Here is a 230,686-nt window from a genome sequence, read left to right as displayed (position 1 = left end):
ATCAAGGTGGGGATCCTGCACTCGCTGTCGGGCACCATGGCGATCTCCGAAACGTCCCTCAAGGACATGGCGCTGATGACCATCGACGAAATCAACGCCAAGGGCGGGGTCAACGGCAAGCTGCTGGAGCCGGTGGTGGTGGACCCGGCCTCGAACTGGCCGCTGTTCGCCGAGAAGGGCCGCCAGTTGCTGACCCAGGACAAGGTGGCTGTGGTATTCGGCTGCTGGACCTCGGTGTCGCGCAAGTCGGTGCTGCCGGTGTTCGAGGAGCTCAACGGCCTGCTGTTCTACCCGGTGCAGTACGAAGGCGAAGAGATGTCGCCCAACGTCTTCTACACCGGCGCCGCGCCGAACCAGCAGGCGATCCCGGCGGTGGAATACCTGATGAGCGAGGACGGCGGCAGCGCCAAGCGCTTCTTCCTCCTGGGCACCGACTACGTCTACCCGCGCACCACCAACAAGATCCTGCGCTCGTTCCTGCACTCCAAGGGCGTGGCGGACAAGGACATCGAAGAGGTCTACACCCCTTTCGGTCATGCCGACTATCAAACCATCGTCGCCAACATCAAGAAGTTCTCCGCCGGCGGCAAGACCGCAGTGATCTCCACGGTCAACGGCGATTCCAACGTGCCCTTCTACAAGGAACTGGCCAACCAGGGCCTGAAGGCCACCGACGTGCCGGTGGTGGCGTTCTCCGTGGGCGAGGAAGAATTGCGCGGCATCGACACCAAGCCACTGGTGGGCAACCTGGCGGCCTGGAACTACTTCGAGTCCGTGGATAACCCGGTGAACCAGAAGTTCGTCGCCGCCTGGAAAGCCTACGCCAAGGCCAAGAACCTGCCGGGGGCGGACAAGGCCGTGACCAACGACCCGATGGAAGCCACCTACGTCGGTATCCACATGTGGGCCCAGGCAGTGGAGAAAGCCAAGTCCACCGATGTCGACAAGGTTCGTGAGGCGCTGGCCGGGCAGACCTTCGCCGCACCGTCGGGCTACACCCTGACCATGGACAAGACCAACCACCACCTGCACAAGCCGGTGATGATCGGCGAGATCCAGCCCGACGGTCAGTTCAACGTGGTCTGGCAGACCGAAGGCCCGATCCGTGCCCAGCCCTGGAGCCCGTTCATCCCGGGCAACGACAAGAAGCCGGACTACGCGGTCAAGAGCAACTGATCCGAACCTGACGCCTTCCCCGTAGGAGCCAGCTTGCTCGCGACGAGGTCCGCAGGACCTCCAACGAAAACCGCCCGGCTGGCCGCTGCGCGGATCGCGAGCAAGCTCGCTCCTACAGGTTATCCGGGCGCTTTCAAGGACACCGATATGCCCACTGCCCTCTACCGTTTGATCCTCGCCGGCCTGCTGTTACTGCCATGGACGGCCCAGGCCGGGGATGCCGAAGACTTCGTCGCCGGCAACTCCGGCGAGCAGGCCCGGCTTCTGGAAAGCTGGGCCGCGCAGCCCGACCCGGCGCGCCTGGAACTGCTCAACGCCCTGCAGCAGGGCCAGTTGAACATCGCCGGCGAAAGCAGAACCCTGCGCCTGAACAACCGCCTGCGGGGCCTGATCGACAGCGCCCTGGCCAGCCACCAGTTGCTCGCCAGCGACGCCAACAGCCGTCTGGCCGCCGCCCGCCAACTGCAGAAAAGCGCCAAGCCGGCGCAACTGAAATTCCTCGATGCCCGACTGGCCGCCGAGCAAGCCCCGGACGTGCACGATGCCCTGAGCCTGGCCCTGGCCAACCTGCAACTGGTGGACAGCGACCCGGCGGTGCGCCTGGCCGCCGTGCGCCTGCTGGGGGAAACCGGCGACCCGCTGGCCCGTACCCGCCTCGAAGGCCTGCTCGAACCCGGGGTCGAAGCCGATGCCGCGGTACGCACCGCGGCCGAAACCAGCCTGGCCCAGGTCAAGCGCAAGCTGCTGGTGGGCGAAGTGCTGGGCCAGGCCTTCAGCGGCCTGTCCCTGGGTTCGATCCTGTTGCTGGCGGCCCTGGGGCTGGCCATCACCTTCGGCCTGCTGGGGGTGATCAACATGGCCCACGGCGAGATGCTGATGCTCGGCGCCTACGCCACCTATGTGGTGCAGTTGCTGTTCCAGCGCTACGCCCCGCAGGCCATCGAGTACTACCCACTGCTGGCGCTGCCGGTGGCGTTCTTCGTCACCGCCGGGATCGGCATGGCCCTGGAGCGCACGGTGATCCGCCACCTCTACGGCCGGCCCCTGGAAACCCTGCTGGCCACCTGGGGCATCAGCCTGATGCTGATCCAGCTGGTGCGCCTGCTGTTCGGCGCGCAGAACGTCGAAGTGGCGAACCCGGCCTGGCTCTCCGGCGGCATCCAGGTGCTGCCCAATCTGGTACTGCCCTACAACCGCATCGTGATCATCGCCTTCGCGCTGTTTGTCGTGGTGCTCACCTGGCTGCTGCTGAACAAGACCCGCCTGGGCCTGAACGTGCGCGCGGTGACCCAGAACCGCAACATGGCCGCCTGCTGCGGCGTGCCCACCGGGCGCGTGGACATGCTCGCCTTCGGCCTCGGCTCGGGCATTGCGGGCCTGGGCGGCGTGGCCCTGAGCCAGATCGGCAACGTCGGCCCGGACCTGGGCCAGAGCTACATCATCGACTCGTTCCTGGTGGTGGTACTCGGCGGGGTCGGGCAACTGGCCGGCAGCGTGCTGGCGGCCTTCGGCCTGGGGGTGGCGAACAAGATCCTCGAACCGCAGATCGGCGCCGTGCTCGGCAAGATCCTGATCCTTGCGCTGATCATTCTGTTTATCCAGAAACGCCCGCAGGGACTCTTCGCACTGAAAGGACGGGTGATCGACTGATGAATCAACCACTGCTCATTACCGCCACCCAGAAAGCCGGGCCCAGGGTCACGATCACCGTCGGGGCGTTGCTGCTCCTGGTGCTGCTGGCCCTGCCGCTGCTGTCGCTGCTACCGGCGGACAACCCGCTGCAGGTCTCGGCCTACACCCTGACCCTGGTGGGCAAGATCCTCTGCTACGCCATCGTCGCCCTGGCCCTGGACCTGGTCTGGGGCTACGCCGGGCTGCTGTCCCTGGGCCACGGCCTGTTCTTCGCCCTGGGCGGCTACGCCATGGGCATGTACCTGATGCGCCAGGCCGCCGGGGATGGCCTGCCGGCCTTCATGACCTTCCTTTCCTGGAGCGAACTGCCCTGGTACTGGGCCGGCACCGAGCATTTCCTCTGGGCCCTGTGCCTGGTGGTGCTGGCCCCGGGGCTGCTGGCCCTGGTGTTCGGCTTCTTCGCCTTCCGCTCGCGGATCAAGGGCGTGTACTTCTCGATCATGACCCAGGCCCTGACCTTCGCCGGGATGCTGCTGTTCTTTCGCAACGAGACCGGCTTTGGCGGCAACAACGGCTTTACCAACTTCCGCAGCATCCTGGGCTTCGGCATCACCGAACCGGGCACCCGGGCGGTGCTGTTCCTGGCCACGGTGGCGCTGCTGGTGGGCAGCCTGTACCTGGGCTGGCGCCTGGCCCGAAGCAAGTTCGGCCGGGTGCTGACGGCCCTGCGCGACGCCGAGAACCGCCTGATGTTCTGCGGCTACGACCCGCGCGGCTTCAAGCTTTTCGTCTGGGTCCTGAGCGCCGTGCTGTGCGGCCTGGCCGGGGCCCTGTACGTGCCCCAGGTGGGCATCATCAACCCCAGCGAAATGTCCCCCACCAACTCCATCGAGGCCGCCGTGTGGGTCGCCCTGGGCGGGCGCGGCACGCTGATCGGCCCGCTGCTGGGGGCCGGTGTGGTCAACGGCATGAAGAGCTGGTTCACCGTGGCCTTTCCCGAATACTGGCTGTTCTTCCTCGGTGCGCTGTTCATCGTCGTGACCCTGTACCTGCCCAAGGGCGTGATCGGCCTGCTGAACAAACGAGGTGAACAATGAGAGTCACAGCAACGGCGGACTTCATGCTCGAACCCATTCTCGACACCAACAAGGACGCCGGCACCAGCCGCGACGCCATCGGCCTTGGCCACGCCGCCGGCAAGGGCCTCAACACCCGCCACGGCACCATCCTGACCCTGGAGGACATCAGCGTCAGCTTCGATGGTTTCAAGGCCCTCAACGACCTCAACCTGTACATCGGTGTCGGCGAGTTGCGCTGCATCATCGGCCCCAACGGCGCCGGCAAGACCACCCTGATGGACGTGATCACCGGCAAGACCCGCCCCTCCCGGGGCAAGGCCTGGTTCGGCGAAACCCTGGACCTGACCCAGATGAGCGAAGTGCAGATCGCCCAGGCCGGGATCGGCCGCAAGTTCCAGAAACCCACGGTGTTCGAGGCCCTGAGCGTGTTCGAGAACCTGGAGCTGGCGCAGAAGACCGACAAGTCGGTGTGGGCCAGCCTCGGGGCACGCTTGAGCACAGAACAGCAGGACCGCATCGCCCAGGTGCTGGAGACCATTCGCCTGAGCCCTTCGGCTCAACGCCAGGCGGGCCTGCTGTCCCACGGCCAGAAGCAGTTTCTGGAGATCGGCATGCTGCTGATGCAGGACCCGCAACTGCTGTTGCTGGACGAACCGGTGGCGGGCATGACCGACGCCGAGACCGAATTTACCGCCGAGCTGTTCAAGACCCTGGCGGGCAAGCACTCGCTGATGGTGGTGGAACACGACATGGGCTTTGTCGGCTCGATTGCCGACCACGTCACCGTGCTGCACCAGGGCAGCGTGCTGGCTGAAGGCTCCCTGGAACAGGTGCAGGAAAACGAACGGGTGATCGAGGTTTACCTCGGCCGTTAGCGCAACCGCCGTTCGCCGGCAAGCCGGCTCCTACCCCTCCCGCAGGAGCTGGCTGGCCAGCGAAGACCACCCCGCAATCCCCACAAAATTCGAGTACCCGACCATGCTCCAAGTCGACAAGCTTCACCAATACTACGGCGGTAGCCACATCCTGCGCGGCCTGAGCTTCGAGGCCCGGATCGGTGAAGTCACCTGCCTGCTGGGGCGCAACGGCGTGGGCAAGACCACCCTGCTCAAGTGCCTGATGGGCCTGCTGCCGGCCAAGGAGGGCGCGGTCAACTGGGAGGGCCGGGGCATCACCGGCTACAAGCCCCATCAGCGCGTCCACGCCGGGATCGCCTACGTGCCCCAGGGCCGGGAAATCTTCGGCCGCCTGACCGTGGAGGAAAACCTGCTGATGGGCCTGTCCCGCTTCCCCGGCTCCCAGGCCAAGGAAGTGCCGGCCTTCATCTACGAACTGTTCCCGGTGCTGTTGCAGATGAAGCAGCGCCGTGGCGGCGATCTCTCCGGCGGCCAGCAGCAACAACTGGCCATCGGCCGGGCCCTGGCCAGCCGCCCGCGCCTGCTGATCCTCGATGAGCCCACCGAAGGCATCCAGCCCTCGGTGATCAAGGAGATCGGCGCGGTGATCAGCAAGCTCGCGGCCCGGGGCGACATGGCGATCCTGCTGGTGGAGCAGTTCTACGACTTTGCCGCCGAACTGGCCGACCAGTACCTGGTGATGTCCCGGGGGGAAATCATCCAGCAGGGCCGCGGCGAAAATATGCAGGCCGAGGGTGTACGCGGCCTGGTTACGATCTAATCTGTAGCCTCCTAACGATAACGACCCAGCATGAACCTACCTGCCGCCACCGCCCTGTTCACTCCCAGCTGGCACGCCGAACTGGAGCTGGCCTATGCCCGTTGCGGTGCCACCACGCGCCCGGTGCTGCGCCGCCACCTGGGCCCGCTGCGGGTGCAGAAGCACCTGTATGCCGAAGGCCCCGAGGTTTGCCAGCACATCATCGTCCACCCGCCCGGCGGCATTGCCGGCGGTGATCGGCTGGCCATCAGCGCCCGGGTCGACAGCGGTGCCTGGGCCCAGTTGACCAGCCCCGGGGCGGCCAAGTGGTATCGCGCCACCGGCCCGGCCAGCCAGGCCCTGAACCTGCAGATAGCGCCGGGCGCGACCCTGGAGTGGCTGCCCCAGGAAACCATCGTCTTCAGCGCTGCCCAGGCCGAGCTCACGACCCGCATCGAATTGCAGGGCGATGCCCGGCTGTTCTACTGGGACATCATTGCCCTGGGTCGCCCGGCCAGTGGCGAGCGGTTCGAGCAGGGCCATTTCCAGGCCCACCTGGACCTGTACCGCGACGGCCGGCCGCTGTGGCATGAACGCCAGCGCATCGGCGGTGGCGACGGCCTGCTGGATTCCCCCATCGGCCTGGATGGCCAGCCGGTGTTCGCCACCTTGCTGGTGACCGGTGAAATCGACAGCGAACTGCTGGAACGCTGCCGCGCCCTGGCGCACCCGGTACGCGGCGACCTGAGCCAACTGCCGGGCCTGCTGGTGGCCCGCTGCCTGGCCAGCGAAGCTCTGCAGGCCCGGGGCTGGCTGATCGAGCTGTGGCGCCTGCTGCGCCCGGCGCTGCTGGGCCGCGAAGCTAGGCCACCCAGAATCTGGAACACCTGACCCGCATGCCCTTTTCCACTGCACCTTTTTCTACTGCCTGACAACGGATTGACCACGATGGATCTGACCCCACGCGAAAAAGACAAGCTGCTGATCTTCACCGCCGGCCTGGTGGCCGAGCGGCGACTGGCCCGCGGCCTCAAGCTCAACTACCCGGAAACCATGGCCTATATCTCCGCGGCGCTGCTCGAAGGCGCCCGGGACGGGCAGACCGTGGCCGAACTGATGCACTACGGCACCACCCTGCTCAGCCGCGAGCAGGTGATGGAAGGCATCCCGGAGATGATCCCGGACATCCAGGTGGAAGCCACCTTTCCCGACGGCACCAAGCTGGTCACCGTTCACCAACCCATCGCCTGAGGCCGTGCCATGACCTATCGCATCCGCGATGCCCTGCATGCCGACCTGCCGGCGATCCGCGACATCTACAACGACGCCGTGCTCAACACCACGGCGATCTGGAACGAGCAACCGGTAGACCTGGGCAACCGCCAGGCCTGGTTCAGCGCACGCCAGGCCCAGGGCTATCCGATCCTGGTGATCATCAACGCCGAGGAGCAGGTGCTCGGCTACGCTTCCTTCGGCGACTGGCGGCCTTTCGACGGCTTCCGTCACACCGTGGAACATTCGGTCTATGTGCGCAGCGACCAGCGCGGCAACGGCCTGGGCCCGCAGTTGATGGCGGTGCTGCTGGAGCGCGCCCGGGGCTGTGGCAAGCACGTGATGGTGGCCGCCATCGAGAGCGGCAATAGCGCCTCGGTCCGTCTGCATGAGCGCCTGGGGTTCATCAGCACCGGGCAGATGCCTCAGGTGGGCACCAAGTTCGGGCGCTGGCTGGACCTGACCTTCATGCAGCTGATTCTCAACCCCGGGGCGCAACCGCCCGCCCCGCACAAGGAGTGAAATCTCGATGAACGCCGCCCAACTGCGCCTTGTCCATGGAGAAAGCTTTGCCCATTACCGTCAGGGACTGATCGAGTTGCTGCTGGACTCGGTGCAGCATGGTGCGTCCATCGGCTTCATGGCCGATCTCGACGACAGCCAGGCCCGCAGCTACCTCAGCAGCGTGCAGGCCGGGGTCGAGGACGGCAGCCTGCTGTTGTGGGTGGTGGTACGCGACGAGAAAGTCCTGGCCAGCGTGCAACTGGCCCTGTGCATGAAGGCCAACGGGCGCAACCGCGCCGAGGTGCAGAAGCTCCAGGTCCTGCACAGCGCCCGCCGCCGCGGCCTGGGCCAGCAGTTGATGAATGCCCTGGAACAGGCCGCCCGCCAGCACAAGCGCGGGCTGTTGTACCTGGACACGGAGGCCGGCTCCGCGGCGGAAGAGTTCTACCGCGCCCTGGGCTATACCCGGGTCGGCGAACTGCCCAACTACTGCCAGAGCCCGGACGGCACCTATACCGCCACCGCCATCTACTTCAAGACCCTGGGACAACCCCTATGATTCCTGGCCAATACCAGATCCAGCCCGGCGAGATCGAACTCAACGCCGGGCGCCGTACCCTGCGCCTGAACGTATCCAACAGCGGCGACCGGCCAATCCAGGTCGGCTCCCACTACCACTTCTTCGAAACCAACGACGCCTTGACCTTCGACCGTGCCGCCAGCCGCGGCATGCGCCTGAACATCGCCGCCGGCACCGCGGTGCGCTTCGAACCGGGCCAGACCCGGGAAGTGGAACTGGTGGAACTGGCCGGCAAGCGCCGGGTATTCGGCTTCGCCGGGCGGATCATGGGCGACCTCTGATCCCTCGACCCTACGCACGTAGGAGCCAGCTTGCCGGCGAATGCGGTCTTTCGGGCCCCTTCGCCGGCAAGCCGGCTCCTGCAAGACCTGTTTTTGTAAGGAGCTGCGATGAAGATTTCCCGTGAAGCCTACGCCGACATGTTCGGCCCCACCGTGGGCGACAAGGTGCGGCTGGCCGACACCGAGCTGTGGATCGAAGTGGAGAAGGATTTCACCACCTACGGTGAAGAAGTGAAGTTCGGCGGCGGCAAGGTGATCCGTGACGGTATGGGCCAGAGCCAGTTGCTGGCCGCCGAGGTGGTGGACACCCTGATCACCAACGCCCTGATCATCGACCACTGGGGCATCGTCAAGGCCGACGTCGGCCTCAAGGACGGGCGCATCGCCGCCATCGGCAAGGCCGGCAATCCGGACATCCAGCCCGACGTGAACATCGCCATCGGCGCCAGCACCGAGGTCATCGCCGGTGAGGGCATGATCCTCACCGCCGGCGGCATCGACACCCATATCCACTTCATCTGCCCGCAGCAGATCGAAGAGGCGCTGATGAGCGGCGTCACCACCATGATCGGTGGCGGCACGGGACCTGCCACCGGGACCAACGCCACCACCTGCACCTCCGGGCCCTGGCACATGGCGCGCATGCTCCAGGCGGCGGACGCCTTCGCCATGAACATCGGCTTTACCGGCAAGGGCAACGCCAGCCTGCCCGAGCCGCTGATCGAACAGGTCAAGGCCGGGGCCATCGGCCTCAAGCTGCACGAGGACTGGGGCAGCACCCCGGCCAGCATCGACAACTGCCTGAGCGTGGCCGATGAGTACGACGTGCAGGTGGCGATCCACACCGACACCCTCAATGAATCGGGCTTCGTCGAAACCACCCTGGGCGCCTTCAAGGGCCGCACCATCCATACCTACCACACCGAAGGCGCCGGCGGCGGCCATGCCCCGGACATCATCAAGGCCTGCGGCCTGGCCAACGTGCTGCCCAGCTCCACCAACCCGACCCGGCCCTTCACCCGCAACACCATCGACGAACACCTGGACATGCTGATGGTCTGCCATCACCTGGACCCGAGCATCGCCGAGGACGTGGCCTTCGCCGAAAGCCGCATCCGCCGGGAGACCATTGCCGCCGAGGACATCCTCCACGACCTCGGGGCCTTCTCCATGATCAGCTCCGACAGCCAGGCCATGGGCCGGGTCGGCGAAGTGGTGACCCGCACCTGGCAGACCGCCGACAAGATGCACCGCCAGCGCGGTCCGCTGCCGGGAGACGGCCCGGGCAACAGCAACTTCCGGGTCAAGCGCTACATCGCCAAGTACACCATCAACCCGGCGATCACCCACGGCATCAGCCATGAGGTGGGTTCCGTCGAAGTGGGCAAGTGGGCCGACCTGGTGCTCTGGCGCCCGGCGTTCTTCGGGGTCAAGCCGACCCTGATCCTCAAGGGCGGGGCCATTGCCGCCAGCCTGATGGGCGACGCCAACGCCTCGATCCCGACCCCGCAGCCGGTGCACTACCGGCCGATGTTCGCCAGCTTCGGCGGCAGCCGTCACGCCACCAGCCTGACCTTCATCAGCCAGGCGGCACTGGAGGCCGGGGTGCCGGAGCAGTTGGGGCTGAAAAAACGCATCGCCGTGGTCAAGGGCTGTCGCAACGTGCAGAAAACCGACCTGATCCACAACGACTACCTGCCGGATATCGAAGTCGACCCGCAGACCTATCAGGTCAAGGCTGATGGCGTCCTGCTGTGGTGCGAACCGGCGGACGTGCTGCCCATGGCCCAGCGCTACTTCCTGTTCTAGGGCCGGTCCACCACTGGGCAGAGTGGCTGCTGAAATGTTCGATTAGGCGCTAAGATGCGTCTCGGTTTTCCACTCACTGCCCAGTAAGGTGCCCGGCTATGCGCCTGTCCGATTTTATCGTGCAGCACGTTGATCGAATCGTTGATGAATGGGAACAATTTGCCAGGAGCCTCGCCCAGGACTCCCTAACCCGCACGGACCTGCGTGACCACGCGCGCTCCATCCTGCTGGCCGCCGCCCGGGATATGTGCACCGCCCAGAGCCCCGGGGAACAACGGGCCAAGGCCAAGGGCGAAGGCCCGGAAAAAACCCCCAGCCTGGATGCCGCGGCCGCCAGCCATGGCGAGCTGCGCCATCACGTGGGGTTCGACCTGGTGCAGATGACCTCGGAATTCCGCCACCTGCGAGCCTGCGTGATCCGCCTGTGGGTGGCCAGCCTGCAGACACCGGACCTGGCCTACCTGCAGGACATGATCCGTTTCAACGAAGCCATTGATGAAGCCCTGGCCGAGTCCACCGCGGCCTATGCCGAACAGGTCAGCCGCTCGCGGGATATCTTCCTGGCAATTCTTGGCCACGACCTGCGGGCGCCGTTGCAGGCAGTGAGCATGTCCACTGAAATGCTGGCACGCAAAGTCGCCCTGGACGGCGACGCCCAGGCCTTCGTTTCACGTATCAAGAGCGGCACCCGGCACATGGGCGCCATGGTCAGCGACCTGCTGGAGTTCGTGCGCAGCCGCCTGGGCAGCAGCCTGCCTATCGAACCTGCGCCCATGGACCTGGCCAGCGCGGCCAAGGCGGCCATGGACGAAGCCTGCGCCGGGCAGCCCGATTGCACCCCGCTGATGAGCTTCGAGGGCGACAGCCATGGCATCTGGGACCGCGGGCGCATCGAGCAGATGCTGCAGAACCTGATCGGCAACGCCCTGCAGCACGGCAACAACCGCCGCACCGTGACCGTGACCATCACCGGTGGCGCGGAACAGGTGCTGTTGACCGTGCACAACTACGGCACGCCGATCCCCCCGGAGGCCCTGGGCACCCTGTTCGACCCGTTGGTGCGCAGCGTCGACGAAGAACTGGGCAACCCCAGCACCAGCCTTGGCCTGGGGTTGTTCATCGTCAAGGAAGTGGTGGTTGCCCACCAGGGCAGCATCGAAGTCAGCTCCAACGCCAGCGATGGCACCACCTTCACCGTGGTCCTGCCGCGCGTCTCCCGCGCCACCCCGTAGGAGCTGGCTTGCCAGCGAAGGCGCCAGCACAAGCGACGCAAGGCTCAAGGGCCTCTTCGCCGGCAAGCCGGCTCCTACAGGGGGCGGTCAGTCCACCAGCAGGCGGCCCAGGCGCTGTTTGAGCATCTGGTTCTCGGCGCGTAGTTGCCGCACTTCGTCCAGCAGGTCCAGGGCCAGGGCCACGCCTTCCCATTCCAGGTCCAGGTCGCGGCGCAACTTCGCCGCGCGCTTGGCCAGGGACAGCTCATAGTCGTTGAAGCGCCAGTCCTTGGGCGCCCGGCCCTGAGGTTCGAGGATGCCGTGCTCGACGATTTCGATCACGTAGGCCGCCGACAGGTCGGCCACTTCACAGAACTCTTCCATGTCCAGCTGAACGATCAGGGTGCTCATGATCAGCGCCTCCTAGTGTCGAATCAGAAATTTTCCCGGGGGTCGAACGCCGCCTTCTTCGCCAGCTCCTGCCACAAGGCCTTGACGTCGTCGCCCGCCTGCTTGGGCATGACCGCCTTGAGTTGCACGAACAGGTAGCCGCGCTGGCCGGCCTTGTTCAGCAGGCCATGGCCCTTGGCGCGCATGCGCTGGCCATTCTGGCTGCCGGCCGGAACCTTGAGGTTGATCTTGCCGGTCAGGGTCGGTACCGCGACCTCGGTCCCCAGCGCCAGCTCCCAGGGGGCCAGTGGCAGGGTGATGATCAGGTTCTCGCCTTCGACATCGAACTTGGGATGCGGCGCGAAGCGAATGGTCAGGTACAGGTCGCCATTCGCGCCGCCGCCCACGCCCGGCGCGCCCTGGCCCTTGAGGCGGATGCGCTCGCCGTCGGTGACACCTGCCGGAATCTTCACGTTCAGGCTCTTGCTGGTGTTGCTGACGTGTTGGCCATTGGCGTTGTACTGCGGCACCTGGAAGCTGATCTTCTTCGACTCGGTGGACAGGGTTTCTTCAAGAAAGATCGGCAGTTCCATTTCCACATCCTGTCCACGACGACCGCTGCTGCGGCGCTGCTCCGGGCCGCCGAATCCTGGCCCCCGGTTACCAAAGATCGAACTGAAGAAGTCCGAGAAATCGCCACCGTCCTCGCCGCCGCCAAAACCGCCACGGCTCTGCCAGCCCGGCGGACCCTGGAAGGGCTGGCCATGCTGGCCGTACTTGCGCAGGTCATCGTACTCGGCGCGCTTGTCGGCGCTTTTCAGCGCTTCATAGGCTTCCGAGGCGTCCTTGAACTTGGCCTCGGCATCCTTTTCCTTACTGACGTCGGGGTGGTACTTGCGCGCCAGCTTGCGATAGGCGGCCTTGATCGCCTTGTCGTCCGCTGTCGGCTCCACGCCGAGAATCTTGTAATAGTCTTTGAAGTCCATCGAGGGAATCACCATCCGTTATCAAAGTCGCGCGGCGTGCAGCACAGCATGCTCGGTCTGGCAGCATGAGAATTGATCAATCTCAATTCTCTGACTGAACGGCGCATCAGAAGTTTATCGGCAGCCTCGGGCGGATCTTGTGATCCCGGGTGGCTGCTCGGCCCATGCCTGCAAGTTTGGGGGTCAAGGATAGTCTTTCAAGGCACGACAGGGGGTGATTTAGCAGATAGTCGGCCTTTGCAAGGCGCGAGGACTGGCGTACGCTGCGCGGCCGTTTTTTTCACCGGATCCAAAGACATGAACAACGCCACCCCGGCCCGTGCCTGCGGCATTGACTTCGGTACCTCCAACTCCACCGTCGGCTGGCTGCGCCCCGGCGAGGAGACGCTGATCGCCCTGGAGGACGACAAGATCACCCTGCCTTCGGTGGTGTTCTTCAATATCGAGGAGCGCCGTCCGGTGTACGGCCGCCTGGCGTTGCACGAATACCTGGAAGGCTACGAAGGCCGGCTGATGCGCTCGCTCAAGAGCCTGCTGGGTTCCAAGCTGATCAAGCACGACACCAGCGTGCTGGGCACTGCCATGCCGTTCAAGGACCTCTTGGGGCTGTTCATCGGCCAACTGAAAAGCCGCGCCGAGGCCGCCGCCGGTCGGGAATTCGAAGAAGTGGTGCTGGGGCGCCCGGTGTTCTTCGTCGATGACGACGCCGCCGCCGACCAGGAAGCCGAAGACACCCTGGTGGAAGTGGCCCGCAAGATCGGCTTCAAGGAAGTGTCCTTCCAGTACGAACCCATCGCCGCGGCCTTCGACTACGAATCCACCATCGAGCGCGAGGAACTGGTGCTGATCGTCGACATCGGCGGTGGTACCTCGGACTTCTCCCTGGTGCGCCTGTCTCCCGAGCGCCGTGGCGTCGATAACCGCCACGACGACATCCTCGCCACCGGCGGCGTGCACGTGGGCGGTACCGACTTCGACAAGCAACTGAGCCTCCAGGGCGTGATGCCGCTGTTCGGCTACGGCAGCCGGATGAAGAGCGGCGCCTACATGCCCACCAGCCACCACATGAACCTGGCGACCTGGCACACCATCAACTCGGTGTACTCGCAGAAATCCCAGTTGGCCCTGGGCAGCATGCGCTATGACATCGAGGACACCGGCGGCATCGACCGTCTGTTCAAGCTGATCGAACAGCGCGCCGGGCACTGGCTGGCCATGGAAGTGGAAGAGACCAAGATCCAGCTGACCCACGCAGAGAACCGCCTGGTGGCCCTGGACCGGATCGAGCGCGACCTCAACGTGGACCTGACCCGGGCCCTGTTCGAATCCTCCATCGACGGTTTGCTGGAGCGCATCCGCACCAGCGTCACCCAGTTGCTGAGCGACGCCAATGTCGGTGTGGGCCAGGTCGATACGGTGTTCTTCACCGGTGGTTCCAGCGGCATTCCGGCGCTGCGCCAGAGCGTGGCGGCGATGCTGCCCAATACCCGGCATGTGGAAGGCAATATCTTCGGTAGCATCGGCAGCGGCCTGGCCATCGAGGCCAAGAAGCGTTACGGCTGAAACAGCTTCGCCGGCCCGCCGGCTCCTACAAGGTTCTGTAGGAGCCGGCGGGCCGGCGAACAAGGTTCACACCAATCCCGCCAGCTTCAACTCGCTCTTCAGGTACGCGTAATAGATCGGCCCCGCCACCACCCCGGGCAGGCCGAAGGCGGCCTCGAACACCAGCATCGCCAGCAGCAGCTCCCAGGACTTGGCACTGATCTGCCCGCCAACGATCCGCGCGTTGAGGAAGTATTCCAGCTTGTGGATAAAGATCAGGTAGCCCAGCGCCGCCACCGCCACCCAGATCGACAGCGACAGGCCGACGATGGTGATCAGTGTGTTGGAAATCAGGTTGCCGATCACCGGCAGCAGGCCCAGCAGGAAGGTCAGCACGATCAGGGTCTTGGTCAGCGGCAGCTTGACCCCGAACAGCGGCAGGATCAGCGCCAGGAAGATCCCGGTGAAGAAGGTGTTGAGCAGGGAGATCTTGATCTGGGCGAAGACGATGTTGCGAAACGCCTGGACCAGCAGGTGCAGACGGTCGAACAGCGCCGCCGCCAGAGGCTTGCGCTTGGTCAGGTCGGGGACCCGCTGCAGGGCAATGATCGCCCCCAGGACCATGCCGATCAGCAGGGTCACGAACATGTGCGCCGCGTCCTTGCCTACCAGTTGCAACTCGCTCAGGTGCTTGCTGGCCCAGGCGCCGATGGCGGCCTGGAACTCGGCGGCGCTGGCCGGCAGGTAGGAATCGAGGAACGGCGGCAACTGGCCCCGGGCCTTGTCCACCACCACCATGAACTTGCCCAGCGAGGCACCCGGGTTCTCCGCCTCATGCAACAGGAAGCTGATGGCCCCGGCGAACAGCAGGGTCAGCAGGCTGACCACCAGGGTGCCCAGCAGGGCCACCGCCAGCCAGCGCGCACGCCGGCCTTCGATCAGCCGCTGCAGTTGCGGGGTGAGCATGTTGACCAGCTCGAACACCAGCAACCCGGCCAGCAGGCTGGGCAGCAGACGCAGGGGCAAGGCCAGCAACAGGCCACCGAAGATGATGATCCAACTGATGAACAACAGATGACGCTGTGAAAACGCTGGCATATAGCCTCAAGACAGACAGCGGGGAAAAGACCGGCAGTCTGCCAGCCTTCACCCCTGAGGAATAGTGGCAGGCGCCGTGAGGACGCGGGCTTACAGGGTACTGGAGTGTTGTGACAGGCGAAGGTTCAGTCGGCTTTGGCCCCGGGCGCCGGGGCCGAAAGGTCGGGCAGCGGCACGTCGTAGCCGCAGTAGTGCAGGCGGGTCAGGGTCAGGCGCTTGTCGGGGTAGTCGCTGCCCCAGGCGCTTCCCCGGTCATAACGAGCCTTGCCGCGGGCACAAGCAGCCTGGAGCCGGTTTTGTGCCTGAGCCAGAGCCGAAGGTGCCAGACGCTTGATCTGCAAGCTGGCAAAGAACGGCAGGATAAAGATTCGATCAAGATCGTAACCCTTGGCGCCCAAAGCCAGACGTTGCCCGGCATGTACATAGAACGGTTGAGTAAGGCCGCTTTCCCCTTCCCAGCACCAATACCTGACCTCATCCTCCCAGAGCCCCACTGCAGCCCCCTGCCAGTGCTCATAGAAGCGCAGGCACTGGTAGCCACCCCGGGTGACCCAATCCACTTCACGGGGTTTGGCACCACTGCCGGGCAAAGCCAATGCAGCCAGCTTGCCCTGGAGAAAGGCGTCGTGGGGATACATCAGCCCATAACCCTCACCGTCGAGAAAACTGCTGACCTTCATGTACAGCGAAGACGCCGATACCTGGACATCGCCATAGGCGAAGGTCCCCTCGGTAGCGACAGACAGGCTGTCGCTGATTCTGTCGTAGTAGAAACCGCCCATGAGCGTACCGCATTCTGTGTGCCGGAACGGTTCAGGCAGGTCGAAGGAGAAACGCTGGGGCAAGGTCACCCGCTTGGCCCCTTCGCTACACAACATGCGCTGCTCGGTGCGTCGCTCCTGCGGCTTGGCGGGGAGGTTCAGGCATCCCCCGAGCAGCAATGCCAGCCCCACCACCACACTTGGACTCCCCCTCATCTGCGGATAGTGTCCTTGCCATTGGCATCGATGAACGTAGGTTCAATGTACCGGGGATTCTTCTTGAACTGGTCCTGCAGCGCATTGGGCGCATCACCGCACATGCCCTTGGCAACACACAGGTAGTTCGAGTGCGGGCTATCCACTCCCGTCAACGAGGTGCTGGTCGCCAGCGAACCGAAGAAACGAGCCACCGGGTCGGACGAGTGCGTGAAGTTCTGCCCCAGCAGATCCGACACGGTATCGGTGACCGGCAACATGCCGAAAAAGGTCTTCGACCCCGGACGGTTGACCTGGAAGAAGGCGCCGTTGCCGATATCGAATCCGGCAGCATCGGCGGCTTCAAAGAAGCTCTTGGAACCCACTGGGGCGCCCGACAACTGGATGCTCCCGACCTGGCCATTGAGGTTGAAATCCAGGCCGGAAATCGCCCGGTAGGTCAACAGACCGCCCTGGCTGTGGCCGGCAACGTCCAGCTTGTACTCATCCTTGATCCCGGCCTGGAAGAAATCGTGCAGCTGCTGGGCGTTACCAGAGCGTACCGTCCCGCCCAGCGCCACATCCCACAGCGACTCGACCAAGTCGCCGAGAATCCCGTGCTCGGGGTTGTAGGCCTGCATGAAGGAATCGGAGCCGGTCTGCATCGCACCGTTGACCAATGCCGCCATCAGCGAGTTCTGGATGCCGTTGGTGAACACTGCACCATCACCATCGGGACGCTCGATCTCCATCAGCTTCTGCACGTTCTCGATCATCGGTTTGCCGGACAACGGGTCCACCTTGATGGTCTTGCCGTCGGACTCGTACTGGTACTTGGTCTCAACCCGATAGAAGCGCATGTCACCCGTGATCAAGGCCGGCACCTGGGTGATCAGGCCACCATGGTTCTCGACGCCGGGCATGATGCCACCGGTGTACTTGCCAGCCTTGTCGAGCACGGTTTCCAGGAGCCCGGGAATCCAGGCCAGCGGCAGCAACGACGGGTTGTCGGCCACCACCTGGTCCGCCGCCTTACTCAGGTCGCCAAACTGGGTGAAGATACCCGAGGCATTCTTGCCATAGTTCTTCATCCCCTCCTTCCACTGGTTCAGGGTCTGAATCGGGTGGTTCACCGACTCCAGGGACGACTGCGAGACATACAGGTCGGTACGCTTTTCCTTGTCCTTGGTGATTTCATAGGCCTGGGACACATCGCGGTTCAGGCCCGCAGTGGAGTCGACGCCAGTCTTGGCGTCGTTGCGCACGGTGATGGTGCCCGCGCCCACTGTGGCGCGCACTTCCTGCTCACGCTCCTTGCGGTAGTCATAGCCGCTGACGCTCCAGCCGGACGCCCCGGTCTTGCCCTTGCCTTCCTGGCTCTTGTCCGTGGTGAAGGCCACGTCCTTGCCGCCGGTGGCCTTGGCGCCATCGCCGCCGCCCCAGCCAAAGGTGCCGCCCGCATTGACGTAGTAGCTGTGCTCCTTGTCCTGGCCGGAGATATCGCGGAAGCCCAGGGTGCCGGTGTCCAGCTTGAGGTTGCCGTTGTCGGCGGCGACCAGCGCGCCGTCGAGCTGGGTGTGGTTCTCGGTGCGGATGTCCACTCCGTTCTTGCCGGTGATGCTGGTCTGCTCCTGGACCCAGTTGGTCTTGCCGGTGGTCTTGCCCATGCCCAGGGAACCGCTGACGCTGCCACCGCCGCCCAGGCCGATGCTCACGGTGACACTGGCATCCATTTCCTTGCCGCTGACCTTGCCGGTGTCCGGCACCGAGGACACGGTCAGGTCACCGCCAACCCGGCCGATGACCTCACCACCGCGCAGGGTGGCGCCGGCGATGGTGGTGTCCTTGCCACTGCTGAAGCGCAGCTGGTCGCCGGCTACCAGATTGGCGTTCTGCTGCCGCTGGTTGTCCCGGTCCAACTGGCCCTTGCCCATGTCGACGCTGGCGTAGACCGAGATGAAGTCCTTGCCGCCCACGGCCAGGCCCACTTCACCACCGCCGCTGTGGCGGTTGGACTCGCTGCTGGAATCGTTCTGCGCGGCGCGGATGGTCAGGTCGTTACCGGCGCCCAGGTCGATATCGCGCCCGGCCTGGACCTGGGTTCCGATCAGGGTCAGGTTGTTGCGCGCTTCAAGGCTGACATCACGCCCGGCGAGGAATACCGACGGGGTGTTGGTGCCCTGGTTCATCTGCTCGCTGGCCACACCGTTGCTGCCGCCGATACCGGCACGGGCGCTACCGCCGCCGCTCTGGCCATTGATGCCGCCCTGGCTGCGGGCGGTCTTGCTCTCTTCGGAGACCGAACCGCGGGCCACATCCACATTGATGTCACGGCCCACCAGGGTGATGTCGCGCCCGGCGTCGAACTGACCACCGCGAATGTTGATGTCATTGCCGGCCACGGCGCTGATATCCCGACCGGCCCCCAGGCTGGCAGGGCTGTTGCTGTGCACTTCCTGGCGCGAGCTGCTGGACTGGCTGGCCGTACCGAAATGGGTCGCGGTGGTCGGGCCCGAGGTGAACTGGTTGATCGCATCCACGGTGCTGAGCACGCTGGAGGCCTTGCTGGTGTTGTCCTCGCCTTTGCCGGTGCCCTTGAGGGCGTCCATGGTGTTGCCGTAGTTGTGGCTGACATTGACCGTCAGGCCATTGAGGTCACGGCTCTTGCTGCGCTCCTCGATCGAGGTTTCCTTGCCCGCGTCGATGCTGATATCGCGCCCGGCCTGCAGGTTGATATCACGCCCGGCATCCACTCGCGAGCCTTCCAGGGTCAAGTCACGTCCGGCCTTGATGGTTGCATCCTGCCCGGCCAGCAACTGGCTCGGCGCCACGGTCTGCTCGGCATTGCGCGATTTCTGCTTGAGGCCTTCGCTGCCCAGGAACGCGGTGACGCCATTGCGATCGCTCTCCAGGGACAGCCCCACATGCTTCTCGGATTTCCAGTTGCTCTGGTCCGAGCTGTTGCTGCCGGCCAGGACGTTGATGTCGCGTCCCGCCCCCACATTCAGGTTGCGCTCGGCCGCGGCCGTGCTGCCGATCATGTTGACGTCACGAGATGCCTGCAGGGTGGTGTCACGCCCGCCACTGACCACGCTGCCGACACTCTGGGATTGAATGTTTTCCTGGCCGGATTTCTTCGAGGAGGCAATCGAAGTGAAACTGCCGGAACTGGAGAACCCCACCTTGCTCTTGTACTTGTCGCTCTGGCTGCTGGAGGTGTTGGCCGCGTCCATCAGGTTGATGTCGCCGTTCTTGTCGATCAGCCCGGCGCGCACTTCGGCATCGCGCTTGGCTTCGATGGAACTGGCCGAAAGGTTGACGTTGGTCCCGGATATCACCACCGCGTCATTGCCGGCACTCAGCTCGCTGCCCACCTGGGTGGTGCTGCTGGAGGTGCGGCTGTTGCCGCTCTTGCTCAGGCCGAAGCTGCCTTTCTTCTTCTGGCTGTAGGCGCTGTCCTGCTGCTCCTGGGCCGAGACCAGGCTGACGTCCCGGGTAGCGCCCACCAACAGGTCGTTGCCGGCCTTGAGCTGGCTGCCGACCACGGTGACGTCGCGTCCGCCGTTGAGGCTGATACGGCCGTCCTTGTCCTGGCTGACGTTGACCATCAGGTCGTGTCCGGCGCTGATCTCGGAGGCCACGTTGGTGGTGGAGGAATCGGCGCTGCGGGTGGTCTTGCTCTTGCCCCAGGAACCCTTCTTCTTCTGGTAGAAGGTCGAGGACTGCTCGTCCTGGGCCGAAGCGATGACGATGTCGCGCTTGGCATTGAGGGACAGGTCGTTGCCGGCGCTGACCTGGCTCGCTACCACCGCCAGGTCGCGCCCGGCATTGAGTTCCAGGTTGCCGCCGGTGGTCACGCTGGAGCCCAGGGTCTGCACCGTGTCGTTGGTCACCAGGCCGCGACGGATCGCGCTCTGGGTGAAGGTGTGGTCCTGCACCGCCAGCAGGTCGATGTCGCGACCGGCGCTGAGCTTGGCATCGCCGGCACTGGCGAGCTGGCCGAGGTTGGTCAGGTCGCGACCGGCGCTGAGGTCCAGCTGCTGGCGCGCGGTGATCTGGCTGCCCTGGTCGAGGATGGTGCGATTGCCCGAGCCGTAGCCGACGGCCACTGCGGTGCGGTCGTTGATGATGTCGCCCTTGATCGAGGTGACGCTGACCTGGTTGCCGCGGATTTCCCCGGCCAGGGCGTTGCGCACGCTGTCCTGGGCCATCAGGCTGACCCGCTCGTTGGCCTCGATCAGGCCGCCCTGGTAGAGGCTGCCGCCAGCATTCACGCTCAGGTCGTTGCTGGCCCGCAGGGTACCGACGTTGGTCAGGTCGCCGCCGGCGATCAGGGTCATGTCGCGCCCCTGTATCAGGCTGCCACCGCGCAGGTTGCGGGTTTCCGCCTGGGCCAGGTAGAGCACCGGCACCAGCACTTTCTCACCCTGCACTTCGCGGGTTTCCATCCACACGATGTCATGGGTCAGCGAGGCCACCTGGGCCGGGGTCAGGGACACGCCGATGCTCAGGTTCAACTGGTCCTTGGAAGCGATGGCGTTGTCCATCAGGTAGCGGTACTGGTCGTAGTCGCTGGTCAGCCCGGCCGCCAGGAAGCGCTGGCCGGTCTGGGCCAGCACTGCGTCGCGAATCAGCCGGGTCTCGTACAGGCCGTCGCCCAGGCGGCGCCAGGTCTGGTCGGTGTTGTAGTTGAGGTTGCCGAGCATGTAGTCCGAGCTCATGAAGCGCGACAGGTCGGTGAAGGTCGGGTTGGTCTCGATCAGGTAGCGGCCCTGGGGGTTCTGGCTCTTGACGAACAGGCCGTACTCGCCCTGAGGCACGCGGAAGCTCGACAGCGAGGTCGGGTCCACGGCGGCGAACGGCACGCCGGAGAAATCCACCGGGACGAAGCTGACCTGGGTGGTGCCGTCGGCGCCGACCTTCTCGATGCGTTGCACATCCTTGGCCACCTGGTTGGCCGCCGCGGAGCTCTGGGCATTGACCGTGATCACCTGGCCGCCCACCTGGGCCAGGTTGTTCTGCAGCGTCTGCCCGGTGAGCTGGGCGCGGCTCTGTTCGCTCTGCACGCCGTTTTCAAGGGTGCCGCTGACCTGCAGGTGCAGGCGCTGGCCGGCCTGCAGGGTGGAGGCGTAGGCGCTCTGGGAACCCGGGGTGATCACCGTGTGGCTGGCGGGTTCGTAGATCGGGTACTGGGTCACCACGGTCGGCAGCGGGTCCTGCTGGCCCGGCGCGCGATTGGCGTTGGCGGCGTTCCAGGCGATGGTGGCGCGCTCGGCGGCGCGGAACGCGCCCTTGGAAACCCCGTGCAGGAAATAGCTGATGCTCTCGACCCGTTTGTTCAGGGTCAGGCCCCGGTTGTACAGGTTGTTGGCGGTGATGGAGACATCGCGGTTGGCGGCGATCAGGCTCTGGTCGTTTTCCACCGTATCGGCATTGATGGTCAGGTCACGGTTGGACACCAGGCGGGCGCCAGCGGAGTGCTCGCCCATGGTGCCTTCGTAGGTGGTGTTAACGATGTAAGTGGCGGTGTGGTAATCGCCGGAACAATCGGTGCAGTTGATCACGATATTGCGCTGGGTGATGGTTTCGCCGACCTGGTACTGGTCCATGGCGTTTTGCAGCAACGCCACGTTGAGGTTCATGTCGCCCTCGCTTTCGATGGTTCCGGAGCGGTTGCTCAGCAGGGCCGCGCGGCCCCCGTCGAGGGCGGCGAAGCTGAGGTTGCCGGCGCTGTAGATGTCGCCGTAGCTGTTGGCCAGGCCGTTGCCCCGCAGGAGCATGTCGCCGCCGCTGTAGATCAGGGTGTCGGCTGAGGTGGTGATGCCGTTGCTGGAGCGCAGCTGCATCTGCCCCAGGGCGCCCAGGGTGCCGCGGTTGTTGATCTGCCCCGCCGACACGTAGAGGTTCTGGCTGGCGATCAGCCGGCCCAGGTTGTCCAGGGTGCCGCGCAGGTTCAGCTCGGTGTCGCCGCCGCTGGCGATACGACCGCCGTTCTGGTTGAGGTCGCTGGCGCCCACCGTGAGCTTGCCCCGGGACGACAGCAGGCCGCTGTTGTTCAGGTTGCCCCCCAGGTCCAGGGTCAGGTAGCCGTCACTGGCCAGTTCCCCGGCGTTGTTCAGGGTTGCGGCGCCCACCCGCAGGCCGCTGGCGCTGGCGATACGGTCGCCGGCACTGAGGTTGAGATCGCCACCGGTGCTCAGGTCCAGGGCGCCGTTGAGCTGCATCAGCCCGCTGCGGTCCACCCAGCCGATGTCCCAGTCGCCCCGGCCCAGGCCGGTGATGCGCCCCTGGAGGCCCGAGAGCCCGCCCAGGTCGAGTTTGAACAGGCCGTTGCCAGCGTGCTCGATGCTGCCGCCGACGTTGTTCAGGTTGCCCGCATTCAGGCTGAAGGCGTTGGAGCCCAGGGCCAGGCTACCGCCCTGGTTGTACAGGCTGCCGCCCAGGCTGACCCGGCTTTGCTCCCCGCCTACGGCGCGGATTCGCCCGCCGGCGCTGTTGTCCAGGTTGCCGCCCACCAGCAGCAGCGAGCCGGCCGACTCCACCAGGCCGCCCTGGTTGTAGAGGTTGGCCGCGGTGGTCAGGTCCAACTGATGGGCGCTGATTTCGCCGCCCCAGCGGTTGTCCAGGGTCTGTCCGGAAGCGCTGAGCAGGCCGTTGGCGTAGAGCTTGCCTGCCTGGTTGGTGAGGCGGTCCACCACCAGCTTCAGGTTGCCGGCCTGGCTGCTGATCAAGCCGGCCTTGCCGTTCAGGGCACTGTTATCCACAGCCCCGGCCGTCACCGCGAGGGTCGCGCCCTGCAGGGTGCCGCCACGGTTGTCCAGGCTGCCCTGGCCCAGGGTGACTTCACCATGGCCGCCCTGGGCCAGGATCATCCCTTCGGCGTTGTTCAGGCCCCCGGCCACCAGGTTCAGGCCATCGCTGCCAGCAAGCAGTTGCCCCTGGCGGTTGTCCAGCGCGCCGCCATCGACCTCCAGGCGCTTGCCCTTGAGGGTGCCGCCCTGGTTGTCGAGACGGGCCAGCTGGGTGACCTTGAGTGCCTGGTCACCGGCGTCGATGACCCCGGCGCTGTTGTTCAATACGCCGTTGTTGAGGGCCACATGCAGCCCCCCGGCCTTGGCCACCACTGCGCCCCTGGCGCTGTTGTCCAGGCCCGCAGCGTTGATCCCGACGCTCTCGCCGAGGATCACCCCGCCACTGTTGTCCAGTTGGCCGCCGTTGACTTGCAGATGCCCGTCGCTTTGCAGGCGCCCCTGGCTGTTGAGCAACTGCCCCGGGGTGGCGCCGTCGGCAGTCAAGGTCAGCAGCAAGCCGTCGCTGCCCGCCGCCAGCAGGCCTGCGCCCTGGTTGTCCAGGCGCTGGGTGCTCAGGCTCAGGCGGTCGCCCACCAGTTGCCCGCCTCGGTTGTCCAAAAGGCCGTTGTTGGTCAGCAGCAATTGATTGCCCACCACCACGCCGCCCTGGTTGTTCAGGCTGCCGGAGCCGATCTGCACATCGCCGTTCTTGGCCTGCAAATGGCCCAGGGCGTTGTTCAGATGCTGCTTGACCGTCAGGGTCAGCTGGCCGGCTTCGGCGCTGAGTACCCCGCCCTGGTTCTGGCTGAGGCTGTCGAGGTTGGCAGTCAGTACGTTGCCGATCACCTGGCCCTGGTTGTTGGCCAGGTCCCGGGCTTCCAGCAGCAGGTTGTCCTTGCCTTGCAGCAGGCCGCCCTGGTTGTCGATGTCCGCGGTGTGCAGCTCAAGCCCGGTGGCATCCACCGTGCCGCCCTGGTTATCGAGCTTGCCACTGCTGGTGAGGGTCAGCTGCGGAGCAACCAGGGTGCCAGCGCGGTTATCCACGCTGGCGGACTTGAGGCTGAGCAGCGATGTGGCCTGGAGCTTGCCACCCGCATTGATCAGGTCCTGGGCGAGGCTCACCTGCAACTCGCCCTTCTCGGCGCTGACCAGGCCCTTCTGGCTGTTGTCCAGGCGAGTGCCAGTGATCTTGATCTGGTCGGCCAGCAGCTTGCCGCCCTGGTTGAGCAACTCTGCGCCCTGGGTTTCCAGCAGGGTCTGGGCCTGGAGCTGGCCACCGTTGTTGTTCAACTGCTCGCTGACCTTGAAGGTGGCGCTGCCCTGGCTGGCCCCGATCAGGCCCTGCTGGTTGTCCAGCCGCCCGGCGCTGATCTCTACCCGGTCGGCAATCATCGAGCCTTTCTGGTTGCTCACTTCGCGGGCCTTGAGGGTCAGGTCGGCGCCCGCCACTTCCAGGCGCCCGCCGTTGTTGTTCAGGCTATCCAGAGTGAGCGTCGCGGCCTGCTGCTCGCCAAAGCGGATCAGGCCGCCCAGGTTGGCGATGGCCGGGGTGGTCAGCACCAGCTCGTGCTGTGCCAGCACCCGGGCCTGTGCGCCCTGGTTGACCAGGCGCGCGGTCTTGACTTCGACCTTGGGCCCCTGAATCACCCCGTTCTGGTTGTTCAGGGCCTGGCGCGCGGTCAGCTCCAGGTTGCGGCTGGCCAGTACGTTGCCGCGGTTCTCCAGGGTGCCGGCGGTCAGCTTGACCTCGCCGTGATCGTTGCGGCTGTTGTCGGTGTTGACTCCGGCTTCGATGATGCCGTGGTTGACCACTTGCGCGGCGTCCACCACCTGGACCCGGTCCCGGGCCGCCAGGCTGGTCTGCACCTGGATCTGCTCGGCGGCCTGCAGGGTCGCCTCGGTGCCGGCGTAGGCCTTGCCCTTGAGCTCGATGCTCTGGGCCTTGATGGCGATGGCCTGGTTGGCGCCCATGCCGGCGACCGTGACCTTGCCGTTGGCGTCGATCTGGATATCACCGGTGCTGGCCGCCATTTCCCCGGACATGTTCACCCCCACGCCCTTTTCCGTGCCCACCAGGCGGATCGCCCCGGCGTACATGCCGCCCAGGGCCGAGCTGTCGATGGCCAGTTCCGGCTTGGCGCTGGCGTCGGCATCCCGGGCCGTGACGCTCAGGTCATCGGCCTTGACGTCGTTGCGCCCGGTGATGACGTTGAGCTTCTTGGCGTACAGGTCGGCATTGAGCTTGGTACTGCGGGTGATCAGGTCGAACTGGTCGATGTTGCTGGCGTTGAGGCCGGCGCCTTCGATGCTGATGTCGCCGCCATCGACCTGGAAGCGATCGAGTTTCTGCCCTTCGATCACCGGCTTGCCGGTGGTCAGGGTGGCCCGTGGGGTGTTGATGAAGCCGCAGCCGTTGCAGGTGATGCCATGGGGGTTGGCGACGATCACCCGGGCCGACTGCCCGGCCACTTCGGTATAGCCCGCCAGCTTGCTGCGATTGCTGCCGGTGACTTCGTTGAGAATGACCTGGGCCGCCTGCCCCTTGAGGTTGGGGTTGCCCATGATGTAGCCGCCCAGCTGAGTGTTCTGGGTCGAGCCGGTACCGTTATTGAGGATCAGGCCGTTGCTGCCGACGTTGTATTCGCTGAACTTGTTGTGGGACAAGCCGGCGCCGTTGGCGGCGTTGATGTTGACGATGGGTACGCCATTGCCGGCCGCGCCGATGGTGGCGTTGCCCCCCGCGGCCGGGTCCAGGGCCAGGCCTGCGGCCACGCTGACGATCGGGTTGAGAAACAGGATCCCCGACAACGACAGGGCAATGCATTGGGCAAAAGGCTTGCGTACGTCCATGTGCGAATCATCCATTCAATAACGTTGCGGGCGAGTCAGAAGAACAGGTCTACCCGGAAGTACACCGGGTGCTCTCGCCTCTCGATAATTGCCGGTCGCTCCAGGGAGCGTGCGAAGCTGACGGATGCAGCCAGGTACTGGCCGCGAGCATTGAGTTCCAGGGCATTGCCGCTCATGCGGCCGCGGGCATCTTGGTTGTAGCGATCGCCCTTGATCACCCCCACGTCATACGCAAAGGCCATGCCGTATTCCTGGACAAAAGGCTGCAACGCCGGCCAGGTCACCGCACGGCGCCAGCGCAGTTGGTTGCGCCAGTAGCCGCCGCTGTTGCCGGACAGGGTCTGGTCCTGGAAGCCACGCACCGAGTTGAGGCCGCCGAGGCTGATGCGCTGGGGGCTGAAGAGCACGTCCTCGCTGCGCTGCCCGGTGGCCAGGCTGTCGAAGCTGAAGTTTTCGTTCCACAGGCGAAAGGGCTGCAGGTAGCTCAGGGTCAGGCTGTATTTGTTGTAACGGGCCACCGGCTCGCTGCCATGGGGATTGCCGCTGCCCTGGGCATCCAGGGCGCCGATGCCCTGCTGCCAGCCAATGTCGGCGTTGACCAGGGCATTGCCGATGCGCCGCCCATGGTTGAAGCCCAGCTGGCTTTCGGTGATGCGGTTGCTGGAAACGTCGATCAGGTTGTCATCGAGGTAGTTGCGCGTGCGCAACTGGCTCAAGCCCAGGCTCATGCCGGTCTTGCTCAGGTTGTCGCGGTGCAGCACCCGTTCGGCGCGCAACTGCTGGTTCTTGCTTTCGCCGTCCATGGTGAAGTCGAAGCCGGTGCTGTCATTGCGGGTGCGGTAGTAGCTCTGGCTGTAGGAATAACTGAGGGTCCACCAGCCCCAGGGCAGGCTGTAGAACAGGCTCTGGTTGTCGGAGTGGCGCCAGCGGTCGCTGACCGTGTCCTGGTTGGCCCGCAGGCTGAGCTGGTCTGCCAGGCCCAGGGGGCTGTCCCAGTCCAGGCCGAGGCCGGCCTGCTGCTCGCCGGTGCTCTTGTCGCCGCTGTTGTTGCGGGTGGCCGATACCCGCCAGGGCTTCAGACGCTGGCCCTTGAGCCCGACACGGCTGTCGCCCAGTTTCTCTCCCGGGGCCAGTTCCAGTTCCACCTGGCGCGAAGGCAGGCGAGTCAGCTGGTCCACCAGTTGCTCCAGCTCCCGCAGGTTGAGCACCTCGCCGGTGGTGCCGGGAAAGGCCATGGCCAGTTCCCGCGAGCTGGCCAGGGCGGAACTGTCCAGGCTCTCCAGGCGGCCTTCGACCACCACGATGGTCAGTTGCCCCGAGGCCAGTTCCTGGGCCGGCAGGTAGGCCCGGGTGGTCACATAGCCCTGCTGCAGGTAGTGATGGGTGATGGCCTTGAGCAGGGTGTTGATCTGCGTCACCGACAGGCACTGGTCGCGATAGGGCGCCACCAGGCGCTCTCGGTCGGCGGCGGAAAGATGATCGGCACCCTTGAGAATCACGGTCTTGATGGTGAAGCAGCGCTGCTCGCCCGGTTGCGGGGCAGGCTCGGGGGGCAAGGTCTTGCCGGGGAGTTGCTGGAGTTCGTCGAGGCGCTTCTGCTGCTCTTGCAGCAACTGCTGCTGGCGATCCCGAATCAGGTCGCGATCACCCGGCGTCTGCAGCGGCGCGGCGCTGAGCGCGAGCGAAGCAGACAAAGCACAAAACGCTACTACAGGCCTGAACAAGCCAAAACGCGACATGCTTTCCATTCCCTAGAATCACGGATTTTGGCTGGCCAAACGTCCGCGTGGTGCGTCCCGGCACCTGTTTTCGAAGGGAACAAAGTGTAAATGTAAAAAAATTTACATAACAAAAAAGCGACGAGCGGTAGCTGCCAGACCTATCTCATTGAAAGCTAATGGTTTACGTGCTGCGAAACTCTGAAAAACCGATGCAGGCCAAGGTCCTGTAGCGCGCGCGATACCTCGGCCCCATCGATTCAGGCTCATTTCTTCTTCAGGCAATCACTCATGAACGCCTTGCGCGCATCGCCCTTGAGCGCCTGGGTGGTGGCCGTGGCGTTGCAGGTCTTCATTCTTTCCTGAGGCGTGGACGGGGTAGCCGCAGCTGCCGGGGCCGCCTTGAGGCAAGTGCTCATGAAGGCTTTGCGCTCATCGCCCTTCAGGGTCTTGGCGGTGGCCTCGGCATTGCAGGTGGTCATCTTGTTCTGCTGGGCGGTGGCGGCAAAACCCTGGGAGCACAGCAGCAGGCCCACCATCAACAACGGAATACGCAACATCTTCATGGAGTTTTCTCCTTGTCACCGCGCCGACGGGCACGGCCTCCAGCGCAGTGTAGACAAAGCCTGTTACACCTTCACCTGTTCTGCAGGCCGGCCCGGCGATACTGCTCCGGCGTGCTGCCAGCCTGGCGCTGGAACATCGCGATAAACGCCGAGGCGCTGCTGTAGCCCATGTCGAAGGCGATTTCCTGGATGCTGCGCGAGCTCTCCAGGGCCTCGATGGAGGCCAGGAAACGCTGGCGCTGGCGCCATTCGCCAAAACTCATGCCCAATTCGCGCACGAACTGCCGGGCCAGGGTCCGCTCGCTGACATGGGCCAGCCCCGCCCAGTGGGCCAAAGGCTGGTTGTTGCCCGGTTCGGCCTGCAGGGCCTGGAGCACCCGCAGCAGGTCGGGGCTGCTGGCGTAGGGCAGGTAACAGGTATGCACCGGCGCCTGGCGCAACTGGTCCAGCAGCACCTGGGCCAGGCGCTGGTCGGCCTCGCCCTCGGGGATCTGCACGTCACGGGCGGCGAAGTCCTTGAGGATCGCCTTGAGGATCTCGCTGATGGCCAGGGTACTGCCCCCGGCCGGCAACTCGGCACACAGCTCCGGGGCCAGCAGTACGGCGCGGTAGTTGATCGGCTGCGCGGTGTAGAAACTGTGGGGCGTCTGTGGCGGCACCCACACCGCATATTGCGGCGGCGACATGAAACGCTGGCCGGCAATCTCCATGTGCATCACGCCGTGGGCCGAATACTCCAGGCAGCCCCAGGGGTGACGATGCTCCAGGGCATGGCTGTGGGCGGCGAAGTCGGCATAGCGGAAGTACACCGGCGCGGGCAGCCCGTGGAAATCCAGGAGATCGATGTGTTTTTTGCTCATGCTGTCCGGATGTCGGGGCGGGTTGTCCGGTTCGCAGTATAGGCATTGATCCGGACAAGAGGATAATCAGCCTTCATCAACTTTCTGGTTGTCTCCATGCAATACGCTTATCCACTGCTGGCCATCTTTATCTGGGCCGGCAATACCGTGATCAACAAACTCGCCGTGGGCGCGATCTTTCCCGCGGAGATCGGCTTCTATCGCTGGTTGCTGGCGGGCCTGCTGTTTACCCCCTTCATGCTCAAGCCGGTGATCAAGCACTGGCCGGAGGTCCGCCCCAACCTCTGGCGCATCGCCATTCTCGGCGTGCTGGGCATGGCGGTGTACCAGAGCCTGGCCTACTTCGCCGCCAGCCTGACCTCGGCCACCAACATGGGCATCATCCTTTCGCTGATGCCGCTGATGTCCCTGGCCATGGCCATCGCGGCCCTGGGCCAGCGCCTGACTGCCGGAGCCCTGGTGGGCGCCGTGCTGTCCTTCGCCGGGGTGCTGGTGGTGGTGTCCTCCGGCAGCCTGGCCGCGCTGCTGCAACACGGGGTCAACCTGGGGGACGCGATGATGCTGGTGGCCACCCTGGCCTACGCCATCTACAGCACCCTGCTGAAGAAATGGCAGCTGCGCCTGCCGCCGCTGGTGCTGTTGTATCTGCAGGTGCTGGTGGCGGTCGTGGTGCTGCTACCGTTGTTCCTGGCTTCGCCGAAGGTAGGCCCGACTCTGCAGAACACTCCGCTGGTGCTCTATGCCTGCCTGCTGGCTTCGATGCTCGCGCCCTTGGCCTGGATGCAGGCGGTGGTGCGCCTGGGGCCAAGCCGGACCACGCTGTTTTTCAATCTGCTGCCGTTGATCACGGCGCTGATTGCGGCAGTGGTGCTGCATGAGCAGTTGGCCTGGTTCCATTTGGTAGGTGGCTTGCTGACCTTGGGCGGGGTGATTCTCTCGGAACGCTGGACCACCGTGCTGGGACCGCTCGCCGGCAAGCCGGCTTCTGCCGGGCAACGCTGAGATCAGAGGCCGGCGGCCTTGAGGCGCCGGGCATGTTCGACGAACAGGCGGATCGGCTCCGCGCCCTTGCCCACCAGCCCCAGGGACTGATTGACGATATCGAAATGGTCCAGCGGGTAATCATCGCCAATGACCTGCCCCAGGTGCGAGCTGTAGCGCCCCACCATGCCGTCGCACTGGCCGGCTTCACGGACGAAGGTGCGGGCGAACAGCCGGCAACTGCGGTTGGTGCCGTCGAACAGGTTACGCCCGCGGTTGGTCTTGCCCGGCTGCAAAATGCCGGACCAGGAGTAGTAGTGCACACCGTCGACCTGCGCCGGCCCTTGCCCGCCCCATTCCTGCGGCAACCCCTGGGGGTACTGGCGGTTGAACAGGGCCACGCCCTCGGTGGTCAGGGACTGGTGCGAAGCATGGATATCCACCGGCTGCTTCGGTCCGCGATAGCCGGTTTCCAGCAACCGCATCAGGCTTGAAATCCCCCTCAGCAGCAGGCTCAGCACTCGCCCCCGCAGGCTATGGGCGGGTGAATGCCGCTGCAGATAATCCGCCAGCTCGGAGCCATGGTTGGGCCCCGCCACCGACGTTACCGAGGCCACCCAGTCCGGGCGCCTGGCGGCGGCGTAGCGCGCGGTGAGCGCGCCCTGGCTGTGGCCGATCAGGTTGACTCGGGCGGCGCCGGTCTCGGCCATGATCCGCTGGATCTGCGCCAGCAACTGCTCACCGCGCACCTCGCTGGAATTGAGCGGCGAGACCTGCACCGCGATCACCTGCGCCCCGCCCCGGCGCAAGGCCGGAATGATCCCGTACCAGTAGGGGTACAGCAGCAGGCGGACAAAGCCGAGCATGCCGGGCACCAGGACCAGGGGGTAACGGGTGGCAAGCTCTTGGGACATGCGGCGACATCCTTGTGCGAAGGCAGCGGGGGCTGGCTGAAAGCTAGACCATAACCGAGGCCGTCGTCAGCCCCCATGACGCTTTGGCGACAAACCGGTGACAGCCCGTTTCTCCCGGCAGCTACTTCAGCCCGGCCACCCCCGCCACGATCAGCCCCACCGACACCAGCTTGACCGCCGTCAGGCTTTCTCCCAGCAGCAGGCAGCCCAGCAGCACCGTGCCCAGGGAACCGATGGCGGTCCAGATCGGGTAGGCCACGCTCACCGGCAACTCGCGCATGGCCAGGGTCAGGAAATAGATCCCGCCCACCGCCGCGACCACCGTCAGCAGCGACGGCCAGGGCCGGGTAAAGCCCTCGGCGTACTTCATGCCCATGGCGAACGTGACCTCGAAGGCCGCCGCCAGCAGCAGGAACATCCAGGCCATGGCGCCGCCCCCTCAGAAACTCTGCGCCAGGACCAGCAGGCGCTGCTGGGCTTCGCCACAGGACTGCGCGAATCGCTCGGGCGCCGACTCCTCGCCTTCCGCCGCAACCACGGTGACGTCTTCGATACCGATAAAACCCAGGGCCGTGCGCAACCAGCGGTCCGCGTGGTTCATCGCTTCATGCTCGCCCCCCGGGCCAAAGCCGCCCCCGCCGCGGCTGGTAACGATCAACACCTTCTTGCCCTGCACCAGGGGCTGGTACTGGGCCACGCCGTTGTCCTGCTGGGTGTTGAAGGTCAGCCCCAGGCGCACGATGTGATCGACCCAGGCCTTGATCCCGCTGGGCACGCTGAAGTTGTGCATTGGCGCCGAGATCACCAGGCGCTGATGGTCAAGCAACTCCGCCACCAGTTCGTCGCTCAGGGCCAGGTCGGCCTGCATCGACAGAGGCCGCGCCTCGGGCTGTGGATAAAACGCGGCGGCGATAAAGGCTTCGCTGACGTGGGGCAAGGCACCCCGGCCAACCTCGCGCCGGGTCAACCGCCCCTGGGGATTGACCGCTTGCCAGGCCTGGAGGAAGGCGTCGGCCAGGCGCCGGCTGTGGGAACGCTCGCCCCGTGGGCTACCGTGGATCGCAAGAACTGTACTCATCTCATCTGCCTCAGAGGGGTTGCTGATGGAGGCCTTGAAACCAAGGCCGGTCCGCGCTAAAGCTAAGAGCACAGCCGCACTGCAACAAATGAACAGAATTTCTTCCAGATGAATTTATCTCAGCCATGGAGCACTCGATGTTCGCCCACCTGCCCCTCACCGCCCTGCGCACTTTCGAGTCCGCCGCGCGCCTGCTGAGTTTCAAGGCCGCCGCCGAGGACCTGTCGGTGACGCCCACCGCGGTGTCGCACCAGATCCGCAGCCTGGAGCACTGGCTGGGGGTGGCGCTGTTCGAACGACTGCCGCGCCAGGTGCGCCTGACCGAGCCCGGCCAGCGCTTGTTTCACAGCTTGCACGGTGCTCTTTTGGAAGTGACCCAGAGTGTCGATACGCTGCGGCCCACACCCAGCAATGCCCAACTGACCGTTTCCACCACCGCGGCCTTTGCCGCCCTGTGGCTGGTGCCGCGGCTGGGGCGCTTCTATGCCCGGCACCCCGGCATCAGCCTGCGCCTGGATACCCAGTGCGAGGTGGTAGACCTGCAACAGGACGCCAGCATCGACGTGGCGATCCGCTACAGCCAGGAGGGCTACCTGGACCTGCACGGCCTGTGCCTGTTCGACGAACGTTTCGCAGTCTACGGCTCGCCCCAGCAGGTGGCCCTGGCCCGCCAGCAGGCGCCGACCCTGATCAGCGTGCACTGGCGCAACTCCCGGCTGTATGCCGACGGTTGGCAGGCCTGGTGCGCCCAGGCCGGGGAAAGCTGGTTCGATGACGCGCCGCTGATCCGCTCCTACGACGAGGAACAGTACGCCCTGCAAGCGGCCATTGCCGGCCAGGGCCTGGTCCTGGCCAGCGACATCCTGGTGTCCCAGAGCGTGGCCAGCGGCCTGCTGCAGCCCTACCGACCCGAAGTCCAGGTGGACGGCGCCGGCTACAGCGCCCTGTGCGTGCCCGGCCGCGAGCGCCATCCGCCGGTGCGCGCCTTCCTTCAATGGCTGCAGCAGGAATCATTGCTGGCCGGGCACCCGCCACTGGCACGCAGTTGACCGCCGGGCACATCCGATAAAACTTTTTGCCGCCGCCGCGACTCACAACCAAGGTAGCGATCAGGCCAACAGAGCCTGGCGTAAATCGGATTAGCCTCCAGGAGATCGAGATGAACGACATGCATTTGTCTGATGTGAACACCCTGCGCGAACGGGCCCGCCAACACGTGGAAAACGGAGCCGTGACCGAGGGCTACAACGCCGATCGCGAGGAGATACTGCGCCTGCTCAACGAGTCGCTGGCCACCGAGCTGGTCTGTGTGTTGCGCTACAAGCGCCACTACTTCATGGCCAACGGGATCAAGGCTAGCGTCGCCGCCAGCGAGTTCCTCGAGCACGCCACCCAGGAAGCCGAGCACGCCGACAAACTGGCCGAGCGCATCGTCCAGCTCGGTGGCGAACCGGAGTTCAACCCCGACCTGCTGTCCAAGCACTCCCATGCCCAGTACGTGGCCGGCAACACCTTGAAGGAAATGGTCTACGAAGACCTGGTGGCGGAGCGCATCGCGGTCGACAGCTACCGCGAGATCATCCAGTACGTCGGTGACAAGGACCCCACCACCCGCCGCCTGTTCGAAGAGATCCTGGCCCAGGAAGAAGAACACGCCGACGACATGGCAGACATCCTCAACGACCTGTAACGCCCTCTCCCCCAAGCCCGCCCTGCCTGCAGCGGCGGGCTTTTTTCTGGCCGCGCGCCCAGGCCCTTAATGAGTCGGTTTCACCGTCACCGGTGCCTTGCCCGAGCGCATCTGCTGCAACAGCGGCGCGCACTGGTTGGGCTCATCGCCGCTGGGCGCCACCAGCGCCAGCAGCCCCGCCGCCGGCCCGGCGATCACCCCCAGGGCCACCATGCCGGCACCGCGCAGTACCAGGGGCACGGCCTTGACCCCGGCACTAGGCTGGATGAACTTGCCCTGTACATAAAGCGGCGAGCGCAGGGAGAACAGGCGCAGGCCCTTGGATTCCGGAGTGATGGTCAGGTCCAGTTGCTCGCTGGCCATATTGGCGGTGCCATCGATGTAGATGATGGCGTTCTCGGTGTCGAAGACGAACAGCCGGGAAGTCGCCAGGCCGCTCTTGATGCCGAAGTCGGCCGCCGCGCAATTGATCTTCACTTCCTTGTCGCCAAACATCTTGCCGACCACATAGTTGCCGACGTTGAGCCCGGCGATTTCCATCAGGCTGCGGCTGATGGCGCCATCGTTGATCAGCATCTTCAGGTCACCGTTGGCGCTGCCCAGCAGGGCCGCCACCGAGTTGCCGCGACCGGCGATGTCGGCATCGCCATTGAGCTCGCCAAAGCTGGTCTTCATCGGTTCGAAGGTGGGGAACAGTTGCTTGAGCTTGAAATTGCGCGCCGTCAGCCTGGCCCGGCCCTCCAGCGGCGTGGTGTGGCCGTTGAGGCGGATCTGGGCGTCGAGCTTGCCGCCGGCCACGCCGAAGCGCAGGGGCTCCAGGCTGAGCTGGCCGTCGTCGAGCACCAGGTGGGTGTACAGATCGGTGAACGGCAGCTCGGCGCTGTGGACGATGCGCTTGCCGGTGAATTCCACATCGGCGTCCATGTCCCGCCAGCGCTCGGTGCGGAACTCTTCCACCGGCAGCACCTTGTCCGCCGGCTGCTTGCTCTCGCCGCCCCGGGCCTTCTGCTTGGCGTTGGAGTCGGCGCCGATCAGCGGCGCCAGGTCGCTCATCAGCAACTGGTTGGACACCAGCGCGCCACTGAGCCTGGGCCGTGGCTGGCTGGCCACGTAGGTCAGGTTGCCGTGGATGTCGCTGTCGCCGATCTTGCCGTTGAAGTCCTGGTAACTGAAGGTCGCGCCCGCCGGATCGTGCAGCTTGGCGGTCAGGTGGCCGTCGGTGGAATAGGGCGGCGAATCCGGCAGGGTCACCCCGGTCAGCGGGTAGAGGTTGCCCAGGCTGGTGCCCGCCAGCTTCAGGCGCAGGTCCAGGGCGCCGAGGTTCAGCGGGTCGGTCAGGCTGCCGCGCAGCTCCACCTTGGTGTCGCCGATCTGCGCCTGGGCCTGCAGCGGAAACGGCTTGCGGGAATCCTGCAAGGCCAGCAGGCCGCCGATCTTGCCGGTGCCGGCGAGCTTCTGCCCGTGATACTGGCCCTTGACCTTGAGGGCGAAGGCATAGGCCTGGGCCTCGGCGCCTTTCTCGGCCACCTTCTTCGCTTCACTTTCACCGACGATATCGCTGAACGGGATCGGCTTGCCGAGCAATTCCACCTGCAGGTCCAGCTGGGTCTTCAGGCTCTGGTCATCGAGGGTCGCGTGGCCCTTGTCGAAACCGATGGCACCGATGTCCACCGTCCAGTTGGACGGTTCGGCGTTCGGGTCCTTGGGGTCGAACTTGAAAGTCCAGTTGGCGCGCCCGTCGGCCAGGCGCTGCAACGCGGCGTCGGGCTCGGTGAGGTCGATGCGCGGAATGCTCACCCGTTGCGCCAGCAGGGCCAGAGGCGAAATGCGCAGCTCAACCCGCTTGAGGCTGACCATCTGCGGCGCCTTGGACCAGTCCGGGTTGCCCAGGGTCAGGTCCTCGGCCACCACGTGAGGCCAGGGCACCCAGGCCCGCCAGCCACCTTCGTCAGGTTCGCGTTGCCAGACCACCGACAAATCGCCATTGATCGCGAAGGGCCGGTGCAACTCCTCGGAGACCTTGGCATTGAGCGTGGGTTTGATCCGGTTCCAATCGAAGAACGCGATCACCAGTACCAGCACCGCCAGTAGCAGGATCAGGCCAGTGATGGACCAGGCGAGAATTTTACGAGTGCGCGTCATTGCACGAGGCTCCTGAAGACAACTGAGCGCCCAACCACGACGCATCGATGAACTGCCGATGGAAAAATCACCGGCCATGAAAACTACGACTGACAAAGCCCGCGCAGGTTTAATCCGGCTACCCGATCCGCTGAAAAAACCTGCTTTCCTGATCACTCGGACAGCTTTGTGTTACCTCGAGCCGCCCCTCCCTGAAGCGGCAGTGAGTCGAAAATACCCACCCTGGTGCAAAAGCAATCGGCGTTAACGCCCGAGCTAGAGCCTTCGCGGCAAACAATCAATTCCGTTGATTATTACCATTGTGTTTATGAACTTTTATATCGATTTAGCGGCGGTAACATTAGCTCCGTACCCAATTTATCGCCCTACCAAGGAGCAACCCATCATGAAACGCCAACTTTTACTGAGCCTCGCCTTATCTGTTCTGGCTGCCAACGCCTTCGCCCTGCCAGCCGCTGAACAAGCCACCCCACAGGTCAAGGCCAGCCACAGCGTGTTCACCCAGACCCTGGCCGAAGGCGGTTCGGATCGCCTGATCGAACGCAACAAAGTCGCTGCCGACGGTTATGACCGTACTCCACAAGGCCAGAGCGTTGCCGAAGACGGCTATGATCGCACCCCTCAAGGCCAGAACGTTGCCGAAGATGGCTACGACCGTACACCTCAAGGCCAGAACGTCGCCGAAGATGGCTACGACCGCACCCCACAAGGTCAAAACGTAGCTGAAGGCGGCCGTGATCGCCTGGAAGAGAAAGGCCTGGTGGAAGATGGCTACAGCCGTACACCTCAAGGTCAGACCGTTGCCGAAGGCGGTGCTGATCGCCTGGCCGAACGTCATCAAGCTGCGAGCTGAGGCCATGCTGGCCCTGGAAAAAAGCCCGATCCCTGGATCGGGCTTTGACTTTTATAGCAACTGCATTTTTCCCCCTGCCTCTCCCGCCTGTCTCTGACAGCAGTTCGACTCCGGCAAAGTTGATTTGCTAGAGTGCGCCGCTCCCATTGAGCAAAGAACGCCCCGCCGATGCTGCCCCGCGCCGAACAGAAGCAACAGACCCGCAACGCCCTGATGGATGCCGCCCGGCACCTGATGGAGTGTGGCCGTGGGTTTGGCAGCCTGAGCCTGCGGGAAGTGGCGAAAGCCGCGGGTATCGTGCCCACCGGTTTCTACCGGCACTTCAGCGATATGGACCAACTGGGCCTGGAACTGGTCAGCGAAGTCGGCCAGACCTTTCGCGAAACCATCCGCCTGGTGCGCCACAATGAATTCGTCATGGGCGGCATCATCGATGCCTCGGTACGCATCTTCCTCGATGTGGTGGAAGCCAAGCGCTCGCAGTTCCTGTTTCTGGCCCGAGAGCAGTACGGCGGCTCGCTGCCGGTTCGCCAGGCCATCGCCACCTTGCGCGAGAACATCAGTTCGGACCTCGCCGCCGACCTCACCCTGATGCCCAAGCTCCAGCACCTGGACGCCGCCGATCTCAGCGTCATGGCCGACCTGATCGTCAAAAGCGTGTTCGCCACCCTGCCCGACATCATCGATCCCCCGGCCCAGGCCCTGCCCGAACACCTCACGCCCCAGGCCAAGATCACCCAGCAACTGCGCTTCATCTTCATCGGCCTCAAGCACTGGCAAGGCCTGGGCAGCACCGAGTAACTCGCCCGCACCGCTCCCCCTTCACACTATGCGCCCCGCTCTGGGCTGCGCGTTTGCGCCTGCCCGCCCGCCGGGCACCGGATTGCAGCAAAAACATTTCCCGCGCACCAACTCAGTGCTATAAATCAGCTCAGCGCATCAATTTGTAACAAGATGAAACAAGGTTTTGCCCCTTTTTCAGGCGCAGTTCCGGCATCGAGAAAGGGTTTTTCCTCTCCACCGAGTGATTGGCAAGGCCCTTGCTCTGGCTTGTGCATCGCTCATAGCTGGAAGCTTTTCGATGCTGGTGATCCACCGCAGAACCGCCCCCCAAGCCACCTGGTCCGCCGAACTGCACCTGACTTACGAGGCCCGCAGCAAAAGCCGCCTGCGCTGTTTCAGTGCCGCCGGTGAAGACGTCGGCCTGTTTCTGGAGCGGGGCCAGCCACCGCTGCACGATGGGGAGTTCCTGGAGGCCGAGGACGGGCGCATCGTCAAGGTCTGCGCCCGCCCGGAAGCCCTGCTGCACGTCACCTGCCGCAACGCCTTCGAACTGACCCGCGCCGCCTATCACCTGGGCAACCGCCACGTGGCCCTGCAGGTGGGTGACGGCTGGCTGCGCCTGCTGGACGACTATGTGCTCAAGGCCATGCTCGAACAGCTGGGGGCCAGCACCGCGCCCCTTGAGGCACCGTTCCAGCCCGAGCATGGCGCCTATGGCGGCGGCCACCATCATTCGCGCCACGGCGATGAAGACTTCAACTATCCGCCGCGCCTGCACCAGTTCGGCGTCCGCCCATGAACCCGGCCTGGGCCCTGCTGCGCCTGGCCAGCCCGCAGTTGCCGATTGGCGGCTACAGCTATTCCCAGGGCCTGGAAATGGCCGTGGAGCAGCAGCGGGTAAATGATCAGGCCAGCGCCCGCCGCTGGATCAGCGATCAACTGCTGCTGAACCTGGCACGCTTCGAAGCACCGCTGCTGCTCGCCCACTGCCAGGCCGCAGCCGACCAGGACTGGGCCCGCTTGCAGCAGTTGAGCGAGGAACATCGGGCCAGCCGCGAAACCCGCGAGCTTTACCAGGAAAGCCGGCAGATGGGTTATTCCCTCAAGCAACTGCTGGAGGGTTTGCCGGAACTGGACAGCGATGCCAGGGAACTGCTGACGCACCAGGACGAACCACACCTGGCCCTGGGCTGGGCCCTGGCGGCACGGGCCTGGGGCATCAGCCCGGCGGACGCCCTGGCCGCCTGGCTGTGGAGCTGGCTGGAGAACCAGCTGGCGGTGCTGATGAAGACCCTGCCCCTGGGCCAGCAGGCCGCCCAGCGCCTGACCAGCGAGCTGCTGCCACTGTTGCAGCAAGCCCAGCACAACGCCGCGAACCTTGACCCCAACCATCATGGCAGCGCCGCTTTCGGCCTGTCCCTGGCGAGCATGGCCCACGAGCGCCAGTACAGCCGCCTGTTCCGTTCCTAGGAGAAACTCATGAACGCACAACCTCTGCGCGTCGGCATCGGCGGCCCGGTGGGCTCCGGTAAAACCGCCCTGACCCTGGCCCTGTGCCTGGCCCTGCGCGAGCGCTACAACCTGGCGGTGGTGACCAACGATATCTACACCCGCGAAGACGCCGACTTCCTGGTACGCAATGAGGCCCTGGCGCCGGAACGGATCATCGGCGTGGAAACCGGCGGCTGCCCGCACACCGCGATCCGCGAAGACGCCTCGATCAATCTGGAAGCGGTGGACCAGTTGAACCGGCGCTTTCCCGGGCTCGACCTGATCCTGGTGGAGTCCGGCGGCGACAACCTCTCGGCCACCTTCAGCCCCGAACTCTCCGATCTGACCATCTATGTGATCGACGTTTCCGCCGGTGACAAGCTGCCGCGCAAGGGCGGTCCGGGCATCTGCAAATCCGACCTGCTGGTGATCAACAAGATCGACCTGGCGCCGCTGGTGGGGGCCTCCCTGGAGATGATGAACAGCGATACCCAGCGCATGCGCGGCGGCAAGCCGTTCGTCTTCAGCAACCAGAAAACCGGCCAGGGCCTGGCGGACATCATCGCCTTCATCGAACGCCAGGGCCTGCTCACCGCTGCCTGATCCCCGAACCCAATCCGCTCAACAAGGAAAGCCACTCCATGACCCTAAAACGCATCCTCGGGGCCCTGGCCCTGCTGCTGACCCCGGCCCTGGCCTTCGCCCACCCGGGCCATGGCGACAACGGCCTGATGGCCGGTATCAGCCACCCCATCAGCGGCCTCGACCACCTGCTGGCCATGCTCGCTGTCGGCCTGTGGGCCGCCCAGCAGCAAGGCGCCGCACGCTGGGCGCTGCCTTGCACCTTCGTCGGCACCATGCTGATCGGTGGCGTGCTGGGCTTCGAGGGCCTGGAGTTGCCGGCCCTGGAAAGCGGCATCGCCGCTTCGGTATTGGCCCTGGGCCTGGCCGTGGCCCTGGCCGTGCGCCCGCCCCTGAGCCTGGCGATTGCCGCCACCGCGCTGTTTGCCCTGTTCCATGGCGTGGCCCACGGCCTGGAACTGCCGGACATGTCCAATCCTTGGGCCTATGCCGCCGGTTTTGTGGCGGCCACTGCGGCCCTGCATGCCGCCGGCTATGCCGTGGTACGGGTACTGCCTCAGGCGGCAGCGCCGCTGGTGCGCCTGGCCGGTGCGGCCTCGGCCGCTACGGGCGTCTGGTTGCTGGCAGGCTGATCCCTGCTTCATCTGCAGGAGCCGGCTTGCCAGCGAAGGCGGTCTTGCGGGCCTCGTTCGCTGGCAAGCCAGCTCTTGCAAGACTGAGGTGATCTTTGGGCCGCCTTCGCAGGCAAGCCAGCTCCTGCCGGCAGGTCGTGCTCGGCGGGCAAGCCGCCTTGTGGGGCTTCTCTGGTAACATGTCGCGCATTCAAAACTGCCGTGACGACGCCAGCCAATGCCTGATGTATCCCGTTCCGCCGCCTCGCCTGAATCGAGCGCTCTGTTCAACGCCATGCAGCAGCATTTCCACAAGGTGATAGTGCCGCTATGGCAGGGCCCGGGTTGGAACCCGCAGTTGGCGTTGCCCTATGAGGCGCTGGACGCCGAGCATCGGCCGCTGCCACCGCAGCGCTATCGGGCCATGGCTTGCGCCCGGCAGTTGTATCTGTTTTCCCAATTGATCGGCGATGCCGCCGCGCCCTTTGCCCAGGAGCGCGCCGCCGCGCTGTTCCGCTCGCTGCAGCGGCACTTTCACGACGCAGAGCACGGCGGCTGGTTCTACAGCATCGACCCCGAAGGCGCGCCGCTGGATAGGCGCAAGGACCTCTACACCCACGCCTTCATCCTCTTCGCCTGCGCTCACTACTGGGCCAAGGTCCGCGAGCCGTTGGTGGAGTCGGTGCTCAACGCCGCCCTGGAAGTGGTAGCCCAGCGCTTCGCCCGCGGCGACGGGCTCTACGAAGCCAGCCTCGCCGAGGACTGGTGCATATTGGGTTCGGGGCCCCTGCAGAATCCACTGATGCACCTGGCCGAAGCCTTTCTCGCGATCCTGGCCGTACGCGAGGACGCTGCGGTGCAAGCCGCGTTGCTGGACCTGTGCCAGGCCATGCAGCAGCAGTTCATCGACCCCCAGCACGGGGTGATGATGGAGAAGCCCCTGGGAGCTGTGGATAACTGGTTCGAGCCGGGGCACCAGTTCGAGTGGTACTTCCTGCTGGCCTCATCACAGTTACTGCGCGGCAGCGCCCTGCACGCTTGCGTGGAACGAGCCTTCGCCTTTACCGAGCAACTGGGTGTCGAGCCCAAGAGCGGCGCCGTGTGCGCCATGCTCGAACTGCCGCCCCGAGCCGGCGTCAAGGACGCCACCCAGCGCATCTGGGCCCAGGCCGAGTACCTGCGCGCCCTGACCTTGCGTGCGGACAGCCAGACGCCCTTGCTGCGTCAGCTAAAGGCGCTGCAAGCGCATTTTCTGCATGCCGGGGGCTGGAATGAATGCCTGGATGCCAGCGGCGCGGTCAGCCGGCGGGATATGCCGTCGACCACGCCTTATCACCTGGCGACCTGTTATCGCGGGCTGGCGGAATATTTTGCCTGAAGCCCTTGGCCGGCAAGCCGGCTCCTACGCGGTGTTGTAGGAGCCGGCTTGCCGGCGAAACAGGCGCCGCCCATCAAGCGATCCACTTGCGATCCCCGGTAAAGCTGATGGTCAGCCAGCGCGCTGCGTCGGCCTCTCCCAACTGGCTGGAAATCTCCTCGCGCAAGCGGTCCAGAGTCGCTACATCCTGCAGCGGATAGTGCGCCGGCAAGACGATATGGATCTCGATGAACCGCGCCCGACCGTGCTTCTGCACGTAGCTGATGTAGTCGTCGAAACCATGGGCGGCCTTGGCCTGCTCCATCACATTGCGGACCTTTTCGTCCAACTGGTCCGGGGCGATCCCCAGCACATCACGCAGGGCCGGGCGCAGGATCTTCAGCGCCGGCGGCAACATGCTCAGGGCCAGCAGGATCAGGATCGCCGGGTCGACATACACCGCCCACTGGCCGTGTCCGTACTGCTTGAGCAGCAAGGCGATGATGAAGCTCACCAGCAGCCCCACCGATAGCATCGCGTCCACCAGCCAGCTGATGTTGTCGAACTGGATCAGCGACGACTTGAGCTTGCGGTTACGCCGGCGCACGTAGAAGAAGTAGGCGAACTCCGCCACGGCGAAAAACGCCGCATAGAAAATCACCAGCCCCAGCTCGACCTCGCGGCCACCGTTGATGATGCCGAACACCCCATTGAGGAAGGCGTAGATGGCAATGAGCATCAGGAAGCTGCCTTCGATCAGCAGCACCATGGGTTCCAGGTGCCAGAAGCCGAACTGGAAACGGTGGTTGCTTTCCTTGGCGATCAGCTTGGCGGTGATCAGCATCAGGACCTTGATGAAGGTGGCGATCAGCGAAAAAAATCCATCGAACAAGATGGATTGGGCGCCAGAAACAAAACCCGTGACGATACCGGCGATCGCCACGGCGAACATCAGTACGGTCGATTGTTTGAGCAGAGCCTGCTCACCTCGGTTACTCACGATTCCTCCTATCGAACTTCAAAAACGCCGCCTCGTGTGAGGCAGCGGCGAAATTTCTGGCGGGAATTCTAACCTGTCAGGGCTGACCACAAGCTGAAACGAATCAGCTTATGTGTATCCGAGTACAACTGTAGCCGCTGCCGAGCGATGGCGAGGCTGCGACCGCCTCCGCAGGAGGCGCAAGATCTTGCGGGCGCCGGAGGGCCCTGCGGCCCTGTCGCAGCCTGCGACAGCGGCTACAGGAGGCTCATGACTTGGCGTTGCGTTCGATGGCGAAACCGGCCCAGGTCTGGCTCACAGGCATCAGCTCCAGGCTGTTGATGTTGACGTGTGCCGGGGTATTGAGCACCCAGAAAATGGTGTCGGCGATGTCCTCGGGCTGGATCGGCTCGGCCCCGGCGTAGGTGGCGTCGTAGCGTGCCTGGTCACCGGCGAAGCGCACCAGGGAGAACTCGCTTTCGCACAGCCCCGGCTCGATGTTGGTGACGCGCACGCCGGTGCCCTGCAGGTCACAGCGCAGGTTCAGGGAGAACTGCTTGACGAAGGCCTTGCTCGCGCCATAGACGTGGCTGCCCGGGTACGGGTAGTTGCCGGCGATGGAGCCCAGGTTGACGATGCCTGCGCCGCGACCGTGGGCGATCAACCGTGGCAGCAGCAGGCGGGTGCTGTACATCAGGCCCTTGATGTTGGTGTCGACCATGGTGTCCCAGTCATCCAGGTCGCACTTGGGCGCCGGGTCCACGCCCAGGGCCAGGCCGGCGTTGTTGATCAGCCCGCGCAGCTTGCTGAACGAGGGCGGTAACTGGGCGATGGCCTCTTCCATGGCCTTGCGGTCCCGCACATCGAGCACCAGGCCATGCACTTCGGTCTGCTTGCAGAGCTCTGCGCACAGGGCGCTGAGGCGCTCCTCACGGCGGCCGGTCAGTACCAGGGACCAGCCGGCTGCGGCAAAGCGCCGGGCGCAGGCTTCGCCAAAACCGGAAGTCGCGCCCGTAATGAACAGTGTGGAAGTCATGGTGTTCTCCTTGCTGGGTGGCGAGCCGCCGTTTCGATAAAAAACGCTTCGCAGCATGCCCGGGCCGGCTCCTACCGGCAACCGCGCCGTTGGCCGTAAAGAGCCGCAAGCGGTGAGCGCGCCCGATGTTCGCTGTACAAAAAACACTCACCAGGCGCCAAGCCACGGGTTACATGGCCTGCAGCCATGTGCACGCACCTTATCCACAGGCCGGTCCACAGTCTTTGGGGGCAAGTGCAAAGGGCTGAAAGCCGCTATCCACAGGGCCTGCGCGGGTTCAGCAGAAGTTTTTTGCTTGACCCGGACCGCGGGTCCATGCAGCCGGCCCGGGCAAAGATGACCGCACGGTCAAGGTTGACAAGGCCAGAGGCCAGTAACTACGCCGCTCAGAGCCGTCTTTCCAGAGTTTAATCACAGACTTATCCACAGGCTTATCCCAACCCTTTTCCAGGTACAGCTGCGACAATAAAAAGGTTGACAAGCGCACCTTCAGCTCCCACAAAAAGCACCGATCAAAAAACAACCAATCGCCTGCAAGCCACGTGGTTAAAGGCTTGCAGCCAGCTACACCCACGTTACCCACAGCCCGCTCCACAGCAAACGGGGACAAGTCAAAACAGTGGAAAAACAACTGTTTGCAGCGTCTTTATGCCGCGTTAAAGCAGCTTGCCAGGAATGTTTTCCACAATTACCGGACACAGGCTTGGTGCAGGCGCAAAGCGCCAGTCGGCGCTCGGTGAAATCAGAAAGGCGGTCAGGCGGTCCCCTTCGCTGGCAAGCCAGCGCCTACAGGGGAGGACGGGATGGGGTGGGCATAACAATGCCCCGGCGGCGCGGGCCGGCGGGGCATGCTTTATCCACAGAGCGGACGGTCAGTGGCCGCCCAGGTAAGCGTTGCGCACCTCCTCGTTGACCAGCAGTTCCTTGCCGGTGCCGCTCAGGCGGATCTCGCCGTTGACCATCACGTAGGCGCGGTCCGAGAGCTTCAGCGCGTGGTTGGCGTTCTGCTCCACCAGGAAGATGGTCATGCCGGTGGCCGCCAACTCCCTCAAGGTGGCGAAGATCTGCTTCACCACGATGGGCGCCAGGCCCAGGCTCGGCTCATCCAGCAGCAGCAACTTGGGCCGGCTCATCAATGCCCGGGCAATGGCCAGCATCTGCTGCTCGCCGCCAGACATGGTCATGGCCCGCTGGGTACGCCGCTCCTTGAGGCGGGGAAACAGCTCGAACATGCGCTGCATGTCCTCATTGGCGTACTTGTCGCCAATGGGGATGGTGCCCATCAGCAGGTTTTCCTCCACGGTCATGTCGGGGAACACCCGACGCCCTTCCGGGGACTGGGCGATACCGTTGGAGGCGATGTAGTGGGACGACTTGTGGGTGATGTCCACACCGCGATAGAGAATCTGCCCGGACTCCGCCCGGGGCTGGCCGAAGATCGACATCAGCAGGGTCGACTTGCCGGCGCCGTTGGAGCCGATCAGGCTCACGGTTTCCCCTTCGTTAATGTGCAGCGAGACTTTCTTCAGGGCCTGGATCGGGCCGTAGTACACGTCCAGGTCCTTGAGTTCGAGGATAGGTTGAGTCATGCCAGTTCCTCTTCGTCGGCACCCAGGTAGGCGGCAATCACTTTCGGATCATTGCGGATCGCCTCCGGGCCGCCCTCGGCGATCACGTTGCCGTGGTCGAGCACCACGATGTGGTCGGAAATACTCATCACCATGCCCATGTCGTGTTCGATCAGCACCACGGTCAGGTCGTGCTCGTCGCGCAGCAGCCGGATCATTGCGCTCAGCGCCTCGGTTTCCTGGGGGTTGAGGCCGGCGGCCGGCTCGTCGAGGCAGATGATCTGCGGCCGGGTGCACATGGCCCGTGCGATCTCCAGGCGCCGTTGCTGGCCGTAGGACAGCTCGCCGGCCAGGCGGTTGGCGCAGTCCACCAGGTCCACCACCTCCAGCCAGTAGAAGGCATGGTCCAGGGCGGCGCTTTCCGCCTTGCGGTAGCCCTTGGTGTTGAGGATGCCCGCCAGCAGGTTGCGGTTGACCCACATGTGCTGGGCCACCAGCAGGTTTTCCACCACGGACATTTCCTTGAACAGGCGAATGTTCTGGAAGGTCCGCGCCAGTCCGGCACGGTTCACCAGGTGGGTGCCGCCGAACATCTTGTAGTACAGGCGGCTGGCGAAGCTTTTCGGCGAGACGAAGTCGGTGGCGCGAAAGGGCTCGCCCAGGAGCTTGATGACGTTGGTCTGCCGGCCCCGGGTATTGAGCTCGATGCGCCCGCCGGAGGCCTTGTAGAAGCCGGTCAGGCAGTTGAACACCGTGGTCTTGCCGGCGCCGTTGGGGCCGATCAGGGCGAAGATCGAGTTGCGCTTGACCTTCAGGCTGACGTCGCTGAGGGCCTTGATGCCACCGAAGTGCATCATCAGGTTTTCGACCGAAAGAATGTATTCGCTCATGGCGCGTTCCCCTCAGTCAGAGCACCTTTGCGTGGAGTGACGCCAGTACGGCTGATGCGGATCAGCCCTCGCGGTCGCCAGATCATCATCAACACCATGAGAATGCCGAACAGCAGCACCCGGTACTCGGAGAAGCTGCGCAGCAACTCCGGCGCCACAGTCAGCACGAAGGCCGCGATCACCACGCCCACCGTCGAGCCCATGCCCCCCAGCACCACGATGGCCAGGATCAGCGCCGATTCGAAGAAGGTGAACGACGACGGGTTGACGAAGCCCTGGTAGCTGGCGAAGAACACCCCGGCCAGGCCGGCGGTGGAAGCACCGATGGTGAAGGCCGAGAGTTTGACCAGCACATGGTTCAGGCCCATGGCGCGGCAGGCGATCTCGTCTTCACGCAGGGCTTCCCAGGCCCGCCCCACGGGCATGCGGGTCAGCCGGTGCTTGATGTAGAGCACCAGCAGCACCACCAGGAACAGCACGATGTAGATGAACAGGAATTTCAGGTTGGGGTTGTATTCCAGGCCGAAGAACTCATGAAACGGCACCCCGCCGTCCTTGGCCTTGCGGCCGAACTCCAGGCCCAGGAAAGTCGGCGACGGTACCGGCATGCCGTTGGGGCCACCGGTGAAGGACAGCCAGTTATTGAGCACCAGGCGGATGATCTCGCCGAAGCCCAGGGTCACGATGGCCAGGTAGTCGCCGTGCATCCTCAGCACCGGGAAGCCCAATATGCACCCCGCCAGGGCCGCGGCAATCGCCGCCAGGGGCAGCACGGTCCAGAAGCCCAGGCCCAGGTACTGGTAACCCAGGGCCAGGCCGTAGGCGCCGATGGCGTAGAACGCCACGTAACCCAGGTCCAGCAGGCCCGCCAGCCCCACCACGATGTTCAGCCCCAGGCCCAGCAGTACGTAGATCAACCCGAGAATGACCACGGTCAGCAGGTACTTGTTGGCGAAGAACGGAAACACGATGGCGATCACGATCAGGGCCGGGATGATCCAGCGCAGCCGCGACTTGTAGTCCGGCGCCAGCACATGCACGCCGGAGCCGGTGCTTTCAAAGCCCTGGAGAATCTTCAGGCCCTTGGGGGTTTGCAGGAACAGGCTCAGGGCCAGCCGGCCGGCCATGACAATGGCTACCAGCCAGGCCACGCGAGTCGGCTGCAGGTTGAAACTGTAGCCATCGAGCACCACACCCACGATGGGGCCAAACACGATCAGCGAGATCAGCCCGGCCAGCACGGCGTCGATGACGCTCTTTTTGATATCAATCGGTTTATTGGCAGCAGACATACTTACACCTTCGCCACGAGTGGGCGACCCAGCAGGCCTTGGGGACGGAAGATCAGGATCAGCACCAGCAGCGAGAAACTGAACACGTCTTTGTAGTCGGAGTTGATCAAGCCGGAGAACAGCGACTCGGAGATGCCGAGGATGATCCCGCCGAGCATCGCCCCAGGCAACGAGCCGATGCCGCCGAGTACCGCCGCGGTGAACGCCTTGATGCCGATGACGAAGCCGGCATAGAAGTCGAACGTGCCGTAGTTCATGGTGATCAGCACCCCGGCCAGGGCCGCCATGGCCGCGCCGATGACGAACACGTAGGAGATCACCCGGTCGGTGTTGATGCCGAGGATCGAGGCCATCTTGCGGTCTTGCTGGGTGGCCCGGCACATACGCCCGAGCTTGGTGTACTTGATGATGTAGGTGAGCAGTGCCATGCCGGCGAACGCCGCCACCAGGATGAAGATCTTGGTGTAGGTAAGCTGCACGAAGCCTGTGCCGATATCGACTTTCCAGGCCCCGGCCAGCAGGGTCGGAACCCCTTGCTGCTTGGCGCCCTGGCTGATCTGCGCGTAGTTCTGCAGGATCAGCGAAATGCCGATGGCGCTGATCAGCGGCGCCAGGCGGGTGGAGTTGCGCAGGGGTTTGTAGGCCACGCGCTCGATGACCCAGCCATAGATCCCCGTCACCACGACGGTGAAGATCAGCGTGCCGAGAATGAGTAGCGGGAAGGATTCAATGCCGAAATAGGCCAGCAGAGCCAGACTGATTGCCGCGAGGTAGGCGGAAATCATGTAAACCTCGCCGTGGGCGAAGTTGATCATGCCGATGATGCCATAGACCATTGTGTAGCCGATGGCGATCAGACCGTAGACGGACCCGAGGGTCAGCCCATTGATCAGTTGCTGCAGGAAAATACCATCCATAACGCAATCTCACGGACTTGAGAGACTGCACAGGCCGTCGACGCCGGACAGGGATCACCCGTCTGCGCAACACGTCCGTTGTGCAGCTCTACGAGAAAAGGCAAGTACTGCACGAGCAGGGACCGGTACCAGGGGGGGTACCGGCCCGTTCGGACTCATGTCACTTCTGTTTTTCCAGCTGGTGGTACTTGCCGTCCTTGTCCCACTGATAGACCACGTAGTCGGAAACCTTGAGGTCACCCTTGGCGTCCCAGGACTTCTCGCCCATCACGGTTTTCACCGGATTGGCCTTGAGCCATTTGGCCGCATCTTCGCCCTTGTTGGACTTGGCGCCGCCGAAGCCGGCCGCCAGGGCCTGGATCGAGGCATAAGCGTACAGGGTATAGCCCTCTGGCTCGGTGCCGGCCTTGCGGAAGGCATCCACCACGGCCTTGCTGTCTGGCAGCAGGCGCGGGTCGGCGCCGAAGGTCATGTACACGCCGTCAACGTATTGCGGGCCACCGGCGGTGGTCACCAATTCGTCGGTAACGATGCCGTCGTCGGACATGAACTTGACGTCCTTCAGGCCCTGCTCGCGCAGTTGGCGTACCAGCGGACCGGCTTCCGGATGCAGGCCGCCGAAGTACACCACGTCGGCGCCGGCGGCGCGGATCTTGGTCACCACGGCGCTGAAGTCTTTCTCGCCACGGGTCAGGCCCTCGTACAGCACCGGGGTCACGCCGCGCTTGGTCAACTGTGCCTTGGTGGCATCCGCCAGGCCCTGGCCGTAGGTGTCCTTGTCGTGCAGCACCACGACTTTCTTGCCCTTGAGCACATCGATGATGTAGTCACCGGCGACGATGCCCTGCTGGTCGTCACGCCCGCACATGCGGAACATCGCGGAGAGGCCACGCTCGGTGACCTGGGGGTTGGTGGAGCCCGGGGTGATGGCAATCACACCGGCGTCGCTGTACACCTCGGAAGCCGGAATGGTCGACGAGGAGCAGAAGTGCCCGACCACGCCAGCCACCTTGTCCTGGTCCACCAGGCGGTTGGCCACTGCCACCGCCTGCTTGGGTTCACAGGCGTCATCGCCCTTGACCAGGACGATCTTCTCGCCATTGACCCCGCCCTTGGCGTTGATCTCGTCAGCCGCTGCCTGTGCACCCTTCATGTACTGCTCGCCAAATGCCGCGTTGGCGCCTGTCATGGGACCCGCTACACCGATCTTCAGGTCGGCTTGAGCAAACGCAGAAACACCCAGCGCAGTTGCCACTGCGAGGGCCAGAAAGCCTTTCTTGTAAAACGTCTGGGACATGAGGTGGTGCTCCAAGGTTTTTTTAGTTGGCACTGCGACTTCACTAAGGTTGCTCAGAGCAAGCGCCGTGCCAGTGGTTTTTTATTCTGAAAAAAGTCGCTGTCTTATTGTTATTTCGACTGTTTCGAGCCCTTTTTTATTGGGCGTGCAACCGTCTAAACCGCGGAAGGTGAAACCCTGCTTTTTAATGGGCGCAACCCATGCGTGCCATCATTGCAACCGCGACACAATTCAACGTGCAACCCTGCTGTAACAGCTCGCGTCACCGAACTGCACACTGCTGGTGCGAGACTGCTACGAGCCGCACCATTACAGGCTAGTCGCTGCATCGAAAAGCGTCGTCGGCCGCCCACTATTTCCTTGTTCAGATCACAATTCGCAGGCACTGGCCCGCGTGGTAGAGGGAGAAGCCGGCTTCGTACAGGCAACTGCGCAAGCCCACGCCGGCCAGGGGCTGCATGGCTGCGAAGGGGATCGGCAGGGCCTGGGGGTCGCCGTTGCACAGGTAGTCGGCGAAGGCCTTGCCCACCACGGTTCCGGTGGTCACGCCCCGGCCGTTGTAACCGGTGACAGCCACCAGGCCCGGGGCCGGCTCGAACAGGCGCATCAGGTGGTCGGGGGTGAAGGCGATGCAGCCGGTCCAGGTGCATTCCCACTCCACCGGCTTGAGGTACGGGAAGTAATGCTGCTGTACGCGGTCGGCCCAGGCCTTGAGGAACCACAAGGGCTTCTGGCTGCCATTGCCCAGGCTGCCCAGCAACAGGCGGCCCTCGGCATCCCGGCGGATGCTGCTGAGCACCTGTCGGGTATCCCAGGAGCCCTGGCCCCCGGGCAGGATCTGCCGGGCCGCTTCTTCGGTCAGGGGCGCGGAAGCCACCTGGTAGTAGTAGCCGGGGAAGAAGTTGCGCCGCAGCTCGGTCCAGTCGCCTTCGGTGTAGGCGTTGGAGGCGATCACCACCTGCTCGGCCAGCACCGAGCCCTGCTCGGTCTGCACCGACCAGCGCTGGCCCTGGCGCTCCAGGCGGGTGACCGGGGAATGGTCGAACAGACGCCCGCCCAATTCCGTCGCCGCCCTGGCCAGGCCGCTGACGTAAGCCATGGGGTTGAGGGTTCCCGCCCGCCGGTCGAGCAGGGCCGCGGCAATCTTGCGAGTGCCGGTGGCCGCCTCGCACGCCGCGCCGGTCAGCAACTCCACCGGGGCCCCGCGACGTTTCCACTGTTCTTCACGGCTGCGCAGATCGGCCTCGCCCCGGGCGTTGTGGGCCATGTGCAAAGTGCCTTCGCGGCGCAGCTGGCAATCGATGTGGTACTTGTCCACCAGGCTGAACACCAATGACGGCGCCGCGCCGAGCATGCGGTTGAGCTGGCTGCCCACCTGCTCGCCGAAACCGGCCTCGATCTCGTCCGGCGGGATCCACATGCCGGCGTTCACCAGCCCGACGTTGCGCCCTGAACCGCCGTGCCCCGCGCGATGGGCTTCGACCACACAGACCCGCTTGCCCTGCTCCAGCAAATGCACGGCGGCCGACAGCCCGGTGAAGCCGGCGCCGATGATGCACACATCCGCCGTCAGCTCGCCCTTGAGCGGCGCTCTGTCAGGCCGTTGCGGGGTGAGTGTTTCCCACAGACATTGTTCTTGTAGCGCCATTGCCAGACTCCGAAATCAACGAACCACAGACGCTGAAACGCACTTGCCGCTGTTCGCCAGCAAGCTGGCTCCTACAAACCTCCCCGTAGGAGCGAGCGTGCTCGCGAAAAGACTTAATCGAAGGTGATGCCCTGGGCCAGCGGCAGCTCCCGGGAGTAGTTGACGGTGTTGGTCTGGCGCCGCATGTAGCCGCGCCAGGCATCGGAGCCGGATTCGCGACCGCCGCCGGTTTCCTTCTCGCCGCCGAAGGCGCCGCCGATCTCTGCGCCGCTGGGGCCGATGTTGACGTTGGCGATGCCGCAGTCGCTGCCCACCGCCGACATGAACTGCTCGGCTTCACGCACGTCGGTGGTGAAGATGCAGGACGACAGGCCCTGAGGCACGGCGTTGTTCAGGCGCAGCGCTTCTTCGAAGTCGTTGTAGCCGATCACATAGAGGATCGGCGCGAAGGTTTCGCTGCACACCACCTCGCTCTGCGAGGGCATTTCGACGATGGCCGGCGACACGTAGTAGGCGTTGGGGAACTGGTCCTGCAACTGGCGCTGGCCGCCGAAGACCCGGCCGCCCTCGCTCAGGGCCTGCTCCAGGGCATCCTGCATGGCCTCGAAACTGTGCTTGTCGATCAGCGGGCCGATCAGGTTGCCTTCCAGCGGATGGCCGATGCGCACCTTGGAATAGGCCGTCTTGAGGCGGCTGATGATTTCCTCTTTCACCGACTCGTGGGCAATCAGGCGACGCAGGGTGGTGCAACGCTGGCCGGCGGTACCCACGGCGCTGAACAGGATGGCGCGCACCGCCATGTCCAGGTCGGCGCTGGGGCCGAGAATCATGGCATTGTTGCCCCCCAGTTCGAGAATGCTGCGGGCAAAACGCGCGGCCACCTTGGGCGCCACTTCGCGGCCCATACGGGTACTGCCGGTGGCGCTGATCAGGGCCACCCGCGGATCGTCCACCAGGGCGGCACCGGCATCACGGCCGCCGATGATCACCTGGCTCAGGTATTCGGGAGCATCCTGGAAGTTCTTCAACACGCGCTCCAGCAGCGCCTGGCAGGCCAGGGCGGTGAGCGGGGTCTTTTCCGAGGGTTTCCAGATCACCGGGTTGCCGCAGACCAGCGCCAGGGTGGTGTTCCAGGCCCAGACCGCTACCGGGAAGTTGAAGGCGCTGATCACCCCGACAACCCCCAGGGGATGCCAGGTTTCACGCATGTGATGGCCCGGGCGCTCGGAGGCGATGGTCAGGCCGTAGAGCTGGCGCGACAGGCCGACGGCGAAGTCGCAGATGTCGATCATTTCCTGCACTTCCCCCAGGCCTTCCTGGGTGATCTTGCCGGCTTCCCAGGACACCAGCTCCCCCAGGTCGGCCTTGTACTCGCGCAGCACCTCGCCGAATTGCCGCACCAGCTCGCCGCGACGGGGTGCCGGCACCTTGCGCCACAGGGCGAATGCATGCTCTGCGCGACTGACCTGCTGCTCCACCTCGGCGGCGCCCTGCCAGTTCACCGCGGCGATCCGGCTGCCGTCGATGGGCGAGTGCACAGGCTGGGTGCCCGACTGGTACAGGGCCGGGTTGACACCCAGACGATCAAGCAATGCGGCAACCATGGGGTTACTCCTTACAGATGAAAGCGAAAGAACCAGGCCGCTGCGACGGCCATCAAGGCTAGTAGTTGTAGCTGGCCCGAGACTTGCCAACAAACGACCTTTAAGCGAGATATCATTCCGTTTATTCATGCTGAGCCGCTCGCTGGCACCCATAAGAACAAGGACCACCCATGCTCAACAAACGCTACTTGCCGTCGATCACCGCCCTGCAGTGCTTCGAGGCCGTGACCCGGCACCTGAGCTTCACCCGTGCGGCCGAAGAGCTCAACCTGACCCAGAGCGCGGTGAGCAAGCAAGTGGCGCAACTGGAAGAGCTGCTGCAACACCTGCTGTTTCGTCGGGTACGGCGGCGCCTGCAACTGACTCCGGCCGGCGACCTGTACCTGGTGGAGGTGCGCAAGATCCTCACCCAGGTGGAGATGTCTACCCATTACCTGCGTTCCTACGGCGGCGAGACCGAAGTCCTACGAGTCTCCACGCCCTACACTTTTGGCGCCCGCTGGCTGGTGCCGCGCCTCAAGGGCTGGCGACTGCGCCACCCGCACATCCACCTGGACCTGTGCAATGAGCAAGAGCCTGACGAACTGCTCCAGGGCCATGCCGACCTGGCCTTCTACTTTGGCCAGGGTTCACGCCCCGGCACCGAGAGCCTGAAGCTGTTCAGCGAAGAGCTGGTGGCGGTCTGCGCCCCTGACAGCCTGCCCGCCGAGCCCTTGACCGACCCCAGGCAACTCACTGAACTGGTGCTGTTGCAAAACGCTTCACGGCCCCAGGGCTGGCACGAATGGTTCGACCAACAGGGCTACCAGACCGAGCACAGCTACCACGGCCCACGCTTCGAAACCTTCTATATGTGCATCCGTGCGGCCCAGGTCGGCTGCGGGGTCGCCCTGCTGCCACGTTTTCTGGTGGAAGAAGAACTGGCTGAAGGCAAGCTGGTGATCGCCTGGGAATACGCCATGCCCAGCCAGGACGCCTATTACCTGGCCTACCCCGAACACTCGGCGGAAGTGCCCAAGGTCCGGGACTTCGTGCGCTGGATGCTCGAACACAACGACTCGCCCCTCCCGTAGGAGCCGGTTTGCCGGCGATGGGGCCCTTGAGCCCTGCTCAAGACTGAAGATCCGTTCGCTGGCAAGCCAGCTCCTACGGCCGGAGAATGGCCCGCCACAAAAAACACTGGCAAAGCGCTGCGCGTCTATGCGCCACTAGCGCCTTCATTGAAAGAGCTGAATGCCGCACTTGTCCGTCGCGGCCAGCATGGAGATTCCCGTTATGAGCGAGAGTGTGTTTGCCGATCGCATCGTGCAGAACCTGCTCGACACCGACTTCTACAAACTGACCATGATGCAGGCGGTGCTGCACAACTACCCCAACGTCGAGGTGGAATGGGAGTTTCGTTGCCGTAACAGCGAGGACCTGCGGCCCTATCTGGCAGAGATCCGCTACCAGTTCGAGCGCCTGGCGGATCTGAGCCTGAGCGCCGACCAGTTGGGCTTTCTCGAACGGATCAGCTTCCTCAAGCCGGATTTCCTGCGCTTTCTCGGGCTGTTTCGCTTCAACCTGCGCTACGTGCATACCGGCATCGAGGACGGCGAGCTGTTTATCCGCCTGCGCGGCCCCTGGCTGCACGTGATCCTGTTCGAAGTGCCGATGCTGGCCATCATCAGCGAGGTGCGCAACCGCTACCGCTATCGCGAGATCCAGCTGGTCCAGGCCCGCGAGCAGCTGTACCGCAAGTTCGACTGGCTGACCGCCAACGCCAGCAGCGAAGAACTTTCCGAGCTGCAAGTGGCGGATTTCGGCACCCGCCGACGCTTTTCCTACCGAGTCCAGGAAGAAGTAGTGAACGTGCTCAAGCACGATTTCCCCGGACGTTTTGTCGGCACCAGCAACGTGCACCTGTCCCGGGAACTGAACATGAAACCCCTGGGCACCATGGCCCACGAATGGATCATGGCCCACCAGCAACTGGGGCCGCGGCTGATCGACAGCCAGATCGCCGCCCTCGACTGCTGGGTCCGCGAATACCGTGGCTTGCTGGGCATCGCCCTGACGGATTGCATCACCACCGATGCCTTCCTCGGCGATTTCGACCTGTTCTTCGCCAAGCTGTTCGACGGCCTGCGCCACGACTCCGGCGACCCGATCCTCTGGGCGGAAAAGGCCATCGCCCACTACCACAAGCTGGGCATCGATCCGATGAGCAAGACCCTGGTGTTCTCCGACAGCCTGAGCCTGCCGCGCGCCCTGGAAATATTCCGTGCGCTGCGGGGGCGGATCAATGTCAGCTTCGGCATCGGCACCAACCTGACCTGTGACATTCCCGGTGTCGAGCCGATGAGCATCGTGCTTAAAATGGCTGCCTGCAATGGCCAGCCCGTCGCCAAGATCTCCGATGAAGCGGGCAAGACCCATTGCAAGGATCCGAACTTCGTCGCTTACTTGCGCCACGTTTTCCAAGTACCTGCCCAACCTGGCAAGGAGTGAATCATGCAAGCCGTACAGCGTGAGATTGCGCAGCAGCTCAAGGTCCAAGCACCTTTTCCCGACCACGCCGCCCTTGAGGCAGAAATCGCCCGGCGCATCCGCTTCATCCAGGACTGCCTGGTCAATTCCGGGCTCAAATCCCTGGTGCTGGGCATCAGCGGCGGTGTCGACTCACTGACCGCCGGCCTGCTGGCCCAACGGGCGATGCGTGAATTACGCGAACGCAGCGGAGACGATGGCTACCGCTTCATTGCCGTGCGCCTGCCCTATGAGACCCAGTTCGACGAGCACGATGCCCAGGCCTCGGTGGACTTCATCAACCCTGACGAACGCCACACCGTGAACATCGGCCCGGCGGTCAGGGCCCTGGCCAACGAAGTGGCGGCCTTCGAGGGGCAGCACGCGGTATCACGGGATTTCGTCCTCGGCAACACCAAGGCGCGGATGCGCATGGTGGCCCAGTACACCATCGCCGGCGCCGCCCATGGCCTGGTGATAGGTACCGACCACGCCGCCGAAGCGGTGATGGGTTTCTTTACCAAGTTCGGTGACGGCGCCTGCGACCTGGCGCCCCTGAGCGGCCTGGTGAAAAACCAAGTGCGCTCCATTGCCCGCCACTTCGGTGCCCCGGAATCCCTGGTGGAAAAGGTCCCTACCGCCGACCTCGAAGACCTGTCGCCGGGCAAGCCGGACGAAGCATCCCACGGCGTCACCTACGCCGAGATCGACGCCTTCCTGCATGGCCAGCCGGTACGTGAGGAAGCCTTCAAGATCATCTGCGACACCTACCGCAAGACCCATCACAAACGCGTCATGCCCTTCGCCCCATGACCCGCCTCGCTCTGTAGGTGCCGGCTTGCCGGCGAATGGGCCGTTTGTGCTGCACAAGGCTCGAGGGCCTCTTCGCGGGCAAGCCCGCTCCTACGGATGCACACAAAAAAAGCGCCCCTGGGGGCGCTTTCTTGTTGCAGCCGGGCCTGATGCTTACTTCAGGACCACAGCGCCTTTCATCATCGAGTTGTGGCCTGGGAACGAGCAGAAGAACTGGTAGCTTTCGCCAGCGGTCAGCTTCGATACGTCGAAGGTCACCGAATCTTTCTCGCCGGCACCGATGATCTTGGTGTGGGCGATGACGCGGGTGTCGCCTTCCTTCAGGTAGCTCTTGTCGATGCCGGCGGCCATGCCGTCGGTGGCGATGCCAGCCATGTCTGCGGTCTTGCTCAGTACCCAGTTGTGGCCCATGACGTTCTTCGGCAGGCTGCCGGAGTGGGTCAGGTTCACGGTGAAGGTCTTGCAGCTCTTGTCGATGGTGATTTCCTTAGTGTTGAAGGACATCTGGTCGGTAGAGTCGACATCGACCTTGCATTCGGCGGCCATCAGTTGGCTGCTGGCCAGTGTCAACAGGGATACCGCAACGAGTTTGGCAAACATGGTGAATCTCCAAGGCAGGGTTAACAAAATCCATCTGAATCCATGGGACGGAAGACTGCCTGAATTTCTCGCAAGTTCCTATGATTTGCATCAAAAAATTGTATACAACTCTCTGCTATCGACCTGATCAAGACAATCAACCGGCCAGCGGCATGGCACGCTTCTAGAATCACGCCATCGTCCCTGATCGGAGTCACCCTCATGCCGTTGAACAGCCTGTTTCGCAGCTTGCTCGCCGCCTACGCCTGTGGCGCCAGCGGTACCCATGAAACCCCGCAACGGGAGGTTTAATACTTGGAGCGAGGCCGGCGAGCCTTTACTCTGAGGCCATCAATGACCTCGGAGTAAGGCATGTCGTTAACTTCTGTCTGTGTATTCTGTGGCGCCAGCACCGGCGCCAACCCTCTCTATCGTGAAGCCGCCCAGGCCCTGGGCCGGGCCATCGCCGAGCGCAAGCTGACCCTGGTGTATGGCGGCGGCGCGGTAGGGCTGATGGGCATCGTCGCCGACGCCGCCCTGGCGGCCGGGGGCGAAGTCATCGGGATCATTCCGCAAAGCCTGAAGGACAAGGAAATCGGCCATCGCGGCCTGACCCGTCTGGAAGTGGTGGACGGCATGCACGCCCGCAAGGCGCGCATGGCCGAGCTCAGCGACGCCTTCATCGCCCTGCCCGGCGGCCTGGGAACCCTGGAAGAACTGTTCGAAGTCTGGACCTGGGGCCAGTTGGGCTACCACCACAAGCCGCTCGGACTGCTGGAAGTGAATGGCTTCTACGAAAAACTCAGCGGTTTTCTCGATCATATCGTCGGCGAAGGCTTCGTCCGTGCCCCGCACCGTGACATGCTGCAAATGAGCGAGTCGCCGGCCGGCCTGCTGGATGCGCTGGACGCCTGGCAACCGACGGTCCCGGACAAATGGGCCGAAGGCAAACCCAGTTAACCACCCGGCCCCGATAACAGGCAGAATACGCGCCGCTCAACCTCACCTTCGACCCCAGAGGATCGCCCATGGCCAAACCCAACTACTCCTTCGCCAAACGTCAACGTGACTTGGCCAAGGAACAGAAGAAAGAGGAAAAGCTGCAACGCAAGAAAGCCGCCGCTGAAGAAACCAGCGCACTGAACCCGGATGCAGAAGGTGAAGTGAGCGTCGACGACGCCGAACCCGAGGCCCCCCAGGCCTGACCTGCCCCGTAGGAGCTGGCTGGCCAGCGAAAGCGCTCTCCAGCCCTACGCAATATCCGCAGGCCCCATCGCTGGCAAGCCGGCTCCTGCAAGGTCGGAGATGGCAGTGTCATGCCAGGGGCATGACGGTGACCCGAACATCCGGGTCATGGCTGCCCCCTCCCAGAATCACCCCACGCAACGGCGACACATCGGAAAAATCCCGGCCCCAGGCCAGGGTGATGTGCTCCAGCGCCGGCTGCACGTTGTTGGTCGGGTCGAAATCCACCCAGCCCAGCACCGGGCAAAACACTGAAACCCAGGCATGGGAAGCATCGGCGCCGATCAGCCGCGGCTGCCCCGGCGGTGGCTGGGTCAGCAGGTAGCCACTGACATAGCGCGCCGCCAGCCCTCGCGAGCGCAGGCAGGCCAGCATCAGGTGGGCGAAGTCCTGGCACACCCCGCGCCGACGTTCCAGCACCTCCACCAGCGGCGTCGCCACCTGGGTGGCTTCGGCGTCGAAAGTGAACTCACTGAAGATCTTCTCCATCAACGCCTGGGCGCCCTGCAACAGCGGCCGCCCCGGTACGAAGCAACTGGCGCAGAACTCGACAAAACTCTGCTTCAGATGCACATAAGGCGATTCGAAACGGTAGCGACAGGCTTCCAGCAACGCCTCGGACAAGGGCTGGCCACTGTAGGTCAGGGCGCCGCGGGCGGCATCCCAGGGCAGTGACGCGGCAAAATCCAGCGCCGGCCGCTCCAGCACCTCGACACTGAGCTGGGCATTGACCAGCAATTCGTCATGGGGCCGCTCGAAGGCCAGGCGGGTCAGCGGGTTGCCGAATACATCCTGCTCGTCACGACGGCTGGTAGGGTCGGGGCTGATCAGCAATTGCCGCTCGCTGCACAGTTGCCAGGCACAGGCCCGGGGCCACAGGTGCGCCAGTTGCTGGGCCAGGGACACCGGGCTGTCGTAGCGGTAGTGGGTGTCGTGGAACACCTGGTAGCGCGCGCTCATCAGACCGACACCGTTTGCTGGCTGACATCATCCACATGGGCGAAATGCCGCAGCGCCAGGCGGTCCGAAACCTGCCCGCTGACCTCGGCGATCTCCTGCAGCAGGTCCGCCAGGCCCTCCACTGCGGCGCGCACACTGACCTCGCCGAACAGCGAGTTCTCCAGGCAGCCCAGGTCGAAATGCGCCAGGCGCTCCACCAGCCGCGGCAGCGCCAGCTCGCGGGGCACGCCGAAATCATCGTTGAGGCGCTTGAGGGTGCGGGTCACCAGCTTGAGCTGGAACAACACGGCGTGGGGGTTCTGTTCATCCAGCAGCAACAGGTCGAGGACCGGAATCAACTGCGCCACCGCCAGGTAGCGCGACCGGTAGGTGATGCTGCTGTTACCCAGCTCCAGCAGCCAGTCCAGGCCGGCCTGGTCGAAGGCCGCGGTGCCCCGCAGGAAGGCCGCGAGGCTGCTGCTGAGGAACTGCAGGCGCTCGATGCGCCGGCCAATCATCAGGAAGCGCCAGCCTTCGTCGCGAGTCATGTCGTCCAGGGCGAACCCAGAGAGCGCCGCCAGGGACATCACCAGGCGGTTGAGAAAATCCAGCAGTTCGGCGAAATCCGGCTCCGGAGTGTCCAGCTCCTGGGCCTCGCGCTGCAGCTCCACCAGGGCCTGCCAGTTTTCCCGGGACAGCTTGCCGCGTACCTGGGAAGCCGCCCACTGCAAGCGTTGCAGGTTGGAGCGCAGGCTGAAGGACCAGTCCTCACCCAACAGGGCCGCCAGCAGGCGCTCGGGCAGCTCGCCCTCATCCGGCAGCAGCATCAGGCTTTCTCCCAGGTCCACCGCGGCCAGCAAGGCTTGAGGGTCATCGCCGTCGACATAGCGCGCCAGCATGATCCGCAGCAGCCGCGCACTGTCGTCACAGCGCTCGCAATAACGGCCGAACCAGAACAGGTTTTCCACCACCCGCGACGGCAGGTAGGGATCGCGGCGCACCAGGTCATACACGCCGATGGTGCGCTGGGCCTTCCACTGCTCGCCGCTGGGCGCCCGCTCCCCCAGCACCCAGGTGTCCTTGCTGGCGCCACCGCGCTGCATCGACACCACTTCGGCACCGGCCTGGGCAGCGACCCGGGTCAGGCCTCCGGGCAGCACCCGGTAGCCGTCCTCGCTGGCCACCGCGTACACCCGCATGCCGATGGCACGGGGCTGCAGCTGCCCGTTCTCGGCCTGCCAGACCGGCGCCTGGGACAGTTGCGGCAATTCCTGGGCGACATAGGCATAGGGCCGCGCCCGCATGCGCTCAGCCAATTGCCGGCGTTGCTCGGGGTCCAGGTCGCGGCCCAGCACCGGGGTGAAGCTCTGGGAAGCGAAGGCCGGCTTGACCAGCAGATCCGGGAGTTTTTCCAGGGCCTGCTGCAGCACCGGGGCCTCGCCGCACCACCAGGTAGCGATGGACGGTAGAAGCAGTTCCTCGCCCAGCAGAAACTGGCTGATCTTCGGCAGGAAGCCCAGCAGGCCGGGGGATTCCAGCACCCCGCTGCCCAGGGCGTTGGCCACCAGCACCCGGCCCTGGCGCACCGCGTCCAGCAGCCCGGGAACCCCCAGGGCCGAGTCGGTGCGCAACTCCAGCGGATCGCAGAAATCGTCGTCCAGGCGACGCATGATGGCGTGCACCCGGCGCAGGCCGCTGAGAGTCTTGAGGTACACCGTGGCATCACGCACGGTCAGGTCGCCGCCCTCCACCAGCGGGTAGCCAAGCTGTCGCGCCAGGTACAGGTGCTCGAAATAGCTCTCGTTGAACCGCCCTGGCGTCAGCAGCACCACCAGCGGCGCTTCGCTGTCCCGGGGTGCCTGGCGGGCCAGGGTTTCCTGCAGGGTGCGGAAGAACCCGGCCAGGTGCTGCACTTGCAGGTCGCGGTACAGGTCGGGGAACGCCCGGGACACGCTCATGCGGTTCTCCAGGGCATAGCCGGCCCCGGAGGGCGCCTGGGTACGGTCGGCGGTGACCCACCAGCGCCCGTCCGGGCTGCGTGCCAGGTCCACGGCGTACAGGTGCAGGAAGGCCTGTTCCGGCGGGCGGATGCCCTGGCACGGCCAGAGGAAATTGTTGTGGCCGAACACCAGTTCCGCCGGCAACAGCCCTTCGCGGATCAACCGCTGCGGGCCATACAGGTCCGCCAGCACGGCATTGAGCAGGCGAGCGCGCTGGGCGATTCCGGTGGACAGCAACTGCCATTCATCCGCCGCGATCACATGGGGCAACAGGTCCAGTTCCCAGGGCCGGTCGGCGCCCTTGGGGTCGGCATAGACGTTGTAGGTGACGCCGTTCTCGTGGATCTGCCGGGTCAGCAGCGCCTGGCGCTGGGCCAGTTGACCGGGGCTGCTGCGCTGCAACTGTTCCAGCAGCCGCTGCCAGTGCGCCCGGACCTGGCCCTGGTCATCCAGCAACTCGTGGTAGGTACCCGCCGTCAGCGGGTAACGGTCTAGCAAGTCAGGCATGGAACACTCGGCAGACGGCAGGGAAAGTCAGATTAACGCACCGCCATGACGCCCGGATATGGCTATCTCACAGGCGTCGCAGGTGGATTAGAAGCGTCGCAAATCCAGGGTCAGCGGCAACTCGGCATTGATCACCACTGGCGGCACCTCCAGGCTTCCCGGGCTATGGCCAAGGCGGAAGAAGCGCGCCATGCGCCGGCTTTCCGCCTCGTTGGCATTCACCGGCAGGCTGTCGTAATTACGCCCGCCGGGGTGGGCCACATGGTATTGGCAGCCGCCCAGGGAGCGCTGCATCCAGGTATCGAGCAGGTCGAACACCAGCGGTGCATGCACCGGGATAGTGGGTTGCAGGCAATTGGCCGGCTGCCAGGCGCGGTAACGTACCCCGGCGACAAACTCGCCGACCCGCCCAGTGGGATGCAGGGGCAGCGCCACGCCATTGCAGGTCAGCACGTGGCGCTCGGGTACCAGGCCGCCGACCTTGACCTGCAGGCGCTCCAGGGAAGAGTCGACATAACGCACCGTGCCGCCCGCCGCGCCCTCCTCCCCCAGCACATGCCAGGGCTCCAGGGCCTGGCGCAGTTCCAGCTCGATGCCACTGACGGCGTAATCGCCGACCTTGGGAAAGCGGAACTCCAGGTGCGCGGCAAACCATTCGGCCCGCAGCGGGTAGCCGGCGGCATTCAGCTCTACCAACACATCAGCGAAATCCTGTTCGATAAAGTGCGGCAACAGAAAACGATCGTGCAGTTCGGTGCCCCAGCGCGCCAATCGGGCCGGTGCGTAAGGCTCGCGCCAGAAGCGCGCCACCAGCGCCCGCAGCAGCAACTGCTGGGCCAGGCTCATGCGCGCATGGGGCGGCATTTCAAAGGCCCGCAGCTCCAGCAGGCCAAGGCGCCCAGTGGCGCCATCCGGCGAATACAGCTTATCGATGCAGAACTCGGCGCGATGGGTGTTGCCGGTGACATCGATCAACAGGTTGCGCAGCAGGCGGTCCACCAACCAGGGCGCGCACTCCTGGCCGGGAGCCGGCATCTGCGCGAAGGCAATCTCCAGCTCGTACAGCGCGTCATTGCGTGCCTCGTCGACCCTCGGTGCCTGGGACGTGGGGCCGATGAACAACCCGGAAAACAGGTAGGACAGCGACGGGTGGTTGTGCCAGTAACTGATCAGGCTGCGCAGCAGGTCGGGACGCCGCAGGAACGGCGAGTCGGCCGGGGTGGCTCCGCCAAGGACAAAATGGTTGCCGCCGCCGGTGCCGGTGTGGCGCCCATCGATCATGAACTTCTCGCTGGTCAGGCGCGTCTGCCGGGCCTGCTCATAGAGAAACTCGGTGCGCTCCACCAACTCGTCCCAACTGACCGAGGGCTGCACGTTGACTTCAATCACCCCCGGGTCCGGGGTCACCCGGAAGTTGCACAAGCGAGGGTCCGCCGGCGGCTCGTAACCCTCCAGCAAGACCGGGCAGCGCAGCTCCTCGGCCGTGGCCTCGATCACGCTGACCAGTTGCAGGTAATCCTCCAGACGCTCCAGGGGCGGCATGAACAGGTACAACCGCCCCTCGCGCGCCTCGGCGCAGAGCGCGGTACGGGTCAGCCAGTCGGCGGACTCGTCCACCTGGGGCACCCGCTCGTCCGCCACTGCCGGCTCATCAATCGCTGCCAGCTGAGCCGCGCCCGCCAGTTCGGGAAAATCCTGGTTCGGATCGGTGGCGTGAATGAACGGATACTCCGCCGCCGTCACCCAAGGCTGGGACGCCAGGGGCAAGCGATAGCCCAGGGGCGAATCACCCGGTACCAGCCGGCAATGGCTATCGCGCAGGTACCAGCGCCCGCTCTGCCACTGGTCGCCCTTGGCGGTACGGGCCAAGGGCAGGACCTGGCCGATGACCTTGTCCAGCCCCTGGCTGAAAACCTTGCGCAGGCGCTGCCGCTCCAGGGCATCCTCCAGCCGCGAATCCTCGGCGCTGACATTCAGCGGCAGGCCGCCTTCGCGCCACAGGTAGTAGAAATTGTCCTCGTAGGCGGGAAACACAAAACGCGCAGGCAGCTTCAGACGCTCGGCGACACTGGCCAGAAAACGTCCGGCCAACAGCGCATCGGCGGCGTAATCTTCATGCTCGTCGGCAATCAGCGCGTTGTTGCGCCACACCGGTACACCGTCGCGACGCCAGTGGCAATTCAGCGACCAGCGCGGCAGTTGCTCTCCCGGGTACCACTTGCCCTGGCCGAAGTGCACCAGGCCCTGGGGCGCATAGTGCTGGCGCAGGCGCTGGAACAGCTCGCCGGCCAGGCGGCGCTTGTTCGCCCCCAGGGCTGCCGTGTTCCACTCCGGGCCATCGGGATCGTCGATGGCGACGAAAGTCGGTTCGCCGCCCATGGTCAGGCGCACATCCGCCTCCAGCAGGTCGACATCGATCTGCCGGCCCAGGGCCTGGATCGCCAGCCATTGCTCGTCGGTGTAGGGCTTGGTCACCCGGGGCGCTTCCCAGATGCGCTCCACACTCATCTCATGGCTGAATTCGCATTCGCAGGGCTCCACCAGCCCGGTGATGGGCGCTGCTGAAGAGGGGTCGGGGCTGCAGGCCAGGGGAATATGCCCTTCCCCGGCGAACAGCCCGGACGTGGCATCCAGGCCGATCCAGCCGGCGCCCGGCAGGTACACCTCGCACCAGGCATGCAGGTCGGTGAAGTCCACCTCGGTGCCGGAGGGGCCATCCAGGGATTTGACATCCGCCGTCAGCTGGATCAGGTAGCCGGAGACAAAGCGCGCCGCCAACCCCAGGTTGCGCAGCAATTGCACCAGCAGCCAGGCCGAGTCCCGGCAGGAGCCGGAGGCGTTGAGCAGGGTCTGCTCCGGAGTCTGCACCCCGGGCTCCATGCGGATCAGGTAGGCGATGTCGGCACTCAACCGCTGGTTCAGGCCCACCAGGAAATCCACCGCCGGCAGCGGTGAGCGCGAAATGGCGTCCAGGTAAGCCTGGAACCTCGGCGTCAGGGGCAGGGTTTCCAGGTAGGGCGCCAGCTCGCGCTGTTCATCGGCGGCATAAGCGAAGGGAATCTGCTCGGCGTAGGGCTCGAGGAAGAAATCGAACGGGTTGAACACCGCCATTTCCGCCAGCAGGTCGACTTCGATCCGCAGCTCGCTGGTTTTTTCCGGGAACACCAGACGCGCCAGGTAATTGCCCTGCGGGTCCTGCTGCCAATTGATGAAATGCTGCTCGGGCTGGACCTTCAGCGCATAGGAAAAAATTCGCGTGCGGCTGTGGGCCGCCGGGCGCAGGCGGACGATCTGCGGGCCCAGTTCGACGGCGCGGTCGTAGCGATAGTGCGTGACATGGTGCAATGCGACATGAATCGACACGGCGTGCCTCCTGCGAGCCTGAACGGTGGGAGAACCTGCGCAAGACTTATGCCAGCGCGCAAGTCCATGGGGTTGTTCAGCGACCCTGGGCAGTACAGCACCAAAACCGCGCAATCGATGCATCCCGGTGCAGGCAATTGCACATAAATGCGCCAGAAGGCAGGCGACGAATCAGCCGCGCTTGCGCTGCTGCTTGAAGCGCTGGCGCTGCTGGCGGATCTGCAGCAGCCGCTCGCGCATTTCCCGGTGCCGCTTGCTGTTGAGCAGCAACAGCCCGAGCAGCGGCAGCAACACGCCGAACAGGTACACCCCCTGGTGCGGGTGATACTGAAACATCGGCACCACCCCAAGCAGGCAGGCGACAAAGTAGCCGGCCACCAACCATACCGCGCGGGAAATGCCACGCACTATCAGCAGGTTGCCCAGCACCAGCAGCGGGATCAGTACCAACAGGCCAAACAGCAGGTATTCGTCGCGCTGGGGCGGTGCCATGGCGCGCCAATAAGTGGTGCCGGCCAGGGACAGCAGGAGCGAGGCACTGAAGCAGCCCAGCAGCACGGTGAGCATGAAGGTCGGGAAATAACGTACTAGGAAGTCTCTCATGCGGCCGCCATCTATCACTCGTCGAACTCCTCGTAGAGCCCCACCGCAAGGGTTTTCACCTGGCCAAGATTGCCGGAGCTGATACTCCCGCTGGTACTCAGGGCAGCGCCCAGAGCATCCTGCATCTGGGTCAGGGTGGCGTGGCGGATCTGCGTCGACGAATAGCGCCTGGGCAACGCACCGGCACGCTGTTGCAGCTTCAGCAGCTTGGAGGTCAGGCTCGGGTCCCGCAGGGTCAACAGTTCCTTGGTCAGCTTGGCCCGTTCCTGGCGGTTGAGCCCCTTGAGCAACTGCATCCAGCTTTTGCCGGTGTTCGCCGCCTTGCTGGCCTTGAGCAGCCTGAGCGTGGTCAGCGCCGAACCGCCGACACCCACCAGGGAAATGCCATCGAGAATCGGCGTGACTATGTTGTACCACTCGGCATCGTCCATGCGGTCGTTGGCCGCCGGGTCCTGGATCTCGTTGATCACCCGCGCGCCGCCAATCACGCACTGAGCGGTGCCGGCCATCGCCGCCGAGGCCCCAAGCGCTACCACCCAGACACTGGCACCGGCGGTGAAGGGCACGGCAATGCTGCCGCTGAACACCACCAGCCAGCCGATCACTGCGGCCGTGCAGGCCAGGGTGGTGTTGAAGGATTCAGTGGCCAGCCGCGATTCGCGCGGGTTGTTCTTCACCTGGTCGACGAACTGCTGGGGCGCGATGTAGCGCTTGGCTTCGCGCAAGATCACCCGCTTGGGCACGATGCTGCAGATTGGCCTGAATTCGCGCAGGGTCACGACATTGAAGTCGGCATCGATGTACACCACCCCGGCACCGGCAATCGAGGGATCGGTGTCGATGGCGGCAAACAGACGCGGCAGGTTTATCTGGCTTTCGATCCGTTGGCGGGCAAGAACCTGGGTCAGGCTGAGGTCCCTGATCACTCCATCTAGTGGGCTGGTCACGCGATTCATCCTTGGTCTGACGATGTGAATCTGCCTGATAGCCATGAGCCAGCCAGGCATCGCGGCAATGCAAGCCCGGCAACCTTAACAAAGCCCTGACCGTTTGTTGCTCGCCCGCCGGTAAAAAATCGATCTCCATAAAAGCAAAACGCCAGCTCGGTGGCTGGCGTTTTGTGGGGTTTAGCGCGGCACTACCGGCTTGCGGGTCGGCTTCTTGCCTTTGCCCTTGGCCGCATCGGCGCGCTCCTTGGCCGCCTGCTTGTTGCGGGCAAACGCTGCGGCCTTGGCCTGTTCGCGCTTGTCCCAGGCATTGCCGCCGTCGCTGCCGCGAGGAGGCAGCCCGGTGTGCTGGGTAAGGATCTTGGTTTCCTTGGCCACCTTGTGGCTGCCGGCCGGTGTCGAATTCTTGCGACGGGCACTCTGGTAGCTGTCGGTAGCCGGCTGGTGGGTCGGAATCAGCTGGTTCTTGCCCGGACCGATCAGGTCGCCACGGCCCATGCGCAGCAGAGCCTCGCGCAGCATCGGCCAGCCCTTCGGATCGTGGTAGCGCAGGAACGCCTTGTGCAGGCGGCGCTGCTCCTCGCTCTTGACGATGGTCACGCCGTCGCTCTTGTAGGTGACCTTGCGCAGCGGGTTCTTGCCCGAGTGGTACATGGCCGTGGCGGTGGCCATCGGCGACGGGTAGAACGCCTGTACCTGGTCCGCGCGAAAACCGTTGCCCTTGAGCCACAGGGCCAGGTTCATCATGTCTTCATCGGTGGTGCCCGGGTGGGCGGCGATGAAGTACGGAATCAGGTACTGCTCCTTGCCCGCTTCCTTGGAGTATTTCTCGAACATCCGCTTGAAGCGGTCGTAGGTACCAATGCCCGGCTTCATCATCTGATTGAGCGGACCTTCCTCGGTGTGTTCCGGGGCGATCTTCAAGTAGCCGCCCACGTGGTGGGTCACCAGCTCCTTGACGTACTCCGGCGATTCCACCGCCAGGTCGTAGCGCAGGCCGGAGGCGATGAGGATCTTCTTCACCCCGGGCAAGGCACGGGCGCTGCGATACAGCTGGATCAGCGACGAATGGTCGGTGTTCAGGTTCGGACAGATGCCCGGGAACACGCAGGACGGCTTGCGGCACGCGGATTCGATTTCCGGGCTCTTGCAGGCGATGCGGTACATGTTCGCGGTCGGGCCGCCGAGGTCGGAAATGACCCCGGTAAAACCTGGAACCTTGTCGCGAATTTCTTCGATCTCGCGAATGATCGACTCTTCGGAACGGTTCTGGATGATCCGCCCTTCGTGCTCGGTGATGGAGCAGAAAGTACAACCGCCGAAGCAGCCGCGCATGATGTTCACCGAGAAACGGATCATGTCGTAGGCCGGGATCTTTTCCTTGCCATAGGCCGGGTGCGGAATGCGCTGATAAGGCATGCCGAACACGTAGTCCATTTCCTCGGTGGTCATGGGAATGGGCGGCGGGTTGAACCACACGTCCACTTCGCCATGCTTCTGCACCAGGGCGCGGGCGTTGCCCGGGTTGGTTTCCAGGTGCAGCACACGGTTGGCGTGGGCATACAGGACCGGGTCGTTGCGCACCTTCTCCATGGACGGCAGGCGGATCACGGTCTTGTCCCGGGTCATGCGCGGGCTGGCAAGGATCTGCACCACCTTGGCTTCCTGGGGATCGTCCACCGGGCCCTTTTCCTGCTCGATGGCGCAGGCCTGGGTGTCCTGGGTATTGACGTAGGGGTTGATGATCTTGTCGATCTTGCCCGGGCGGTCGATACGGGTGGAGTCCACTTCGTACCAGTCCTTGGGCGTGTCGCGGCGGATGAAGGCGGTGCCGCGCACGTCGGTGATGTCTTCGATCTTGTGGCCGTAGGACAGGCGCTGGGCCACTTCGACAATGGCTCGCTCGGCGTTGCCGTACAGCAGGATATCGGCGCTGGCGTCGATCAGGATCGAGTTGCGCACCCGGTCCTGCCAGTAGTCGTAGTGGGCGATGCGGCGCAGGGACGCCTCAATGCCGCCGAGAACGATGGGCACGTGCTTGTAGGCTTCCTTGCAGCGCTGGCTGTAGACCAGGCTCGCACGATCCGGGCGTTTGCCCGCCAGGCCACCGGGGGTGTAGGCGTCGTCGGAGCGGATTTTCTTGTCGGCGGTGTAGCGGTTGATCATCGAGTCCATGTTGCCGGCAGCGACACCGAAGAACAGGTTCGGCTCGCCGAGCTTCATGAAGTCGTCTTTGGACTGCCAGTTGGGTTGGGCGATGATCCCGACGCGAAAGCCCTGGGACTCCAGCAGCCGGCCGATGATCGCCATGCCGAACGACGGGTGATCGACGTAGGCATCACCGGTGACGATGATGATGTCGCAGGAATCCCAGCCGAGCTGATCCATCTCCTCCCTGCTCATGGGCAGGAATGGTGCTGGCCCGAAACATTCGGCCCAGTACTTGGGATAGTCAAATAACGGCTTGGCTGCTTGCATGTCGATGACCGGTGTTGGCTTGGATAGGGACGCGTTGATTCACAGGGAAATTCGCGGGCGCGGAATATAGCACAAAAAATAACCAATTCCGACCGTTATGGTCGGAATTCGGTGCAGCCGATTCGCCGGCGAGCCGGCTCCTACAGGCTCCTACAGGCGCCGGCAGGCGGATGGCCGGCGAACGGGCGGGTTATTCGTCGTCGTCGAAGTTGTAGCTGCCCGGGGCGAGGTTCTCGAAGCGGGTGTACTTGCCGATGAACGCCAGGCGGATAAAGCCGATGGGGCCGTTCCGCTGCTTGCCGATGATGATCTCGGCAATGCCCTTGTGCTCGGTTTCCGGGTGATACACCTCGTCCCGGTAGACGAACATGATCACGTCGGCGTCCTGCTCGATCGCTCCGGATTCCCGCAAGTCGGAGTTCACCGGGCGCTTGTTGGGACGTTGTTCCAGGGAGCGGTTGAGCTGGGACAGGGCCACTACCGGGCAGTTGAACTCCTTGGCCAGGGCCTTCAGGGACCGGGAAATCTCGGAAATCTCGTTGGTCCGGTTGTCGCCGCTGGAGCCTGGAATCTGCATGAGCTGCAGGTAGTCGATCATGATCATGGCGATATCGCCGTGCTCACGCACCAGGCGCCGGGTCCGCGCACGCATCTCCGAGGGGCTGATGCCCGCGGTGTCGTCGATGAACAGCTTGCGGTCGTTGAGCAGGTTGACCGCCGAGGTCAGGCGTGGCCAGTCGTCGTCTTCCAGCTGGCCGGAACGGACCTTGGTCTGGTCGATGCGGCCCAGGGAGGAGAGCATACGCATGATCAGCGATTCACCTGGCATCTCCAGGGAGTACACCAGCACCGCCTTGTCGCTGCGCAGTACCGCGTTCTCCACCAGGTTCATGGCGAAGGTGGTCTTACCCATGGACGGACGGCCGGCGACGATGATCAAGTCGGCCGGCTGCAGGCCGCTGGTCTTCTCGTCGAGATCGGTATAGCCGGTGGACAGGCCGGTGATGGCGTTGTCCGTGTTGAACAGGGTATCGATGCGGTCGATGGCCTTGGTCAGCAGTTCGTTGACCCCCACCGGGCCGCCGGTCTTGGGCCGCGCTTCGGCGATCTGGAAGATCTGCCGCTCGGCCTCGTCGAGAATCTCTTCGGCGGTGCGCCCTTCCGGGTTGAAGGCACTGTCGGCGATCTCGGTGCTGATGCCGATCAGCTGACGCAGGGTGGCCCGCTGGCGAACGATCTGCGCATAGGCCTTGATGTTGGCCACCGACGGAGTGTTCTTCGCCAGTTCACCCAGGTAGCCCAGGCCGCCGACCTGCGAAGTCTGGCCTTCCTTGTCCAGTTGCTCGGACAGGGTGACCACGTCGATGGGCATGTTCTGGTCGGCCAGCTTGGCGATGGCGCGGAAGATCAAACGGTGGTCATGCCGGTAGAAATCGCCGTCGGACACTTGATCCAACACGCGCTCCCAGGCGTTGTTGTCCAGCATCAGACCACCGAGCACGGCCTGTTCGGCCTCGATGGAGTGCGGCGGCACCTTCAGGGCAGCGGTTTGCAGATCGTATTGCTCGGGAGCGGAGATATCGTTCATGGCCACTTGGAATTCGGGGGATGAAAATCAGGATCAGCAGAAAGACAAAGGGCACGACCTGTAAACAGGATCGTGCCCGATGTTAACCGTCAGCCACACAAGGTGCCAGACGATTTGGTACTGCTTAAGCAGCCACCACGACAACGCGTACGGTTGCTTCAACTTCAGCGTGCAGGTGCACGGCTACGTCGAATTCACCTACGTTGCGGATGGTGCCGTTCGGCAGACGAACTTCGCTTTTTGCCACTTCAACGCCCGAGGCGGTCAGTGCATCAGCGATGTCGTGGGTGCCGATCGAACCGAACAGCTTGCCTTCGTCACCGGCGGTGGCAGTGATGGTCACTTCCAGCTCAGCCAGTTGCGCAGCGCGAGTTTCGGCAGAAGCCTTCTTCTCTGCAGCCAGTTTTTCCAGCTCGGCACGACGCGCTTCGAACGCAGCCAGGTTGGCAGCGGTAGCAGCGGTGGCTTTGCCGAAAGGCAGCAGGTAGTTACGGCCGTAACCAGCCTTAACGTTTACCTTATCGCCCAGGTTGCCCAGGTTGGCGATTTTTTCCAGCAGGATCAGTTCCATTTGGTAATAACCTCTTAACTTTTAACCTTCACCGTTCGCAGAGCCGTTATCAGCGTCTTTCGGCGCCAAACGACCGCGAAAATCAACCAGACTGTCGACAATGGCCAGGACCACGAGCAACGGATAGATCAGCTGCATGAACGGCAACAGCGTGACGTACAACCCCACCAGCCAGAACCTGGCCAGTCGCCCTTGTGCCACCAGCCCGTGAATCAGGGCCAGCCCGGCAAAAGCCAGCGGGACACTGCACATCGGCGTCAGCATGGCCAGTTGAGGTCCGAAGTTCGGCCCCACCAGCATGCACGCCAGCAGCAACATCGCTGGCCCAAGAGGGATTCTGATGGCGCGAAACTCGCGACCAAAACCACCCGGGTTATACAACACAGCCTGCCAGTAACGCCCAAGAATCAGGCTCAGCACGCTGATGGCTTGCAACAGGGCCGCTATCAGGCCGGTCAGGATCGGTGCAATCAGCGTGGCAAGACGAGCTCGCTCTTCAACCGATAGCTGCTGGTAGACCTCACCCAAGGCCATCGGCAGGATTTTTATCAATTCCTGTGACAGCGCTTCGATCTGAGGGCGGAAAGCCGCACCCAGGACTCCAGCAAACACCAACCCCATCGCTATGCTGACCAGCAGCACGCGGCTCCAGGACTCGCTTGCGCGCAAAACCAACGCAAGACTCGAAGAACCCAGCAGCACCAGAAGTGCCCGCGGGTCATCGAACGTCAGCCACCAGAGCAAAGCTGGCAGCACTCCCAGAGCGAGGACGCCAAGGGCATCCTTCAATCCGCGCCGCAGAAGCACCAGGCTCCCGGCGGCAGCACCCAACCAATACAACAACGGCAATGCCGAACAGCCAGCCACTACCAGAGTGGCCTGCATACGACCGCGCATGATGAACTCAGCTAAGGCGCGCATGCATTCAATCCCTTACTACTTGTCGACTGCCCGATCTCAGCGGCCGTGGCTGTCGGTGTAGGCCAGCAGGGCCAGGAAGCGGGCGCGCTTGATAGCGGTGGCCAGCTGACGCTGATAACGAGCTTTGGTACCGGTGATGCGGCTTGGAACGATTTTGCCGGTCTCGGATACGTAGGCTTTCAGAGTGTTGAGATCTTTGTAATCGATCTCTTTCACGTCTTCAGCGGTGAAGCGGCAGAATTTACGACGACGGAAGAAACGTGCCATGTAATTGGCTCCTCAAAAGGTCCGTGGATTACTCGTCAGCGTTATCGCTGGCGTCGCTGTTGTCGCTGTCATCGCCATCGGCGCTGTCAGCATGCTCAGGACGGTCACGACGCTCACGGCGCTCACTGCGGTTTTCTTCAGCCTTGAGCATCTCGGATTGGCCAGTGATGGCTTCTTCGCGACGGATGACCAGGTTACGGATCACAGCATCGTTGTAACGGAAGTTGTCTTCCAGCTCAGCCAGGGCTTTACCGGTGCACTCAACGTTCAGCATCACGTAGTGAGCCTTGTGAACATTGTTGATTGCGTAGGCCAGTTGACGACGGCCCCAGTCTTCCAGACGGTGGATTTTGCCGCCGTCTTCTTCGATCAGCTTGGTGTAACGCTCAACCATGCCGCCGACTTGCTCGCTTTGATCCGGGTGGACCAAAAAGATGATTTCGTAATGACGCATGAATGCTCCTTACGGGTTGTAGCCTGCCGCCTATAAGCGGTCAGACAAGGAGTGAATGACACTGGTGTGTCTTGCCTGGTAGTAGGCACATATGCGCCTGCCGTCACGGCAAGGGGCGCAATTGTAGAGAAGGGGGAACAGCGGCGCAAGGCAATTGGTGATTATTTGAACAACCACCTGCGGGAGCCGGCGTGCCGACGATGGACGGCAGCACGCGCCTCGCCGGCAAGCCGGCTCCTGCAACTGCGGGTCAGGCTTTCTTGGCGGCCTTGGCCTTAGCACCGCGCTGGCGCATGGCTTCGAACAGGCACACGCCAGTGGCCACGGAGACGTTGAGGCTGCTGACGCTGCCGGCCATCGGCAGGCGTACCAGGTAGTCGCAGTGCTCGCGGGTCAGGCGACGCATGCCCTTGCCTTCGGCCCCCATGATGATGATGGTCGGGCCGGTCAGGTCCTGGTCGTACAGTTCCTGTTCGGCCTCGCCGGCGGTGCCGACGATCCACAGCCCACGCTGCTGGAGCTTCTCCAGGGTGCGGGCCAGGTTGGTCACGGCTACCAGCGGAATCACTTCGGCGGCGCCGCAGGCCACTTTACGCACGGTCGGAGTCAGGGTCGCCGACTTGTCCTTGGGCACCAGCACTGCCAGGGCACCGGCCGCATCGGCAGTACGCAGGCAGGCCCCGAGGTTATGCGGGTCGGTCACACCGTCCAGCACCAGCAGCAACGGCGCGCCTTCGGTACGGTCCAGCAGCTCGTCGAGCATGGCCTCGCCCCACACCTGGCTCGGGCTGACTTCCGCCACTACGCCCTGGTGCACGCCTTCAACCCATGCGTCCATCTCACGACGCTCGGCCTGGCCAACCGAAACACGGTTCTGCGCAGCCAGGTCCACCAGAACCTGAACCCGTGGATCACTGCGCCCTTCAGCCAACCAGATCTGCTTGACCCGCTTGGGATGGTGACGCAGCAACGCTTCTACGGCATGCACGCCGTAGATCTTTTCCAACTGACTCATGACTTGGCCTTAGGTTTGCGCGCCCCGCCGCTTTTAGCGCCGGAAGCGGAGCCCGCCTTGGGCGGACCTTTACGATGTTTGCTCGGCTTGGCGGGCTTTTCGCCAGCGCGCGAGGGCGCCGGCTTACCGGACTTTCCCGCAGACGTCGCTTTACCACCGCCCTTGGCTTCGGCCAGCAGCGCCCGCTTCATTTCGCGGCTTTTGCGCACTTCGGCGTTTTTCGCGGCAGCGTCGCTTGGACGATAAGCCTCGACCGCCTTTTCCTTGGCGGAGCTGCGACGCCCCGCCTTGGCTGGAGCCGGCTCTTCCACGACCTTGCTGGCAGGTGCGTCCGCGGCGCCACGCTTCTTGCGGCCGATCGGTGCGTTGATGGTCTTCTCGGCCATTTCGAAATCGATCTTGCGCTCGTCCAGGTCGACGCGCATGACACGCACTTCCACAGTATCGCCCAGGCGGAAGCTGCGACCGGTGCGCTCGCCCGCCAGGCGGTGATGCACAGGGTCGAAGTGGTAGTAGTCCCCCGGCAAGGCGGTGACGTGCACCAGGCCCTCGACGTAGATGTCGGTCAACTCGACGAACAGGCCGAAACCGGTCACCGCGGTGATCACACCCGGGAAGGACTCGCCCACACGATCCTTCATGAACTCGCACTTGAGCCAGTTCACTACGTCCCGCGTAGCCTCATCGGCACGGCGCTCGCTCATCGAGCACTGCTCGCCGAGCTGCTCCAGGGTCGCTTCGTCGTACGGATAGATACGCGCCTTCGGAATGGTCATCGCCCCGGCGCGGCGCACGTGCGGCGTGTCCTGCTTGGAGTGGATGACGCTGCGGATGGCCCGATGGGTCAACAGGTCCGGGTAGCGACGGATCGGCGAAGTGAAGTGGGTATAGGCTTCGTAATTCAGGCCGAAGTGGCCCTGGTTATCAGCGCTGTACACCGCCTGGCTCAGGGAGCGCAGCATCACGGTCTGGATCAGGTGGTAATCCGGACGGTCCTTGATGGTTTCCAGCAATGCCTGGTAGTCCTTCGGCGTCGGGCCATCCTTGCCCTTATGCAGGGACAGGCCCAGCTCGCCGAGGAAGGCGCGCAGTTTTTCCAGACGCTCCGGCGGCGGACCATCGTGCACCCGGTACAGGGCCGGAATCTCGTGCTTCTTGAGGAACTCGGCGGTGGCCACGTTGGCCGCCAGCATGCATTCCTCGATCAGCTTGTGCGCATCATTGCGGGTAGTCGGACGAATTTCGGCGATCTTGCGCTCGGAACCGAAGATGATCCGGGTTTCCTGGGTCTCGAAGTCGATGGCGCCCCGGGTATGGCGAGCCCCCAGCAAGACCTTGTACAGCGCATACAGCTGCTTCAGGTGCGGCAGGACATCGCCGTATTCACCGCGCAACTGCTTGGCTTCGCTGGTTTTCGGCTGCTCGAGCATGGTGCTGACCTTGTTGTAGGTCAGACGCGCCTTGGAGTGGATCACCGCTTCGTAGAACTGGTAATCGGTCATCTCGCCGGACTTGGAGATGGTCATCTCGCAAACCATGGCCAGGCGATCGACTTTCGGGTTCAGCGAGCACAGGCCGTTGGACAGTTGCTCGGGCAGCATCGGGATCACCCGCTCGGGGAAGTACACCGAGTTGCCGCGCACCTGGGCTTCGGCATCCAGAGCCGAACCGATCTTCACGTAACTGGAGACGTCGGCAATCGCCACATACAGCTTCCAGCCACCACCGAACAGGCGCAGCTTGCCGGGCTTGGCTTCGCAGAAAACAGCGTCGTCGAAGTCGCGGGCGTCTTCGCCGTCGATGGTGACGAAAGGCAGATCACGCAGATCGATGCGCTTCTCTTTGTCCTTCTCTTCCACTTCGGGCTTGAGCTTGCCGGCTTCCTTGAGCACCGCCTCTGGCCAGACATGAGGAATATCGTAGGTGCGCAGGGCAACGTCGATTTCCATGCCCGGTGCCATGTAGTTGCCCACCACCTCCACCACATCGCCTTGCGGCTGGAAGCGCGGCGTCGGCCAGTGAGTGATCTTCACTTCGACGAACTGACCGATCTTGGCATTGGCATTGCGCCCCGGCGTTACCAGCACTTCCTGCTGGATCTTCGGGTTGTCTGCCACCACGAAACCGATGCCACCTTCTTCGAAGTAGCGACCGACGATGCTTTCGTGGGCACGGGACACCACTTCGACGATCACGCCTTCGCGACGGCCGCGACGATCCAGGCCGGAAACCCGGGCCAGGGCGCGGTCGCCATCGAATACCAGACGCATTTGCGCCGGGCTCATGAACAGGTCGTCGCTGCCGTCATCCGGCACCAGGAAGCCGAAGCCGTCGCGGTGACCGCTGATACGGCCGAGAATCAGGTCGAGCTTGTCCACCGGCGCATAGGTGCCGCGGCGGGTATAGATCAGTTGAGCGTCGCGCTCCATGGCGCGCAGGCGGCGGCGCAGGGCTTCCAGCTGGTCTTCCGTGGTCAGACCGAACTCTTCGACCAACTGCTCGCGACTAGCAGGCGAACCCCGGTCAGCAAGGTGCTGAAGGATGAGTTCGCGGCTAGGAATAGGGTTTTCGTATTTTTCCGCTTCACGAGCGGCCTCGGGATCGAGGGACTGCCAATCGGCCATTAGATAAATTTCACCTTGTCTATATGCGGGTTAGTTTGGCATACGCGTATTGAAACGGGAAATTTCAGGCTCAGACAACCTGGGAATAATCCTCGCCATCGCCTCAGAAACATCGTCACGCATACCGCCGGAGACTTTTTTCAAACTTTTTTGAAATCTGGGGTTTACAGCTTAAAAGAGCCTCCGTATAGTGCGCGCCATCGACGACGGAGACGTCAGCGATACTGCCCAGATGGTGAAATTGGTAGACACGCCAGCTTCAGGTGCTGGTGGCCGCAAGGCCGTGGAAGTTCGAGTCTTCTTCTGGGCACCAATTCAAGAGCTTGAGATTAGATCAGTTTCAAGGCTCGAACAAAAACCCGCGAAAGCGGGTTTTTGCATTCTAAGTGTTTGATTTAATAAAACCAAAACAGGGGTTTACAGATCAAAACGCTGTCCGTATAGTGCGCTCCATCGACACGGCGACGACGTCGATACTGCCCAGATGGTGAAATTGGTAGACACGCCAGCTTCAGGTGCTGGTGACCGCAAGGTCGTGGAAGTTCGAGTCTTCTTCTGGGCACCAATTCAAAACTTGAGAGCATCGCTTTCAAGTCTCACAAAAACCCGCGAAAGCGGGTTTTTGCGTTTCCACCCCCTGATATTTCCCCGCGCCATCGCCTTCCTCCGCACCCGCAAAGCGCACATGAGAAACGATATCGTTTATGATTGTTACAAGTTTTTGCGGCACTACAGTGAGGAAACCTGCGAATGATGTTCAGAAATACCCTCCTTCCAACATCCCTTCTGCGTGGCTTGACCATCACTTTGCTGGGGCTGACCCTGACATCCCCCTTCACCCAGGCAGCCGATCCGGTTTCCCTGACCCTGTACAACGGTCAGCACAAGGAAGTCGGCGACGCGGTAGCCAAGGCTTTCGAAGCCAAGACCGGCATCCATGTGAATGTCCGCAAGGGCAGCAGCAATCAACTGGCCAGCCAGGTTGTCGAAGAAGGCGACCGCTCCCCCGCTGATGTGATCTACACCGAAGAATCCCCTCCCCTGAACAAACTCGGCGAGCAGGGCCTGCTGGCCCAGACCGACACCACGACCCTGGCCGTACTGCCCAAGGAATATGTTGCGGGCAACGGCACCTGGATCGGTGTCACCGCGCGCGTACGAGTCGTCGCCTTCAACCCGAAACTGATCGACGAAAAAGACCTGCCCAAGTCGGTGATGGAATTCTCCCAGCCGCAGTGGCAAGGCAAGGTTGGCTTCGTGCCCACCAGTGGCGCCTTCCAGGAACAGGCCGTGGCCATCATCAAGATGCACGGCAGGGATGCTGCCGAAGAATGGCTGACCGGCCTGCGGGCTTTCGGCAAGGTCTACAGCAACAACATGGTGGCTCTCAAAGCCGTGGAAAACGGCGAAGTGGCCACGGTCCTGGTGAACAACTACTACTGGTTTGCCCTGCAACGGGAAAAAGGCCAGCTCGACTCGAAACTGCACTACTTCACGGGCGGCGACGTCGGCGGCCTGATCACCGTGTCCAGCGCAGCCGTACTCAAGTCCAGCAAGCATCCGAAAGAGGCCCAGCAGCTTCTGGCCTACATGGCCAGCGACGAAGGCCAGCGGGTGATTACCCAGACCACGGCCGAGTACCCGCTGCATAAAGGCATGCAGTCCGATCGCGGACTCAAGCCCTTCAATGAACTGGAAGCCCCGAAGGTGACCCCAGCCGATCTCGGCAATGCCGAGGAAGCCCTGGACCTGGAACGTGACGTCGGCCTGAACTGATGAATCCATCGCCATCCGCTTCCGCCTTGCGCACCACCTTCGTGCCGAGGCGCAAGCGGCCTTCGATCTGGCTACTGCTGCCAGTCCTGCTACTGGTCTGCCTGAGCCTGTTGCCACTGTTATATGTCGGCCTCAAGGCCTGGCAGGCCGGCTGGGCTGAAGCCCTGCACCTGCTGTGGCGCCCCTATGTGTTGCGCCTGCTGAGCAATACCCTGCTGCTGATGCTCGGTGTGACCCTTGCCTGCGCCGTGCTCGGCCTGTCCCTGGCCTGGCTGCTGGAACGCAGCGATTTGCCGGGAAGGCGGATCTGGGGCGTGGTGCTGTGCTTGCCCTTCGCCGTACCGGCCTTTGTCAGCAGCTTCACTTGGGTATCCCTGAGCGCCGGGTTCGAAGGACTGGGCGGCGCGATCCTGGTGATGACCCTGTCCAAATACCCGCTGGTGTTCCTGCCGGTGGCGGCCACCCTGCGCAATCTCGACCCCTCCCTGGAGGAGTCGGCGCGGACCCTGGGGCAAAATCGCTGGGGCGTGTTCTTCAAGATAACCCTGCCCTTGCTCTGGCCTTCATTGCTGGCCGGCTCGCTGCTGATTGCCCTGCATATGCTGGTGGAGTTCGGCGCCCTGTCGATCATCGGCCTGCAGACCTTCACCACCGCCATCTACCAGCAATTCGAGCTGGAGTTCAGCAATGCCAACGCCGCCATGCTGTCGGCCGTGTTGTTGGCGCTGTGCCTGCTGCTGCTGGGGCTGGAACTGCGCGTCCGTGGCAAGGGCCGCCATGTACGCACCGGCCAGGGCGCAGCCAGGCACGCCGAACAGGTACGCCTGGGGCGCTGGAGCATCGGCGGACAACTTTACTGCCTGATGCTGGCGCTGATCGGCAGCGGTGTACCCCTGGGCATGCTTGCCTATTGGCTGGCCGTCGGTTCATCGGCAGCCTTCCCCGTCGCGGCAATCAGCGAAGCATTGCTGTCTTCACTGGCCCTGTCCCTGGGCGGCGCCGGCCTGTGCCTGGTGCTGGCAGTGCCGGTGGGCCTGCTGGTGGTGCGCTACAAGGGGCGCCTGGCCATCTGGGCAGAGCGCCTGCCCTATCTGCTGCATGCCCTGCCAGGGCTGGTGATCGCCCTGACCCTGGTGTATTTCGCGCTGCACTATGTGCCGGTGCTGTACCAGACCTCGGCGCTGCTGCTGATTGCCTATGCCCTGCTGTTCCTGCCCCTGGCCCAGGCGCCGATCCGCACCGCGCTGAACAAGGCCGCGCCACAGCTGGAAGAAGCAGCAAGAACCCTCGGCGCATCGTCGTTCAGCGCCTTTTGCCGAGTGACCCTGCCGATCATCTTCCCGGCGCTGGGCGCGGCTTTCGCCCTGGTCTTTCTGGATGCGATGAAGGAACTGACAGCGACCCTGCTGCTCAGCCCAACCGGGCTCAACACCCTGGCCACAGAAGTGTGGGCGCATACGGCGAATGTGGAGTTTGCAGCAGCGGCACCTTATGCGGCGCTGTTGATACTGGTGTCAGGGCTACCGGTCTATCTGCTGACAACGCGGATGTATTTGAGTCGCTGAGAGGTGGCAAGCCGGCTCCTGCAGTAAGGTGGCAGGAGCCAGCTTGCCGGCCAGGCATCAGGCGCGGAACTGACCGAGGCTGGCCTTGAGCTGCGCCGCCAGGCTGTCCAGTACCTTGCCGCTGGCGGTGGTTTCTACCACGGCCTGAGCCGCACGCTCGGCCTGGGCATGGATGGTTTCCACCCGCCCACGCACCGCCTGCGCGCCCTGCGCCTGATGGGCCGCAGCCTGGGTGGCCAGGCCAATCGCGGCGTGCACCTGCTCTACCGAAGACTGCACCGATTGTTGCAGGCGAGCACTGTCGCGCAGCACCAGCAAGCCCTCGCTGGCCTGACGCCCGGCCTGACCGATAGCCGCTACGGCCTCCCGCGCGCCCTGCTGCAGGGCACCGATATGGGCCTGGATATCGCCAGTGGAGCTTTGCGTCTTGCTGGCCAGGGCCCGCACCTCATCCGCCACCACGGCAAATCCGCGCCCGGTCTCGCCGGCGCGCGCGGCCTCGATCGCAGCGTTCAATGCCAGCAGGTTGGTTTGCTCGGCAATGCCATGGATCACCGTCAGCACCACCTCGATCTGCTCGCTCTGCTGGGCCAGGCGCTCGATCACCTTGGCCCCGGTATCCACTTGCCCCGCCAGCGCCTCGATCAGGCTGCCGACCTGCTCGGAGGTGCGGGTAGTCTCGTCCGTCGCCTGACGAATCTCCACCACCTGCTGCAGTGCGGCCTGCATCGCCTGGCTTTCCGCCTGGGCTTCATCGGCCATCTGCGACAACGCCCGCAGGCTCTCTGCCACCTCATCACGCTGCGCTTCGGCTGCGGCATCAGCCCCGGCATTACGCTGGCTCATGGCGCCGATCTCGACGCCTGTGCGCTGGGCCACATCCCCCGCTTCCCGCACGATGGGCTGCAACTTATCCACAAAGCGATTCACCGCCGAGGCCATGTCGCCAATCTCATCATTGCTGTTGAGCGGCACACGCTTGGTCAGGTCACCTTCGCCCGCTGCCAGGTCATTGAGCGCAGCGATCAGCAAATGCAGCTTGCTCACCACGCGACGCCCCAGCACCACTGCCAGCAACAGCAGCAGGGCCAGGCCAACCAGCGCCAGGCCGACGCCGATCTGCCAGCGCAAGGTGGCCGCCGCCTCCTGCACCGTGCTCGCGGTATTGGCCTGCATCTGTGCCGCCGTCCCCTGGGCCGACTGCAAGCGCGAGCGCATGGCCGCCGAGCTGTCGGCAGAAGCTCCCTTGAGGCTGTCGCCAACCAACTGATCGCTGCTGGCAATCAAGGCACTGAAACGCTGATCCAGGGCGGCGATATCGGCCTCCACCGACGCGGTGGAGACTCCCATCAGCACCTTGCCGATTTCCACGCCATTGGGATTGATCGAGGCTTCAAGGTAGTACACCGAAGGATCGTTCTTCGCTGCATCCAGGACTTTGTCCAGCGCCCGGTCGCCCTTGCCCTTTTCCAGCAGCGCCTTGTTGATCGGGTTTTCACGATTCAGGTAGCGGGTCAGGTGCTCTCCCGCCGCATCGTCATAAACCACGAACAACACATTGGGGTTGCGCTGAGCCCGTCGGGCGAACTCGGACAAGGTCGGCACATCACTGTCCCACATGGCGCGAGGCGCCACGGAGGCCAGCAACTGAGCCATGTCATTGGCAGAGTCCTTCAGGTCCTTCTCCAGCGCTGCACGCAGCTGTACCTGTTCTTCCTTGAGACGCGAAGACAGGCCGGCCGTGAGGCGTTGGCGGGTACTGCTGGAAAGACTCTCCAGACTGGAGGTGACTTCTTTGCCCGCCTGCTCGAGCTCGCCAGCCAATTTCTGGCTGTCGCCGCCCAGGCGCGAAGCCAGATCCGCCTCGAGGGCAGTCACTGTGCTCCGAGTCAGGGCAACCGCTACCAGCACTTGCACCAAAAGGGCGATACCGAGAGTAACGAACACAGGCCGTAGTAAACGGCTTTGTAACAGTGAGAGAACGGCCGACACAGGAAATCCCTCTACTTTTGACGCCATTATTCTGATGGCACTCTAGAAGTGGATTTCACAGCAAGGGTCGTGCCGCGTGGCAAGCAGAAACGACAAAGGGCCCGATTAAGGGCCCTTTGTTTTTTACATCAACGACTTATCAAGCGAACGGATGACGCAGAACGATGGTCTCGTTGCGGTCCGGGCCTGTCGAAATAATGTCGATCGGCGCGCCGACCAACTCTTCGATGCGCTTGATGTAGGCCTGGGCCGCGGCAGGCAGCTCTTCCAGGGTCTTGGCACCCAGGGTCGACTCGCTCCAGCCCGGCATCTGCTCGTACACCGGCTCCAGGCCGATGTAGCTGTCGGCGTCGGTTGGCGCGTCGATGACTGCACCATCCTGGTTCTTGTAGCCGACACAGATATTGATGGTTTCCAGGCCGTCCAGAACGTCCAGCTTGGTCAGGCACAGGCCCGAGATGCTGTTGACGTCGATGGCGCGACGCAGGATCACGGCATCGAACCAGCCGCAGCGACGAGCGCGGCCGGTGGTGGCGCCGAACTCATGACCACGCTTGGCCAGGAAAGCGCCGATGTCGTCGAACAGCTCGGTCGGGAACGGGCCCGAGCCCACGCGAGTGGTATAGGCCTTGGTGATGCCCAGGATGTAGTCCAGGTACATCGGACCCACGCCCGAACCGGTGGCGATACCACCAGCAGTGGTGTTGGAGCTGGTGACGTACGGGTAGGTGCCGTGGTCGATGTCCAGCAACGAGCCCTGGGCGCCTTCGAACATGATGTCCTTGCCGGCGCGGCGCAACTGGTGCAGCTCGGCAGTCACGTCGAGCATCATCGGCTTGAGCAGTTCGGCGTATTCCATGCACTCGTCCAGGGTCTTCTGGAAGTCGATGGCCGGCTCTTTGTAGTAATTCACCAGAACGAAGTTGTGGTAGTCCAGCAGCTCGCCCAGCTTGGCGGCGAAACGCTCGCGGTGGAACAGATCGCCGATGCGCAGGCCACGACGTGCAACCTTGTCTTCGTAAGCCGGGCCGATGCCGCGGCCGGTGGTACCGATCTTCTGCTCGCCACGGGCTTTCTCGCGGGCCTGGTCCAGGGCCACGTGATAGGACAGGATCAGTGGGCAGGACGGGCTGATACGCAGGCGCTCGCGCACCGGCACACCCTTCTCTTCCAGCTTGACGATTTCACGCATCAAGGCATCCGGAGCTACCACCACACCGTTACCGATCAGGCACTGCACGCCTTCGCGCAGCACACCGGACGGAATCAGGTGCAGGACGGTCTTCTCACCGTCGATCACCAGGGTGTGACCAGCGTTGTGGCCACCCTGGTAGCGCACTACGGCGGCGGCATGTTCGGTCAGCAGATCAACGATCTTGCCTTTGCCCTCATCACCCCATTGGGTGCCCAGGACTACGACATTCTTACCCATAACACTTGTCCTCATTCGCGCAAACTTGGTGCCGGCAGCCGCCGGCAGGAAAACTCAAGAAGCCAGCGGCAATACTTGCCAAAGCCCATTCTGCTGAATCAATTGCCGGTCGCAGTCCGCTTCACGGGCGGCGGCCAAAGGCTGCCCAGGCAAGGCCTGAACCACACGCTGACCCTCACTGCGCAAGCGGCAGACGGTCTGCCAGAGTGCCGCGTCAGTGTTGTCTGGCATCCAGATACCGCCAGACGGTAGCTCGACTTCAGCACGCCCCAGGGTCACCAGGGTTTTCAAATCGGTGGAGAAACCAGTCGCGGGACGGGCACGCCCGAAATCCGCGCCGATGTCATCGTAGCGCCCGCCCTGGGCGATGGATTGGCCCACGCCTGGAACAAATACCGCGAACACCACACCGGTGTGGTAGTGATAGCCGCGCAACTCGCCAAGGTCGAAATACAGCGGCAAGTCCGGGAACCGCACGGACAGGCGCTCGGCAATGGTCAGCAATTCATCCAGCGCCAGCAGCACAGACGTCGGCGCACCGGCCAGGCGACGGCGGGCATCGCCCAGCACTTCGCGGCTGCCGCACAGGTCCACAAGGGAGCGCAGCATGTCCGCCAGGTCGGCCGGCAGGCCTTCCGTCAGGCTGATGACCTCGTCGATCGCCTTGCGTTGCAGGGCATCGAACAGTTGCTGTTCAACAGCACCGGACAAGCCGGCGGCCTGTGCCAGGCCACGGTAGATGCCAACATGTCCCAGATCCATGTGCACATCGGGCACGTCGGCCAGTTGCAGCATGGCCAGCATCAGGCTGATGACTTCAACGTCGCTGCTCGGGCTGGCATCACCATACAACTCGGCCCCCAGCTGGATCGGGCTGCGCGAGGACGACAAGGCCCGCGGCTGCGCATGCAGCACACTGCCGGCGTAGCACAGGCGGCTCGGCCCTTCGCGGCGCAGGGTGTGGGCATCAATACGCGCCACCTGCGGCGTGATGTCGGCCCGAAACCCCATCTGCCGGCCCGACTGCGGGTCGATGACCTTGAAGGTACGCAGATCCAGATCCTGGCCTGCACCTGTCAACAGGGATTCCAGGTATTCGATATGGGGAGTGACGACGAACTCGTAACCCCAACTCTGAAACAGATCCAACACCTGACGACGCGCCACTTCGATGCGCGCCGCTTCCGGCGGCAATACTTCTTCGATGCCATCTGGCAGCAGCCAGCGGTCTACCGTTGCCATTACGCCATTCCCCTATGGTCCGGGCGGCAAGCCTGGGGCCAGCCTTAGAGTGAAGCAGAAAACAGTCGCATCCGACGCGAGCTCAGCCGGACAGGCAGCCAGAAATCAGCTGTACAGACCATTTTCCTCGAAAAATCTTGCCGGACTCTTGAACGAGCCACGGCCAATCAAAGATGCAGACGCAAAAAAGCCGGGAATTTCCCGGCTGCCGCATCATACACCCGTTTTCCCAAAGGATCACCCCGCGAGGCGTTTTAGCCGCCCGGCGGGGTGCTCCAGGGTCAGGGCCTGATCAAGGCTTGGACTTTTCCAAGTAGTGGAAGAAGTCGCTGCTTGGGTCCAGAACCATGACGTCAGATTTGTTCGCGAAGCTTTCACGGTAGGCACGCAGGCTACGGTAGAACGCGTAGAACTCCTGGTCCTGGCCGTAGGCCTTGGCATAGATCGCCGCTGCCTGGGCATCACCGTCACCGCGAGCCTCTTCAGACTCCCGATAGGCTTCAGCCAACAGCACGCGACGCTGACGATCGGCATCGGCACGGATGCCTTCCGCCAGTTCGTTACCCTTGGCCCGGTGCTCGCGAGCCTCACGCTCACGCTCGGTGCTCATGCGCTCGAACACGCTGCGGTTCACTTCCTTGGGCAGGTCGATGGCCTTGACCCGGACATCGACCACTTCGATACCCAGCTCCTTTTCCGCCATCTTGTTCAGCGACGCCGTGATATCCGCCATCAGCGCGTCACGCTCACCGGAAACCACTTCGTGCAGGGTGCGCTTACCGAACTGGTCACGCAGGCCCGACTCCAGGCGACGGGAAAGACGCTCGTCGGCAATCTGCTTGAGGCCGGAAGTCGCGGTGTAGAAACGCTCGGCATCCTTCACCCGCCACTTGGCGTAGGCATCCACCATCACGGCTTTCTTTTCCAGGGTCAGGAAGCGCTGCGTCGGTGCATCCAGGGTCATCAGGCGTGCGTCGAACTTACGCACCTGGTTCACGTAGGGCACTTTCACATGCAGGCCAGGCTGGACATCCGCCTGAACCACACGACCGAACTGCAGCAACACCGCACGCTCGGTCTGAGCGACGATGTAGAAGCTGTTCCAGGCAACCACCGCCACGACAACGCCCACGATCAGGGCGATCAGCGATTTATTGCTCATCAGCGAGTCTCCCTAGAACGCGTCTGCTGCTGTTGCTGCATATGGTCAGCCGCGGCGCGCGCATTCGCTTCATTGCTGGCCGCCGACGCTGCGCCCGTTACCGGAGCACTGCCGCTACGACCACTGTCGATCATCTTGTCCAGCGGCAGATAGAGCAGATTGTTCTGCCCGCCCTTGCTGCCAGTCACCAACACCTTGCTGGTGTTGCTGAAGACTTCCTGCATGGTGTCCAGGTACAGGCGCTGACGGGTGACCTCAGGAGCCTTGCGGTACTCGGCAACCAGTTTGGTGAAGCGATCTGCCTCACCCTTGGCCCGGGATACCACTTCGTCACGGTAACCGTTGGCATCCTCGAGGATGCGCTGGGCCTGACCACGGGCTTCCGGCACGACGCCGTTGGCATAGGTTTCAGCCTGGTTGCGCGAACGCTGTTCATCTTCACGGGCACGGATCACGTCATCGAAGGCTTCCTGTACTTCACGCGGTGCCGCTGCGCTCTGTACGTTCACCTGGGTCACGGTGATACCGGTGCGATAGTTGTCCAGGAAGCGTTGCAGACGCTCCTTGATCTCACTGGCCATCAATTCACGACCTTCGGTCAGCACCTGGTCCATGGCGGTGGAACCCACCACGTGGCGCAGGGCGCTGTCGGTCGCATGCTGCAGGCTGATTTCCGGCTGATCGACGTTCAGCACGAAATCCTGCAGGTTGCTGATCTTGTACTGCACGGTCAGCGGCACTTCGACGATGTTCTCGTCCTCGGTGAGCATCTGGCCCTGCTTGGTGTAGGCACGCTCGCGCGTGACGTTTTCCATGTACTTGCGATCGATCGGCGGGAAGTAGATGTTCAGACCCGGGCCGACGGTTTCGTAGTATTTGCCGAAGCGCAGCACTACGGCCTGCTCCTGCTCGTCTACTACATACACCGCGCTGTACAGCCACACGGCAGCCAGCACGACAAGACCGATACCCAGCAGGCCGAAACCACCGCCCTTGCCGGAACTACCGCCGTCATCACCACGTTTCTTACCACCACCGAACAACCCATTCAGGCTTTCCTGCAGCTTACGGAAGGCCTCGTCGAGATCTGGTGGCCCCTTGCGATCGCCATTATTGCGGCGCTTACCACCCCAAGGGTCCTGATTATTCGAGTTGCCACCCGGCTCATTCCAAGCCATAGCGCTCTCCATCTGATAAAGCAAAGACGCACCCACGGCGCGCCGACCAATGCTACAGAATGCCTGCTACAGCGGCACAACCGCTTGCCCAGGCTTTTATTGCAAAGTGTGTTGCTCGATGAATTCCGACGGCTGCATGCCTTCGCGACTGACCAGCCGGTTCAACTCGGCCCGTGGCAGGCGAACGGCAAGCAGGCTGACACCTTCGTCGTCGTGATCTTCTTTCTGCACAGCGTTCAACTGGAAAAACTGTGCTCGCAGTCGAGCAAAACGCTGAGGCAAGCGCAAGGTGCCTACAAACAAATCTTCACCCAGCAACTCGGCGATGGCCTGCTTGAGCAGATCCAGCCCCTGGCCATCACGGGCCGACAGCCAGACCCGCTGCGGCTTGCCGTCAGGGTCGCGCTGGATCTGCGGCTCCACACCCTCGAGCAAATCGAGTTTGTTATAGACCTCCAGGATCGGCAAGTCTTGAGCCCCGATCTCCCCCAGCACCACCATCACCTGCTCGATCTGCGCCATGCGCTCGGGCTCATGGGCATCGATCACATGCAGCAGCAAATCGGAGTTGCTCGATTCTTCGAGGGTAGCCCGAAACGCCTCCACCAACTTGTGCGGCAAGTGGCGAATGAACCCCACGGTATCGGCCAGCACAATCGGCCCCAGGTCATCCAGCTCAAGCCGGCGCAGGGTGGGGTCGAGGGTGGCGAACAATTGGTCGGCAGCGAAAACATCGGACGCAGTGACCGCATTGAACAGCGTGGACTTGCCGGCGTTGGTGTAGCCCACCAGGGACACTGAAGGGATATCCGCACGCTTGCGGCCACGACGGGCCTGCTCACGCTGGCTGCGAACCTTCTCCAGGCGCGCCTTGATCTGCCGCAGACGCACTCGCAACAGGCGCCGGTCGGTTTCCAGCTGGGTTTCACCGGGCCCGCGCAGACCGATACCGCCTTTCTGCCGTTCAAGGTGAGTCCAGCCACGAACCAGACGGGTGCTCATGTGCTCAAGCTGGGCCAGTTCAACCTGGAGCTTGCCTTCATGGGTGCGCGCGCGCTGAGCGAAGATATCGAGAATCAGACCCGTGCGGTCGATCACGCGACACTCGAATACACGTTCGAGGTTACGTTCCTGACTGGGTGTGAGGATGTGATTGAAAATCACCAGGTCTACCTGTTCGGCTTTGACCAGGTCGCGTAACTCCTCGACCTTGCCGCTGCCAACCAGGTATTTGGCGGTTGGCCGATGACGCGGCACGCTAACAAACGCGACGGTCTCGGCGCCGGCCGATAATGCCAGCTCCTGAAACTCCTGCGGATCTTCGCGCGCCTCAGGGTCCTGACCATCCAAGTGAACGAGAATGGCCCGTTCACCACCACCGTGGCGCTCAAAGAACAAAGGAGACTCCTATCAGGCGTTACCTGGCTCAGCGTCACCCTGTTCGGATTCGGAAGCGCTAGGCAGGCGAATCGGGCGAACTGGAACCACTGTCGAGATAGCGTGCTTGTAAACCATTTGGCTGACGGTGTTCTTCAGCAGGATGACGAACTGGTCGAAAGACTCGATCGTACCTTGCAGCTTGATCCCGTTGACCAGATAGATGGAAACCCCAACCTTCTCTTTACGCAATGTATTCAAGTAAGGGTCTTGTAGCGAATGCCCTTTTGACATGTGCCGCACTCCTTTAAGGATCAATAATAAAAATCAGAAAACAGATGGCCAAAGCCGTCACACCCCCAAGGATAGACGGCAATTGCAAGGACTCAGCTCAATATGGAGATCGTCCCCAAGTATTTCAAGGCGCGTGGCAGATTGTCGCAATCCAGGCTGTCCAACCATTGCAGGTCAGCCCAACTACGTAACCAGGTGAACTGGCGTTTCGCCAATTGGCGCGTGGCAATGATGCCCCGCTCCTGCATTTCGGCTGACGTCAGCTTGCCATCCAGATGATCCCAGACTTGGCGGTAGCCCACTGCACGTATAGACGGCAACCCGGCATGCAGGTCACTTCTGGAACGCAGAGCTACGACCTCGTCAATGAATCCCTGTTCCAACATTTGTGTGAATCTTTGTGCAATACGCTGGTGCAGTACCTGGCGATTCGCCGGAGCGATGGCCAGATTGGCGACAGTATAGGGCAATTGACTGCGTCCCGATGCGCCTGCTTCAGTACTTTGCGCCAATTGACGCTGGCGATGGGCGGTCATTGTCAGGCCACTGACCCGATAGACCTCAAGCGCCCGGGTCAGACGCTGGGGGTCGTTGGGGTGGATCCGCGCCGCCGACTCGGGGTCCACCGCCGCCAGCTGGTCGTGCAGGGCCTGCCAGCCAAGACGTGCAGCCTCCTCCTCCAGCTCGGCACGTACCTGCGGATCCGCCGCGGGCATGTCCGCCAGGCCTTCAAGCAGCGCCTTGTAATACAGCATGGTGCCGCCCACCAACAGCGGGATCTTGCCCCGGGCGGTGATATCGGCCATGGCCGCCAGCGCATCGGTACGGAAATCCGCCGCCGAGTAGCTCTCGGCAGGGTCGAGAATATCGATCAGGCGATGGGGAAACTGCGCCAGCAGTTCCCTGGAAGGCTTCGCGGTGCCAATGTCCATGCCGCGGTAGACCAGCGCCGAGTCGACACTGATCAGCTCGCAAGGCAGCACCTTGGTCAGTTCGATGGCCAGATCGGTCTTGCCCGCAGCGGTCGGGCCCATCAGGAAAATCGCTGGAGGAAGCTGGGTCATCAACGGCCGCGCAGAAAGAGTTTGTCCAGATCGTCCAGGCCCATTTGGGTCCAGGTCGGTCGACCGTGGTTGCATTGGCCACTGCGCTCGGTGTTTTCCATGTCCCGCAGCAAGGCGTTCATTTCCGGCAGGGCCAGGCGTCGATTGGCGCGGATCGCGCCGTGGCAGGCCATGGTGCCGAGCAGCTCATTGAGGTGGGCCTGGATCCGGTCACTGGTGCCGTACTCCATCAGGTCCGCCAGTACGTCGTGCACCAGGCGATTGGCTTCCGCCTGCTTCAACAATGCCGGGATCTGGCGGATCGCCAGGGATTCCGGGCCCAGGCGCTGCAGCTCGAAGCCCAGGCGCTGAAACCAGCTCATGTGTTCTTCAGCGCAATCGGCCTCACGCTGGCTGACGGCAATCGACTCCGGCACCAGCAGCGGCTGGCCGCTCAGGCCTTCGCTGGCCATGGCCACCTTCAAGCGCTCGTACATGATCCGCTCGTGAGCCGCGTGCATGTCCACCAGCACCAGACCCAGGGCGTTTTCCGCCAGGATGTAGATCCCCTTGAGCTGGGCCAGGGCATAGCCCAGGGGCGGAATGTCCTCCTGGCCGTCCGGCAAGGCCGCCGCCGGCGCCCCCGGCAACGGGGCAAAGAACTCGCGGTAAACGCCCTGGCTCTCGGCGGCCGGCAACACTGGCTGTGGCCGTGGCGTGTACTGATATTGATAGCCACTGCCGGCTCCCGCGCCCGGCGCATTGAAGTTCGGCTGGGATTGGGGCTGCTCCAGAGCCAGGTTCGCGGCCAGGCGCATCTCACCCTGAGGCCCGAACTCACCGGCCTCGATACCTGTCGGGCGCACGATGCCGGCGACCGCCGCCGGCGCCGCCAACTGATCCTCGGGCCGCACATCACCCAGGGCCCGGTGCAAGGTGCCATAAAGGAAGTCGTGCACCATGCGCCCGTCACGGAAACGCACTTCGTGCTTGGTCGGGTGCACGTTGACGTCGACCACCGACGGGTCGACTTCGAAAAACAGAACAAAGGTCGGGTGTCGACCGTTGAACAGAACATCGCGATAAGCCTGGCGTACCGCGTGAGCCACCAGCTTGTCCCGTACTGCGCGACCGTTGACGTAGAAGTACTGCAGGTCCGCCTGGCTGCGGGAGAAGGTCGGCAAGCCCACCCAGCCCCACAGATGCAAGCCGTTGCGCTCGACCTCGATGGGCAACGCCTGCTCCAGGAAGCCCGAACCGCACACCGCTGCCACACGACGGGCACGAGCGGCGTCGTCCTTGGCCTCGTGCAGGCTGAGGATGCTCTTGCCGTTGTGCCGCAAGTGGAAGGCCACGTCGAAACGCGCCAGGGCCAGGCGCTTGATCACTTCCTGCAGGTGATCAAACTCGGTCTTTTCCGCCTTGAGGAACTTGCGTCGTGCCGGCGTATTGAAGAACAGATCGCGAACTTCCACCGAAGTGCCTACCGGGTGCGCCGCCGGCTGCACCCTTGGTGCCATGTCCCGGCCTTCGGTTTCCACCTGCCAGGCCTGCTCGGCATCCCGGGTACGGGACGTGAGGGTCAGGCGCGCCACGGAGCTGATGGAAGCCAGGGCCTCGCCGCGAAACCCCAGGCTCATCACCCGCTCCAGGTCTTCAAGGTCGCGGATCTTGCTGGTGGCGTGCCGGGCCAGGGCCAGCGGCAAGTCGTCCGAGGAAATACCGCTACCGTCGTCACGTACCCGCAGCAGCTTGACCCCGGCCTGCTCCACATCCACATCGATGCGCTTGGCGCCGGAGTCCAGGCTGTTTTCCAACAGCTCCTTGATCACCGAAGCCGGGCGCTCGACCACCTCGCCCGCGGCAATCTGGTTGGCCAGGCGCGGGCTGAGCAGCTCGATGCGCGCGCTACTGATTACCGATTCACTCATTCCTTGGCCGCCAGTTCTGTACCGGGGATGGTCAACACCTGCCCCACTTTCAATTCATCGCTTTTCAGGTTGTTGGCACTGCGTAGCGTGGCCGCGGAGACCTGATAGCGCACGGCGATCATGGCCAGGGTTTCCCCCGGATTGACCCGGTGATCACGCGGCCCCTGGGCGATCTTCCCGGAATCGCGCAGCCAGGCAATATAGGTGCCCGGTGGCGGGTTCTGCTGGAAGAACTGCCGCACGCCGCTGCTGATGGAGCGCGCCAGGGCCTGCTGATGGCTGGCGGTGGCCAGCTTCGAGGCCTCGTTGGAGTTGGAGATAAAGCCGGTTTCCACCAGGATCGACGGAATATCCGGGGATTTGAGCACCATGAACCCGGCCTGCTCCACCCGCTGCTTATGCAACGGAGTCACCCGGCCAATGTTGTTCAGGACTTTCTGCCCGACATTCAGACTGGAGGTCAGGGACGCTGTCATCGACAGGTCCAGCAGCACCCCGGCCAGCATCCGGTCCTTGTCATCCAGGCTGACGTTGCCAGCCCCCCCGATCAGGTCGGAACGGTTCTCGCTGTCCGCCAGCCAGCGCGCGGTTTCCGACGTGGCACCACGTTCAGACAAGGCAAACACCGATGCGCCAAAGGCCGCGGCCGAAGGCGCAGCGTCGGCGTGGATCGAGACGAACAGGTCGGCGCCCTTCTTGCGGGCGATCTCGGTACGACCGCGCAATGGAATGAAGTAGTCGCCAGTACGGGTCAATTCGGCGCGGAAACCCTTGAGGCCATTGACCTGACGCTGCAATTCGCGAGCAATGGCCAGCACCACGTCTTTTTCATGCTGCCCGCGGGAGCCGGAGGCACCCGGGTCTTCGCCGCCGTGGCCGGCATCGATCACCACAATGATGTCGCGCTTGCCCGCCGGGGCTGGCGGCAGCTTGATCGCCGGCTCCGCCGGAGTGACGGGCACTGCTGGGACAGTGGCCACAGTAGGTGGCAGCGCAGCAGGTGGCGCGGCGTCAGCCGGGTTGTCGAACAGATCGACCACCAGGCGATTGCCGTACTGAGCGTTGGGCGCCAGGGTGAAACTCTTCGGCGTGACGGCCTTTTTCAGGTCGATGACCACCCGCAGGTCACTGGGCGTGCGCTGTGCCGAGCGCATGGCGGTAATCGGTGTATTGGCCGTGGCGACGTTCAGCGGACCGCCAAGGGTCGCGCCATTGATATCGATCACCAGACGATCCGGGGCCGTCAGGGTAAAGACGCTGTGCTGAACCGGGCCGGACAGGTCGAATACCAGTCGCGTGTTATCCGGTGCCCGCCACAGGCGGACGCTGCGAACCTGTGTAGCGGCCACAGCATCGACGGCCAATGCCGTAAGCAACAGTCCTACGACAGCAACCAACGCGCGAATGCGCATACCTAACCCCATCAATTATTTGAATTCCAACGCCAAAGCGGCACACCAGGACTCGCCACGCGAGCCTTGAGACAACAGATGCACAGAACGCCCATTGTTATGCGGGGTAATGGTAATGGTCAGGTCAGGCTTTGGCAAAAAGCCTGCACCACGCTGGGGCCACTCCAGCAGGCACAGAGCATCGCCCTCGAAGTAGTCGCGAATCCCCAGGAACTCCAGCTCCTCAGGATCCACCAGGCGGTACAGGTCGAAGTGGAAAGCCCGCACCGAGCCGATCTCGTACGGTTCGACCAGGGTAAAGGTCGGGCTCTTCACTGCCCCCGCGTGCCCCAGGCCACGGATGATCCCTCGCGACAAGGTGGTTTTGCCCGCTCCCAGGTCGCCCTCGAGGAAGATCACCCCCACGCCTTGGGTCACCTGGGCAATACGTGCACCAAATTCCACCATGGCCTGTTCGTCGGCCAGAAAAAGGGTTAACTCAGACACGGTGATTGTTCCTCCAACAACTGACGAATGGCTGGAATCAGATCACTGGCCGCCAGCCCTCGGCCCAATTTGCCTTGCTGCTCGCCCGCGCTGGCATGCAGCCAGACCGCCAGGCAGGCGGCATCGAATGCCGACAAGCCTTGCGCCAGCAAGGCGCCGATCAGGCCGGCCAGCACATCACCCAAGCCTGCCGTGGCCATCGCCGGATGCCCGGCGTCACAGCGGGCCAGCCGCCCATCGGCAGTGGCGATCAGGCTACCGGCCCCCTTGAGCACCGCAACCGCTGCGTATTTTTTGCTCAACGCCAGGGCCGCTGCAGGGCGATCCGCCTGCACCTCGGCGCTGGAGATACCCAGCAGCCGCGCCGCCTCTCCCGGATGGGGAGTGATGACACTCGCGGCAGGCAGTTGCAGCCCGCCCTCGGCCAGCAGGTTCAAGGCATCGGCATCCCACACCTGGGGCAACGGCGCATTGGCCGCCGCCGACAGCAGACTGCGCCCCCAGGCGCCCTGCCCCAACCCCGGCCCGACCACCAGCACCGTGGCCCGAGCCAGCAACCCCATCAACTGGTTGGCCGAATGAGTGCCCTGGGTCATGACCTCAGGCAAGCGCGCCGCAGCGGCAGCCACATGCTCACTGCGGGTCGCCAGGGACACCAGCCCCGCGCCACTGCGCAAGGCACTTTCCGCACTCAGCAGGGCGGCGCCGGCAAAACCTCGATCGCCTCCAATCAGCAACAGGTGGCCGAACTGGCCCTTGTGGGCATCGCGAAGTCGTCCATTCAGATGCGGCAAATGGCCAGAAGTCAGCACCTGAACGTCAGGTAGAGGGTGTTTTGTCTGCGGCATGCGTCTTCGAGCTCCGATGTCTGGCAGAATTATACGCACCTCAGCCCCGGTTTCTCTCGCCTCATGCCCGCTATTACCCAGGATCTTCCCGCTCTCGCCCAATCGATCAAGGACTGGGGCCGCGAACTGGGCTTTCAACAAGTCGGCATCAGCGGCCTGGACCTGGCCGAGCATGAGCAGCACCTGGAACGCTGGCTCGCCGCCGGCTACCACGGCGAGATGGAATACATGGGCGCCCACGGCAGCAAACGCTCCCATCCCGACCAGTTGGTGCCTGGCACCCTGCGGGTGGTTTCGCTGCGCATGGACTACCTGCCCGGCGACACCCAGATGGCCCAGCGCCTGGCCCAGCCTTCCAAGGCCTATGTTTCGCGCTATGCCCTGGGGCGCGATTATCACAAGCTGATCCGCAAGCGCGTACAGCAACTGGCCGAGCGCATCCAGCAAGCCATCGGCCCCTTTGGCTACCGCGCCTTCGTCGATAGCGCTCCGGTGCTGGAAAAAGCCATCGCCGAACAGGCCGGGCTCGGCTGGATCGGCAAGAACACCCTGGTGCTGAATCGCAAAGCCGGCAGCTACTTCTTCCTCAGTGAACTGTTCGTCGACCTGCCCCTGCCGGTGGACGCGCCCCACGCCACGGAGCACTGCGGCCGCTGCACCGCCTGCCTGGACATCTGCCCGACCAACGCCTTCGTCGGCCCCTATGTGCTGGATGCCCGACGCTGCATTTCCTACCTGACCATCGAGCTCAAAAGCGCCATCCCCGAAGACCTGCGCCCGCTGATCGGCAACCGGGTATTCGGCTGCGATGACTGCCAGATCGTCTGCCCCTGGAATCGCTTCGCCCGCTCAACGGCCGAGGGCGACTTCAAGCCCCGGCACAACCTGGACAATGCCGAACTGGCAGAGCTGTTCATGTGGGACGAGGACAAATTCCTCAGCAATACCGAAGGTTCACCCTTGCGCCGCGCCGGCTACGAGCGCTGGCTACGCAACCTGGCGGTGGGCCTGGGCAACGCACCCTCTAGCATTCCGGTGCTGGAAGCCCTCAAGGCCCGCCAGGACTACCCCTCGGAACTGGTTCGCGAACATGTGCAATGGGCCCTGGACCAGCACGCCAACCGTCAGTGTTCGTCGTTGTAGACGAACTTGGGCATTTCCCAGTGAAAACGGATCGCCAGCAGGCGCAATAGAAAGCCGCCGAACAGGGTGACCAGGATCGACTGCTCGCTGGGCAGTTGCAGGTAGATGCACAGCATGTAGCACCAGGCCGCGGCGAAGGACACGCTGGCGTACAGCTCGCGGCGAAAGATCAGCGGGATATCGTTGCAGAAGATGTCCCTGAGGATGCCGCCAAAGACCCCGGTGATCACCCCGCTGACTGAAGCCACCAGCATGCCGTGGCCCATTTCCAGGGCAGTCATGCAGCCGATCAGGGTAAAGGCCACCAGGCCCACGGCGTCGAGCACCAGAAACAGCGAGCGCAGGTGACGCATCAAGGGCGCGATGAAGATCGTCACCAACGCCGCCACCGACGTCAGCACCAGGTATTCCGGGTGCTTGACCCAGGTCAGCGGGTAGTGGCCCAGCAGCACATCACGCACCGAACCGCCGCCGAGTGCGGTGACGCAGGCAATCAGCACCACACCGAACCAGTCCATGCCGCGCCGGCCGGCAGACAGGGCGCCGGTCATGGCTTCGGCGGTAATGGCAATCAGATAAAGCATCAACAGCATGATGGCGGTCCTTGCAGGAAGGCGCGCAGTCTACTCAGTTGAAGCGGGCACCAAAAGGGGGCGGGTACGGGCGCCGAGTCGCAGCGGGCGCCCGTTCGCCGGCAAGCCGGCGCCTGCGGGTCAGAACTTGATGAAGTGCTTGCGGTAGTGCTGGAGCTCGGCGATGGACTCGCGAATATCGTCCAGGGCCAGGTGGGTGCTGCCTTTCTTGAAGCTGTCGCGCACGTCCGGCGCCCAGCGGGCGGCCAGTTCCTTGAGGGTCGAGACGTCCAGGTTGCGGTAGTGGAAGTAGCTTTCCAGAGCCTTCATGTGGCGGTACAGGAAGCGCCGGTCCTGGCAGATGCTGTTGCCGCAGATCGGCGATTTGCCCTTGGGTACCCACTGCTCCAGGAAGGCAATGGTCTGGGCTTCTGCTTCGGCCATGCTGATGCGGCTTTCGCGAACCCGCTGGGTCAGACCGGAACCGCCGTGCTGGCGGGTGTTCCATTCATCCATGCCGGCGAGGATCTCGTCGCTCTGGTGGATGGCAATGACCGGTCCTTCAGCCAAGGTGTTGAGGTTGCTGTCAGTGACAATGGTGGCCATCTCGATGATGACGTCGGTGTCAGGGTTCAGACCGGTCATTTCCAGGTCGATCCAAATCAGGTTCTGCGGGTTTTGCATGGGTGGGCTCCTCGGCGTAGTTGCGCAGTTTAGCCTAGAGGGCCTGCCCGGCGTGCTAAACTCGCCGCCGTTTTACCTATCCGCCGTAATTATCGACACGGAACACCAATGGCCAAACGCCAGCTCAATCGCCGCCAAAACTGGCGCATCGAAAAGATCCAGGGTGAGCGCGCCGCCCGCGCCGCCAAACGCGAGTCCTCTGCCGTCGAGGCGCTGGAAGGTGGCGACCTGGGCCCGGAACAGACCGGCCTGGTCATCGCCCACTTCGGCGTCCAGGTCGAAGTCGAGGCTCGCGAAGGCGAAACGGCCGGCCAGGTGTTCCGCTGCTACCTGCGGGCCAACCTGCCGGCCCTGGTGACCGGCGACCAGGTGGTCTGGCGCGCCGGCAACCAGGGCATCGGGGTGATCGTCGCGCAACTGCCGCGCAGCACCGAGCTGTGCCGCCCGGACAGCCGCGGCCAACTCAAGCCGGTGGCCGCCAACGTCGACATGATCGTGATCGTGTTTGCGCCCATGCCAGAGCCCCACGCCAACCTGATCGACCGCTACCTGGTAGCCGCCGAGCATGCTGGAATCCGGCCGTTGCTGCTGCTGAACAAGGCCGACCTGATCGATGAGCAGAACGCCCCTGCGCTCAACGCCCTGCTCGCGGTCTACCGCCAGCTGGGCTACCCGCTGCTGGAGGTCTCGGCTCATCACGGCGACGGCATGGAGCAGTTGCAAGCCCTGCTGGACGGGCGCATCAGTGTATTCGTCGGCCAGTCGGGGGTGGGCAAGTCGTCCCTGGTCAACAGCCTGCTGCCGGAAGTCGAAACCCGCGTCGGCCCGCTGTCGGAGTTCTCCGGCCAGGGCACTCACACCACCACGACCGCGCGCCTGTTCCACTTCCCCGGTGGCGGTGAGCTGATCGACTCCCCCGGTATCCGTGAGTTCGGCCTCGGCCATGTCAGCCGCGCCGATGTCGAGGCCGGGTTCATCGAGTTCAATGACTTGCTGGGCACCTGCCGCTTCCGCGATTGCAAGCACGATCGCGAGCCGGGCTGTGCCTTGCTCAAGGCCCTGGAAGACGGGCGCATCCAGCAGCAACGGATGAACAGCTACCGCTCGATCCTCGTCAGCCTGCCAGACAACAGTTACTGATTGACCTGACCCAGATACGACAAGGCCGCGATCTTCGCGGCCTTGTCGTTTGTCACTTCGCCGTGCCCGGCGTAGCGGGCGGCGTCACCGGAGCAGTGGGAGCTGGAGCCGGAGCCGGAGCCGGAGCCGGAGCCGGAGCGGAAGACTGGCCCGCCGCACCCTGCTCGTCCATCTTCAGCACACCGTCCTCGAAGATATTCATACGTTGACGCACCTCGTGCGCCGGCAGCGGTTCGCTACCGGGCGGCAAGGCATTCGGGTCGGCTGCCGCCCCCGGTACTTCACCGGGCGCACCGCTACCCTGGGTCGGTACCGGAGCATTGGGATCGGTCTGCTCACCCTCGATGGCACGCTGGGCCTTCTTGGTCAGCACGACGATATCGATGCGCCGGTTGACCGGGTTGAACGGGTCCTTGCGATCGAATAGAGCCGACGAAGCAAAGCCCACCACACGCGCGACTTGCGGATCAGGATAACCACCCGCCACCAGCGCCCGACGCGCAGCGTTGGCCCGGTTGGCCGACAGTTCCCAGTTGCCGAAGTCGCCAGTGCCCGAATAGGGCTTGGCGTCGGTGTGACCGCTGATGCTGATCTTGTTCGGCACGGTCTTGATGGTGTCGGCCATGGCCAGCAGGATGTCTTCGAAATACGGCTTCAGACGTGCACTGCCAGAGTCGAACATCGGCCGGTTCTCGGCGTCCATGATCTGGATCCGCAAGCCGTCCGGGGTGATCTCGAAGAGGATCTGGTCCTTGAACTTCTGCAGTTGCGGGTTTTCTTCAACCTTGTTTTGCAACTCTTGCAACAGCAACTCGAGACGCTCGCGCTCGACCTGCTCGGCCATGCCCTCCACCTGGTCGGCATCCACCGTGACCTTGTCCGGTTGTGGCTGGGACTTGATCTCGGGGTTGAGGGTGTTGTCCGGCGCCAGCTCAGGGGAGCCGCCCAGGTCGATGATGTAGGGCGTACCGCTTTCCGAGAAGCCGATCGGATCCTTGAAGTAACCGGCGATGGCGATCTTCTGTTCCGGGGTGGCCGTGGACAGCAGCCACAACACCAGGAAGAACGCCATCATCGCCGTGGCGAAGTCGGCGAAGGCGATTTTCCAGGCGCCCCCGTGATGTCCGCCAGCGAAGCGCTTGACGCGCTTGATGATAATCGGCTGATTATTTTCCATGACTTAGCGACCGCGAACCGCTTGTTCCAGCTCGGCGAAGCTAGGACGGTGCGCCGGGTACAGAACCTTGCGCCCGAACTCCACGGCCAGGGACGGCGGCATGCCGGAAGCCGAGGCCACCAGCGACGCCTTGATGGCTTCGTAGACGTTCAGTTCTTCCTTGGCGTCGTGGGCCAGGGAGTGGGCCAGCGGGCCGAAGAAGCCATAGGCCGCGAGAATACCGAAGAAGGTACCCACCAGTGCCGCACCTACGTGCAGGCCGATGGACTTCTGGTCGCCATCGCCCAGGGAAGCCATGGTCACCACGATCCCCAATACCGCCGCGACGATACCGAAACCGGGCATGCCGTCGGCAATCCCGTTGACCGCATGGGATGGATGCTCAAGGTCTTCCTTGAGGCTGAACAGCTCCATGTCGAACAGGCCTTCCAGCTCGTGGGGAGCCATGTTGCCGGAGGACATGATGCGCAGATAGTCACAGACGAAGGCGGTCATGCGTTCATCTTTGAGCACCGCCGGGTACTTGGCGAAAATCGGGCTGGCCGCGGCGTCCTCGATATCGCCTTCGATGGCCATCATGCCTTCGCGACGACTCTTGTTGAGGATCTCGTAGATCAGGCCCAGCACTTCCAGGTAGAAGGTGTGGGTGAAGCGCGAGCTGAACATGCCCAGGGATTTCTTGACGACGTGCATCGTCATGTAGCCCGGGTTGGCCTGGAGGAATGCGCCAAAGGCTGCGCCGCCGATGATCAGCACTTCGAAAGGCTGGATCAGTGCCGCGATTTTGCCGTGGGAAAGCACGTATCCGCCGAGCACGCTCGCGAATACGACGATGATGCCGATAATTTTAGCCATAGGTAGGGGAGTACTTATTGAGTCGGGTTCAAGGTCATATTCGGAAGTTCTTAAAACTCTTCTTCTACTTATCGGCAAAACTGCGCCAGACTATAGCCAGTTAAGGCGAAAAGCCAGTTTGGCCCGCTCTGGGCGTGTTCACAGCAGACGATGATTGCGCCCGACCATGTCTAATGAAACCAGCGTCCCACATTCTCCGCCCGCCTCTCTCGACGCCTGGGTAAAGCTCCTCAATGGCGTGCGCCTGCCGGTGCCCCAGGCCAGCCATGACCGGGTCTGCCGCGCCATCGCCAACAACCGCAGCTCGCTGCGGGAGATTGTCGATCTGATGCAAAACAGCCCGGCACTGGCCTTGAGCGTGATCCGCGAAGCCAACCGGCATTCCCACGGCAGCATGAGCGAACCGGCGGAAAACCTGGAGATCGCGGTCAACCGCCTGGGCCTCAAGCGTACCGAGGAGTTGCTCGAGCAACTGCCGACGCTGCCTGAAGAGCAGATCCCCCAGGCATTGCGCCAGTTCCAGCTGATCAGCCAGCACGCCAGCCAGCAAGCCAATGGCTTCTTTGCCGGACGCCTGGCGCGACTCTGGCAGGACATCCACTGGGGCAGCCTGCTGTTTCTCTCGCCGCTGTGGGCCATGGCCCTGGTCTATCCCAAGCTGCTGGAAGAGTGGGAACTGCGGGTCATCTACAAGCACGAATCCGCACACGACGTTGAACTGCAACTGTTCGGAGTGCGACTGATGGAAATGTGCCAGGCCCTGGTCCTGGCCTGGCACCTGCCGATCTGGGTCCAGCAGGGCTATCGCCTGCTGACCCAGGAGCAGCACCTGCTGGCCAAGGTCATGCTGATTGCCCGCGACAGCGACAACCCGCTGCACCAGCAACAACGCCTGGACGCTGAACCGGATCTGCGGCGCTGGCTGAACCAGCCGGCCAACACTGTGTTGCTGGCCAACGGCCTGGCGCTGGCGGCGCAACAGTCCTGGAACAGCCCCCATGGCCGGCGCTGGCAGAACCTTACCGCTCTTTATCTGCAGATCCCCCTGGACCAGGTCCAGCAACAGTTGCACCAACAGGCAGCACAAAGCGCCCGCAACGACACCCAGCCCGATCTCTGGCACCCGGCCCAGGCCCTGCTCTGGCCTTGGGATGCCCGACGCCTGCATCACGGCGAGCAACCAGCCCCGGCGCCCACCGCACTGGAACTGGCCAAGTGGCGCAAGCTCTGCGGCGAACTGTTGCTGGACCCCAGCCCCTTTACCAACGCCGTGCACCTTACCGGCTTTGCCCGGGATGCCCTGGCGGCGTGCGGCATGCATCGGGTCATGCTGCTGATGGTCGATCGCAGCCTGAGCCACCTGCGAGTGCAACAGCTTTACGGCCTGCCCAGGGAAGCGGCCAGCCTGACCCTGCAGGCCAAGCAGAGCCCGCTGTTGCAACGCCTGCTGGAAAAATCCGCGCAGATCCGCCTGACCCCGGCCAACCGGGCCCAGTTCGCCCCTCACCTGCCAAGCTCGCTGCGCCAGCTGTTTCGCGGCGAACACCTGCTGATCCGCTCACTGTCGTGCAATGGCCGGGTACTGATGCTGGCGATCGCCGACCAGGGCGGCGTGCCGTTCTCGGAAATCAGCGTCCAGGCCTTCGGCAAGACCGCCCAGTGCATCGAAAAAGCCTTGCACAGCTTTACCAACCGCAGCCAATGACGCTTGCGCTACAATCCTTCCCTTTGCGCCCTGGGGACCTGACATGTCTGACTTCTCTGGCTTGCCGCTGGTCATTGAACCGAGCGACCTGCTCGCCCGCCTGAACGCCCGCGAACTGATCCTGGTCGACCTGACCAGCGCTGCCCGCTATGCAACCGGGCATATTCCCGGGGCGCGCTTCGTCGACCCCAAGCGCACTCAGCTGGGCCAGGCGCCGGCTCCCGGGCTGCTGCCGCCGCAAGCGGCGCTTGAAACGCTGTTCGGCGAACTCGGGCACAACCCGGACGCGGTCTATGTGGTCTACGACGATGAAGGCGGTGGCTGGGCCGGGCGCTTCATCTGGCTGCTGGACGTGATCGGCCACCACCGCTACCACTACCTCGACGGCGGCCTGCCGGCCTGGCTGGCGGAAGGCCTGCCCGTGTCTACCGAAGTGCCGGCCGCGGTCGGCGGCCCCGTGGCACTGGCCCTGCATGATGAGCCCACCGCCACCCGCGAATACCTGCAAAGCCGTCTCGGCGCGGCGGACCTGGTGATCTGGGACGCCCGCGGACCGCTGGAGTACTCCGGCGAAAAAGTCCTGGCAGCCAAGGGCGGGCATATCCCCGGCGCGGTGAATTTCGAATGGACCGCCGGCATGGATCAGGCACGCCACCTGCGCATCCGCCGCGACATGCCACAGATCCTTGCGGACCTGGGCATCAGCAAAGACAAAGAAGTGATCACCCACTGCCAGACCCACCATCGCTCCGGCTTCACCTATCTGGTGGCCAAGGCGCTGGGCTACCCACGGGTCAAGGGCTACGCCGGTTCCTGGGGCGAATGGGGCAATCATCCCGATACGCCCGTAGAGATTTAAGGTTTTTAAGGACACCCAATGAAAAAGCGTTTGTTCATCATCAGCCAGTACCTGCTGCCTCATCACCTGCTGTCGCGCCTGGCCGGCTGCATTGCCGAGTGCCGCGTGCGCTGGTTCAAGAATGCCTTCACCCGCTGGTTCGCCAAGCAGTATCAAGTGGATATGTCCGAGGCCCAGGTCGAGGACGTGACCGCCTACGAGCACTTCAACGCCTTCTTCACCCGCGCCCTCAAAGACGGCGCGCGGCCGCTGGACCCGACCCCGGGCGCGGTGCTCAGCCCTGCCGACGGCGCGGTCAGCCAACTGGGCCCGATCGAACACGGCCGAGTGTTCCAGGCCAAGGGCCACAGCTACAGCGTGCTGGAACTGCTGGGCGGTGACCCGGCCCTGGCACAGCCGTTCATGGGCGGCGACTTTGCCACCATCTACCTCTCCCCCAAGGACTACCACCGGGTGCACATGCCCCTGGCCGGCACCCTGCGGGAAATGGTCTATGTGCCGGGCCGGATCTTCTCGGTCAACCAGACTACCGCTGAAAACGTACCCGAGCTGTTCGCACGCAACGAGCGCGTGGTGTGCATCTTCGATACCGAGCGCGGCCCGATGGCGCTGGTGCTGGTGGGCGCGATGATCGTCGCTTCGATCGAAACCGTCTGGGCCGGCCTGGTAACGCCGCCCAAGCGCGAACTCAAGACCGTACGCTACGACGAAGCCGCCCGCGCTCCGATCCACCTGGAGAAAGGCGCCGAAATGGGCCGCTTCAAGCTGGGCTCCACGGCCATCGTGCTGTTTGGCCCGAACCAGGTGCAGTGGGCCCAAGAGCTGGCTGCCGGCTCGCCCGTACGGATGGGCCAGGGCCTGGGCCTGCCCAAGGCTTGAGGCCTGAATGCCGGACATAAAAAACGCCGCTGATCAGCGGCGTTTTTTATGGGCGGGGATTTTCCGGCGGCTCAGAGCTGCCCGTCGCGGTCACGGAACCCCAGCAGGTACAGCACGCCATCCAGGCCCAGGGTCGAGATCGCCTGCTTGGCCGACTGCTTGACCAGCGGCTTGGCGCGGAATGCCACGCCCAGGCCGGCAATGCCGAGCATCGGCAGATCGTTGGCGCCATCGCCGACAGCGATGGTCTGCTCCAGGCGCAGGCCTTCCTTGTGCGCCAGCTCACGCAGCAGATCAGCCTTGCGCTGGGCGTCGACAATCGGCTCCACCGCCACGCCAGTGACCTTGCCGTCCACCACTTCCAGCTCGTTGGCGAACACGTAGTCGATACCCAGCTTGGCTTGCAGCTGCTTGGCAAAGTAGGTGAAGCCGCCGGAGAGGATCGCGGTCTTGTAGCCCAGGCGCTTGAGTTCGGCGAACAGGGTTTCGGCGCCCTCGGTCAGGCGCAGGGAGGCGCCGATGGCGTCCAGCACATTGACGTCCAGGCCCTTGAGCAACGCCAGGCGCTCCTTGAAACTGGCGCGGAAGTCCAGCTCGCCGGCCATCGCCCGCTCGGTGATTTCCGCGACCCGATCGCCGACACCGGCCGCCTTGGCCAGCTCGTCGATGACTTCGGCCTCGATCAGCGTCGAATCCATGTCGAACACCGCCAGGCGCCGGTTACGGCGGAACAGCGAGTCTTCCTGGAAGGCGATATCGACGTTCAGCTCCTGGGCCACGCTGAGGAACTCGGCCCGCAGGGCTTGCGGATCGGCGGCTTCGCCACGTACCGAGAACTCGATGCAGCCCTTGCCCTGGTCGGCAGGCATATCCAGGGGCATGCGCCCGGACAGGCGATCGATATGGTCGATGTTCAGGCCGTACTTGGCGGTGATGGAGCTCACGCGCTGCAACTGTTCGGCGGTAACCTTGCGCGTCAGCAGGGTCACGATATGGCGCTTCTTGCCCTGCCCGGCGACCCACTGCTGGTAATCCTGCTCGGACACCGGCGTGAAGCGCACCTGCTGGTCGAGCTTGTAGGCGGTGAACAGGATGTCCTTGAGCACCGACGAGCTCTGCTCGTTGCTGGGAATTTCAACCAGGATGCCGAACGACAAGGTGTCGTGGATCACCGCCTGACCGATGTCGAGAATGTTCACACCACCCTGGGCCAGAACGCCGGTAATGGCCGCAGTCAGACCGGGACGATCTTCGCCGGTGATGTTTATCAGGACAATTTCGCGCAAGGCGCACCCCCGAGGTGGAAAAAAAGCGCATTCTACCCACTTTCGGTGACCATCGGGCACAGCCAGCGCTTTGCCGGTCTAGGGCCTGTCGCTATACTGCGCGTCAACTTCACGGACAAAAGAGCCGAGCTCAGTGAACCGGCCCACGCCAGTTAAAACCGATAACTTCTTCCTGCTGATCTTCCGTGCACTGCGCCACCGCCGTGTGCCGATTGCATTGCGCATTGCCAGCCATAACGTGATCCTGGTCGCCCTGGCCCTGGTGATCTATGCCGGCGTGATGGGCCTGCAGTTCAAGCAAGCCATGCACGAACAAGCCGACGCCCTGGGTCAGAGCCTGACCACCCAGACCGCCACCTCGGCCACCGAGCTGCTGGTGTCCAACGACATCCTCAGCCTCAATGTCCTGCTCAACAATCTGACCAAGAACCCGCTGGTGGCCCACGCGGCCATCTACAGCGTGGACAACCGCATCCTCGCCGAGGCCGGCCAGCGCCCCAAGAGCAGCCTGCTGGGTGAAACCGAGGGCGTGTACCAGACCAAGATCACCTTCCAGGACGTGACCGCGGGCAACCTGCGAATCAGCCTGGACATGGCGCAATTCCAGCAGCCGATGACCATCAGCCTGCAAAGCATGGGCATCCTCAGCGCCATCCTGCTGGCCCTGGCCCTGGCCTTGAGCCTGCGCCTGGGGCGGCACATCTCGACTCCGCTGCTGCAACTGCGAGTCTGGCTGCGTGACCTGGACGAACATACTCCCGCCACCCAGCGCCAGGACGAAATCGGCGATCTGGCGCGTCAGCTGCATGCCCGCCTGGTGCCGGAAAAACCCGAACCGGCACCGCAGCCCGAGGTTGAAGTGCAAGACGACGAGGACGATGAGCCGGCATTCGAAGTGCGCAACCTGCGGGACCCGAGCTTCGACGAAAGCGCTCCGGTAGCAGGCCTGAAGCCTGCACCCCGGCACCTGGTTCACGCCGAAGAAGATGAACTGGACGAGGAAGACCCCTTCGCCGACCTGCGGGACAGCTCATCGACGCCTGCTGCCAAGCCACAACCGCAACCACAGGTTCCGGCCCAGCCCCAGCACAGTGCGGTACTGGCGGTGCAACTCGGTGCCCAGGAGCAACTGCGACGCCTGCCCCGCGCCCGCCTGATGGAACTGCTGGAACGCTACCGCGATTGCCTCGACCAGGCCGCCTCGCTGTACCAGAGCGAACTGCATACCCTGAACGATGGCAGCACGCTGATGCTGTTCCACAGCGAAGACAGCGGTGACGACTACCTGACCAACGCCATCTGCTGCGGCGAGTTGCTGCGCGCCCTGGGCCATGCCTTGCAGATCGAAGTGGCGGACAGCGGCATCACCCTGCAACTGCAACTGGGCCTGACCCTGGGCGACGAACTGTTCGGCCTGAGCCAGATCGACCTGCTGCTCACCGAAACCGCTCAGGATGCCCTGGCCCTGTCCCAGCACAGCCGCAACCTGCTGCTGGTGGAGCGCAAGGTCAATGACGACCCGCTGCTGCGCCAGCGGGCACGTATCCGCCCGATCGCCAGCCCGGAAGGTGCCTGCTGCGTGGAACGCCTGATGGAGCCCTACCCGTCGATGCTGGAGCGGCAACTGGCACGCATGCATGAAACACGGGCCAAGCTGTAAGGCTGACCCGCAAAAAGAAGCCCGCCCAGTGCGGGCTTTTTCATGAGCTTTGTGTAGCCGCTGGCGCAGCCTGCGACAAGCCCCGCAGGGGCTTCAACGCTGGTGATATCGCTGCGTGCCTGCGGCCCGCTCGCAGCCTTCGGCAGCGGCTACAGGAGATTGCGTTGGCCAGAGCCAGAAACGACAAGGCCCGCTGTTGGGCGGGCCTTGTCTCGCGGCGTGTCAACTCAGAACCTGAACACTTCCATATCCGTGCGGATCGGCGTGGCCATCGGGATCTTCGGTTGCTTTTCCTGCTCGGCAGGCTTGGGCGCAGGAGCCGGGGCCGCCTTGCGTGGCACCTCCGCCACCGCCGGCTGATTGGCCAGAGGCTTGAGGGCACCCGACAACTGTTCCGCCAGACGCTGCAACAGCACGCCCTGGGCCTGGACCTGGGACGCCGTGGTTCCCGCGTGCTGCTCCTGCAGATGAACGATGCGGTTGTCCCGCACCTGGCCACGGCGGTCGATCAGGCGCCATTGCGCATCCAGCACCGCCGGCTGCGACTTGCCTGAATCCAGGCGAGTGATCGACAGCAGCACCTGGACATCCGGAGTGAAGCCGCTGGTGGCCGGAGCCAATACAACCCGCTGGCTGTCGAGATGACCGGCCACCTGGCGCAACAGCAACTGGTCGATGTCCGAAGACAGACTGCCGGCCCAGCGACCATCAGTGGAGGCCTGCAGGCTGCCATCATCCTGACGCTGCAGGAGGGTTTCACGTTGCAGGTAATCGGCGATCAGCACCGGCCCCAGCAATACCGACATGCCGGCACTGGCCGGCTGAGCTGGACTTCCGCTGTCCAGCTGATACAGCGACACCGGCTGGTGTACGCTGCAACCCGCCAGGCCAAGAACGCCGGCGAGCAAGAAAACAAGAGGAAGGCGCAGAGCAGTCATCATCCCATCCAGGTGGCGGCCACAAGGCTAGCCACAGTGTAAATACTCAAAAAAACCTGAATAACGCCCGGCCACGCCAGCGTTTGAAAGCGCATATCATCCGTGAATATGCGCCCTGACTCCAGTGTTGTAGCGTCGATCCTGCGCTTAAATCGCAGATCGAACGCTCTAGCCCGCCCTTAACTGAGAGGCTCTACCAACAACGCATCCACCCGCTGGAAGCCGCGAGGCAGTTTGTTGCCACGGCGCCCGCGCTCGCCTTTGTAGTGCTCCAGATCGTCAGCCTTGAGCGACAAGGTGCGCTTGCCAGCCTGCAGCACCAGGGTCGCGCCGTCCGGCAGCACCGCGATATCGGTGACGTACTCTTCGCGGCTGGCCACGCGCTCACCGGGAATGCCGATGATCTTGTTGCCCTTGCCCTTGCCCAGCTGCGGCAGGTCGCTGATCTTGAACACCAGCAGGCGCCCTTCGGTGGTCACCGAAGCCAGCCAGTTCTGTTCACGATCGGCCACTGGCCGCGGCGCCAGCACCTTGGCATTGTTCGGCAGGCTCAACAGCGCCTTGCCTGCCTTGTTCTTGGCCTGCAGGTCCTCGCCCTTGACCACGAAGCCGTAGCCGGCGTCAGAAGCGATCACATACAAGGCATCGTCATCCGGCAGCAGCACGCATTCGAACGTCGCACCCGGCGGCGGTGTCAGACGGCCGGTCAGCGGCTCGCCCTGACCCCGGGCCGATGGCAGCGTATGGGCCGCCACCGAGTAACTGCGCCCGGTGGAGTCGATGAACACCGCGAACTGGTTGGAACGCCCGGGCGCGGCGGTCTTGTAGCCATCGCCGGCCTTGTAGGACAGACCAGTGGCGTCAATATCATGCCCCTTGGCGCAACGCACCCAGCCTTTTTCCGACAGAACGATAGTCACCGGCTCGGTAGGCATCAGCTCGTTTTCCGACAGCGCCTTGGCCTCGGCCCGGGCGACGATCGGCGAACGGCGGTCATCGCCGTAGGTTTCTGCGTCTTGCAGCAACTCGGTGCGCACCAGCTTCTTCAGTTTCGCTTCGCTGTTGAGCAAGGCTTGCAGCTTGGCCTGCTCCTTGAGCAACTCATCCTGTTCGGCCCGCAGCTTCATCTCTTCCAGACGCGCCAATTGGCGCAGGCGCGTGTCGAGGATGTAGTCGGCCTGGATTTCGCTCAGGGCGAAACGCTCGATCAGCTTGGCCCGTGGATGCTCCTCGGTACGGATGATGTGGATCACTTCATCCAGGTTGAGGTAGGCAATCAGCAAACCGTCCAACAGATGCAGGCGACGCTCGACCTTGTCCAGGCGGAACTGCAGCCGGCGACGCACGGTGGTGACCCGGAACTCCAGCCACTCCACCAGCAGGGCCCGCAGGTTCTTCAACTGCGGCTTGCCGTCCAGGCCAATGATGTTGATGTTGACCCGGTAGGTGGATTCCAACTCGGTGGTGGCGAACAGGTGCTGCATCAACTCATCGGCGTCGACCCGGTTGGAGCGCGGGATGATCACGATGCGGCACGGGTTCTCATGGTCCGACTCGTCACGCAGGTCGGCCACCATCGGCAACTTCTTGGCCTGCATCTGGCCGGCGATCTGTTCCAGCACCTTGGCCCCGGAGACCTGGTGCGGCAGCGCGGTGACGATGATGTCGCCGTCCTCGACCCGGTACACGGCGCGCATGCGCACCGAGCCACGGCCGGTTTCGTAGATCTTCAGCAGGTCGGCACGCGGGGTGATGATCTCAGCTTCGGTGGGGTAGTCCGGGCCCTGGATATGCTCGCAGAGCTGCTCGACCGTGGCCTTGGGCTCATCCAGCAGGCGCACGCAGGCCGAAGCCACTTCCCGCAGGTTGTGCGGGGGCACGTCGGTGGCCATGCCCACGGCGATGCCGGTGGTGCCGTTGAGCAGGATGTTCGGCAGGCGTGCCGGCAGTACCAGAGGCTCCTGCAGCGTGCCGTCGAAGTTCGGCCCCCAGTCCGCAGTGCCCTGGCCCAGTTCGCTGAGCAGCACTTCGGAATAGCGCGACAGGCGCGCCTCGGTGTAACGCATGGCAGCGAAGGACTTGGGATCATCCGGCGCACCCCAGTTGCCCTGGCCGTCCACCAGCGTGTAGCGGTAGCTGAACGGCTGGGCCATCAGCACCATGGCCTCATAACAGGCCGAATCGCCGTGCGGGTGGAACTTGCCGAGCACGTCACCCACGGTACGCGCGGATTTCTTGTGCTTGGAATCGGCATCCAGCCCCAGCTCACTCATGGCGTAGACGATACGCCGCTGTACCGGTTTCAGGCCGTCGCCGATATGCGGCAGAGCACGGTCCATGATCACGTACATGGAGTAGTTGAGGTAGGCATTTTCGGTGAAGTCAGCCAGTGACCGGCGTTCTACGCCATCCAGGCTGAGATCAAGGGAGTCGCTCATGCGGGCCTCATTGGTTCGTAGTCTGGCGCAGCAGCATGCTGCCGCCGCGCTGAGTAAATTCAAGTTTTTTCAAAGCGCTCATGCCCAGCAGAACCTGGTCGCCGTCGAGCCCCGGCGCCACCAGCGCGGCCACGTCCCGCAGCACGATATCCCCCAGCTGCAGGAGTTCGATACGGGTCCGATAACCTTCGCTGCGCCCATTGGCCGTGCTCAGGGTGACCGGCGCACCGCGCTCCAGGCCCAGACGTTCAGCGAGATCCGCAGGTACCGAGACATCGGTGGCCCCGGTGTCGAGCATGAATTGCACCGGCCGCCCGTTGATATGGCCGCTGGCGACGAAATGCCCCTGACGATTGCCCGCCAGTTGCACTTCGATGTAACCCTCATGTTGTTGCGAACTGACGACAGTGTTGGGGTTCTCCTGGTGCGCTTCCCAGTCGGCAAAGAACCGCGTGGCCAGGAACAGCGCCGCCGCCCAGGCCATGATCAGCATCACCCGCCCGGCACTCTTCCCCGGTTGCTGGCTCACGGCTTGGCACTCCAGCCGCCTTCGGGAGCTGCAAAACGCCAGACGATCGGTCGGGCCTCGCCATCGGCGCGAGCACCGTTGTTGTTGTCCAGGCCAATCCAGGCGCCCTTGGCGTCCACCACCAAGGCTTCCGCCAACCCGTAGGGCTGTGGATAACGCCGATGCTCCACCAGTGCTTCGCCAGCATACGACCAGCACTGCTCGACCTTGGCGCTCAGCGCGTCCCGGCGACAGATCTGATAGGCGTTGCGCTCCAGGGTGAACAGCTTGCCGTCAAACAGCGACAGGTCGGCAAAGTCACGGGATACGGCCTTGGCGTTGGGCACCTGCTCAGGCTGCATTAGCGCCCCTGCTTCACTGAGCAGCACGCAACCGCCATCGCAGTCCCAGGTGGTCTGGCCACGCTTGATCAACAGCAGCCCGCGCCGCTCGCGTTCCGCCGCCAGCCAGATCCGATCCCCGGCAGGGTTGACCGCCAGCCCTTCGAACAGGGCATTGAAGTGCAGCAGCATGCCGCTGGCACGGGCTTCGCGCACCATGATCGGGGAAATCTTCAACCAGGCCGCCGCGCCTTGCGCCGGAACCTGCAGCACCGCGGCATGGGCTTCGCTGACCACATATTTGTTGCCGGCGGCATCACAGGTGATGCCCTCGAAATCCAGGTCGCCGCCACGCACGAAGGACGCCGCCCAGGTCCGCACCTTCAAGCCCCAGGGCAAGCCGGAATCCGGCACCGCAGGCACCTCGATCCCGACGGTCTCGGCCTGCCAGACAGTGTTCCGGGTATCGAGCCTGTAGATCTGCTCGTCGTCGCGATCGGAGACGGTCCAAAGCTCCTGACCACACAGCGCCAGCCCGGACAGATTGCCGCCGCGCATGCCTTCCACAGGATGCTCGGACAGCAGTTTCAGTTCGGGCGCCGGCGCGGCCACCACCGAGGTTGCCAATAGCGCCAGGGCCAGGGCAAAACCTCTGTGCATCAGGCTAGCACCTCGGCCAGGTTGCCCTTGGACTCCAGCCAGGACTTGCGATCACCGGCGCGCTTCTTGGCCAGCAGCATGTCCATGATTTCCGCGGTGGCCTCGACGTCGTCCAGGGTCAACTGCACCAGGCGCCGGGTGTTCGGGTCCATGGTGGTCTCGCGCAGTTGCGGCGGGTTCATTTCACCCAACCCCTTGAATCGGGTGACCTGTGGCTTGCCGCGCTTCTTCTCGGCCACCAGGCGGTCGAGAATGCCGTCGCGCTCGGCTTCATCCAGGGCGTAGTAGATCTCCTTGCCCAGGTCGATGCGGTACAGCGGCGGCATGGCCACGTAGACGTGACCGGCATCCACCAGCGGACGGAAATGCTGGACGAACAAGGCACACAGCAAGGTAGCGATGTGCAAGCCGTCGGAGTCGGCGTCGGCGAGGATGCAGATCTTGCCGTAGCGCAGTTGGCTCATGTCCTCGGCGCCCGGATCGACCCCGATGGCCACGGCGATGTTGTGCACTTCCTGGCTGGCCAGGACCTCGCTGCCGTCCACTTCCCAGGTGTTGAGGATCTTGCCGCGCAACGGCAGGATCGCCTGGAATTCCTTGTCCCGCGCCTGCTTGGCCGAACCGCCGGCGGAGTCACCCTCCACCAGGAACAGCTCGGAGCGCATCGGGTCCTGGCCGGCGCAGTCCGCCAGCTTGCCTGGCAGTGCCGGGCCCTGGGTAATGCGCTTGCGCTCGACCTTCTTGCTGGCCTTCAAGCGGCGCCCGGCGTTGCTGATGGCCAGCTCCGCCAGTTGCATGCCCAGCTCGGGGTTGGCGTTGAGCCACAGGCTGAAGGCGTCCTTGACCACACCGGAAACGAACGCCGCCGCCTCGCGGGAAGACAGGCGCTCCTTGGTCTGGCCGGAGAACTGCGCATCCTGCATTTTCATCGACAGGACAAAGGCAATGCGCTCCCAGACGTCTTCCGGGGCCAGCTTCAGGCCGCGGGGCAGCAGGTTGCGGAACTCGCAGAACTCGCGCATGGCATCCAGCAGGCCCTGGCGCAGGCCGTTGACATGGGTGCCGCCCTGAGCCGTGGGGATCAGGTTGACGTAGCTTTCCTGGACGCTGTCGCCGCCTTCGGGCAGCCACAACAGGGCCCAGTCCACCGCTTCCTTGTTCCCTGCCAGGCTGCCGCAGAACGGCTCGGCCGGCAGGCGTTCGAATTCACTGACAGCATCCACCAGGTAGGAGCGCAGGCCATCTTCGTAGTGCCACTCGACCTTCTCGCCGCTGGACTTGTCCTCGAAGCTCACCAGCAGCCCCGGGCAGAGTACGGCCTTGGCCTTGAGCACGTGCTTGAGACGGCTGACGGAGAATTTCGGCGAGTCGAAGTATTTTGGGTCCGGAGCGAAGTACACGCTGGTGCCGGTGTTGCGCTTGCCCACGGTGCCGACCACTTCCAGCTCGGTGGCCTTGTAGCCGTCGGCGAAAGTCATCTGGTATTCGTTGCCGTCGCGCTTGACCCGCACCCGCACCTGGTTCGACAAGGCGTTGACCACGGAGATGCCCACCCCGTGCAGACCGCCGGAGAACTGGTAGTTCTTGTTGGAGAACTTGCCGCCGGCGTGGAGCTTGGTGAGGATCAGCTCGATCCCGGACACGCCTTCTTCCGGGTGGATGTCCACGGGCATGCCGCGGCCGTCGTCGGACACTTCCAGGGAATGGTCGGCGTGCAGGATGACCTGTATCGACTTCGCATGGCCGGCCAGGGCTTCGTCGACGCTGTTGTCGATGACTTCCTGGGCCAAATGGTTGGGCCGCGTGGTGTCGGTGTACATGCCCGGGCGTTTGCGCACCGGGTCGAGTCCCGAGAGGACTTCGATGGCGTCTGCGTTATAAGAGCTAGCGCTGGGAGTGGCCATGGGTTCTCGTCGTTAGTCGTTCAATGAATATGGGGCGAAGGCTCACAGTGCAGTGAAGTCGATCGCCTGGTACTGATCGGCAGTGATGCCGGCAAAATTCAACATCGCCGGCAATTGTCCGGCAAAACCTTGGAAACTATGATCGCCGCCGGCCTGTATGCGCAAGGCGCAGGCGCGGTAGTAGCGCTCGGCGCTGCGATAGTCCAGCGTCTCGTCCCCGGTCTGCAACCACACCTGATAACGCTCAGGGTCCTGGGGTGGCGCCACTTCCAGCGCCGCCAGGGCCGCGACATGGTCGTGGGTCAGCTCCCAGGTCTCGTCGGTGTACAGGTTCTTCTGCGTGCCCAGATAACCGTCGAACATCCGGTGCGGGCTGACAGCAGGGTTGATCAGCAGGGCCTTCAGACCATAGCGCTCGGCAAGGTGAGTCGCATAGTAGCCGCCGAGCGAGCTGCCGACCAGCAATGGACGACCGAGTTCGGCAATCGCCTGTTCCAGCTGGCCAATGGCCTGGCGCGGATGGTGATGCAGGGCCGGCACCCGCAGTTGCCCGGCCAGGCCGAGCTGCTCCATGACCTGGCGCAACTGGGAGGCCTTGGTCGATGCCGGAGCACTGTTGAAGCCGTGGATATAGAGGATCGAACCGGACATGCGAGCTCCCTGTGCACCTGGGCAAAAGCCGCAGTTTACAGGGATGGGGCCAGGTTACGCAGCCGCTTCAGTAGCCTTCGCTACCGTAGTCGATGGTGAATTCATAGCCTTCGACCCGCTGCACGCCGGTTTCCAGCCGTCCATCGGGCAGCAGCCGCAACCAACGGTAGCCCGGCACCTGCTCCTCGACCTTGAAGTCGTCGCTCAAGGGCTCGAACTGGATGCAGGTGGAAGGTGAGGCCAATAGCCGCACGTCGCCCCGCAGGCGATCGATCTCCTGGTGAACATGCCCCCAGAGCACGGCGCGCACCTGGGGGAAAGCGTCGATCACGGCAAACAGCGCCTGGGCATTGCGCAGGCCGATGGGCTCCATCCAGGCGCAATCGATGGACACCGGATGGTGATGCAGGCAGACCAGGTGGTGCCGCTCTGGTGCTTCGCTCAGGGAGCGGGCCAGCAGTTGCAACTGCTCATCCTGCAGATAACCCGGTACCGAACCCGGCACCGCCGAGTCCAGCAGGGTGATGCGCCAGTTGCCGATGTCCACCACCGGGTCCAGCAAGTCACTGCCGCTGGCGGCCTGCTCCATGACCTGCGGTTCGTCGTGGTTGCCCGGCAGCCAGCGGCCTGGGGCGGCAATCTGTCGGGTCAGCTGACGAAAGCGCTGATAGGACTCCAGCGTGCCGTCCTGGGACAGGTCGCCGGTGGCCAGCATCAGGTCGATCCGTGGCTGCTGCGCCAACACCAGGTCGATGACCCGTTGCAGGCTGTCGGCGGTGTTCATGCCCAAGAGCGTGCCGTCCGTCTCGGCAAACAGATGGCTATCGGACAGCTGCACCAGCAACACGGGGTCGGCGGCAGTCAGTGCGGATACGCTTGGCACGGCGTTCTCCCGGAGCAAGATCACAAAGCGTGAAGAAGGGGGCAATTATGCTGGGGGAAGTGAAAAAGAGGAAACCTGGGAAGCGGACCCAGTTCACATCTAGCGCACGGCTTCGAACTCGTGACCGCAGGCCAGGCAGTGGCTCAGCCACTCGCCGAGGAACACGTTCAGCTGGGCCTTTTCATCAGGCTGGTGCATGAAGGCATTGGGATAGGGATAGATGCTGCGAAAACGCCGGGCATGTTCGGCACTGATGACTTCCGCCATGCGCGCGTCGTGATAGACCTGCACTTCCAGCTGCGGCACAGGCAGCCAGGGCAGGCTGTGCTCCTGGCGCACCTGCAAGGTGGTGGTATACGGGCAGGCCAGTACCACCTCCAGGGCCAGTACGCCGAGCATCTGGTCGCCCTGGGTCACGGCGATGCGCCGCGCCACGGGCTGGTTGCGCATGTCGGGCAGCAGTCGCATCAGCCGGGCGTAGTTGGCCTCGCAGGAAGCTTGCAGCCCCGCGAGATCCACCCGATAGCGGTCGCGTACCTTGTTTACGACCATAACCCCCTCACTTCCGCGCGATTGAGCGCCAGCCACTGCAAGGCAATGATGCTGGCGGCATTGCAAATCCGCCCGTCGCGCATGGCCTGCAAGGCATCCTCGTAGGCCATCACGCACACCCGAATGTCTTCCGCCTCTTCCTCCAGCCCATGCAGCCCACCGGCGGCGCTGCTGTCGCAACGCCCCAGGTACAGATGGACGAATTCGGTGCTGCCACCGGGCGACGGGAAGTACTGGGTCATCGGCCACAGCGCCGAGATGTCCAGGCCAGCTTCCTCCTGCGCCTCGCGGCGGGCAACCTGTTCCGGCTGCTCGTCCTTGTCGATCAGCCCGGCCACCAGCTCCACCAGCCAGGGCGAAGCCGTCTTGCCCATGGCACCGACGCGGAACTGTTCGATCAGCACCACCTCATCGCGCTGCGGGTCGTACGGCAGTACGCAGACCGCATCGTGACGGACAAAGACTTCACGATTGATTTCACGCCCCATGCCACCGGCGAACAGCTCATGACGCAGTTGCAGGCGATCGAGCCGGTAGAAACCCTGGAAACAGTTTTCGCGCCGGATGATCTCGACGGCACTCGGCGTGGAGTTGGCAAAGTCAGTCATAACAATCCTCGTGTACAGCATGTTCAATCCGAGGATCCCCCTCGACTTCGCGCCATCCTAACGCGCTCGCAGCTGATCATGCAGCCCCTTTACCCTCAGCGGGATAGACGGCGAGGGGCTAAACCTACTCTAATTGCCTCTATTGAGCTTAGTGGCGAACCGACTGCCTCGCAGGCAGTCGAAGCCGGTAACTTTTGCCTCCCCCTGGTTTATGAAGGACGCCCATGTCGCTTGTCAAAATCGCCTCCGTGGCCTGTATCGCCCTGACCCTGGGTGCCTGCCAAAGCCTGTTTCAACCCAGCTACATGACCCCGCTGGAACCCACCCGGGACAAGTCCGAACAACTCAAGCCCGGCTGCAGCGGCGCCGACTGCCCACTGGTCAACCTCGACACCGTGCACTTCCCCGCCGAACCGCAGCTGGATGCCATCATTGAAAAGCGCCTGCTGCAAATGACCCGCACCAGCCCCGATGCTGCGCTGCCGGCCAGCCTTGCGGCCTATCGCGAGCAGTTCCTGCGCAGCGCGCCGGACCGCCACGGCATGTACCTGCAATCCAAGCTACGCGAGCAGCATGACGGCCTGGTGATCATCGAACTGGCCAGTTACCTGGACACCGGCGCCGCCAACGGCACCCCGGGCCGTGGCTTCGTCAACTATTCACGCCAGCAGCACAAGGCCCTGAACCTGGCGGACATGCTCCTGCCCGGCCAGGAAGAGATGTTCTGGAAGGCCGCGCGGGTCGCCCACAACAACTGGCTGATCAGCACTCACCTGGATCGCGAGGCCGAGTTCGTGAAGACCTGGCCCTTCCAGAAGACCCAGAACGTAGCGCTGACCCGTAACGCCGTGACCCTCAAGTACGACGTCACCACCATCGCGCCCTCGGTCCTGGGCCACATCGAACTGCAGATCCCTTACGACCGCCTCAAGGGCGTGCTCAAGCCCGAGCTGTTTCCTGGCGGTAACTGAAAGCCCGGCCCAACAGCCATTGCAGCAGCCCTGCCAGTACCAGTGACGGCAGGGTTGCGCCGATATCCGGGTACAGATTGGCCAGCAGGTGATAGGTGCTCACCCCACCCAGCCAGGCCAGCAGCGCCGGCCAGCGCAAGGCTGACGCAGGGTTCTGCCCCGAGCGCCGACGCAGGATGAAGTGATCCACCAGCACCACGCCAAACAGCGGCGCGAATACCGAGCCGATCAGCAACAGGAAGTTCTGGTACTGGGCCAACGGCGCCAGGCAGGCGATCAGGGTGCAGAGCACGCCTATGGCCAGCGCCAGGTGCTCGACCTTGAGGCGCAGCAGGATGCCGCTGGAAACCGCCGCCGAATGGATATCGGCAAAGGCATTCTCCGATTCGTCCAGCAGAATCAGCAGCAACGGAATCCCCAGCCCGGCCCCGGCCAGCGCCAGCAGCAAGGCATTCACTTCACCACTGGGAGCGAAGGCCAGGGTGTAGGCGACGCCCAGGCTCATCAACCAGAAATTGCCGATGAAAAAGCCCAAGGCCGTGCCACCGAACACGCTCTTGGCGCGCTTGCCGAACCGCGAGTAGTCGGCGATCAGCGGCAACCAGGACAAGGGCATGGCAATGGCGATATCGAAACCCACGGCGAACGGCATCGAGCCGTCCCCGGCCTGGGCCCAGAGCGCCGCCAGGTCGGCTCGGGCGAAGAGGTTCCAGGTCAGCCACAGGCAGGCGGCCAACAACAACCAGATTCCCCATTTGCGCAGGATCTGCCGGACGAAGGTCAAGGGCCCGCTGACCGCCAGCAAGGTGGCCAGGGCACCGAAAAACAGGGTCCAGAGCAACGGGTTGGCCAGCAGGCTGCCTTCGCTGAAGGCCCGGCTGCCCAGGAGGCTCGCGGCATCGCGCATGACGATGATTTCAAACGAGCCCCAGCCCACCAGTTGCAACAGGTTCAACAGCGCCGGCAGGCTGGCACCGCGCCGGCCCAGGCTGAGCTTGAGCGCAGCCATGGACGACAGGCCGGTGTCGCTGCCGATCACCCCCACCGCCGCCAGCAGCAGAACGCCGACCGCGGTGCCGAGCAGGATCGCCAGCAGCGAATGGGCCAGCCCCAGGCCTGGCGCCAGCAAGGCGCCGGTCTGCAGCACCATCAGGCCGATACCGAGGGAGAACCACAGGGAAAACAGATCGCGGGCGCCAAACACGCGCTTGTCGGCCGGTACCGCGAGATCGGGAGAGTAGGTACTGATTGGACTGCTCAAGGTTGATATCTCGAAGGAATAGGGTCTGCAGGAGCCGGATTGCCGGCGAAAGCGCCACCTTGTCGAGAGCGCGGCGCCTGATTCGCGGGCAAGCCCGCTCCTACAGGAATGTTCACGGGGGCTATCTCGAACGCCCAGCCTCTGCAGGAGCCGGCTTGCCAGCGAAAGCGCCACCTTGTCGAGAGCGCGGCGCCTGGTTCGCGGGCAAGCCCGCTCCTGCAGAGAGGGGTCAGACTTTCTTGTACAGCTGGCTGCCTTCCTGCTTGAAGCGCTCGGCCTGTTCCGCCAGGCCCTTGGCGACATCCACATCCACCGCTTCGATACGCTGGTTGGCTGCGTACTCACGCACTTCCTGGGTGATCTTCATCGAGCAGAACTTCGGCCCGCACATGGAGCAGAAATGCGCGACCTTGGCCGAATCCTTGGGCAGGGTCTCGTCGTGGTACGAACGGGCGGTGTCCGGGTCCAGGCCGAGGTTGAACTGGTCTTCCCAGCGGAACTCGAAACGCGCCTTGGACAAGGCGTTGTCGCGGATCTGCGCGCCCGGGTGACCTTTCGCCAGATCCGCAGCATGCGCGGCGATCTTGTAGGTGATGATCCCGGTCTTCACGTCATCCTTGTTCGGCAGGCCCAGGTGTTCCTTGGGCGTGACGTAGCAGAGCATGGCGCAGCCGAACCAGCCGATCATCGCCGCACCGATACCGGAGGTGATGTGGTCGTAGCCGGGGGCAATGTCGGTAGTCAGCGGGCCGAGGGTGTAGAACGGCGCCTCGTCGCAGCACTCCAGCTGCTTGTCCATGTTCTCCTTGATCAACTGCATCGGCACGTGGCCCGGGCCTTCGATCATGCACTGCACGTCATGCTTCCAGGCGATCTTGGTCAGCTCGCCGAGGGTTTCCAGTTCGCCGAACTGGGCTTCGTCGTTGGCGTCGGCAATCGACCCCGGGCGCAGGCCATCTCCCAGGGAGAAGCTGACGTCGTAGGCCTTCATGATTTCGCAGATTTCGTCGAAGTGGGTGTAGAGGAAGTTCTCCTTGTGGTGCGCCAGGCACCACTTGGCCATGATCGAGCCACCCCGGGACACGATGCCGGTGACCCGCTTGGCGGTCAGCGGCACGTAACGCAGCAAGACGCCTGCGTGGATGGTGAAGTAGTCCACGCCCTGCTCGGCCTGCTCGATCAGGGTGTCGCGGAACAGCTCCCAGGTCAGGTCCTCGGCCACGCCGTTGACCTTTTCCAGGGCCTGGTAGATCGGTACGGTACCGATCGGCACCGGCGAGTTGCGGATGATCCACTCGCGGGTTTCATGGATGTGCTTGCCGGTGGACAGGTCCATCACCGTGTCCGAACCCCAGCGGATGCCCCAGGTCAGTTTCGCCACTTCTTCCTCGATCGAGGAACCCAGGGCACTGTTGCCGATGTTGCCGTTGATCTTCACCAGGAAGTTGCGGCCGATGATCATCGGTTCCAGTTCGACGTGGTTGATGTTGGCCGGGATGATGGCGCGGCCACGGGCGATTTCCTCGCGGACGAACTCTGGGGTGATTTCTTTCGGAATGCTGGCGCCGAAGCTGTGGCCGGCGTGTTGCTGCTTCAGCAGGCCGGCGGCACGGGCCTCTTGCAGCTTCATGTTTTCGCGGATGGCGACGTATTCCATCTCGGCGGTGATGATGCCTTTGCGCGCGTAGTGCATCTGGCTGACGTTGGCCCCGGCCTTGGCCCGGCGCGGGTTGTTGACGTGGGCGAAGCGCAGCTTGGTCAGCTCCGGGTCGGCCAGGCGCTGCTGGCCGAAGTTGGAGCTCAGGCCGGCCAGGCGCTCGGTGTCGCCACGGTCTTCGATCCAGGCCGAACGCACATCGCCCAGGCCCTTGCGCACATCGATCACTACGTTCGGATCGGTGTAGGGGCCGGAGGTGTCGTACACGGTCACCGGGGCGTTGATCTCGCCGCCGAAGTCGGTGGGGGTCACGTCCAGGGTGATTTCGCGCATGGGCACGCGGATGTCCGGGCGCGAACCCTGGACATAGACTTTTTGCGAGCGGGTAAAGGGCTGAACCGATTGTTGGTCGACTTGGGCCGACTCACTGAGGTTGCTAGCGTTTTTTAATTTTGTAGTCATCACGGGCTCTCCAGACAGCATCCAGGCAGTGGATTTTTGTCGGAGCGAACCTGTAACGGACGGACGCACCCTGGCTAGGCAACTAGTTGAGTGCAGTGCTTGGTACTCGAGGGGTGTTCGATTGTCGAACAACATCCCGGACGAAGCACAAGAGGACTCGCCGGGTGACGAGAAATCTTGTTCCCTACGCAGGCGCTAACCTGATCAGGTTCAACGGGATCCGGATTATCCGATCTCAGCCTCATAGCAAGGCACCCCGACAAGAACCGGGCCAGTCTAGACAAAGCCACAGCAGAACGCCAACCCCCCGTACGATCAGCATGATGAATGGCGTAATTGCAGGATTGTTGCCACCCCCCAGCGCATCTACACTCGTTGCCCTGTGTCGAACCTTGACGCTCCGTGGGTCGCGCCTTAGCCTTGGCGCCTGAATTATTGCCGTAATATCAACTCTAGGGATCGCCGAATGCTGCGCAAACTCTCACTGGCTGTTGCCGTGTCTTGTGCGTCCAATGGAATGGCCTGGGCAGCAGAAGCGCCTTTGACCACCAAGACCGATCTGGTCAGCGTCTACCAGGAAGCGGTGGACAACAACGCCGATCTGGCCGCTGCGCGCGCCCAGTACGGTGCCCAGAAGGAAGTGGTGCCCCAGGCTCGTGCCGGGTTGCTGCCTAACCTTTCGGCCGGCGCGGACATGAACAACACCCGCACCAAGTTCGACGAACCGTCGATGACCTCTACCCGCAGCGGCAACGTCTACCAGGCGACCCTGGCCCAGCCACTGTTCCGGGCCGACCGCTGGTTCCAGCTGCAGGCGGCCAAGGACATCAACGAACAGGCTTCCCTGCAACTCTCGGCCACCGAGCAGAACCTGATCCTGCAGAGCGCGGAGAACTACTTCGCGGTGTTGCGCGCCCAGGACAACCTGGCCTCGACCAAGGCCGAGGAAGCGGCCTTCAAGCGTCAGCTGGACCAATCCAACGAACGCTTCGACGTGGGCCTGTCGGACAAGACCGACGTCCTGCAATCCCAGGCCAGCTACGATACCGCCCGGGCCAACCGGATCCTTGCCCAGCGCCAGGTGGATGATGCCTTCGAGGCCCTGATCACCCTGACCAACCGCGAGTACAACTCGATCCAGGGCATCGTCCATACCCTGCCAGTGCTGGCGCCGACCCCCAACGACGCCAAGGCCTGGGTGGACACCGCCGCCAAGCAGAACCTCAACCTGCTGGCCAGCAACTACGCAGTCAGCGCCGCCGAGGAAACCCTCAAGCAGCGCAAGGCCGGGCATGCCCCGACCCTGGACGCAGTGGCGCAGTACAAGAAAGGCGACAACGACGCTTTGGGCTTCAGCAACCCCAACCCGCTGACGCGCTACGGCAGCGACGTCGAACAGCGCTCCATCGGCCTGCAACTGAACATTCCGATCTACAGCGGCGGCCTGACCAGCTCCCAGGTGCGCGAATCCTACTCGCGCCTGAGCCAGACCGAGCAACAGCGTGAGTCCCTGCGCCGCCAGGTGGTGGAAAACACCCGCAACCTGCACCGCGCGGTGAACACCGATGTCGAGCAGGTCCAGGCCCGGCGCCAGTCGATCATTTCCAACCAGAGCGCAGTGGAGGCCACGGAGATCGGCTACCAGGTGGGCACGCGCAATATCGTCGATGTGCTCGACGCCCAGCGCCAGCTGTACACCTCGGTGCGCAACTACAACAACAGCCGCTACGACTACATCCTCGACAACCTGCGCCTGAAACAGGCGGCCGGCACCCTCAACCCGGGGGACCTGCAGGACCTGTCGCGCTATCTCAAGGCCGACTACAACCCGGATCGCGACTTCCTGCCGCCAGATCTGGCCAAGGCCGCCCAGGAGCAGCTCAGGGCCCGCCCCTGAAGGTCGCAAGCATGAAAAAGGCCACCTTTGCAGGTGGCCTTTTTCATGGCGGTGTAACGGCCTTTTATGGCCACTGCGCAGCCTGCGGCAGCGGCTACAGAAGGCGACGATCAGTGCCTGCCCAGGAGGCGGCCAAGGCCATCGAGCAGCCGTTGCAAGGCGCCCTGGTTGGCCTTGAGCACCTTGAGCCCGGCATCGGCCATCTTGCGCGCATCCTGGGGTAGCTCGAACAGACGCTGCACCGCCACCGCGAGCCCCTCGGCATCGTCCACTTCCTGCAAGGCTCCGGCCTCACGCAGCATCGCGGCGATTTCCAGGAAATTGAACAGATGCGGCCCGCTGATCACCGGCTTGGCCAGGGCTGCCGGCTCCAGCAGGTTGTGCCCACCGTTGGGCACCAGGCTGCCGCCGACAAAGGCGCTGTCGGCCAGGGCATAGAGGAACAGCAATTCGCCCATGGTGTCCCCCAGCAGTACCGAGGTGGTGGCAAGCACCGGCTCGGCTGCAGAACGGCGTACCGTGGCAAAACCCTGCTGCCGGCACAGCTCATGCACCGAGTCGAAGCGCTCCGGGTGCCGCGGCACCAGGATCAGCAAGGCATTGGGGTAATTGCCCAGCAGTTGCCGGTGGGCATCGAGCACCACCGCGTCTTCGCCCTCGTGGGTACTCGCGGCGATCCACACCGGGCGCTCCATGGCCTGCCATTGCTGGCGCAGCTCAGTGGCCCGCTGCAGCAACTGCGGGTCGATGCTCAGGTCGAACTTGATCGATCCGGTCACTTGCACAGTCTCTGGCCGGGCCCCAAGCCGGAGGAAACGCTGGGCCTCGGCTTCGGTCTGCACCGCGAACAGGCTCATCTGCGCCAGCATCGGTGCGGTCAGCCGAGCAAAACGCCCATAGCCCTTGGCCGAACGCTCGGACAACCGGGCATTGGCCAGGGCTACCGGAATCCCGCGCCGGGCACACTGGTCGATATGGTTGGGCCACAGTTCGGTTTCCATGATCACTGCCAGCTTGGGCTGCACCCGATCGAGAAACCGCGCCGCGGCGCAAGGCAAGTCGTAGGGCAGGTAGCAGTGCTGGATCCGCGGCTCGTTGGCAAACAGCGCGTGGATGCGCTCGGAGCCGGTGGGAGTCATGCAGGTCACGGTAATCGGCAGCTGTGGATAACGCGCCAGCAGCGCCCGGATCATCGGCGCGGCAGCGATGCTCTCGCCCACCGACACCGCATGCACCCAGATGCCACCGGGTTGCATGCTCGGCAAGCCGAGAGAGAAACGCTCGCCAATGCGCTTGGCATAAGCCGGCGCCTTGCGCGAGCGCAGCCACAGGCGGATCGCTACCAACGGCAGCCCCAGGTAAAACAATGCGGTATAGAGAGTTCTATTCATGGCGGCGGAGTTTATCGGTTTTTTAGCCGATCGCCTTCAGGTGCACGGCAAAACGTTCTGCCAGCCAGTGCGCCGCGGGGCCCAGAGGTTCGTCACGGCGCCAGGCCAGCTCCACCACCAGTGCCGGGGGCGTCCATTGGCTGGCCAGCTCCACCATCTGGTTCTGATAGGCCGGGTACTGCACCACATGCCGTGGCAGCCAGGCCCAGCCCAGCCCGCGCATCAGCCATTCGGCCAGGACGTAGAAGCTGTCAGCCCGCCAGACCTGGGGGCTGACCTGCTCACCACCGGGGTAGCCACTGGCTTGCGGAGCGATGAGCAACTGCCGGTGTAGCGCCAGCAACTGGCGGTTGACCCTTTTTTCATGGGCCAGCGGATGCCCCACGGCGCAGACAGTGACCATCTCCACACTGCCCAGGGCCCGGCGCTCCAAAGTTTCCGGCATCTGCTCATGGTGAAACAGCAACCCCAGGTCGGCCCGGCGCTCCACCAGTTTGCGCGCTACGTCGCCCTGGGCCCCGCTGGCCAGTTGCACCTCCAGGCTGGGAAAGTGTTCCGCCAGGGCCTCCAGGCTGTCGAGCACCGGCTGATAGGGCATCGCTTCGTCCTGGGCCAGGCGCAACCGCGCTTCCTGGCCGCGCATCAAGGCCAGCGCCCGGCCATTGAGGCGGTCGCACTGGCGCAGGATCTCCCGCGCTTCCTGCAACAGTGCGCTGCCCGCCTCCGTCAGCCTTGGCTGGCGGCCACTGCTGCGTTCGAACAGGCTCACTCCCAGGTCATCCTCCAGCTGGGCGATGGCACTGCTGATGGCCGATTGCGCCTTGCGCTGCTGGCGGGCCACGGCAGAAAACGAACGCAGTTCGGCGACCCCGACAAACAGGCGCAACTGCTCCAGGTTCCATTGCATGTTCATGGCACAACCTATCTATCATCCAGATAGGTAATGACTTTACCCCATCTGAACTTTCTCTAGAATGCCGACCTCATAAAGCAGTCCCAGCCCCGAGGAACCCTCCCATGAACGCTTACTACTACCTGGCTATCGCCATCTGCGCGGAAGTGATCGCCACTGTTTCAATGAAAGCGGTCAAGGGCCTGAGCACTCCGCTGCCCCTGGCATTGATCATCGTCGGCTACGGGGTGGCCTTCTGGATGCTGACCCTGGTGGTGCGTACGGTGCCGGTGGGCGTGGCCTACGCGGTATGGGCCGGCATGGGCATCGTCATGGTGAGCATCGCCGCGCTGTTTCTGTACGGCCAGAAGCTGGATATCCCGGCGATGCTGGGCATGGCGCTGATCGTCCTCGGCGTGGTGGTGATCCAGTTGTTCTCGAAAACCGCCGGGCACTAGAAAGCAGCCTCACGCCACACGCCTCAAGCGGCCAGAGTGAGCGCCAAGCTTGCAGCTTGAGGCCTGAGGCTTGAAACTTGCGGCTTCGTTTTACTTACCGAGGTCGCTGCATGCCATCCGCTATTTCCACCGATGTGCTGATTGTCGGCGCAGGCGTCGCCGGTCTCTGGCTCAACGCTCGCCTGCAACGCCTGGGTTTTTCCACCGTGCTGGTGGAAAGCGCCAGCCTCGGCGGCGGACAGAGCGTGAAATCCCAGGGGATCATCCACGGCGGCGCCAAATACGCCCTGCACGGCGCCCTCACTGGCGCCTCCGAGGCCATTGCCGACATGCCACGGCGCTGGCGCGAAGCCCTGGCGGGCAATGGCGAGCTGGACCTGTCCGGCGTGCGCCTGCTGTCCGAGGCCCACTACCTCTGGTCCCCCGGCACCCTGGCCGGCAACCTCACCAGCTTCTTCGCCAGCAAGGCGGTACGCGGGCGGGTCGATCAGGTCAAGGGCGAGCAACTGCCCCCGGCCCTGCAGGACAAGCGTTTCAAGGGCAAGGTTTACCGCCTCGCCGAACTGGTAGTGGATGTGCCGAGCCTGATCGAGCGCCTCGCGCACCTGGCGGGAGACAGCCTGCTGGCCGGGCAGAAGATCGAGCCCCTGCTGGAGAACGGCCAACTGCTGGGCCTGCGGGTCGACGGCCGGGAAATCCGCGCGCAACGCATTGTTCTGAGCGCCGGAGCCGGCAATGCCGAGCTGCTGCAAGCGGCCGGCCTGAGCCAGCCCGCCATGCAACGGCGACCATTGCACATGGTGCTGGTCAAGGGCCCGAGCCTGAAACCGCTGTACGCCCACTGCCTGGGCGGCGGGCCAAAACCACGGATCACCGTCACCACTCACCCGGCTGCCGACGGCCAGTGGGTCTGGTACCTGGGGGGCGATATCGCCGAAGCCGAGGGCGTGGCCCGGGAACCGGCAGCGCAGATTGCCGCAGCCCAGAAGGAACTGGGGCAACTGCTGCCCTGGATCGACCTGAGCCAGGCGCAATGGGCCACCCTGCGGGTCGACCGCGCCGAGCCGGCACAGTCGGGCCTGGCCCGCCCGGACAACGCCTTCCTCGCCGAGCAGGATCGCCTGCTGGTGGGCTGGCCGACCAAGCTGGCCCTGGCACCGGACTTCGCCGACCGGGTCCTGGCTGCCCTGGAGCGCGACGGCATTCGCCCCGCCGCCGCCCAGGCCCTGCCCGAACTGCCCAAGCCGCCCCTGGCGCAACCAGCCTGGGAGCAACTGCTGCCATGAGCCAGCCAACCCTGCACGATCTGCATCGCCCCTTGGGCAGCACCGGCCTGCTGGTGTCGCCCCTGGGTCTGGGCACGGTGAAACTGGGCCGCGACCAGGGCGTGAAATACCCCAACGGCTTCCAGATCCCCGACGACCAGGAGGCCCGCATGCTGCTCAAGCTGACCCGCGACCTGGGCATCAACCTGATCGACACCGCTCCGGCCTACGGCCGCAGCGAAGAGCGCCTGGGCCCGCTACTGCGCGGCCAGCGCCAGGAATGGGTGATTGTCAGCAAGGTCGGCGAAGAGTTCGCCGATGGCCTGTCGCGGCACGATTTCAGCGCGGCCCATACCCGGATGTCCGTGGAGCGCAGCCTGCAACGCCTGGAAACCGACTTCATCGACCTGGTGCTGGTGCATTCCGACGGCAACGACCTGGCGATCCTCGAGCAGTGCGAGGTCTACCAGGCCCTGGCGCAGCTCAAGCAGGAGGGCAAGATCCGTGGCTTCGGCTTCTCCGGCAAGACCGTAGACGGCGGCCTGAAGGCCCTGGAGCAAGGCGATTGCGCCATGGTTACCTACAATCTGAACGAACAGGCCGAGCGGGCAGTCATTGACTACGCTACCGCTCACCACAAGGGCATCCTGGTGAAAAAGGCGCTTGCCAGCGGCCACGTCTGCCTGAGCCCGGGCATCGATCCGGTGCGGGCCAGCTTCGAGCTGCTGTTTGACCGGCCCGGTGTCGCCAGTGCTATTGTCGGGACCATCAATCCCTTGCACCTGGCCCATAACGTGTCGACTGTGGCGCAGGTCCTTGGCAAGAACTGATGCCGCCGACGCGGCCGACCCCGACGCAAGAAGGAGCCGAGATGTCGCGACCGCTCATTAGAAAGAACCCCAGCAACTTCAAGACCCTGCCCCTGTTCGTCGAAGCGACTCCCGAAGGCTTGAGCTACCAGAGCGTCGGAATGCCGCTGAACTTCGCCCAGACCCTGCAGCGCCGGCGCGCGGTGACGGTGGCCGACAATCAGCGCTTCGCCCTGGAGCTGGCCAACCTCGGGGTCTCGGTGCGCCTGACCCTGCACTGGCAGAACCGCGACTACTGGGTGCTGGTGCGCCAGCGCCGCCAGGATCGCGGCGATGTGGTGCTCAAGCTGATTTCCGGCTACGTCCCGGCTCACGAGCTCAACCTGCCACTGCATACCGCGATCCAGGAAATTGCCGAGGAATGCCTGCTGGAAACCCCCGAAGGCTGGCTCGGTGGGCGCTTCAATGACACCTGGCTGCCCGCGCCCTACGCCGGCGCCCTGCACTATCGCGAGGCCCTGCCCTTTCGCCTGACCCCGCTGTCCGGAGCGGCGCTGCCGGTGCGCTGTGGCAACCTGCAGTTGCTGGAGCGTCCCCGGGCCTATGTGCATCTGCCCACCGCCTCACTGCAGTTGATCTACGACCTGCGCCTGGACGTGCCGAGGGAAGCCAAGTCCCTGAGCCTGTTCCACGTCGACGAGCGCCTGGAGGGCGACCAACTGGTGGCACGGCTGGACCGCAAGCGCCCGGACCTGTACCTGATGCCCCTGGACAACGGCGAGCCCTGCGCCGAGCTCTACACCCTGAAGAAAGACCAGTTGCATCCGGCCAGCACCCGCGGCCTGTACCTGGCGGAAAGCTTCGCCCAGCAGGAAGGCTGGGTGGTGAGTGACGAGCGGATTCGCTGGAAGGACTGGCTCAGGCAGCGGGGCCTGGAGCCACCGCAAAAGGCGTCGAAGCTATCGCGGCTAACCGGCCGGGCCCGGCAGATCCTGCGCAAGATCGTCCCCGGCAAGGCCCGGCGCCAGGGCTGAGGCAAAAAAAAGGCGCCTGCAACAGGCGCCTTTTTTGCGGACCGCAAGGCCGTTACTCGGCCTTGTCGGTCTTGCGGATCTTCTCGACGATAGCCGTGGTCGAGCTGTTTTCCACCAGCCCCAGCACCTTAACGGTGCCGCCATAGGCACCGACTATATCGGCACCTACAACCTGGTCGATGGAATAGTCACCGCCCTTCACCAGCACGTCCGGCCGAACCTGGGACAGGAGGTTTTCCGGGGTGCCTTCGGGGAAACTGATCACCCAGTCCACCGCCCCCAGCCCCGCCAGCACCGCCATGCGCCGGTCGACACTGTTGATCGGACGGCCAGGGCCCTTGAGGCGGCTGACCGAAGCGTCATCGTTGATCGCCACGATCAACCGGTCGCCCTGGGCTCGCGCCTGTTCCAGGTAGGTCACGTGCCCGGCGTGCAGGATGTCAAAGCAGCCGTTGGTGAAGACGATCTTCTCGTTGTGGGCTCGGGCATCATCGATGGCCAGCAGCAACTGGTCGAGGCTCAGCACCCCGCGCTCGGAGCCTTCCTCGCGCTGGATCGCCCGGCGCAGTTCGGGAGCACTGATGGCGGCGGTACCCAGCTTGCCAACCACGATGCCGGCCGCCAGATTGGCCAGGCCCACTGCGTGGGGCAGCTCTTCGCCGGCGGCAATGGCGGCCGCCAGGGTGGAGATCACCGTATCCCCGGCACCGGTAACGTCGAACACTTCCCGGGCCCGGGCTGGCAAGTGCATGGCCGGGTGGTCGGGGCGCAACAGGGTCATGCCATGTTCGCCACGGGTCACCAGCAGCGCCCCCAGCTCCAGGTCATGCATCAACTGCGCGCCCTTGCTCACCAGTTCGTGCTCGTCGGCGCAGCCGCCGACGATGGTCTCGAACTCGCTGAGGTTCGGCGTGATCAGGCTGGCGCCGCGGTAGATGGAGAAATCCTTGCCCTTGGGGTCCGCCAGCACCGGAATGCCCCGGGCCCGCGCAGCGGCGATCAGCACCTGGTGATTGCGCAGCGCGCCCTTGCCGTAGTCGGACAACACCAGCACCTTGATCCCGTCGAGCAGGGCATCGACCTCGGCCGCCAGGGCTAGGGCGTCGGTGGCGAAGGGTTCTTCGAAATCGATACGCAACAACTGCTGGTGACGGCTCATGACCCGCAGCTTGACGATGGTCGGCTGGTGCTTGATGCGCTGGAACAGCGCACGCACGCCCGCGCCTTGCAGGCTGTTGGCCAGGCTGTCGGCGGCTTCATCGTCGCCGGTCACGCCCACCAGGGAGGCCGGCGCGCCGAGGGCAGCGATGTTCAGGGCAACGTTGGCGGCACCGCCGGGGCGATCCTCGATTTGCTCGACCTTGACCACCGGCACTGGCGCCTCAGGGGAAATCCGTGAGGTACCACCATGCCAGTAACGGTCGAGCATGACATCGCCGACCACCAAGACGGGGGCTTGATCGAATCGCGGCATGGACAACTTCATGGAGCATCCCACATACAAAATGAACAGGGGCGCGATATTAACACAGGGTTGGCGCCGCCTAGTTCTATGCCTTGAATGGGGCCGACGAAGAATTCTTGCCGCTTATTTACGGGGCAGCAGTTGCAGCAGGCGGCGGATCGCCTCCGGCAGTGCCACGGTCGCCGTGTCGATCTCGCAATCGGCCTGCAACGGCGCTTCATAGGGGCTGTCGAGCCCGGTGAAGTCCTTGATCCGCCCCTCCAGCGCAGCCTGGTACAACCCTTTGGGGTCACGCCGGGCACAGGTGTCAAAAGGTGTACTGACGTACACCTCGATGAATTCCCCCGGGCCGAACAGCGCGCGGGCGGCATCGCGCTCGGCGCGAAACGGCGAGATCGCCGACACTATGACCAGCAGGCCGGCGTCCACCATCAGCCGTGCCACCTCGGCCATGCGGCGGATATTCTCCTTGCGCGCCTCGGCCCCCATTCCCAGGTCACTGCACAGGCCACTGCGAACGTTGTCGCCGTCGAGGACGAAGGTGTGCATACCCAACTCGTTGAGCCGCAGTTCCAACAGATTGGCCAGGGTCGACTTGCCGGCCCCCGACAATCCGGTCAGCCAAAGACAGCAGGGTTGCTGCTGCTTGAGGGCGGCCCGGGCCTCGGTGGACAACGACAGGCTGTAGGGACGGATTTGCGGGCGCTCCAGCGGTACACAGGCAAGCTTATTCATAACCGAGCATCTCGTAGTCGCGTTGATAGACCCGGCGCACCAGGCGCCGGGTGCGTACCGAACAGATATCCCTGACGGGGGTGCTATGGCGCTGCTGGGTGCTGTTGACATGGGGCAGTCGGGTCTGGATCTGCAACTGCTCGCACAGCAGTTGGAAATCTCGCTGCAGGTGCTCCTGATAGCCGACGAAATCCAGGGCCAGGCGGCCCAGGGAGTCGGTGAGAAAATCGCTCTGGGCAGCAAAGTGCATCTGCTTGTGGATGGTTTCCGGGTGCAGCCAGCGGCCGATAAAGTCATCGAAGTCGCGGTAATGCCCTACCAGCGCCTGGGCTACCTGGTCCCGTCGGCCGAGGCGATTGCCCCGCAGGAAAGCGTAGGCCGAGTAGGCGCGCTCCAGGGGGTCGCGCACGAAAGCAAACTTGAAGCTGCTGGAAAAGGCCTGGGGAAACTGCTGCTCGTACCAGTACAACGGCAGGTGCCCGGGCATCCAACCGTCGAACAATGCCGAACAGATGCTGCTGCCCGCGCACTTGGGGACATGAATGAACAGGCAGGAGTGTCGGGAGAAGGCATCAGGAAAGCGCACATTGGCCGACATGGACTTGTTAACCACTTGGCGATCCACCACCGAGAGGCGCCCAAGCAGGAAATTGCGCTGGGTCTTGGGTAATAACTTCCACACAAAGCGTTGCAACATTCTGCTACCCACGCGAGAGGGATGGCCCCCTCGATCTGTTCAAAGATTCAGGCGGGAACCATAACAAGCGGGAAACGCAAAATTATTTAGGCTTGGTCAAGACTGTAAGGAAGCGGCTACAAATGATGCCAAGGTGCCTTGCACACCAAGGCCCCGGGGAGCGAGCCGGCTCGCTCCCCGGAACAGGTCAGGCGATTCCGCTGGGCGCGGGCTCTTCCAGGCCCATGGCATGCAACCGCGAGTAGTAGCCGTTCTGTGCCAGCAACTGGGCATGGCTGCCGCGCTCGACAATCCGCCCCTGGTCCATGACCAGGATCAGGTCGGCTTTCTCGATGGTCGACAGGCGGTGGGCAATCACCAGGGTGGTGCGGCCCTTCATGACCTTGTCCAGGGCGGCCTGGATGTGCCGCTCGGATTCGGTATCCAGGGCCGAAGTGGCCTCGTCGAGAATCAGCAGCGGGGCGTTCTTCAGCAAGGCCCGGGCAATCGCCAGGCGCTGGCGCTGGCCACCTGAAAGCAGTACGCCGTTCTCCCCTACCTGGGTATCCAGGCCTTCGGGCAACTGGGCAATGAAGTCCATGGCATAGGCATCGGCGGCGGCCTTCTCGATGTCCTCACGCGGCGCACCGGCCAGGTCACCGTAGGCAATGTTGTTGGCCACGGTGTCACTGAACAGGGTGACGTGCTGGGTAACCTGAGCAATATGCCGACGCAAGTTCAGCAGGCGGAAGTCTTCGACCTCGGTGCCATCCAGAAGAATCTGGCCCTTGTCGTGGTGGTAGAACCGCGGAATCAGGTTGGCCAGAGTCGACTTGCCACTGCCGGAACGCCCCACCAGCGCCACCATTTTCCCGGGCTCGATACTGAAGCTGATGTCATCGAGCACCTGCCGTTCGGTTCCCGGGTAGGTGAAACTCAGGTTGCGCACCTCCAGGTGCCCATTGATGCTGGCGCGCTCGACGGTGCCGCGATCGACCTCAGGCTCGACGTCCAACTGCTCGAAGATGCTCTCCGCACCCGCCACGCCTTTCTGGATCGTTGAGCTGACTTCGGACAGCTGGCGGATCGGCTTGGGCAGCAGACCGGCCATGGTGATATAGGCCACCATTTCACCGGCAGAAGCATCACCGCGCAGATACAGCACCAGGAACATCAGCACCGCCATGGCGCTGTAGATCACCAGTTGCAACAGTGGGGTGTAGATGGCGCCGGTACGGGTCATGCGCAGTTGCTTGTCAGTGTTGCCCTGGCTGGCCGCAAGAAAACGCTGCTGCTCATAGGTCTCGCCGCCAAAGCTGCGAACCACGCGATAGCCCTGGATGGTTTCCGAGGCAACATGGGTCACATCACCCATGGCCACCTGGATCTTCTTGCTCTGCTTGCGGAATTTCTTGCTGGCGGTGCGGACCATGACCGCGATCAGCGGCAGGATGGCGATCATCACCAGGGTCAGGCGCCAGTTCATCCACAACAGCGAGCCGAACAGGAAGATCACGGTCATGCCTTCGCGGATCACCACCTTGATCGCGTCCGTCGCCGCCCCCGTGACCATGGTCACGTTGAAGGTGATACGCGAGATCAGGTGCCCGGAGTTGTGCTTGTCGAAGTAACGGTTGGGCAGGGTCAACAGGTTGTTGAACAGTTGCACCCGCAAATCGTGCACCAGCCCCAGGGATACCTTAGCCAGGAAGTAGTTGCCCAGGTAGGAGCCCAGGCCTTGCCAGGCAGCGATCAGCACGATCAGCAGCGGCACCGCTTGGAGCAACTGCATGTCGCGCAGATAAGGCACACCGGGAAACAGCACCGCCTGAGGGTTGGACAGGCCGTCGACGAAATACTTGAGGATGTAGCCGAGCATGGGCTGAGTCGAAGCGAAGATCAGGAACCCGACGATGCTGATGAGAAACAGACCAATATAGGGCCGCACATAGCCGAGCAGACGGAAGTAGATTTTCAAGCTCGAGGGGCTTGCGTCAGGACTGGAGTCGGTCATATCACGCGAATGTCGTCAAAAAGGAGGCTGACTTTAGCACAGCTTGTTCGCGGTACTGGCACTCCCATAGGCCCGAGATTGTTCAGCTGACCAACGACACCGCCAGCCATAAGTCGTTATGATTGCCAGCTTAACTTCCGGGATGAACGTTCAAGCATGCAACCCAATGCCCTTCACAACACGGCCAATCGAGTATTCGATTTCATTTGCCTGTGGATTCTGCCGATCGGTTATCTACTGCTTCTCTGTGCGATGTTCTTCCTGCCGGGACGCAGTGGATTGCACAAGCTGTACTACGGACTGTTCAGCATCCCGACGCTGATCGCGCTGTGTACTCGCCCCAGCGAACTGAAAAGCCTTCTGCGCGAACCTGTCTTCATCGCCATGCTGCTGTTCTGCACCTGGGCCCTTGTCAGCCTGGCCTGGAGCCCTCCGGTGGACAGCGTGCTGGGGGAAATCAAGACGCCTCTGCACACCCTGATGCTGTTCGCCGGCTGCATGCTACTGGTTCGCTACCGCGACGAGGTGCTACAGCCGCTGGTCTTTTGTGCTGCGATCGTTGCTCTCATCGCCTCGATCTTCAACCTGTACGTCTTCGTTCGATACCACACCCCCGAACTGCGCATGATCGGTGCGGGCGCCTTTGACAACCCATTGCTGAGCTCCCATGTCTTTGGGTTCTTCTGTGTCTACTGGCTGTGCCTGAGCATGAACTGCCGTCGTTACCAGATACTCTGGCTGAGCGTTCCGGCGTTGGTCATCATGGTCGCCGCGCTGATCGCCACGGGCTCCAGAACGCCTCTGGTGGCATTGACCCTGGCGGCACTGTGGCTGAGCTTCATTAGTTGGAACCGTCGTTCGCTGATGCTGCTGGGCGGCATGCTGGCAGGCGGTATAGCCGTCGTTGCGCTGTTCTCGCAGATGCTTCTGGAACGGGGCAGCTCTTCGCGTTTCGATCTCTGGCGCCTGGCCCTGGAACAGATTGCCAACCACCCATGGATCGGCCACGGCTACAACGCCAGTCTGTCCCTGGACCCCGGCATCGGTTTCCTGCTGCAAGAGCCCCATAACTTCGCCCTGGGCGTGCTCTACTATGTGGGCATCATCGGCCTTCTGCCGTGGCTGTTCATGCAGGCCTGGGCCCTGTTCAAAAGCTGGCAACTACGGGCCGAACCACTACTGATCCTGGCCTCGACCTGGCTGATGTTCGGCATTGGCGCAGGCCTGACCGAAGGCGGCGGGATTCTCTCTCGCCCCAAAGAGCACTGGTTCCTGCTGTGGATTCCCCTGGCCCTGATCGCTGCCCTGTGTATCAGCCAACGTGCGCGACGCTCACCCAGCCACACGGTCGAGTCGCTCACCCAGGCCGACGCCGACAAGCTGATGGCCAATGCCCGGGTTATCGAAGCCGACGGCCTGGGCCCCAAGGTCCTGCGTCTTGACGACGGCAGCTTCCTCAAGCTGTTTCGCCCTCGCCGCTGGTACACCTCCGGAGGGTTCAACCCCTACTCCGAGCGGTTTGTCACCAATAGCGAGCAACTGCGCGAGCTGGGCATCACCACCCCGAAAATCCTCGGACTGTACCGTCTTGCCGACGGCAGCAACGCCGTCCGCTACCAACCGCTGCCCGGCCAGACTCTGCGCCAGAGTCTGCAATTGGCAAGCTCTGGCGACGAGCGTTCCAAGTTGATCAAGCGCTTTGGCGCCTTCATGGCCAACCTGCATGAGCAAGGGGTGTATTTCCGCTCACTGCACCTGGCCAATGTGCTGGTACTGGAAAATGGCGAGTTCGGGCTGATCGATCTTGCAGACCTGCGGGTCTACCCCTCATCACTGAGAAAATCGCTGCGCCAGCGCAATGTGCGCCATATGCAGCGCTATGCCGAGGATTGTGGCTGGCTGTTCCTGGAGCACCTGGACGCACTGCAGGCCGGTTACGCCCAGGGCACCTCGATGCCCCTGGCCACCGGACTGTTGAAGCAGCTACCGGCGAATGACCTGCACCAGGTGGCTCGCTGATCCCTGCGCACGCACCTGTTCCATGACAGCTACACAGGGCTGCCTGGAACAGGTTCGGAAGGGATTAAACAGCGAGCGGTCAGGCTGAACGCTGCCGGGCGTAGGCCAGGAAGCCGTCAATATCATCGCTGCAGAGCTTGTCGGCCAACCCGTGCAACTCAGCCTCCGGCCAGTCCCACCAGGCACTCTGCAAGAGTTGCTGGCGCTGCTCCTCGGGAAAGCGCCAGCGCAGGAAACGCGCCGGGTTGCCACCGACCACCGCATAAGGCTCGACGTCCTTGGTGACCAGCGCTCCCGCCGCGACAATCGCACCATGGCCAATGGTCACACCGGATAACAGCGTGCTGTTGGAACACAGCCACACATCACTGCCCACCCGGACGTCGCCATTGGTCCCGGCGTAGCCACTGATGTGCGCGGCCTGAGGCAGCATGGCCGGGAAGGGATAAGTGGTGACCCAATCCGCTCGGTGGTGGCCACCGAGGAATATCTGCACCCCTTCGGCAATCGAGCAGTACGCCCCGATGCTCAGGGTCGAGCCCTCCTGCCAGTCATGCACCTCGGGCAAGCCATAGCTGCCACGCCCGATGCTGTAACCTGGATATCTCTGCTGGAAACGCACCACGCCGCGCTCGATTTTCGGCAGCTTGCGGATCGCACGCTTGGCGCGCTTCTCCAGAAAACGTTGAATCCAGCCCATGCTCCGGCGTCTCTTCAGTCTTTTTCCAGTGGAGAAAAATAAAGGCGGCCCAATCCACGCCAGGTTTTCTTGTTCCAGGCCTTGAACGGAATCTGTGCCAGCAGCTCGCGTGCCAGTTTGCGATCCCGATTGGAGACTTTGAGGAACATCGAACTGAGGAACTTGTAGCGCACCTCGTCATACAGCGGGTGGTCGCTGAACAGGGCGTAGGAACGCAGGATGTTGTCGATCATGAACCTGTGGTTCTTGTAGGAGTTGGTGGCGTGCTTGCGATACCGCGCCATCAACACGTTCAAGCCATCGATGAAATAGCCGGCCCGGGTGATCTTCAACTCGATCAGCAGGTCTTCAAGACGGATATTCGGATCGAAACCGCCGACCTTTTCCAGGGCCTCACGACGAATCATCAGGGTCGGAGCCGGTGGATAGGGCTTGCGCTCAAGGAACATGTCGTCGAAGTCCAGGCGCCGGAACGGTACGTCACGGCGCTGGCGCTTCTCGGGAAACAGGTTGCCATCGCTGTCGATCAGCTCGATATTGCCCGCGCAGATCCCCACCTCAGGCTTGCCATCCATGTAGGCCACCTGAGTCGCAATGCGCTCGGGCAGCATGATGTCGTCGGAGCCGAAAGGCACGATCAGGCTGCCCCTGGACCGTGCAATGGCACCATTGAGAGTGTTGGTCAGGCCCTGATTCTGCTGGACCCGGAAGTCGAAGCCATGCTGTTCCTGCAGGCGCCGGATACGCTCGACACTGTCATCGCTGGAACCGTCATCCACCACCAGCAGCTCGATGTTCGGATAGGTCTGGTTGAGCACACTGAGAATGCTTTGCTCAATGTAGGGCGCGTGGTTGTAGGAGGCGATAATCACCGTCACCACAGGTTGCTGGTCTGCCATTACTGCCTCTTGCCCGCTTGACTCAAGCCGGAGTCGATCAATTGCCGGTACTCCTCGCGGAACACCTCGATATCGTGTTCTTTCTGCAGATAGGCATAGGCCTGCTGGCCCTTGGCGGCCAGTTCCTCGTCGGACAGCCCGAGATAGGCATCCAGCGCGGCGACCAGCGCCGATACATTGGCCGGCTCCACGGCCAGGCCGCCAGCCCCCTCGATCAGGGGCAGCATGGCCGGCACGTTCGAGGCAATCACCGGCAACTGCCCGCTCATGCCTTCAAGCAAGGCCAGGCCCAGCCCCTCGGCCAGCGATGGCATGGTCCAGATATCGAAGGCCCGCACGTATTGCAGGGCGTTCTCCTTGAACCCCAGCAGGTGAGCCCGGCCCTGCAGCCCCAGGCGCTCGATTTCAGCACGCAGATTGGCTTCCTCACGACCGGCACCAATGATTGCCAACTGAGTTTTCGGGTACTTGTCCTTGAGTTGAGCAAAGGCCTGCAGCAGATAGGTATGACCCTTGACCGGCACCAGGCGGCCCAAGGCACCAATCAGCCGCACATCGGGGGCCAGCCCCAGCAACTCTCGGGAGCGCTCGCGGGAATGCTGCAAGGCCTCTGCCTGTTCAATGTCGATGGCGTTGGTGATCGCCCAGGTGTTCTGGTCGGTGAAACCGCATTGGCAATCGAGCAGGTACTGCTTGACGGCCGGGGACACACCGACAAAGCGCCAATGCCGATCGATCAGACGCTGGGTCTGGCGGCGCCGGTAAAGCCGGTCGTACTCACCAAAACCGTGGGAAATTCCGATGCACAACGACACCTTCAACCAGCGGTTGAGGGCCAGCATCATGTTCACCGGCTTGAAGCGATTGCAGATCACCACATCGAACTGTTCCTTGCGGCAGAACTGATACAGCCGCCACATGGCCCGCAGGCGCATGCCCTTGAGGGATTTGTCGGAAAACTCGAAATACACCGAATGCGCGGCGCGACTCACCGGATCGTTCGGCCCGGGGCGCCCCCGCAGGAACGCTGCGGTGACTTCGTAACGCTCAGCCGGCAAGGCCTTGACGATCTGCTCGGCGAGATCGGCGAAGTCGTGGGATTTGACGTTGTAGTCCGGCTGCAACTGCAGGACCTTGAAGCGCTGACTCATAACTATCCCCGGTGAAAACCTGCGGCATCGATGATCCAGGACGGCTCACTGGCCAGGGCTTGGAGCGACTGCGCATCCTGCTCCGGCAACTGCGACCACTCATTGCGCTTCCAGCACACAAAGTGGAAGTACGGGAAACTGCGGTCGCCGTCGCGGTCATTGGTCAGATGCCCATCCTTCCAGTACCAGCGCGTCGGAAAATCACGGCTGCCGTCATGCCACTTGATGACTCCGCCCGGCGTGCTGAAGGCCTCGGTGAACTCACTGCGGCGGCGCCATGGATTGAACTTGCCCACCAGCTTGAACAGCGGTTCCGGGAAGTTCTTGCGCCAGAGGAAAATCCGACTGAACGCCCCTTCATCCAGTGCGTGATGCTGCTGGTCGGTAAAGCGCGTCTGCCAATCCTTGATCTGCCTGAACAACTCAAGCTTACGTGCAGTATTGCGTATCAGGCACAAGTGCCCGGCGACGCGCCGTTCATGGGTGGAGAACAGGTCATACCCCGCCAGGCGATCCGCAGTGAAATAGGCCCGCAGGTCACCGTAGACCAGGTCGATATCGCCGAAGGCCCAGAAGTCGTAGCCCTCCAGACGATCAATATGGATGTACCCCATTGCCGGCCTGATATCACAGAGCTTGTAGGCCGCATTGGGCGCAAAGTCGATCTCCAGGCGCCGGGATACCAAAGCGCAGTACTCAGCAAAGCTCATGCTTTCTAGCTTGACGTTCGGCGGCAGATTGTCCGGGGTCCCGCAGTCGCTGAAAAAGAGCCAGTCGATATCCGGATTCCGGCGGCAGCTTTCGAGAAAAAACGGCATCCAGAATGGCCAACGCCCGAAGTAGGGCATGAGAAACAAGATTCGCGGGCGAGGATTGATCACAAAGGACTCACTGTCGGATTGGGGCTACAAAACGCCCCATGGTTATGTCGGTTTATCGCTGTTGCAATAGCCAGAACAGCTCGTGGCGTCTGACCGCCTTGCGAAAGAACTCATTCTCCCCAAGTGCTGAAGGCATCCTACTGGCCATAAGCCATTGTATCGACCTGCGCAGGCGTCGCTTGAGCGGCATTTTCGGTTGCAGGTCATGCATCATGCCCAAGGCCATGGCCTTGTCATACTGCTCGCCCTGGGACAGTGACAAGCACCAGGGACGCAACACCGCCGTCGACTCGAACACCGGCGGCAACGCAATGCCTGCGCCCGAATCCCCCATGGGCCAGCGGTCGTTGTCATGCAGGTGATTGGCGTAGCCAAGGATAGTGGTCGGCTGCCAGGCCAGCCCTTCCAGGGCTTGCATGACCGCCTCGCGAGCACAGATGTGGTCGGGATGAGGGTCCAGCGTCGGGTGCGGCAGCACTATCACCTCAGGGCGCGCCTTGAGCAGCAGCTCACGCAGGTCGGCCAGGAGATTGTTCCAGGTCGGCAACCCGTCCTGGTCGGCGGGCAGCGGGAATGGATTGAACTGGCGGAACAAGCGGATATCGCTCAGTTGCGCCTCGCGAGAAGCCACCGGCTGTTCAGGGGAGGCCTGCATGGCAGGCAGCTGCAGGCAGAAATAGCCCAACTGCACGCAATGGGATTCAGGCACCCCGGCCCAGCGCGGCACAGTAATACTGTCCCAGGCCCGCAAGCGCCCCTTGATCCGCGCCGCCTCTGCCGGGTTCATGCCCATGGCCTGGTAATGCTCAGCCTCGATTTCGCCTGCGGTGAGGGTCACGATCCAGGCCTCGTCGGCCTGGCTGTACAGACCGAAGGCTGCCAACTCGGCATCGTCGGCATGGGGAGCGATCACCATCACCCGCTGGCGCCGGTAGTCGGGATCCCGCCAGGACATCAGTTGCGGCTGGATGCGGAGCCGACAGAAGCGCCCGCGCAACCTCAGCTCGCCACTGACCAGGGAACTGGCCAGGCCGCTGAGGTTGAGGTAGCGCAGGCCATTGACCCCGCGCTCGAACACCTGACGATCGGCAAGCGGACCGCCCGACACCTCAACAGCCGGGTCGAGAAAACGTCCCAGCCACGAGCTCTTGACGTGCACGCCTAGAACCAGGGTTTCATCCCCGGCCAGCGCCAGCGGCGCCTCCAGTAACAGGCGCCCCGCTTCAAGGCGCACCGCGGCCTGCTGGGCATCGCTGCCGAAGTCGTAGCAGTAATCATCCTTGGGCGAATAGAACAGATGATCGGCAAACCAGGCTTCATGGGCCAGCCAGGCCAATACCGCCAGCAATACCGGCACCCACCAGGCCACCAGTATGCCGACCACCAATAGCAGCACCAGCCCGATCAACAGAGCGATTCGTTTATTGCGCCGGTGACGCTTGAGCAGTTGTTGTTTGCGACTCATGGGCTGACTCACACCTGAAAAACCGGCACAGGATTGCACCAACGGTCCTTGTATTCACGGTCGGCACGACCGAAGGAGAAACGCAGCGGCTTGTTCAGGGCACGGGCCTGTTCCCAGGCACTCTGGGTGTTGAGAAAACTCAGCACGCTGCCAGGGCTGAACTCACGAGTCTCCGGGTCTACCCCACCGTTCACGTACTCGACGCTGATCCACTCCGGCGCTTCGACCCGGTAGATCAGTTGCACGGCAATCGGCGCGCCGTTGAGGAAGATCACCGAACCGATCAGCAGCTCGCGCAGGCGCTCCAGCACCTCGGCCATACGCTCGGCACCGGTGGCGGCAAAGCCCCAGCGGCGCTGGAACAGGTCGCAGTAGATCGCCGCCAGCTCGGGGCTGCTGAAATCACTGACCGGGCGTACAACCCCGCCCGCCTCTTCCAGCAGGCGCAGCTCACGACGCTGGTTGTAACGAAACTTCTTCGACAGCTCTTCCGGCGTCCTGGCCATGGCCAGCTGTTCAGCCTGGGGCTTGAGGCCGGTCAGGCGCCCCTCGTTCAATGCGGACAGGTAACGCCCACGATGGCGCAACGCCGCCTGAGCATCGGCAGCGGCGGGCAGGATCAGCTCGGCATTGCCGATATCGAACAGGCCCTTCTTGCCGGCCCGCTTGAGCACGTCCTTGGACAGCGCCAGGTCGCGCCCCCAGGTGGCAATGGCCGCCTGCAATTGGCCGTTGCGCTCCCAGGCCAGGTAGCGCACCGGGATCTGCGCCAGGTCCGCCAACTGCTCCACCACCAGGGGATGGGTTGCCACACTGCCACCGAACCGCTGCCAGGCATCGGCGTAGGTCGATGCGTCAATGACTGACCAGCCACGTTCGCGCCAGCCTTGAAATCGATTGAGCATCAGCCCCTCGCGGTCAGATCGGTGACTTGCGGCAAACGCCAGAATACGTCGCGTACAGCACGGTCGGAGAAGCGCTCGCGCAGGCGATCGAGCATCAGCTCGGCACAGACCCGGCGCTGGTGATCGTCCATCGCGGCCAGATGCTGAAGCCCCTGGGCCATATGTTCAACGTCGCCCAGGGGGAACAGGATGCCCACCCCCTCGACCACTTCCCGGGCACCGCCACAGGCGGTGGCCAGCAGCGGCACGCCGGCGGCCATGGCCTCCAGCAGGACCATGCCAAAAGGCTCGTGGTCGGAGCTCAAGGCAAACACATCGAAGGCGCGGAAATAGCGTCGGGCCTGAGGCACCTGCCCGAGGAACAGCACGCGATCGGCAATCCCCAGCTCGCGGGCCAGGGACTTCAGGTCTTGTTCCAGACGCCCGGTTCCGAGAATCGCCAGTTGGCTGTGCGGCGGCAATTGCGGCAAAGCCGCGGCAAAGCCACGCAGCAAGGTGGCCTGGTCCTTGTCCGGATGCAGGCGCCCGACGTTGCCGACAATCCAGGCATCGGCGGACAGGCCCAGCTCGCTGCGCGCCTGGGCAGCGCTCAGTTGCTCGGCCTGCAGTGCCTCAAGGTCGATACGGTTGTACAGGGTCTGAATGCGCTGCGCCGGCCATTTCGGCAGGCAGGCACGCATGTCGTCACGCACCGCATCGGACACCCCGAGCAGGCTCAGGCGCTTACGGAACAGTTGGGCGAAGAGCTTGCGGCTGCCGCGCTTGTAATCGGAAAACGCATGATGGACACCGATCACCGGCAAGCCGGTACCCAGCAAGGCGATATAGATCGGCTTGAAGCGGTGAGCGATGCAGAAGCTGAAATTGCGTGACGCGGCGATCTTGCGCAGGTCGCGGATGGCGCCCAGCTTCAGGCCGCGGATGGCCTTGGAGCTGTATTCCATGAACAGCACTTCATCAGACGCGCAGCCCGCGGCGACATCGGCATCGGCGGCCCCGGTGAGAAACACCGTGGTCACTCGATAGCCGCTGCCCGCGAACAGGTTGGCGTATTGCCGGGCACAGTCCAGGAACGGCCCGTCATAGCCGTGGCAGAACTGCAGCACATGGCGTTCAGCCGAGCGTGTCATAAGGGTCCACGCCGTCTTTGACCACCAGAATGTCTTCCATGATCAGGTACTGCAGGTCGGACCCGTAGAACATGTTCAGGGCATCGGTGGGCGAACAGATCATCGGTTCGCCACGGCGGTTCAACGAGGTGTTCAGCGACACGCCGTTGCCGGTCAGTACTTCCAGGGCCTTCATCATGTCGTAGTAGCGCGGGTTGTATTCGCGCTTGAGCACCTGGGCCCGGGACGTGCCATCCTCGTGGACCACTTCCGGTACCCGGGTCTTCCACTCTTCAGCCACTTCGAAGGTGAAGGTCATGAACGGCGCCGGGTGATCGACCTTGATCATCTGTGGGCCGACGGTGTCGAGCATCGACGGGCAGAAAGGCCTCCAGCGCTCGCGGAACTTGATCTGTTCGTTGATCCGGTCGGCCACGCCAGTGGCGCTCGGGCAACCGATGATCGAACGGCCGCCCAGGGCACGCGGACCGAACTCCATGCGGCCCTGGAACCAGGCCACCGGGTTGCCATCCACCATGATCTTGGCGATACGCTCCGGGGTGTTGTCGATCTGCCGCCAGGCTGGCTTGTTCGGGTGGCGGGCACAGGCCGCGATCACGTCTTCGTTGCTGTAGGACGGGCCGAGATAGACATGCTCCATCTTCTCTACCGGCACCCCACGGGCATGGGAAACGTAAGCCGCGGCGCCAACGGCGGTACCGGCGTCGCCGGAAGCCGGCTGCACGAACAGCTCCTTGACCTCGGGACGGGCAATGATCTTCTGGTTCAGCTTGACGTTCAGCGCACAGCCGCCGGCGAAGGCCAGCTTGCCGGTTTCCTTGAGGATGTCGCCCAGGTAATGGTCGATCATCTGCAGGGCCAGCTTCTCGAACAGCGCCTGCATGCTCGCCGCGTAGTGGATGTACGGCTCGTCGGCGATGTCGCCTTCGCGCTTGGGACCCAGCCACTCGATGAGTTTTGGCGAGAAGTAGAAACCCTTGCCCTTCTCTTTGTAGCGACGCAGGCCGATGACGTTGGCGTAATCGGTGTTGATCACCAGCTCGCCGTTTTCAAAACTGGCCAGGCGCGAGAAATCGTATTTGCTGGCATCGCCGTACGGCGCCATGCCCATGACCTTGAACTCGCCGTCGAGCATCTCGAAGCCGAGGAACTCGGTGATCGCGCCATAGAGGCCGCCCAGGGAGTCCGGGTCGAAGAATTCCTTGATCTTGTGGATCTTGCCGTTTTCGCCGTAGCCGAAGAAGGTGGTGGCGTACTCACCCTTGCCGTCGATCCCGAGGATCGCGGTCTTCTCCGTAAAGCCCGAGCAGTGGTAGGCACTGGAGGCGTGGGCCAGGTGGTGTTCCACCGGCTCGATCTTGACCTTTTTCGGGTCGAAGCCCAGTTGCTCCAGGCACCAGACGATCTTATTGCGGTAGCGCTTGTAGCGACGGTTGCCCATCAGGATCGCGTCCAGGGCGCGGTCCGGGGCGTACCAGTAGCGCTTGGCGTAGTGCCAGCGAGCCTTGCCGAACAGGCTGATCGGGGCAAACGGAATCGCGACTACGTCAACGTCGGAAGGCTTGATCCCGGCCTGCTCCAGGCAGAATTTCGCCGACTCGTAGGGCATGCGGTTCTTTGCATGTTTGTCGCGCACGAAACGCTCTTCTTCAGCGGCAGCAATCAGCTTGCCGTCGATATACAGGGCCGCTGAAGGATCATGGCTAAGGGCGCCGGACAGGCCAAGAATCGTCAATGCCACAGGGGTCTAGCCTCGTTTAGTCTGCATGCGGGCGCAATGCGCCTTGAAAATGAAGTGTGCTCGCAAGGGGCGAGAAACAACGAAAGGGCGGGATTATAACGTAAAAGCAGGTGCAAGCCTCTAGCGGCGAGCGCCAAGCCTGGGTTGGCACCCGCCGCGCGCCGTGGCCGCGGCGCAGGCAGCGGCCATGGGTCGCAGGTCAGGCCTCGGTGCCCTGGGCCGTCTTGGGCAGGCGCTGGTCAATCACTTGATACAAATTGCTGTCTTGCGGCCAATTGCGCATGAATCGCGCGCGATCACGGGCATAAGCCAGGGCAAAGCTGCTCAGGCTGGAGTGCTGGCACATGGAGTCGAGGTCTATCAGCGCCCAGCGACCCTCTTGCCAGAACAGGTTATGGCCCTTGAAGTCGCCATGGCTGATGCGCTCCTTGATCAGCTCGGCAAACAGCTGGTCCAGCGCCAGCAATTCCGGCTCCGGGGCTTGCCCGCTGTCCACGAAGGGTGCAAAGCGCTCGATGATGTCCGGCCCTGGCAGATGCTCGGTCACCAGGTAGGCGCTGCGCCGCAGCCACAGGAAACGCCGCTCCAGCAAGGCCAGAGGCTTGGGCGTGGCAATGCCCAGGAACGCCAGGCGATTGCCTTCGCGCCAGGAATGCCAGGCCCGGCTCGGGCGCCAGAAGCGCTTGAGCCAGTGAGCAAAGCCCTTGATGTTGTAGCGCTTGATCACCAGCGGCCGGCCCGCAACCTCGACCCGCCCAACACTGGCCGCGCCACCGGTCTTGTACAGATGGCCCTGATCCAGCAGGGCGTCAGCCTGCTCCAGCACCGGCAGCATCGCCGCCTCTTCCTCACGGCGGATCGCGCGCAAGGCGAACGGGCCGCGCTGCACGCTGAACAGCGTGCACTCGCGGCCGACCTTGTTGAGAAAGTCCCGCAGGCGCCAGCCCCGGACCTTGTTCACCTGCTTCTGCAGGGCTTCCAGGGGCAAGGCATGCTCGGCGTTGCTCAACAGGTAGTGCACCAGCAGCTCTTCGGTGAACGGCTCCAGGCTCTTGGGCAACTGGGCGAAGAAGACCCCGAGGTTCTCCAGGACCTTCTGCCGGGACAGGGGCTTGCCCGCCTCTTCGACACAGATCCCCGCCCCATCGATCAAATACAGCCGGTTGTCGTGGCGCAGCAGATTGTCCAGGTGCAGGTCCGATTGCCACAGGCCCTTGGCGTGCAACTGGCCGATAGCCCCGAGGGCCTCGGCCAGTACCTCAGCCTGCTCGTCGGCCAGCACTGGCAGAGCTTCCACCTGCTTCCAGGCGTCGCCCAGGCTTTGTGCGCCCTGCAGTAACTCGAACAGCAGCCAGCCGCCCTCGCCTTCCTGCAAACCGTCCGCCAGCAGCAAGGGCGTCGTCAGCCCTTGTTCTGCCAGCAGGCGCACACCCTGCAATTCTCGCTGGAAATGCCGAGCGGCCTTGGAGCCCACCAGCAGCTTGGCCAGCACCGGACGCCCGCGCCAGACCCCGGCCCCCACGTAACGCTGCCCCGGCAGCACCCGCAGCAGGCTCAGCAACTGCAACTGTGCCGGGCCGGCGGCGTCCGCCAACTCCAGGCTCAAGGGCAGCGTCGGGCTGCGCCCGCTGTTCTTCAGTTCGGACAGGCGCATCAGCGTGCCCCCTTGTGGCTGCGCCGAGCACTGAGCCGCGCCACCCAGGCATCCACCAGGGAGCTGTCCCGAGGCTGGCCCACATAGGCCGCCAGCAGGCTGCGCACCTCATCGCCGCTCCACACCGCAGCCCGGCGTAGCAAGGGCTCCAGATCCTTGACCCGATCACGCTGGCCAAACAGCAGGGGCCGGGTCTTTTCCAGGTCGATCAACTGCGCCTGATACCCATCGCCCTCGGCCCGCAGGAAAATATGCTTGGGATAGAAACAGCCATGCACCTGGCGCAAGCCGTGCAGCTGCCGGGCCAGTTGCCCGCAAGCCTGGAGCACCGCCTGCCGCTGATGCTCGCTGAGCCGGTCCCACTGCAACAGCAGCGCATCCAGGTCATCCCAGCCATCCAGGGCCCGGGTCAACAGGATCGCCCGGGACTCGCCATCGACCTTGCGCATACCGAAGAACACCGCTTGCAAGGCCGGAATGCCCAACTGCTGGTAGCGGCGGATATTGCGAAATTCACGGGCGAAACTCGGCTCGCCAAAGGGCCGGTGCAGGGTCCGGGTCAGGTAGTTGGTCTGGCGCTTGAGGTAGAACCCCTGCCCTTCCACATCCAGGCGAAACACACTGCTGCTGCCGCCACGACCGGTATTGGGTTCATCCACCGCTTCCAATTGAGTGGCCCACAGCTGGTCGAAAGTGCCGAGGCCATTGCGCTCCAGCAGCGCACGCTCCTCGGACGCCAGAAAATCAGTCATTCACGCCCCTCGAAAAATCTCACCACGTGGCGAATACGCTCCTTGTCGGCGGCACTCAAGTGATCACGCTGACGGTATTGCAGGTAGAAACGCAGGCGCTGGGTGGCCGACAGATGGTATTTGGCCACCTTATCCAGACAGGCCAGGTCCTTGGTGATCCGGTACTTGAGCCAGAAACCACGCCAGAAATCGCCGTTCGGGCAATCGATCAGGTACAACCGGTCCTGGTCGTCGACCAGCAGGTTGCGCCACTTCAAATCATTGTGGGTAAAGCGGTGGTCATGCATGACCCGGGTGTAAGCGGCCAACTGACGGCTGACGCCATCCACCCAACGACGGTCCTGCAGACGCGGGTCGTTGCGTTCGGCCAGCACCGAGAGATCCTCGGTACGCGGCAGCTCCCGGGTGATCATCGCACCCCGGGAATAGGCCAGGCAGCGACGCTCCAGGCCCCAGGCCACCACATCGGCGGTGGGAATGCCCCATTTGGCGAAGCGCTTGAGGTTCTGCCACTCGAACTTGACCCGGGGCTTGCCCAGGTAGCGCCGCAGATTCTTGCCGGCGCCGGTATAGCGCTTGACGTAATAGTTGACGCCACCACGCTCGACGCGGATGACTTCGGACAACGGATCCCGGGTCAGGTGCTCGCCCTGCAGGGCAAACACCGCTTCCAGACTGCCGAAATCCTCCGCCAACGCCTGATAGGCCGGGTCCAGGTTCCAGCTCGCCATCAGAGTGCATCTCCGTACCGTTGCTTGCGGGCGTAGAGCTTTTCCGCCTTGCTTTCGAGCCAGGCCAGCAGTGCGGCCTCCTCGGCCAGAATCTGCCGCAACGGCTGCTGGAAGTAGCCCTTGAGAAAGCGCAGCTTGTCGCGGCGCGTCAGGCCGATATCCAGGGCCGAGAAATACAGCGCCGCCAGATCCTTGTTGCGCCAGCGCTGAGTGATCTTCGGCCGGGTCTGGGCCCGGTGCAGGTCGATCACCGAGAGCTTGAGCCCTTCGGGAGTGACAGGCCGATCGGTGTGCAGCAGGAAGTGGCAGATATAGCAGTCGCGGTGGTTGACCCCGGCGCGATGCATCATGCCGGTCATGCGCGCTACTTCGGCGATCAGCGCGCGCTTGAGCGCAGGCGCCGGCGGCTGCTTGACCCAGCCGATGCTGAAATCTTCGAGGCTGACGGTCGGCGCCAGTTCCTCGGTGACGATGAACGAATGCTGGTCTGCCGGATTGGCCCCACGCTCGCCGTAGGCCACGGCGGTCATGGTGGGCACGCCCACCTGATGCAGGCGCTCCAGGGCGCGCCATTCCTGGCCGGCGCCGAGCACCGGCAGTTTGGCGGTGACCAGGTTCTTGACGATCTCGCCCCAGCCGATCCCACGATGGATCTTCACGAAATAACCGCGGCCGTCGACTTCCGTACGCAAGGTACGGCGCGCTTCCAGCTCACGGTAGACCTGGCCCTTCAGGCCCTCGACAGCGTCGAACGCATCGCGTCCGGCCCAGAGGCTCTTGAAGGGTTCGGCAAGCATCAACTTCATCGGTGTTGCTCCGCCAGAATCACATCCGCAGCGTGCTGCGGCATGCTGTAAAGGTCGGCCGTCTCGGCGAACGCCAGGCCATTTCGGCTCCAGGTCGCGCGTGCAGCGTCGTCGGTCAACATGGTGGTGAGGTATTGATTGAGCTGCGCCTGTTCCAGCGGCTCATCCAGCACCAGGCCGCTCTGGGCCTCGGCAATGTAATGGGCATAACCGCAGACCGCGCTGACCAGCACCGGCAGGCCGGCCACCAGGGCCTCCAGCAATACGGTGCCGGTGTTTTCGTTGTAGGCCGGGTGAATCAGCAGGTCGGCGCCCAGCAGGAACCGCGGGATATCGCTGCGGCCCTTCATGAACTGCACCTGGTCGCTCAACCCCAGCGCAGCACTTTGCACCTGGAATACCTTGGGGTCGTCCTGGCCGATTACAAACAGCCGGGTGCGTTTTTTCAGCGCCGAGGGCAATGCCGCCAGGGCCTTGAGGCTGCGGTCCACACCCTTGGTCTTGAACCCGGAACCGATCTGCACCAGCAGCAGGTCGTCATCCTTGAGCTTGAATTCGCGACGAAAATCCGCCCGGATCTCGGCGGCGTTGGCCGGTGCCCGGCGGTCCTGGGCGATCCCCGGCGGCAGCAGGTGGAAGCGCTCCAGCGGGGTGTCGTAGTGCTTGATGAACAGTGGCTGCTGGACCTCGGAGATCATCAGGATCTCGGTCCTCGCGTCCTTGGCGAACACCGCGCGCTCGTACTCGGCAAAGTGCCGGTAACGGCCCCAGCGCCGGTACAGGGAGTGTCGCAGGTTCTGTGCCTTGTCCTCGAAACAGCCGTCGGCGGCGTAGTACACATCCAGCCCCGGCATCTTGTTGAAACCCACCAGCCGGTCCACCGGGCGCTTGGCCAGGTCGGCCTCCATCCAGGCGCTGAGCTTTTCATTGCGACGATGGTTGAACAGCGCCTTGACCGGCGCCACCAGCACTTCGAAACCGGGAGGGACATCGCCTTCCCAGATCAGGGTGTAGACACGGATCTGATGCCCGCGCCGCTGGCACTCCAGGGCGATGCGCATGAAATCGCGCTGCAGGCCGCCGAAGGGGAAATACTTATAAAGGACAAAAGCCAATTGCATCAGCGCGGCTCCTCAGCCAGTAACAGGGTGCTCAGTCGGCTGGCGACACGCTCGGGATTCAGGCGAGTGAAGCACAGCGGCCACTCGCGCTTGAGGTCATAACGCTGCTGGTCCACAGCGGTGGGCTGATAGGTGCATTTCTTCTGCAGGCACGGTGCGCACGGAAAGTTACTGCCCAGGTGGATCTGCACACGGCCATAGGCGCCGGTCAGCCCCGGGTTGGTCGGCCCGAACAGTGAGATGGTCGGTACATCCAGTGCCGCGGCGAGGTGGCCCAGCCCGGTGTCCACGGCCACGCAGGCCTGGGCATCGGCCAGCACCTTGGCGACCCCGGCCAGGTTCAGCTTCGGCAGCACCGTGGCGTTTTTCAGGCCGCTGGCGATGCGCTCGGCGCGAGCCTTTTCCGCGGGGTTGCCCCAGGGCAGCTTGACCTCGACGCCGAGCATGCCCATGCGTTCGGTCAGCTCGCGCCAGTAGGCCTCGGGCCAGTGCTTGGTGTCCCAGGTGGTGCCATGCAGGAACAGCACGAAGGGCTTCTTGCGCGGCAACTCCACGAGTTTTTCGACGTTCAGGCCATAGTCGCCCAGGCCCTGGGGCAGGTCGTAGCCCAGGGCCACGGCGAACAGTTGGCGCACGCGCTCCACCGCGTGCTGCCCACGGGCCACCGCCAGGCGCCGGGAATAGAAGCGTGAAGCCAGAGGCTCGCGGGCCGAGTTCTTGTCCAGCCCCGCCACCGGGGCGCGCACGTAGCGGGTCAGCCAGGCGCTTTTCAGCAGGCCTTGGGCATCGATCACCAGGTCGTACTTGGTCGAGCGCACGCTCTGCTTGAAGCGTCGCCACTCGCCACTCTTGATGGTCTGCCAGATGTTCTTGCGCCAGCGACGGATCGCCACCGGTATCACCTTGCCGACCGCCGGATGCCAGGTGGGAATTTCGGCAAAGCCTTCTTCCACCACCCAGTCGAACTTGATCCCGGGGATGGCTCGCGCGGCATCGGTCAGCGCCGGCAATGCGTGAATCACATCCCCCAGGGACGAGGTCTTGATCAACAGTACCCGCAACTTATTGAACCTCGACCACGGTGCCCTGCAACCGCTGCAGGGCTTCGTTCACCGGCTGCGGCAACAACTGGCGCAGGCAGTTGTAATGGCCGAAGCGGCAGGTGCGGTCAAAGCACGGGCTGCATTCGATCCCCAGCCGTACTACCTCGACCCGATCTGCCAGGGGCGGGGTGAAGCCCGGCGAAGTCGAGCCGTACACCGCCACCAGCGGGCGATTGAGCGCCGCAGCCACGTGCATCAACCCGGAATCGTTGGACACCACCGAATCGGCGCAGGACAGCAGGTCGATGGCCTCGGCCAGGGACGTTTCGCCACTGAGGTTGCTCGATTCCTCGCGCAGGCCGGGAATCAGCCGCCCGCGAATCTCTTCGCCCACGGCATGGTCATTCTTCGAGCCGAACAGCCACACCTGCCAGCCTTCGCGGATCTTCGCCTCGGCGACCTGGGCGTAGTGCTCGGACGGCCAGCGCTTGGCTTCGCCGAACTCCGCCCCCGGGCACAGTGCCAGCACCGGGCGGTCCAGGCTCAGGCCGAACTTGGCCAGGGCCGCATCCCGGCTTTGCGGATCGATCTGCAGGCTCGGGCGCGGATAAGGCTTGGGCAGCTCGGCCCCCGGCGCATAGGCCAGGGCCATGAAGCGCTCGATCATCAGCGGATAACGTTCTTTGTCGAGCTTGCGCACGTCATTGAGCAGGCCGTAGCGGAACTCGCCGCGCCAGCCGGTGCGCTTGGGAATGCCGGCAAAAAACGGCACCAGCGCCGACTTCAGCGAGTTGGGCAGCAGGATCGCCTGATCGTACTGGCCAGCCAGGGACTTGCCGATCCGCCGGCGGGTCGCCAGTTCCAGGGCGCCATGGCCCAGGGGAAAGCTCAGGGCCCGACGCACCTGGGGCATGCGTTCGAGGATCGGCCGGCTCCACTCGGGGGCCAGCACGTCGATCTCGCATTGTGGATGACGCTGTTTCAGGCACTCGAAGAGTGTCTGCGCCATCACCATGTCACCGACCCAACTGGGCCCAACGATCAGAATATTCATGTGGTTTCCATAAACGAACCGGGGAGGCATACGCCTCCCCGCCTCGAGAATCCAGCACCGCGGCCTTCACCGCCGGTTCAGTTTGGGCGAGCCGGCAAGGCCCGCCGAATACATGGTTGGCCTTCTCAGGCCGCTTAGCTTAGCCCCAGCTCACGCCAAATTCGTAACACTTCCCGTCGTTCGGTCACAAATTGATCACCGGTAATGATTCCGGCCTCATTCTGCAACGCCTGCCGGTGAGCCGCGGAACGATAGGCCTTGTAGACCTCGCGCAGCAGGCTGGCATCGCTCGCGGGCATCAGCCCGACTTGCTCCAGACCTTCCAGGATGCGGATGTTATCGGTATAGCGCAGCAGTGACGGGTGCTCTTCGGACCACGCCAGGGCCGCGTATTGCACCATAAATTCGATATCGACGATACCTCCGGCGTCCTGCTTGAGGTCGAACGGCGCCGTGGCTTCGAAGGCATTGGCTGCGGTTCCGGCGGCGGTCAGGCGGCTGCCCAGGTTGTCGCGCATCTTGGCCCGCATCTCGCTGACTTCCTGGCGCAGCTTGGGCAGGTCGCGTTTTTTCCCCAGCACCGCGGCCCTGACCTTTTCAAAGGCCTGGCCCACATCCTGGCTGCCCACCAGCACCCGCGCCCGCACCAGCGCCTGGTGCTCCCAGGTCCAGGCCTCGTTTTCCTGATAGCGGGCAAAGGCCCCCAGGGAACTCACCAGCAACCCCGAAGCGCCGGAAGGCCGCAGGCGCATATCCACTTCATAGAGCTGGCCGGAGTTGGTCTGGGTGGTCAGCAGGTGAATGATGCGCTGCCCCAGCCGGGTGAAAAACTGCGCACCGTCTATGGGTTTGGGCCCGTCGGTTTCCGCCTGGGGGTCGCCATCATGGATGAACACCAGGTCCAGGTCGGAACCGTGGCCCAGCTCGATGCCGCCGACCTTGCCGTAACCGACAATGATGAAGCCCGGGTCGCACAAGGTGCCGTCGGTACGCAGCGGTGCACCGTGCTTGGACACCGTCTGGCGCCAGGCCAGGGCCAGCACCTGCTCCAGGATCGCTTCGGCGAGCCAGGTCAGGTAATCGCTGACTTTCATTAAAGGCAGGCTGCCGGCGATCTCCGAGGCGGCCACTCGCAGGCGGTGGGCCAGCTTGAAGTGGCGCAGGGCTTCCATCTGCTGCTCAAGGTCATCCTCGGGAATGCGCGTCAGGCGCTCGCGCAACTCGGCAGCCAGTTCCGGCGCCAGGGGCGGCTTGAACAGGCGCCCCTCGTTGAGCAGTTCATCCAGCAGCAGGGGGAAGCGGGTGATCTGCTCGGCGATCCACGGGCTGGCGGCGCACAAGGTCAGCAGACGACGTAGAGCCCCCGGGTTCTCGGTGAGCAGCACCAGATAGGCCGAGCGCCGCGCCACGGCTTCCACCAGCGGCAGCACTCGCTCCAGCACCAGGTCCGGATTGGCGTGCTCCACCGCCTGGGCCAGCAACCGCGGAATAAAGGCATCCAGACGTTCGCGCCCCAGGCGCTGCATGGCACGTAGCTGCGGGCTGCCCCGCAGACCGGCCAGGGCACGCAGGGCCTTGGGCGCATCGACGAAGCCGCCCTCCTGCAACTGGCGGCAGGCGGCCTCCTCATCCTGGGCTTCCTCCCACAACGGCAGCCATTCGCCACCCACCACCACTTCGCTTTCGGCGCCTTCATCCTCATCCGGGTCGGCGATGACCTGACGGAAGTGCCAATCTACCCGGCCGCGCCAGTGCATCAACTGTTCGTGGAAGGCGTTCCAGTCGGCAAAGCCCAGCATGAAGGCGATCCGCGCCTGATCCTGGGGATTGTCCGGAAGCATCTGCGTCTGGCGATCGGCGATGGCCTGGATCGCGTGCTCGGTGTAGCGCAGGAACTCATAGCCTTCGCGCAGCTCGCTGATCACGGCAGGCGGCAGGTAGCCCTGCCCTTCCAGAGTGCCCAGCACCTTTAATAGAGGACGCTGCTGCAGGCTCAGGTCGCGTCCGCCATGGATCAGCTGGAAAGCCTGGGCGATGAACTCGACCTCGCGGATCCCCCCCGAGCCCAGCTTGATATTGTCGGCCATGCCCTTGCGCCGGACTTCCTGCTGGATCAGCTGCTTCATGGTGCGCAGCGCCTCGATGGCGGAAAAGTCCAGGTAACGGCGATAGACGAAAGGCCGCAGCATGTCCAGCAACTGCGCACCGGCGGCCTGATCCCCTGCCACCACCCGGGCCTTGATCATGGCGTAGCGTTCCCAGTCGCGCCCCTGATCCTGGTAGTACTGCTCCAGCGCATTGAAGCTCAACACCAGGGCACCGGCAGAACCATAGGGCCGCAGGCGCATGTCGACGCGGAACACGAACCCGTCGACGGTCATCGGGTCCAGGGCCTTGATCAGGCGCTGCCCGAGGCGAATGAAGAACTCCTGATTATCCAGGGGCCGCTTGACGCCGACGGTCTCGCCGCCTTCGGGGTAGGCGAAGATCAGGTCGATGTCCGACGACAGGTTGAGTTCCACCGCCCCCAGCTTGCCCATGCCGAGGATCACCATCTGCTGCGGCTCGCCGCTACGCCCGCCGGTGGGCACGCCGAACTGCTGGGTGTGACGCAGATACAACCATTGATAGGCCTGGTCGATGCAGGCGTCGGCCAGATCGGAAAGGTCGCGGCAGGTCTGCACCAGATCCGCCTGGCGGGTCAGGTCGCGCCAGATGATCCGCACCTGCTGGCGGGTGCGCTGGCGCCGCAGCACGCGCCCCAATTGATCCTCGCTCTCGGCCGCCTGCACCGCGGCGGCGATTTGCGCGCACAACTCCCCAGGCGCGAATGGGCGGTCCAGCTCGCCGCTGCGCACCAGCTCCAGCAACATCAAAGGGTCACGCAGGCTCTGTTCAATGACAAAGTCGCTGGCAGCGCCCACCCGGGCGAACTCTGCCCAGCGTTCGGCGCTCCAGTCGGCCAACCCGGGATCGCCTTCCAGGGCCGCGACGGCGCCACGCAACGACTGCTCTGCGCGGCTGACCAATGGCAAGAGAATCGCGGGGACGGGGGCAAGCGCGGGCAGGCTCATGGGCTATCCTTGATCGGCGTGGAAAATGCGGGCGGGGACGGATGTCGCGGGCAGGTCGCCTGATGGACTGTCGAACAAAAGTTAGAAATAGCTGAAAATAGGTTTTTTTTAGCAGCCGGCATTAATTTATTACCTATTCCCGTTAGTCATCGACCAACAGTAACGATTATTCTCACAACGCAGCAGGAGGCCACAAGCCGCTCTTCTGTAGTTTTACTACTCGTATATACATTCGAAAGGCTGAAATGGCCGACGATTTGTAGTAAAACTACACGCCGCTGGATCAACCTCCGGCAATCCAAGAATTTATAATCGTCTGCCCAAAAGGCCAGTCGCAAACTCAGGCAACCGATTCTGGAAGCCTTTCCGCCCTGGAGCAAGCCATGCAAGACCTCGATCCCGTCGAAACCCAGGAATGGCTGGACGCCCTGGAATCGGTTCTCGACAAAGAAGGCGAAGACCGTGCTCACTATCTGATGACCCGTATGGGCGAACTCGCGACCCGCAGCGGCTCGCAACTGCCCTACGCCATCACCACGCCGTACCGCAACACGATTCCCGTCACCCACGAAGCACGCATGCCTGGCGACCTGTTCATGGAACGCCGCATTCGCTCGCTGGTACGTTGGAACGCGTTGGCCATGGTCATGCGTACGAACCTGAAAGATTCTGACCTGGGCGGTCACATCTCCAGCTTCGCCTCCAGCGCCACCTTGTATGACATCGGCTTCAACTACTTCTTCCAGGCCCCGACCGACGAACACGGCGGCGACCTGATCTACTTCCAGGGTCACGCATCGCCAGGCGTCTACGCCCGTGCGTTCATGGAAGGCCGCATCACCGAAGACCAGATGAACAACTTCCGCCAGGAAGTCGATGGCAATGGCCTGTCGTCCTACCCGCACCCTTGGCTGATGCCTGACTTCTGGCAGTTCCCGACCGTTTCCATGGGTCTGGGCCCGATCCAGGCGATCTACCAGGCGCGCTTCATGAAGTACCTGGAAGCCCGTGGCTTCATCCCTGCCGGCAAACAGAAAGTCTGGTGCTTCATGGGCGACGGCGAGTGCGACGAGCCGGAATCCCTGGGCGCGATCTCCCTGGCCGGCCGCGAGAAGCTGGACAACCTGATCTTCGTCATCAACTGCAACCTGCAGCGCCTCGACGGCCCGGTTCGCGGCAACGGCAAGATCATCCAGGAACTCGAAGGCGTGTTCCGTGGCGCCCAGTGGAACGTCAACAAGGTGGTCTGGGGCCGTTTCTGGGATCCACTGCTGGCCAAGGACGTCGACGGCATCCTGCAGCGCCGCATGGACGAAGTCATCGACGGCGAGTACCAGAACTACAAGGCCAAGGACGGCGCGTTCGTCCGCGAGCACTTCTTCAACACCCCTGAACTCAAGGCGATGGTTGCCGATCTGTCCGACGACGAGATCTGGAAACTCAACCGTGGCGGCCATGACCCGTACAAGGTCTATGCGGCCTACCACGAGGCGGTCAACCACAAAGAGCAGCCGACCGTCATCCTGGCCAAGACCATCAAGGGTTATGGCACCGGCGCCGGCGAAGCGAAGAACACCGCGCACAACACCAAGAAAGTCGACGTCGACAGCCTGAAGCTGTTCCGCGACCGTTTCGACATTCCGGTGAAAGACGACGACATCGAGAACCTGCCGTTCTTCAAACCAGAAGAAGGCAGCGCCGAAGCCCGCTACCTGAGCGAGCGTCGTGCCGCACTGGGCGGTTTCGTGCCGCAGCGTCGCGCCAAGAGCTTCAGCGTCCCGACTCCGCCACTGGATACCCTCAAGGCCATCCTCGACGGCTCGGGCGACCGTGAAATCTCCACCACCATGGCCTTCGTGCGGATCCTCGCGCAACTGGTCAAGGACAAGGAAATCGGCCAGCGCATCGTGCCGATCATCCCGGACGAAGCCCGCACCTTCGGTATGGAAGGCATGTTCCGCCAGTTGGGCATCTACTCCTCCGTCGGCCAGCTCTACGAGCCAGTCGATAAAGACCAGGTGATGTTCTACCGCGAAGACAAGAAGGGCCAGATCCTCGAAGAAGGCATCAACGAAGCGGGCGCCATGAGCTCCTTCATCGCTGCCGGTACTTCGTACTCCAGCCACAACCAGCCAATGCTGCCGTTCTACATCTTCTATTCGATGTTCGGCTTCCAGCGTATCGGCGACCTGGCCTGGGCTGCCGGCGACAGCCGTACCCGCGGCTTCCTGATCGGCGGTACTGCCGGGCGCACCACCCTCAACGGGGAAGGCCTGCAGCACGAAGACGGTCACAGCCACATGCTGGCCGGGACCATCCCGAACTGCCGCACCTTTGATCCGACCTACGGCTACGAGCTGGCGGTGATCATCCAGGACGGCATGAAGAAGATGACCGAAGAGCAACAGGACGTCTTCTACTACATCACCGTGATGAACGAGTCCTACCAGCAGCCAGCCATGCCGGCCGGTGTCGAGGAAGGCATCATCAAGGGCATGTACCTGCTGGAAGAAGACACCCGCGAGGCCGCGCACCACGTGCAACTGATGGGCTCCGGCACCATCCTGCGCGAAGTTCGCGAAGCCGCGAAGATCCTGCGTGACGAGTTCAACGTCGCTGCCGATGTCTGGAGCGTGACCAGCTTCAACGAACTGCGCCGCGACGGCCTGGCCGTGGAACGCAGCAACCGCCTGCACCCTGGCCAGAAGCCGAAGCTGAGCTATGTCGAAGAGTGCCTGAACGGCCGCAAGGGTCCGGTCATCGCCTCCACCGACTACATGAAGCTGTTCGCCGAACAGATCCGCCAGTGGGTCCCATCCAAGGAGTTCAAAGTCCTGGGCACCGACGGTTTCGGCCGCAGCGACAGCCGCAAGAAACTGCGTCACTTCTTCGAAGTAGACCGTCATTTCGTGGTGTTGGCAGCCCTGGAAGCCTTGGCTGACCGTGGTGACATCGAACCTAAGGTCGTGGCTGAAGCCATCACCAAGTTCGGTATCAACCCGGAAAAACGCAACCCACTGGACTGCTGAGGAGACTTTCTGTGAGCGAACTCATTCGCGTACCTGACATCGGCAGCGGTGAAGGTGAAGTAATCGAACTGTTTGTGAAGGTCGGCGACCGTATCGAAGCCGACCAGAGCATCCTGACCCTGGAATCGGACAAGGCCAGCATGGAAGTGCCGGCCCCGAAAGCCGGCGTCATCAAGAGCCTCAAGGTGAAGCTGGGCGACCGTCTGAAAGAAGGCGACGAACTGCTCGAACTGGAAGTCGAGGGCGCCGCTGCTGCGGCCCCGGCGGCTGCTCCTGCGGCAAAAGCTGAAGCCAAACCGGCTGCTGCTCCTGCCGCAGCGTCAGCCCCAGCCGCAGCCCCTGCTGCCGCTTCGGTTCAGCAAGTGCACGTGCCGGACATCGGTTCGTCGGGCAAGGCCCAGATCATCGAGATCCAGGTCAAGGTCGGCGACAAGGTCGAGGCTGATCAATCGCTGATCACCCTGGAATCCGACAAGGCAAGCATGGAAATCCCGTCGCCTGCCGCTGGCGTGGTCAAGGCCATCAGCGTCAAGCTCAACGACGAAGTCGGCACCGGTGACCTGATTCTGGACCTGGAAGTGGCGGGTGCTGCGGCTCCTGCTGCCGCTCCGGCCCAGGCTGCTGCTCCGGCCGCTGCCGCTGCGCCTGCTCCTGCAGTAGCCCCGGCTGCTCCAGTGGCTGACAGTGTTCAGGACATCCACGTTCCGGACATCGGTTCGGCCGGCAAGGCCAAGATCATCGAAGTGCTGGTCAAGGCTGGCGACAGCGTTGAAGCCGACCAGTCGCTGATTACCCTGGAATCCGACAAGGCGAGCATGGAAATTCCATCGCCTGCCGCTGGCGTGGTGGAAAGCGTTTCCATCAAGCTGGACGACGAAGTCGGCACCGGCGATCTGATCCTCAAGCTGAAAGTCAAAGGCGCAGCGCCTGCTGCTGCCCCGGCTCCGGCTGCGGCGCCAAGCGCTCCGGCTCCAGCCGCCGCTGCCCCGGCTGCCGCTGCACCTGCTGCCGCCCCGGCCGCCGCACCTGCCAAGCCAGGCGCGAAAGTTCACGCCGGCCCGGCTGTGCGTCAACTGGCCCGTGAATTCGGCGTCGAGCTGAGCGCTGTCGGCGCCAGCGGCCCACACGGTCGCATCCTGAAAGAAGACGTGCAGGTCTACGTCAAGGCCATGATGCAGAAGGCCAAGGAAGCGCCAGCTGCTGGCGGCGCAACCGGTGGCGCGGGCATCCCGCCGATTCCGGTCGTGGACTTCAGCCGCTTCGGTGAAATCGAAGAAGTGCCGATGACCCGCCTGATGCAGGCCGGCGCCGCCAACCTGCACCGCAGCTGGCTGAACGTGCCACACGTGACTCAATTCGACTCGGCCGACATCACCGAGCTGGAAGCTTTCCGCGTTGCACAGAAGGCCGTGGCCGAGAAGGCCGGCGTCAAGCTGACCATCCTGCCGCTGCTGCTCAAGTCCTGTGCCCACCTGCTCAAGGAACTGCCGGACTTCAACAGCTCCCTGGCGCCAAGCGGCAAGGCGATCATCCGCAAGAAGTACGTGAACATCGGCTTCGCCGTGGACACTCCGGATGGCCTGCTGGTACCGGTGATCAAGAACGTCGACCAGAAGAGCCTGCTGCAACTGGCGGCCGAGGCGGCTTCCCTGGCGGAAAAAGCCCGCACCAAGAAGCTGTCTGCGGACGAGATGCAAGGCGCCTGCTTCACCATCTCCAGCCTCGGGCACATTGGCGGCACCGGTTTCACACCGATCGTCAACGCGCCGGAAGTGGCGATCCTCGGTGTTTCCAAGGCCACCATCCAGCCAGTCTGGGACGGCAAGGCCTTCCAGCCGAAACTGATGCTGCCCCTGTCCCTGTCCTACGATCACCGTGTGATCAACGGCGCGGCCGCCGCACGCTTCACCAAGCGCCTGAGCGACCTGCTGGCGGACATCCGCACCATTCTGCTGTAACCCGCGTACCGGCCCGCCTGTCATGGGCGGGCCGGTAGCGCACGCTTTCCGAGCGCCACGCTCGTACCTCAACCCCGTCAATTTGGCGGGGCTTTTTTTGCCAGAAAAACGTCGCCAATTGCCCGTCAATGCACGTCGCTAAACAGCAAAAAAGTTACTTTGCAGAAATCCTCCCGCCTGCCGATACAGGTTTATAGCACTTAGCCTTCATCTTACTTGTCAGTCGATGCGCCATGATGCAACCTTGCCGCAGGCAACAGTAAAGAGGGCGTGAGCCCGGCGCGATCAGCAATTTCGAAGCGAGTTTCCCCATGAAAAGCCAACCCGATGCCGCCAGCCGTATGGCGGCCGAGGTAGTGACGCAGTTGCCTGTGCCCTCGCGGCTCGGCATGTTGCGTTTCGAACGGCTGAATGAAGCGAGCTGGGCGCTGCTGTTTCTCGACCCCAATTGCGAACGCCAGTTCGGCCTGCCCGCCGTCGAACTCTGCGCCCTGGTCGGCTCGCCCTATGCCAGCCTGATGGAGCCCGAAGCCCGCTATCAGTTGCACGACACCATCCAGCAACAACTGAGCAACAGCTCCCATTACCTGATCCGCTATACCCTGCACACCGCCCAGGGTGCCTTGAGCATCCTCGAGCTGGGCGAAGCCTACAAACAGCACAACCGGCACCTGCTGCGCGGCTACCTGCTGGTGGTCGAAGGGCTGTTCAGCGATGCTTCGGCGCTGCCTGCACTGGATCTGGAAACCCAGAACACCCGCCTGCAGATCGCCCTGGAACTCAACCAGCGGGCCCAGCAGGAGCAATTGCAGCACCTGGAACGGGTGCGTGCGCAGCAAGACCTGATCCTGCTCCTGACCCGCCAGCGCTACAGCACCGGCAATTCGTTGAAGGAAGCGGCCGAACTGATTACCCGCAGCGCCTGCGACATCTACCAGATCGACTGCGCCAGCATCTGGAACCTGGAAGACCAGCAACTGGTGCCGATTGCCGCCTATCACCGCGGCCCCCAGGAATACCGCATGCCGGAGCCCATCGACGCCAGCAGCTTTCCCGACTACCTGGAAGCCCTGCACAGCTGCCGCGCCATCGACGCGCAGAACGCCATGCGCGACCCGCGAACCCGGGAGATGGCCGAGAGCCTGCGCCCGCGGGACGTCAACGCCATGCTCGACGCCAGCATCCGCATCGACGGCCAGGTCGTCGGCGTGCTGTGCCTGGAACAGACCGGCATGACCCGGGCCTGGCAGTCCGACGAGATCGCCTTCGCCGGTGAACTGGCAGACCAGTTCGCCCAGGTCATCAACAATCACAACCGGCGGGCCGCCACCAGCGCCCTGCACCTGTTCCAGCGCGCCGTGGAACAGAGCGCCAACGCCTTCCTGCTGGTCAATTGCGACGGCGTGGTCGAGTACGTCAACCCCAGCTTCACGGCGATCACCCAATACAGCACCGAAGAGGTCCATGGCCACCGCCTGTCCGAACTACCAGCCCTGGAAAACCTCAGCGAGCTGCTGTTCGACGCTCCGTCCAGCCTGGCCAAGAGCAACAGCTGGCAGGGCGAGTTCAAGAGCCGGCGCAAGAACCTGGAGCCTTACTGGGGCCAGCTGTCGATTTCCAAGGTGTATGGCGACAACCGCGAGCTGACCCACTACATCGGCATCTACGAAGACATCACCCAGACCAAGCTCGCCCAGCAACGCATCGAGCGCCTGGCCTACACCGACAACCTGACCAACCTGGGCAACCGCCCCGCCTTCATCCGCAACCTCGATGAACGCTTTGCCCGAGACAGCGATACCCCGATCAGCCTGCTGCTGGTGGACATCGACAATTTCAAGCGGATCAACGACAGCCTCGGCCACCAGACCGGCGACAAACTGCTGATCAGCCTGGCCCGGCGCCTGCGCAACAGCCTGAGCCCCAGCGGCAGCCTGGCGCGCTTCGCCAGCAACGAATTCGCCGTGCTGCTGGACAACACCGACCTGGAAACCGGGCAACAGATCGCCAGCCAGTTGCTGATGACCCTGGACAAGCCGATGTTCGTCGACAACCAGTTGATCAGCGTCACCGGCTCCGTGGGCCTGGCCAGTGCGCCGCTGCACGGCCGTGACCCGCAGACCCTGATGCGCAACGCCGGCCTGGCCCTGCACAAGGCCAAGGCCAACGGCAAGCACCAGGTGCAGGTGTTCACCGAGGCGCTGAACGCCGAGGCCAGCTACAAACTGTTCGTCGAGAACAACCTGCGCCGCGCCCTGACCCAGAACGAGCTGGACGTGTTCTACCAGCCCAAGCTGTGCCTGCGCAGCGGCCGCCTGCTGGGCATGGAGGCGCTGCTGCGCTGGAACCATCCGGAAAAGGGCATGATCCGCCCCGACCAGTTCATCAGCGTGGCGGAAGAAACCGGCCTGATCATCCCCATCGGCAAGTGGATCGCCCGCCAGGCCTGCCGCATGAGCAAGCAACTGACCGCCGCCGGCATGGGCAACCTGCACGTGGCCATCAACCTGTCGCCCAAGCAGTTTTCCGACCCGGACCTGGTGGCCTCCATCGCCAGCATCCTCAAGGAAGAACAACTGCCCTCCTCGCTGCTGGAGCTTGAGCTAACAGAGGGCCTGCTGCTGGAAGCCACCGACGACACCCACCAGCAGCTGGAACAACTGAAAAAACTCGGCCTGACCCTGGCCATGGACGACTTCGGCACCGGCTATTCGTCCCTGAGTTACCTGAAGAAATTCCCCATCGATATCATCAAGATCGATCGCAGCTTCATCCACGAGATCCCCGACAACCAGGACGACATGGAAATCACCTCCGCGGTGATCGCCATGGCCCACAACCTGAAGATCAAGGTGGTCGCCGAAGGCATCGAGACCGCCGAGCAACTGGCCTTCCTGCGCCGCCACCGCTGCGACGTGGGCCAGGGCTACCTGTTCGACCGACCGATTCCCGGCTCCGAGCTGATTGCCAAGCTCAAGCGTTATCCTCGTGGCCCAATTGCCTGACAGCGCTGTAACACTCGGGCAAACTGCGTGTCTATCGACTGACTGACTCCCCAACCTGACTGGAGGACTGCAACATGGTCTTGCGCTCGGAAATTCTGGTGAACAAAAACGTGCTTCCAACCAAAGAACAAGCTCTGCCTGGCCGTGAAACCCCCATGGCCCTACCTGCCGAACACTACGTCAACGGCAACCCGCTGCTGGGCCCGTTTCCGGGCAATGTGGATTTCGCCATCTTCGGCCTGGGCTGTTTCTGGGGTGCCGAACGGCGCTTCTGGCAGCGCGAAGGCGTGTTCAGCACGTGCGTGGGCTACGCCGGCGGCTTCACCCCGAACCCGACCTACGAAGAAGTCTGCTCGGGCCTGACCGGGCATACCGAAGTGGTGCTGGTGGTGTACGAGCCGGAAAAGGTCAGCTACAAGGAATTGCTGGCGATGTTCTGGGAACTGCATAACCCGACCCAGGGCATGCGCCAGGGCAATGACATCGGCACCCAGTACCGCTCGGTGATCTACGCCACCAATCCGACCCAGCTGGAGCAGGCGCTGCACAGCAGGGACGTGTTCCAGGCGGAGCTGACCAAGGCCGGCCTGGGCACCATCACCACGGAAATCGAAGAAGCGCCGACCGTGTACTTCGCCGAGGCTTACCACCAGCAGTACCTGGCGAAGAACCCTGAAGGCTATTGCGGGATCGGCGGCACCGGCGTGACCTGCCCGATCTGAGTCCTTGGGCCGGCCAGCCGGCTCCTGCAACCTTCCGCAGGAGCTGGCTGGCCAGCGACCCTTTACTCTGCGATCAACCAGTCCATCTGCCAGCCGCCCTGGGTCTGGCCGAGCTTCTTCGACAGCCAGGGCAGCAGCTCGCGCAACTCCTCTTCCAGGCCCCAAGGCGGGTTGGCGATCGCCAGGCCCGAACCGTTGAGGCTGTTGGGCGTATCCAGCGGATGCACCAGCAACTCCACCCGCAGCAGCTTCGGCGCACCGGTACCGGCCAAATCCTGGTAGAAACGTCGCAGGGCGCGCTGGTCCTTGACCGGGTACCAGATGGCCGCCACGGTCTGGCGCATGCGGCCAATGGCTTCCTTCAGCGAGGCCGCACAGCGCTGCATCTCGTCCAGTTGCTCGAAAGGCGGGTCGATGAGCATCACCGCGCGTTTTTCCGCCACCGGCAGCAGGGCCCGGGCCACGTGCCAGCCCTCGCCCAGGTGCACCGCTACCCGCCGGTCACCCTTCATGTTGTCCTTGAGCAGCAGGCCGTCTTCCGGGTGTTTCTCGTTGAGCAGCACCCGATCCTGGGAACGGGTCAGGCGCCGAGCCAGTTCCGGCGAGCCCGGGTAGTAACGCAACTCGCCATCGGGGTTCATCTTGTGCAGCACCTGCATGTAATCGGCGGTCAGCGCCGGCAGGTCCTCGTCGCCCCACAGGCGGGCGATGCCTTCCAGGTACTCGCCGGTGCGCGTGGCCTGGTCGCCCTTGAGGTCATACAGGCCGATACCGGCGTGGCTGTCGAGGTAGGCGAACGGCTGCTCCTTGCGCGACATCAGGGCGATGAGGCGGGTCAGGGTCAGGTGTTTGAAGACGTCGGCGTGATTGCCGGCGTGGAAGGCGTGACGATAGTTCATGGTTGCTCCTGCGCAGGGGGGCAAGTTTACCCTGTGCGCAGGCTGTCGTCAGTTCAGAGCGGGGCCGTACCCGGCGCAGGCGACGACGGGCACGGGGAGGCGCTCAGACGAACTCGTGGCTGACTTGCGACCACAGGCTGACCCGCCGCCCGGACGTTTCGAACACCTCGATCTCGCGCTTGATCCCGCCACTGTCCTTCCAGCCCGGCAGGTCGAGCACGATCAGCTCCTCCATCATCGCCATGTACAGCGCATCCACCGGCGCCCAGAGCTTGCCGATGGCGGCATTGTCCTTGCCCGCAAGGCACAGGTTGATCGGGTGGGACATGCTCACCTGGCTGAACACCGCATGGCCGGCTTCCAGTATCTGCGCCGCGACCTGGTTGCATTGGAGAAAACGCTCGTTGATGACGGCCGGCTCGGAATGGCTGTAGGGGCAGGCCAGGAAAATCTTGCGCATCGTTACCTCGATTTCAGGGATAGGTGGTGCGGGCCGTCAGGCCCGCGCAGGTTGCAGGGCAAAGGCGGCCGCCTGTTCCTGCTCTTGCAGCTCATAGCGCTGGGCAGCCGGCACCGAGATGCGGATGGCGATCGCCACCGCCAGCAGGCCGCCAAACAGTTTGCCGAGCAGAATCGGCAGGATCAGGCTTGGCTGGAAGTTCGCAGTGAAGGCCAGGTGGTCGCCGATCAGTGCCTGGGCGCAGACCCCCAGGGCCACGCACAGCACCTTGTCGCGGGCGGTCATGTGCTTGAACAGGTGGAAGGTGGCGATGATGTTGGCAAACACCATGATGAACCCCGCGGCACCGGTGCTGGACAGGTTCAGATGGCGCCCCAGCAGTTCCATGGGCTTCTTGCAGTAACGCTGGAACAGGTAGCAGATGGGGAAGGTACCGGCGAGCATGATGCCGATGTAGCCGGCGATCTCGATCGCCCGGAACAGCTCCTTTTCGTCGGCGAACATCGGGTCGAAGCCCCAGCCGCCGAAGTTGATGCTGAAGAACTTGGTGAAGTGCTCGACGATGCTCAGGGCCAGGATCAGCTTGATCGCCGCGTCCATGATCTTGCCGAACACCAGGAAGCCCCTGACCATCATCTGCGGCCGGTAGCGCAGCCCCGCCGCCAGCAGGAAGCAGAACACGAACAGCGGCGCCAGCAGCTTGAGCATGTCGACGAAGCCCAGGGACAGGTAGTACAGCGCCTCGGAGTTGGTGGAAACGATGTCCCGCACCGGCAGGTGGGTAGCGGTGATGATCAGCAGCGACATCAGCACCGCGAACGGAATGCTGATCAGCCCGGCCATGGCACCCAGGGCCAGGTACTTGTGGTCCTTGCGCTCGAGCATGGTCAGGCCCACCGGGATCAGGTAGACGATGGTCGCCCCGGAGGTGTAGCCCACCAGCATTGCGGTAATCCACAGGTCACGGTTGGCGGTCAGGGCGTTGGCCAGCTGGTAGCCGCCCATGTCCACGGCAATGATCGACAGCGCCGCGATGGAGACATCCGAACCCAGGGCGTTGAAGAACGGCCCCAGGGCGTGGGAAATGCCCTGGGACAGGTAGGGAATCGCCACCATGATCCCGGCCTGGGCCAGGAACACCGGGCCGATGGAGTGGATACCGTTGACGAACTCCTTACCCAGCCCGCTCTCGGGCTTGATGATGGATGACAGGGCGCCGATCACGGCGCCGAGCATGATCAGGTAAATGACGTAGTTTCCAAATTCAGCCATGTGGGTTCATCTCTCTGAGCGTCATTTATAGGTTTCCCCCGCCGGGGAAGTTCTTGTCGAGGCCAGCTCTGGTCACTCATCGCCAAGGAGAACGATGAACCAGGTGATGAAACACAGGGCACATCCCGTGCCACAATGTGTATTAGTTGTGGTTTTTACTTTAAAACAACCATATTTCGGTCAATTCATCTTCGCAACATTGGCCCGACCTGCCGTGAGTCCGGAGCCAACCCCATGACTGCAGGCCATTGTGAAACGTGCAAGTAAATGCTTAACTTTTCCATCGAATTTGACCGAATCAGCACATTCCTGAACCAGGAGTGTGCGTAAGTAACAAAAAATGCCCATTTGTGTGGCGAAGTACCACTAAACGGAAAACACCATGCGCCCCAACGAACGACGACAGCACATTCTCGAACTCCTGCGGCAACGGGAGCGGATTTCTGTGGAAGAGCTGGCGCGCATCACTGCCACGTCCCAGGAAACCATCCGCCGCGACCTCAGCGACCTGGCGGAAAGCGGCCTGGTCACCAAGTTCCACGGTGGCGCGGCCCTGCCCCCTACCGGCGAGCACGAAAACACCTTCCAGACCCGCATGAACGAACACGCCCAGGAGAAGCGCGCCATCGGCCGCTACGCCGCCGGCCTGTTCTGCGCGGGCGACAGCATCTTCATCGATACCGGCACCACCACCCTGTTCTTCGCCCGGGAGCTGGCGCAGCACACCCGCCTGACGGTGATCACCAACTCCCTGCCGATTGCCGGCTGCATTGGCGAGTCGGGCAATCGGGTGTTCATGATCGGTGGTGAATATCGCCCCGACTCGACACAGAACGTCGGCACCCTGGCCCTGGAACAGATCACCCGTTTCAACGCCGAGCACGCGGTGATCACCATTGGCGCACTGAATGAAGACGGCGCCATGGACTTCTCCATCGAAGAAGCCGAAGTGGCCCGCGCCATGATTGCCCAGGCCCGCCAGCTGACGGTGATCGCCGATTCCTCGAAGCTGGAACGCCGCGGCCTGTTCAAGGTGTTCCCGCTGGAGCGCATAGACCGCCTGGTGATCGACCGCCAGCCCGGCCCGGAGCTGCTGGCGGCCCTGGAGAAAGCGGGCGTGGAGGTGCATCTGGTGCCACAGCCCTGAACCAGGGCCGTTGCCACAGGTGATGGCCATCACCGAAAACCACAACCAAATGACCGATATATGACCGAATAGAAAATAAAAACAACAATCATGGCCCACATTATGCTTTGATTCCTGCACAGATCCTTGGGTGTTACCGCAGGAAACAGGCATTTATATGACCGAACTTTATCCGAACAATGTGACTTTCGATGTGGCCATCGTCGGTGGCGGGGTCGTCGGTTGCGCCATGGCCCGGCGCTTCGCCCTCGAAGGCGCACGGGTGGTGCTGCTGGAAAAGGGCAGCGACATTCTCTCCGGCGCCAGCAAGGCCAACAGTGCCATCCTGCACACCGGCTTCGACGCCCCCAGTGGCAGCCTGGAACTGCAGTGCATGCAGGCCGGCTACCAGGAATACCTGGAAATCCACTCGGCCATGAACCTGCCACTGCTCAAGAGTGGCGCGCTGGTAGTGGCCTGGAACGCCGAGGACCAGGCCAGGCTGCCGGGGATCCTCGCCCAGGCCCAGGCCAATGGGGTAGACAACGTTCGCCTGCTGGAACGCAGCGAGATCCTCGCCCTGGAGCCGCACCTGGCCAATCACGCCGTGGGCGCGGTACTGGTGCCCGACGAGCACCTGATCGACCCCTGGTCCGCCCCCCTGGGTTACCTGCAGCAGGCCATGGCCCATGGCGCCCGCGTACAGTTGCAATGCGAGGTGCAGCAAGGCCAGTTCGATGGCGACGCCTGGACCCTGCACACCAACCGGGGCACCCTGCGCAGCGCTCAAGTGATCAACTGCGCCGGGCTGTTCGGCGACACCCTGGAACACAACCTGCTAGGCCACAGCGAATTTCGCATCATGCCGCGCAAGGGCCAGTTCGTGGTCTTCGACAAGGCCGCGGCCACACTGCTGGAGCGCATCGTCCTGCCGGTACCCAACGAGCGCACCAAGGGCATAGTCCTGACCCGCACGGTGTACGGCAACCTGCTGGTGGGCCCCACCGCCGAAGAGCAGGAGGACCGCGTGCATGCAGGGCTCGACGGCCCGACCCTGCAAAGCCTGATCGATGCCGCCGTGGAGCGGATTCCCGCCCTCGCCGGGATGCCGGTCACCGCCACCTACGCCGGGCTGCGCCCCGCCAGCGAAAAGAAGGAGTACCGGATCCAGGCCGACCACGCCCGGCACTGGATCACCGTCGGCGGCATCCGCTCCACCGGGCTCACCGCCGCCCTGGGTATTGCCCGGCATGTCTACGGCCTGTACAGCCAGCGCCGCCAGCACCAGCCGGTGCGCGAACCGGTCTGGCCACAGATGCCCAATCTGGCGGAGCACTTGCCCCGCGACTGGCAGCGCCCCGGCTATGGCGAAATCGTCTGCCATTGCGAACTGGTGACCCGGCGCGAAATAGAAAGCGCCCTGCACAGCCCCCTGCCACCTGGCGACCTGGGCGGGCTCAAGCGCCGCACCCGCGCCTGCATGGGCCGCTGCCAGGGTTTCTATTGCTCGGCCCAGGTCGCCGAACTCAGCGCCAGCCAACTGGCCGTCCCTCTTGCCACAGGTCGTTGCCATGAACAGCACTGAACTTCTTCAGGCCGAAGCGGCCATTATCGGCAGCGGCCCGGCGGGCCTGGCCGCGGCCATCGAACTGCGGCGCCAGGGTATCGGCCCGGTGATTGTCATCGAACGTGAAAGCGAAGCCGGCGGCATTCCCCGGCACTGTGCCCACCCGCCCTTCGGCATGCGCGAGTACCAGCGCCTTCTCAGCGGCCCGGCCTATGCCCGGCGCAATGTCAAAGCCGCGCTGAAAGCCGGCGTGATCCTGCTGCTGCGACACACGGTGGTCAGCCTGGAACCCGGCGGCCTGTTGCACCTGGCCACTCCAGACGGGCCACGGCAGATCCAGGCACAGAAGGTGCTGATCGCCACCGGCGCCCGGGAAACCCCGCGCTCGGCACGCCTGCTGTCCGGCGACCGCCCGGTGGGGGTGATCAACACCGGGGCCTTGCAGAACTTCCTCTATGTGCAGCACCTCAAGCCTTTCGAGCGGCCCCTGATCATCGGCACCGAACTGGTCAGCCTGTCTGCCGTGCTCAGTTGCCGACGCGCCGGTATCCGTCCGGTGGCGGTGCTGGAAGCCAATAAACGAGCCACCGCCCGCTGGCCGCTGTCGGTGTTCCCAAGGTTGCTGGGCATCCCCATGCACTTTGGCGCCGAGCTGCTGGCGATCAATGGGTGTGGCCGGGTGGAGTCGGCCCGGGTGCGCCTGGCCGACGGCCAGGTTCGCGACATTTCCTGCGACGGCGTGCTGCTCACCGGCCAGTTCACCCCGGAGTCGAGCCTGGTGCGCCTGAGCCACCTGCAACTGGACAATGGCAGCGGGGGGCCGAAGATCGACCAGTACGGCCGCTGTTCGGACCCGGCCTACTTTGCCGCCGGCAACCTGCTGCGGCCGATCGAGACGGCCGGCTGGTCCTACCGCGAAGGGCGGCGCATCGGCAGCCTGATGGCCCTGGCCCTGAGCGGCCAGCTACCCGATGCCAATGACGCCCTGACCCTGAAGTACGCCGCCCCGATCAAGCTCGGCGTGCCGGGCCGCCTGGTGCGCGGCGAACTGGCGGGCCTGGCGCACATCCAGTTGCGGGTCAGCCAGGCGGTCAGTGGCACCCTGCGGGTCCGCGCCCAGGGCCTGGAGCTCTGGAGCCGACCGGTCTCGGCACTGCCGGAACGGCGCCTGCTGATCCCCATCAAGGACCTGCACCTGCCGGAACATTTCGACCAACTGGACATCTGCATCGACCAGGCCGTCCCACAACAAGAGAAATGACCATGCGAATAGCCGCACTTGACCAGGGCACCACCAGCACCCGCGTACTGGTCGTGGACATGCAAGGCCGTGCCGATATCCAACTGGCGCTGCGCCACCAGCAGCATCACCCGCGCCCGGGCTGGGTCGAACACGACCCGCTGGAGCTGCTGGCCAACCTGCAACGCTGCCTGGAAGCCACCGGCCGGGTCGACGCCATCGGCCTGGCCAACCAGGGTGAAAGCTGCCTGGCCTGGGACGCCGTCAGTGGCGCGCCGCTGTCGCCGGTGATCGTCTGGCAGGACAACCGCAGCGCCGCGCGCATCGAAGAACTGCGCGCCAGCGGCGCCGAAGCCCTGACCCTGGAACGGGCCGGGCTGCCCCTGGATGCCTACTTCTCCGCCAGCAAGCTGGCCTGGATCGTCGACAACCTGCCGGCGGCACAGGCCGCCCTGAGTGCCGGCCGCCTGCGCCTGGGCACCACCGATGCCTACTTTCTCGATCGCCTGACCGGGGTCTACGCCACTGACATCACCACCGCCTCGCGCACCTCGCTGATGAATCTCGCCACCGGCCAGTGGGACCCGCAGTTGTGCCAGCTGTTCGGCGTGCCCATGCAGGCCCTGCCGGAAATCCGCGCCACGGTCGGCGACTTCGGACGCATCGGCCAGACCCCCATCAGCGCCTCGGTGGTCGACCAGCAAGCCTCGCTGTACGGTCACGGCTGCCGGGAGCCGGGGGACGCCAAGATCACCTTCGGCACCGGCGCCTTCGCCCTGACAGTCACAGGCGAACAGATCATTCGCGCCCCGGAGAAAGGCCTGCTGGCCACCGTCGCCTGGCAGGCCGACGGCAAACCGGTGTATGCCATGGACGGTGGCGTGTACGACGCCAGCGCCGCAGTGGAATGGGCCGGGCGCCTGGGCCTGTTCAGCGATTTCTCGGAACTGGCAGCCTTCGATCAGCCACCGGCGATTTCCCGCGAGCTGGCATTTGTCCCGGCCTTGTCCGGGCTTGCCTGCCCGCACTGGGACCGCAGTGCCGGGGCGGTGTGGATCGGCATGAACGCCGCCACCACTCGCCAGGACCTGTGCCAGGCGGTACTGGAAGGCGTGGCCCTGCGAAGCGCCGAAGTGATCACGGCGATGGACGATCACCTCAACGTCACCGACCAGTTGTCGATTGACGGCGGCCTGGCCCGCAGCCCGTATTTCGCCCAGTTCCTGGCCGATATCCTGCAACGCACCATCGTCACCCAGCGCTTCGACGAACTCACCGCCCTGGGCTGCGCCGCCCTCGCCGCCCGCGGCCTGGGGCTGGAGTTGCCAGAGCTGGACAACACCCGCACCGACTACCGGCCGCGTATCGATCGGGCCACGGCAGACGCCTGGCGCTGCACCTTCAGCGCCGCGGTCAAGCGCTCCCAGGGCTGGTCCCAGCCGCACTGAAACAGCCCGCCGGACATGGATGGCCGGCCCTTTCCTGCCGCACCTCGGGGCCCTTGCCCATCCGCCGCGCCTATTGGACACTGACGCGCCCGCTCGCGGCCAAGCGGCGGGCACATCAAGCGGTTGCTGGCGACTCAGACACACGGGACCACTGACTGCTGCGCGGGCACACGACCTGCCTGGCTGTGCTCATTAATGGATTAGCCAGGGTCTGTTACCGCTTGGTAACAGACCCTTAGTCGAGGATTTATGAAAGACGCAACGATTGCGCTGCACCATGGATTCAAGTCGGACCCGACCACCAAGGCCGTGGCCGTGCCCATCTACCAGAACGTCGCCTTCGAGTTCGACAACGCCCAGCACGGCGCTGATCTGTTCAACCTCGATGTGCCCGGCAACATCTACACCCGCATCATGAACCCCACCAACGATGTGCTGGAACAGCGCATGGCCGCCCTGGAAGGCGGGATCGCCGGGCTGGCGGTGGCCGCCGGCAGTGCCGCCATCCACTACGCGATCCAGACCCTGACCCAGGCTGGGGACAATATCGTCTCCACGCCCCAGCTGTACGGCGGCACCTACACCCTGTTCGCCCACCTGCTGCCAAGCTTCGGGGTCGAAGTACGCTTCGCCCGGGACGACTCCCCCGAGGCCATTGCCGAGCTGATCGACGACAAGACCAAGCTGGTGTACTGCGAGAGCATCGGCAACCCCGCGGGCAACATCGTCGATATCGAGGGCCTGGCCCAGGCCGCCCACGCCCGTAACGTGCCACTGATGGTGGACAACACCGTGGCCACGCCGATCCTGTGCAAGCCGATCCAGTTCGGCGCCGACATCGTGGTGCACTCGGTGACCAAGTACGTCGGTGGCCATGGCAACTCCCTGGGCGGGGTGATCGTCGACAGCGGCAACTTCCCCTGGGCCGACCACCCGCAGAAGTTCGCCAGCCTCAACACCCCGGAGCCGGCCTACCACGGCGTGGTCTACACCGAGAAGTTCGGCCCCGCCGCCTTTATCGCCCGGGCCCGCACCGTGCCGCTGCGCAACACCGGCGCAGCATTGGCGCCGATGAACGCCTTCCTGTTGCTGCAAGGCCTGGAAACCCTGGCCCTGCGCATGGAGCGCCACACCGACAACGCCCTCAAGGTGGCGCAGTTTCTCAAGGCCCACCCGCTGGTGGCCTGGGTCAGCTACGCCGGCCTGCCCGACCACCCGCACCATGAACTGGCGCGCAAATACATGCAGGGCAAGCCGTCGGCGATCCTCTCCTTCGGCCTCAAGGGCGGCTATGCCGCGGGCGTGCGCTTCTACGATGCGCTGCAGATCTTCAAGCGCCTGGTGAACATCGGCGACGCCAAGTCCCTGGCCTGCCACCCGGCGTCCACCACCCACCGGCAGATGAACGAAGAAGAACAGGCCAAGGCCGGGGTCAAGCCGGAGATGATCCGTCTCTCGGTGGGCATCGAGGCCATCGAAGACCTGCTCGAAGACCTGGACCAGGCACTGCAACAAGCCTGATCCCCGGCCCTGGCGTTCTGCGCCAGGGCCATTGCCTAGCGCGTTGGCACCCACGCCTCTCCCCTCTCCAGCCACCAGGACCCTTGATCACCCGCAAAGGAACCCGACATGATTGTGCGTTACGTCAAGATCACCATGACCCTGGCAGTGGCGGCCTTCGCCCTGCTGGTGGCCTACAACAACATCAGCGACTACGGTTCCAACTTCGCCTTTGTCCAGCACGTGCTGAGCATGGACAGCGTCTTCCCCGGCAACAGCGCCACCGACCGCGCCCTGACCTTGCCGCTGCTGTGGAATGCCGGTTACTGGCTGATCATCGCCGGCGAAGCCCTGACCGGCGCGCTGCTGGTGTTTGGCGCCCTGCGCCTGTGGCTGGCCCGGCACGGTGTCGCCAGCGACTTCAACCGCGCCAAACGCTGGGCCATCGCCGGTTTCTGCCTGGGCTTCTGCGTCTGGTTCTTCGGCTTCATGGTGGTTGGCGGCGAGTGGTTCATGATGTGGCAGTCCAAGGCCTGGAACGGCCAGGACGCGGCGTTCAAGTTCTACATGGCGATCCTTGGCGTACTGATATTCCTCAACCAGCCCGACACCGAGCTGCACTGACCCTGTAGCCGCTGCCGAGCCATGACGAGGCTGCGCAAAAGCCCGCAGGGCCTTGCGGTCCCTCCGAGCGCCCCTCGTTAGCAGCCTGCGGCAGCGGCTACGGGACGCGAAAAAAAACGGCCCGCTGCGGTGACGCAGCGGGCCGTTCTTCAGCGCCCCGGGGAATCAGGGCAGGATTTGCGCACTCAGTGGTTGAGCTTGAAATCCTTCTCGGCCGCTTCGAAGCGCTGGACCATGCCGGCGCTCGGCGTGCCCATCTTGCTCACCAGCAGGATCGCCAGGCTGGCGAAGATGAAGCCCGGGATGATTTCGTACAGGCCCAGCAGAGCGAAATGCTTCCACAGGATCACGGTGACGGCACCGACGATGATGCCGGCCAGCGCGCCGTCACGGGTCATGCCTTTCCAGATCACCGAAATCAGTACCACGGGGCCGAAGGCCGCGCCGAACCCGGCCCAGGCATAGCTCACCAGGCCCAGCACGCGGTTTTCCGGGTTGGCGGCCATGGCAATGGCGATCAGCGCCACCACCAGCACCATGGCGCGGCCGACCCACACCAGTTCCAACTGGGAGGCGTGCTTGCGCAGGAAGGCTTTGTAGAAGTCTTCAGTCAGGGCACTGGAGCACACCAGCAGCTGGCAGCTCAGGGTACTCATGACTGCCGCCAGGATGGCCGACAGCAGCACACCCGCGATCCATGGGTTGAACAGCAGCTTGGCCAGTTCGATGAACACCCGCTCAGGGTTTTCGGTCACAGGGCCGGCCACCTCAGGGTGCGCCGAGAAATAGGCGATACCGAAGAAGCCCACCGCCACGGTGCCGCCCAGGCACAGGATCATCCAGGTCATGGAGATGCGACGGGCCTTGGCAATCGACTTCACCGAGTCGGCGGCCATGAAGCGCGCCAGGATATGCGGCTGGCCGAAGTAGCCCAGGCCCCAGCCCATCAGCGAGATCACGCCGATGAAGGTGGTGTTCTTGAGCATGTCGAAGTTGGTCGGGTCCTTGGCTTCGATGGCCAGGAAGGTGGTGTCCACGCCACCGGTCGCCAGCAGCACGATGATCGGCGTCAGGATCAGAGCGAAGATCATCAGCGTGGCCTGGACGGTATCGGTCCAGCTCACTGCCAGGAAACCACCCACGAAGGTGTAGGCAATGGTTGCCGCCGCACCGGCCCACAGCGCTGTCTCGTAGGGCATGCCGAAAGTGCTTTCGAACAGGCGGGCACCGGCGACGATGCCGGAGGCGCAGTAGATGGTGAAGAACACCAGGATCACCACCGCAGAGATGATCCGCAGCAGGCCGCTCTTGTCTTCAAAGCGGCTGGAGAAGTAGTCCGGCAGGGTCAGCGCGTCACCGTTGTGTTCGGTCTGCACCCGCAGGCGGCCGGCCACGAACAGCCAGTTGAGGTAGGCACCGACGATCAGGCCGATGGCGATCCAGCTTTCCGAAAGACCGGACATGTAGATGGCGCCCGGCAGGCCCATCAGCAGCCAGCCACTCATGTCGGAAGCACCGGCGGAAAGCGCGGTGACCACGCTGCCGAGGCTGCGGCCGCCAAGAATGTAGTCGGAAAGGTTGTTGGTGGAGCGATAGGCCATGAAGCCGATCAGCACCATTGCCGCGATGTAGATCACGAAGGTGATCAAGGTTGGATTGCTTGCACTCATTGAGTTACGCCCTGGCTTTGTTTTTATGGTGCGGCGGCCACTGCCACCCGCCGCCAAACGATGACGCTTGGGAGACGATCAGGCGGGCCGCGCATTTATGACTGATGTTTCCCCAGGAAAGCCATCAGCCGATGAACCAGTCCTGCAGGACGGTTGCACCTTGGCCGCGAATCCTATGCAACAAGACGAACAAGGTGCAACCAATTTGCGCCGAATCAGTTGCACCTTGTCCAAAAACTGGTCGTTGACGACGCTTTTGCTCCTTTTTGGAGCAAAAAATGGCGTTTTCAGAAGTAAAGGCACCAGTAGGAGGCAAGCCACTCCATGCAGGAATTTTATTCCTGACAAGCTGCTTCTTTTTCCAGCTAAAAATGGGTTGCACCCGGTTGCACCTATTGCGGTGCGCGGATAATCTTGCCGCCAGCTGATGCCACACGTGCGTGGCAAACATGAGGATAAAAATATGGCTACCACCACCCTCGGGGTCAAACTCGACGACCCTACCCGCGAGCGCCTCAAGGCCGCCGCGGCCTCGATCGATCGTACGCCGCACTGGCTGATCAAGCAGGCGATTTTCAATTACCTGGAAAAACTCGAGGGTGGTGCAACCCTGACCGAGCTGAGCAGTGCCACCGCCAAAGACGGCGAGGATGCCGGCGAGGTACAGACCGATCACGCTCACCAATGCTTCCTGGAGTTCGCCGAAAGCATTCTCCCGCAGTCGGTGCTGCGCGCCTCGATCACCGCCGCCTACCGCCGCCCGGAACCGGAAGTGGTGCCGATGCTGCTGGAGCAGGCGCGCTTGCCGGCCGCCACCGCCGAAGCCGCAAACAAGCTGGCCGCCTCGATCGCCGAGAAGCTGCGCAACCAGAAGAGCGCCGGCGGCCGTGCCGGTATCGTCCAGGGCCTGCTGCAGGAGTTCTCCCTGTCGTCCCAGGAAGGCGTGGCACTGATGTGCCTGGCCGAAGCCCTGCTGCGCATCCCGGACAAGGGCACCCGTGACGCGCTGATCCGCGACAAGATCAGCACCGGCAACTGGCAGCCGCACCTGGGCAACAGCCCATCGCTGTTCGTCAACGCCGCCACCTGGGGCCTGCTGCTCACCGGCAAGCTGGTGTCGACCCACAACGAGGCCGGCCTGACCTCCTCCCTGAGCCGCATCATCGGCAAGAGCGGCGAGCCGATGATCCGCAAGGGCGTGGACATGGCCATGCGCTTGATGGGCGAACAGTTCGTCACCGGCGAAACCATCGCCGAAGCCCTGGCCAACGCCAGCAAGTTCGAAGCCAAGGGCTTCCGCTATTCCTACGACATGCTCGGCGAAGCCGCACTGACCGAGCACGACGCACAGAAGTACCTCGCGTCCTACGAGCAGGCCATCCACTCCATCGGCAAGGCCTCCCACGGTCGCGGCATCTATGAAGGCCCGGGCATCTCCATCAAGCTCTCGGCCCTGCACCCGCGCTACAGCCGCGCCCAGTACGAGCGCGTGATGGAAGAGCTGTACCCGCGCCTGCTGTCCCTGACCCTGCTGGCCAAGCAGTACGACATCGGCCTGAACATCGACGCCGAGGAAGCCGACCGCCTGGAGCTGTCCCTGGACCTGCTGGAGCGCCTGTGCTTCGAGCCGCAACTGACCGGCTGGAACGGTATCGGCTTCGTGATCCAGGCCTACCAGAAGCGCTGCCCGTACGTGATCGACTATGTCATCGATCTGGCCCGTCGCAGCCGTCACCGCCTGATGATCCGCCTGGTGAAAGGCGCCTACTGGGACAGCGAGATCAAGCGCGCCCAGGTCGAAGGCCTGGAAGGCTATCCGGTCTACACCCGCAAGGTGTACACCGACGTTTCCTACATCGCCTGCGCACGCAAGCTGCTGTCGGTGCCGGAAGTCATCTACCCGCAATTTGCTACCCACAACGCCCACACCCTGTCGGCGATCTACCACATTGCCGGTCAGAACTATTACCCCGGCCAGTACGAGTTCCAGTGCCTGCACGGCATGGGCGAACCGCTGTACGAGCAAGTGGTGGGCAAGGTTGCCGAGGGCAAGCTGAACCGTCCGTGCCGCGTGTACGCACCCGTCGGCACTCACGAAACCCTGCTGGCCTACCTGGTACGCCGGCTGCTGGAAAACGGCGCCAACACCTCGTTCGTCAACCGTATCGCCGACCAGTCGATCTCGATCCAGGAACTGGTGGCCGATCCGGTGACCCAGATCGAACAGATGGCCACCCTGGAAGGCGGCTTCGGCCTGCCGCACCCGCGCATTCCATTGCCGCGTGACCTGTATGGCGCCGAGCGGGCCAACTCCGCCGGCATCGACATGGCCAACGAACACCGCCTGGCGTCGCTGTCCTGCGCACTGCTGGCCACCGCCCACAACAACTGGAAAGCCGCACCGATGCTCGGTTGCGCCGCCAGCAGCGAAACCCCGGCGCCGGTACTCAACCCGTCGGATCATCGCGATGTGGTGGGCCATGTCCAGGAAGCCACGGTGGAAGACGTCGACAACGCCATCCAGTGCGCCCTCAACGCCGCACCGATCTGGCAGGCCACGCCGCCGGCCGAACGCGCTGCAATCCTGGAACGCGCCGCCGACCTGATGGAAGGCGAGATCCAGCCGCTGATGGGCCTGCTGGCCCGCGAAGCCGGCAAGACCTTCGCCAACGCCATCGCCGAAGTGCGTGAAGCCGTGGACTTCCTGCGTTACTACGCGGTGCAGGCCCGCAACGACTTCAGCAACGACGCCCACCGTCCGCTGGGTCCTGTGGTGTGCATCAGCCCATGGAACTTCCCGCTGGCGATCTTCAGTGGCCAGGTCGCCGCAGCCTTGGCTGCCGGCAACCCGGTCCTGGCCAAGCCGGCCGAACAGACTCCGCTGGTAGCCGCCCAGGCCGTACGCCTGCTGCTCGAAGCCGGGATTCCCGAAGGCGTGCTGCAACTGCTGCCGGGCCAGGGCGAAAGCGTCGGTGCCCGCCTGGTGGGTGACGAGCGCGTCAAGGGCGTGATGTTCACCGGCTCCACTGAAGTTGCGCGCCTGCTGCAACGCAACATCGCCGGGCGCCTGGACAACCAGGGCCGGCCGATCCCGCTGATCGCCGAAACCGGCGGCCAGAACGCGATGATCGTCGACTCCTCGGCCCTGACCGAACAGGTGGTCATCGACGTGGTGTCCTCGGCCTTCGACAGTGCCGGCCAGCGTTGCTCGGCCCTGCGCGTGCTGTGCCTGCAGGAAGATTCCGCCGACCGCGTGATCGAAATGCTCAAGGGCGCCATGGCCGAAAACCGCCTGGGCAACCCTGAGCGCCTGTCGGTGGACATCGGCCCGGTGATCGATGCCGAAGCCAAGGCCGGCATCGAGAAGCACATCCAGGCCATGCGCGACAAAGGTCGCAACGTGTACCAGATGGCCATCGCCGACGGCGAAGAATGCAAGCGCGGCACCTTTGTCATGCCGACCCTGATCGAGCTGGAAAGCTTCGACGAGCTGCAGCGCGAGATCTTCGGTCCGGTGCTGCACGTGGTGCGCTACAAGCGCAAGGAAATCGACCAGCTGATCGCCCAGATCAACGCTTCCGGCTACGGCCTGACCCTGGGCGTGCACACCCGGATCGACGAGACCATCGCCAAGGTGGTGGACAACGTCCACGCCGGTAACGTCTACGTCAACCGCAACATCGTCGGTGCCGTGGTCGGCGTGCAGCCGTTCGGCGGCGAAGGCCTGTCGGGCACCGGCCCGAAAGCCGGCGGCCCGCTGTACCTGTACCGCCTGCTGTCGACCCGCCCGGTGGATGCCATCGAGCAGTCCTTTGCCCGTGGCGACGCCGAGAACGCCCCGGACCTGCGCCTGCGCGAAGTCCTCAGCAAGCCGTTGAACGCCCTGCAAGCCTGGGCCGAGAGCAGCAAGCTGGCGGAACTGGCGATCCTGTGCAAACAGTTCGCCGGCCAGTCCCAGAGCGGCATCACCCGGCAGTTGACCGGCCCTACCGGCGAGCGCAACAGCTACGCCATCCTGCCCCGCGAGCACGTCCTGTGCCTGGCGGAGGTCGAGGGTGACCTGCTGACCCAACTGGCAGCCGTGCTGGCCGTCGGTGGCTCGGCGGTGTGGCCGGAAAGCGAGATCAGCAAGGCGCTGTTCGCCCGCTTGCCGAAGGAAGTCCAGGCACGCATCCAGCGCGTGGCCGACTGGAGCAAGGACGAAGTGGTATTCGACGCCGTCCTGCACCACGGTGATTCCGACCAGCTGCGCAGCGTCTGCCAGCAGGTGGCCCAGCGTGCCGGAGCCATTGTTGGCGTCCAGGGTCTGTCCCAGGGCGAGACCGCGATTGCCCTGGAGCGCCTGGTGATCGAGCGCGCCCTGAGCGTCAACACCGCAGCGGCCGGCGGCAACGCCAGCCTGATGACCATCGGCTGATCGCCGAAGGTTCTGCTGCATCGATGGGCGCCCTGACCGGCGCCCATTTTTTTGCCCGTCCTCTGTAGGAGCCGGCTTGCCGGCGAAGAGGCCCTTGAGCCCTGCATCACCCTCCCATGACGCCTTCGCGGGCGAGCCCGCTCCTGCAGAAGCCGACGCCTATTGAGGTTTTTTGGGCTTTGCATCACCGAAATCAATCTTGCTATCCAGCCTTCATTCACGCGCCTAGACTCGGCCCATTCCCTATCCCACAGGTATGCCGCCATGTCCGAGACGCTGCTCAGTTCCCGCAATCTGGCCTTCGAACTGTATGAGGTACTCGACGCCGAGGGCCTGACCCAGCGCGAGCGGTTTGCCGAGCACAACCGGGAAACCTTCGACGCCGCCCTGGGCACCGCCCGCAGCATCGCCGAGAAGTTCTTCGCCCCGCACAACCGCAAGGGCGATGAGCACGAGCCACGCTACGAAGACGGCCAGGCGGTGCTGATCCCCGAAGTGAAACCGGCGGTGGATGCGTTCCTCGAAGCCGGCTTCCTGAATGCCGCCCGCAGTTTCGAGGCCGGCGGCATGCAACTGCCAACCCTGCTGTCCCAGGCCTGCTTCGCCCACTTCCAGGCGGCCAACGCGGCCTCGACCTCCTACCCGTTCCTGACCATGGGCGCCGCCAACCTGATCGAGAGCTTCGGCACCGAAGAACAGAAACAACGCTTCCTGCAGCCGATGATCGACGGTCGCTTCTTCGGCACCATGGCCCTGACCGAGCCCCATGCCGGCTCGTCGCTATCGGATATCCGCACCCGTGCCGAACCGGCCGCCGACGGCAGCTACCGGCTCAAGGGCAACAAGATCTTCATTTCCGGCGGCGACCACCCGCTGTCGGAAAACATCGTGCACATGGTCCTGGCCAAGCTGCCGGACGCGCCGCCCGGGGTGAAGGGCATTTCGCTGTTTATCGTGCCCAAGTTCCTGGTCAACGACGACGGCAGCCTGGGGCCGCGCAACGATGTGCTGCTGGCCGGGCTGTTCCACAAGATGGGCTGGCGCGGCACCACCTCCACCGCGCTGAACTTCGGCGATAACGGCCAGTGCGTGGGGTATCTGGTGGGCAAGCCCCATCACGGCCTGAGCTACATGTTCCAGATGATGAACGAGGCACGGATCGGCGTCGGCATGGGTGCGGTGATGCTCGGCTACGCCGGCTACCTGTACTCCCTGGAATACGCCCGCGAACGCCCGCAAGGTCGCCTGCCGGACAGCAAGGACCCGAGCACCGCGCCGGTGGCGATCATCCAGCACGCCGATGTGCGGCGCATGCTGCTGACCCAGAAGGCCTACGTCGAAGGCGCCTTCGACCTGGGGCTATACGCGGCGCGGCTGTTTGACGACACCACCACCCTGGCCGATGCGGCCGAGCGCCAGCAGGCCCACGAACTGCTGGACTTGCTGACCCCGATCGTCAAGTCCTGGCCTTCAGAGTTCTGCCTGAAGGCCAACGAACTGGCGATCCAGATTCTCGGCGGCCACGGCTATACCCGGGAGTACCCGGTGGAGCAGTACTACCGCGACAACCGCCTGAACCCGATTCACGAAGGCACCCACGGCATCCAGTCCCTGGACCTGCTGGGACGCAAGCTGGCGCAGAACGGCGGCGCCGGGCTCAAGCACCTGGTACGCCTGATTGCCGAGACCGGCGAGCGGGCCCGCGCCCATCAATCACTGAACGCCCTGCGCCTGCCCCTGGAACAACTGGTAACGCGCCTGCAAAACGTGACGCTGGGGTTGCTGGGTGACCTGGCCAGCGGCAAGGTCACCGGCACCCTGGCCAACTCGGCGCTGTATCTGAAAGCCTTCGGCCATGCGGTGATCGGCTGGCGCTGGCTGGAACAGGCCATCCGGGCCGAGGAAGGACTGGCGCGAGCAGTGGCGGCGGATCGGGATTTCTACCTGGGCAAGTTGCAGGCCGCGCGCTACTTCCTGACCTGGGAAGTGCCAGGCTGCCAGCACGAGCTGGCACTGCTGGAAGCGCGGGACGATACCTGCCTGAGCATGCAGGACGCCTGGTTCTGAGGCCACCCAGGAGCCGGCTGCCGACGAAGGCGCCCGGCCTGACGCACCGCGGCGGGTGGTCAGTGCAGCTTGAAGCCGCCCACCTGTCGGGCCAGGTCCTCGGAGAGGCGCTGCAGGGTCCAGCAGTCTTCACGACAGGCCTGGACTTCGGCCGCGGTGGCCCGGGCCAGATCGGAGATGCCCTGGACATTGCGGTTGATCTCTTCGGTCACCGCCGACTGCTCCTCGGTGGCGGTGGCCACTTGCTGGTTCATGTCGCTGATGTGCTCAACCTGCCCGGTAATCGCTGTCAGCGAAGCCCCGGTCTGCTGGCTGGACTGCACCCCGGTACCCGTGGCCGACTGCCCGGCATGCATGGAGGCCACGGCATTCTCCGCGCCCTGCTTGAGGCTCTGGATCATCTGCTGGATCTCGTCGGTGGAAGCCTGGGTGCGCTGGGCCAGGGTCCGCACTTCGTCCGCCACCACGGCAAAGCCTCGGCCCATTTCCCCGGCACGGGCTGCCTCGATAGCCGCATTGAGGGCCAGCAGGTTGGTCTGCTCGGAGACACCGCGGATCACCGCCAATACCTGATCGATGGAGGCCACCTGATGCGCCAGCTCACTGACAGCGCTGGCGGCCAGAGCAATTTCCCCGGACATGCTTTCGATGTGCCGGATCGAGCCGTCCACGACCCCCTGGGCCAGCTGGGCCTCATCCCGGGCCGCCTGGGACGCATCGGCCGCCTGCCCGGCATTGCGCGCGATGTCCTGGACGGTCAGGCCCATCTGGTGCACGGCCGTGGCCACCATGTCGGTCATTTCCTGCTGCCGCCCCGAGCGCTCGGCAGTGTTCTCCACCACCGCCGCCACCTGCCCCACGGATGAGCGCAGACGCTCGGTGGTGGCCAGTACTTCGCCGATCATGCCGTGCTGGCTGTCGAGAAAACGATTGAAACCCCGGGCCAGGTCCCCCAGCTCGTCGGCCCGGCTGGCATCCAGGCGCAGGGTCAGGTCGCCACCACCGCTGCCGATGGCTACCAGCCCGGCGGTCACCTGGCGTACCGGCCGCACCAGGCCGCGAGCCAGCCAGATCACCAGCAACAGGCAGACTAGGGCGATAGCCAGGCCGATGCCGGTGGTCAGCCACAAGGTTTGCCGGGCATCGGCGTAGATCTGCGCTTCGGGCACCTCGGCCACCAGCGACCACCCCATGCCCCGCAGTGGCAGGCTCAGGGCCACAAAGTCTTCGCCGTCGCGCACGAACCGGCTGCTGGCCAGCCCCTCGTGCCCCATAACCGCCTGGGCGGCCGACTCGCCGATCTGCTCGGAAAGGTGCCGCTTGCCGCTGAACTGCGCCTCGGGGTGAACTTGGATCAAGCCGTCGGCGCGCACCAGATAGACCTTGCCGTGCTCGCCGAAGCTGAAGTCATGGATCAGTTGCGACAGCGCCTGCATCTTCAGCCCGAGCCCGGCCACCCCCACCAGCTTGCCGTCCTTCTTGACCCGCATGTCGATGAACATCGCCAACTCGCCGGTGGCCACATCGGTGTCGATGTTGAGCAGCCGCGGCTTGTCGCTGTCGATGAAGCTGTAGAACCAGGCGTCCTTGGGATTGGAACGGCTGAGGGTGCGATCCAGCCCCTTCTCGTTGTAGTAGTGGTTGGTCGCGGTGCCCACCATCAAGGTGGTGAAGGCCTGATTTTCGGCGCGGATGCCTTCCAGGTAGTCGACGAACACCTGGGCCTGGGCCGGATCCTCGCCGCCAGCCAGCCAATCGCGCAGCATGCCGTTGCTAGCAATGTCCCGGGCGACCGTCAGCGGCTGGGCGAGGATGCGTTCGATATCGTTGCGCATGGCTTCGATGCTCGAAGGCAGCGCCTTGTCCACCAGGTAGTTCTGGGTCAGGTGGTTGATCACCACGGTGTAGACCGCCACCACCACCAGCAGGCTGACCAGCAGGGCCGAGCCCATGCTGAGGACGAGTTGCCATTGAATACTGCGTCGCCAGAATTGCATGGAACACCTCTTTCTTATTGGTATAAGAGGCTGAAATGTCGCGCCAGCCGCGGAAGGTTGTATACAAACATTAGTTATGTTTGTCCAACCTATAACCCTGCGGCTGTGTGCAGTTCCGTCAGTTCTGTTGAATGGTCTTGGCAATGACCTCGACGGTGGCGCTCACTTGCTCCTGATAGCGCTCCAGTTCCTGGGCGTGGCGCTTCTGCATCTCGATCTGCTGCGAGCACAGGTTCATCGCCGCGAGCACCAGCAGGCGCTCGCCGATCAGCGTCGGGTACTTCTTCTTGGTGTCGGCCAGGGCCGCCTTGAGCATCAGCGCAGCGTCCATCAGGGTCTGTTCTTCCCCGGCCGGCGCCTTGATCGAGTAATCCTCCCCCAGGATCGAAACGACCTTCACTCCATCGATGTGATGTCTCATGGATTGGCCGGGCTCGCGCTGACACGCTCAACCAGCGCCTGGATGCGGGCAGCGGTGGCGCCTTGCTTTTCTTCCTGCTCCATCAGGCTCAGTTGCAGGCTTTCGTTTTCATCCTTGGCCTGGTCCAGTTGTTCCTTGAGGGCTGCGTTCGTACCGAGCAGTTCCTGGTTCTGTACCACCAGGTCGCTGACCAGCTGTTCCAATTGGCTGAGGGATGCTTCCAACATTTTGATCTTCCGGGCTTTTTGCAAAGGGCGCGTACGATAAAGAAAAGTCACCCTGGATGCCAGGGTTATCCAGGCGCAAAGCCTTGATTTTACTGGCGATGACCCTTCCGCGAGAGCTGTTAGAGACTGTCATTCTGCGCTCCGGTTCCTGACGCCTCGTCGGAGTCTCGGACTTTTATGAACTTTCCCAGTTACGCATAAGAATTTTCTGAAACTGCATCCGCCGGTTCAAGAAGCCATTGTTCAACGCGATAGACAGGTACGTCCCTGATCCTGCCAGCGCAATAAAGCGCTCACCCGAGGTAATGTCCATGTCCCTGCGTTCCCTGAATATTGCCCCGAGGGCCTTCCTCGGATTTGCCCTGATCGGTTGCCTGATGCTGTTTCTCGGGGTGTTCGCCCTGAATCAGATGGGCAAGATCCGCTCAGCCACCGAGCGCATGAGCCAGGACACCATCCCGAGCATCAAGAGCGTCGATGAATTCACCCAGCTCAGCCTGCGCCAACGGGTCCAGGCCTACCGGCTGCTGCTCAACCGCGAACCCCAGGCCCAGCAGCAGACCCTGGATGCCATCGACCAGCGCAACCAGAAGATCGAAGAAGCCCGGGCCCAGTACCTGAAGCTCATCAGCAGCCCCGAGGAGCGCCTTGCCTACGAGCAATACGGCACGCTGCTGAGCCACCACCGGCAGTTGGAGAGCCAACTGATCGAGCTGTCGCACAACAACCAGCTTGAGGCCATGCAACAACTGCTCAATACCGACCTGATGGACAGCGCCGAAAAGATCAACGCGGTCCTCAACCAACTGGTGGAGATCAACAGCCATTACGCCACCGTCGCCGACGATGATGCTGCCGCTCAGTACCGCAGAGCCTTCAATCTGGTGGTGGGGCTGCTGGTGCTGGCCAGCGCCCTGACCCTGCTGTTCGCCTGGCGCCTGATCCGCAGCATCACCCAGCCCATCGCCAATGCCCTGAGGGCCGCCGAAGAGATCGCCGAAGGCAACCTGACCCGCCCCATCACGGTCGATGGCAGCGACGAAGCCGGGCGCCTGCTGCAAGCCATGGTCACGATGCAGGAAAAGCTGCGCGACACCCTGCAGAGTATTTCCGGCTCCGCCCATCAGTTGGCGTCGGCGGCCGAAGAGCTCAACAGCGTCACCGAGGAAGGCGCCCGCGGCCTGACCCAGCAGAACAACGAGATCGAACAGGCCGCCACCGCGGTCAATGAAATGACCAGCGCCGTGGAAGAAGTGGCGCGCAATGCGGTGAGCACCTCCGAAGCCTCGAAGAGCGCCACCACTTCCGCCGGCGACGGCCGCGACCTGGTGCGCGAAACCGTGTCGGCCATCGAGCGCATGAGCTCCGACGTGCAAGGCACCGCCAGCCTGATCGGCGATCTGGCCAACGAGTCCCGGGACATCGGCAAGGTGCTGGACGTGATTCGCGGCCTGGCCGACCAGACCAACCTGCTGGCCCTCAATGCCGCCATCGAGGCTGCCCGTGCCGGTGAGGCCGGTCGAGGTTTTGCCGTGGTCGCCGACGAAGTCCGCGCCCTGGCCCACCGCACCCAGCAGTCCACCAGCGAAATCGAACGCATGATCGGCAGCATCCAGAGCGGCACCGAGCACGCCGTGGACTCCATGCGCAACAGCACCGAACGCGCCGAATCGACCCTGAGCATCGCCCGGGGGGCCGGCCAGTCCCTGGACACCATCAACAGCGCCATCAGCGAAATCAACGAACGCAACCTGGTGATCGCCAGCGCCGCTGAAGAACAGGCCCAGGTGGCCCGTGAAGTGGACCGCAACCTGGTGAACATCCGCGACCTGTCGGTACAGTCCACCACCGGTGCCAACCAGACCCAGGCCGCCAGCAGCGAGCTGTCACGCCTGGCGGTCGACCTGAACAACCTGGTCACCCGATTCAAGCTCTGAAGCCCTTGCGCCCTGCTCCAGCTCCCGCCGTTGAGCGGTGGGGGCTGGTGAGGGTGGCGTTCAAGGCACCCCAGCAGGCAGGTACCGGACAGGCTTAATCCACGGCGAGACTCAAGACTTTAGTCGTACGACCGATAAGTCACGGTAGAGTCAGTCTCAAGCCCCGCACGGATGCGCCCTTTTTGGTACCTACCATGTCCCTTCGTAATATGAATATCGCTCCGCGGGCCTTCCTCGGCTTCGCCATGATCGGCGGCTTGATGCTGATCCTCGGGGTGTTCGCCCTGAACCAGATGAGCAAGATCCGCGGCGCCGCCGAAGACATCACGTCGAGCAGCGTGCCAAGCATCAAGAGCCTCGACGAATTCACCCAGTTGACCCTGCGCCTGCGGGTGCTGTCCTACCGCTTGCTGGTGAACCGTGAGCCGGACGTGCAGCAAAAGACCATCGAACTGCTGGAAATGCGCAACCAGCAGATCCGCGCCGCCCAGGTCATCTACGAAAAATTCATCACCAGCCCGGAAGAAAAATCCGCCTACGAGCAGTACCTCCAACTACTGGGCCAGTACCGGCAGATCGAAGAGCGGATGAAGAGCCTGTCGCGCAACAATCAGGTGGATGAGCTGCGCAACTTGCTCAACACCGAACTGCTGAACAACTCCGAAGCCATGAACACCGTGCTCAACCGCTTGCTGGAGATCAACACCCAGCAGACCGTGGACACCAACCAGCAAGCCGCCGAGCAGTACTCCTCGGCCTTCAACCTGGTGGTGGCGCTGCTGGTGCTGGCTACTGGCCTGACCTTCCTCTTCGCCTGGCTGCTGACCCGCAGCATCACCCAGCCCATCGCCAACGCCCTGGGCGCCGCCGAGGAAATCGCCGAGGGCAACCTGACCCGGCCGATCAAGGTCGATGGCAGTGACGAGGCCGGGCGCCTGTTGCAGGCCATGGCCAAGATGCAGGAAAAACTGCGCGACACCCTGCAGCGCATCTCCGGTTCCGCCACCCAGTTGGCTTCGGCGGCCGAAGAGCTCAACAGCGTCACCGAGGAAAGCGCCCGCGGCCTGACCCAGCAGAACAACGAGATCGAACAGGCCGCCACCGCGGTCAACGAAATGACCAGCGCCGTGGAAGAAGTGGCACGCAATGCGGTGAGCACCTCCGAAGCCTCGAAGAATGCCACCGCCTCCGCCGGCGACGGCCGCGACCTGGTGCAGGAAACCGTGTCGGCCATCGAGCGCATGAGCTCCGACGTGCAAGGCACCGCCAGCCTGATCGGCGACCTGGCCAACGAGTCCCGGGACATCGGCAAGGTGCTGGACGTGATTCGCGGCCTGGCCGACCAGACCAACCTGCTGGCCCTCAATGCCGCCATCGAGGCCGCCCGTGCCGGTGAGGCCGGTCGCGGTTTTGCCGTGGTCGCCGACGAAGTCCGAGCCCTGGCCCACCGCACCCAGCAGTCCACCAGCGAAATCGAACGCATGATCGGCAGCATCCAGAGCGGCACCGAGCACGCCGTGGATTCCATGCGCAACAGCACCGAACGCGCCGAATCGACCCTGAATATCGCCCGGGGTGCCGGCCTGTCCCTGGACACCATCAACAGCGCCATCATCGAGATCAACGAACGCAACCTGGTAATCGCCAGCGCCGCTGAAGAACAGGCCCAGGTGGCCCGGGAAGTGGACCGCAACCTGGTGAACATCCGCGACTTGTCGGTGCAGTCCTCCACCGGTGCCAACCAGACCAGTGCAGCCAGCAACGAGCTGTCGCGCCTGGCCGTGGACCTCAACGGCATGGTTGCCCGCTTCCGCCTCTGAAACACCCCGCCAGCCCTGGATGGCGCCAGTAAAACGGCGCCGGAATTCGCACCTGGGGAATCCGCCACTGTCGCCAAAAGCTTTTTGACAGTGGCGTATTTCAACAGGTTAGAATCGCTGGCACGCAGACTGCATGGTCAGCCTGCGCCCGCCTTTTTCGCCCTGGAGTACTGCCTTTGAATGCGACGACCATCAACAGCCTGTTCTTGATCGGCGCGTTGCTGGTAGGTGCGAGCATTCTGGTGAGTTCACTTTCATCGCGCCTGGGCATCCCGATCCTGGTGATCATCCTGGCCGTGGGCATGACCGCCGGGGTGGACGGCGGCGGCATCATCTTCGACAACTACCCGACCGCCTACCTGGTGGGCAACCTGGCCCTGGCCGTGATCCTGCTGGACGGCGGCCTGCGTACCCGGGTCGCCAGCTTCCGCGTGGCCCTGTGGCCGGCGCTGTCCCTGGCCACGGTGGGGGTGCTGATCACCACTGGCCTGACCGGCATGGCAGCCGCCTGGCTGTTCGACCTCAACCTGATCCAGGGCCTGCTGATCGGCGCCATCGTCGGCTCCACCGACGCCGCCGCGGTGTTCTCGCTGCTGGGGGGCAAGGGCCTCAACGAGCGGGTCACCGCCAGCCTGGAGATCGAATCCGGCAGCAACGACCCGATGGCGGTGTTCCTCACCGTGACCCTGATCGACATGCTCGCCAGCGGCCACACCGGCCTGCACTGGAGCCTGCTGACGGACCTGATCCGCGAGTTCGGCATCGGCGCGGTGATCGGCCTGGGCGGTGGCTGGCTGATGTTGCAACTGGTCAACCGCATCCACCTGGCCACCGGCCTGTACCCGATCCTGGTGGTGGCCGGCGGCCTGGTGGTGTTCGCCCTGACCAACGCCCTGCACGGCAGCGGCTTCCTCGCCGTGTACCTGTGCGGCCTGGTAATCGGCAACCGCCCGGTACGCAGCCGCCACGGCATCCTGCACATGCTCGACGGCATGGCCTGGCTGGCACAGATCGGCATGTTCCTGGTGCTGGGGCTGCTGGTCACCCCCCACGACCTGCTGCCCATCGCCCTGCCGGCCCTGGGCCTGGCGCTGTGGATGATCCTGTTCGCCCGACCGCTGTCGGTGCTGGTGGGCCTGGCGCCGTTCAAGGCCTTCCATGGCCGGGAAAAGGCCTTCATTTCCTGGGTCGGGCTGCGCGGTGCGGTACCGATCATTCTCGCGGTGTTCCCGCTGATGGCCGGGCTGCCCAATGCCCAGCTGTACTTCAACCTGGCGTTCTTCATCGTCCTGATCTCGCTGCTGGTGCAGGGCACCAGCCTGCCGTGGGTGGCCAAGTGGCTGAAGGTGACGGTTCCACCGGAGCCGGCACCGATCTCCCGGGCGGCCCTGGAGGTCCACGTCACCAGCGAGTGGGAGCTGTTCGTCTACCGCCTGGGGGCGGAGAAATGGTGCATCGGCGCCGCCCTGCGGGAGCTGAAAATGCCCGAGGGCACGCGCATCGCCGCACTGTTTCGTGGCCAGCAACTGCTCCATCCGTCGGGTAGTACGGTGCTCGAAGCCGACGATCTGCTGTGCGTGATCGGCCATGAACACAACCTCCCGGCCCTGGGCAAACTCTTCAGCCAGGCTCCGGAACGCGGCCTGGACCTGCGCTTCTTCGGTGACTTCGTGCTCGAGGGCGATGCCCAGCTGGGCGCGGTCTCGGCGCTCTACGGGCTCAAGCTCGACGGCCAGGACGCAGACATGCCGCTGGGCGCCTTCATCGCCCAGAAGGTCGGTGGTGCACCGGTGGTCGGCGACCAGGTGGAATGGAACAACACCATCTGGACCGTGGCCGTGATGGACGGGAACAAGATCGGCAAGGTCGGCGTCAGATTCCCCGAAGGAAGTCGCCCCGGCCCCGGACTCTTCCTCTAAACTGCGGAACGCGCCAGCCCCCGGCATGGCGCCCCCTATTCCTACTTGCTTGACCGACCTCTATGCCTATCCTGCGTAAATTTTTCGCTGTTGCCCTGCTGGGCCTGAGCCTCTCTGTCGGCGCGGTACAGGGCGGTGACCCGCCCAGCGCCGAGGCGGTCCAGCAGAGCCTGGACAAGATCGCCGAGCGCAAACTGCCGGAGGCCGACCAGAAGGCCCTGCAGACCCTGCTGCAGAACACCCTGAACCAGCTGGCCAACAAGCAGAACTATGAGCAGCGCCTGAGCGATCTCAAGCAGCAATTGAGCAATGCCCCGCGCCAGACATCGGAAAACCAGCGTGAACTGGCCCGCCTGAAAGCCAGCAAAGTGGTCCCGGTGATCCAGCGCTACGGCTCATTGCCGGTATCGCAGCTCGAACAGCTGCTGACCGAACGCACCAGCCTGCAGGGCGACCTGCAAAAGGCCCTGGCCGACGCCAATACCCTGGACATCACCGCCCAGACCCGCCCCGAGCGCGCCCAGGCGGAGATCAGCAGCAGCCAGACGCGCATCCTGCAGATCAACGCCGCACTCAAATCCGGCAAGGACGGCGGCAAGCTGCTCAGCGCCGACCAGCGCAACCTGCTCAACGCCGAGCTGGCAGCGATCAACGCGCTGATCCCCCTGCGCCGCCAGGAGCTGGCCGGCAACAGCCAATTGCAGGATCTGGGCAGTAGCCAGCATGACCTGCTGATGGAAAAGACCGCGCGCCTGGAGCAGGAAATCCAGGACCTGCAGACCCTGATCAACCAGAAGCGCCTGGCCCAGTCCCAGGAAACCGTGACCCAGCAGTCCATCGAGGCGCAGAAGGCCGGGAGCAGCAGCCTGCTGGCCACCGAGAGCGCCAGCAACCTCAGGCTCTCCGACTACCTGCTCAAAAGCACCGACCGCCTCAACGAACTGACCCAGCAGAACCTGCTGACCAAGCAGCAGCTGGACAGCGTGACCCAGAGCGATGCGGCCCTGGACGAGCAGATCAACGTGCTCAAGGGCAGCCTGCTGCTGTCGAAGATCCTCTATAAACAGAAGCAGGCCCTGCCGCGCCTGAAACTGGACCGCGACCTGGCGGACGAAATCGCCGACATCCGCCTCTATCAGTTCGAAGTCAATCAACAGCGCGAGCTGCTGGGCAGCCCCAGCACCTACGTCGACAACCTGCTCAAGAACCAACCCCCGGAACAGGTCACGCCACAACTGCGCCGGACCCTGATCGATCTCGCCATCACCCGCGCCGACCTGCTGGAACGCCTGAACCGCGAGCTGAGCGCGCTGCTCAATGAATCCATCACCCTGCAGTTGAACCAGAAGCAGCTGCTCAGCACCTCCCAGAGCCTGCGAGCGACCCTCGACGAGCAGATGTTCTGGATCCCCAGTAACAAGCCGCTGGACGCCGAGTGGCTGCAAAGCGTCCCCGTGCGCCTGGAGCGCCAGGTCACTACCCTGCCCTGGGCCTCCAGCCTCAGCGAACTGACTGACGGCCTGGCCCAGCGGCCACTGCTGTTCCTGCCCCTGGCGCTGCTGTTCGGCGCCCTGCTGTGGCGGCGCAAGGCCCTGTATGCGCGCCTGAACAAGGTGCACAGGGACATCGGCCATTTCAAACGCGACAGCCAGTGGCACACACCGCTGGCGATCCTGGTGAACATCCTCCTGGCGATGCCGGTGACCCTGGTCCTGGCCCTGTGCGGCTACGCCCTGCAGATCGACGCCCGTGGGCAGAACGCCAACCTCGGCGCCGCGCTGCTGCAGATCGCCCAGGCCTGGCTGGTGTTCTATACCGCCTATCGGATCCTCGCCCCCGGCGGCGTGGCGGAACTGCATTTCCGCTGGGAAAAACCCCAGGTGGAATTCCTCCAGGGCTGGGTCCGCCGCCTGGGGCTGGTGGTCCTGGCACTGGTGGCCGTGGTGGCGGTGGCCGAGCACCAGCCTGCGGCCCTGGCCGAGGACGTGCTGGGCATCGCCGTGGTGCTGACCTGCTATGCACTGATGGCCTGGCTGCTGAGCCGCCTGCTGCTGAGCAGCCCGACCCACCAGAACACCTCGCTGTTCCGCAAGGCCGTGGGCGTGCTCTTCACCCTGCTGCCGATCGCCCTGTTCATCGCCGTGTGCTTCGGCTACTACTACACCGCCCTGAAACTCAGCGACCGGCTGATCAACACCCTGTACCTGCTGATGTTCTGGCTGGTGATCGAGGCCACCTTCGTCCGCGGCCTGAGCGTGGCGGCCCGGCGCCTGGCCTACCAGCGCGCGCTGAGCAAGCGCCAGGCCGCCAAGGAAGCCGGGGAAAGCGGCGAGGCGGTGGTGGAAGAGCCGACCCTGGATATCGAGAAGGTCAACGAGCAATCCCTGCGCCTGATCCGCCTGGCCCTGCTGGGCGGCTTCATGGCGGCGCTGTACTGGGTATGGGCAGACCTGATCACGGTGTTCTCCTACCTGGACAACGTCACCCTCTACGAATACACCAGCGGCACCGGCGCCAACATGAGCATGGTGCCCATCAGCATCGGCGACGTCATCGGCGCGCTGATCATCGTCGGCATCACCTTCGCCCTGGCGCGCAACCTGCCTGGCCTGCTGGAGGTACTGGTGCTGTCCAAGCTGGACCTGGCCCAGGGCAGCGCCTATGCCACCACCACCCTGCTGTCCTACGCCATCGCCGGGATAGGTTTCGTCGCCACCCTGTCGACCCTGGGGGTCAGCTGGGACAAGCTGCAATGGCTGGTGGCCGCCTTGTCCGTGGGCCTGGGCTTCGGCATGCAGGCGATCTTCGCCAACTTCATCTCCGGCATCATCATCCTGTTCGAGCGCCCGGTACGGATCGGCGACACCATCACCATCGGCAACCTGTCGGGCACCGTGAGCAAGATCCGCATCCGCGCCACCACCATCACCGACTTCGACCGCAAGGACATCATCGTCCCCAACCAGACCTTCATCACCGGGCAGTTGATCAACTGGTCGCTGACCGACACCATCACCCGGGTGACCCTCAAGCTCGGTGTCGACTACGGTTCGGACCTGGACCTGGTCAAGGAACTGCTGCTCAAGGCTGCCCGGGAGAACCCGCGGGTACTCAAGGAGCCGGAACCCCATGTGTACTTCCTGAACTTCGGTGAAAGCACCCTGGACCATGAGCTGCGCATGCACGTGCGCGAGCTGGGGGACCGCAACCCGGTGGTCGACGAGGTCAACCGCTTCATCAACCGCGAGTTCAAGAAACAGCACATCAACATCTCGTTCCGGCAGATGGAGGTCTACCTGAAGAACCTCCACGGCCAGGAATACAAGATGGTGCCCATCGAACCCGAGGCCAAGACCATAGTCCCGGTGGCCGAGGGCAAGCCGCTGCAGGAACCGCCGGCCAGCAAACTCGACTAAGGCCTCTTTCCCCAGCAGAATACTCGGACATTCTGCTGGGAGATGGCCGTTGAAAGCCCTCGACGAACTGACCTTCGACAACCGCTTCGCCCGCCTGGGCGACGCCTTCTCGACCCACGTACTGCCCGAACCCCTCGACAACCCGCGGCTGGTGGCCGCCAGCCCTGGCGCCATGGCGCTGCTGGACCTGGACCCGGCCGTGGCCGAAACCCCGGTGTTCGCCGAACTGTTCGGCGGGCACAAGCTGTGGGCCGAGGCCGAGCCCCGGGCGATGGTCTATTCCGGGCATCAGTTCGGCTCCTACAACCCGCAATTGGGGGACGGCCGCGGGCTGCTGCTGGGCGAGGTCTACAACCAGGCGGGAGAACACTGGGACCTGCACCTGAAGGGCGCCGGCCAGACGCCGTATTCGCGCATGGGCGATGGTCGCGCGGTATTGCGCTCGTCGATCCGCGAATTCCTTGCCTCCGAGGCCCTGCATGCCCTGGGCATTCCCAGCAGCCGCGCACTGTGCGTGATCGGCTCGGACACTCCGGTATGGCGCGAGAAGCAGGAGCGCGGGGCCATGGTCCTGCGCCTGGCACCGAGCCATGTCCGCTTCGGCCATTTCGAGTATTTCTACTACACCAAGAAACCCGAGCAGCAGAAGCAGTTGGGGGAGCATGTGCTGGCCCTGCATTTCCCCGAGTGCCAAGAGCTGCCTGAACCCTACCTGGCGATGTTCCGCGAGATCGTCGAGCGCAATGCCGAGCTGATTGCCAAATGGCAGGCCTATGGCTTCTGCCACGGGGTGATGAACACCGACAACATGTCGATCCTGGGCATCACCTTCGACTTCGGCCCGTTCGCCTTCCTCGACGATTTCGACGCCCACTTCATCTGCAACCACTCGGACGATCAGGGGCGCTACTCCTTCAGCAACCAGGTACCCATCGGCCAGTGGAACCTCAGCGCCCTGGCCCAGGCCCTGACGCCGTTCATCAGTGTCGAGGCACTGCGCGAAAGCCTGGGCCTGTTCCTGCCGCTGTACCAGGCCCACTACCTGGACCTGATGCGCCGGCGCCTGGGCTTCACCCAGGCCGAGGACGACGACCAGAAGCTCGTGGAACGCCTGCTGCAACTGATGCAGAACAGCGGCGTCGACTACAGCCTGTTCTTCCGCCAGCTGGGGGAGCACGCCCCGGAGCAGGCGCTGGCACGGCTGCGGGACGACTTCGTCGACCGCAACGGCTTCGACGCCTGGGCCGGGCTGTACCGGGAACGGGTCGCCCGCGATCCGATCCGGGGCCAGGACCTGCGCCGCGCGCGCATGCACGCGGTCAACCCGCTGTACATCCTGCGCAACTATTTAGCGCAGAAAGCCATCGACGCCGCAGAAGCCGGGGATTACAGCGAAGTGCGCCGCCTGCATCAGGTGCTGAGCCGGCCTTTCGAGGAACAGCCCGGCATGGACAGCTACGCCGAACGCCCGCCGGAGTGGGGCAAGCACCTGGAAATCAGCTGTTCGTCCTGAGTCGGGCGAAGCTGTCCATCGATACCTTCAAGCCCTAGGCCAACCTGCGGACCTGCCGCAGGTTGAGCAGGCGCTTGCCGTCCAGCACTGGCTCAACCTGGGATTGCGCATGGACCCGCCACTGACGGGCAGGGATAATGCGCGCCCTGATTTCCAGTACCTGCAAGGATGCACATGAACCTGTTCTTCACCCTGGCCACCCTCGCCCTGGTCGTCTTCAGCCTGGTGTCGGTCGTCATCTACCTGAGCCGCCGCGCCAAGTACCGCATGAACCTGCAGGACCTGCACCTGCACGGTAAGGCGCACCGCAGCATTACCCAGGCCGAACTGGACGAGCTGGCCAAACAGACCGCCAGCCTGCAACGCATCCAGGGCAGCGGCGGCATGTCCTACAAGCCGATCAGCGACAGCGTCTATCTGATTAGCGGCGGCACCGCGAGCGACGGGCTGGAACTGCAGGTCCAGTCGGTGAAACACATGTCGATCGCCGGTATTCCCGTGGAATTTCCCTTCCCGATGGAAAGCTTCCTGGCCGACAACAACCAGGCCGAAGTGGTGATCGCCAAGAAGTTCGCCGTGGTCATCGGCCTCAACGGACATCGCCTGGCCCAATGACGCACTGGCGGCCTGGCTGCCACCTTCACCGCTCGCCCATGCCCCGAGCCCTGCCACCATCGCTGCCCTGCAAGAGTCCGCCATGAAACGTCGCTACCTGCTGCTGTTGCCCCTGCTGCTGTCGCTGGCCGGGTGCAAGGAAGACTTCGCCACCCTGCACTTCCAGGAGTCGGTGCGCTCCGACCCCAAGGCCGGCCCGCAATACTCCGACCAGTTGGTGCACGAGGCGTACAAACACAGCATTTACACCGCGCTCGGCGCCCAGGGCCTGGACCCGGACGCCATCGCCCTGGAGCGGGACCAGGAGGACGACAAGGTCATTCACCTGCGCCTGGTGGACTACTCCCTGAGCCCGGAACAACGGGGCAGCCTCAAGGCCATCCTCGAACAGGTCGTCAGCGCGCGAAATGCCAGCTCGATGAACCTGCGCCTGGAGCTGGACAACGCCCATGCCAAGGTCACCCCTTCCGGCACCAGCGACCTGCCGGACAACATCGACGCCACCCTGGCGTTCGAGCCGGAGTTCGGCATGCTGCTGGACCGCAGCTACGAAGACAGCATGCAGGCCATCGTCAACGCGAGCGAAATCGAAGGCCCGGTCAGTTGCAAGATCACCGCGCGCCTGGCCATGCCCAGGCCCTTGAAACTGATCGCCTACGAAGCCCTTGAACAGGACAACAGCGAGCGCGGCCTGATCTCCTTGCTGACCCGCGGCGGCAGCATTGCCAAGGTGCCACTCAAGGTACATTTCGATGACCCGGACCTGAACCGGCTCCTGCAGCACAAAACCGTCCAGGCCTGGCCATCCAGCTCGAAGATCACCCGGCCCGCCCCGGTGCCCCTTGACGAATTCGCCATCGTCATCGGCTCCATCGGCGTCCAGACCCTGACCTCGGCCCTGGCCTTCGACACCCGCAAGGACGAGCTGCAAGCGCTGTGCGACCAGAAGATGCAGGCCCTGGGCCGGCCGTTCACCTTTCACATGGGCCGGACCCTGGATCGCCTGACCAGCGTCGATTACCGCTAACAGCCACTATGCGACGAGGATTTCCATTGAACCGACGTCTCTCCACTGCCGCCCTCTTGCTGATGCTGCTGACCGGCTGCAAGCAGACCTACCTCACCCTGCATTTCCAGGAAGAAGTGGGTAACCCCCAGCAGGCCCGGATAGTGCCGTACTTCGCAGAGGCCATCACTCAGATGGCTGCCGGGATCGGCATCGAACCCGACGCCATCGGCCTGGAAATGGACCGCAAGGACGACAAGACCCTGCATATCAGCCTGGACAGCAGCGTGCCCGAACCCCAGCGCCAGCGCCTGCAAGCGCTGTTCAGCGAGATTGTCGAGGCACGCGCAGCCGCCACCTTCGAAGCCGTTCTGGAGATCGCCCCGCAAACCGGGAGATACACCACCCCCGAGTACCGCAAAAGGGCCATGGCCTTGCCGCGACGCTTCTCCCTGGCGCTGGAGCCGGTGAAATACGCCGACGTGCTGTTTCATTACTCGATGGAGGAGTTGATCAGCGGCAAGCTCGCGGCCACCGGCACGCCCAACGAGGCGTTCTGCCAATACCAGGCCACCCTCCAGGCGCCGGGCATACCGTTCAGCCAGATGGGCAGCAAGGCCGGTAGCGGCACAGGGGATTACAACGTGTATCTGGAGTGGAAAGACGGCAAGCGCGAACCGGCGCAATACTTGTTCGGCAACATCACTTTCGCCAACCCCACGCTCAACCAGATGCTGTTCGACAACCGCATCCAACTGTCCGCGATCAAGACCTCCTGGGGCACGCGAGCGGACCGCCGGGCCGACCGCGTCGGTTTCAGCGTCGGCTCCCTGGGCCTGCAGTACCACGAGGACGGGGAGATTTCCCCGTTGCAACACATCGGCTTCATGGGCAGGTGCGAGGGCATGGCCATGGCGCTGGGGCGGCCCTTTACCTTCTACATCGGCCGCTCCATGGACCGCCTGGTCAGCGTCGAACTGGCCCCGCCCAGCGCATGAGCCCTGGAGCCGCAACGGCTCCAGGCCGACCGCTGCGACTTGATATTGCCCCCGGGCGCCGCCATCTAAGGCGCTCTACCCTGTTTGCGGAGCCCGACCATGTCCGACCCACTGCTGATCCCCTGCCCGCACTGCAACGGCCTCAACCGCATTCCCGCCGAGCGCCTGGGGGACCACCCCAAGTGCGGGCGCTGCAAGGCCGAGGTCTTGCTGAGCAAACCCTTTGACTTGAAACAGGGCGACTACGCCAGCCAGATCAAGGGCGACCTGCCGTTGCTGGTGGATGTATGGGCAGACTGGTGCGGGCCGTGCAAATCCTTTGCGCCGGTCTTCCAGCAAGCCGCCGCGCAGCTCAGCGGCAAGTGCCGCCTGGCCAAGCTGGACAGTGAAGCCAACCCGCAGCTGGCGGGGCAATTGGGGATTCGCTCGATCCCCAGCCTGATTCTGTTCAAGAACGGTCGGGAAGTAGCCCGGCAAAGCGGCGCCTTGCCACTGCCGCAATTGTTGAGCTGGCTGCGCAGCCAGGGGATTTGACGCAGCGCCAAGAGCCGCAGGCCAAACCCTGCGCTCATGGCCTCTTGAGGGTCAGGCGTTTTCCAGCAGGTTGTGCAGGTCGACGAATTGCTGGGTCAGCTTGTGTCGTGGGTCCAGGTGGATCAGCGGCATGCTGGCCTGGTGGGATTCACGCATGCGCACCGAGCTGCCCAGGTACACCGGCAGCACTGGCAGGCCCTCGCTGATCAGTTCGTCGAGCATCTGCTGCGGCAGGCTGGCCCGGGCCTGGAACTGATTGACCACGATGCCCTCGACCTCCAGCCCCTCGTTGTGGTCTTCCTTCAGCTCTTCGATCTCCGCCAGCAGGCCGTACAGGGCCTGACGGGAAAAACTGTCGCAGTCGAAGGGGATCAGCACACGATCAGCGGCGATCAGCGCCGATACCGCGTAGAAATTCAGGGCCGGCGGGGTATCGAGGTAGATCCGGTCGTAATCCTCGGCCAGTTCGTCCAGCAATTTGCGCAGCTTGTTGATCTTGTGCTTGGCCTCAAGCTTGGGCTGCAGGTCCGCCAGCTCGGCGGTGGCCGTGATCACGTGCAGGTTGTCGAAGGGGGTCTCGTAGATATCCACCTGGTTTTTCTTGGCGAATGGTCCGGACGACAGGGTTTGCTTGAAAAAATCGGCAATGCCCATGGGAATGTCCTCGCCGGTCAGGCCGGTGAGGTACTGGGTCGAGTTGGCCTGGGCATCCAGGTCCACCAGCAAGGTGCGATAGCCCTCGCTGGCGCTGACCGCCGCCAGATTGCAGGCAATACTGGATTTGCCCACGCCACCTTTCTGATTGAACACCACACGCCGCATGTCTAGACCTCCCTGTATCAAAGATCACCGAGTGTAGTAGGCCACGCGGCCCCTTAGCTACCTTGCTGTCACACAGATTTTCCTTACCCGCAGCCCTGGCACAAACACCGGGCAATGTCGGCCCCGAGGCCGACCTGGGACTGAAAGACTTCAGATAGTGGCAAAAAGACACCTCGCATCGCGTCGGATTTTTCGCTTTTGCGACCAACAGGCCAAGGAGCATTTGCTACAAGCCAGTCGCACCGGGATAATGCGCGCCACTGACGCCTTCGCGTCACTCAGGCCAATCGCCGATCGAAGCGATATGCCGCGTCAAGGAAGCCCGCAGGGGCGGGATGAAATCAAGTGATCAAGTTCAACATCGCTCAATGGCGTGCGTGGGCCCCTGGGCTCGAAAGCGTGGACGCCTGGCAGGCCTGGAGCCGTCAACCGGCCCTGCCTGAAAACAGCGATGCCGCCCCCGATGTGTCCTTTCTCCCCGCCATGCAGCGACGCCGTCTCAGCCGCCTGGCGCGCATGGCGTTCAGCGTCGGCTGGCCCCTGGCCGAGGGCCTGGAACAACTGCCGCTGGTGTTCATCTCCCGGCATGGCGAAACCCCGCGCACCTTCGAGATTCTCAGCGACCTGGCCGCCGAGCAACCGTTGTCGCCCACCCAGTTCAGCCTCTCGGTACACAACGCAGTGATCGGCCTGTGGTCGATCATGCGCGGCGAAACCAGCGAAATGACGGCCCTGGCCGCTGCCGGCGATGGCCTTGAGCATGGCCTGCTGGAGGCGGCCACGCTGCTGGCCGACGGCGCCCCCCATGTACTGCTGGTGATCACCGAGGAACAACCGCCCGAGGCCTATGCCAGCTGGATCGACGACGTGCCGTTCCCCTATGCCCTGGGCCTGCTGCTGACCCCCGGCGACGACTGGCAGTTGTCCCTGGGCAGCCATGACGGTCAAACGCCCAGGGCCCAATGGCCCCACGCCCTGAATCTGCTGCGTACCCTGCTGGGCGCGCAGACCTTTTGCCAACATGCCTGGATGAATCGTGTATGGACCTGGCAACGCAACCACTGAGCGCCAAGGGCCGCAATGCCTACTACTGGCGCCTGACGGCCACGGCGCTGAGCTTTGCACTGTTCGGAATAGGTGGTTTGTGCCTGCGCCTGGTGATTTTCCCCCTGCTCGCCTGCCTGCCCGGCGACGCCCAGCGCCAGCGCCAGCGGGCGCGCAAGACCGTCAGCCGGCTGTTCTGGCTGTTTATCCGCTTCATGGCCAGGAGCGGCGTGCTCACCTATGAGGTCCAGGGCGCCGAGCGGCTCGGGCGACCGGGGCAGATGATCATCGCCAACCACCCCTCGCTGATCGACGTGGTGTTCCTCATCGGCCTGGTCCGCGACGCCAACTGCGTGGTGAAGCAGAGCCTGTGGAACAACCCCTTCACCCGCGGCCCGGTGCGCGCCACCCAGTACATCAGCAACGACGGCAGCATGGACATGCTCGACAGTGCCTGCGGGGCGCTGCAAGCAGGCCAGACCCTGATCGTCTTTCCCGAGGGCACCCGCACCCAGCCGGGGGCCGCTCCGGCCTTTCATCGGGGAGCGGCGGCCATTGCCCTGCGCGGTGCGAAGATCATCACCCCGGTGGTGATCCGGGTCAGCCCCAGCACCCTGACCAAGGCCGAACCCTGGTACCGCATCCCGCAACGCCGTGTGCACTTCAGTTTTCACGTCGGTGCCGATATAGACCCACAGACCTTTGCAGCCCAGGGCCCGGCGCCCCAGGCTTCGCGCAAGCTCAATGAGCACTTGCACCATTTTTTCATTAAGGAGCTCGCCAGAGATGAGCGATACACACCCGGACCTGATGCTTGAAATCAAACTGCTGATCATCGACGCCCTGGGCCTCGAAGACATCAGTGCCCAGGACATCGGCAACGACCAGACGCTGTTCGGCGAAGGCCTCGGCCTGGACTCGGTGGATGCCCTGGAGCTGGGCCTGGCGATCCAGAAGAAGTACGGCATCAAGATCGACGCCGACGCCAAGGACACCCGCAACCACTTCAGCAACGTGGCGAGCCTTGCGGCGTTCGTCACTGCAAAACAGGCAGCTTGAGAACCGACCATGCAAACCCGTGACGATATCTTCAACACCCTGCGCGATGCCCTGGTCGAGCTCTTCGAACTGGAGCCCGAGCGCGTCAGCCTCGAGTCCAACCTGTACGAAGACCTGGAAATCGACAGCATCGATGCGGTCGACCTGATCGACCACATCAAGCGCCAGACCGGCAAGAAAATCGCCGCCGAGGAATTCAAGTCGGTGCGCACCGTCAACGACGTGGTCGAGGCGGTCTACCGTCTGGTCCAGCCGGCCGCATGAGCCGGCTGATCGGCCTGGGCTTGTTGCTGGCCGGCCTGCTCTACCCCTTCGCGGTGTACTTCGGCATGGAGCATTTCGCTCCGTGGCAGTTCGGCCTGCTGCTGGGCGGCCTGTGGCTGGCCCGGGCGCTGACCGGCGAACGCCGCCCCGGCAGCCTGTGGATGGCCATTGCGGCGATCGCGTTCTGCCTGCTGCTGGCCTGGTTCGACAACCCGGCGCTGCTGCGCTGGTACCCGGTGCTGATCAGCGCCTTCATGCTCGGCCTGTTCGGCCTGAGCCTGAAATACGGCCCCCCGGTGGCAGAGCGCCTGGCCCGCATCAGCGAGCCGCAATTGCCGGAAAAGGCCATAAGTTATACGCGCCAGGTGACCGTCGCCTGGAGCGTGTTTTTCCTCTGTAACGGAATGCTCGCCGCGGCCCTGACCCTGTGGGCGCCGCTGAGCTGGTGGACGTTGTACAACGGCCTGATCGCCTATGGGCTGATGGGCCTGCTGTTTGCCATTGAATGGCTGTTACGACAACGGGTAAGAGGCCGTAGATGAACTGGATTCCCCTTGAGCAGCTGTTGCTCAAGCTACATACGCCGCGAGCGGTCAGCGCCGCGCCGGCCATCGACCTGGGGGCCGTGCAGGAACAGGCCCTGAGCCTGGCCGCTGCCCTGCAAGCCCGTGGCGTACGGCGCCTGGCAGTGCACCTGGAAGACGCCGTGGAACTGGCGGTGGCCCTGCTCGGCGCCTGGCGTGCCGGGGCCAGCGTGCTGCTGCCCGCCGACCTGCAAGCCCAGACCCGCCAGCGCTGGTCGAGCGAAGTCGACCTGTGGCTGACCGACCAGGACACGCCCCTGCACCAGTTGCAGGCCAGCCCCCTGACCCCTGCCGAGCTGGACCTGGACACCTGCCATTTGAGCCTGTGCACCTCCGGCTCCAGCGGCGAACCCAAGCGCATCGAGAAGAACCTGCGGCAACTGGCCAACGAGGTCGTCGCCCTGGAACACCTGTGGGGCGCCGACCTGGGCCAGGCCTGGATCATCGGCAGCGTCGCCACCCAGCACATCTACGGCCTGCTGTTCCGCGTGCTCTGGCCACTGTGCGCCGGGCGGCCTTTTGTACGCCGCCAGCTGCCATTTCCCGAAGACCTGCAACGGGCCAGCCGCGAGTGCCCGACGTTTGCCTGGGTGGCGAGCCCGGCCCTGCTCAAGCGCATGGGCGACAACCTCGACTGGCCGGCCCTGAGCCAGGTACGGCGGGTATTTTCCTCCGGCGGAGCCTTGCCCGCCGAAGCGGCCAGCGGCCTGCACCAGCGCCTGCAGCAATGGCCGACGGAAATCCTCGGCAGCTCGGAAACCGGCGGCATCGCCTGGCGCCAGGGGCCAGGCCTGTGGCAGCCCTTCGCCGATGTACGGCTGAGCCAGGATGCCGACAGCGCGCTGTTGATCGCCTCGCCCTACCTGCCGGCCGGGCATGTGGAACACACGGCCGACGCCGCGCGGATCGCCGCCGACGGGCGCTTCGAACTGCTGGGGCGCCTGGATCGCATCGTCAAGCTGGAAGAAAAACGCATTTCCCTGCCCATGCTTGAGCAGGCCCTGGCCAGCCACGAATGGGTGGCGGAAGCGCGGCTCGGGGTGATCGAAGACAACCGCGCCTACCTCGGCGCCCTGCTGGTGCTCAGCGAGCCCGGCCTGCATGCCCTGCGCAACCAGGGCCGGCGCCACCTGACCCAGGCCCTGCGCCAGCACCTGGCCGGGCATTGCGAAGCCCTGGCCCTGCCCCGGCGCTGGCGCCTGGTGCGGCAACTGCCGCTGAACAGCCAGGGCAAGCTGCCCCAGGCGCAAGTCCAGGCCCTGCTGCTGGCTCCACGTCCGCAAGCCCCGGAAGTGCTGGAGCAACGGCAGCACGAGGAGGAGTGGCAGCTGCAACTGGCCATTCCGCCGGACCTGGCGTACTTCAGCGGGCACTTCCCCCAGACCCCGGTGCTGCCGGGGGTGGTGCAGGTGGACTGGGCCCTGGCCCTGGGCCAGCAACTGCTGGAGCTGCCGGGCCGCTTCGCCGGCATGGAAGTGCTGAAGTTCCAGCAACTGGTACGCCCCGGCGACCGCATCCAGCTGAACCTGCGTTTCGATGCCCAGCGCCAGAAACTGTATTTCGCCTACCTCAATGACGGGGCTCCCTGCTCCAGCGGGCGGATCGTCCTGGAGGCCAGCTGTGGATAAGTTGTACGGCGTCGCGCCCGGGATTCCCTGGCAAGCCAGCGCCTACGCTAAAGGGGCCCGCTGCCATGCATAAGCCTTGCGCGGTGATACCGGTCTACAACCATGAAACCGCCGTGCCGGCGGTGGTCGAGGTGCTCCTGGCCCGCGGCCTGCCCTGTGTCCTGGTGGACGACGCCAGCAGCCCCCAATGCGCGGCGGTGCTGGAGCAGCTGGCCGGCCTCGACCAGGTGTTCCTGATCCGCCTGGCGATCAACCAGGGCAAGGGCGGCGCGGTCATGGCCGGCCTGCGCGAAGCCGCGCAGCTGGGCTTCAGCCATGCCCTGCAAGTCGATGCCGATGGCCAGCACGACCTCACGGATGTGGATAACTTCATCCAGCACTCCCAGGCCCACCCCGAGGCGCTGGTCTGCGGTTATCCACAGTACGACGCCAGCGTGCCCAAGGGGCGCCTGTATGCCCGCTACCTGACCCACGTGTGGGTCTGGATCAACAGCCTGTCACTGCAGATTCCCGATTCCATGTGCGGCTTCCGGGTCTACCCCTTGCCACCGACCCTGGCCCTGCTGGACTCGGTGCAACTGGGCCGGCGCATGGACTTCGATCCGGAGATCCTGGTGCGCCTGGCCTGGCGCAACCAGCCCATGCGCTGGCTGCCGACCCGGGTCCACTATCCCCAGGACGGCCTCTCGCACTTTCGCCTGTTCCATGACAACGCGCTGATCTCGAAGATGCACGCCAAGCTGTTCTTCGGCATGTTGGCGCGCCTGCCGCTGATCCTCTGGCGCCGGTGGCGTCCATGAGCCAGGAGCAACCCAAGGAGCCCGGCAACGAACACTGGGCCGACCATCAGGAGCGCGGCAGCTTCTGGCTGATGAAGCTCACCGCCCTCGGCGTGCGGGTGCTGGGGCGCCGGCTGCTGAGCCCGGTGCTGTACGCCATCGTGTTCTACTTCTTCCTGTTCGGCCGCCGGGCCCGGCGCAGCATCTGGCAGTACCAGCAGCACCTGGCCCAATGGAGCGGGCGCGACGAGTTGCGCCCCAGCCACTGGCGGGTGTTCGGCCAGTTCATGGCCTTTGCCGATGCCCTGCTGGACAAGCTCGACGTGTGGAACGGCAAACTGCGCATCGAACAGATCGAGATCGTCGACCCGGCGCAACTGCGCCACCAACTGCGCGGCGAACGCGGGCAGATGCTGGTGGGCGCGCACCTGGGCAACCTGGAAGTGTGCCGGGCCCTGGCCGAGCTGGGGGAGCAGGTGACCATGAACGTGCTGGTGCACACCAAGCACGCCGAACGCTTCAACCGCCTGCTGGGCGAAGCCGGGGCCAGTAACCTGCGGCTGATCCAGGTCAGCGAGCTGGACCCGGCGATCATGCTGCAACTGAGCCAGCGCCTGGATCGCGGCGAATGGCTGGCGATTGCCGGGGACCGCGTGCCGCTGCACGGCGGGCGTAACGTGCGGGTGGATTTCCTCGGCCACCCGGCCGCCTTCCCCCAGGGCCCCTGGTTGCTGGCCGGGCTGCTCAAGTGCCCGGTCAACCTGCTGCTGTGCCTGAAACAGCAAGGCCGCTACCAGGTGATCCTCGAGCCCTTCGCCGACGCCGTGCAGTGGAAACGCAATGACCGCCAGCAGGTGATCGCCCAGTGGACCGCCCGCTACGCCGAGCGCCTGGGCCAGTACTGCCTGCAAGCCCCGCAACAATGGTTCAACTTTTACCCATTCTGGAAGACCGATGACGACCTCGACCCATGAGCCGGTAACCTTCGGCGAACACCCCCTGCGCATCGAAGACGTGCTGGCCCTGGCCAACCGCCAGGTGCCGACGCGCCTGCAAGGCGACGCCGCCTGGCGCCAGCGGATCGCCAAGGGCGCGCAGTTCCTCGATTCCCTGCTGGACAAGGAAGGGGTGATCTACGGCGTGACCACCGGCTACGGCGACTCTTGCGTGGTGGCGGTGCCGCTGCAGCACGTCGAGGCGCTGCCGCGCCATCTGTACACCTTCCACGGTTGCGGCCTGGGCAAGCTGCTGGACGCCCAGGCTACCCGCGCGGTGCTGGCGGCGCGCTTGCAGTCGCTGTGCCACGGGGTTTCCGGGGTGCGCGTGGAACTGCTGGAGCGCCTGCAGGCCTTCCTCGACCAGGACATCCTGCCGCTGATCCCGGAAGAGGGTTCGGTGGGCGCCAGTGGCGACCTGACGCCGCTGTCCTACGTGGCGGCCACCCTGTCCGGGGAACGCGAGGTGATGTTCCGCGGCGAACGGCGTGAGTCCGCCGACGTGCACCGCGAGCTGGGCTGGGAACCCCTGGTGCTGCGGCCCAAGGAAGCCCTGGCGCTGATGAACGGCACCGCGGTAATGACCGGGCTGGCCTGCCTGGCCTTTGCCCGGGCCGACTACCTGCTGCGCCTGGCGACCCGCATCACCGCCCTCAACGTGGTGGCCCTGCAGGGCAATCCGGAACACTTCGACGAACGCCTGTTCGCCGCCAAGCCGCACCCGGGGCAGATGCAAGTGGCCGCCTGGCTGCGCCAGGACCTGGCGATCGACGCGCCGACCGCGCCCCTGCATCGCCTGCAGGACCGCTACTCGCTGCGCTGCGCACCCCATGTACTGGGGGTGCTGGCCGACAGCCTGAACTGGCTGCGCGGTTTCATCGAGACCGAGCTCAACAGCGCCAACGACAACCCCATCATCGACGCCGAGGCCGAGCGCGTGCTGCACGGCGGGCACTTCTATGGCGGGCACATCGCCTTCGCCATGGACAGCCTGAAGAACCTGGTGGCCAACGTCGCCGACCTGCTGGACCGGCAGTTGGCCCTGCTGGTGGACGTGCGCTACAACCACGGCCTGCCGAGCAACCTTTCCGGCGCCAGCGCCGAGCGCGCCATGCTCAACCACGGCTTCAAGGCGGTGCAGATCGGCGCCAGCGCCTGGACCGCCGAGGCCCTGAAAAACACCATGCCGGCCAGCGTGTTCTCGCGCTCCACCGAGTGCCACAACCAAGACAAGGTGAGCATGGGCACCATCGCCGCCCGGGACGCGATCCGCGTGCTGGAGCTCACCGAACAAGTGGCCGCCGCCACCTTGCTGGCGGCCAACCAGGGGGTCTGGCTGCGCAGCCAGGAAGCCGATGCCCGGCCTCTGCCACCAGCCCTGGATGCCATGCACCGGCAACTGGCCGCAGACTTCCCACCTGTGATCGAAGACCGCGCCCTGGAGCACGAACTGCGCCTGTGCCTGCAACGCATCGCCGAACAACACTGGAGGCTGCATGCGTAGCAAGGGAGTGATCCACGCCGACACCCAGATCCAGGTGCCCTTCTTCGACGTCGACACCATGCACGTCGTCTGGCACGGGCATTACGTCAAATACCTGGAGGTCGCCCGCTGCGCCCTGCTGGACAAGCTCGGCCACAACTACCAGCAGATGCTCGAATCCGGCTACGCCTGGCCGGTGATCGACCTGCAACTGCGCTACGTGCGCGGCGCGGTGTTCGGCCAGACCCTGAACGTGCGCGCCAGCCTGGTGGAGTGGGAAAGCCGGCTGAAGATCAATTACCTGATCACCGACCAGGCCACGGGCGAGCGCATGACCCGCGCCAGCTCGGTGCAGGTGGCCGTGGAGATCGCCAGCCGGGAAATGCAACTGGCCTCGCCCAAGGTCTTCACCGATGCCGTCGCGAGGGCCTTGCCATGAAGGTAGGAGCGAGCTTGCTCGCCAAGAGGGTCGGTCTGTCTGCCAGCTGCATGAGGCTGCGTACCGTGGTGCGGCGGTTCGCGAGCAAGCTCGCGCCCACGCTCTTGGTGCTCTGGTGTGTGCCGGGGCTGGCCCAGGCCTTCGACCTGCAACAGTTGAGCGATCAACTGTCGCGGCCGGAAGTGATCCACGGTCGTTTCATCCAGGAAAAACACCTGCGGGCCCTGCCCCAGCCATTGACCAGCAAGGGTCACTTCGTGCTGGCGAAAAACCATGGCCTGCTGTGGCTGCTGCAGACCCCGTTGCAACAGGACTACCGCATCACTGCCCAGGGCATCGCCCGGCGCGATGGCGGCGGCTGGCAGATGCTTCCCGGCAAGAGCGCCGGGGCCGAGCAGAACCGCCTGTTCCTCGCTGTGCTGCAAGGCGACAGCAGCGGCCTGCAGCGGGACTTCGAACTCAAGCTGCAAGGCAGCGCGCAGAACTGGCAGTTGCAACTGATCCCCCGCTCCCTGCTGCTGAAACAGATCTTCAACCAGATCAACATCGACGGCGGCGAGCTGGTGCAACGCATCGAACTGCTGGAAGCCCAGGGCGACCGCACCTTGCTGATCATGCAGGACAGCAGCAGCGCCCAGCCGCTCAGTGAAACGGAGCAACATGACTTTGCCGAGTGAACGCTGGCTGCCGCGGTTTTTCCTGATTCTGCTGACCCTGGTCCTGGCCCTCGGTGCCTGGCAATGGCGCCATGGCGCGCCGCTGTCGGCCAACCTCATGGAACTGGTACCCGGCACCGCCCCGGATGCCCTGGAGCAACAGGCCGAGCAACGCATGCAGGAACCGCTGAACCGGGAAATCCTGGTGCTGGTGGGGCATGCCGAACGTCAGCAGGCAGTGGCCATGGCCCGGCAACTGGCCGAGCAATGGCAGGCCAGCGGGTTGTTCGAGAAGGTCCAGTGGAACCTCCAGGCCGACCTGCCGGCGCTGCGCCAGCAACTGTTGCAGGGCCGCCTGGCGATGCTCGGGGCCAAGGATCGCGAGCAACTGGCCCAGCAGCCCCAGGCGTTTATCCAGCAACGGGTGCAGAGCCTGTTCGACCCGTTCGGCGGCTTTACCCTGGTGCCCAGCCAGGATGACTGGCTGGGCCTGACCGGACGCATCCAGAACAGCCAGCCGCAACACGGCGCGGTGCAGCTGGACATCGGCAGCGGCGCCCTGGTGGCCGAGGCCGACGGCCAGCACTGGGTATTGCTGCGTGCCCGCACCGGCGGCAACGCCTTCGACATGCAACTGCCTCTGCAAGTGGCTGACCTGCTGCGCCACAGCCGTGAGCAGGCCAGCCAGCAACAGGTACAACTGTTGGCCGCCAGCGGTTTGCTGTACGCCGCCAACGGCCAGCAACAGGCTACCCGGGAAATCACCTGGGTCGGCGGCGGCGCCACCCTGGGCATCCTTTTGCTGTTGCTGCTGGCCTTCCGCCGCTGGCGTGCTCTGCTGGCCTTCGTCCCGGTGCTGGTGGGCATGCTGTTCGGCGCCGTGGCCTGCGTGGCGCTGTTCGGCCGCATGCACGTAATGACCCTGGTGCTGGGGTCGAGCCTGATCGGCGTGGCCGTCGACTACCCCCTGCACTACCTGTCCAAGAGCTGGAGCCTGAAACCCTGGCGCAGCTGGCCGGCCCTGCGCCTGACCCTGCCGGGGCTGAGCCTGAGCCTGGCCACCAGTTGCATCGGCTACCTGGCCCTGGCCTGGACCCCGTTCCCGGCCCTGACCCAGATCGCCGTATTCTCCGCCGCCGGCCTGGTGGGCGCCTACCTGGCGGCGGTGTGCCTGCTGCCGGCACTGCTCAAGGGGGTGCAACTACGCCCGGCGCATTGGCCGCTACAAGTGGCCCAAGCCCTGCTGCAGGCCCGCGCGGCCTTGCTCAAGCGGGTGCCCAGCCTGGTGCTGCTGGTATTGCTGGCGCTGTTCTGCGCCGCCGGCCTGTGGCAGCTCGAGAGCAAGAACGACATCCGCCAATGGGTCGGTGCACCGCCGCAGTTGCTGCAGGAAGCCCAGGCCATTGCGCGGATCACCGGCTATCAGCCCACCAGCCAGTTCTTCCTGGTGCGCGCCACCGATCAGCAGCAACTGCTGGAGCGCCTGGAGGCCCTGGACCTGCGCCTGCAACAGTTGGTGAACCTGGGCAAGCTCAAGGGCTACCTGTCGCTGAACCAGTTGCTCAGCCAACCGACCGAACAACAGCAGGTGCGCGAAGCCCTCAAGCAGCTGCCGCGTTTCTGGCAGCCGCTGCTGGACCTGGGGGTGCCCCTGGCCGCCCTGCAAGCGGAGCTGGAACAGCTGCAGCAATTGCCGGTGGAAGACCTCGACGCCGCGCTTTCCGGGCCGCTGGCCGAGCCCTATCGCCCGCTGTGGCTGGGAGCCAACGCCAACGGCGTGGCCGCCATGGTCAGCCTGCAGGGGCTGAACGACGCCGCCCTGCTGCGAATCCAGGCCGATGATCTGCCAGGGGTGCAACTGGTGGACCGCCTGGGTGAGCTGAACCGGGTATTCGCCGCCACCCAGGTCAGCGCCGCCGAACTCAAGCTGGCCTCCTGCGTGCTGATCGTGCTGCTGTTGATCCTGCCCTTCGGCCTCGGCGGCGCCTTGCGCCTGGTGGCCCTGCCCCTGCTGGCAGCCCTGTGCAGCCTGGCCAGCCTCGGCTGGCTGGGCCAGCCCCTGACCCTGTTCAGCCTGTTCGGCCTGCTGCTGGTGACGGCCATCAGCGTCGACTACGCGATCCTCATGCGCGAGCAGATCGGCGGCGCCGCGGTGAGCCTGCTGGGCACGCTGCTGGCGGCACTGACCACCTGGCTGTCGTTCGGCCTGCTGGCCATTTCCAGCACCCCGGCGGTGAGCAACTTCGGTCTGGCGGTCAGCCTGGGGCTGGCCTTCAGCTTCATCCTCGCGCCCTGGGCCGGCCACAGGCCGCACCCGGCGCCCGACGCAGAGCGTGCAGCATGCTGACCCTGATGTTCTGGCTACTGGCCCTGGCGCTGTTTGCCCTGGCCACCCACATCGGCCGGCGCCTGGGCCTGATCCCGATTGTCAGCCAGCTGCTGCTGGCGACCTTCGGCCTGCCGCTGCTGATGCTGCTGTGGATCGAACCGCACTGGCAGCTAAGTGGTGCGCAGCTGGTTTCGCCGCAGTGGCTCAAGCATCTGTACAGCCTGAGCTTTGCCTTGCTGCTGGGGCATATCCTCAGTGACGTGATCGACCTGCGCCTGGACCGCCAGAGCCTGAAGATCGCCGTGCCGAGCTTCGGCATTCCCTTCGCCTGCGGCCTGGCCACCGCCTTCTGGCTGCTGCCGGCGCAACCCTGGATCAGCTCCCTGGCGGTCGGCCTGCTGTTCGCCATCACCGCGATCCCGGTGCTCTACCTGTACCTGCGGCACATCCAGTACCCGCCCGCCGCCACCCGGCGCCTGGTGCAGACCGCGATCCTCATCGACCTGACCTGCTGGAGCCTGTTCGCCCTGGCCCAGGGCAGCCTGCACCTGAGCAGCCTGCTGCTGCCCCTGGCCGGTGCCTGCCTGCCCCTGGTGCTGCGCGGCCTGGGCCTGCGCCAGCCGCTGCTCTACAGCCTGGGCTTTTTCGGCCTGCTGGTGGTGGCCGAGCACTACCGGCTCAATGCGCTGATCTTCGGCATCGGCTACCTGCTGTGCATGGCCGCCCTCAAGCTGGCGCTGGTGCTGCCGTTACAGGCTGCCTGGATGAACCGCTTGCAGACCTACATCGCCATCCCGCTGATCCTGACCTTCGGCATCGTGCAGATCGATGTGCACAGCGCCATGGGCAGCCTCGGCTGGGTGCAACTGGCGGCCCTGCTGCTGTTGCCGATTGCCAGCAAGCTGCTGGGCAACTGGCTGGGCCTGGGCTGGGCCGGCGCTTCCTTTACCGGCGCCAGCCGCTGGCGGGAAAGCCTGCTGCTGAACATTCGCGGCTTGAGCGAGATCGTCTTTCTCAACCTGCTGCTGCAACAACAGTTGATCAGCCCGGCGCTGTACTTCGCGCTGATGCTCATGGGCCTGATCGCCACCCTGCTGCCGGCCCTGGCCGGAATGCACCGAACTCCCCAGGCGGCGCCCCACGCTGCCCCCTTGAACCTGAACATCGCCAAACCGGCAAGGAGCCCCAGTGCCAACAGTTGAAATGGAACGTCGCCAAGTCGTGGTGATCGGTGCCGGCCCCTCGGGGGCCATCGCGGCCGCGCTGCTCAAGCGCCAGGGCCACGACGTGCTGATCGTCGAGCGGCAACATTTCCCGCGTTTCTCCATCGGTGAAAGCCTGCTCTCCCACTGCCTGGATTTCGTCGAGGAAGCCGGGATGCTGGAGGCGGTGCAAGCCGCCGGCTTCCAGCTCAAGAACGGCGCGGCCTTCGCCTGGGGCGAGCACTACAGCACCTTCGATTTCGGCGACACCTTCAGCAATGGCAAGCCCACCACCTTCCAGGTGCAGCGCGCCGACTTCGACAAGCTGCTGGCCGACCAGGCCGCCCTGCAAGGGGTCGAGATCCGCTACGGCGAAGAGATTGTCGCGGTGGAGGTGGAGCGGCCCTTGCCGCAGCTCGACTGCCGCCGTGAAGACGGCAGCCAGTACCGCATCGAAGCCGACTTCATCCTCGACGCCAGCGGTTACGGCCGGGTCCTGCCGCGCCTGCTGGAACTGGAAGCGCCGTCGAACTTTCCGGTACGCCGAGCGGTGTTCACTCATGTCGAAGACCGCATCGACTGCGAGCACTTCGACCGCAACAAGATCCTCATCACCACCCACCCCGAGCACCGCGACATCTGGTTCTGGAGCATCCCCTTCAGCAACGGCCGCTGCTCGGTAGGGGTGGTGGCCGCCCAAGAGCATTTCGCCGGGCGCGATGGCGACCTGGACGCCTGCCTGCGGGGCTTCATCAGCGAAACCCCGAGCCTGGCCAAGGTGCTGCAATACGCCGAGTGGGACACCCCGGTGCGGACCATCGGCGGCTACTCGGCCAACGTCAGCACCCTGCATGGCCCGGGCTTCGCCCTGCTGGGCAACGCCGCGGAATTCCTCGATCCGGTGTTCTCTTCCGGGGTGACCATCGCCATGCGTTCCGCGAGCATGGCCGCCGCCGTGTTGCACCGGCAGTTGCAGGGCCAGGGCGTCGACTGGGCGACGGAGTTCGCCGAACCGCTGAAACGCGGCGTGGACACCTTCCGCTGCTACGTCGAGGGCTGGTACGCCGGCACTTTCCAGGACGTGATCTACCATCCGGGCAGCTCCCCGGAAATCCGCCGCATGATCAGCTCGATCCTCGCCGGTTATGCCTGGGATGAACGCAACCCTTTCGTCAGCGAGCCCAAGCGCCGGCTCAAGGCCCTCTCGGAAGTCTGTGCGAGGGACCGCGCATGAGTGAGCAAACCAGCCAGTACCTGAGTGACAGCTACGTCGAGGAAACCCGCTTCGGCTTCTGGTTCCTGCGCAGCCACACCTGGCAGCACCATGTGCTGCGGGTGGCGATCAATGACCTGCGCTCGCTGTTCGATGGCGAGCTGCCCCGGCATCCGGTGTTGCTGGACGCCGGTTGCGGCCAGGGCAAGTCGTTCCAGTACCTGCGCCAGGTGTTCGCCCCACAGCGCCTGATCGGCCTGGACGCCGACCCCCACAGCCTCAAGCTCAGCGCCGAGGAAGCCCGGCGCCAGCAGATGCAGGTGGAGTTGATCGGCAGCGACTGCGCGACCCTGGAACTGGCCGACGCCAGCGTCGACCTGCTGTTCTGCCACCAGACCTTCCACCACCTGGTGGAACAGGAAAAAGCCCTAGCCGAGTTCTACCGGGTGCTCAAGCCCGGGGGTTACCTGCTGTTTGCCGAATCCACCGAGGCCTATATCGACACCTGGGTGATCCGCTGGCTGTTCCGCCATCCAATGCATGTGCAGAAAAGCGCCGCCCAGTACCTGCAGATGATTCGTCAGCAGGGCTTTGAATTCGGCCCGCAGAACGTGTCTTATCCCTACCTGTGGTGGAGTCGCGCCAAGGACTTCGGCCTGCTGGAGCGCTTCGGCCTGCGCCAGCCGCCGCCGGTGGGCCAGCGCGAGGAAACCCTGGTCAATGTGGTGGCCCGCAAGCCGCTCGCTCCCCCTGTTGCCGAGGAAGGTCCGTCCGAATGATCCGTGCCCTGCTGCTCGGTTGTGTCCTGTTGCTGAGCGCTTGCGTCAGTCAGGCTCCGCTGCCCGAGCGCACGCCCTCGCTGGTGCTGCCGTTGCAGCTCCACGTACAGCGCCAGCTTCAGGACCAGCGCCAGGACTGGCTGCTGGTGATCCAGGCCGAAGGCCCGGACCTGCGCTGGTCGCTGATGGACCCGCTGGGCATTCCCCAGGCCCGTCAGCGCCTGGTGGGCGGACACTGGCAGGCCGACGGCCTGCTGCCACCCAACCCGGAGGCCCGGGAGCTGTTCGCGGCCCTGCTGTTCGCCCTGACGCCTGTGGCCGAACTGCAGGCCAATTATCCGCACGCCCGGCAACAGGGCGCCCAACGTACCCTCGGCCCGCGCTGGCGAGTCGACTATCAACACGCTCTGGATTTCACCTTGAACCTGCCCCAAGGCCCGCACTACCACATCACGGCTCTGAGCACCGAGGCCACGCCATGACGGCTTACCTCAACGCCCTCGGGGTGATCTGCGCCCTGGGCCGCAATCGCCAGGAAGTCGCCCGCAGCCTGTTTGCCGGCGACTGCTCGGGCATGCGCGACGAAAGCCACTGGGTGCCCGAGCGTACCTTGCCGGTGGCGGCAGTGCGCAGCCCGCTGGCGGGCATGCCGGCGGGCCTCGAAGCCCAGAACAGCCGCAACAACCAGCTGTTGCTGGAGGCCACCCGGCAGATCGAAGGCGACATCCAGCAGGCCATCCAGCGCTACGGCCATGGCCGCATCGGCATCGTCCTGGGCACCAGCACGTCGGGCATCGACGAAGCCAGCCGGGGCATCGCCCGTTACCTGCAGGACCGGCAATTCCCGGCGGGCTACGACTACCGTCAGCAGGAGCTCAGCGCCCCGGCGAACTTCCTCGCCCAATGGCTGCAACTCTGCGGCCCGGCCTATGTGATTTCCACCGCCTGCACCTCCAGCGCCCGGGCCCTGATCAGTGCCCGGCGCCTGCTCGACCTGGGCCTGTGCGACGCCGTGCTATGCGGCGGGGTCGACAGCCTGTGCAAGCTGACCCTCAATGGTTTCACAGCCCTGGAGGCGGTCTCCGGGCAACGCTGCAACCCGTTTTCCCGCAACCGCGACGGGATCAACATCGGTGAAGCGGCGGTGCTGTTCCTCATGAGCCGGGAGCCTGCCGGCGACGCCCCTGTTGCCCTGCTGGGCGGTGGCGCCAGCTCCGACGCCTACCACATTTCCGCCCCGGCCCCCGATGGCCGCGGCGCCCTGCAGGCCATGAGCCTGGCCTTGCGCGGCGCCGGCCTGCAGCCACAGCAGATCGGCTACCTGAACCTGCACGGCACCGCCACCCAGCACAACGACGCGATGGAAAGCCTGGCCGTTGCCCAGCTGTTCCCCGAAGGCGTGCCCTGCTCTTCGACCAAACCCATGAGCGGCCATACCCTGGGGGCCGCCGGGGCCCTGGAGGCGGCGTTCTGCTGGCTGGCCCTGAGTACCGACAACCCCGGCCTGGCGCTGCCGCCCCATGTCTGGGATGCCCAGGCCGACCCGTCTTTGCCGCCACTGCGCTGGGTCACCCCGGACGATCGCCTGGCCCCCCACGCACCGCGCCGCCTGATGAGCAATTCCTTCGCCTTCGGCGGCAACAACGTCAGCCTGATTATCGGAGACGCCCCATGATTGACTGGCCGCTCGCCGAGTTGCTGCCCCACGCCGGGGACATGATCCTCATCGATCAGGTCCTGGCCTTTGATGAAGAACAGATCCGCACCCGCCTCGAAGTTCGCCCCGGTGGCCTGTTCAACCGCCCCGACGGCAGCCTGCCGGCCTGGGTCGGCGTCGAGCTGATGGCCCAGAGCGTGGCCGCCTACGCCGGTTGCCGCGCCCGCCAGCAAGGCTTGCCGGTGGAGCTGGGCTTTCTTCTGGGCACCCGCAAATTCGAATGCAATGTCGAGCACTTCCCCCTCGGCAGCACCCTGGAAATCCATGCCCTGCGCTCTCTGGAAGACGACAACGGCATGGGCGTGTTCGAGTGCCACCTCAGTGGCCCCGGCATCATCGCCAGCGCGCGCCTGAACGTGTTCCGTCCGCCACAGGCCGCCGACTACTTGCATGAAACACCTGCCTCTTCTACAGGAACACCGTCATGACTGACTCCGTACTGGTCACCGGCTCCAGCCGTGGCATCGGCCGTGCCATCGCCCTGCGTCTGGCCCGGGCCGGGTATGACCTGGTGCTGCACTGCCGCAGCGGCCGCACCGAAGCCGAAGCCGTCAGGGGCGAAGTCCAGGCCCTGGGCCGCAGCGCCCGCGTCCTGCAATTCGATGTATCGGACCGGGAGGCCTGCCGGGCTGCCCTGGAGGCCGATGTCGAAGCCCATGGCGCCTATTACGGCGTGGTGCTCAACGCCGGCCTGACCCGCGACGGCGCCTTCCCGGCCCTCAGCGAAGAGGACTGGGACCAGGTGCTGCGCACCAACCTCGACGGTTTCTACAATGTCCTGCACCCGGTGATGATGCCCATGATCCGCCGCCGCGCAGCCGGGCGCATCGTCTGCATCACCTCGGTCTCGGGGCTGATCGGCAACCGTGGCCAGGTCAACTACAGCGCCTCCAAGGCCGGCGTGATCGGCGCCGCCAAGGCCCTGGCCATCGAGCTGGGCAAGCGCAAGATCACCGTCAACTGCGTGGCCCCGGGGCTGATCGACACCGCCATGCTGGATGAAAACGTGCCGGTGGAAGAACTGCTGAAAATGATTCCCGCGCAGCGCATGGGCACCCCGGAAGAGGTGGCCGGCGCGGTGAATTTCCTGATGTCCGCCGAAGCGTCCTACATCACTCGCCAGGTGCTGTCGGTGAACGGGGGCCTGTGCTGATGAAACGTGTGGTCGTCACCGGCATGGCCGGCATCACCTCCCTGGGCAGCGACTGGGCCAGCATCGCCGAGCGCTTTGCCGCCAACCGCAGCGGCATCCGGCGCATGGACGAGTGGGACAGGTTCAGCGAACTCAACACCCGCCTGGCCGGCCCCATCGATGACTTCCAGGTGCCCGGGCACTGGACCCGCAAGCAGCTGCGCAGCATGGGCCGGGTTTCGCGCCTGGCCGTGGGCGCCGCCGAGCAGGCCCTGGCCGACGCCGGGCTGCTGGGCGACCCGTCGATCAAGGACGGGCGCATGGGCGTGGCCTGTGGTTCTTCCACCGGCAGCACCGACGAGATCAAGGCCTTCGGCAACATGCTGCTCAACTCGGTGGCCGAGGGGCTCAACGCCAACTCCTACGTGCGCATGATGCCCCACACCACCGCCGCCAATATCAGCATCTTCTTCGGCCTGACCGGGCGCCTGATCCCTACCTCCAGCGCCTGCACCAGCGGTAGCCAGGGCATCGGCTACGCCTATGAGGCGATCAAGTTCGGCCGCCTGCCGCTGATGCTCGCCGGCGGCGCCGAGGAACTGTGCCCCACCGAAGCCATGGTGTTCGACGCGCTGTATGCCACCAGCCTGAAGAACGATGCGCCGCACACCAGCCCGCGCCCCTACGACAGCGGCCGTGACGGCCTGGTGATCGGCGAAGGTGGCGGCATGCTGGTGCTCGAGGAGCTGGAGCACGCCCTGGCCCGTGGCGCGCGCATCCACGCGGAAATCGTCGGCTTCGGCAGCAACGCCGACGGCCAGCACACCACCCGCCCCGAACAGAGCACCATGCGCCGGGCCATGGAGCTGGCGCTGGAGGATGGGGCCCTGGCCCCGGAGGCCATCGGCTACGTCAACGGCCATGGCACCGCCACCGAGCAGGGCGACATCGCCGAGACCCTGGCCACCAGCAGCCTGTTCGGCAGCCGCATGCCCATCAGTTCGCAGAAGAGTTTCCTCGGCCACACCCTGGGCGCCTGCGGCGCGCTGGAGTCCTGGTTCAGCATCGAGATGCTCAACCACGACCTCTATGTGCACACCTGCAACCTGGATCAGGTCGACCCCCGCTGCGGCGAGCTGGACTACCTGCAGGGAGGCTTTCGCGCCATGAGCCACGAATACGTGATGAACAACAACTTTGCCTTTGGCGGCGTCAACACCTCGTTGGTCTTCCGCCGCTGGTCCTGATGCCTCACCTCACTGGAGAAATGGAATGTCTTCCCTGTTTCGCGCCACCCTCATCGTCCTTGCCCTGCTGAGCGTCACCGCCTGTACCAGCAAGCGCATGTACACCCCCAACCGGGTGCTCCCGGCCACCATCCAGGCCGACCAGGAGCAGGTCAAGCAGGCGATCCTGAAGAACCTCGTAGCCCGCAAGTGGACCGTGCAGCGCATCAGCCCGGAGCTGATCCAGGCCGAGATCACCGTGCGTCAACAGTTCCACGCGGAGATCGATATCCAGTACTCCGCCAGCTACTACAAGATCGTCTACCGCGACAGCCGCGACATGGACTACAAGGACGGCAAGATCCACAAGAACTACATCCGCTGGGTGCGCCTGCTGGACAAGGGAATCCTGCGCGAACTGCGGGACAACCAGAACGAGCGGGCCGCGCAACAGCTGTCGGATGCCGCGGCCAAGAGCTTCCCGGCCGCACAATGAGCCCTTCCCTGTGACCCTGGTCACAGGGCTGCTTCACCCCCTTTGATGTCATGGAGAATGCGATGCGTTTGAAGACACTGGCGGCCACCGCCACCCTGCTGCTGTGCACCCTGCCCGGCGTCAGCCAGGCCCGCGATACGGCCCTGTACCTGCCCTTCGACAAGGTCGTGGCCGAGGCCATCAGCACCGGTAAGATCGACGGCAGCGTGAAGTTCTACCTGGCGGGCAACAAGCCGGCCGGCAAGGTCAGCGTGCTGAGCCCCGGCGCCGTGACCAACAAGAAGACCAATGCCTTCGGCAAGGCCGACCAGGTGGCCTGCGAGTGGGCCTTGCAGTCGGCACTGATCACCCTGCATGAAGCGGCGAAGAAAGTCGGCGCCAACGCCGTGACCGACATTGCCAGCTTCTACAAGAGCCACGAGCGCAAGGACGCCACCACCTATGAGTGCCATGCCGGCGCCATCATGGCTGGCGTAGCGCTGCGCGGAGACTTGTCCAAGGTCCAGTGAGCTGCGGCTGACAACGAAAAGGGCGCCTGAGGCGCCCTTTGCGTTTCCGGGATTTTTTCCGGAGCCCGGCCAGCGCCGTCTACACTCGCAACAGCAGGCCGGGCCAACGCCGCCTGCGGGAGCCAAGCGGTGCGACCGGACCTCGGCCGGCGTGACAGCGGCTCTTCTTTCACGTCCGTCAAGGAGCCGACCATGCAAGTGAAAGCGCTGATTGCCCTGGCCCTGCTAGCGGTCCTGAGCCCCACCAGCCAGGCCACCAACCTGATGTACATGCCCTTCGAAAAAGTCGTGGCCGACGCCGAGCGCGCCGGGCGCCTGGATGGCAGCGTGAGCTTCCACCTGGCCGGCAACCCGCTGCCACCGGTGCTCCAGGTACGGCTCACCGAAGTCACCACCCACAAGAAGACCAATGCCTTCAACAAGAGCGATATCGCCGCCTGCGAATGGGCTTTGCAGTCGGCCCTGATCACCCTGCAAGCCGCGGCCAAGCGGGTCGGCGCCAACGCGGTGACCAATATCGTCAGCTACTACAAGCACCACGTGCGCAAGGACCTCAACACCTACGAATGCCATGCCGGGGTACTGATGGCCGGAGTGGCCCTGCGCGGCGACCTGGTGAACCTGCAGGCCCCGGTGCGACCCAACAGCCCCTCAGGGCGTAGCCCCGGTCTTGCGCGTCAGTAGCTCGACAAAGGCCTTGGCCATGGGCGAAGCCTGATCCTTGCGCTGCACCAGCCACACCGCCGACATCGCCGCCGGGTCCAGCAGGCGGCGATAGACCACGCCGTCGATGCGCATGCGCTGGTAGGACGCCGGCAGCACCGACACCCCCAACCCCGCCGCCACCAGGCCGATGATGGTCATGGCTTCCGCCGCCTCCTGAGCGAAATGCGGGGTAAAGCCGGCATCCCGGGACAGGCTCAGCAACTGCGCATACAGGCCGCTGCCATAGCTGCGGGGGAAAAACACAAAGGGCTCATGGGCCAGCTCCGCCAGGTGCAGCCCCTCTTCACTGCCACTGGCCAGCGGGTGCTTGGAACTGAGCACCGCCACCAGCGGCTCGCGCAGCAGCTCCACCACCGACAGCGAATCCGGCAGGGGCAAGGGCCGCATGATGCCGACCTGGATCGCCTGGTCCACCAGGGCCTCGGCCACCTGGGTGCTGCTCATTTCCTTGAGCTTGAGGTGTACCGCGGGAAAGCGCTGGCGAAAGGCGAAGATCGCCTGGGGAATGGTCGAATTGAAGGGCGCCGACGAGGTGAAGCCGATCTTCAGTTCCCCCAGCTCGCCCAGCTGCGCACGCCGCGCCACGTCCGCCGCCTTGTCCACCTGGGCCAGTACCAGCCGCGCCTCTTCCAGGAACAGGCGCCCGGCCTCGCTGAGCTCGACCCGACGATTGGTGCGTTCGAACAGGCGCGCCCCCACCTCCTGCTCCAGCGCCTGGATCTGCTGGCTCAGGGGCGGTTGGGAGATGCCCAGCACCTGGGCTGCACGGCCAAAATGCAGTTCTTCGGCGACAGCGATGAAGTAGCGCAGGTGACGCAGTTCCATGAGGGCCTCATTAAGTCTTAAAACCTATCAAACAGGTCGAACAATATATTGGAAAGAATCATTAGCCAGCTATATGCTTTTTCCATTGCCTGACCGGCTGCGTTCCCCCCGAGGTCCCCCGTGAAATCCGCTGTTGCCGCTGTTGCCCCCTCCGCCCACGAACCCCCTGCCACGCCCCTGGACGAGGTGGTCGCCCAGCTCAACGAGGCCTATATCGAAAAAGGCACGCCGATGTTCATGCGCACCGTGCTGGCGCTGTTCTCCGGCGGCTTTGCCACCTTCGCCCTGCTGTATTGCGTACAGCCGATGATGCCGCTGCTGTCCCGGGACTTTTCCATCAATGCCGCCCAGAGCAGCCTGATTCTCTCGGTCGCCACCGGCATGCTGGCCATCGGGTTGTTGATCACCGGGCCGGTTTCCGACCGCATCGGTCGCAAGCCGGTGATGGTCGCCGCCTTGCTGGCCGCCGCCCTGTGCACCATCGCCAGTGCGCTGATGCCGAGCTGGCACGGGGTGCTGCTGATGCGCGCGCTGGTGGGCCTGTCCCTGAGCGGGCTGGCAGCGGTGGCCATGACTTACCTGAGCGAGGAGATCCACCCCCAGCACATCGGCCTGGCCATGGGCCTGTACATCGGTGGCAACGCCATCGGCGGCATGAGCGGGCGACTGATCACCGGGGTGCTGATCGACTTCGTCAGCTGGCACACGGCGATGCTGGTGATCGGCGGCCTGGCACTGATCGCTGCCGCGGTGTTCTGGCGCATCCTTCCCGAATCGCGCAATTTCCGTCCCCGTTCGCTGCACCCGCGCAGCCTGCTGGACGGCTTTGCCATGCACTTTCGCGATGCCGGCCTGCCCTGGCTGTTCCTCGAAGGTTTCCTGCTGATGGGGGCATTCGTCACCCTGTTCAACTACATCGGCTACCGCCTGCTGGCCGAGCCCTATCAACTGAGCCAGGCCTGGGTCGGGATGCTGTCGGTGGTGTACCTGTCGGGGATCTACAGCTCGGCGAAGATCGGCGCCCTTGCGGACCAACTGGGCCGACGCCGGGTGCTCTGGGGCACCATCGTACTGATGCTGGCGGGGATCGCCCTGACCCTGCTGACACCGCTGTCCCTGGTGCTGATCGGCATGCTGCTGTTCACCTTCGGCTTCTTCGGTGCCCACTCGGTGGCCAGCAGCTGGATCGGCCGTCGCGCCACCAAGGCCAAGGGCCAGGCGTCGTCGCTGTACCTGTTCAGCTACTACGCCGGCTCGAGCATTGCCGGCACCGCCGGCGGGGTGTTCTGGCACCTGGCGGGTTGGAACGGCATCGGCCTGTTTATCGGCGCCTTGCTGATCGGAGCCCTGTTGATCGCCATGAAACTCGCCAAACTCCCCCCTTTGTAGGAGCAGGCTTGCCGGCGAAGTGCTCCGCCAGGCAGGCGCAGGTCTTGAGGGCCCTTTCGCCAGCAAGCTGGCTCCTACACCGAGCGAACCTGACTGGCCGGCCCCCTGTAGGAGCTGGCTTGCCAGCGAAGGCGTGCGCCAGGCAGGTGCAGGCCTTGAGGGCCCTCTCGCCAGCAAGCTGGCTCCTACACCAAGCGAACCTGACTGGCCGCCCCCTGTAGGAGCTGGCTTGCCAGCGAAGGCGTGCGCCAGGCAGGCGCAGGTCTTGAGGGCCCTCTCGCCAGCAAGCTGGCTCCTGCAAAAAGTGTCCGCCAATGAAAACGCCCGGCAGGTGCCGGGCGTTTTTTAGGGGGGCGCTTATTCGTGGTATTGCGCCGACAACTCGTGCACCGCTTCCAGGAAGGCTCCGGCGTGCTCCGGTTTCACTTCCGGAGTGATGCCGTGGCCCAGGTTGAACACGTGGCCGCTGCCCTTGCCGTAGCTGGCGAGGATGCGCGCAACTTCGCTGCGGATCGCCTGCGGGTTGGCGTAGAGCACGGTAGGGTCCATGTTGCCTTGCAGCGATACCTTGCTGCCGACCCGGCGGCGGGCTTCGCCGATGTCACAGGTCCAGTCCAGGCCCAGGCTGTCCGCGCCGGCATCGGCAATGCTTTCCAGCCACAGGCCGCCGCCCTTGGTGAAGAGGATCACCGGAACCTTGCGCCCGTCGTGTTCGCGGATCAGGCCACTGACGATCTTGCGCATGTAGGCCAGGGAGAACTCCTGGTAGGCCGCCGCCGAGAGGCTGCCGCCCCAGCTGTCGAAGATCTGCACCGCCTGCGCGCCGGCACGGATCTGCCCGTTCAGGTACGCGGTGACCGACTGGGCCAGCTTGTCCAGCAGCAGGTGCATGGCTTGCGGGTTGTCGTAGAGCATGGCCTTGGACTTGCGGAAGTCCTTGGAGGAGCCGCCTTCGACCATGTAGGTGGCCAGGGTCCAGGGGCTGCCGGAGAAACCGATCAACGGCACACGGCCGTTGAGTTCGCGACGAATGGTGCTGACCGCATCCATTACATAGCCCAGGTCCTTGTGCGGATCGGGGATCGGCAGGGCTTCGATGTCGGCCAGGGTGCTGACCACTTTCTTGAAGCGCGGGCCTTCGCCGGTTTCAAAGTACAGGCCTTGGCCCATGGCATCGGGGATGGTCAGGATGTCGGAGAAGAGGATCGCCGCATCCAGCTGTGGATAGCGGTCCAGAGGCTGCAGAGTGACTTCGCAAGCGAACGCCGGGTTCATGCACAGGCTCATGAAGTCACCGGCGTTGGCACGGCTGGCGCGGTATTCAGGCAAGTAGCGCCCAGCCTGACGCATCATCCACACCGGGGTGACGTCTACGGGTTGCTTGAGCAGGGCACGAAGGAAACGGTCGTTCTTCAGGGCAGTCATGTCGGCATCCGGAAAAAAAGTGGGGGCATTTTCTCAGAGCGCGACACAAAAGGCACGGCAAGAGCCGTTTCTTTATGTCTATGGGGTCAATTTGTCACGGGACGGGCACAGATCCCGTAGGAGCCAGCTTGCTGGCGAAGCGATCGACGCGGTGCATCAACAGCACCGCGTTATCGTTGTTCGCCGGCTAGCCGGCTCCTGCAAGGTGGGTCAGACGCCCAGGTAGTCGAGGATGCCTTCGGCGGCGTTACGCCCTTCGAAGATCGCCGTCACCACAAGATCAGAACCGCGCACCATGTCACCACCGGCAAAGATCTTCGGGTTGCTGGTCTGGTGCTTGAACTGGCCCTGTTCCGGGGCCACGACACGGCCCTGGCTGTCGGTCTGGATGCTGAACTGCTCGAACCATGGTGCCGGGCTTGGACGGAAACCGAAGGCGATGACCACGGCGTCGGCCGGGATGATCTCTTCAGAACCCGGGATCGGCTCGGGGCTGCGGCGGCCACGGGCGTCCGGCTCGCCGAGACGGGTCTCGACCACCTTCACGCCTTCGACGCGGTCTTCACCGACAATGGCGATCGGCTGGCGGTTGTAGAGGAACTTCACGCCTTCTTCCTTGGCGTTCTTCACCTCTTTGCGCGAGCCGGGCATGTTGGCTTCGTCACGACGATAGGCGCAGGTCACCGACTTGGCGCCCTGGCGGATCGAGGTGCGGTTGCAGTCCATCGCGGTGTCGCCACCGCCCAGCACCACCACCTTCTTGCCTTTCATGTCGACGAAGTCTTCCGGCGACTTTTCAAAGCCCAGGTTGCGGTTGACGTTGGCGATCAGGAAATCCAGCGCGTCATAGACGCCCGGCAGGTCCTCACCGGCAAAGCCGCCCTTCATGTAGGTGTAGGTGCCCATGCCCATGAACACCGCATCGTATTCGGCGAGCAGTTGCTCCATGGTCACGTCCTTGCCCACCTCGGTGTTCAGGCGGAACTCGATGCCCATGCCGCTGAAGACTTCGCGACGATTGCTCAGCACGGTCTTTTCCAGCTTGAACTCGGGGATACCGAAGGTCAGCAGACCGCCGATTTCCGGGTTCTTGTCGAACACCACCGGGGTCACGCCGCCACGCACCAGCACGTCGGCACAGCCCAGGCCCGCCGGGCCCGCACCAATGATCGCCACGCGTTTGCCGGTGGGCTTGACCTTGGACATGTCCGGGCGCCAGCCCATGGCGAAGGCGGTGTCGGTGATGTACTTCTCCACCGAACCGATGGTCACCGCGCCAAACCCGTCGTTGAGGGTGCAGGCACCCTCGCACAGACGATCCTGCGGGCACACCCGGCCGCAGACTTCCGGCAGGGTGTTGGTCTGGTGCGACAGCTCGGCGGCGGCGAGGATGTTGCCCTCGGCCACCAGCTTGAGCCAGTTGGGAATGAAGTTGTGCACCGGGCACTTCCATTCACAGTACGGGTTACCGCAACCCAGGCAGCGGTGGGCCTGGTCGGCCGACTGCTGGGGTTTGAAGGGTTCGTAGATTTCCACGAACTCTTTCTTGCGTTGACGCAACAGTTTCTTCTTCGGATCCTTGCGCCCGACATCGATGAACTGGAAGTCGTTATTCAGACGTTCAGCCATTATCAAAACCTCATCACACTCTTCAGGCGCATATCACTGCGGGTTGGCACGGGTGCTGGAAAGCAACGACTTCAAGCTGGCAGCCTTGGGCTTGACCAGCCAGAAACGGCGCAGGTAGTCGTCGAGGTTCTCGGCGAGGTTACGGCCCCATTCGCTGTCGGTTTCCTCGACGTACTCGTTCAGCACGCGCTGCAGGTGGCTGCGATAGGCTTCCATCGCTTCGCCGCTGATCCGTTGGATTTCCACCAGTTCGTGGTTGACCCGGTCAACGAAGGTGTTGTCCTGGTCCAGCACATAGGCGAAACCGCCGGTCATGCCTGAGCCGAAGTTGTAACCGGTCTTGCCCAGGACGCAGACGAAACCACCGGTCATGTACTCGCAGCAGTGATCGCCAGTGCCTTCCACCACGGTGTGGGCACCGGAGTTGCGCACGGCGAAACGCTCACCCGCGGTGCCAGCGGCGAACAGCTTGCCGCCGGTGGCGCCGTACAGGCAGGTGTTGCCGATAATGGCGCTGTCCTGGGTCTTGTAGACGCTGCCCTTGGGCGGAACGATCACCAGCTTGCCGCCGGTCATGCCCTTGCCCACGTAGTCGTTGGCGTCGCCTTCCAGGTAGAGGTTCAGGCCGCCGGCGTTCCACACGCCGAAGCTCTGCCCCGCAGTGCCCTTGAAGCGGAATGTGATAGGCGCCTGGGCCATACCCTGGTTGCCGTGGAGCCTGGCGATCTCGCCGGAGATCCGTGCGCCGATGGAGCGGTCGCAGTTGCAGATATCCAGGGCGAAATCGGCGCCGCTCTTGTCATTGATCGCCGAGCGGGCCATCTCGACCATTTTCTCGGCCAGCAGGCCCTTGTCGAACGGCGGGTTGCGGTCCACCTGGCAGAACTGCGGCTTGTCCGCCGGAATGTGGTCACTGCCCAGCAACGGGGTCAGGTCCAGGTGATGCTGCTTGGCGGTCTGGCCTTCCAGCACCTCCAGCAGGTCGGTCCGGCCGATCAGTTGCTCCAGGGAACGCACGCCAAGCTTGGCCAGCCACTCACGGGTTTCCTCGGCGACGTAGGTGAAGAAGTTCACCACCATGTCGACAGTGCCGATGTAGTGATCCTTGCGCAGTTTCTCGTTCTGGGTGGCCACGCCGGTGGCGCAGTTGTTCAGGTGGCAGATGCGCAGGTACTTGCAGCCCAGGGCGATCATCGGCGCGGTGCCGAAGCCGAAGCTCTCGGCGCCGAGGATGGCTGCCTTGATCACGTCGAGGCCGGTTTTCAGCCCGCCGTCGGTCTGCACCCGGACCTTGCCGCGCAGGTCGTTGCCGCGCAGGGTCTGGTGGGTTTCCGCCAGGCCCAGTTCCCACGGCGCACCGGCGTACTTGATGGAGGTCAGCGGCGAAGCGCCGGTACCGCCGTCGTAGCCGGAGATGGTGATCAGGTCGGCATAGGCCTTGGCCACACCGGCAGCGATGGTACCAACGCCGGCTTCGGCCACCAGCTTCACCGACACCAGCGCCTGAGGGTTGACCTGCTTGAGGTCGAAGATCAGCTGCGACAAGTCTTCGATCGAATAGATGTCGTGGTGCGGCGGAGGCGAAATCAAGGTCACGCCGGGGACTGCGTAGCGCAGCTTGGCGATCAGGCCGTTGACCTTGCCACCAGGCAGCTGGCCGCCCTCGCCGGGCTTGGCGCCCTGGGCCACCTTGATCTGCAGCACTTCGGCGTTGACCAGGTATTCCGGGGTCACGCCGAAACGGCCAGTGGCCACTTGCTTGATCTTCGAGCTCTTGATGGTGCCGTAGCGCGCCGGGTCTTCGCCGCCCTCACCGGAGTTGGAACGCGCGCCGAGGCGGTTCATGGCTTCGGCCAGGGCTTCGTGAGCCTCCGGCGACAGGGCACCCAGGGAGATACCGGCAGAGTCGAAGCGCTTGAGGATCGACTCCAGGGGCTCGACTTCGCTGATGTCCATCGGCGTGTCCAGGGTCTTCACCTGGAACAGGTCGCGGATCATCGACACCGGGCGGTTGTCCACCAGCGCGGTGTATTCCTTGAACTTGGCGTAGTCGCCCTGCTGCACGGCGGCTTGCAGGGTGTTGACCACGTCCGGGTTGTAGGCGTGGTACTCGCCACCGTGGACGAACTTTAGCAGGCCGCCTTGCTGGATCGGCTTGCGCGGGCTCCAGGCCTCGGTCGCCAGGGCTTTCTGCTCGGCTTCGATGTCGACGAAACGTGCGCCCTTGATCCGGCTCGGCACGCCACGGAAGCTCAGGTTGCAGACCTCCTCGGACAGGCCGATGGCTTCGAACAGCTGCGCGCCACGGTAAGAGGCGATGGTGGAGATGCCCATCTTCGACAGGATCTTCAGCAGGCCCTTGGTGATGCCCTTGCGGTAGTTCTTGAACACCTCGTAGAGGTCGCCCAGCACTTCACCGGTACGGATCAGGTCGCCCAGCACTTCGTAGGCCAGGAACGGATAGACCGCCGAGGCGCCGAACCCGATCAGCACCGCGAAGTGGTGCGGATCGCGGGCGGTGGCGGTTTCCACGAGGATGTTGGAGTCGCAGCGCAGGCCCTTTTCGGTCAGGCGGTGGTGCACCGCGCCGGTGGCCAGGGAGGCGTGGATCGGCAACTTGCCCGGAGCGATATGGCGGTCGCTGAGGACGATCTGGGTGCGGCCGGCGCGAGCGGCTTCTTCAGCCTGGTCGGCGACATTGCGGATCGCGGCTTCCAGGCCGACGCTCTCGTCGTAGTTGAGGTCGATGACCTGGCGCTCGAAGCCCGGGCGATCGAGGTTCATCAACGAACGCCACTTGGCCGGGGAGATCACTGGCGAGCTGAGGATCACTCGCGAAGCATGCTCAGGCGACTCCTGGAAGATGTTGCGCTCGGCACCGAGGCAGATCTCCAGGGACATGACGATGGCTTCACGCAGCGGGTCGATCGGCGGGTTGGTGACCTGGGCGAACTGCTGGCGGAAATAGTCGTAAGGGGTACGCACGCGCTGGGACAGCACCGCCATCGGCGTGTCGTCGCCCATCGAACCCACCGCTTCGTAGCCCTGCTCGCCCAGCGGACGCAGTACCTGGTCACGCTCTTCGAAGGTGACCTGGTACATCTTCATGTACTGCTTGAGCTGGTCGACGTCGTAGAAGGCCGAACCGTGGTCGTTGTCTTCCATGGTGGCCTGGATGCGCAGGGCATTCTTGCGCAGCCATTGCTTGTACGGATGACGGGACTTCAGACGGTTGTCGATGGCGTCGGTGTCGAGGATCTGCCCGGTCTCGGTGTCCACGGCAAAGATCTGGCCCGGGCCGACCCGGCCCTTGGCGATCACGTCCTCGGGCTGGTAGTTCCACACGCCGATTTCCGAAGCCAGGGTGATGAAGCCGTTCTGGGTGGTGACCCAGCGCGCCGGGCGCAGGCCGTTGCGGTCCAGCAGGCAGACGGCGTAGCGGCCGTCGGTCATGACCACGCCGGCCGGGCCGTCCCACGGTTCCATGTGCATCGAGTTGTATTCGTAGAACGCGCGCAGGTCGGCGTCCATGGTCTCGACGTTCTGCCACGCTGGCGGAATGATCATGCGCACGCCGCGGAACAGGTCGATGCCGCCGGTGACCATCAGCTCCAGCATGTTGTCCATGCTCGAGGAGTCGGAACCCACGCGGTTGACCAGCGGGCCGAGTTCTTCCAGGTCCGGGATCAAGTCGTTGGCGAACTTGGTGCGCCGGGCCACGGCCCAGTTGCGGTTGCCGGTGATGGTGTTGATCTCGCCGTTGTGGGCGAGGAAGCGGAATGGCTGGGCCAGCGGCCATTTCGGCAGGGTGTTGGTGGAGAAGCGCTGGTGAAACACGCAGATCGCGGTTTGCAGGCGCTCGTCACCCAGGTCCGGATAGAAGGCGGCGAGGTCCGCCGGCATCATCAGGCCCTTATAGATGATGGTCTTGTGGGAAAAGCTGCAGATGTAGTGGTCGGTGTCGGCGGCGTTGGCCACCGAGGAGCGACGACGGGAGCTGAACAGCTTGATGGCGAAATCCTGGTCGCTCAGGCCCTGGCCGCCGATGAATACTTGTTCGATCTGTGGCAGGCGCTCCAGGGCCAGACGCCCGAGCACACTGGTATCGATCGGTACTTTGCGCCAGCCCACCAGTTGCAGGCCGGCGGCGAGGATCTCGCGGTTCATGTTTTCGCGAGCGGCTTCGGCTTTCACCGGGTCCTGGTTGAAGAACACCATGCCCACCGCATATTGCTTGGGCAGCTCGATGCCGAAGTGCTCCGTGGCGACTGCGCGCAGGAACAGGTCGGGCTTTTGCATCAGCAGACCGCAACCGTCGCCGGTCTTGCCGTCCGCGTTGATCCCACCGCGGTGGGTCATGCAGGTCAGGGCCTCAATGGCCGTTTTCAACAGGGTATGACTGGGTTCGCCCTGCATATGGGCTATCAGGCCGAAACCACAGTTATCCTTAAATTCATCTGGTTGGTACAGACCTGCTTTCATAGACACTTTCTCACCAGGCTGCCTCTTTTAGAGGCAAATTTCTTTTCAATTCAACCACTTGCATTCCGCGCCGAACGTACGCCAGCTTTGCGGGGGCAAAAGGGAGGTCATTGTACACACCGACACAAAGCCCCACAAATTTAGCGACGATCTGGCGTAAATTCATGTCGCATTTATGAACGTTTTAAAGCGATATGCTGTGCTAGTCAAAAAGTTTTGCTTTTGACTGCCGCGACTCAAAAACTACTGTGACGCAGACACCACAAGGCACGCGGCCTGTAAGGCAGCATGCCGATGCGGAAATTTGAGGTTGCCGGGAGAGGCGGCCTGGGTAAGGCCGCCGAATCTTCAGCGAGTTGTTGCCAGTTCTTGTTGAACGCTAGCGACAGTGCGAGGCCAAGGTTTACCAGCCTGAACCTTCGCTGGCAAGGATTTGATGGCGCTGACCGCTGCATCGCGGCTTGCGAAGTTGCCGTAGGTGATCACATACAGCGGCTTGCCGTTGAGGACTTTCTTGAAGTAGCGGTATTCGCCGCCCTGTTCCTTGACGAAGTTCTGCGCGGTGGCTTCCGAGCTGGTGCCGAGGATCTGCACCACGTAGTTGCCTGGCGCCTGGCCAGCGTACCAGCTGCCACCGGCGGCCTTGGCCACAGTGACCGGCTTCTCGGCCGGCTTGGCCGGAGCAGGCTTGGCTGCCACTGGTTTCTCTGCCGGCTTGGCGGCAGGTGCAGGCTTGGCCGTGGCCACCTGGGTCGGTGCCGGGGTTGGACGCGCTGCCGGAGTCGGCGTCGGGCCAGCCGTAGCCCCAGCAGGCGGCGCGGTGGTGGTCACGGTCGGTGGAACGGCGCTGGAGCCTTCAACCGGTACCCCGTCGTCACCCTCACTGATACCCCCTGCGGCTTCGGCCAGAGGGCCGCGCATCACGGGCTGCGACTGGCCGACCAACGGCAGCGGCATTGGCTGTGACGAACCGGCGAACTCCACTGACGGACTGCCATTGGCATTGGGTGTCGGTGCTTGCCCCAAAGGCAGCTGCGCTTGCTCATTGGCCGGAGCGCCGGTGGTTGGAGCCTTGCTGCGGCCCGGCATCAACCAGGCCGCGGCCACGGCCACCACCACGACAGCGGAGATGGCCAATACGTGTTTCTTCGGCATGTTGAACCCCATACTTGGACGCTTGACCGCAGAGCGGCTGGCGATCATTGCTTCGATCATTGCATCCCTGGCGACCTGGTTGATGTTGCCCGGCCAGCCATCGGAGCCTTCGTGAATATCACTGATCTGATCTGCGGAGAAAAGTTCGATGCCCTGCCCCGCACCTTCAAGCCGCTGGGCCAGATATTCGCGGGTTTCCTCTTCGGTATAAGGCTGCAACTCGATGACGTGGAAGCGCTCTTCCTCGGTATTGAGCTGGTCCAGTGCGGCGATCAGCGACGACTCGCCGAACAGGAACACATGGGGACGACCTTCCGGAGCGCCGGCCGCCAGGGCCAGCAGGGCCTCGAGGGCGGACTCGTCGAGCTGCTCGGCATCATCCACCAGCAGATAGACTTCCTGACCGGTCAGGGCCAGCTGCACTATCTGGGCGAGGATCGCGCCGATTTCAGCCTCGGCCACGTTCAGCGCCTGGGCCACCTGGCGCAGCACGCCGGCAGCGTCGCCGGCGCCGCGGGCCGACACCACCACGCTCTGCACCGATTGCTTGTTGGTACTGGCTACCAGCGCCTGGCGCAGCAGGGTCTTGCCGCTGCCCTGAGGCCCGGTGACCACCAGCAGCAACTGGCTGTAGCGGGCCAGGTGATGCAGTTGCCCCAGCACAGGCTTGCGCTGGGCAGGAAAGAACTTGAAGCCAGGGACCCGGGGAGCGAAAGGATCGTGGCTCAACTGGTAATGGCCGAGGAAAGCCTCGTCGGCGTGCAAACTAGTCATCGGGATCTTATTAACCTTTAAGCTGAGCCAGGGCGCGGTAGTCCGCTCCCAGCGTGGCCTGTAAAACCTCTTTCGGATAATCGTCGGTCACTACGGCTTCGCCCATGCGGCGCAACAGCACCAGACGCAAACGACCGTCGATCACTTTCTTGTCAATTGCCATGTGTTCGAGAAAATCCGCTTCGCTCATTTCCTCTGGCGGGATGACCGGCAAGCCCGCGCGCTGGAACAGGCGAATACCGCGGTCACGCTCCTGGCTGGTGATCCAGCCCAGGCGCGCGGACATTTCCAGGGCCATTACGGTGCCAGCAGCCACCGCCTCACCGTGCAGCCACACACCGTACCCCATGTGGGTTTCGATGGCGTGGCCGAAGGTATGCCCCAGGTTGAGGGTGGCCCGCACTCCCGATTCACGTTCGTCGGCACCCACCACCGCGGCCTTGGCCGCACAGGAGCGCTCGATGGCGTAAGTCAGGGCCTGCTGGTCCAGGGCCCGCAGACGGTCGACGCTCTCTTCCAGCCAGGTAAGGAAGGGCTCGTCGCAGATCAGGCCGTACTTGATCACTTCCGCCAGACCTGCCGACAGCTCGCGGCTGGGCAGGGTGTTAAGGCTGGTGGTATCGATCAGCACCACGTTCGGCTGGTAGAAGGCGCCGACCATGTTCTTGCCCAGCGGGTGGTTGATACCGGTCTTGCCACCCACCGAAGAGTCCACCTGGGACAGGAGGGTGGTAGGAATCTGGATGAAATCCACGCCCCGCTGGTAGCAGGCCGCGGCAAAGCCGGCCATATCACCGATCACGCCGCCACCGAGGGCGATGATGGTAGTGCGTCGATCGTGGCGAGCAGTGAGCAGGCCATCGAAGATCAACTGCAGCGTTTCCCAGTTCTTGTAGGCCTCGCCATCGGGCAGAACCACCGAGATCACCGAGAACTGCCCCAGGCTGCGGGTCAGACGCTCAAGGTAAAGCGGCGCGACGGTCTCATTGGAAATGATCGCCACTTGCCGCCCGGCGATATGCGGCACCAGCAGCTCGGGCTGGTCCAACAGACCTTCACCAATGTGAATCGGGTAGCTGCGCTCGCCTAGATCGACCTTAAGTGTCTGCATGTGTCCCCACAGTGAAGATGG

188 protein-coding genes, 2 tRNA genes and 1 riboswitch (1 of these 191 running past the window's edge) are annotated in these 230,686 nt (G+C 64.0%); of the genes, 90 read left to right on the top strand and 100 right to left on the bottom strand.

Features of this window, described 5'->3' with window-relative positions; translation table 11 throughout:
• From urtA to BM382_RS22535, 12 genes are all read left to right on the top strand, one after another.
• Positions 1–1,176: the 3' portion of an urea ABC transporter substrate-binding protein gene (gene urtA, locus BM382_RS22590; protein ID WP_072443953.1), read on the top strand. 90 nt of this gene lie to the left of the window's left edge; 1,176 of the gene's 1,266 nt are visible here — the last part of the coding sequence; its start codon lies off the left edge, out of view; it ends in the stop codon at positions 1,174–1,176.
• Between the two features lie 147 nt (positions 1,177–1,323).
• Positions 1,324–2,826, top strand: coding sequence for an urea ABC transporter permease subunit UrtB (gene urtB, locus BM382_RS22585; RefSeq protein ID WP_072443951.1), 1,503 nt, complete (start codon positions 1,324–1,326; stop codon positions 2,824–2,826).
• Positions 2,826–3,905 carry an urea ABC transporter permease subunit UrtC gene (gene urtC, locus BM382_RS22580; RefSeq protein ID WP_011059007.1) on the top strand — a complete coding sequence of 360 codons (1,080 nt, stop codon included), beginning with the start codon at positions 2,826–2,828 and terminating at the stop codon, positions 3,903–3,905. The genes urtB and urtC overlap by 1 nt, the downstream gene beginning before the upstream one ends.
• A complete protein-coding gene (gene urtD, locus BM382_RS22575) occupies positions 3,902–4,762 on the top strand; it encodes an urea ABC transporter ATP-binding protein UrtD (protein WP_015633970.1) in 861 nt (286 codons plus the stop codon). Before urtC ends, urtD begins: the two co-directional genes overlap by 4 nt.
• A 103-nt stretch (positions 4,763–4,865) precedes the next feature.
• A complete protein-coding gene (urtE, locus tag BM382_RS22570) occupies positions 4,866–5,564 on the top strand; it encodes an urea ABC transporter ATP-binding subunit UrtE (protein ID WP_019094031.1) in 699 nt (232 codons plus the stop codon).
• 30 nt (positions 5,565–5,594) lie between these two features.
• The gene (locus tag BM382_RS22565; RefSeq protein WP_072443949.1) at positions 5,595–6,434 is read left to right on the top strand and encodes an urease accessory protein UreD; all 840 of its coding nucleotides are present in this window, start codon (positions 5,595–5,597) and stop codon (positions 6,432–6,434) included.
• Positions 6,435–6,491: 57 nt separating this feature from the next.
• A complete protein-coding gene (gene ureA / locus BM382_RS22560; protein WP_011059003.1) occupies positions 6,492–6,794 on the top strand; it encodes an urease subunit gamma in 303 nt (100 codons plus the stop codon).
• Positions 6,795–6,803: 9 nt separating this feature from the next.
• Entirely contained in the window at positions 6,804–7,337 is a 534-nt protein-coding gene (locus BM382_RS22555) for a GNAT family N-acetyltransferase (RefSeq protein WP_011059002.1), read from the top strand.
• A 7-nt stretch (positions 7,338–7,344) separates the two neighbouring features.
• Positions 7,345–7,878, top strand: a complete 534-nt coding sequence (locus BM382_RS22550; RefSeq protein ID WP_011059001.1) for a GNAT family N-acetyltransferase — start codon at positions 7,345–7,347, stop codon at positions 7,876–7,878.
• Complete coding sequence (locus BM382_RS22545; RefSeq protein WP_011059000.1) at positions 7,875–8,180, top strand: urease subunit beta; 306 nt, start codon at positions 7,875–7,877, stop codon at positions 8,178–8,180. The genes BM382_RS22550 and BM382_RS22545 overlap by 4 nt, the downstream gene beginning before the upstream one ends.
• A 108-nt stretch (positions 8,181–8,288) precedes the next feature.
• On the top strand, positions 8,289–9,989 hold the full coding sequence (gene ureC / locus BM382_RS22540) for an urease subunit alpha (RefSeq protein ID WP_072443947.1): 1,701 nt from the start codon (positions 8,289–8,291) through the stop codon (positions 9,987–9,989).
• A 98-nt stretch (positions 9,990–10,087) separates the two neighbouring features.
• Complete coding sequence (locus tag BM382_RS22535) at positions 10,088–11,221, top strand: sensor histidine kinase (protein WP_053148822.1); 1,134 nt, start codon at positions 10,088–10,090, stop codon at positions 11,219–11,221.
• An 87-nt stretch (positions 11,222–11,308) separates the two neighbouring features.
• Here the strand turns inward: BM382_RS22535 and BM382_RS22530 are convergent, their stop codons facing one another.
• Positions 11,309–11,611 carry a chaperone modulator CbpM gene (locus tag BM382_RS22530; RefSeq protein WP_011058997.1) on the bottom strand — a complete coding sequence of 101 codons (303 nt, stop codon included), beginning with the start codon at positions 11,609–11,611 and terminating at the stop codon, positions 11,309–11,311.
• A gap of 23 nt (positions 11,612–11,634) precedes the next feature.
• Positions 11,635–12,576, bottom strand: coding sequence for a DnaJ C-terminal domain-containing protein (locus tag BM382_RS22525; RefSeq protein ID WP_011058996.1), 942 nt, complete (start codon positions 12,574–12,576; stop codon positions 11,635–11,637).
• A 297-nt stretch (positions 12,577–12,873) separates the two neighbouring features.
• Between BM382_RS22525 and BM382_RS22520 the strand changes: the two genes are divergently transcribed.
• Positions 12,874–14,139 (top strand): Hsp70 family protein, encoded by a 1,266-nt coding sequence (locus BM382_RS22520; protein WP_072443945.1) that lies wholly within the window; start codon positions 12,874–12,876, stop codon positions 14,137–14,139.
• A 66-nt stretch (positions 14,140–14,205) separates the two neighbouring features.
• Here the strand turns inward: BM382_RS22520 and BM382_RS22515 are convergent, their stop codons facing one another.
• The 6 genes from BM382_RS22515 to BM382_RS22490 all read right to left on the bottom strand — a co-directional run bounded on the left by BM382_RS22515 (position 14,206) and on the right by BM382_RS22490 (position 28,957).
• A complete protein-coding gene (locus BM382_RS22515) occupies positions 14,206–15,216 on the bottom strand; it encodes an AI-2E family transporter (RefSeq protein ID WP_011058994.1) in 1,011 nt (336 codons plus the stop codon).
• Positions 15,217–15,341: 125 nt separating this feature from the next.
• On the bottom strand, positions 15,342–16,193 hold the full coding sequence (locus tag BM382_RS22510) for a hypothetical protein (RefSeq protein WP_170866344.1): 852 nt from the start codon (positions 16,191–16,193) through the stop codon (positions 15,342–15,344).
• Entirely contained in the window at positions 16,190–25,828 is a 9,639-nt protein-coding gene (locus BM382_RS22505) for a hemagglutinin repeat-containing protein (RefSeq protein WP_239690418.1), read from the bottom strand. The genes BM382_RS22510 and BM382_RS22505 overlap by 4 nt, the downstream gene beginning before the upstream one ends.
• A gap of 20 nt (positions 25,829–25,848) precedes the next feature.
• A complete protein-coding gene (locus tag BM382_RS22500) occupies positions 25,849–27,552 on the bottom strand; it encodes a ShlB/FhaC/HecB family hemolysin secretion/activation protein (RefSeq protein WP_072444022.1) in 1,704 nt (567 codons plus the stop codon).
• A 245-nt stretch (positions 27,553–27,797) separates the two neighbouring features.
• A complete protein-coding gene (locus BM382_RS22495; protein ID WP_011058988.1) occupies positions 27,798–28,097 on the bottom strand; it encodes a PsiF family protein in 300 nt (99 codons plus the stop codon).
• Between the two features lie 71 nt (positions 28,098–28,168).
• Complete coding sequence (locus BM382_RS22490; protein ID WP_011058987.1) at positions 28,169–28,957, bottom strand: AraC family transcriptional regulator; 789 nt, start codon at positions 28,955–28,957, stop codon at positions 28,169–28,171.
• A 96-nt stretch (positions 28,958–29,053) separates the two neighbouring features.
• Between BM382_RS22490 and BM382_RS22485 the strand changes: the two genes are divergently transcribed.
• Positions 29,054–29,959 carry a DMT family transporter gene (locus BM382_RS22485; protein WP_072443939.1) on the top strand — a complete coding sequence of 302 codons (906 nt, stop codon included), beginning with the start codon at positions 29,054–29,056 and terminating at the stop codon, positions 29,957–29,959.
• Positions 29,960–29,961: 2 nt separating this feature from the next.
• Here BM382_RS22485 and BM382_RS22480 read toward each other — a convergent pair whose 3' ends face one another.
• The 3 genes from BM382_RS22480 to BM382_RS22470 form a co-directional block, all read right to left on the bottom strand.
• Positions 29,962–30,852 (bottom strand): esterase/lipase family protein, encoded by an 891-nt coding sequence (locus BM382_RS22480; RefSeq protein WP_011058985.1) that lies wholly within the window; start codon positions 30,850–30,852, stop codon positions 29,962–29,964.
• A 121-nt stretch (positions 30,853–30,973) separates the two neighbouring features.
• Complete coding sequence (locus BM382_RS22475) at positions 30,974–31,279, bottom strand: DMT family transporter (RefSeq protein WP_011058984.1); 306 nt, start codon at positions 31,277–31,279, stop codon at positions 30,974–30,976.
• A 12-nt stretch (positions 31,280–31,291) separates the two neighbouring features.
• On the bottom strand, positions 31,292–31,930 hold the full coding sequence (locus BM382_RS22470) for an FMN-dependent NADH-azoreductase (RefSeq protein ID WP_072443937.1): 639 nt from the start codon (positions 31,928–31,930) through the stop codon (positions 31,292–31,294).
• A 125-nt stretch (positions 31,931–32,055) separates the two neighbouring features.
• On the opposite strand from BM382_RS22470, the gene BM382_RS22465 reads away from it, so the two are divergent.
• Together BM382_RS22465 and BM382_RS22460 are read left to right on the top strand one after the other, a co-directional pair.
• Positions 32,056–32,979 (top strand): LysR substrate-binding domain-containing protein, encoded by a 924-nt coding sequence (locus tag BM382_RS22465; protein WP_162470465.1) that lies wholly within the window; start codon positions 32,056–32,058, stop codon positions 32,977–32,979.
• A gap of 110 nt (positions 32,980–33,089) precedes the next feature.
• Positions 33,090–33,620, top strand: coding sequence for a ferritin-like domain-containing protein (locus BM382_RS22460; protein ID WP_072443935.1), 531 nt, complete (start codon positions 33,090–33,092; stop codon positions 33,618–33,620).
• Positions 33,621–33,686: 66 nt separating this feature from the next.
• Here BM382_RS22460 and BM382_RS22455 read toward each other — a convergent pair whose 3' ends face one another.
• A complete protein-coding gene (locus tag BM382_RS22455; RefSeq protein ID WP_072443933.1) occupies positions 33,687–35,762 on the bottom strand; it encodes an AsmA family protein in 2,076 nt (691 codons plus the stop codon).
• Between the two features lie 385 nt (positions 35,763–36,147).
• Here BM382_RS22455 and BM382_RS22450 point away from each other — a divergent pair, with 385 nt between their 5' ends.
• The 7 genes from BM382_RS22450 to BM382_RS22420 all read left to right on the top strand — a co-directional run bounded on the left by BM382_RS22450 (position 36,148) and on the right by BM382_RS22420 (position 41,460).
• Positions 36,148–36,615 (top strand): hypothetical protein, encoded by a 468-nt coding sequence (locus tag BM382_RS22450; RefSeq protein WP_011058979.1) that lies wholly within the window; start codon positions 36,148–36,150, stop codon positions 36,613–36,615.
• Positions 36,616–36,783: 168 nt separating this feature from the next.
• Positions 36,784–37,416 (top strand): TetR family transcriptional regulator, encoded by a 633-nt coding sequence (locus BM382_RS22445; protein WP_011058978.1) that lies wholly within the window; start codon positions 36,784–36,786, stop codon positions 37,414–37,416.
• A 280-nt stretch (positions 37,417–37,696) separates the two neighbouring features.
• Complete coding sequence (ureE, locus tag BM382_RS22440) at positions 37,697–38,197, top strand: urease accessory protein UreE (protein WP_015633955.1); 501 nt, start codon at positions 37,697–37,699, stop codon at positions 38,195–38,197.
• Positions 38,194–38,868 carry an urease accessory protein UreF gene (locus BM382_RS22435; protein ID WP_072443931.1) on the top strand — a complete coding sequence of 225 codons (675 nt, stop codon included), beginning with the start codon at positions 38,194–38,196 and terminating at the stop codon, positions 38,866–38,868. The genes ureE and BM382_RS22435 overlap by 4 nt, the downstream gene beginning before the upstream one ends.
• Positions 38,869–38,877: 9 nt before the next feature.
• Positions 38,878–39,492: an urease accessory protein UreG gene (gene ureG / locus BM382_RS22430; protein WP_011058975.1), complete on the top strand. Its 615-nt coding sequence runs from the start codon at positions 38,878–38,880 to the stop codon at positions 39,490–39,492.
• Positions 39,493–39,530: 38 nt separating this feature from the next.
• On the top strand, positions 39,531–40,103 hold the full coding sequence (locus BM382_RS22425; protein ID WP_072443929.1) for a HupE/UreJ family protein: 573 nt from the start codon (positions 39,531–39,533) through the stop codon (positions 40,101–40,103).
• Positions 40,104–40,320: 217 nt separating this feature from the next.
• Positions 40,321–41,460, top strand: a complete 1,140-nt coding sequence (locus tag BM382_RS22420) for an AGE family epimerase/isomerase (protein ID WP_072443927.1) — start codon at positions 40,321–40,323, stop codon at positions 41,458–41,460.
• 73 nt (positions 41,461–41,533) lie between these two features.
• On the opposite strand, the gene BM382_RS22415 is transcribed toward BM382_RS22420, so the two are convergent.
• The 9 genes from BM382_RS22415 to BM382_RS22370 all read right to left on the bottom strand — a co-directional run bounded on the left by BM382_RS22415 (position 41,534) and on the right by BM382_RS22370 (position 52,670).
• Positions 41,534–42,439, bottom strand: a complete 906-nt coding sequence (locus BM382_RS22415; protein ID WP_011058972.1) for a cation diffusion facilitator family transporter — start codon at positions 42,437–42,439, stop codon at positions 41,534–41,536.
• 247 nt (positions 42,440–42,686) lie between these two features.
• Entirely contained in the window at positions 42,687–43,454 is a 768-nt protein-coding gene (locus tag BM382_RS22410) for an SDR family oxidoreductase (RefSeq protein WP_072443925.1), read from the bottom strand.
• An 872-nt stretch (positions 43,455–44,326) separates the two neighbouring features.
• Positions 44,327–45,043, bottom strand: coding sequence for an ABC transporter ATP-binding protein (locus BM382_RS22400; protein ID WP_011058970.1), 717 nt, complete (start codon positions 45,041–45,043; stop codon positions 44,327–44,329).
• The gene (locus BM382_RS22395; protein ID WP_011058969.1) at positions 45,040–45,912 is read right to left on the bottom strand and encodes an ATP-binding cassette domain-containing protein; all 873 of its coding nucleotides are present in this window, start codon (positions 45,910–45,912) and stop codon (positions 45,040–45,042) included. Before BM382_RS22395 ends, BM382_RS22400 begins: the two co-directional genes overlap by 4 nt.
• Positions 45,909–47,204: a high-affinity branched-chain amino acid ABC transporter permease LivM gene (gene livM, locus BM382_RS22390; RefSeq protein ID WP_011058968.1), complete on the bottom strand. Its 1,296-nt coding sequence runs from the start codon at positions 47,202–47,204 to the stop codon at positions 45,909–45,911. Before livM ends, BM382_RS22395 begins: the two co-directional genes overlap by 4 nt.
• Before the next feature lie 2 nt (positions 47,205–47,206).
• Positions 47,207–48,121, bottom strand: coding sequence for an ABC transporter permease subunit (locus BM382_RS22385; protein ID WP_011058967.1), 915 nt, complete (start codon positions 48,119–48,121; stop codon positions 47,207–47,209).
• Between the two features lie 160 nt (positions 48,122–48,281).
• On the bottom strand, positions 48,282–49,418 hold the full coding sequence (locus tag BM382_RS22380) for a branched-chain amino acid ABC transporter substrate-binding protein (RefSeq protein WP_011058966.1): 1,137 nt from the start codon (positions 49,416–49,418) through the stop codon (positions 48,282–48,284).
• 364 nt (positions 49,419–49,782) lie between these two features.
• Positions 49,783–51,066 carry an L-pipecolate oxidase gene (locus tag BM382_RS22375; protein WP_011058965.1) on the bottom strand — a complete coding sequence of 428 codons (1,284 nt, stop codon included), beginning with the start codon at positions 51,064–51,066 and terminating at the stop codon, positions 49,783–49,785.
• A 113-nt stretch (positions 51,067–51,179) separates the two neighbouring features.
• Complete coding sequence (locus BM382_RS22370) at positions 51,180–52,670, bottom strand: L-piperidine-6-carboxylate dehydrogenase (RefSeq protein ID WP_072443923.1); 1,491 nt, start codon at positions 52,668–52,670, stop codon at positions 51,180–51,182.
• Between the two features lie 170 nt (positions 52,671–52,840).
• On the opposite strand from BM382_RS22370, the gene BM382_RS22365 reads away from it, so the two are divergent.
• From BM382_RS22365 to nadE, 3 genes are all read left to right on the top strand, one after another.
• Positions 52,841–53,743 carry a LysR family transcriptional regulator gene (locus BM382_RS22365; protein WP_015633948.1) on the top strand — a complete coding sequence of 301 codons (903 nt, stop codon included), beginning with the start codon at positions 52,841–52,843 and terminating at the stop codon, positions 53,741–53,743.
• A gap of 202 nt (positions 53,744–53,945) precedes the next feature.
• The gene (gene pncB / locus BM382_RS22360) at positions 53,946–55,160 is read left to right on the top strand and encodes a nicotinate phosphoribosyltransferase (protein WP_011058962.1); all 1,215 of its coding nucleotides are present in this window, start codon (positions 53,946–53,948) and stop codon (positions 55,158–55,160) included.
• Positions 55,161–55,163: 3 nt separating this feature from the next.
• The gene (gene nadE, locus BM382_RS22355) at positions 55,164–55,991 is read left to right on the top strand and encodes an ammonia-dependent NAD(+) synthetase (RefSeq protein WP_015633946.1); all 828 of its coding nucleotides are present in this window, start codon (positions 55,164–55,166) and stop codon (positions 55,989–55,991) included.
• Between the two features lie 153 nt (positions 55,992–56,144).
• On the opposite strand, the gene azu is transcribed toward nadE, so the two are convergent.
• Positions 56,145–56,591: an azurin gene (gene azu / locus BM382_RS22350; protein ID WP_011058960.1), complete on the bottom strand. Its 447-nt coding sequence runs from the start codon at positions 56,589–56,591 to the stop codon at positions 56,145–56,147.
• 351 nt (positions 56,592–56,942) lie between these two features.
• Here azu and BM382_RS22345 point away from each other — a divergent pair, with 351 nt between their 5' ends.
• On the top strand, positions 56,943–57,530 hold the full coding sequence (locus BM382_RS22345) for an LOG family protein (RefSeq protein WP_019096143.1): 588 nt from the start codon (positions 56,943–56,945) through the stop codon (positions 57,528–57,530).
• Between the two features lie 68 nt (positions 57,531–57,598).
• Positions 57,599–57,775, top strand: coding sequence for a hypothetical protein (locus tag BM382_RS31905; protein WP_011058958.1), 177 nt, complete (start codon positions 57,599–57,601; stop codon positions 57,773–57,775).
• Positions 57,776–57,884: 109 nt separating this feature from the next.
• On the opposite strand, the gene BM382_RS22340 is transcribed toward BM382_RS31905, so the two are convergent.
• The 13 genes from BM382_RS22340 to rnr form a co-directional block, all read right to left on the bottom strand.
• Positions 57,885–58,775, bottom strand: coding sequence for a transglutaminase family protein (locus BM382_RS22340; protein WP_011058957.1), 891 nt, complete (start codon positions 58,773–58,775; stop codon positions 57,885–57,887).
• Positions 58,775–61,261, bottom strand: coding sequence for a circularly permuted type 2 ATP-grasp protein (locus BM382_RS22335; protein ID WP_072443921.1), 2,487 nt, complete (start codon positions 61,259–61,261; stop codon positions 58,775–58,777). Before BM382_RS22335 ends, BM382_RS22340 begins: the two co-directional genes overlap by 1 nt.
• Positions 61,262–61,348: 87 nt before the next feature.
• Positions 61,349–64,624 (bottom strand): transglutaminase family protein, encoded by a 3,276-nt coding sequence (locus BM382_RS22330; protein ID WP_072443918.1) that lies wholly within the window; start codon positions 64,622–64,624, stop codon positions 61,349–61,351.
• Between the two features lie 171 nt (positions 64,625–64,795).
• Positions 64,796–65,245, bottom strand: coding sequence for a hypothetical protein (locus tag BM382_RS22325; RefSeq protein ID WP_011058954.1), 450 nt, complete (start codon positions 65,243–65,245; stop codon positions 64,796–64,798).
• A complete protein-coding gene (locus BM382_RS22320; protein WP_011058953.1) occupies positions 65,242–66,174 on the bottom strand; it encodes an Ssp4 family T6SS effector in 933 nt (310 codons plus the stop codon). The genes BM382_RS22325 and BM382_RS22320 overlap by 4 nt, the downstream gene beginning before the upstream one ends.
• Positions 66,175–66,354: 180 nt before the next feature.
• Positions 66,355–68,652, bottom strand: a complete 2,298-nt coding sequence (locus BM382_RS22315) for a YgiQ family radical SAM protein (protein WP_011058952.1) — start codon at positions 68,650–68,652, stop codon at positions 66,355–66,357.
• A gap of 190 nt (positions 68,653–68,842) precedes the next feature.
• Positions 68,843–70,240, bottom strand: a complete 1,398-nt coding sequence (gene dnaB / locus BM382_RS22310) for a replicative DNA helicase (RefSeq protein WP_011058951.1) — start codon at positions 70,238–70,240, stop codon at positions 68,843–68,845.
• 124 nt (positions 70,241–70,364) lie between these two features.
• Positions 70,365–70,811, bottom strand: coding sequence for a 50S ribosomal protein L9 (gene rplI / locus BM382_RS22305; protein WP_007921484.1), 447 nt, complete (start codon positions 70,809–70,811; stop codon positions 70,365–70,367).
• Between the two features lie 21 nt (positions 70,812–70,832).
• Positions 70,833–71,732, bottom strand: a complete 900-nt coding sequence (locus tag BM382_RS22300; RefSeq protein WP_011058950.1) for a hypothetical protein — start codon at positions 71,730–71,732, stop codon at positions 70,833–70,835.
• A gap of 36 nt (positions 71,733–71,768) precedes the next feature.
• On the bottom strand, positions 71,769–71,999 hold the full coding sequence (rpsR, locus tag BM382_RS22295) for a 30S ribosomal protein S18 (protein WP_002551829.1): 231 nt from the start codon (positions 71,997–71,999) through the stop codon (positions 71,769–71,771).
• Between the two features lie 28 nt (positions 72,000–72,027).
• Positions 72,028–72,453, bottom strand: coding sequence for a 30S ribosomal protein S6 (gene rpsF, locus BM382_RS22290; RefSeq protein ID WP_011058949.1), 426 nt, complete (start codon positions 72,451–72,453; stop codon positions 72,028–72,030).
• Between the two features lie 250 nt (positions 72,454–72,703).
• Positions 72,704–73,468 carry a 23S rRNA (guanosine(2251)-2'-O)-methyltransferase RlmB gene (gene rlmB / locus BM382_RS22285; RefSeq protein ID WP_011058948.1) on the bottom strand — a complete coding sequence of 255 codons (765 nt, stop codon included), beginning with the start codon at positions 73,466–73,468 and terminating at the stop codon, positions 72,704–72,706.
• Positions 73,465–76,092 (bottom strand): ribonuclease R, encoded by a 2,628-nt coding sequence (gene rnr, locus BM382_RS22280; RefSeq protein ID WP_011058947.1) that lies wholly within the window; start codon positions 76,090–76,092, stop codon positions 73,465–73,467. The genes rlmB and rnr overlap by 4 nt, the downstream gene beginning before the upstream one ends.
• A gap of 226 nt (positions 76,093–76,318) precedes the next feature.
• Here rnr and BM382_RS22275 point away from each other — a divergent pair.
• The 4 genes from BM382_RS22275 to BM382_RS22260 all read left to right on the top strand — a co-directional run bounded on the left by BM382_RS22275 (position 76,319) and on the right by BM382_RS22260 (position 79,433).
• Positions 76,319–76,405: transfer RNA gene (locus BM382_RS22275), tRNA-Leu, on the top strand.
• Positions 76,406–76,570: 165 nt separating this feature from the next.
• A tRNA-Leu gene (locus BM382_RS22270) sits at positions 76,571–76,657 on the top strand.
• Positions 76,658–76,842: 185 nt separating this feature from the next.
• Positions 76,843–77,868 carry an extracellular solute-binding protein gene (locus tag BM382_RS22265; protein ID WP_072443916.1) on the top strand — a complete coding sequence of 342 codons (1,026 nt, stop codon included), beginning with the start codon at positions 76,843–76,845 and terminating at the stop codon, positions 77,866–77,868.
• Positions 77,868–79,433, top strand: coding sequence for an ABC transporter permease (locus BM382_RS22260; protein WP_011058945.1), 1,566 nt, complete (start codon positions 77,868–77,870; stop codon positions 79,431–79,433). Before BM382_RS22265 ends, BM382_RS22260 begins: the two co-directional genes overlap by 1 nt.
• A 57-nt stretch (positions 79,434–79,490) precedes the next feature.
• Here the strand turns inward: BM382_RS22260 and BM382_RS22255 are convergent, their stop codons facing one another.
• The 12 genes from BM382_RS22255 to BM382_RS22200 all read right to left on the bottom strand — a co-directional run bounded on the left by BM382_RS22255 (position 79,491) and on the right by BM382_RS22200 (position 93,830).
• Entirely contained in the window at positions 79,491–81,425 is a 1,935-nt protein-coding gene (locus BM382_RS22255) for a methyl-accepting chemotaxis protein (RefSeq protein WP_011058944.1), read from the bottom strand.
• 139 nt (positions 81,426–81,564) lie between these two features.
• Entirely contained in the window at positions 81,565–82,857 is a 1,293-nt protein-coding gene (locus tag BM382_RS22250) for an adenylosuccinate synthase (protein WP_011058943.1), read from the bottom strand.
• Between the two features lie 54 nt (positions 82,858–82,911).
• The gene (locus tag BM382_RS22245) at positions 82,912–84,099 is read right to left on the bottom strand and encodes an ATP phosphoribosyltransferase regulatory subunit (RefSeq protein WP_011058942.1); all 1,188 of its coding nucleotides are present in this window, start codon (positions 84,097–84,099) and stop codon (positions 82,912–82,914) included.
• Between the two features lie 292 nt (positions 84,100–84,391).
• Positions 84,392–85,261, bottom strand: coding sequence for a protease modulator HflC (gene hflC / locus BM382_RS22240; protein WP_011058941.1), 870 nt, complete (start codon positions 85,259–85,261; stop codon positions 84,392–84,394).
• A complete protein-coding gene (gene hflK, locus BM382_RS22235; protein WP_011058940.1) occupies positions 85,261–86,439 on the bottom strand; it encodes an FtsH protease activity modulator HflK in 1,179 nt (392 codons plus the stop codon). Before hflK ends, hflC begins: the two co-directional genes overlap by 1 nt.
• Before the next feature lie 96 nt (positions 86,440–86,535).
• Positions 86,536–87,837: a ribosome rescue GTPase HflX gene (gene hflX / locus BM382_RS22230; RefSeq protein WP_011058939.1), complete on the bottom strand. Its 1,302-nt coding sequence runs from the start codon at positions 87,835–87,837 to the stop codon at positions 86,536–86,538.
• Between the two features lie 12 nt (positions 87,838–87,849).
• The gene (gene hfq / locus BM382_RS22225) at positions 87,850–88,110 is read right to left on the bottom strand and encodes an RNA chaperone Hfq (protein WP_007921378.1); all 261 of its coding nucleotides are present in this window, start codon (positions 88,108–88,110) and stop codon (positions 87,850–87,852) included.
• Positions 88,111–88,202: 92 nt separating this feature from the next.
• Entirely contained in the window at positions 88,203–89,174 is a 972-nt protein-coding gene (gene miaA, locus BM382_RS22220) for a tRNA (adenosine(37)-N6)-dimethylallyltransferase MiaA (RefSeq protein WP_011058938.1), read from the bottom strand.
• Entirely contained in the window at positions 89,174–91,084 is a 1,911-nt protein-coding gene (gene mutL / locus BM382_RS22215; RefSeq protein ID WP_015633938.1) for a DNA mismatch repair endonuclease MutL, read from the bottom strand. Before mutL ends, miaA begins: the two co-directional genes overlap by 1 nt.
• Positions 91,081–92,508, bottom strand: a complete 1,428-nt coding sequence (locus BM382_RS22210) for an N-acetylmuramoyl-L-alanine amidase (RefSeq protein WP_204840250.1) — start codon at positions 92,506–92,508, stop codon at positions 91,081–91,083. The genes mutL and BM382_RS22210 overlap by 4 nt, the downstream gene beginning before the upstream one ends.
• A 3-nt stretch (positions 92,509–92,511) precedes the next feature.
• A complete protein-coding gene (gene tsaE, locus BM382_RS22205; protein WP_015633937.1) occupies positions 92,512–92,982 on the bottom strand; it encodes a tRNA (adenosine(37)-N6)-threonylcarbamoyltransferase complex ATPase subunit type 1 TsaE in 471 nt (156 codons plus the stop codon).
• Positions 92,970–93,830 carry an NAD(P)H-hydrate dehydratase gene (locus BM382_RS22200; RefSeq protein ID WP_072443912.1) on the bottom strand — a complete coding sequence of 287 codons (861 nt, stop codon included), beginning with the start codon at positions 93,828–93,830 and terminating at the stop codon, positions 92,970–92,972. Before BM382_RS22200 ends, tsaE begins: the two co-directional genes overlap by 13 nt.
• A 63-nt stretch (positions 93,831–93,893) precedes the next feature.
• Here BM382_RS22200 and queG point away from each other — a divergent pair, with 63 nt between their 5' ends.
• Positions 93,894–94,973 (top strand): tRNA epoxyqueuosine(34) reductase QueG, encoded by a 1,080-nt coding sequence (gene queG, locus BM382_RS22195; RefSeq protein WP_011058933.1) that lies wholly within the window; start codon positions 93,894–93,896, stop codon positions 94,971–94,973.
• Here the strand turns inward: queG and BM382_RS22190 are convergent.
• A complete protein-coding gene (locus BM382_RS22190; protein ID WP_169893104.1) occupies positions 94,955–95,569 on the bottom strand; it encodes a trimeric intracellular cation channel family protein in 615 nt (204 codons plus the stop codon). The genes queG and BM382_RS22190 overlap by 19 nt on opposite strands.
• Positions 95,570–95,686: 117 nt before the next feature.
• Positions 95,687–96,229, bottom strand: coding sequence for an oligoribonuclease (gene orn / locus BM382_RS22185; RefSeq protein ID WP_011058931.1), 543 nt, complete (start codon positions 96,227–96,229; stop codon positions 95,687–95,689).
• A gap of 108 nt (positions 96,230–96,337) precedes the next feature.
• Between orn and rsgA the strand changes: the two genes are divergently transcribed.
• Positions 96,338–97,369: a small ribosomal subunit biogenesis GTPase RsgA gene (gene rsgA / locus BM382_RS22180; protein ID WP_072443910.1), complete on the top strand. Its 1,032-nt coding sequence runs from the start codon at positions 96,338–96,340 to the stop codon at positions 97,367–97,369.
• A gap of 52 nt (positions 97,370–97,421) precedes the next feature.
• Here the strand turns inward: rsgA and motB are convergent, their stop codons facing one another.
• Together motB and motA are read right to left on the bottom strand one after the other, a co-directional pair.
• Entirely contained in the window at positions 97,422–98,546 is a 1,125-nt protein-coding gene (gene motB / locus BM382_RS22175) for a flagellar motor protein MotB (RefSeq protein WP_019095692.1), read from the bottom strand.
• 3 nt (positions 98,547–98,549) lie between these two features.
• Positions 98,550–99,401, bottom strand: a complete 852-nt coding sequence (gene motA, locus BM382_RS22170) for a flagellar motor stator protein MotA (protein ID WP_011058928.1) — start codon at positions 99,399–99,401, stop codon at positions 98,550–98,552.
• Positions 99,402–99,567: 166 nt separating this feature from the next.
• Between motA and BM382_RS22165 the strand changes: the two genes are divergently transcribed.
• Genes BM382_RS22165 through asd form a run of 3 tightly spaced genes read left to right on the top strand, consistent with a single transcriptional unit; the run spans position 99,568 to position 102,844 of the window.
• Entirely contained in the window at positions 99,568–101,106 is a 1,539-nt protein-coding gene (locus BM382_RS22165) for an HDOD domain-containing protein (protein WP_019093045.1), read from the top strand.
• A 43-nt stretch (positions 101,107–101,149) separates the two neighbouring features.
• Positions 101,150–101,965: a thiosulfate sulfurtransferase gene (gene rhdA / locus BM382_RS22160; RefSeq protein ID WP_015633933.1), complete on the top strand. Its 816-nt coding sequence runs from the start codon at positions 101,150–101,152 to the stop codon at positions 101,963–101,965.
• Positions 101,966–101,983: 18 nt separating this feature from the next.
• Positions 101,984–102,844: an archaetidylserine decarboxylase gene (gene asd / locus BM382_RS22155; RefSeq protein WP_019093044.1), complete on the top strand. Its 861-nt coding sequence runs from the start codon at positions 101,984–101,986 to the stop codon at positions 102,842–102,844.
• 71 nt (positions 102,845–102,915) lie between these two features.
• Here asd and serB read toward each other — a convergent pair whose 3' ends face one another.
• Positions 102,916–104,130 (bottom strand): phosphoserine phosphatase SerB, encoded by a 1,215-nt coding sequence (serB, locus tag BM382_RS22150; protein WP_015633931.1) that lies wholly within the window; start codon positions 104,128–104,130, stop codon positions 102,916–102,918.
• 133 nt (positions 104,131–104,263) lie between these two features.
• On the opposite strand from serB, the gene BM382_RS22145 reads away from it, so the two are divergent.
• Entirely contained in the window at positions 104,264–105,790 is a 1,527-nt protein-coding gene (locus BM382_RS22145; RefSeq protein WP_019093043.1) for an AhpA/YtjB family protein, read from the top strand.
• A gap of 227 nt (positions 105,791–106,017) precedes the next feature.
• Here BM382_RS22145 and BM382_RS22140 read toward each other — a convergent pair whose 3' ends face one another.
• From BM382_RS22140 to BM382_RS22100, 9 genes are all read right to left on the bottom strand, one after another.
• Positions 106,018–106,728 (bottom strand): PqiC family protein, encoded by a 711-nt coding sequence (locus BM382_RS22140; protein WP_026019966.1) that lies wholly within the window; start codon positions 106,726–106,728, stop codon positions 106,018–106,020.
• A 179-nt stretch (positions 106,729–106,907) separates the two neighbouring features.
• Positions 106,908–109,166, bottom strand: coding sequence for a DNA topoisomerase IV subunit A (parC, locus tag BM382_RS22135; RefSeq protein WP_011058921.1), 2,259 nt, complete (start codon positions 109,164–109,166; stop codon positions 106,908–106,910).
• 7 nt (positions 109,167–109,173) lie between these two features.
• Positions 109,174–109,695 carry a retropepsin-like aspartic protease family protein gene (locus BM382_RS22130; RefSeq protein ID WP_011058920.1) on the bottom strand — a complete coding sequence of 174 codons (522 nt, stop codon included), beginning with the start codon at positions 109,693–109,695 and terminating at the stop codon, positions 109,174–109,176.
• Complete coding sequence (locus BM382_RS22125) at positions 109,692–110,675, bottom strand: esterase-like activity of phytase family protein (RefSeq protein ID WP_072443908.1); 984 nt, start codon at positions 110,673–110,675, stop codon at positions 109,692–109,694. Before BM382_RS22125 ends, BM382_RS22130 begins: the two co-directional genes overlap by 4 nt.
• The gene (gene parE, locus BM382_RS22120) at positions 110,675–112,579 is read right to left on the bottom strand and encodes a DNA topoisomerase IV subunit B (RefSeq protein ID WP_011058918.1); all 1,905 of its coding nucleotides are present in this window, start codon (positions 112,577–112,579) and stop codon (positions 110,675–110,677) included. The genes BM382_RS22125 and parE overlap by 1 nt, the downstream gene beginning before the upstream one ends.
• A 42-nt stretch (positions 112,580–112,621) precedes the next feature.
• A complete protein-coding gene (locus BM382_RS22115; RefSeq protein ID WP_015633927.1) occupies positions 112,622–113,230 on the bottom strand; it encodes a YqiA/YcfP family alpha/beta fold hydrolase in 609 nt (202 codons plus the stop codon).
• 67 nt (positions 113,231–113,297) lie between these two features.
• Positions 113,298–114,113 carry a 3',5'-cyclic-AMP phosphodiesterase gene (gene cpdA / locus BM382_RS22110; RefSeq protein WP_072443906.1) on the bottom strand — a complete coding sequence of 272 codons (816 nt, stop codon included), beginning with the start codon at positions 114,111–114,113 and terminating at the stop codon, positions 113,298–113,300.
• A gap of 99 nt (positions 114,114–114,212) precedes the next feature.
• Positions 114,213–114,665, bottom strand: coding sequence for a DUF1249 domain-containing protein (locus BM382_RS22105; protein WP_011058915.1), 453 nt, complete (start codon positions 114,663–114,665; stop codon positions 114,213–114,215).
• A complete protein-coding gene (locus BM382_RS22100) occupies positions 114,656–115,273 on the bottom strand; it encodes an NUDIX domain-containing protein (RefSeq protein ID WP_011058914.1) in 618 nt (205 codons plus the stop codon). The genes BM382_RS22105 and BM382_RS22100 overlap by 10 nt, the downstream gene beginning before the upstream one ends.
• Positions 115,274–115,497: 224 nt before the next feature.
• On the opposite strand from BM382_RS22100, the gene BM382_RS22095 reads away from it, so the two are divergent.
• Positions 115,498–116,244 (top strand): RsiV family protein, encoded by a 747-nt coding sequence (locus BM382_RS22095; RefSeq protein ID WP_011058913.1) that lies wholly within the window; start codon positions 115,498–115,500, stop codon positions 116,242–116,244.
• Here the strand turns inward: BM382_RS22095 and cytX are convergent.
• Complete coding sequence (gene cytX / locus BM382_RS22090) at positions 116,213–117,505, bottom strand: putative hydroxymethylpyrimidine transporter CytX (protein ID WP_019093041.1); 1,293 nt, start codon at positions 117,503–117,505, stop codon at positions 116,213–116,215. The genes BM382_RS22095 and cytX overlap by 32 nt on opposite strands.
• Before the next feature lie 229 nt (positions 117,506–117,734).
• Entirely contained in the window at positions 117,735–119,624 is a 1,890-nt protein-coding gene (thiC, locus tag BM382_RS22085) for a phosphomethylpyrimidine synthase ThiC (RefSeq protein ID WP_011058911.1), read from the bottom strand.
• 164 nt (positions 119,625–119,788) lie between these two features.
• Positions 119,789–119,893, bottom strand: a riboswitch (TPP riboswitch).
• 197 nt (positions 119,894–120,090) lie between these two features.
• Between thiC and BM382_RS22080 the strand changes: the two genes are divergently transcribed.
• Positions 120,091–121,521: a TolC family outer membrane protein gene (locus BM382_RS22080; RefSeq protein ID WP_011058910.1), complete on the top strand. Its 1,431-nt coding sequence runs from the start codon at positions 120,091–120,093 to the stop codon at positions 121,519–121,521.
• 110 nt (positions 121,522–121,631) lie between these two features.
• Here the strand turns inward: BM382_RS22080 and waaA are convergent, their stop codons facing one another.
• Entirely contained in the window at positions 121,632–122,912 is a 1,281-nt protein-coding gene (gene waaA / locus BM382_RS22075; RefSeq protein ID WP_011058909.1) for a lipid IV(A) 3-deoxy-D-manno-octulosonic acid transferase, read from the bottom strand.
• Positions 122,913–122,934: 22 nt separating this feature from the next.
• The gene (locus BM382_RS22070) at positions 122,935–123,819 is read right to left on the bottom strand and encodes a LysR family transcriptional regulator (RefSeq protein WP_015633922.1); all 885 of its coding nucleotides are present in this window, start codon (positions 123,817–123,819) and stop codon (positions 122,935–122,937) included.
• A 110-nt stretch (positions 123,820–123,929) separates the two neighbouring features.
• On the opposite strand from BM382_RS22070, the gene BM382_RS22065 reads away from it, so the two are divergent.
• The 4 genes from BM382_RS22065 (at position 123,930) to BM382_RS22050 (ending at position 127,370) form a co-directional block, all read left to right on the top strand.
• Positions 123,930–124,262 (top strand): DMT family transporter, encoded by a 333-nt coding sequence (locus tag BM382_RS22065; RefSeq protein ID WP_011058907.1) that lies wholly within the window; start codon positions 123,930–123,932, stop codon positions 124,260–124,262.
• 110 nt (positions 124,263–124,372) lie between these two features.
• On the top strand, positions 124,373–125,548 hold the full coding sequence (locus BM382_RS22060) for an NAD(P)/FAD-dependent oxidoreductase (protein WP_015633921.1): 1,176 nt from the start codon (positions 124,373–124,375) through the stop codon (positions 125,546–125,548).
• A complete protein-coding gene (locus BM382_RS22055) occupies positions 125,545–126,357 on the top strand; it encodes an aldo/keto reductase (protein WP_015633920.1) in 813 nt (270 codons plus the stop codon). The genes BM382_RS22060 and BM382_RS22055 overlap by 4 nt, the downstream gene beginning before the upstream one ends.
• Positions 126,358–126,398: 41 nt before the next feature.
• Positions 126,399–127,370, top strand: a complete 972-nt coding sequence (locus BM382_RS22050) for a hypothetical protein (RefSeq protein WP_019093038.1) — start codon at positions 126,399–126,401, stop codon at positions 127,368–127,370.
• A 52-nt stretch (positions 127,371–127,422) separates the two neighbouring features.
• On the opposite strand, the gene hldE is transcribed toward BM382_RS22050, so the two are convergent.
• The 4 genes from hldE to msbA form a co-directional block, all read right to left on the bottom strand.
• Positions 127,423–128,856, bottom strand: coding sequence for a bifunctional D-glycero-beta-D-manno-heptose-7-phosphate kinase/D-glycero-beta-D-manno-heptose 1-phosphate adenylyltransferase HldE (gene hldE, locus BM382_RS22045; protein WP_011058903.1), 1,434 nt, complete (start codon positions 128,854–128,856; stop codon positions 127,423–127,425).
• 102 nt (positions 128,857–128,958) lie between these two features.
• Positions 128,959–129,570 (bottom strand): adenylyl-sulfate kinase, encoded by a 612-nt coding sequence (gene cysC / locus BM382_RS22040; protein ID WP_011058902.1) that lies wholly within the window; start codon positions 129,568–129,570, stop codon positions 128,959–128,961.
• Positions 129,563–130,267, bottom strand: coding sequence for a sulfotransferase family 2 domain-containing protein (locus BM382_RS22035; protein WP_072443904.1), 705 nt, complete (start codon positions 130,265–130,267; stop codon positions 129,563–129,565). Before BM382_RS22035 ends, cysC begins: the two co-directional genes overlap by 8 nt.
• Positions 130,268–130,454: 187 nt before the next feature.
• Complete coding sequence (msbA, locus tag BM382_RS22030) at positions 130,455–132,260, bottom strand: lipid A export permease/ATP-binding protein MsbA (protein ID WP_011058900.1); 1,806 nt, start codon at positions 132,258–132,260, stop codon at positions 130,455–130,457.
• Positions 132,261–132,416: 156 nt separating this feature from the next.
• Between msbA and BM382_RS22025 the strand changes: the two genes are divergently transcribed.
• Positions 132,417–134,279 (top strand): O-antigen ligase family protein, encoded by a 1,863-nt coding sequence (locus BM382_RS22025; protein WP_072443902.1) that lies wholly within the window; start codon positions 132,417–132,419, stop codon positions 134,277–134,279.
• 79 nt (positions 134,280–134,358) lie between these two features.
• Here BM382_RS22025 and BM382_RS22020 read toward each other — a convergent pair whose 3' ends face one another.
• The 16 genes from BM382_RS22020 to glnE form a co-directional block, all read right to left on the bottom strand.
• Positions 134,359–134,979: a CatB-related O-acetyltransferase gene (locus BM382_RS22020; RefSeq protein WP_011058898.1), complete on the bottom strand. Its 621-nt coding sequence runs from the start codon at positions 134,977–134,979 to the stop codon at positions 134,359–134,361.
• A 14-nt stretch (positions 134,980–134,993) separates the two neighbouring features.
• Positions 134,994–135,878, bottom strand: coding sequence for a glycosyltransferase (locus BM382_RS22015; protein ID WP_015633916.1), 885 nt, complete (start codon positions 135,876–135,878; stop codon positions 134,994–134,996).
• Positions 135,878–137,029, bottom strand: coding sequence for a glycosyltransferase (locus BM382_RS22010; protein WP_011058896.1), 1,152 nt, complete (start codon positions 137,027–137,029; stop codon positions 135,878–135,880). Before BM382_RS22010 ends, BM382_RS22015 begins: the two co-directional genes overlap by 1 nt.
• A gap of 2 nt (positions 137,030–137,031) precedes the next feature.
• Positions 137,032–137,910: a DUF6625 family protein gene (locus BM382_RS22005; RefSeq protein WP_019093035.1), complete on the bottom strand. Its 879-nt coding sequence runs from the start codon at positions 137,908–137,910 to the stop codon at positions 137,032–137,034.
• A 52-nt stretch (positions 137,911–137,962) separates the two neighbouring features.
• Positions 137,963–139,375: a PIG-L deacetylase family protein gene (locus BM382_RS22000; protein ID WP_072443900.1), complete on the bottom strand. Its 1,413-nt coding sequence runs from the start codon at positions 139,373–139,375 to the stop codon at positions 137,963–137,965.
• 8 nt (positions 139,376–139,383) lie between these two features.
• Positions 139,384–140,280: an antimicrobial resistance protein Mig-14 gene (locus tag BM382_RS21995; protein ID WP_072443898.1), complete on the bottom strand. Its 897-nt coding sequence runs from the start codon at positions 140,278–140,280 to the stop codon at positions 139,384–139,386.
• Positions 140,280–141,410, bottom strand: coding sequence for a glycosyltransferase (locus tag BM382_RS21990; protein ID WP_072443896.1), 1,131 nt, complete (start codon positions 141,408–141,410; stop codon positions 140,280–140,282). Before BM382_RS21990 ends, BM382_RS21995 begins: the two co-directional genes overlap by 1 nt.
• Positions 141,394–143,151 carry a carbamoyltransferase family protein gene (locus tag BM382_RS21985; RefSeq protein ID WP_011058891.1) on the bottom strand — a complete coding sequence of 586 codons (1,758 nt, stop codon included), beginning with the start codon at positions 143,149–143,151 and terminating at the stop codon, positions 141,394–141,396. Before BM382_RS21985 ends, BM382_RS21990 begins: the two co-directional genes overlap by 17 nt.
• 199 nt (positions 143,152–143,350) lie before the next feature.
• Positions 143,351–144,805, bottom strand: a complete 1,455-nt coding sequence (locus tag BM382_RS21980; protein ID WP_011058890.1) for a lipopolysaccharide kinase InaA family protein — start codon at positions 144,803–144,805, stop codon at positions 143,351–143,353.
• Complete coding sequence (locus tag BM382_RS21975; RefSeq protein WP_011058889.1) at positions 144,805–145,557, bottom strand: lipopolysaccharide kinase InaA family protein; 753 nt, start codon at positions 145,555–145,557, stop codon at positions 144,805–144,807. The genes BM382_RS21980 and BM382_RS21975 overlap by 1 nt, the downstream gene beginning before the upstream one ends.
• Positions 145,554–146,288 (bottom strand): lipopolysaccharide kinase InaA family protein, encoded by a 735-nt coding sequence (locus BM382_RS21970; protein WP_011058888.1) that lies wholly within the window; start codon positions 146,286–146,288, stop codon positions 145,554–145,556. The genes BM382_RS21975 and BM382_RS21970 overlap by 4 nt, the downstream gene beginning before the upstream one ends.
• The gene (gene rfaP, locus BM382_RS21965) at positions 146,288–147,094 is read right to left on the bottom strand and encodes a lipopolysaccharide core heptose(I) kinase RfaP (RefSeq protein ID WP_072443894.1); all 807 of its coding nucleotides are present in this window, start codon (positions 147,092–147,094) and stop codon (positions 146,288–146,290) included. The genes BM382_RS21970 and rfaP overlap by 1 nt, the downstream gene beginning before the upstream one ends.
• On the bottom strand, positions 147,091–148,215 hold the full coding sequence (locus BM382_RS21960; RefSeq protein ID WP_072443892.1) for a glycosyltransferase family 4 protein: 1,125 nt from the start codon (positions 148,213–148,215) through the stop codon (positions 147,091–147,093). Before BM382_RS21960 ends, rfaP begins: the two co-directional genes overlap by 4 nt.
• The gene (gene waaC / locus BM382_RS21955; RefSeq protein ID WP_011058885.1) at positions 148,215–149,276 is read right to left on the bottom strand and encodes a lipopolysaccharide heptosyltransferase I; all 1,062 of its coding nucleotides are present in this window, start codon (positions 149,274–149,276) and stop codon (positions 148,215–148,217) included. The genes BM382_RS21960 and waaC overlap by 1 nt, the downstream gene beginning before the upstream one ends.
• Before the next feature lies 1 nt (position 149,277).
• Positions 149,278–150,312, bottom strand: a complete 1,035-nt coding sequence (gene waaF, locus BM382_RS21950) for a lipopolysaccharide heptosyltransferase II (RefSeq protein ID WP_072443890.1) — start codon at positions 150,310–150,312, stop codon at positions 149,278–149,280.
• Between the two features lie 134 nt (positions 150,313–150,446).
• Positions 150,447–153,386, bottom strand: a complete 2,940-nt coding sequence (gene glnE, locus BM382_RS21945) for a bifunctional [glutamate--ammonia ligase]-adenylyl-L-tyrosine phosphorylase/[glutamate--ammonia-ligase] adenylyltransferase (RefSeq protein ID WP_019093029.1) — start codon at positions 153,384–153,386, stop codon at positions 150,447–150,449.
• Between the two features lie 383 nt (positions 153,387–153,769).
• Between glnE and aceE the strand changes: the two genes are divergently transcribed.
• The 4 genes from aceE to msrA all read left to right on the top strand — a co-directional run bounded on the left by aceE (position 153,770) and on the right by msrA (position 162,100).
• The gene (gene aceE / locus BM382_RS21940) at positions 153,770–156,415 is read left to right on the top strand and encodes a pyruvate dehydrogenase (acetyl-transferring), homodimeric type (RefSeq protein ID WP_011058882.1); all 2,646 of its coding nucleotides are present in this window, start codon (positions 153,770–153,772) and stop codon (positions 156,413–156,415) included.
• Positions 156,416–156,426: 11 nt separating this feature from the next.
• Positions 156,427–158,373 carry a dihydrolipoyllysine-residue acetyltransferase gene (gene aceF / locus BM382_RS21935; RefSeq protein WP_072443889.1) on the top strand — a complete coding sequence of 649 codons (1,947 nt, stop codon included), beginning with the start codon at positions 156,427–156,429 and terminating at the stop codon, positions 158,371–158,373.
• A 311-nt stretch (positions 158,374–158,684) separates the two neighbouring features.
• Positions 158,685–161,378: a sensor domain-containing phosphodiesterase gene (locus tag BM382_RS21930; protein WP_047283647.1), complete on the top strand. Its 2,694-nt coding sequence runs from the start codon at positions 158,685–158,687 to the stop codon at positions 161,376–161,378.
• Positions 161,379–161,452: 74 nt separating this feature from the next.
• Positions 161,453–162,100, top strand: a complete 648-nt coding sequence (msrA, locus tag BM382_RS21925; RefSeq protein ID WP_011058879.1) for a peptide-methionine (S)-S-oxide reductase MsrA — start codon at positions 161,453–161,455, stop codon at positions 162,098–162,100.
• Between the two features lie 62 nt (positions 162,101–162,162).
• Here the strand turns inward: msrA and rlmJ are convergent, their stop codons facing one another.
• From rlmJ to eutH, 3 genes are all read right to left on the bottom strand, one after another.
• Complete coding sequence (gene rlmJ, locus BM382_RS21920; RefSeq protein WP_011058878.1) at positions 162,163–162,999, bottom strand: 23S rRNA (adenine(2030)-N(6))-methyltransferase RlmJ; 837 nt, start codon at positions 162,997–162,999, stop codon at positions 162,163–162,165.
• A 103-nt stretch (positions 163,000–163,102) separates the two neighbouring features.
• Positions 163,103–163,459 carry a DUF1937 family protein gene (locus tag BM382_RS21915; RefSeq protein WP_011058877.1) on the bottom strand — a complete coding sequence of 119 codons (357 nt, stop codon included), beginning with the start codon at positions 163,457–163,459 and terminating at the stop codon, positions 163,103–163,105.
• 36 nt (positions 163,460–163,495) lie between these two features.
• The gene (gene eutH, locus BM382_RS21910; RefSeq protein ID WP_011058876.1) at positions 163,496–164,731 is read right to left on the bottom strand and encodes an ethanolamine utilization protein EutH; all 1,236 of its coding nucleotides are present in this window, start codon (positions 164,729–164,731) and stop codon (positions 163,496–163,498) included.
• Positions 164,732–165,113: 382 nt separating this feature from the next.
• Here eutH and BM382_RS21905 point away from each other — a divergent pair, with 382 nt between their 5' ends.
• The 6 genes from BM382_RS21905 to BM382_RS21880 all read left to right on the top strand — a co-directional run bounded on the left by BM382_RS21905 (position 165,114) and on the right by BM382_RS21880 (position 172,236).
• Positions 165,114–165,878: a DeoR/GlpR family DNA-binding transcription regulator gene (locus tag BM382_RS21905; protein ID WP_011058875.1), complete on the top strand. Its 765-nt coding sequence runs from the start codon at positions 165,114–165,116 to the stop codon at positions 165,876–165,878.
• Positions 165,879–166,035: 157 nt separating this feature from the next.
• Complete coding sequence (locus BM382_RS21900; RefSeq protein WP_015633904.1) at positions 166,036–167,442, top strand: NAD(P)/FAD-dependent oxidoreductase; 1,407 nt, start codon at positions 166,036–166,038, stop codon at positions 167,440–167,442.
• Positions 167,429–168,685: an NAD(P)/FAD-dependent oxidoreductase gene (locus tag BM382_RS21895; RefSeq protein WP_072443887.1), complete on the top strand. Its 1,257-nt coding sequence runs from the start codon at positions 167,429–167,431 to the stop codon at positions 168,683–168,685. The genes BM382_RS21900 and BM382_RS21895 overlap by 14 nt, the downstream gene beginning before the upstream one ends.
• Positions 168,686–168,687: 2 nt before the next feature.
• Positions 168,688–170,112, top strand: coding sequence for a glycerol kinase (locus tag BM382_RS21890; protein ID WP_011058872.1), 1,425 nt, complete (start codon positions 168,688–168,690; stop codon positions 170,110–170,112).
• A 249-nt stretch (positions 170,113–170,361) separates the two neighbouring features.
• Entirely contained in the window at positions 170,362–171,633 is a 1,272-nt protein-coding gene (locus BM382_RS21885) for an O-acetylhomoserine aminocarboxypropyltransferase/cysteine synthase family protein (protein WP_019093026.1), read from the top strand.
• Positions 171,634–171,741: 108 nt separating this feature from the next.
• Positions 171,742–172,236 carry a DUF2165 family protein gene (locus BM382_RS21880; protein ID WP_011058870.1) on the top strand — a complete coding sequence of 165 codons (495 nt, stop codon included), beginning with the start codon at positions 171,742–171,744 and terminating at the stop codon, positions 172,234–172,236.
• 185 nt (positions 172,237–172,421) lie between these two features.
• Here BM382_RS21880 and putP read toward each other — a convergent pair whose 3' ends face one another.
• Entirely contained in the window at positions 172,422–173,906 is a 1,485-nt protein-coding gene (gene putP / locus BM382_RS21875) for a sodium/proline symporter PutP (RefSeq protein WP_011058869.1), read from the bottom strand.
• A gap of 124 nt (positions 173,907–174,030) precedes the next feature.
• A complete protein-coding gene (locus BM382_RS31690; protein WP_125063653.1) occupies positions 174,031–174,288 on the bottom strand; it encodes a hypothetical protein in 258 nt (85 codons plus the stop codon).
• Positions 174,289–174,369: 81 nt separating this feature from the next.
• Between BM382_RS31690 and putA the strand changes: the two genes are divergently transcribed.
• Together putA and BM382_RS21865 are read left to right on the top strand one after the other, a co-directional pair.
• Positions 174,370–178,323 carry a trifunctional transcriptional regulator/proline dehydrogenase/L-glutamate gamma-semialdehyde dehydrogenase gene (putA, locus tag BM382_RS21870; RefSeq protein WP_015633899.1) on the top strand — a complete coding sequence of 1,318 codons (3,954 nt, stop codon included), beginning with the start codon at positions 174,370–174,372 and terminating at the stop codon, positions 178,321–178,323.
• A gap of 264 nt (positions 178,324–178,587) precedes the next feature.
• A complete protein-coding gene (locus tag BM382_RS21865) occupies positions 178,588–180,390 on the top strand; it encodes an acyl-CoA dehydrogenase (protein ID WP_072443885.1) in 1,803 nt (600 codons plus the stop codon).
• Positions 180,391–180,449: 59 nt separating this feature from the next.
• Here the strand turns inward: BM382_RS21865 and BM382_RS21860 are convergent, their stop codons facing one another.
• The 3 genes from BM382_RS21860 to BM382_RS21850 all read right to left on the bottom strand — a co-directional run bounded on the left by BM382_RS21860 (position 180,450) and on the right by BM382_RS21850 (position 183,035).
• On the bottom strand, positions 180,450–182,387 hold the full coding sequence (locus BM382_RS21860; RefSeq protein ID WP_072443883.1) for a methyl-accepting chemotaxis protein: 1,938 nt from the start codon (positions 182,385–182,387) through the stop codon (positions 180,450–180,452).
• A 118-nt stretch (positions 182,388–182,505) separates the two neighbouring features.
• A complete protein-coding gene (locus tag BM382_RS21855; RefSeq protein WP_011058865.1) occupies positions 182,506–182,808 on the bottom strand; it encodes a cell division protein ZapA in 303 nt (100 codons plus the stop codon).
• Positions 182,805–183,035, bottom strand: a complete 231-nt coding sequence (locus tag BM382_RS21850; RefSeq protein WP_015633896.1) for a hypothetical protein — start codon at positions 183,033–183,035, stop codon at positions 182,805–182,807. Before BM382_RS21850 ends, BM382_RS21855 begins: the two co-directional genes overlap by 4 nt.
• A 311-nt stretch (positions 183,036–183,346) precedes the next feature.
• Between BM382_RS21850 and BM382_RS21845 the strand changes: the two genes are divergently transcribed.
• The 9 genes from BM382_RS21845 to trxC all read left to right on the top strand — a co-directional run bounded on the left by BM382_RS21845 (position 183,347) and on the right by trxC (position 196,793).
• Positions 183,347–184,972 carry a methyl-accepting chemotaxis protein gene (locus tag BM382_RS21845; protein WP_011058863.1) on the top strand — a complete coding sequence of 542 codons (1,626 nt, stop codon included), beginning with the start codon at positions 183,347–183,349 and terminating at the stop codon, positions 184,970–184,972.
• A gap of 194 nt (positions 184,973–185,166) precedes the next feature.
• A complete protein-coding gene (locus tag BM382_RS21840) occupies positions 185,167–186,792 on the top strand; it encodes a methyl-accepting chemotaxis protein (RefSeq protein WP_015633894.1) in 1,626 nt (541 codons plus the stop codon).
• A gap of 176 nt (positions 186,793–186,968) precedes the next feature.
• Positions 186,969–188,711 (top strand): potassium/proton antiporter, encoded by a 1,743-nt coding sequence (locus BM382_RS21835; RefSeq protein WP_011058861.1) that lies wholly within the window; start codon positions 186,969–186,971, stop codon positions 188,709–188,711.
• A 62-nt stretch (positions 188,712–188,773) separates the two neighbouring features.
• Positions 188,774–192,127: a mechanosensitive channel MscK gene (mscK, locus tag BM382_RS21830; RefSeq protein WP_019095204.1), complete on the top strand. Its 3,354-nt coding sequence runs from the start codon at positions 188,774–188,776 to the stop codon at positions 192,125–192,127.
• A 49-nt stretch (positions 192,128–192,176) separates the two neighbouring features.
• Positions 192,177–193,640, top strand: coding sequence for a protein adenylyltransferase SelO (locus tag BM382_RS21825; RefSeq protein WP_072443881.1), 1,464 nt, complete (start codon positions 192,177–192,179; stop codon positions 193,638–193,640).
• A 174-nt stretch (positions 193,641–193,814) separates the two neighbouring features.
• Entirely contained in the window at positions 193,815–194,255 is a 441-nt protein-coding gene (locus tag BM382_RS21820; protein ID WP_072443879.1) for an IgaA/UmoB family intracellular growth attenuator, read from the top strand.
• An 82-nt stretch (positions 194,256–194,337) separates the two neighbouring features.
• Complete coding sequence (locus BM382_RS21815) at positions 194,338–195,282, top strand: hypothetical protein (protein WP_011058857.1); 945 nt, start codon at positions 194,338–194,340, stop codon at positions 195,280–195,282.
• A 26-nt stretch (positions 195,283–195,308) separates the two neighbouring features.
• Entirely contained in the window at positions 195,309–196,259 is a 951-nt protein-coding gene (locus tag BM382_RS21810; protein ID WP_239690417.1) for a hypothetical protein, read from the top strand.
• 99 nt (positions 196,260–196,358) lie between these two features.
• Positions 196,359–196,793, top strand: a complete 435-nt coding sequence (gene trxC / locus BM382_RS21805; RefSeq protein ID WP_015633888.1) for a thioredoxin TrxC — start codon at positions 196,359–196,361, stop codon at positions 196,791–196,793.
• Positions 196,794–196,844: 51 nt separating this feature from the next.
• Here the strand turns inward: trxC and BM382_RS21800 are convergent, their stop codons facing one another.
• The gene (locus BM382_RS21800; protein WP_011058854.1) at positions 196,845–197,615 is read right to left on the bottom strand and encodes a ParA family protein; all 771 of its coding nucleotides are present in this window, start codon (positions 197,613–197,615) and stop codon (positions 196,845–196,847) included.
• 345 nt (positions 197,616–197,960) lie between these two features.
• On the opposite strand from BM382_RS21800, the gene BM382_RS21795 reads away from it, so the two are divergent.
• The 23 genes from BM382_RS21795 (at position 197,961) to BM382_RS21685 (ending at position 217,833) form a co-directional block, all read left to right on the top strand.
• Positions 197,961–198,680: a beta-ketoacyl synthase chain length factor gene (locus BM382_RS21795; protein ID WP_011058853.1), complete on the top strand. Its 720-nt coding sequence runs from the start codon at positions 197,961–197,963 to the stop codon at positions 198,678–198,680.
• Positions 198,656–199,477 (top strand): lysophospholipid acyltransferase family protein, encoded by an 822-nt coding sequence (locus BM382_RS21790; RefSeq protein WP_011058852.1) that lies wholly within the window; start codon positions 198,656–198,658, stop codon positions 199,475–199,477. The genes BM382_RS21795 and BM382_RS21790 overlap by 25 nt, the downstream gene beginning before the upstream one ends.
• Positions 199,446–199,718 (top strand): phosphopantetheine-binding protein, encoded by a 273-nt coding sequence (locus BM382_RS21785; RefSeq protein ID WP_011058851.1) that lies wholly within the window; start codon positions 199,446–199,448, stop codon positions 199,716–199,718. Before BM382_RS21790 ends, BM382_RS21785 begins: the two co-directional genes overlap by 32 nt.
• Before the next feature lie 9 nt (positions 199,719–199,727).
• Positions 199,728–199,982 carry an acyl carrier protein gene (locus BM382_RS21780; protein WP_011058850.1) on the top strand — a complete coding sequence of 85 codons (255 nt, stop codon included), beginning with the start codon at positions 199,728–199,730 and terminating at the stop codon, positions 199,980–199,982.
• Positions 199,979–200,524, top strand: a complete 546-nt coding sequence (locus BM382_RS21775) for a COG4648 family protein (protein ID WP_072443875.1) — start codon at positions 199,979–199,981, stop codon at positions 200,522–200,524. The genes BM382_RS21780 and BM382_RS21775 overlap by 4 nt, the downstream gene beginning before the upstream one ends.
• Entirely contained in the window at positions 200,521–202,194 is a 1,674-nt protein-coding gene (locus BM382_RS21770) for an ApeI family dehydratase (protein ID WP_072443873.1), read from the top strand. The genes BM382_RS21775 and BM382_RS21770 overlap by 4 nt, the downstream gene beginning before the upstream one ends.
• A gap of 65 nt (positions 202,195–202,259) precedes the next feature.
• Positions 202,260–202,994, top strand: coding sequence for a glycosyltransferase family 2 protein (locus tag BM382_RS21765; protein ID WP_041774040.1), 735 nt, complete (start codon positions 202,260–202,262; stop codon positions 202,992–202,994).
• Positions 202,991–203,947: an LpxL/LpxP family acyltransferase gene (locus tag BM382_RS21760; RefSeq protein ID WP_011058847.1), complete on the top strand. Its 957-nt coding sequence runs from the start codon at positions 202,991–202,993 to the stop codon at positions 203,945–203,947. The genes BM382_RS21765 and BM382_RS21760 overlap by 4 nt, the downstream gene beginning before the upstream one ends.
• On the top strand, positions 203,928–205,472 hold the full coding sequence (locus BM382_RS21755) for an HAL/PAL/TAL family ammonia-lyase (protein WP_011058846.1): 1,545 nt from the start codon (positions 203,928–203,930) through the stop codon (positions 205,470–205,472). Before BM382_RS21760 ends, BM382_RS21755 begins: the two co-directional genes overlap by 20 nt.
• The gene (locus BM382_RS21750) at positions 205,465–205,890 is read left to right on the top strand and encodes an acyl-CoA thioesterase (RefSeq protein ID WP_011058845.1); all 426 of its coding nucleotides are present in this window, start codon (positions 205,465–205,467) and stop codon (positions 205,888–205,890) included. Before BM382_RS21755 ends, BM382_RS21750 begins: the two co-directional genes overlap by 8 nt.
• Positions 205,887–206,567, top strand: a complete 681-nt coding sequence (locus BM382_RS21745; protein WP_011058844.1) for an outer membrane lipoprotein carrier protein LolA — start codon at positions 205,887–205,889, stop codon at positions 206,565–206,567. Before BM382_RS21750 ends, BM382_RS21745 begins: the two co-directional genes overlap by 4 nt.
• Complete coding sequence (locus tag BM382_RS21740; protein WP_011058843.1) at positions 206,551–208,893, top strand: MMPL family transporter; 2,343 nt, start codon at positions 206,551–206,553, stop codon at positions 208,891–208,893. Before BM382_RS21745 ends, BM382_RS21740 begins: the two co-directional genes overlap by 17 nt.
• The gene (locus tag BM382_RS21735) at positions 208,887–210,077 is read left to right on the top strand and encodes a cation:proton antiporter (RefSeq protein WP_011058842.1); all 1,191 of its coding nucleotides are present in this window, start codon (positions 208,887–208,889) and stop codon (positions 210,075–210,077) included. The genes BM382_RS21740 and BM382_RS21735 overlap by 7 nt, the downstream gene beginning before the upstream one ends.
• Positions 210,064–211,311, top strand: coding sequence for an NAD(P)/FAD-dependent oxidoreductase (locus BM382_RS21730; protein WP_019095191.1), 1,248 nt, complete (start codon positions 210,064–210,066; stop codon positions 211,309–211,311). The genes BM382_RS21735 and BM382_RS21730 overlap by 14 nt, the downstream gene beginning before the upstream one ends.
• A complete protein-coding gene (locus BM382_RS21725) occupies positions 211,308–212,069 on the top strand; it encodes a class I SAM-dependent methyltransferase (protein WP_019095190.1) in 762 nt (253 codons plus the stop codon). The genes BM382_RS21730 and BM382_RS21725 overlap by 4 nt, the downstream gene beginning before the upstream one ends.
• A complete protein-coding gene (locus BM382_RS21720) occupies positions 212,066–212,551 on the top strand; it encodes a hypothetical protein (protein ID WP_015633878.1) in 486 nt (161 codons plus the stop codon). Before BM382_RS21725 ends, BM382_RS21720 begins: the two co-directional genes overlap by 4 nt.
• A complete protein-coding gene (locus BM382_RS21715; protein WP_072443871.1) occupies positions 212,548–213,744 on the top strand; it encodes a beta-ketoacyl-[acyl-carrier-protein] synthase family protein in 1,197 nt (398 codons plus the stop codon). Before BM382_RS21720 ends, BM382_RS21715 begins: the two co-directional genes overlap by 4 nt.
• Positions 213,741–214,214 carry a hotdog family protein gene (locus BM382_RS21710; RefSeq protein ID WP_019095188.1) on the top strand — a complete coding sequence of 158 codons (474 nt, stop codon included), beginning with the start codon at positions 213,741–213,743 and terminating at the stop codon, positions 214,212–214,214. The genes BM382_RS21715 and BM382_RS21710 overlap by 4 nt, the downstream gene beginning before the upstream one ends.
• Positions 214,211–214,939: a 3-oxoacyl-ACP reductase FabG gene (fabG, locus tag BM382_RS21705; protein ID WP_011058836.1), complete on the top strand. Its 729-nt coding sequence runs from the start codon at positions 214,211–214,213 to the stop codon at positions 214,937–214,939. Before BM382_RS21710 ends, fabG begins: the two co-directional genes overlap by 4 nt.
• On the top strand, positions 214,939–216,165 hold the full coding sequence (locus BM382_RS21700) for a beta-ketoacyl-ACP synthase (protein WP_072444018.1): 1,227 nt from the start codon (positions 214,939–214,941) through the stop codon (positions 216,163–216,165). The genes fabG and BM382_RS21700 overlap by 1 nt, the downstream gene beginning before the upstream one ends.
• 25 nt (positions 216,166–216,190) lie before the next feature.
• On the top strand, positions 216,191–216,640 hold the full coding sequence (locus tag BM382_RS21695; protein ID WP_011058834.1) for a hypothetical protein: 450 nt from the start codon (positions 216,191–216,193) through the stop codon (positions 216,638–216,640).
• Positions 216,641–216,702: 62 nt separating this feature from the next.
• A complete protein-coding gene (locus BM382_RS21690; protein WP_011058833.1) occupies positions 216,703–217,149 on the top strand; it encodes a hypothetical protein in 447 nt (148 codons plus the stop codon).
• 192 nt (positions 217,150–217,341) lie between these two features.
• Positions 217,342–217,833: a hypothetical protein gene (locus BM382_RS21685; RefSeq protein WP_011058832.1), complete on the top strand. Its 492-nt coding sequence runs from the start codon at positions 217,342–217,344 to the stop codon at positions 217,831–217,833.
• On the opposite strand, the gene BM382_RS21680 is transcribed toward BM382_RS21685, so the two are convergent.
• A complete protein-coding gene (locus tag BM382_RS21680; protein WP_011058831.1) occupies positions 217,801–218,700 on the bottom strand; it encodes a LysR family transcriptional regulator in 900 nt (299 codons plus the stop codon). The genes BM382_RS21685 and BM382_RS21680 overlap by 33 nt on opposite strands.
• 177 nt (positions 218,701–218,877) lie before the next feature.
• On the opposite strand from BM382_RS21680, the gene BM382_RS21675 reads away from it, so the two are divergent.
• A complete protein-coding gene (locus tag BM382_RS21675) occupies positions 218,878–220,089 on the top strand; it encodes an MFS transporter (RefSeq protein ID WP_125063333.1) in 1,212 nt (403 codons plus the stop codon).
• 357 nt (positions 220,090–220,446) lie between these two features.
• Here the strand turns inward: BM382_RS21675 and hemE are convergent, their stop codons facing one another.
• The 5 genes from hemE to aroB form a co-directional block, all read right to left on the bottom strand.
• Positions 220,447–221,514: a uroporphyrinogen decarboxylase gene (hemE, locus tag BM382_RS21670; protein ID WP_041115348.1), complete on the bottom strand. Its 1,068-nt coding sequence runs from the start codon at positions 221,512–221,514 to the stop codon at positions 220,447–220,449.
• Between the two features lie 210 nt (positions 221,515–221,724).
• Positions 221,725–223,143: an FAD-dependent oxidoreductase gene (locus BM382_RS21665; protein WP_011058828.1), complete on the bottom strand. Its 1,419-nt coding sequence runs from the start codon at positions 223,141–223,143 to the stop codon at positions 221,725–221,727.
• 33 nt (positions 223,144–223,176) lie between these two features.
• Entirely contained in the window at positions 223,177–227,625 is a 4,449-nt protein-coding gene (gltB, locus tag BM382_RS21660) for a glutamate synthase large subunit (RefSeq protein WP_011058827.1), read from the bottom strand.
• Positions 227,626–227,973: 348 nt separating this feature from the next.
• Positions 227,974–229,554: an SPOR domain-containing protein gene (locus BM382_RS21650; protein ID WP_011058826.1), complete on the bottom strand. Its 1,581-nt coding sequence runs from the start codon at positions 229,552–229,554 to the stop codon at positions 227,974–227,976.
• A gap of 10 nt (positions 229,555–229,564) precedes the next feature.
• Positions 229,565–230,665, bottom strand: coding sequence for a 3-dehydroquinate synthase (aroB, locus tag BM382_RS21645; RefSeq protein ID WP_072443869.1), 1,101 nt, complete (start codon positions 230,663–230,665; stop codon positions 229,565–229,567).
• Between the last annotated feature and the right edge of the window lie 21 nt (positions 230,666–230,686).

The sequence above is a fragment of the Pseudomonas sp. NFPP25 genome, assembly GCF_900116505.1.
Classification (GTDB): Bacteria; Pseudomonadota; Gammaproteobacteria; order Pseudomonadales; family Pseudomonadaceae; genus Aquipseudomonas; species Aquipseudomonas protegens.
This window is presented reverse-complemented; position numbering and strand designations above follow the sequence as displayed.

Coding starts and splice junctions, on each gene's coding strand:
- eutH (WP_011058876.1), bottom strand. CDS start 164,731: ATGGCTGAATTTGGAAACTACGTCATTTACCTGATCATGCTCGGCGCC.
- cysC (WP_011058902.1), bottom strand. CDS start 129,570: ATGAATAAGCTTGCCTGTGTACCGCTGGAGCGCCCGCAAATCCGTCCC.
- dnaB (WP_011058951.1), bottom strand. CDS start 70,240: ATGAACGATATCTCCGCTCCCGAGCAATACGATCTGCAAACCGCTGCC.
- rfaP (WP_072443894.1), bottom strand. CDS start 147,094: ATGAAGTTGATGCTTGCCGAACCCTTCAAGAGCCTCTGGGCCGGACGC.
- BM382_RS21715 (WP_072443871.1), top strand. CDS start 212,548: ATGACGGCTTACCTCAACGCCCTCGGGGTGATCTGCGCCCTGGGCCGC.
- putA (WP_015633899.1), top strand. CDS start 174,370: ATGGCTACCACCACCCTCGGGGTCAAACTCGACGACCCTACCCGCGAG.
- orn (WP_011058931.1), bottom strand. CDS start 96,229: ATGCAAAACCCGCAGAACCTGATTTGGATCGACCTGGAAATGACCGGT.
- hfq (WP_007921378.1), bottom strand. CDS start 88,110: ATGTCAAAAGGGCATTCGCTACAAGACCCTTACTTGAATACATTGCGT.
- BM382_RS22380 (WP_011058966.1), bottom strand. CDS start 49,418: ATGTCCCAGACGTTTTACAAGAAAGGCTTTCTGGCCCTCGCAGTGGCA.
- BM382_RS22500 (WP_072444022.1), bottom strand. CDS start 27,552: ATGTCGCGTTTTGGCTTGTTCAGGCCTGTAGTAGCGTTTTGTGCTTTG.
- urtE (WP_019094031.1), top strand. CDS start 4,866: ATGCTCCAAGTCGACAAGCTTCACCAATACTACGGCGGTAGCCACATC.
- motA (WP_011058928.1), bottom strand. CDS start 99,401: ATGGCTAAAATTATCGGCATCATCGTCGTATTCGCGAGCGTGCTCGGC.
- BM382_RS21865 (WP_072443885.1), top strand. CDS start 178,588: ATGTCCGAGACGCTGCTCAGTTCCCGCAATCTGGCCTTCGAACTGTAT.
- urtD (WP_015633970.1), top strand. CDS start 3,902: ATGAGAGTCACAGCAACGGCGGACTTCATGCTCGAACCCATTCTCGAC.
- BM382_RS22095 (WP_011058913.1), top strand. CDS start 115,498: ATGTCGCTTGTCAAAATCGCCTCCGTGGCCTGTATCGCCCTGACCCTG.
- BM382_RS22490 (WP_011058987.1), bottom strand. CDS start 28,957: ATGAGCAAAAAACACATCGATCTCCTGGATTTCCACGGGCTGCCCGCG.
- aceE (WP_011058882.1), top strand. CDS start 153,770: ATGCAAGACCTCGATCCCGTCGAAACCCAGGAATGGCTGGACGCCCTG.
- rpsR (WP_002551829.1), bottom strand. CDS start 71,999: ATGGCACGTTTCTTCCGTCGTCGTAAATTCTGCCGCTTCACCGCTGAA.
- BM382_RS21750 (WP_011058845.1), top strand. CDS start 205,465: ATGCGTAGCAAGGGAGTGATCCACGCCGACACCCAGATCCAGGTGCCC.
- BM382_RS22370 (WP_072443923.1), bottom strand. CDS start 52,670: ATGGTTGCCGCATTGCTTGATCGTCTGGGTGTCAACCCGGCCCTGTAC.
- BM382_RS22250 (WP_011058943.1), bottom strand. CDS start 82,857: ATGGGTAAGAATGTCGTAGTCCTGGGCACCCAATGGGGTGATGAGGGC.
- BM382_RS21995 (WP_072443898.1), bottom strand. CDS start 140,280: ATGCTCAATCGATTTCAAGGCTGGCGCGAACGTGGCTGGTCAGTCATT.
- rnr (WP_011058947.1), bottom strand. CDS start 76,092: ATGGCCGATTGGCAGTCCCTCGATCCCGAGGCCGCTCGTGAAGCGGAA.
- BM382_RS21900 (WP_015633904.1), top strand. CDS start 166,036: ATGACCGAACTTTATCCGAACAATGTGACTTTCGATGTGGCCATCGTC.
- BM382_RS22015 (WP_015633916.1), bottom strand. CDS start 135,878: ATGGCAGACCAGCAACCTGTGGTGACGGTGATTATCGCCTCCTACAAC.
- ureA (WP_011059003.1), top strand. CDS start 6,492: ATGGATCTGACCCCACGCGAAAAAGACAAGCTGCTGATCTTCACCGCC.
- BM382_RS22025 (WP_072443902.1), top strand. CDS start 132,417: ATGCAACCCAATGCCCTTCACAACACGGCCAATCGAGTATTCGATTTC.
- BM382_RS21815 (WP_011058857.1), top strand. CDS start 194,338: ATGAAACGTCGCTACCTGCTGCTGTTGCCCCTGCTGCTGTCGCTGGCC.
- BM382_RS22545 (WP_011059000.1), top strand. CDS start 7,875: ATGATTCCTGGCCAATACCAGATCCAGCCCGGCGAGATCGAACTCAAC.
- putP (WP_011058869.1), bottom strand. CDS start 173,906: ATGAGTGCAAGCAATCCAACCTTGATCACCTTCGTGATCTACATCGCG.
- BM382_RS22525 (WP_011058996.1), bottom strand. CDS start 12,576: ATGGACTTCAAAGACTATTACAAGATTCTCGGCGTGGAGCCGACAGCG.
- rpsF (WP_011058949.1), bottom strand. CDS start 72,453: ATGCGTCATTACGAAATCATCTTTTTGGTCCACCCGGATCAAAGCGAG.
- ureE (WP_015633955.1), top strand. CDS start 37,697: ATGCTGGTGATCCACCGCAGAACCGCCCCCCAAGCCACCTGGTCCGCC.
- BM382_RS21850 (WP_015633896.1), bottom strand. CDS start 183,035: ATGTTGGAAGCATCCCTCAGCCAATTGGAACAGCTGGTCAGCGACCTG.
- BM382_RS21700 (WP_072444018.1), top strand. CDS start 214,939: ATGAAACGTGTGGTCGTCACCGGCATGGCCGGCATCACCTCCCTGGGC.
- BM382_RS22315 (WP_011058952.1), bottom strand. CDS start 68,652: ATGCAAGCAGCCAAGCCGTTATTTGACTATCCCAAGTACTGGGCCGAA.
- BM382_RS22020 (WP_011058898.1), bottom strand. CDS start 134,979: ATGGGCTGGATTCAACGTTTTCTGGAGAAGCGCGCCAAGCGTGCGATC.
- BM382_RS21770 (WP_072443873.1), top strand. CDS start 200,521: ATGAACTGGATTCCCCTTGAGCAGCTGTTGCTCAAGCTACATACGCCG.
- nadE (WP_015633946.1), top strand. CDS start 55,164: ATGCAAGCCGTACAGCGTGAGATTGCGCAGCAGCTCAAGGTCCAAGCA.
- BM382_RS22245 (WP_011058942.1), bottom strand. CDS start 84,099: ATGGCAACGGTAGACCGCTGGCTGCTGCCAGATGGCATCGAAGAAGTA.
- BM382_RS21685 (WP_011058832.1), top strand. CDS start 217,342: ATGCAAGTGAAAGCGCTGATTGCCCTGGCCCTGCTAGCGGTCCTGAGC.
- mscK (WP_019095204.1), top strand. CDS start 188,774: ATGCCTATCCTGCGTAAATTTTTCGCTGTTGCCCTGCTGGGCCTGAGC.
- BM382_RS21885 (WP_019093026.1), top strand. CDS start 170,362: ATGAAAGACGCAACGATTGCGCTGCACCATGGATTCAAGTCGGACCCG.
- BM382_RS22340 (WP_011058957.1), bottom strand. CDS start 58,775: ATGAGCGCGCGCTACCAGGTGTTCCACGACACCCACTACCGCTACGAC.
- rlmB (WP_011058948.1), bottom strand. CDS start 73,468: ATGAGTCAGTTGGAAAAGATCTACGGCGTGCATGCCGTAGAAGCGTTG.
- thiC (WP_011058911.1), bottom strand. CDS start 119,624: ATGACTACAAAATTAAAAAACGCTAGCAACCTCAGTGAGTCGGCCCAA.
- BM382_RS22485 (WP_072443939.1), top strand. CDS start 29,054: ATGCAATACGCTTATCCACTGCTGGCCATCTTTATCTGGGCCGGCAAT.
- BM382_RS21970 (WP_011058888.1), bottom strand. CDS start 146,288: ATGGCGAGCTGGAACCTGGACCCGGCCTATCAGGCGTTGGCGGAGGAT.
- ureG (WP_011058975.1), top strand. CDS start 38,878: ATGAACGCACAACCTCTGCGCGTCGGCATCGGCGGCCCGGTGGGCTCC.
- BM382_RS22375 (WP_011058965.1), bottom strand. CDS start 51,066: ATGGCGCTACAAGAACAATGTCTGTGGGAAACACTCACCCCGCAACGG.
- BM382_RS22410 (WP_072443925.1), bottom strand. CDS start 43,454: ATGACTTCCACACTGTTCATTACGGGCGCGACTTCCGGTTTTGGCGAA.
- msrA (WP_011058879.1), top strand. CDS start 161,453: ATGGTCTTGCGCTCGGAAATTCTGGTGAACAAAAACGTGCTTCCAACC.
- BM382_RS22035 (WP_072443904.1), bottom strand. CDS start 130,267: ATGTTGCAACGCTTTGTGTGGAAGTTATTACCCAAGACCCAGCGCAAT.
- fabG (WP_011058836.1), top strand. CDS start 214,211: ATGACTGACTCCGTACTGGTCACCGGCTCCAGCCGTGGCATCGGCCGT.
- BM382_RS22345 (WP_019096143.1), top strand. CDS start 56,943: ATGTCGTTAACTTCTGTCTGTGTATTCTGTGGCGCCAGCACCGGCGCC.
- BM382_RS22385 (WP_011058967.1), bottom strand. CDS start 48,121: ATGGATGGTATTTTCCTGCAGCAACTGATCAATGGGCTGACCCTCGGG.
- BM382_RS22055 (WP_015633920.1), top strand. CDS start 125,545: ATGAGCCAGCCAACCCTGCACGATCTGCATCGCCCCTTGGGCAGCACC.
- BM382_RS21845 (WP_011058863.1), top strand. CDS start 183,347: ATGTCCCTGCGTTCCCTGAATATTGCCCCGAGGGCCTTCCTCGGATTT.
- BM382_RS22125 (WP_072443908.1), bottom strand. CDS start 110,675: ATGCACAGAGGTTTTGCCCTGGCCCTGGCGCTATTGGCAACCTCGGTG.
- BM382_RS22455 (WP_072443933.1), bottom strand. CDS start 35,762: ATGACGCGCACTCGTAAAATTCTCGCCTGGTCCATCACTGGCCTGATC.
- BM382_RS22260 (WP_011058945.1), top strand. CDS start 77,868: ATGAATCCATCGCCATCCGCTTCCGCCTTGCGCACCACCTTCGTGCCG.
- BM382_RS22165 (WP_019093045.1), top strand. CDS start 99,568: ATGTCTAATGAAACCAGCGTCCCACATTCTCCGCCCGCCTCTCTCGAC.
- BM382_RS21755 (WP_011058846.1), top strand. CDS start 203,928: ATGACGACCTCGACCCATGAGCCGGTAACCTTCGGCGAACACCCCCTG.
- BM382_RS22080 (WP_011058910.1), top strand. CDS start 120,091: ATGCTGCGCAAACTCTCACTGGCTGTTGCCGTGTCTTGTGCGTCCAAT.
- BM382_RS21735 (WP_011058842.1), top strand. CDS start 208,887: ATGCTGACCCTGATGTTCTGGCTACTGGCCCTGGCGCTGTTTGCCCTG.
- BM382_RS21890 (WP_011058872.1), top strand. CDS start 168,688: ATGCGAATAGCCGCACTTGACCAGGGCACCACCAGCACCCGCGTACTG.
- BM382_RS21980 (WP_011058890.1), bottom strand. CDS start 144,805: ATGCGCCTGTCCGAACTGAAGAACAGCGGGCGCAGCCCGACGCTGCCC.
- BM382_RS21710 (WP_019095188.1), top strand. CDS start 213,741: ATGATTGACTGGCCGCTCGCCGAGTTGCTGCCCCACGCCGGGGACATG.
- BM382_RS22420 (WP_072443927.1), top strand. CDS start 40,321: ATGCCTGATGTATCCCGTTCCGCCGCCTCGCCTGAATCGAGCGCTCTG.
- rlmJ (WP_011058878.1), bottom strand. CDS start 162,999: ATGAACTATCGTCACGCCTTCCACGCCGGCAATCACGCCGACGTCTTC.
- BM382_RS21765 (WP_041774040.1), top strand. CDS start 202,260: ATGCATAAGCCTTGCGCGGTGATACCGGTCTACAACCATGAAACCGCC.
- BM382_RS21880 (WP_011058870.1), top strand. CDS start 171,742: ATGATTGTGCGTTACGTCAAGATCACCATGACCCTGGCAGTGGCGGCC.
- BM382_RS22530 (WP_011058997.1), bottom strand. CDS start 11,611: ATGAGCACCCTGATCGTTCAGCTGGACATGGAAGAGTTCTGTGAAGTG.
- BM382_RS21720 (WP_015633878.1), top strand. CDS start 212,066: ATGATCCGTGCCCTGCTGCTCGGTTGTGTCCTGTTGCTGAGCGCTTGC.
- BM382_RS22565 (WP_072443949.1), top strand. CDS start 5,595: ATGAACCTACCTGCCGCCACCGCCCTGTTCACTCCCAGCTGGCACGCC.
- BM382_RS22060 (WP_015633921.1), top strand. CDS start 124,373: ATGCCATCCGCTATTTCCACCGATGTGCTGATTGTCGGCGCAGGCGTC.
- BM382_RS22450 (WP_011058979.1), top strand. CDS start 36,148: ATGAAACGCCAACTTTTACTGAGCCTCGCCTTATCTGTTCTGGCTGCC.
- waaF (WP_072443890.1), bottom strand. CDS start 150,312: ATGAATATTCTGATCGTTGGGCCCAGTTGGGTCGGTGACATGGTGATG.
- BM382_RS22010 (WP_011058896.1), bottom strand. CDS start 137,029: ATGAGTCAGCGCTTCAAGGTCCTGCAGTTGCAGCCGGACTACAACGTC.
- BM382_RS22395 (WP_011058969.1), bottom strand. CDS start 45,912: ATGAGCGAATACATTCTTTCGGTCGAAAACCTGATGATGCACTTCGGT.
- azu (WP_011058960.1), bottom strand. CDS start 56,591: ATGTTTGCCAAACTCGTTGCGGTATCCCTGTTGACACTGGCCAGCAGC.
- BM382_RS22470 (WP_072443937.1), bottom strand. CDS start 31,930: ATGAGTACAGTTCTTGCGATCCACGGTAGCCCACGGGGCGAGCGTTCC.
- BM382_RS21860 (WP_072443883.1), bottom strand. CDS start 182,387: ATGCAATTCTGGCGACGCAGTATTCAATGGCAACTCGTCCTCAGCATG.
- gltB (WP_011058827.1), bottom strand. CDS start 227,625: ATGAAAGCAGGTCTGTACCAACCAGATGAATTTAAGGATAACTGTGGT.
- BM382_RS21790 (WP_011058852.1), top strand. CDS start 198,656: ATGGACCTGGCAACGCAACCACTGAGCGCCAAGGGCCGCAATGCCTAC.
- BM382_RS21840 (WP_015633894.1), top strand. CDS start 185,167: ATGTCCCTTCGTAATATGAATATCGCTCCGCGGGCCTTCCTCGGCTTC.
- BM382_RS21785 (WP_011058851.1), top strand. CDS start 199,446: ATGAGCGATACACACCCGGACCTGATGCTTGAAATCAAACTGCTGATC.
- BM382_RS22435 (WP_072443931.1), top strand. CDS start 38,194: ATGAACCCGGCCTGGGCCCTGCTGCGCCTGGCCAGCCCGCAGTTGCCG.
- waaA (WP_011058909.1), bottom strand. CDS start 122,912: ATGAATAGAACTCTCTATACCGCATTGTTTTACCTGGGGCTGCCGTTG.
- BM382_RS22460 (WP_072443935.1), top strand. CDS start 33,090: ATGAACGACATGCATTTGTCTGATGTGAACACCCTGCGCGAACGGGCC.
- BM382_RS22475 (WP_011058984.1), bottom strand. CDS start 31,279: ATGGCCTGGATGTTCCTGCTGCTGGCGGCGGCCTTCGAGGTCACGTTC.
- BM382_RS21960 (WP_072443892.1), bottom strand. CDS start 148,215: ATGCAATTGGCTTTTGTCCTTTATAAGTATTTCCCCTTCGGCGGCCTG.
- glnE (WP_019093029.1), bottom strand. CDS start 153,386: ATGAGCCTGCCCGCGCTTGCCCCCGTCCCCGCGATTCTCTTGCCATTG.
- rhdA (WP_015633933.1), top strand. CDS start 101,150: ATGTCTGACTTCTCTGGCTTGCCGCTGGTCATTGAACCGAGCGACCTG.
- BM382_RS22465 (WP_162470465.1), top strand. CDS start 32,056: ATGGAGCACTCGATGTTCGCCCACCTGCCCCTCACCGCCCTGCGCACT.
- BM382_RS22400 (WP_011058970.1), bottom strand. CDS start 45,043: ATGACTCAACCTATCCTCGAACTCAAGGACCTGGACGTGTACTACGGC.
- BM382_RS22535 (WP_053148822.1), top strand. CDS start 10,088: ATGCGCCTGTCCGATTTTATCGTGCAGCACGTTGATCGAATCGTTGAT.
- livM (WP_011058968.1), bottom strand. CDS start 47,204: ATGTCTGCTGCCAATAAACCGATTGATATCAAAAAGAGCGTCATCGAC.
- parC (WP_011058921.1), bottom strand. CDS start 109,166: ATGAGCGACTCCCTTGATCTCAGCCTGGATGGCGTAGAACGCCGGTCA.
- BM382_RS21930 (WP_047283647.1), top strand. CDS start 158,685: ATGAAAAGCCAACCCGATGCCGCCAGCCGTATGGCGGCCGAGGTAGTG.
- hflK (WP_011058940.1), bottom strand. CDS start 86,439: ATGGCTTGGAATGAGCCGGGTGGCAACTCGAATAATCAGGACCCTTGG.
- BM382_RS22000 (WP_072443900.1), bottom strand. CDS start 139,375: ATGAGTCGCAAACAACAACTGCTCAAGCGTCACCGGCGCAATAAACGA.
- BM382_RS21725 (WP_019095190.1), top strand. CDS start 211,308: ATGAGTGAGCAAACCAGCCAGTACCTGAGTGACAGCTACGTCGAGGAA.
- BM382_RS22300 (WP_011058950.1), bottom strand. CDS start 71,732: ATGCGCGCCTTAGCTGAGTTCATCATGCGCGGTCGTATGCAGGCCACT.
- rsgA (WP_072443910.1), top strand. CDS start 96,338: ATGGCCAAACGCCAGCTCAATCGCCGCCAAAACTGGCGCATCGAAAAG.
- BM382_RS21780 (WP_011058850.1), top strand. CDS start 199,728: ATGCAAACCCGTGACGATATCTTCAACACCCTGCGCGATGCCCTGGTC.
- BM382_RS22265 (WP_072443916.1), top strand. CDS start 76,843: ATGATGTTCAGAAATACCCTCCTTCCAACATCCCTTCTGCGTGGCTTG.
- BM382_RS21650 (WP_011058826.1), bottom strand. CDS start 229,554: ATGACTAGTTTGCACGCCGACGAGGCTTTCCTCGGCCATTACCAGTTG.
- BM382_RS22365 (WP_015633948.1), top strand. CDS start 52,841: ATGCTCAACAAACGCTACTTGCCGTCGATCACCGCCCTGCAGTGCTTC.
- BM382_RS21760 (WP_011058847.1), top strand. CDS start 202,991: ATGAGCCAGGAGCAACCCAAGGAGCCCGGCAACGAACACTGGGCCGAC.
- hemE (WP_041115348.1), bottom strand. CDS start 221,514: ATGACTGCCCTGAAGAACGACCGTTTCCTTCGTGCCCTGCTCAAGCAA.
- BM382_RS22505 (WP_239690418.1), bottom strand. CDS start 25,828: ATGGATGATTCGCACATGGACGTACGCAAGCCTTTTGCCCAATGCATT.
- pncB (WP_011058962.1), top strand. CDS start 53,946: ATGAGCGAGAGTGTGTTTGCCGATCGCATCGTGCAGAACCTGCTCGAC.
- BM382_RS22100 (WP_011058914.1), bottom strand. CDS start 115,273: ATGACTGACTTTGCCAACTCCACGCCGAGTGCCGTCGAGATCATCCGG.
- BM382_RS21775 (WP_072443875.1), top strand. CDS start 199,979: ATGAGCCGGCTGATCGGCCTGGGCTTGTTGCTGGCCGGCCTGCTCTAC.
- mutL (WP_015633938.1), bottom strand. CDS start 91,084: ATGAGTGAATCGGTAATCAGTAGCGCGCGCATCGAGCTGCTCAGCCCG.
- miaA (WP_011058938.1), bottom strand. CDS start 89,174: ATGACCCAGCTTCCTCCAGCGATTTTCCTGATGGGCCCGACCGCTGCG.
- BM382_RS22510 (WP_170866344.1), bottom strand. CDS start 16,193: ATGAGGGGGAGTCCAAGTGTGGTGGTGGGGCTGGCATTGCTGCTCGGG.
- BM382_RS22105 (WP_011058915.1), bottom strand. CDS start 114,665: ATGGTCGTAAACAAGGTACGCGACCGCTATCGGGTGGATCTCGCGGGG.
- BM382_RS22480 (WP_011058985.1), bottom strand. CDS start 30,852: ATGTCCCAAGAGCTTGCCACCCGTTACCCCCTGGTCCTGGTGCCCGGC.
- BM382_RS22065 (WP_011058907.1), top strand. CDS start 123,930: ATGAACGCTTACTACTACCTGGCTATCGCCATCTGCGCGGAAGTGATC.
- BM382_RS21680 (WP_011058831.1), bottom strand. CDS start 218,700: ATGGAACTGCGTCACCTGCGCTACTTCATCGCTGTCGCCGAAGAACTG.
- BM382_RS31905 (WP_011058958.1), top strand. CDS start 57,599: ATGGCCAAACCCAACTACTCCTTCGCCAAACGTCAACGTGACTTGGCC.
- BM382_RS22495 (WP_011058988.1), bottom strand. CDS start 28,097: ATGAAGATGTTGCGTATTCCGTTGTTGATGGTGGGCCTGCTGCTGTGC.
- BM382_RS21745 (WP_011058844.1), top strand. CDS start 205,887: ATGAAGGTAGGAGCGAGCTTGCTCGCCAAGAGGGTCGGTCTGTCTGCC.
- BM382_RS21990 (WP_072443896.1), bottom strand. CDS start 141,410: ATGACACGCTCGGCTGAACGCCATGTGCTGCAGTTCTGCCACGGCTAT.
- BM382_RS21905 (WP_011058875.1), top strand. CDS start 165,114: ATGCGCCCCAACGAACGACGACAGCACATTCTCGAACTCCTGCGGCAA.
- BM382_RS22520 (WP_072443945.1), top strand. CDS start 12,874: ATGAACAACGCCACCCCGGCCCGTGCCTGCGGCATTGACTTCGGTACC.
- BM382_RS22200 (WP_072443912.1), bottom strand. CDS start 93,830: ATGCCGCAGACAAAACACCCTCTACCTGACGTTCAGGTGCTGACTTCT.
- msbA (WP_011058900.1), bottom strand. CDS start 132,260: ATGACCGACTCCAGTCCTGACGCAAGCCCCTCGAGCTTGAAAATCTAC.
- BM382_RS21895 (WP_072443887.1), top strand. CDS start 167,429: ATGAACAGCACTGAACTTCTTCAGGCCGAAGCGGCCATTATCGGCAGC.
- BM382_RS21820 (WP_072443879.1), top strand. CDS start 193,815: ATGAACCTGTTCTTCACCCTGGCCACCCTCGCCCTGGTCGTCTTCAGC.
- BM382_RS21855 (WP_011058865.1), bottom strand. CDS start 182,808: ATGAGACATCACATCGATGGAGTGAAGGTCGTTTCGATCCTGGGGGAG.
- BM382_RS21975 (WP_011058889.1), bottom strand. CDS start 145,557: ATGACTGATTTTCTGGCGTCCGAGGAGCGTGCGCTGCTGGAGCGCAAT.
- BM382_RS21690 (WP_011058833.1), top strand. CDS start 216,703: ATGCGTTTGAAGACACTGGCGGCCACCGCCACCCTGCTGCTGTGCACC.
- BM382_RS22335 (WP_072443921.1), bottom strand. CDS start 61,261: ATGCCTGACTTGCTAGACCGTTACCCGCTGACGGCGGGTACCTACCAC.
- BM382_RS21665 (WP_011058828.1), bottom strand. CDS start 223,143: ATGGCTGAACGTCTGAATAACGACTTCCAGTTCATCGATGTCGGGCGC.
- BM382_RS21915 (WP_011058877.1), bottom strand. CDS start 163,459: ATGCGCAAGATTTTCCTGGCCTGCCCCTACAGCCATTCCGAGCCGGCC.
- motB (WP_019095692.1), bottom strand. CDS start 98,546: ATGGAAAATAATCAGCCGATTATCATCAAGCGCGTCAAGCGCTTCGCT.
- parE (WP_011058918.1), bottom strand. CDS start 112,579: ATGGCCACTCCCAGCGCTAGCTCTTATAACGCAGACGCCATCGAAGTC.
- BM382_RS22210 (WP_204840250.1), bottom strand. CDS start 92,508: ATGGGGTTAGGTATGCGCATTCGCGCGTTGGTTGCTGTCGTAGGACTG.
- BM382_RS22425 (WP_072443929.1), top strand. CDS start 39,531: ATGACCCTAAAACGCATCCTCGGGGCCCTGGCCCTGCTGCTGACCCCG.
- BM382_RS22140 (WP_026019966.1), bottom strand. CDS start 106,728: ATGACTGCTCTGCGCCTTCCTCTTGTTTTCTTGCTCGCCGGCGTTCTT.
- queG (WP_011058933.1), top strand. CDS start 93,894: ATGCCCGCTATTACCCAGGATCTTCCCGCTCTCGCCCAATCGATCAAG.
- BM382_RS21740 (WP_011058843.1), top strand. CDS start 206,551: ATGACTTTGCCGAGTGAACGCTGGCTGCCGCGGTTTTTCCTGATTCTG.
- hflC (WP_011058941.1), bottom strand. CDS start 85,261: ATGAGCAATAAATCGCTGATCGCCCTGATCGTGGGCGTTGTCGTGGCG.
- BM382_RS22115 (WP_015633927.1), bottom strand. CDS start 113,230: ATGTCCGGTTCGATCCTCTATATCCACGGCTTCAACAGTGCTCCGGCA.
- BM382_RS21695 (WP_011058834.1), top strand. CDS start 216,191: ATGTCTTCCCTGTTTCGCGCCACCCTCATCGTCCTTGCCCTGCTGAGC.
- BM382_RS22050 (WP_019093038.1), top strand. CDS start 126,399: ATGTCGCGACCGCTCATTAGAAAGAACCCCAGCAACTTCAAGACCCTG.
- urtB (WP_072443951.1), top strand. CDS start 1,324: ATGCCCACTGCCCTCTACCGTTTGATCCTCGCCGGCCTGCTGTTACTG.
- hldE (WP_011058903.1), bottom strand. CDS start 128,856: ATGAAGTTGTCCATGCCGCGATTCGATCAAGCCCCCGTCTTGGTGGTC.
- ureC (WP_072443947.1), top strand. CDS start 8,289: ATGAAGATTTCCCGTGAAGCCTACGCCGACATGTTCGGCCCCACCGTG.
- urtC (WP_011059007.1), top strand. CDS start 2,826: ATGAATCAACCACTGCTCATTACCGCCACCCAGAAAGCCGGGCCCAGG.
- BM382_RS22555 (WP_011059002.1), top strand. CDS start 6,804: ATGACCTATCGCATCCGCGATGCCCTGCATGCCGACCTGCCGGCGATC.
- BM382_RS22515 (WP_011058994.1), bottom strand. CDS start 15,216: ATGCCAGCGTTTTCACAGCGTCATCTGTTGTTCATCAGTTGGATCATC.
- BM382_RS22070 (WP_015633922.1), bottom strand. CDS start 123,819: ATGCAATGGAACCTGGAGCAGTTGCGCCTGTTTGTCGGGGTCGCCGAA.
- BM382_RS21800 (WP_011058854.1), bottom strand. CDS start 197,615: ATGCGGCGTGTGGTGTTCAATCAGAAAGGTGGCGTGGGCAAATCCAGT.
- asd (WP_019093044.1), top strand. CDS start 101,984: ATGAAAAAGCGTTTGTTCATCATCAGCCAGTACCTGCTGCCTCATCAC.
- BM382_RS22445 (WP_011058978.1), top strand. CDS start 36,784: ATGCTGCCCCGCGCCGAACAGAAGCAACAGACCCGCAACGCCCTGATG.
- rplI (WP_007921484.1), bottom strand. CDS start 70,811: ATGGAACTGATCCTGCTGGAAAAAATCGCCAACCTGGGCAACCTGGGC.
- BM382_RS22550 (WP_011059001.1), top strand. CDS start 7,345: ATGAACGCCGCCCAACTGCGCCTTGTCCATGGAGAAAGCTTTGCCCAT.
- trxC (WP_015633888.1), top strand. CDS start 196,359: ATGTCCGACCCACTGCTGATCCCCTGCCCGCACTGCAACGGCCTCAAC.
- aroB (WP_072443869.1), bottom strand. CDS start 230,665: ATGCAGACACTTAAGGTCGATCTAGGCGAGCGCAGCTACCCGATTCAC.